Here is a 213,464-nt window from a genome sequence, read left to right on the forward strand (position 1 = left end):
GGCGCGGTCGGGACCGGGGCGGCCTGGGGCGGAGTGAGCGTGGAGGTCATGCTCCGACCATACAGGAACACATGAAGACCCATTCATTTCTTCATGAGTGCATGGTCATGCGTGCCTGGGTAAGGGACTACGGCCGCTCACCCTCCGTAGGATGAGCGGCATGGGCCATGGAGCTGACACCACCACCGCCGCAACGGCACGCGAGCGCCTGGAGAGCGTGGGTGCCGCCGACGTGGCCGCCACGCTCCAGGCCCTGGCGACCCCGTCCCGGCTGCGCATCCTGGCCCGTCTGCAGGAGGGCCCGTGCGCGGCGACCGAACTCGCCGACGCCGTGGGCATGGAACAGTCCGCCTGCTCCCACCAGTTGCGCCTGCTGCGCAACCTCGGCCTGGTCACCGGCGAGCGCCGCGGCCGCTCGGTCATCTACGCGCTCTACGACAACCATGTCGCCGAGCTGCTCGAACAGGCTCTCTACCACGTGGAGCATCTGCGGCTGGGCCTGCGCGACAGTACGCCCTAGGCGTCCTGGCCGTCCGGCTGCCGGACGACCGAACGGCGCTCGGCGGAGGGGCGGCGGCGCAGCAGCAGGCGTCTCGCGGGGCGCTCCACGGCCTCGTACAGGACCCAGGACAGGCCGAGGGAGACGGCGAACGCGACGCCAGTCACCGCGAGGCCCGCCATCGGGCCGAAGAGGGGTTTCGTGCCGAGCACGTTGGTCCCGGCCCTCAGCACGAGCAGGTGGACCATGTAGAACGCGAAGGAGAGCTCCCCCAGCCGTACCAGTCGCCGGTGGCGCCACATCGAGGGCAGAGCGTGCAGGTCGGCGACGGCCGCCGCCGCGATGAGCAGGGCGAAGCCGATGACCGTGCAGACGGTGGCCGGGTAGCCGTCGGTGATGTGCGGCACGTGCGGGACGAGGAAGTAGCCGATGATCGCGAGGGCGAGCGAGGCCTCCAGGCCGGGTCCGCGCCACCGGTCGAGCAGCACCAGCCGGGCGACGGCGACGCCGAGGACGAACTCGGGCAGCCGCGCTGCGGGGAAGGAGTAGATCTGCTGGCCCAGCCAGCGGTGGGCGTCCACCCACGCCAGCCCCAGCACCGCCAGCACCGACGCCCCCGCCAGCGCGGCGGCGCCGCGGGCGCCGAGACGGCGCAGAAGCAGCGCCAGCAGCGGGAAGACGGCGTAGAAGAAGGCCTCGCAGGCCAGTGACCAGCTGACCGGGTCCAGCGTCTGCCACCAGGGCCGCCACCAGGAATGCACCAGCAGGACGTTGGCCAGCCCCTGGCTCAGGCTCGGCTTGGACTGGTGGGCCAGCGTGTACGCCATGAGCAGCGCGATCGCGGCGGTGACCAGGTGGACCGGCAGGATGCGAGCGACACGGCGGCGCCAGAACGCGGGCGCGCGGTCACCGGGCCGGGCCGACCAGGTCAGGACGAACCCGGACAGCACGAAGAAGAAGGACACCCCCGTCGCGCCGGCCCCGAACGCCCAGGTGACGAGGGAGCCGGCGGTGCCGTCGAAGTAGTGGAAGTTGTGCACGTGCAGTCCGAAGACCAGCAGTGCGGCCATCCATCGCAGGCCGGTGAGGGACGGCAGCGAGGGCGCCGGAGCGGACGGGGAACTCCTCGTGGTGCTTGCGGTCTCGGTGGTCGATGGCGTCCGGGGCGCCCTGGTCGCCGTCGTCATCGAATCACCTGCAGGGGACTGCTCGTGCTGTGCATGAAGCGGGGCATGAAGGGGAACGTTGCCCGTTCAGCATCTTTCATTCGTCCCCGTACCCGACGTCACACCAATGGGGCCGAACTTCGGCACCGCAGCCGCTCAATCGCGGTCGTGCCCCCTGCCCAGACGTTCGAGAACGGCACGCGCCATCGCTTCCTCACCCTTGGCGTTGGGGTGCGCGGGCGCGGCGGGCGAGGCCGGCTGGAGCGGTTCGATCCAGCGGACGTCGGGCGCCTGGCACATGTCGTGGCCCACCGTCGGCCCGTAGGTGTCGACGTACTCGGCACGGTCCCACTCGGCGACCAGCCGCAGCATCAGGTTCAGCCGCTTGCCGGTGTCCCGCAGATAGGCGAAGTCCTTGGCCGCGAACGGCACCGACGGATAGCAGCCGCTGCCGTCGTCGGGCAGCAGGTCGGGATAGCCGACGACGAGCACCCGGGCGTGCGGCGCCCTGGTGTGCACGGCCCGCAGCACCGCGTCGATCTTCGGTACGGTCCGTGCGATGGCGACCGTGAGCTGGTCGATGCCGGACGAGCCGTAGTAGCGCCGGCACGGGTCGCCGGTCGGGTCCTGGGAGCTGAGACGGGCGCAGGTGCCGATGATGGAGCTGAAACCGATGTCGTTGCCGCCGATCTGGACCGTCACCAGACCGGTGTCGCGGTTCAGCGCGTCGAGCTGCGGCTCGTTGGTGCCCTGCGCCTTCCACATGTTGTCGGTGGTCGCTCCGCTGCAGCTCACGTCCTTGAACGCGGTCGCCTTGCGCACCGCCGCCACGATCGAGGGGTAATTGTGGTCGGAGCGGGCGCAGTTGGCGTCCACCTGCTGCGGGATGAGAGGGCCCGCCGTGTAGGAGTCCCCGAGCGACACATAGCGGGTGTCCCGGCCGTGTCCCCCTCCGTAGGCCGCGGCAGGCGTCGTGGACGCCGCGACGAGGGCACAGCCGCCTAGCGCCGCCCCCACCGCCATCCCCCGCCGCCGGCGTCTCGCCGCTGAGCCCGAACGCGTGTCGTCCGCCATGCGATTCCTCCCCCTGAGACCCGGACGTCGCGCGGAGCCGCACCGAGGCGCGGCGTCACACGCGACGCAGCCTGTATACCGCCCGGTATGTATCCGGGGCCAGAGGCGGGAAGCAGGCAACTGACCTTTCCCACAAAGGGAATCCACCGGTTCCGGGGTCCGGAGACCCCCTTGGCCGGAGACCGCGACACCGCTGCGGCGCGCACCGAATCGACGAGCCCGTTGGGTCCCCGACCCAGGTAGGTCTATCGTCTGAATCGTGGGCCAGAACATAGGAGAGCGGCCATGATGCCGCAGGACGAAGCCGTGATCGGCTGCACGGGGAAGGTGCTCGTCGGAACGCGCGGATCCGCGGGGCCCGGCGAGATCCTGGTGCGCGTCAGAGGCGGTTCCGAGACCTTCCTCGCCTGGTCCGAAGATCCCCTGCCCACGGGGGCGACGGTGCTGGTGATCGAGTCGCGCGGATGTCGTGAGGTCGGCGTCATCGAGTGGGTGGATCCATTGGATGCGCTCGGCGGCGACGCCGTCGGCGCTGACTGAGGAGTAGAAAGAAAAATGTTCGGATACCGCGTTCCCGCTCCCGACGAGGCGATGTTGATCTCGGGAGGCAGGCGGGGACTGGGGGGCGCGCCGTTCCGAGTGGTGACGGGGCACGGGAAGTTCGTGATCCCGTTCTTCCGCAAGACCCGCTTCCTCACCCTGTCGATGTGCGAGTCCGAGGTCACGGAGACCTGTGTGACCCGCCAGGGCATCGCCCTGCATGTCCGCGCAGTCATCGCCTTCAAGGTCGGCAACGACCACGAGAGCATCATCAACGCCGGCCAGCGCTTCCTCTCCGACCAGGACCAGATGTCGGTCCTGACCGGGCGGATCTTCGCCGGTCACCTGCGGGCGATCATCGGCTCGATGACGGTCGAGGAGATCGTCACCGAGCGGCAGAAGCTCGCCGCGGAGGTCCTGGACACCTCCAAGACCGAGATGGCGAAGATCGGCCTGATCGTTGACTCGCTGCAGATCCAGTCGATCGACGACGGCGACGCCGGATACATCGACGCGATGTCCGCACCGCACAAGGCGGCCATCCAGCGGCAGGCTCAGATCGCCCAGGCCCAGGCCACCCAGGCCTCGGTCGAGGCGGAGCAGGAGGCGGCCCGCAAGCAGGCCGAGTACGCCCGGCAGACCGCCATCGTGAAGGCCCAGTACTCGGCCGAGGTGGACCGCGCCCAGGCGCAGGCGGCCCAGGCCGGACCGCTGGCGCAGGCGCACGCCCAGCAGGAGGTGCTCGCCGCGCAGACCGAACTGGCGCAGCGCCAGGCCAAGCTGCGTCAGCAGCAGCTGGTCGCCGAGATCGTGAAGCCCGCCGAGGCGGAGGCCGAGCGGGTCAGGGTGCTGGCGGCCGCGGAGGCGCAGCGCATGAAGATCCAGGCCGAGGCGGCGGCCTCGTACGACCGGGTCGCGCTCGACCGGATGCTGATCGACCAGCTGCCGCAGATCGTGAAGGAGGCGGCGGGCGGCCTGGCCGGCGCCAACGTCAACGTCCTCAACGGCGCGGACGGTCTGGGCGAGATCGCCGCCGGTCTGGTCTCCCAGGGGTTGACCATCCTCGACTCGGTTCGGCAGAACCTGAACGGCCAGGACGCCACGGACGGGCGCCGGTCCGAGGAGAGCGCCGGCAGCGGGCTGCTCCAGCTGCGCTCGGGCAAGGAGAGGAAGTCGGACGACGGGCCGGTCGACGTCGACTAGGCGCTCCGCGGGTGGTGCCGCGATGGGTCGCCTGTCGTCTGCGGGCCCGTTGTGGCTGGTCGCGCCCCGCGGCGGAGCCGCAAATGGATGCTGCCCCGCGCCCCTTTGGGGCGCGGCCCACCTGACCGGGAGCCCCCCATGACCGGTAGCCGACGGAAGAGATCCGCCGAGGTCTCCGACGCCATCCAGCCGCCGAGCAACGCCGAACTGGTGGTCGGCGTGATCTCGGTGACCGTGCTGGTGGAGGTCCTGGGGGTGCTGTCCGGGTCCGAGGTGTGGCTGCTCGGGCTGCTGGTCTTCCTGCCGGGGACGGCGTCGGCGCTGTGCACCGTGCGGCAGACGGGGTTCGTCGCCGCGTGGACCTCGCTCGTCGTCACCACCACCGCGGTGGTGCGGGCCCCCGTCGGCGGGCACTGGCTCGACCGTCTGCTGCTGGTCCTGTTCACCCTCGCCCTGGGGGTGGCCTCCGTCTACGCCTGTCGTAGGCGCATCCGGCGCGAGCACGAGATGCTGCGGCTGCGCTCGACCGCCGCGGCCATGCAGCGGCACATCCTGCACCCGCTGCCGCTGGTCACCGACGACGTGCTGGTCAACGGTGTCTACGAGCCCGTGCAGGAGGACCGGCTCGTCGGCGGCGACATCTACGACGTCGTCGACTCGCCCTTCGGCACCCGGGTGCTGATCGGCGACGTGCAGGGCAAGGGGCTGGCCGCCGTGGGCGCCGCGTTCGCCGTCATCGGCGCCTTCCGTGAGGCGGCCCACCGGGAGCCCACGCTCACCGCGCTCGTCGACGCCCTGGACGCCGCGGTCGTCCGCCACAACTCCTACGCCGAACAGACCGGCGACGACGAGCGGTTCGTCACCGCGCTCATCCTCGGCGTCGACGCCGACAGCGAGGTGCAGGTCGTCAACTGCGGCCACATTCCTCCCCGGTTGATGCACGAAGGCCTCGTCACCACACCGCCGCTGGACTCCGGTGTCCCGCTCGGTCTCGCCGAACTGGCCGCCGAACCCACGACCGTGGACTGGTTCGACTTCCCGGCCGGTTCGACCCTGCTGCTGACCACCGACGGCCTCACCGAGACCCGCGCCGACGACGGCACGTTCTACCCGCTCGACGAGCGGCTGACCAAGCACCTCGGCCACTCCCCCACCGAACTGCCCCGGGCGCTGCACGAGGACGCCCTCGCCTTCACCGACGCCGACCGCAGGCACGACGACATCGCCGTCCTGACGGTCCGCCGCGCCCCACGCCTCTGAGGACACCGAGCTCGGTCGTGCCGGTTGGCATCAGAGCTCCGCCGCCGGAGGGAGCTCTCCGACGACCTGACCCCCACTCGCACGTTGCCGGCCGGACTCCTGGAGGGCAGCACCGGCCCGCAGCCGCTCGCCACCCGCCCGGCCGCGGTCCTGGGCTTCTCCTACGGCACCGCCGAGGCGGTCACCGCCCCCGAGCTGCCCCACAGCATCGACACGGACACCCTGCGCAGCTGGGCCCAGGAGATCACCGACGCCGCCCACACGCCACCTGGGCCTGCCGCTGCGCGGATCGCACGGCTCGGCCGGGCCCCCGACTCGCGCCGCGAGGTCGGCCGCAACCCAGCTGCAGGTGCACCGCAACACGCTGCGCCACCGCATCCGCCGGGCCGAGCAACTGGCCGGCCGGCCCACGGGGCGGCGAGGCGCCGCGGCCCGGGGGCCGAAGTGCTAGTCGCGCAACGTCCGGGGCAGTCCGAGCATGGGGAAGAGGCCGTTGTCACCGAAGCGCGTGATGGCGGAGATCCGGTCGCCCTCCAGCGTGAGCACCACCAGCCCGTAGGCGTGCGCGATCGGGCTGGTGGGATCGCACAGGTAGGAGCCGAAGGCCGGCTGGCCGTTCGCCCGCGCGGGCACCAACCGGACCACCTTGCTGCCCCACCAGGCGAGATTCTCGTAGAACCGGGCGATGGCCGCGCGTCCCCGGTATTCGAGGGGCTCGGGCGGCATCGTCAGCCAGGCGTCGTCGGTCAGCAGGGCGACCAGCCCATCGATGTCGGAGTTCTCCATCGCGTCCACGAACCGGCCGACGACCTCGCGTTCACGCGGTGAGCGAGGCAGGGGCGCCCGGTCGCGGTCCCGCGCGGGCAGCTGGCCGTCCAGGGCCGCGCGCGCCCGCTGCAGGGCACTGTTCACCGAGACACCGCTGCTGTCGAGCAGGTCGGCCACCTCGGTCGCGCGGAAGCCGAGCACGTCGCGCAGCACCAGCACCGCGCGCTGCCGCGGCGGCAGCCGCTGGAGTCCGGCCACGAAGGACACGGCCAGCGACTCCCTCGACTCGTAGCGGGCGTCCGGCCCCGGCGCCGTGTCCGGCAGGTCCTCCAGCAGGGTGTCCGGATAGGGCTCGAACCACAGCGGTTCGGAGCGGCGCGTCGGCTCGGGCACGTCGGGCGGAGGGCCGGCCGAGGGCTGCCGGGGGCGGGGGCGGCGCGCGGCGTCGCGCAGTGCGTTCAGGCACCGGTTGGTCGCGATGCGGTACAGCCAGGCGCGTACCGAGGCCCGCCCCTGGAATCCCCCGAGCCCGCGCCAGGCGGCCAGCAAGGTCTCCTGAACCGTGTCCTCCGCGTCCTGCACGGACCCGAGCATCCGGTAGCAGTGCACCTGGAGCTCACGCCGGTACGGCTCGGTGAGCTCACGGAACGCCTCCCCGTCGCCCGCCCGCGCCCGCGCCAGAGTCGATTCGATCACCACGGTGTCCTCGCTTCGCCTCGTCACTCGTCCTCCCGGTATGGACACCGCCCGGGCCGAAAAGTCATCGGTGACTTCCTCGATGCGGCCGTGTCTCAACAGACGACTGCAAATCACGCCGGTTTCCACACCGCATTCCACGAGCAACAAGGGAGATCGCCACCATGACGAACATCGCGGGCTGTGCAGTACTGATCACCGGAGGCAACCGCGGCATCGGCCGGGCGCTGGTCGAGGAAGCCCTGAAAAGGGACGCCGCGCGTGTGTACGCCGGTACGCGCGTACCGTTCGACCACCCGAACGAGCGGGTCGTTCCCCTGCGGCTGGATGTGACCGCCGCCGACCAGGTGCGCCGGGCCGCCGAGGAGGTCGAATCCCGCGGCGTCCTCGACGTGCTCGTCAACAACGCCGGTATTGCTCTCTACGACGACCTGAGCGACCGCTCCGTCCTCGAGCGGCACCTCGCCGTCAATCTCCTCGGCACCTATGAGGTGACGAACGCGTTCCTGCCACTGCTGCTCCGCTCCAAGGGAGCGATCGTCAACAACCTGTCGACCAACAGCCTCGCCCCCTTCCCGCTGATCGCGTCCTATTCGGTCTCCAAAGCGGCCGCGTTCTCCCTGACACAGTCGCTGCGCGCCCTGCTGGCCGAACAGGGCGTGCGGGTGCACGCCGTACTGACCGGACCGGTGGACACCGAGATGAGCCGGGGTCTCGATGCTCCGAAGGCGTCCGCGCAGTCCGTCGCGCGGGCCGTCTTCGACGGGGTGGAGAACGACGAGGAGGACATCTTCCCCGACCCCACGTCGCAGTCGCTGGCCGAGGGCTGGCGCGGTGGCGTGGCAAAAGCGCTGGAGCTGCAGTTGGCGGGCCTTTCGGCGGCGCAACATGACAAGTACTGAACCGGTGAGCCGAGTTGGCGCAGAGGCCCCCGGCGCGAGGAGGACGGGTACGCCGACGACGGCGACGCGTCGGCTCACCGCCCTGGTGATGCTCGGGCTCACCGCGGTGTCCTGGGCCGTCGCGGTCCGGCAGATGCACGGAGCGATGGACATGGGCGTGGCGACCCGGCTCGGTTCGTTCGGGTCCTTCGCCGCACTGTGGGTTCCGATGATGGCGGCGATGATGCTGCCGGGCGCCACGCCGGCGGCCCTGCGGCACGCCCGAGCCCACGGTGGTCGCGGATCGGCGGCCGTGCCACTGTTCGTCGTGGCGCATCTCGCCGTCTGGACCCTCTTCGGCGTCGCCGGGTACGCGGTGTACCGGCCACACGGGTCCGTCGCCGCCGGCGTGGTGGTGATCGCGGCAGGAGCCTATGAACTCACGCCGCTCAAGAGGCGCTTCCGTCGACGCTGCCGCGAGGAGGTCCGCTCCGCGTTCGCGTTCGGGCTCTCATGCGTCGGCTCATGCGCCGGGCTGATGCTGATGCTGCTCGCGCTGGGGGTCATGAGCCTCACCTGGATGTCCCTGGTTGCCGCCCTCGTGCTCGTACAGAAGCTGGTGCCCGCGAGAGCCGCGCTCGACGTGCCGACGGGGCTGGCGATCGCCGGACTCGGACTCCTGATCCTCGCCGCGCCCGCGTCCGTTCCCGGTCTCATGCCATCGATGTGACAGGTCCTCGGCGGCACGCGCCGCACACGTCCGATCAACAAGAAGAAACGTCAAGAAGCACAGGAGAGCGAAAGACCATGACCGACCACAAGACAGGAACCCGTGAAGAGTGGCTCGCGGCCAGGCTGGATCTGCTCGCAGCCGAGAAGGAACTGACCCGGCGCAGCGACCGACTGGCCCAGCAGCGGCAGGAGTTGCCGTGGGTCCGCGTGGAGGAGAACTACCGCTTCGAGACCGACGAGGGGCCGGCGTCCCTCGACGACCTCTTCGCCAGCCGCTCCCAACTCCTCGTCTACCACTTCATGTTCGGGCCCGACTACAAGGCGGGGTGCCGGTCCTGCTCGGCGATCGCGGACGGCTTCGACGGTTCCGTCGTCCACCTCGCCCATCACGACGTCACGCTCTGCGCGGTCTCGCGGGCGCCGCTTCCCCAACTGCAGGCGTACAAGCGGCGGATGGGCTGGAGCTTCCCCTGGGCGTCGTCGTACGGCAGCGCCTTCAACTACGACTTCGGGGTGGCCCACACCGAGGAGGAGTGGCGCGCGGGAGCCGTCAGCTACAACTACCGCGAGAACCGTGACCTCCGGCTGCCGTCCGGCGAACTGGGAGAACGGCTCACCGAGTTCGCGTGGAGCGTGGGAACGGACTGGGACACCTATCGGCGCGAGGGGCCCGGCATGAGCGCGTTCGTCCGCGAGGACGGGGTCGTCTATCACACCTACTCGGCGTACGAGCGTGGCCTCGACGGCCTGTGGGCCATGTACCAGTGGCTCGACCGCGCTCCGCTCGGACGCAACGAGACCGGCATGTGGTGGCACCGCCACGACGAGTACGGCAGCCAGTGACACGTACCGGCGACATCACCCCGATTTCCCGGGCCCGGAGGTGCGCGAGCGCCGGCCCGCGACCTCGACCGTATCCGGAGGAACACCATGACCATCCGCAATGCGCTCGTCATCGGCGCCGGCAGCGGCGTGGGCCGCGCCACAGCCGATGCTCTCACCGCCCGGGGAGTCGACGTCCTGGCCACCGGGCACGAGCGGGACGCCACGGATCCCGCGCAGGTCGCAGCGCTCCTCGACGAGGCCGAACCGGATCTCGTCGTGGTCGCCGCGGGTACCCGTCCGCGGATGGCGCCGATCGGGGAGCAGAGCTGGGAGTGGTTCTCGGCGCCGTGGAACGTCGACGTCAGGATCGCCTTCGAGGTGGGCCGGGCCTCACTGGCACGCCCGTTGCGGGCGGGCTCGACGGTGGTGATCGTGTCGAGTGGGGCGGGACTCGGCGGCTCACCGCTGTCGGGCGGGTATGCGGGCGCCAAGCGGACGCAGATGTTCCTGGCCGGCTATCTGCAGTCCGCCGCCGACTCCCGCGGACTCGGCATCCGGTTCGCCGCCCTGGTCCCTGGCCAGTTGCTGGTGGGCACCGCGATCGGTGAGGCCGCGGCCGCCGCGTACGGCGCCGAGCGTGGCCAGTCGGCGGAGGCTTATCTCAAGGAGCGCTTCCCGGCGCCGCTCGACGCCACCGGGGTCGCCCGTGCCGTCCTCGAGATCACCCATGGCGAGGAACACCGGAGCACGACACTGGTGGCCGTCACGGGCAAGGGACTCGAGGCCCTCTGAGGGGGACGACCGAGGCAGGTCCAGGTACCGCCAGGAGTTGATCCCGGGCTGAGTCGGTGCTGTGCCGTTCGGCACTGCGTGCCGGCCACGGGGGCGCTGACGCGGTTCTCGTACGCACGGCGGCCTTGCGTTGCGCCGGGATCGCTGCGGCGCCGTCGAGCGGTGCCTGAAGGCGAGGGCGGTGAGGGTCTGGCCGCCCAGATGCGGGGCGCCCGGCGGCAGCACTCGCGGCTGTGCCGGGCGCGCCGTTGGAGCAGGAGATGGGGTCGTGATCCCGGTGAAGCCGCGATCTTCCGCACTGCCCCGGACATCGCCGAGTCGTCCGCCGGCTGCCGGACCTGGAGCGCGCCCGACATACCCGTGGGCCGACAGCCCCAGGTGCAGACCACGTCCCTGAACGGGAGCGCCAGGAAGGACGCCGAAAAGGCCGCACAGGACCCACTCGTGTCCCGTGGGCCGCAGCGAAACTGCAGCGCCGCCTCAAAACCCGCCACTACGGCTGGGAGCCTCGGCGCGTCAACTGCCCACACCGGACGGGGTCTCACTGGCCTCGGTGTGAGCATCCACACCTCCTTCACCATTGCGCCACCCGCTTCCACACGGCAGAGTGTTCGAACTGCCTGACATGGCAAGCGAGTTGCCCGTACGCGTCACGGCATGGCCTCACGGACGAAGCGGAAGGAAGACTTGTGAGCCCGATTTCGGTCCGGGGACTGGCAGTGGCTTCGGCCTCCGCGGTCACCGCTGTCGGAAGCGTCGTCGGAGCCACCTCGCCCGGCGCCGCGCAGACGGACGACGCCGAAGCGACGGCCGCAGGCTCGACGCTGCTCGCGGACCTGCCCGCAGGGCAGCAGGCCCAGGTGCAGACCGCATCCCTGACGCAGCAGGCCGACGCCCAGGGCGTCCAGGCGGACGCGAGTGCCAGGAAGGACGCCGAGGAGGCGGCCCGCAGGGCTGCCGCCCAGACCGCGGTCGCGAAGAAGGAAGCCGCGCAGAAGGCCGCGGCGGAGAAGGCCGCAAAGCAGCAGACCGAGACCAAGGCGGCCGCCGGCCACGGCAGCACGCTCGTCCCGGCCAAGAGCTCGTACACCGTCGCCGAGATCCAGGCGATAGCCCGCCAGATCGTGCCCGGCGGCCAGTTCCAGTGCTTCAGCAACATCGTGGACCGCGAGTCCGGCTGGAACATGCAGGCCCTCAACGCCTCCTCCGGCGCCTACGGCCTCATGCAGGCGCTGCCCGCCTCCAAGTACGCCTCCGCCGGCTCGGACTGGCAGACCAACCCCGCCACCCAGATCAAGTGGGGCCTGAACTACATGAACAGCACGTACGGCAGCCCCTGCCAGGCCTGGGCCTTCTGGCAGACCCACCACGCGTACTGAGCCGCGGCACTGCGCAGTCGTGAAGCTGCGGTGCACCTGATTCTCACCTGACTGTGAACCGGCACCGGGCATCCCCAGCGGTCTCCTCGCCCTCTTGCACGTCGTACGACTGACGCGCGTTGGGGGAAGGTTCGTCCATGGGGGTCACCACCTCGGAACTCATCAGGCCGGTGCAGCACACAGGTGGCCCGCCGCCTGCCCGCGGGAAAGGGTTCGACGCCGGACCGGCCTGGTGGGCGATCATGCTGGCGGCGACGGTGCTGTTCACCTGGGACATCCAGCACAGCACGTACCACTCGTTCTACTCCGAGACCGCGCGCAGCATGACGGAGAGCTGGAAGGGCTTCCTCTTCGGCTCGTTCGACCCGGCCAACACGATCACCATCGACAAGCTCCCGGGTTTTCTCTGGCCGCAGGCCCTGTCCGCGCGGATCTTCGGCTTCCATCCGTGGGCGCTGACACTGCCGCAGGTCGTCGAGGGCGTCCTCTGCGTCGCCGTGCTGCACCGCGCCGTGCGCCGCTGGGCCGGGGAGAGCGCGGGACTCCTCGCCGCCGGCGCCTTCACGCTGACTCCCGTGGTGGCGGGGATGTTCCGTACGGAGGTCGAGGACCCGGCGTTCACCCTGTGCGTCCTGCTGGCCGCGAACGCCACGCTGCGCGCCGCCCGTGAGGCCCGGCTGCGTCCGCTGCTCATGGCCGGGCTGTGGGTCGGCCTCGGCTTCCAGGCCAAGATGCTGGAGGCCTGGGCGGTGCTTCCCGCGCTCGGCCTGCTCTACCTGGTGTCGGCCCCGGCGACACTGCGCCGCCGGCTGACCCACCTGGCGACGGCCGGAGCGGTGTGCGTCGCGGCCTCGGCGTCCTGGATGGTCCTGGTGACCCTGACCCCGGCCCAGGACCGCCCGTTCATCGACGGCACGACCGACAACTCGGCGTTCAGCCAGGTCGTCGGATACAACTTCCTCAACCGTTTCGCCGGCCTCGGCATCAGCGCCAAGGCCACCGGCAGCGTGGCCGCCACGACCATGGCCGGCACCGCACCGGCACACTCCGGCGGCCAGTCCGCCGGCCTGTGGGCCAAGATGTTCGGCCCTTCGCTCGCCTCCCAGGTCGGCTGGCTCTACCCGGTGGCCGCGCTCTCCGTGGTGTGCGGCCTGGTCTGGCTGCGCGGCAGGCACCGCACGGATCCGCTGCGGGCGGGCTTCCTGCTGTGGGGCGTGTGGCTGGCCACGTACTTCCTGGTCTTCAGTGCCGGCGCGGTCGGCGCCCACACGTACTACATGGGAGTGGTGGCGGTCCCGCTCGCCGCGCTGTTCGGCGGCGGCATCGTGCAGTTCTGGCGGGCCTGGCAGCGCGGCGACCGGACCCGCTCATGGGCACTGCCGACGGCGGCGGTCGGCACCGTGGCATGGTCGGCGTTCATCGCGACGCGGTACTCGTTCCTGCCCTGGCTGGCCCCCGCCGCGATCGTTACGGGGGCCGCAGGGCTGCTGCTGCTCGCCGTGTTGCGCACCACGGGCCGGCGGGCGCCCTCCCGGATCGCGGTACTGGGCGTGGGGGCGGTCATCGTGGGGATGCTGCTGCCGTCCGCCGCCTGGGCGTCGACGGTCCTGGATCCGAAGTACGGCCACTCGGGCATGGGCGCGGCCGGACCGGTCTCCACCTGGCACCGCCACCGGCACGACTGGGCCAAGACCCGCGTCCCGGCGTACGACCCGGCCCCGGGCGACAGCTCCTCCCGTTCGAGGAATCCGCACAAGAGCACAGTCAGGTACGACCACCGGACGGCGCTCACCCCCCAACAGCAGCGCTTCCTGGCCTTCATGAAGACCCATCAGGGCCATGCCACCTTCGTCTTCGCCACGACCAGCTGGCGCTCGGCCTCCCCCTACATCCTTTTCGCGGGCGCCAAGGTCCTGCCCATGGGCGGCTTCACGGGCGCCGCACCCACGCCCACCGGCGCCGGGTTCCGCAATCTGATCGCCACCGGCCGACTGCGCTACGTCGTCCTCGGCGGCGCACCGACCGCCCCGGGCCGCGCCGCCGCGCAGTGGGTACGCGGCCACTGCGCACCCATGCCCCACCAGGCGTTCCGTGTCTACGACTGCGCGCCGGCATCCGCCACGCCGAACAGGCACTGACACCGTGGTGAAATTGCGAAGTCCGGCGCCCGTAAGGGATTCACAAGAAATTCTCAGCCAAGTCGAGCGCCTGCCCTCACCTTCGTGAGACAGAGTGATCACTGATGGAGCGCATCTCACGCATCATGGTCACCTCGCGTCACGCGTTGCTCGGCGTCGTGATGATGTTCACCCTGGCCTCGTCGGTGTCGGCCGCGGAGGTCGGGCACAGCCACTCGGAGCGGGCGTCGGAGGTCCCGTCTTCAGGCGGAAAAGCGGGCCCCGCGGGTCAGGCGCGACCGCCGACACAGGCCTTGGGGGCCACCGTCGACGTCGTCGCCGATGGTGCGTCGGCGCGGATCGGTGCACTGTTCGACGCGGACCGGGCCGACGACCTGCCCGGCGGACACCTGTGCACGGCCTCGGTCGTGCACAGCCCGCGGCGCGACCTCGTGGTCACCGCCGCGCACTGCGTGGGCGACGCCAGTACCGACCTGGTGTTCGTTCCGGGCTATCGGGACGGGCACGCGCCGTACGGGGTGTGGAAGCTGGACCATCGCTATCTGCCCGACGGATGGACCAAGGACCAGGACGAGGACAGCGACCTGGCCTTCGCCACCGTCGACGAGCAGGACGACAGGGCGATCGAGGACGTCGTAGGGGCCAACCGGTTCACGCCCGGCACGACCACGGGCGCCACCCCCGTGACCGTCGTCGGCTACCCCGACTCCCGAGAGACGCCCATCAGCTGCACCAACAAGCCGACCGCATACAGCAGCACCCAGCAGCGCATCGACTGCCCCGCCTTCACCCAGGGCACCAGCGGCAGCCCCTGGATCAACGACGACGGCCAGGTCGTCGGTGTCCTCGGCGGCTATGACCAGGGCGGCGACACCGACGACGTGTCCTACAGCGTGACACTGGGCAGCCAGGCGGCCGACCTGTACAGGACGGCCATCAGCAATCCGTGATCCACGCGACCGCCGAGGCGGCTGCGCTGCCCCGCGCCGCCGAGGCCGTCAGGGCATGCCGAAAGGCGCCATCAGGTGTCACACAAACGCATCCAGCGGGTCTACCGTTGTCGGCAAACCCGCTGGTGAACACCGTCGGGACGACAGGATTTGAACCTGCGACCCCTTGACCCCCAGTCAAGTGCGCTACCAAGCTGCGCCACGTCCCGGTGCCCGTCTGACCTGGGGTTTCCCCCGGCCGAACGTGCATGGAAACCATACCGCACTCGGGTCGATGGTCGCGCATGGCTTTAGTGCGCGGCGGACGAGGAGCAGCCGGCGGCGCTTGACCGGAAGCCGGGGTGGGGGCCTGAGCGGACGGCCGGCCCGGGGCCGCGAGCGAGCCGGGCAGGTGGACGTCCGCCGTCAGCCCGCCGTCTCGGAGCGCGGCCGCCGGTCCGCGACCCGGGCGCCCGCGCCCCCCGTCGGTGCATCGGCGCGTATCAGGTTGCGTATCGCCGGTACCGACAGCAGGGAGACCGGGACGGCGAAACTCATCGCTGCGGCGGCCAGGAGGACGTGGTCGGCGCCGACGGCTGCGGCGGCGGGGCCGGCGAGGGTCTGGCCGACCGGCATCATCGCCAGGGAGCCGGCGACGTCGTACGCGTGGATGCGGTTGAGGACGTCGGGTGGCACCTGGGTCTGGACGCTCGTCGCCCACATCACGCCCCAGAAGGACATTCCGGCCCCGGCGACAGCCGCTCCGGCCGCCATGGCCGGTACGCCGAGCCCGGCCCCGACGGTCGCCGGGAACCCGGCGAAGGCGAACAGGGAGAGGGCACCGGCGCGCAGCATGCGGCGGGGGCGCAGGCGCAGCGCGAGGAGGCCGCCGATGACGGTGCCGGCGCCGAGGGCGGAGTTGACCAGGCCGTAGGCGCGCGGGCCGTGCTGCTGTACGACCTCCGTCGCCACCAGCGGGACGGAGGGGCCCCAGACGGAGATCATGTACACGCACCAGACAGCGATCACGCCCCACAGCCAGGTGCGCGCTCTGAACTCACGCCAGCCCTCGATCAGATCGGCCCGGAAAGCCTTGCCGCCACCGTGTCCCGTCGGGCCGCTGCCCGGAGCGAGCGGGGGCAGGCGGAGCAGCAGGAGGCACAGGGCGCTGACTGCATATGTGGTCGCATGGGCCGCGAAGACGCCGCCGGGTGAGGCGAAGCCCACCAGAACGCCTGCGAGCGCGGGTCCCACGAGCTGGGCGGCGGACTCGGCGATGCGTATGGCGCCGTTCGCGCCCTGGACGTCGGAGGCGAGCCGGGGCACCGTACTGGCGACGCCGGGCTGGAACACGGCACCCGCGACACCGTTGACGAACCCGATGGCGCAGACTTCCCAGAGCACGACGTGACCGGAGTAGAACAGCGCCGCGGCGAGGGACTGTGTGCCGAGGCGTACGAGGTCGGCAGCGATCATCAGCTTCCGCGTACTGAAGCGGTCGGCGATCACCCCGCCGAAGACCACAAGCCCGGCGAAGGCGACGGAGGTCGCGGCCATGGCGAGGCCGACCGCACCCGCTCCGTACCCGTGCTGCAGCAGGCCCGCGGCGAGGGCGACGGGCAGCATCGTGTCGCCGAGCCGGGCGACGGCACGCGCGACGAAGAACAGTGCGAAGTCCCGCGACCACACCGGCCGCCCGTCTCCCCGGTCAGCCCGGCCTTCGGCAACGATGTCATGCGGTCCGCCGACCGCTCCTTCCGAGCCGCCGTACTGTCTCCCCGCCCTCGCCCCGGCCTCTGGCTCCGATGGTTGTGATGACGTCCCGGTCACCCGTCCCACTCCCCTCCCTGGTCCCCCATTCCCCTCCCCATCCCCACGATCCGTCCACCGACGTCCCGGTGGGAGCCGAAGCCCCCTCCGCCCCGGCTCCCACACTCGGCTTCGGATCATGCCACGCGTCACTGACAACACTCGAAGCGTTTTCAGTCCGCGTCCGGAAGCCCCAACTCCGGGTAGGCGTCCAGCAGTCGGGGCGGAGCCGCCTGGCGCCAGGAGTCGGCGAGGATGTCACGCAACTCGCCCTCGTCCTCGATCGACGCGAGGCGGGCTCTCACCCAGGCGAACTGCGCCTCGTGGTCGGCGATCCAGAACTTGTCCGGCTCGGCCAGCACCAGTTCGTCGCGCTCCTCCTTGGGGCAGCGCACGGCGATGGAGGTCTCGTCCTCGGGGAGCGTGGCGAACATCTTCCCCGCCACCCGGAACGTGGGCATGCTCCAGGCGATCTTCTCCGTCGTGTCCGGCAGAGCAAGGCAGATACGGCGTACGTCTTCGGCATCCGGCATGCTCCGCACCGTAGCCGCTGTCACTGACAATCACCTGGTGAGGACGTCGGGCAACTACTTCGCGCGGCTGGTGGGTCCCAGCTTCTTGAAGTAGATCGACGTCGGGCGCAGCACGCCGTCCGGGGCGGCCGCGTAGTCCGGTATCGCGCCGATCCGGGTCCAGCCGGCCGCGCGGTAGAGGTGCTCGGCCAGGCTGTCGGTCTCGGTGTCCAGGTGCAGCAGGGTGATGCCCGCCGCGGCGGCCTCCTCCTCGACGGTGGTCAGGAGTGTGCGGCCGAGGCCCTGTCCCCGGGCGTCCCGGTGCACCATCAGCTTGACCAGTTCGGCGCGGTGGCGGCTGTTGGGCTTGTCCGGGAAGGCCAGGCTGACGGTGCCCACGACCCGTTCGCCGTTGTGCGCCGCCCACACGGCGAGCTGCCCGGCGGCGACTGCAGCGGCGCGCTCCTTCCACCAGGCCAGGGCGTCCGCACGGTCGAGCGGTGCGAGGAAGCCGATGGAGGCGCCGCCGTCCACGGTGTCGACGAGAAGGTCCGCCAACGCGTCCACGCGCGCGTGCAGTTCATCGCGGTCCAGCCGGTGCACGATCATGGCAGCACCACCGCCAGGACGTATCGCACGTCGTCCGGTCCCGTGCACCGGAACCGCGTCGGGCCCCACACCCGCAGCCGCAGACAGTCCCCGGTGCCGAGGTGGTGCTCGACCTCCTGTGCCGTCACCTCGAGCGCTCCTTCCAGAACCCAGATGTGCTGTTCGAGGCCGGGCACGGGCGGCCGGTCGTACGCGATGTCCGCGCCCGCGGCCAGCCGTCCCTCGACGAGTTCGCCGCGCAGCCCGGCGTGCGGCGGCGACACGGAACGTCGTGCGAAACCGGAGGCCCTGTCCTCCCAGACCTGCTGCTCGGCGGCCGGTACCAGCAGCGCGGGCTCTGCCTCCACCTCGCTGAGCAGTTGGGACATGGTCCGCCCGTACACACCGCACAGGCGGTTCAGGAGCGCGGCGGTGGGGCTGATCTCGGCCCGTTCGGCACGGGAGAGAGTCGACCGGCTGATGCCACTGCGCTCCGCCAACTCCCCCAGGGACCAACCCCGTTGGGCCCGCAGCTCGGACAGTCGGGCCCCGAGGCGGGCGTCGACCGGGTCGGGCCCGGTCTCAGCGACATTCTGTTTCATATTCGGGATGCTATCCCAGATCAGAGACACAGCCTGTGGCTCCCGTCACACTGCGGGCCCGTCTACGCTCGCGCCGCCTCGTCCAGCGCCTCCAGCACCGGCCTGATCAGCGGGTGCTCCTCCGCTCCCCGGCGTACCGCCGCGAAGACCCGACGGGTGGGTGCGATCCCGTCCACCGGCCGTACGACCACGCCCGTGAGGTCCATTCCGCGCAGCGCCGAGCGCGGGACGAGGGCCACGCCCGCGTCCGAGGAGGCGAGGGCGACGACGGCCCGGAAGTCGTCGGAGGAGTGTTCCAGGCGTGGCTGGAATCCGGCGCTCTCACAGGCCAGGACGACCACTTCGTGGCAGGGGTTGCCGGGGTACGGGCCGATCCAGGAGTCCTTGGCCAGGTCGGCCAGCGGGATCTCGGCGGCCTCGGCCAGCCGGTGGTTCACCGGGACCACCGCGTCGAAGGGCTCGGCGTACAGCGGTACGTGGGTCAGGCGCGGGTCGTCGGCGGGCGGCGCCCCGCGGTACTCGACCGCCACCGCGACGTCGACCTGTCGGTCCAGGACCATCGGAAGGCTGGCGTCGCCCTCGGCGTCCTGGACGCGGATGCGGATGCCGGGCGCGGAGGAGGCGAGGCGCGCCACGGCCGGTGCCACGACCAGGGCGATGCCGGTGGCGAAGGACGCGACGGTGACCGTTCCGGCGGCGCCCGAGCTGTAGGCGGCGAGCTCGGCCTCCGCCCGCTCCAGCTGGGCGAGGACCGCGTTGGTGTGGCTGAGCAGGATCTCGCCGGCCGGGGTGAGCCGTACGCCCTTGGCGCTGCGCTCGACCAGCCGGTGGCCCGTCTCCTGCTCCAGCGCCGTCAGCTGCTGGGAGACGGCGGAGGGGGTGAGATACAGCGCGGCGGCAGCCGCCGTCACCGTGCGGTGGTCGGCCACCGCACGGAGGATGTGGAGCCGCCGCGCTTCGATCATGGGATCGATTATCTCAATATGTCCGGGACTGCCGGGTCAGGCCTCCAGTTCCGCCCGTGCCGCCACGAAGGCGTCGACGGCCCGGTTGACGTCGTCCGTCGAGTGCGCGGCGGACAGCTGCACGCGGATGCGGGCCTGCCCCTGCGGCACCACGGGGTACGAGAAGCCGATCACGTAGACGCCGCGCTCGAGGAGCAGTTCCGCGAGGCGGCCGGCCTTGGTCGCGTCGCCGATCATCACGGGGGCGATGGGGTGGTCGCCGGGGAGGATCTCGAAGCCCTCCTCGGTCATCCGGCGGCGGAACAGGGCGGTGTTCTCGGCGAGGCGGATGCGCAGGTCGTCCGCCGACTCGAGGAGGTCGAGGACCTTCAGCGAGGCGGCGGCGATCACCGGGGCGAGGGTGTTCGAGAAGAGGTACGGCCGTGAGCGCTGGCGCAGGAGCGCGACGATCTCGGCGCGGGCCGCGACATAGCCGCCGGACGCGCCGCCGAGCGCCTTGCCCAGGGTGCCGGTGATGATGTCGACGCGGTCCATGACACCGTGCAGCTCGGGGGTGCCGCGGCCGCCGGGGCCGACGAAGCCCACGGCGTGCGAGTCGTCGACCATGACCATGGCGTCGTAGCGGTCGGCGAGGTCGCAGATCTCGCGCAGGGGTGCCACATAGCCGTCCATGGAGAAGACGCCGTCGGTGACGATCAGGCGGCGCCGGGCGTCTGAGGCGTCCTTCAACTGCCGTTCCAGATCGGCCAGATCACGGTTGGCGTAGCGGAGGCGGCGCGCCTTGGACAGGCGGATGCCGTCGATGATCGACGCGTGGTTGAGGGCGTCGGAGATGACGGCGTCCTCGGGGCCGAGCAGCGTCTCGAAGACACCGCCGTTGGCGTCGAAGCAGGAGGAGTACAGGATCGTGTCCTCCTGGCCGAGGAACGCGGAAAGGCGCGCTTCCAGCTCCTTGTGCACCTCCTGGGTGCCGCAGATGAAGCGGACCGACGCCATGCCGTAGCCCCAGCGGTCCAGGGCCTGGTGCGCGGCGGCGACGACCTCGGGGTGGTCGGCGAGGCCGAGGTAGTTGTTGGCGCAGAAGTTGAGGACCTCGCCGGGGCGGCCTCCTGCGGTGACGTTCACGGTCGCGGACTGCGGGGTGCCGATCACGCGCTCGGGCTTGTGCAGGCCGGCGGCGCGGATCTCGTCGAGGGTGGCGCGCAGGTCGTCGCGCACGGAGTCGAACATCGGGAAGCTCCTGAAAGTGCTGACGGGTGAAGGGAGTTACACGGTCCAGTCGAGGATGACCTTGCCGCCGCGGCCGCTCGCCGCGTCGGCGAACGCCGCCTCGAAGTCGTCGTAGCCGTACCGGCCGGTGATCACGGGTGACAGGTCGAGGCCGGCTTCCAGCAGCACCGACATCGCGTACCAGGTCTCGAACATCTCCCGGCCGTAGATGCCCTTGATGGTGATCATCGAGGTGACGATGCGGGCCCAGTCGACCGGGAACTCCTGGGCGGGCAGGCCGAGCACGGCGATACGGCCGCCGTGTGTCATGTTGGCGATCATGTCGCGCATGGCCTCGGGGCGGCCGGACATCTCCAGGCCGATGTCGAAGCCCTCGCGTAGCCCCAACTCCCGCTGTCCGTCGGCGATTTCCGACTCCGCCACGTTCAGCGCGAGGCTCACGCCGATCTTCCGCGCCAGCTCCAGCCGCTCCTTGCTGACGTCGGTGATGACGACGTTGCGGGCGCCCGCGTGCCGGGCCACCGCGGCGGCCATCAGACCGATCGGGCCGGCCCCCGTGATGAGCACGTCCTCGCCGACCAGAGGGAAGGACAGGGCCGTGTGCACGGCGTTGCCGAACGGGTCGAAGATCGCGGCGACGTCGAGGTCCACCGGCGCCCGGTGCACCCACACATTGGCGGCGGGCAGGGCGACGTACTCCGCGAAAGCCCCGTCCCGTCCGACGCCGAGCCCGACCGTGGCCCGGCACAGATGCCGCCGCCCGGCCAGACAGTTGCGGCACTTCCCGCAGACGAGGTGCCCCTCGCCGCTCACACGGTCGCCGACGGCGATGTCCGTGACATCACGCCCGGTCTCCACGACCTCACCGACGAACTCGTGCCCGGCCACCAGCGGCGTGCGGATGGCCTGCTGCGCCCAGCCGTCCCAGGCCCGGATGTGCAGATCGGTCCCGCAGATGCCGGTCCGCAACACCTTGATCAGTACGTCACCGGGTCCGACGCCCGGCTCCGGCACGTCCGCGAGCCACAGCCCGGGCTCAGCCTTCTCCTTGACCAGCGCCTTCAACGCTACGGCTCCTGTGGGTGCGACCCCGGGCCCAGGCATGCCGAAGGCGCCCGCATCCGGGGAGAGGGGTGGAATCGCGTAGCAATCTGCCGCACGACGCCACCCCGGGTCCATCGAGCTTTTCTTAACCCGCGCCACAGCTCCGCTTCACACCCCGCCCTGCAGACCTCGGACCCGACCCTGGGTGTGCGCGGCCGGCGCGATCATGGTGGTGCCTCCGCGGCTTTCGCCTGCTCGATCCGGGACTGCGCGTCCGTGAGCGTCATGCTGCCGTCGCACACGGCACGGTGCAGGGAGTTCTCCAACTGGTCGTCCGCACTCGCCTGGGACAGCGGCACGGGGCGCAGGTTCGCCGGGTCGGACGGGGCCCCGCCCAGTTCCAGGGGGATGATGTGGTCCTCCTCGTAGTGCGAGGGGTCCTTGTCCGCCGCGCTGGACGCCGCGAGCTGCTGTCTCTTCAGCTGCTCGGTCACATCGACCGGCGGGCGTATCGTCGCCGTCCAGCCCGGCACACAGATGGTCGAGTGGATCGTGGACTGGGTCACGGCCGGATTGAGGGCCCCGGTCGCGACACTCGGCGCTGTGGGCACCGGAGCGGGAGTCGGGGGACTCGTCGCTACGAGGTGCAGCGAGCCGTAGGTGATCGTCCCGTTCTCGACGATGTACGAACCGGCGTAGTCGGCGGTGCTTCCGTCGGTGTGCGTGGCGTGGAGGTGGACATCGACCGTGTTCCCGTTCACGTCGTCGATGCCGATGACGTCGGCGGCGGTGTCGGCGAAGCCGGAGGCGAAGTCGGCGTAGGGCCGCCCGAGGTTGCTTCCCCCGAGATCCCAGGCCCGGCGGTAGTCGTGAGCGTTGATCGCGGCGTAGAAGCTCTCGATGACGGAGGCGGGGTCTGCCGGACTGCTGCTGGGAGCCGGGGGCGGTACCGACGTCGTGGACGGCGTCGCCGTGACGCTGGACGGCGGCGGGCGCGGTGTACCGGTTGCGGTCGATGCGGCCGGGGACGTACCGGCGTGCTGGGTACAGCCGACGAGACCGAGGCCGACGGTGAGGCCGACTGCGGCAGCTGTTCTCGACGCCTTCATACTTCACGACCGGCGGGGCAGGCGTGCGGATGTCCCGGGCCCCCAGTGCTCCGCGATCGAGGCGTTCTCACGCACACTCCGAGAGTACTTTGCCCGCTTATATGACGATACCGGGGGCCCTGGTGTCGGCGCCGGCATCGCGCTGTCCGGCCTGCTGCTCCTGGCCCTGCGGTCGGTCGCGGACCGGCGGGTCGCCTGGTGGGCCTCGGCGCTTCCCCCGCTCGGTCGCGCTGCTGACCGCCGGCTGCTCCGTCGGCCAGATCCTGGGCCCGCCGGCCGTCGCCCCGCTGTTGCACCACGGCTACCACCGGGCGGTGCTGTCGGCCGCCCTCGTGGTCCTCGCCGCGGCTGCGGCCGCCGCCGTGCTGCGGATCGGCTTCCCGCACCACATGGTCGTAGTACGACACACAGCCCCGCCGCAGCAGCGAGAATCGTCCGAGCACGCCCGGCCGGCAAAGGCCGGCCCCGATACGCTCGCCCCGCACTCGGCCAACTGACCTGGAGCCGCCGATGAACACCGCACGGGACCTCGCGATCGTCGCCCTGGACGCGGCGCCCAGCCACCCCGTCCAGCAGGGCGAACTGTCGCTCGCACTCGCGGGAGCCGAGGTGCTCGACCTCATCGAGGCCCTGGCGCTCGCCCTGGACGGCGACCGCATCCTCCCCAGCGCCGCGTCACCCACGGGCGACCGCCTGCTGGACGAGGCCGCCTCCTCCCTCGTACGACAGGAGCCCTACGAGTCGGTCGAGGAGTGGCTGTGGCGCCGGGGCCGCGGGCTGTCCTCGGCCTACGTCGACGACCTGGAGCGGGTGGGGCTGACCGCCCGGCCGCGCGGGCGCCGGATTCCGCTGCGGAGCGGGCGGGCGGAGCTGGTCGACTCGCCGGCCCGGCGGCAGGCCGAGGAGCGCTGGGCTTCGGGCGAGCCGGTCCTCGCCGCCCTGGCTGCGGCCGCCGGGATCCACGAGGAGCAGGTCGCCGACCAGGACGAACTCTCCGGTGAGGCGGTCACGACCGTGCTGGCTGCCGTCGGCGATGCGGTGATGGAACTGGAGGCCGTGCGGCAGCGGAAGGCCATCGAGGACGCTGCGTTCGACAACGTGTGGCGCGGCTATTGACCCCTCCGCGGGCTGTGCGATCTTCGTCCGCGGCATCGTTGTGGCTGGTCGCGCCCACGCGGCGGAGCCGCACATCGACACAGCCCCGCGCCCCTGAAAGCCGCTACTCGCCACCCGTGGCGCCCAGCAGCGCTCGGCAGTTCGCCCACAGTGGGCTCAGTCGGCCGGGGTTGTCGTAGTGCTTGGCGAACATCACCTGGCCCTCCAGCTGTGCCACCACCGCCCGGGCCGCCTCGCGGGTGTCGCGGGCGGTGACGTCGCCGCGGGCGCGGGCCTCCGCGATCACCGCTTCGACCATGTCGACCTGCGCGTCGAAGATCTCCTGCAGGCGGCCGCGGACAGCCTCGGCCTGGTTGCTCAGTTCCAGGGTGAGGTTGCCGAAGAGGCAGCCCGACACGGTGCCGCAGCCCTGCTGGGCGGCGAGCTGGTCGGCTTCCGTCTCCTCGAAGAGCCCCCGCAGCCGCTGCAGCGGTTCCCCGTCACCGCCCAACGCCCGCGCCCAGTCGCGCCGTTGGGCGGCCCAGTGCTCGTCGACGACGGTGAGTGCGAGGGCCTCCTTCGACTCCAAGAAGCACTGGTGCGTCCCACGCGGCAAGGGTACGTAAGTACTGGACCGGTCGGCTGGTGACTGCCCGGCCCACCGTCACAGCAGCGGGAGCCCGTCCGCCTCCCGTCGCTCCAGCCGGGCGACCAGGTCGGCCGCCGTCGACTTGATCGTCTCCAGGCCCGGCCTGCCCCACGGCCGTGGCTCCACGTCGACCACGCACACGGTGCCCAGCACCATCCCCGTGCTGTCGATCAGCGGCGCGCCCAGATAGGAGCGGATGCCGAACTCGTCGACCACCGGATTGCCCGCGAACCGCGGGTAGTCGCAGACGTCCTCCAGGACCAGCGCCTTGCGCCGGACCACCACATGGGGGCAGAAGCCGTGGTCGCGGGCCAGTTCGCGGCCCAGCACGGGTGTGGTGCCGTCGGCCTTCACCACGGGCCGGGCGACGTCCGAGAGATGCAGGCCCGCGAAGAACTGCCGGTTCTCGTCGATGAAGTTGACCATGGCGTACGGCGTCCCGGTGAGCTCGGCGAGGTGGTCCGCGTAGGCGTCGAGGGCGGGGTCCGGGTGTTCTGCGAGGCCCAGTTGGCCGAGGCGCCGGGCCCGGGCGGGGGCCTCCTTGTCCTCGGGGGTGAGCAGCAGCCGACCGGCCGGGCGCGACGGGTCGTACCTCATGAGCGGGCTCCGTCACTGTGGACGCAGGGCATATACGGGCTCCGTGGCGGTGTGCGGGGATCACATGTGGGCGCCGTGGCTCGGCGCGTGCGCCGGGGCGTGGGCGATGAGGTGGCGTACGAGGGTCAGCAGGGTCTGCACTCCTGAACTGGAGATCCGGGCGTCGCAGCGCACCACGGGGATCGCGGGGTCGAGGTCGATGGCGGCGCGGACCTCCTCGGGGTCGTAGCGGTACGAGCCGTCGAACTCGTTGATCGCGACGATGAAGCCGAGACCGCGCTGCTCGAAGAAGTCGACCGCCGCGAAGCACTCCTCCAGGCGGCGGGTGTCGGCGAGGATGACCGCCCCGAGCGCGCCCTCGGAGAGCTCGTCCCACATGAACCAGAACCGCTCCTGCCCGGGCGTGCCGAACAGGTACAGCACATGTTCCCGGTCGAGGGTGATGCGGCCGAAGTCCATGGCCACCGTCGTCTCGACCTTGTTCTCGATCCCCTCCAGGGAGTCGGTCGCTGCGCTGACCGTGGTGAGCAGCTCCTCCGTACTCAGCGGCGCGATCTCGCTGACCGCGCCCACGAAGGTCGTCTTGCCTACTCCGAACCCGCCCGCCACCAGGATCTTCAGTGCGGTGGGGAAGGGGTCAGAGCTGTCGTCGTAGTCCATCGAGCACTGCCTCCAGAAGGGCCCGGTCAGTCGGGTTGTGGTGGAACTCGGGTGGCTTGGTGGTGAGCGCCCCGCAGTCGACGAGGTCCGACAGCAGCACCTTGGTGACCACGGCCGGCAGCTTCAGTTGGGCGGCGACCTCGGCGACCGAGACGGGCGCGCGGCACAGGTCGAGCGCCTGCGCGTGCTCGGGGCCGAGGTAGCCGAGGGGGGTGGCCCCGGTGGCCATCACGTGCGACAGGAGGTCGAGCGCGATGGTGGGCCGGGTGCGGCCGTTGCTGACCGTGAAGGGGCGCACCAGCCGACCGGCCGCGTCGTCGAGCCAGGGCCCGTCGCCGACCGCCGCCACGCTCAAGGCCTCATCGCCGTGGGTTCGACGGCGTGCTGCCGGGGCGCGGTGACCAGGTAGGGGCGGACGCTCTTGACCAGCATCGCCATCTCGTAGCCGAGCACCGCCGCGTCGGCCTCGCGGCCGGCCAGTACGGCGAGACAGGTGCCGGAGCCGGCGGTGGTCACGAACAGCAGGGTCGAGTCGAGTTCGACGACGACCTGGCGGACGTCGCCGCCGTCGCCGAAGCGGACCCCGGCGCTGCGGCCGAGGGAGTACAGGCCGGAGGCCAGGGCGGCCATGTGGTCGGCGCTGTCCGGGTCGAGGCCGTGGACCGACTTCACAAGCCCGTCGCAGGACAGAAGTACCGCACTGGTCGTGTGGGGTACGCGCTGCACGAGGCCGCTCATCAGCCAGTCGAGATCGGATACATGGCCGGTGGGCGCATCGCTCGCCATGGTGGATCGACTCCTTGGGGTACGAAGGTCTTCGGGAGCGGTGGGGGTGGTGACGGGGGTGGGAACAGGGGTGGTCATCCGGCTGGTGCGCTCCCGTCGTGCCGGCTGGGATGGTCGGTGCCGCGCGCGGACGCGGGGCGCGCCTCGGCTATGTGGGCCGCATCCATGTGCGATACATCAATGGAGGGCGGCGGGGTGGTGGCGGTGACGTCCGTGTGGAGCACGTCCAGGGGCGAGCTCGGGAGGTTGGGCGCGCCGTCTGTGCGGGCCGGGTCGGTGCGGGGACGCGACTCGATGCGCGCCGTCTGCTCCATGGGCTCGGCGGCCATGTAGGCGGACTCCGTGGGCGCCGACTCCGTGGGCCCCGACTCCATGTGTGACGCCCCCATATGAGGCGCCTCCATGTGCGGCGAAGCCATGTGGTCCGGCTCCAGACGAGCCGACGACGCCGTGTGTACGGCCCCTGTGTACTCCGATGTGTACTCCGGGTGCTCCGCGTATTCGGTGGACTCCGACTCGAGGTTCTGCTGGGCCTCCGCCAGGCCGATGCCGCGCTGGAAGGCGGCCATCAGGCCCGGGTCGTGGCCGGCGAGGTACTCGGACTCCTGACGTGGTGCCGGGCCGTCCCGCAGCTGGGGTGCGATGTGCTCCTGGGCGCGGCGGCGCGGCAGTTGGGGCTTGCCCATGGTGCCACGGACCGCGGCGGTGCGGGGCGTGGGCGGTGTGCCCGCGTTCTCCGCGACGAGCCGCCGGTCCTCCGGCCGGATGCCGGGCAGGGCCTCCGCGGGATTGGCCCGCTCCTCGTGGGCGGCGCGCACCGGGAGCGGCGCCGCTCCGCTGCCGGCCGCCGTGCCGCCCAGCGGGCTGCCGTTCGACACGGCGGCCGTGGACTGCGAGGGCGGCGGGGGCGCGACCCGAGGCCCGACGGTCTCGGACGGGGGGCCGGGCGGAGCCTGTGGCTGGGACCGCGGCGGTACGGACGGCTCGGGCATCCCCATCACGCCCGTGACACTGTGCGGCTGCCCTGCGCCCCCGGGAACGCCCGGCGTCGAGCCCAGCAGCCCCTGCGGTACGACGAGCACGGCCTGCACCCCGCCGTAGATGTTGGTCTGCAGCCGGACGTTGATGCCGTGCCGCCGCGCGAGCTGCGAGACCACGAACAGTCCGATGCGGCCGTCCGCGAGCAGGCTCGCCACATTGACCTGGTCGGGGTCGGCGAGCAGGGCGTTCATCTTCTTCTGCTCGCCGACCGGCATACCGAGGCCGCGGTCCTCCACCTCGACGGCGAGTCCCGAGGTGACGAGGTTGGCGCGCAGCAGGACCTGGGTGTGCGGGGCGGAGAACACCGTGGCGTTCTCGACGAGCTCGGCCAGCAGGTGGATGACGTCGGCGACGGCGTGGCCGCGCAGGGTGCCGTCGATCGGCGGCACCAGCTTGACCCTGGAGTACTGCTCGACCTCGGCGATGGCGGAGCGCAGCACCTCGGTCATGGAGACGGGGTTGCTCCACTGCCGGCGGGAGACGGCGCCGCCGAGGACGGCGAGGTTCTCGGCGTGGCGGCGGATCCGGGTGGCGAGGTGGTCGACGTGGAAGAGGCCCTTGAGCAGGTCGGGGTCCTCGATCTCGTTCTCCAGCTCGTCGAGGATGGAGATCTCCCGGTGCACCAGCGACTGGAGGCGCCGGGCGAGGTTGACGAAGACTTCGAGCTTCTGTTCGCTGCCTGCCTGGCTGGAGAGCTGGGCGGCCTGGACGACGGCGGTGACGGCTCCGTCGTGCGCGCGGGTCAGGTCGGCGGCGAGCAGCTCGAAGTCGTCGGCATCGTCCGGTGGAGAGCTGCGCGGCTTGCGCGGGGGCGGGGTGTCGCCACGGCGCAGCGACTCGACGAGGGCGCGCAGGTCGGCCTCACCGCGGCCGCTGATGCGGCGCAGGGCGCCGAGGCGGTCGCTCACCGACTTGGCGGTGCGGTCGGCGGCCACGGAGGCGATCAGGATCCCTGCGAACGCCACCGCGGCGGCGCCGGCGAGCACGCCCCACAGGGTGAGGCTGGGCCGCGCTCCGGTGCTGCGCACGGTGAACAGGACGGCCGCGCTCGCGCTGAGGGCGACCGCGATCGGCGGCAGCACGGCGAGCCGCAGCAGCTGGGGCCGTATGTGCGTCTCGGGCAGCGAGGGCACGGGACGGGCAACCGGCCGTCCGTGCCGCCCGCCCTCGCGGCGGTCTGCGCGTGCGGCCGGTGCGCGAAGGTGAGACATCGGTGTCCTCGTCGTACTGATCCGTCGGTGCCTGGGGCGCGTGCTGCGCGGTTCGGGCATGCGTCGCCCGATGGACACTCACAGTAGTCGCCAACGCATCATGTGCGGTGGGCAGTTGACAAAGTCCCACGCACAGCGTCCCGCTCTGGTATGAGAGCTCGTACGACAGACCGATAAACCCAGCGGGCACACGATCTCGCTGAATGAGGGATCGATCAGAGCTGGTCAGATACGGTCGCCAGCAAAAGGCGAGGGCCGGGGAGCGACTGCTCCCCGGCCCTCGCCGCATGCTCGTTTCTGTCCGCCCGACAACCCGCCGGGACCGTTTCGGGACGCTCACGCGCCTCCGGAAGTCATCCCCCGAACGTCACGCAGCGTATATATCTAGCCCTTCGGCTGGGTGAAGCGGATGCTGTTGCCGAAGGGGTCCCGCAGGCCGCAGTCGATCCCGTACGGCCGCTCGGTGGGCTCCTCGGTGAACTCGACGCCCTTGGCCTTGAGGGTCTCGTACGTCTTGCGGCAGTCCTCGGTCCGGAAGATGAGGAAGCCGCCCGTCGCGCCCTTGGTCAGCAGCTCGCGGACCTGTTCCGCGGTCTCCTCGGACAGCCGCGGCGGGCCCGGGCGCTCCAGCAGGACCTCGCGGTCGGGCTGGCCGGGGACGTTGATGGTGAGCCAGCGCATGAAGCCGAGGTCGGCGTCGGTGTTGACCTCCAGGCCGAGCTTGCCGACGTAGAAGTCGAGGGCCTCGTCCTGGTCGAGGACGTAGATCTGCGAGTGCGTGATTGCTGTGAACATGAGCATCACGCTACGGGCCCGGCCCTGCGAAAACTTATCCAAAACTGCTCTGTCCCCGAAGAACGAGCAGAAGGACGAAACGGTCAGAGCGACGAGGGGACGTCAGGCGCTCGGCCGCATCCACGCCATGGTGAAACAGGTGGGGACGTCCAGGGCGACGGCCTGTTTGCGGTACTCCCTGGGTGAGCGGCCGACGACCTCGCGGAAGGTGCGGCTGAAGGTGCCCGGGCTGCCGAAGCCGACCTCGAAGCAGATGTCCGTGATGCTGCGGTCGGTCTCCCGGAGCAGGAACATGGCGCGCTCGACGCGGCGGCGCTGCAGATAGCGGTGCGGTGTCTCGCCGAACGTGGCGCGGAAGGTGCGGGCGAAGTGTGCCGGGGAGACATGGGCGATCCGGGCCAGGGCGGGCACGTCCAGCGGCTGTGCGTAGGCGCGGTCCATCGCGTCCCGGGCCCGCAGCATGCGGCGGTTGGTTTCTTCTGCGGCGCGGCTCACGGCGCCATCACACCATGCTTCCGGCGACGAGGGTGCTCGCGCGCCCCGGCGACCGGCGGCCCGGGGCCGCCACAGCGGGAATGGACCGTGGCCGAAGTGCCGAAGGCACGGGAGAGACGCCGCCGCTGCATACGGCGGTGTCGTCAGCGCAGGGCGGCCAGTTCCCCGCCCGGCAGGTGGATCCAGCCTTCCTGCCCGGCCGCTGCGCGCTCCTGCGCAGTCTCCGGCCACCGGGTGTCCCCGACCAGAACGGCCCTCGCCACCAGGGCGCAGAGCAGGGCGTCGAGATGGTCGTGGCTGTCGGAGCACGTTGAGCGCACGGGCTCGGGAAGGGCCGTTTCCAGGCCCTCCTCGACCGCGAGAACGATGTGTTCGCGGACCTCGCGTGCTGCGGGCGTGGCGTTCTTGTAGCCACTGACCGGGCGGATGCCCCACCGCCGCAGCGCGGCGGCCGGGTACACCTCGGCGATCCGGCCCGACCCGTCCCGGGGCACGGGGGTGCCCATGGCCGCGAGCGCGTCCAGGAGGCGGGCCGCACGCAGCGCCACGACGCCCAGCAGATCGGTGGACACCGACAGCGGAGGGCGCATGGCGGTCGCCTTCCAGGTGAGGTCGTCGGTCAGCCGGAACCGCAGCGGGTTCAGGCCGGGACGGCCGTCCGTACGCTCCTCGAACCGGGCCGCGGGCGGCAGCCGTAGACCCTGGTGGTGGGCGAGGACGGTGTCCACGAAGCTCGACGGCCAGCCGAGCGGGCAGTCGAGTCCGGTCTTGTCGGCGGCCAGGACCAGCGCCAGCAGTTCGTCGTCCCCTTCCGGCACGACGAACTCGGCCGTCAGGGCGCCGTCGGCCGCCCACACCAGACGGCACACGGCGGTACGCCGTGCGCTCGCCGCCAGGTCGACCCCGACCGTCACCGTCTGCTGCTCGCCCATGCCGGGATCCTCTCCTGGGCATGCCCGGTCGGGGCACGGGCCTCCCCCGCCGAGGTCAGCCCGCCGACACCGTCTCGGGCTCCCCGGTGCCCTCCGCGGACTTGCCGTCGGCCTCGGCCTGCGCCTCGGCGCCGGAGTCGGCGGTCGTCTTGATCGCCGCCTTCGTCAGCACGTCCGCCGTCGGCCAGCCGCCGGCCGGGGCCTGGGCGACGGCGCGCCACCACGGCTCGGAGGGAACGGTCTCGGCGGTGGGCTCGAAGGGCTCTCCGGGGCGGGGCAGGGCGACGCGGGAGCCTGTGGCGCGGGCGGCCGCGACCGTGCCCTCGCCGGGTTCCGCCCAGGGGTGTGTGGCCAGGTTGAAGGTGGCCCAGTGGATCGGCATCATCACGCCGTGCGGCTCGCCACCCTGCAGGTCGAGGTGGGCCCGCATGCCCTCTTCGGGGGTCATGTGGATGTCGGGCCAGAACTCGGAGTACGCGCCGATCTGGATCATCGTGGCGTCGAAGGGCCCGTGCTCGGCGCCGATGTCCTTGAAGCCCTCGAAGTAGCCGGTGTCGCCGCTGTGGAAGATCCGGTGCTCGTCCCCGGCGACGGACCAGGACGCCCAAAGGGTGTGCTGGGTGTTGCGCAGGCCGCGGCCGCAGAAGTGGCGGGCGGGGGTGGCGGTCAGGGTGAGGCCGCCGACCTTGGTCGCCTCGTGCCAGTCCAGCTCGCGCAGCCGGTCGGCGGAGACGCCCCAGTGTTCGAGGTGGGCGCCGACGCCGAGGGGGACGGCGAACAGCGTGTCCGTGTCGGCCAGCGCCTTGATGGTGGGCAGGTCCAGGTGGTCGTAGTGGTCGTGCGAGATGACGACGACGTCGACCGGGCCGAGCGCGGCGATCGGCAGCGGTGCCGGGTGCAGTCGCTTGGGGCCGACGAAGGAGAACGGGGAGCAGCGCTCGCCCCACACGGGGTCGAAGAGCACCCGCCGTCCGTCGATCTCGGCGAGCACACTGGAGTGGCCCATCCAGGTCAGCCGCAGTCCGGTGGCCGGCGGTTTCGCGATGTCGGCGAGCGTCGTGGGGTGCACCGGGATCGCGCCCTTGGGGGCGCGCCGGGGGCGCTCGTCCTTGTCGAAGAAGACCTTCGCGAAGTCCAGCGTGGAACCGGAGGGCCGGGTCCGTGCGGTGCCTCCGGGATTCTGGAAGACCCCGTCCTTGAAGTGCGGTGATCTGCGGATGCGCGCGAGACGCTCACCGCTCGGGTCCGCGCCGAAGCCCGCGGGCTGCAGCGCGCGGAGCCCGGAGCTCAGGGAACGGAAACCGGACACGGGACCTCCAGATGGAGTCGATGAGGCATTCCATTATGGTCGGCTCCTCCGACAACACCTGGGTCGTCCGGGTCGCTGCGGCCCATTCCAAGGAAAGCCCAAAGATTGCCTACCGCTCGGTGAACGGCGGACCGTCGGCGTCCATTCCCGTCGCCCGCCGGCGCCGAGTTGACCGATCCGCCCGTTGACAGGGTGTGCTCCCGGTTTCGATACTGACTGCCCATTCAGTAAACGAGGCCTTCGGCACTCTGTCGCCCCCTTGATCACCAGCCGCGAGGAGATCGCATGACCGCCCCCCTGATGTCGGTCACCTGGACCGACCACCTCACCGGCCGCCAGGGCTTCCTGGTCGTCGACCGGCTGGTGCGCGGTGTGTCCAGCGGCGGACTGCGCATGCGCGCGGGCTGCACCCTGGACGAGGTGGCCGGCCTCGCGCGCGGGATGACCATGAAGGAGGCGCTGCACTACAACCCCGAGGGCCGGTACGTCCCTCTGGGCGGCGCCAAGGGCGGCATCGACTGCGATCCCCAGGACCCGGGCGCGTACGCAGTGCTGGTGCGCTATCTGCGCGCCATGAAGCCGTACGTCGAAAGCTTCTGGACCACAGGGGAGGACCTCGGCCTGAGCCAAGACCTGGTGGACCGGGCGGCGGCCGAGGCGGGGCTGGTGTCGTCGATCCAGGCCGTGTATCCCCTCCTCGACGACGAGGCGGAGGCGCGGCGGCGGCTCGCGGACGCCTTCGCGATCGAGGTGGACGGCATCGGTCTTGACGAGCTGGTCGGCGGGTGCGGGGTCGCCGAGTCGGCGCTCGCAGCTCTGGACCGGGCCGGGGTGGCGTACGCCGGAACCCGCGTGGCCGTGCAGGGGTTGGGCACGATGGGCGGGGCGACGGCGCGTTTCCTCGCCCGCGCCGGGCTCACCGTCGTCGCCGTCGCCGACATCAAGGGCACCATCGCCAACCCGGCGGGCCTCGACGTCGAGGCGCTGCTCGCCGCGCGGGACGCGTACGGCACCGTGGACCGTGCGGCCCTGCGCCCCGGCGACCGTGAACTGCCGGGCGACGCCTGGCTGTCGGCGGAGGCGGAGGTGCTCGTGCCCGCGGCGGTCTCGTACGCGATCGACACCGCCGACCAGGAGCGGATCACCGCCCGCTGGATCGTCGAGGCGGCCAACATGCCGGTACTGCCCGAGGCGGAGGAGCTGCTGGCCGCGCGCGGGGTGACCGTGCTGCCGGACGTGGTCGTCAACTCCGCGACGAACGCCTGGTGGTGGTGGACCCTGTTCGGCGACATCGGCCCGGACGCTCAGGAGGCGTTCGCCCACACCCGCCGTTCGATGCGTGCCCTGACTGAGCAGATGCTCGCCCGCGCGGAGGCCGACGGCACGAGCCCGCGAGCGGCCGCCCACGCCATCGTCGCGGACCGGCTGCCGGTGATCGCGCAACGCTTCGGCTGGTACCGGTGACGACGGTCCGGACACGCGTGCCGGACACCCCGGCCGCCGGGAAGAACACAGGCAGGACTACGGCCGCACCACGCACCCTCTCGAACCCGCCAAACGCCGACCTCGCCCGCGCCCAAGGAGGCGTTCGGCCGCCCACGCCGTCGCGGACCGCCTGCCGGTGATCGCGCAACGCTTCGGCTGGTACCGGTGACAACGGTCCGGACACGCGTGCCGGACACCCCGGCCGCCGGGAAGAACACAAGCAGGACTACGGCCGCACCACGCACCCTCTCGAACCCGCCAAACGCCGACCTCGCCCGGCGTCACCAGCGGCGACGGAATAGGGTGACCGCGTGGCGAGAGTGCGGTTGAGTGTGGCCGAGCGGCGCGAGGAGTTGCTGCGGGCCGCCATCGGGCAGATCGAGGCGCGGGGTGTGGCGGCGGTCAGGATCGCCGACGTGGCCTCGGCGCTCGGTGTGAGCAACGCGCTGGTGCTGTACCACTTCTCCACCAAGGAGAAGCTGGTCGCCGCCGCCTTCACCTTCGCGGCCGAGGACGACCTCGCGCATCTGCGCAAGCTTCTCGGCCGCCGTACGACGGCGCTGCGGCGACTGCGGTCGGCGGTGCGCTGGTACGCGCCGACGGGCCAGGCCAAGGGCTGGCGGCTGTGGATCGAGGGCTGGGCGGCGGCGCTGCGCGAGCCCGCGCTGCAGGAGGTCACACGCCACCTCGACAAGCAGTGGAAGGCGGCGATCGCCGAGGTCGTCGCGGAGGGCGTGGCCGCGGGCGAGTTCCACTGCCCGGACCCGCACGGCGCGGCCCTGCGGCTGACCGCCCTGCTGGACGGGCTCGCCGTGCAGCTGACCTCGTACGCCGGTGCGGTGTCGCGGGCGCGGGCGCAGGAGTGGGTGGACGAGGCGCTGGCCCGGGAACTGGGGCTGGAGCGGGCGGCGTTGACGGCTTCGGAGCACTGAGCCCCCGCACTCGGCGGGGGCTCGCGCCACCGGGCCGCTTCACCGCCCGTCGCAGCGAGGGCCGTACTCAACCGTCCAGAGCGCCCCGCCCAGCACGGTTCCAGGCGACCCCGGCAGCCCTCAGGCCACCGAAGCGATCCGCATCTTGATGTCGTCGGGCGACAGTGCACCCTTCGCGGTGACGTGGTCCCCGGACGACTCGCCGCGCAGTCGGCGGCCGATCCACGGCACCAGGTACTCGCGCGCCCAGTGCACGTCGTCCCGTCGCACCTCGAGGGTGCCGCGCGGCGGGAGCGGCGGCCAGGGCTGGTCCGGGTCGGCCGGCACCTCGAGACCGAGGACCTGCCCGGCGCGCAGCGCCACGCGCGTGTGCCCCTCGGGCGAGAGGTGGAGGCGGTCGCCGTCCCACGCCCTGCGGTCCTGGACGGACTTCAGGGACCACAGGTCGAGAACGGGACAGCCGTACCGGTCGGCGATGGCCCGGACATGACCGTTGTAGGTGGCGATCTTGCCGCGCAGGTGCTTGAGCACGGGGACGCCTCGGGTGTCGAAGCCGGTGGTCACCATGACCGTGCCGGCGACTTCGGTGAGCCGGGCCACCGCCCGCTCGAAGCGCTCGGCGACCTCGTCGGGGTCGGTGCCGGGACGGATGATGTCGTTGCCGCCCGCACAGAAGGAGACCAGGTCCGGCGCCAGTTCGACGGCTTTGGGTACCTGGTCCTCCACGATCTGGTCGAGCAGTTTGCCGCGCACGGCGAGGTTCGTGTACCTGAAGTCGCCCTCGGGTCGCCGGTCGGCGAGGAGCACCGCGAACCGGTCGGCCCAGCCGACGAACGCTCCGTCGGGGCCGGGGTCGCCGACGCCCTCGGTGAAGCTGTCCCCCACCGCAACGTACGACCCGATCACTGATCTGCTGTCACTCTTCGAATCGTCTGCCACATCGACCATGATTCACCTTTGAATGTGACCTACGCGACCGTAGGAAAGGGTTGACGCGCGGTGAGATAAGCCACTTCTAAAGTGTTCGCCAAGCCCGGAATAACCCTCCTACCAGGGACGTTGAGGCGTCAGCGATGTTGCGGGGCGAGCCTTCGACCCTCAAGTCGGCGGTACGCGAATGGTGTTCGGCAGACATGGCGCAGCCGGACACACCGAAGGCCGGACCCGGGGATCGGGGTCCGGCCTTCGGCGGCTGTCAGGCAGGTGGTTGTGAGGAGAGGTCAGCCGACGCCGACGCCCTTCGAGCGGAGGTAGGCGACCGGGTCGACGTCGGAGCCGTAGTCGGGCGTGGTGCGGATCTCGAAGTGCAGGTGCGGGCCGGTCACGTTGCCGGTCGCGCCGGAGAGGCCGAGCTGCTGGCCCGCGGCCACGGTCTGGCCGGCCGAGACGGAGATCTGGGACATGTGGCCGTACTGGGCGTAGTAGCCGTCGGCGAGCCTGACGACGACCTGGTTGCCGTAGGCGCCGCCCCAGCCCGCGGAGACGACGGTTCCCGCGCCCACGGACTTGATGGAGGTGCCGGTCGGGACGACGAAGTCGACGCCGGTGTGGTAGCCGCTGGACCACATGCTGCCGGCCACGTGGTAGCCGGTGCCGATGGTGCCGCCGATCACCGGGAGGGTGAAGCCGGTGGGGGCGGACTCGGAGGCCTTGGTGGCGGTCGCCTTGGCCGCCGACGAGGACGTCTTCGAGGCGGACGAGGGCGACGACTGGGTGGTGTGCGTCGCGGCCTTCCGGCCGATCGTCAGCTTGAGGCCCGGGTGGATCAGCGACGGGTCGTCACCGACGGCCCGGCGGTTGTCCGAGTAGAGCCTGTGCCAGCCGCCGGCGACATGCTGCTCTTCGGCGATCTTCGAGAGGTAGTCGCCGGTCCGCACCGAATAGGTCCGCACGCCCGCATTCCCTGCGGCGCTCTTCCGGTCCGCCTTCTTCTCGGCGACCGGAAGGGACTGGACGGCCTTTTTCGAAACCGTCTGGGAAACGGACTGGGTGGTGGCGGCATGGGCGCCGGTGGCCCCCATGAGCGGGAGAGCGAGTGCGGCGCCACCGGTTCCGGCGACGGCGATGGAGCGGGTGAAGCGCTGGGGCTTCGGACGACGGTGCTTACCCTTCGCGGGCATGACGAATTCCTCTCCGGCGCCTGCGAGGTGAGCTGTCGGGTTCGGACTGGAGATGCCCGGCCGCGCATGCGACGCGGCTTTACCCCTAGCCGTTCCGGAGACCGGAACAGGCTGTTGTACCTGTGGGTCCCCCGCTCCTGCCGTTCACGGGTGAGTTCTGCGGGCACCGGGCGGCGGCAGGATTGGGCGTCCGTCCGGATTGGTGGCGAACGTAAGCGACTGGGACGCAAAGGAACAAGTGCCGGTTCCCCGTGAAAGCGTTTCTATTGATCCCTTGAGGGAAAAGCGGGTGACCCTGCGTGAATTCCCGGGTGATCGTCTCCGTCAAACGCCTTGTAAAGCCCTGGAATTACGTGGACATGACGCGCCACGCACCGTCACGGATATGACGCTCCTCACGTGCCCCTGCCCCAGGGTCCCCTATTCATGAGCGAGTTGGAATGAAGGGGTGGAAGGAGCGCCAATCCGGACAGAAGGCTCAGATGCGCCGCAGACGGAAAACTGCCGCGTCGAAGTCACCGCGCAATCCGGTACGCAGTCCGTGGTGCAGCAATACGGCACCGCTGTGGATTTCGCCCGTTTCAGGGCATTCATACGACGCTGTCGGTTCGAGGCCCCGAAGTCGCAGCGCCGGTACGGGCTCGCCGTGGCTCTGTGCCTGGAGCCAGGCGAGGACGACCGCCTCGTCCCCTCGCACGTACTGCACCGCACTCAGCCCGCCCCGCGGCGGCCGCAGCCGGTAGAGGTCGCCGTGCTGCACCAGTGGCCGGATCTCCTTGTAGAGCGCCACCCACTCGCCGGCCTCGGCCAGCTCCTCCTCGGTCCACCGGGTGAGGTCCCCGCCGACCCCGAGCACGCCGGCCATGGAGCTCACGAACCGGAAGCGCAGCGAGCTGACCCGGCCGTTGAGCTGGGTGTTCGGGCTGTCTGTGACCCAGGCGGCCATCACCCGCGCGGGGTGGATCTGGCTGAAGCCGTGCTGGATGGCGAGCCGGTCGAGCGGGTCGGTGTTGTCGGAGGTCCACACCTGGTCCGTACGGCTCATGATCCCGAGGTCGATCCGTCCGCCGCCGCCCGAGCAGGACTCGAAGGCGACATCGGGGTGGGCAGCCCGCAGTCGGTCCAACAGGGCGTACAGGGCGCGGACATGATCGACCCAGAGGCGCTGCGGGTAGGGTTCCCCGGGCCAGCCCGCGTCGGTGAAGCAGCGGTTGAAGTCCCACTTCACATAGTCGATCGGGGCGCTGGAGAGAAGCGCGTCGAGCTGTTCCCAGAGGTATTCCTGGACGTCTTCCCGGGCCAGGTTCAGAACGAGCTGGTTGCGGAATTCCGTCCGCTTTCGTCCCGGTTGGAACTGCACCCAGTCGGGGTGGGCGCGGTAGAGCTCGCTGTCCGGGTTGACCATCTCGGGCTCGACCCAGATGCCGAACTGCATCCCGAGGGCGTGCACATAGTCCGCGAGGGGCTTGAGGCCGTTCGGGAAGCGGTCCCGGTTGACCGTCCAGTCGCCGAGTCCGGCGCGGTCGCTGGTGCGCTTGCCGAACCAGCCGTCGTCGACCACGAACAGCTCGACGCCGATCGCCGCGGCCCGCCGCGCCAGGGTGCCCTGCTGCTCCTCGGAGATGTCGAACTCCGTGGCCTCCCAGGAGTTGAACAGCACCGGCCGGTCCTGGTCGGCGTCGGGGATGACGTATGCGCGCTGGTAGGCGTGCCAGGCGCGGCTCGCGCCGCCGAAGCCGCCGTCGCTCCACAGACCGGCGAAGACGGGGGTGGGGTACGACTCCCCCGGCTCCAGCCGCAGCAGCCCGGAGTCGTCGTAACCGGCGCCGCCGGTGATCTGCACGCGGGCGTCCGGGAGTTGCGCCACCGCGATCCGCCAGGAACCCGACCAGCCCAGAGCGCAGCCGTAGACCTCGCCGCGTTCCTCGGTGGCATCGGTGTCGAGGGCGACCCAGGGCAGGTACTGGTGGCCGGTGTGGCCGCGGCGGCTGCCGATGATCTTCTCGCCGTAGGTGAGAGGCGAGGCGGTCAGCCGGGACTCGGCGGCCCAGCGGCCGTGCAGCTGGGACAGCCGCCAGTCCTCGCGATCGGGCAGTGTCCAGGTCGCGGAGTCGGCGCGCAGGAGCTCCAGGGCGGGCCCCTCGTTGTCGAGGGTCACCCAGCGTTCCACGACGTCGTGCCGCATCCGGTAGTGCAGTGTGATCGCGAGCCCGCCGTCCCGGAAGACCAGCCGGAGGTGGTCCCCCTCCGCCTCGTACTGCTCGAAGCGCCACTCGGTGCCGCGCCGCTCGTCGCTGCGCACGGACAGGGCGGGCCGCACGAAGCGGGGGCCGCCCTCCACGGGGTACTCCTCGCGCCCGTCGAGCGGGGACTCGAAGGGCCGGTAGTCGGGCAGCGGGCGGACGGCGAGTGCCTCGGCGTCGGCGAGCGCGATCCGGGGGCCCCAGTGCAGGTGCAGCAGCTCGTCGTCCTCGGTGAGGTGGACGGCGTAACTGCTGGCCGGCCCCGAGAGGAGCCACGTACGGCCGTTGTCTGCGATCTCCAGCATCAAGCCCTCACACGTCCGAACAGGTGCGACCAATCCGCAACATCATCAAGGCACGTGGGGCCTGGTCGCAACGCCTGTGGACAACTCATTGCCTCAGGAATCCATGTCGTATCGTCGGGAGAGCGCCCGACGACGAGCCGCGCCGATCGGGCGGACTGGGAGGAGCCCCCGTGACGCAGCAGGTGCCGTCGACCGAACCCGAGCTCTCCGGAGTCCGCAACTTCCGTGATGTGGGAGGACTTCCGACGGTGGACGGACGGCGGGTGCGCTACGGGGTGCTGTACCGCAGCGGCCACCTCGCGCACGCGACCGAGGAGGACGCCGAGTTCCTGTCCTCCCTGGGGCTGCACACCATCTTCGACTTCCGCAACGCCGCGGACCAGAAGCTGGAGGGCCCGGACGTCGAGCTGTCGGGCGTGCGCAATGTGAACCTCCCCCTGACGGACCCGGCGGACGGCGCCGGGTTCTGGAAGATGGTCAGGGAGGGCGAGATCGAGCAGCTGCGCGAGCTCCTCGGCGACGGCAAGGCGTCGAACCGCATGATCGTCTCCTACCGCAGGATCATCAAGGAGCGCACCACCGAGCACGCGCGCGTGCTGCGCTCGCTCGCCGAGGACAGTGTGCCCGCCCTGATGCACTGCGCGGCGGGCAAGGACCGTGCGGGCCTGTCCATAGCGGTGACCCTGCTCGCGCTGGGCGTCGAGCGCGAGGCGATCGTCGCGGACTACCTGGAGTCGAACGCCAAGCACCGCCGCTACAAGGTGCACCGCAGCAGCCGCTCCGCCGCGGCCTACTCCCCCGAGGTGATGGAGCTGCTCAGTCCCCTGTTCGAGGCGCGCGCCGAGTATCTGACGGCGGCCTTCGAGACGATCGAGGGGACGTGGGGCGACGTCGACACCTATCTGGAGCAGGGCCTGGGGCTCACCCCGGAACTCCGCGGGCTGCTGCGCGAGCGGCTGCTCGACTGATCGCACCTGACATTCCGCTATTTCGCCCCCACCGCGAACAGCAGGTAGACGAAGGCCGCGAAGAGGTGCCCCACCGCGATGTAGATGATCAGGCGCACCCACAGGGCGCGGGGGAACTTCTCCTCCATGTTGCTGTTGCTCATGGCATCTCTCCGGTGATCGGGCCCAGACACAGCGTGGCCGTCGGGCTCTGCAGCAGGGTGTGCACGAACAGGAGCTCCACGCCGTCGGGATCCTGGGCGGCGAGCCGGTGCGGGGTCAGCGAGTCGAAGTGGGCGCTGTCGCCGGGGGCGAGCCGGTGCGTGGCGTCCCCGAGGCGCAGCCGCAGCCGTCCCTTGAGGACGTACAGCCACTCCTCGCCGGGGTGCACCCGCACGATGTCGCCCTGCGAGCCGTGCGGCACGTGGACCCGCAGGGCCTGCATCCCTCGGCCGGGCGCGCCGGCCTGGAAGTAGGTCCAGCCGCCGGCGGCGGTCGGTTCCATCTCGGCGGCGCGCACCACGGCGTCCTGGTCGGCGACCGTCTCGCCCAGCAGCTCGGACACCGTCGTACCGTAGATACGCGCGAGCGCGAGCAGCATCGGCAGCGACGGCTGACGCTGCCCGGTCTCCAGCCGGGAGAGATGTGCCGCCGACAGCCCGGCGGCACGCGCCGCGGCCTCCAGCGTGAGGGAGGCACGACGGCGCAGCGCGCGCAGCTGGGGTGCGACAGCGGGAAGCTCCGCTTCGGCTTCCTGAGAGCTCATGCCCTCCATTCAGCCGGAGCTTTGCCCCTCCGGCAAATTTCTTGCCTCAGAGGCAAGAACACCGATCGCAACCGTCTACCGGTTGGCGACCGCCTGCTTCACCAGCGTCTTGCTGAAGTCCCACATCAGGCCGCCGCCGCTGTGCGCGTCATCCATGACGGCGGTGAACGCGTCGACGAACCGGTCCACGTCCTGCTCGCCGATGATCAGCGGCGGGATCAGCTTGATCACCTCCAGGTGGTCGCCGGAGACCTGGGTGAGGATCCGGTGCCGCTGCAGCAGCGGTACCACGACCATCTGCGCGAACAGGCCCTTGCGTGCAGCCTGCAGCATCGTCCAGCGGCTGCGCAGCTTGAGCGACTTGGGCCGGCCGAACTCGATGCCGATCATCAGGCCGCGGCCGCGGACGTCGGCGAGCAGTTCGTACTTGTCGATCAGGGCCGTGAGCCGGGATTTCAGCTGCTCACCGGTTGCGCGCGCGTTCGCGACGATCTGCTCGTTCTCCATGACGGACAACACCGCGAGGCCGGCGGCCATGGCCTGGGCGTTGGAGCCGAAGCTCGCCGAGTGGACCAGCACCCGGTCCATCGACGAGTACACCTTCTTGAAGATCCAGTCCTTGCCGAGGGTGGCACCGACGGGCACATAACCGCCGGAGAGCGCCTTGGCCACGCACACCAGGTCCGGCTCGACGCCCTCCTCCTGCTGGTGGGCGTAGAAGTCTCCGGTCCTGCCCAGGCCCGTCTGCACCTCGTCGGCGATGAGCAGCGCCTTGTGCTTGCGCAGCAGCTCCTGCGCGGCCCGCAGATAGCCGGGCGGGGCCTCGTGCACGCCCTTGCCCTGGATCGGTTCGACGATCAGGGCGGCGACGTCTCCCTTCTTCAACTCCCGTGCCAGGGCGTCGAGATCGCCGAGCGGTACGGCGGTGTCGGGCAGCAGCGGGGCGAAGCCGTCGCGGAAGCCGTCCTCGCCGTTGACCGAAAGGGAGCCGGTGGTCAGGCCGTGGAAGGCGTGGTCGCAGTACAGGATCCTCGGCTTCCCGGTGGCGTACCGGGCGAACTTCAGCGCGGTCTCCACCGCCTCCGTACCGCTGTTGCCGAAGAACACCCGGTCCAGGTGCGGGCTGTACGTGAGCAGCTTCTCCGCCAGCAGCCCGGGCAGCGGCTGGCAGTCGAAGCGGGTGAGGTCGGCGAGGGAGGCGTCGAGGACGTCGTGCAGCGCCTTGCGGACGACGGGGTGGTGGCGGCCCAGGCCCATCACCCCGAACCCGGCGAGCATGTCCAGGTAGTCGTTGCCGTCCGCGTCCCAGAAGTGGGCGCCCTCGGCGCGCTCGTAGACCTTGTCGAAGCCGATGGTGTGCAGCATGCGCGGGAGCTGGTGGTTCAGGTACTTCCCGTGCAGCTCGTAGCGCTCGGCTCCGCGCTCGGCCAGGAGTGCGCCGAGGTCGAACTCCTTGGTCATTCAGCCTTCTCCTTGACTGTGCCGTCCAGCTGTTCCTTGACGGCCAGGGTGTCCTCGGCCTCCTTGACGGCGAGGCTCGCGCTGATCCGTCCGGCCACCTCGACCGGCGTGAGGCCGATGTCGGCCAGCACCTCCCCGCGCTTGGCGTGCGCGAGGAACTGCTCCGGGATGCCGAACCGCCGTACGGGGACGTCGACTTCGGCGTCACCCAGCGCCAGCGCGACCGCCGCGCCGACTCCGGCCGCACGGCTGTTGTCCTCGACCACGGCGACCAGCCGGTGCTCGGCGGCGAGCCCCGGGAGCGCCGGATCGACGGGCTTGACCCAGCGCGGGTCGACGACGGTGCACGAGATGCCGCGCGCCTCCAGCAGCTCGGCGGCCTGCAGGCACACGGGTGCCATCACGCCGACGGCGACCAGCAGCACTTCGGGGGTGTCCGGGCCGCGGTGCAGGACGTCGAGGCCGCCCACCCGGTCGATCGCCGGGATCTCGGGCCCGACCGACTCCTTCGGGAAGCGGACCAGCGTCGGCGCGTCGTCGACGGCGACGGCCTCCCGCAGCTGCGCCCGCAGCTGGTCGGCGTCGCGTGGCGCAGCGATCCTGAGCCCCGGCACGACCTGGAGGATCGACATGTCCCACATGCCGTTGTGGGAGGGCCCGTCGACGCCGGTGACACCGGCCCGGTCCAGCACGAACGTCACCCCGCAGCGGTGCAGCGCCACGTCCATCAGCAGCTGGTCGAAGGCTCGGTTGAGGAAGGTGGCGTAGACGGCGACGACCGGATGCAGACCGCCGGTCGCGAGGCCGGCCGCGGACACGGCCGCATGCTGCTCGGCGATGCCGACGTCCCACACCCGGTCCGGGAAGCGGGCGGCGAACTTGCCGAGCCCCACCGGGTGCAGCATGGCCGCCGTGATCGCGACGACGTCCTCCCGCTCCTCGCCGATCGCGACGATCTCGTCGCCGAACACCGAGGTCCAGGAGGGCCCATTGGAGGGCGCGAGGGGCTCGCAGGTGAGCGGGTCCATCACACCGACGGTGTGGAAGTGGTCCTCCTCGTGGGCGACGGCGGGCTCGTAGCCGCGGCCCTTCTCCGTCAGGCAGTGGATGAGGACCGGTCCGTGGAAGCGCTTGGCGCGGCGCAGCGCCGACTCGACGGCCCCGATGTCGTGCCCGTCGATCGGGCCGACGTACTTGAGGCCCAGGTCCTCGAACATGCCCTGCGGGGCGAAGGCGTCCTTGAAGCCCTTCTTGGCGCCGTGCAGCGATTCGTAGATGGTGTTGCCGACGACCGGTGTGCGCAGCAGGACGTCCTTGCCCCAGGCGAGCACCTTCTCGTAGCCGTCGGTGGTGCGCAGGGTGGCGAGGTGGTTGGCGAGCCCGCCTATGGTCGGCGCGTACGAGCGCTCGTTGTCGTTGACGACGATGATCAGCGGGCGGTCCTTGGCGGCCGCGATGTTGTTCAGCGCCTCCCAGGCCATGCCGCCGGTGAGGGCGCCGTCGCCGATGACCGCGACCACGTGTCCCTTCTCGCCCTGCACCTCGCGGGCCTTGGCGAGGCCGTCGGCCCAGCCGAGCGCCGTGGAGGCGTGGCTGTTCTCGACGATGTCGTGCTCGGACTCCTCGCGCGAGGGATAGCCGGACAGGCCGCCCTTGCCGCGCAGCTTGGAGAAGTCCTTACGGCCCGTCAGGATCTTGTGGACATAGCTCTGGTGGCCGGTGTCCCAGACGATGCGGTCCACGGGCGACTCGAAGACCCGGTGCAGCGCGATGGAGAGTTCCACCACCCCCAGGTTGGGCCCGAGGTGCCCGCCGGTCCTGGCCACCGCGTGCACCAGGAACTCTCTGATCTCTTCGGACAGTTCGCGAAGCTCCGTCTCGGACAGCGCCTTCAGGTCGCGTGGTCCCCGGATGTTCTCCAGAATGGTCACGCTCGGGCCCCCTTCGGTCCGTGCTGTTCAGCTCACGGTGACGGCCGGCTCCCCCGACGCGCCGTCCTGTTCCATCTGTTCGGCGATCTTCATCGCTTCCTCGATGAGGGTCTCCACGATCTTCGACTCGGGTACGGTCTTGATGACCTCGCCCTTGACGAAGATCTGCCCCTTGCCGTTGCCGGAGGCGACCCCGAGGTCCGCCTCCCGCGCCTCACCCGGGCCGTTGACCACACAACCCATCACGGCTACCCGCAACGGGACTTCCATGCCCGTAAGTCCGGCCGTGACCTCGTCGGCCAGTTTGTAGACGTCGACCTGGGCACGGCCGCAGGACGGGCAGGAGACGATCTCCAGCCGACGCTGCTTGAGGTTCAGCGCCTCCAGGATCTGCAGGCCGACCTTGACCTCCTCGGCGGGCGGGGCGCTGAGCGAGACCCTGATGGTGTCGCCGATGCCCTGCGAGAGCAGCGCCCCGAAGGCGACCGCCGACTTGATCGTGCCCTGGAAGGCGGGACCGGCCTCCGTCACGCCGAGGTGCAGCGGGTAGTCGCACTGCGCGGCGAGCTGCTTGTACGCCTCGATCATCACGACCGGGTCGTTGTGCTTGACCGAGATCTTGATGTCCCGGAAGCCGTGCTCCTCGAAGAGGGACGCCTCCCACAGCGCGCTCTCGACGAGCGCCTCCGGAGTCGCCCTGCCGTACTTCTGCAGCAGCCGCCTGTCCAGCGACCCGGCGTTGACCCCGATCCTGATCGGCGTGCCGTGGTCCTTCGCGGCCCGCGCGATCTCCTTCACCTGGTCGTCGAACTTCTTGATGTTGCCGGGGTTCACCCGCACCGCGGCGCACCCGGCCTCGATGGCGGCGAACACGTACTTCGGCTGGAAGTGGATGTCCGCGATCACCGGGATCTGCGACTTGCGGGCGATGGTCGCGAGCGCGTCCGCGTCGTCCTGCGTGGGACAGGCGACGCGGACGATCTGGCAGCCGGACGCGGTGAGCTCGGCGATCTGCTGCAGGGTGGCGCCGATGTCCGAGGTGCGGGTCGTCGTCATCGACTGCACCGACACCGGGGCGCCGCCCCCGACCGCCACCGGCCCGACATGGATCTGCCGCGACACGCGCCGCTCGGCGATCGGCCGGGCCGGTACCTCGGGGACGCCCAAGGAGATGGCGGTCATCGCGTCACTCCCGGTTTCCGGAGACCGTCTCGCGCATCGCGCGCAGGGACTCCTTCAGGGACCCCATGGTGGCGAGGACGGCGGTGGGCTCGTAGCCGCAGTGCGCCATGCAGTTGGCGCAGCGCGGGTCCTTGCCGCGGCCGTACTTGTCCCAGTCGGTCTCCTCGATCAGTTCGCGGTACGTCGGCACATACCCGTCGCTCATCAGGTAGCAGGGGCGCTGCCAGCCGAAGAGCGAGTAGTTGGGAATCGCCCAGGCGGTGCACGGGAAGTCGACCTTGCCCTCGAGGAAGTCGAGGAACAGCGGCGAGTGGTTCAGCCGCCACTTCCTGCGGTTGCCGCCCGCGAAGGCCTTCTTGAACAGCTCACGGGTCTGCTCCACGCCCAGGAAGTGCTCCTGGTCGGGTGCCTTCTCGTAGGCGTAGGCGGGCGAGATCATCATCTCGTCGACCTTGAGGTCGTCGTTGAGGAAGTTGAGCACCTCGATGACGGTCTGCGGGGTGTCCGTGTTGAAGAAGGTCGAGTTCGTGGTGACCCGGAAGCCACGCCGCTTGGCCTCCTTGATCGCCTCCACGGCCTCGTCGAAGACGCCCTCCTTCGCCACCGACTCGTCGTGCCGCTCGCGCAGCCCGTCGATGTGCACGGCGAAGGCGAAATAGGGAGAGGGCTTGAACTTGTCCATCTTCTTGCGCAGCAACATCGCGTTGGTGCAGAGGAAGACGTACTTCTTCCTCGCCACCAGCTGCCGCACGATCTCATCGATCTGAGGGTGCATCAGGGGCTCACCGCCCGCGATGGACACCATGGGGGCACCGGATTCGAGCACCGCCCCGACGGCCTGCGCGACCGGCATGCGCTGCTTGAGCACACCCGCCGGATGCTGGATCTTGCCGCAGCCCTCGCACTTCAGATTGCACGCGAAGAGCGGTTCCAGCTCCACGATCAGCGGAAACTTGTCCCGCTTGCGGAGCTTCTGTTCAGCCAAATACGTAGCGACCTTGATGGACTGACGCAGCGGCATGGCCATCTGGCTCACCTCCTGGGGAGCAGCAAAGAACGGTGCCATTCGAAGAAAGCTGGAAGTACGGCACGAAGGACACGGAAAGCTGATATTCCACCGCGGACCGTGCCGATTCGAACAAGTTCATGTTCAGGAGCGTCCACGACCACCCGCACGGCCGCAACCGGGCGCACGCCGGTGCGCACGGCGCTCAGAAGCGTCGCCGCGGACTCCATGTCGACCGCGATCGCGCCGGTCGCGAGCAGATCGGACCGTTCCTGACCGCGTACGACATGATCGGAGCCGGTGACGGGACCGGTGTGGACGGTGCGCCCGGGCACGGCGCGCCCGAGCTCCTTGACGAGCAGGTCGGTCCCCACGCACGGAACGGTTCCGTCCGGGTCCCGGGTCTCCTCGGCGACGACCAGGTCTCCCGGGTGCATGCCGGGAGCGAGCCCCGCGCAGAAACCGGTGGCCAGCACGGCCGCCCCGCTCCACTCCGGGTCCGCGAGCATACGGGTGACGGAGCGCTCGGCCGCCTTGGGCCCCATGCCCGTACGGAGCAGGGTGAAGGGCCCGCCGGCCCCGCCGCGGTCGCCGGCGCGCAGGGCGAGGTGCTCGATGCCGAGCGCGCAGGCGATCAGCAGCGGGGCCGGGGCGGGCGGGGTGCTCATCAGCCCCCCTCGGCCTCGGCGAGAGGCTTCTTGGAGAAGGGCTCGCCGTTGACGTAGCGGCCGAGTGCGGTCAGCGGGAAGACCTGCCGGTAGAGGTGGTAGTTGATCGAGAAGTCCCAGGGGAAGCCGGTCCCGGTGAAGTACGGCTCGTCCCAGGAACCGTCCTCCCGCTGGGTGGCCGCGAGCCACTCCACACCGCGCTCGACGGCCTTGGAGTCCTGCTCCCCGGCGGCCAGCAGGGCCATCAGCGCCCAGGCCGTCTGCGAGGCGGTGGAGGCACCCCTGCCGCTCCACTCCTCGACGTACTTGTAGGAGCGCAGGTCCTCGCCCCATCCGCCGTCGTCGTTCTGCACCGACTCCAGCCAGGCCACGGCCCGGCGGATCGCGGGGTGCGAACCGGGAAATCCTGCGGCGACGAGAGCGGGTACGACCGATCCGGTGCCGTAGACGTAGTTGACGCCCCAGCGCCCGAACCAGGAGCCGTCCGCTTCCTGCTCGGCGAGCAGCCACTCGATTCCGCGCCGGGTGCGCGGGTCGTGGGCGAGGCCCTCGACGGCCAGCATCTCGACCACGTGCGCGGTCACGTCGGCGGACGGCGGGTCGATGACCTCGCCGAAGTCGCAGAACGGCAGCCGGTTCGGGAACGGGCTGGTGTTGTCGACGTCGAAGGCGCCCCACGCCCCGTTCTTCGACTGCATCCCGAGGTTCCAGCGCACCCCGCGCCCGATCGCCTTCTCCACCCGCTCCGGGTCGTGGTGCTTGACGCGGCGCAGCGCGAGGACGACCTCGGCGGTGTCGTCGATGTCGGGGTAGTTGTCGTTGTGGAACTCGAACGCCCAGCCGCCGGGCGGCAGTTGGGGTCTCCTGACGGCCCAGTCGCCGGGCCGGACGATCTCCTCGCCGAGCATCCAGTCCGCGGCCTTGACCAGCTGCGGATGGTCGGCCGGCACGCCCGCGTCGACGAGCGCGATGGTGGCGAGGCAGGTGTCCCACACGGGTGACTGACAGGCCTCGATCATCCGGGCCCCGTCCTCGCGCCACACGGCGAACCGGTCCAGCGACGCCAGGCCCTCGCGCAGCACGGGATGTTCGAGGTCGTAGCCCAGTAGATACAGGGCGATCACCGAGTACACGGCGGGCGGCTGGATGCCGCCCCAGCAGCCGTCGTTCTCCTGCCGCTCGATGATCCAGCGGGCGGCGGAGTTCATGGCCGCCTTGCGCAGTCTGCGCGGAATGACCTTGCGCGCCTGGTGCAGCACCTTGTCCAGGCGCTGGAAGGCGCCGTCCCAACTTGCCGCAGGGGCAAGGGGCTTGGGCGGGTTCGGGTTGGCCGGGTCGGTGTGCAGCTCGTCGAGCGGGAAGGGCGCGGGCCGCACCGGCCGCTTGGCGGACACGATCGTCAGCGGGACGATGGTCTGCCGGGCCCAGCACCCGAAGTCGTAGATGTTGAGCGGTACCCACTTGGGGAAGTAGATGAGCTCCGGCGGGAGTTCGGGCAGGTCCTCCCACTTCCACCAGCCGAACAGGGCGAGCCAGATCCGGGTGAAGACCCGGGCCGCGGCGATGCCGCCCTGCTCGCGGATCCAGGCGGAGGCCTTCGCCATGTGCGGGGCGTCCGGCGTGTCGCCCGCCAGACGCAGGGCGACGTATGCCTCGATGGTGGTGGAGAGTTCGCCCGGCCCGCCGTAGAAGGTGGCCCAGGTGCCGTCCTCGCGCTGCTCGCCGCGGATGAACAGGGCGGCGGCGCGCGCGGTGTCCTCGTCCAGGATGCCCAGGAACTGCCGAAGGAGCAGGTCCTCGGCGTCCATGGTCACGTTGGTCTCGAGGTCGCCCTTCCACCATCCCTCGGGGTCCTGCCGGGACAGCAGGAACTCGGTGGAGCGCTGGACGGCGCGTACGGCGGCATCGCGCACCCCCGCCGCCTCGGGGCTCGTGCTGTCGGTTTCGCTGGCCGAGGCTGCCCGGGGCGGCAGGGCCCCGGTGCTTCCGTCGGTCGTCGCTGTCATGGCTTCCCCTTCGTGCAGTCGTACACATCGTGCTGCTGTGGGTCCGCCGTCGGCCGGTGCTCGTGTTCCCGCGACACCGGCCGGCGACTACGCGAGGGCTGTTCGACCGATAGTGATCATCTCTTTCGTACGACGACGAAGTCGGCGAGCGCCGTGAACCGGTCCCGGACCGGGTCGGGCATGTCGATGGCGTGCAGGGCCTGGATGGCGGTGTTGTGCTGACGCCGCGCCTCTTCGGCGGTCCACTCGCGGCCGCCCGCCTCCTCGATGAGGGCGGCACGGGAGGCGAACTCCTCCTCGGAGAAGTTCTCGAAGTCGGTGCTCTTGGCGTCGGCGGCGAGGATCTCCCCGAGCCGCTCGGAGGCCGGTCCGCCCGCTGCGAGCGCGGCCACGACCGGCAGGGACTTCTTGCGCTGGCGCAGGTCGCTCCAGGTCTGCTTGCCGGTGGAGACCGGGTCGCCCCAGATGCCGAGCAGGTCGTCGACGGCCTGGAAGGCGAGGCCCAGGTGGTAGCCGTACTTCTCCAGGGTGTCCGCGGTGCGGTCGTCCGCGCCGCCGAGCACCGCGCCGATGGAGGAGGCGCAGGCGAGCAGGGCGCCGGTCTTGTTGCCCTCCATCTCCAGGCACTCCTCGACGCTGACGCGATCGCGGTGCTCGTAGGAGATGTCCTGCGCCTGGCCGTCGATCAGGGCGCGGGTGGCGGTGGTCAGACGGCGGGTGGCGCGGCCGGCCTCGACGGTGCCGAGTTCGAGGAGGATCTCGTTGGCGAGGGCGAACAGGGCGTCGCCGACGAGGATCGCCTGGGCGGGGCCGTGCACCTTCCAGACGGTGTCGCGGTGGCGGCGCTGCTCGTCGCCGTCCATCAGGTCGTCGTGCAGCAGCGAGAAGTTGTGGACGAGTTCGACGGCCACGGCGCCGGGGATGCCGACCTCGGGTGCGGCGCCGGTGACCTCGGCGGACAGGACCGCGAGGGCGGGGCGCACGGCCTTGCCGCCGTCGCCCTCGGCGGGGTTGCCCTCGGCGTCGATCCAGCCGAAGTGGTAGGCGGAAACGGTGTCCATGGGAGGGGCCAGGCGGTCGACGGCCGCCCGCAGTACCGGTGTGGCAAGGGTCCGGCCGCGCTCCAGGAGCGCGGTCACGTCCACTGCGGTCGCTCGATCGGCCTTCTCGGCCGGGGGCACAGTGGGCACAGTCTCTCCTCTTGTTGCGGTACCGGGGGTGCGGGGGCCTGCCGCATGCTGATCGAGCATCAGGCCGCCTCCTCGACGTCGAAGAGGTGACTCGGGCGGGGCCGGCCCAGGGTGGCGAGGGCGGCGTCCGCCGCACTCACTCCACTGCGGACCGCACTCTCCATGGTCGCGGGCCACCCTGTGGCGGTCCACGCTCCGGCCAGGTAGAGGCCGGGGGCTTTGGTACGGGCGCCGGGCCGCAGCCGTCCGACGCCGGGGGTGGGGGCGAACGTCGCCGTGCGCTCCCTGGTCACGAAGAAGTCCTTCACTTCCGCGCCGCGCGTACCCGGAAGCAGCCGTTCCAGCTCGGGCAGATAGCGCTCGCGCAGCACGGCGACCGGCTCGTCGATCTCGTCCTGCGCGGCCGACTGGGACAGCGCGAGGTACTGGCCCTCGCGCAGACCCGAGGTCGCGGTGCGGTCGAAGACCCACTGCACGGGGGTGCCCAGGGCCGCGAAGAAGGGCTTGTGCAGCACCGTGCGGTCGTAGACGACATGGACGTTGAGGATCGGCGCGGTGCCGATCTGCAGAAGATTTTCCGGGGCGTCCAGCGCGCCCTGGGGCAGCAGGTCGTGGGCCTCGCGCTGGGGTACGGCGAGCACGACGGCGTCCGCGGTGAGGCTCTCGCCGGGAACCTGAACGCTCCAGCGCCCGTTTTCGTCAGTGAGGATGGAGGTGACGCGTGTACGGACCTCGGTACGGACGCCCGCGGAGTCGAGCGCCTTGCGGGCCAGCCGGTCGTGCAGTTCGCCCAGCGGGACGTGCGCCCATCCGATGTCGGCCGCACCCGGGTCGGACAGCAGACCGGTCTTGAACACCATCGCGGCGAGCCCGAGCGAGGCGTCGCCCGCGACCGCGTTGAGGGTGGCGACCCCGACCAGGTCCCACAGGGCCTCGACGGCACGCGCCGACTGACCGTGCGCGGTCAGCCAGCTGCCGAAGTCCTGGGTGTCCAGGTCCGGATCGGCGAGGTCGAGCGCCTTGAGCGCGAGCGCGGCACGGCCCACCTTGGCCCGCTCGGCGAGCGAGAGATGCGGATACGTGGCGAGGCTGCGCCCCAGGTGCAGGGGCACCGGCAGCGCATCGCGCCGCAGTCTGCCCAGTCGCCGCCCCTCGGGCTTGTCTACGTCGAGTACGGGCACGTCGAGACGATCCTGCAGGGGTGCCAGCGCCGTTCCCTCGATGCGGTCGAGGAACCAGCGGTAGGCGGTGCAGCAGCGCAGGTAGACGTGCTGTCCGTTGTCGACGGTCAGCTCGCCGCGCTGGAAGGAGAAGGCCAGGCCGCCGAGGCGGGGCCTGCCCTCGATCAGGGTGACGCGGACCCCCGCGTCGGCGAGTGCGAGTGCGGCGGTGATGCCGGCCAGCCCGCCGCCGACCACGACGGCGTCCCTTGCGGAACGCCCCGCCGGATCCGCGAGCGGCTCGTCGGCCCGCGTACCGTCGTCGCTCATCGTGCACCCTCCCCTGCGCGACCGCCGTGGTTGAACGGTGCACGGCCGACCGCTGCAGTCAGGGACGCCGTCCCCGCCCGGAGGGTTGCGTGCCGCATTTCACCGGTGGCATCACCTTGGCCCCGTTTGTCCATCAGGCGCGCCTCCTGACGGTCCTCCGCGTCACATGCCGGGCGTCCAGCCCGGACAGTCCGCGTACGGCGACGTAGGCCTTCTCCCGGCCGGGCAGCGAGACCCGGCCGCGCAGCACGGCCTCCGGGTCGCGCTCGATGCGGTCGAGCAGCCGCCGGTAGATGCCGGCCATCGCGGCGACGCAGGCACCACTGCGCCGGTCCAGCATGGGCAGCAGCCGGTAGCCCTCGGCGAAAAGGGCGCGGGCCCGTCGCACTTCGAAGTGCACGAGGCCCGCGAAGTCGGAGCCCTCGGGTGGGGTCGGCCCGCTGAACCCGGCCGAGCACCCGAATTTCGCGAGGTCGTCGGAGGGCAGATAGGTGCGGCCGCCCTCGGCGTCCTCGCGGACGTCTCTGAGGATGTTGGTGAGCTGCAGCGCGAGGCCCAGGGTGTCGGCGTACTCCGGGGCACGGTCGGCGCCGCGCGCCCCGGGTTCGGTGCCGAACACACCGAGCGAGAGGCGTCCGATGGCGCCCGCGACACAGCGGCAGTAGACCTTCAGGTCGTCCCAGGTCTCGTAGGTCTCGCCGCGCACGTCCATCAGCACGCCGTCGATCAGCTCGTCCAGGCCGTCGAGCGGGATCGGGAAGGTCTCGGCGGCATGGGCGAGGGCGACGGCGACCGGGTCGATGTCGTCCTCGGCGACCGACCCCTCACGCACCCGGGTCAGCAGCGCCCGGGTGTCCTCGAGTCTTGCCACCTTGACCTCGCCGGCCAGTGCGCCGTCGCCGATGTCGTCGACACGCCGGGAGAACGCGTAGAGCGCCGACATCGCGCGGCGCTTGGGCGTCGGCAGCAGCCTGATGCCGTAGGCGAAGTTACGGGCCTGCTGTCCGGTGACGGCCTCGCAGTAGCTGTAGGCGGCGAGTACCGGTGCGGACACGTGTTGTTCCGACTCCACGGTCCGGATCACCCCTCTCCTCGCAGAGTCACGCCCACCTCGCGCAGCAGCTGGACCTTGCCGGGCTTGGGCGGGCCGGGAAGTACGTCGTATTCCGCGGCGGCGATCGCCTTGATCGCCGCCCTTCCCCCCGCCACGAATCCCGCAAGCAGCAGCTTCAACCTGCCGTGGACGCTACCCACGAGGGGGGCGCCTTCATTCAGGAGATCGCGGGCGCGTTGTGCTTCGTACGCAACCAGTGCGCGCAACGATGCGCCCGCGGTGGACGTGGCGAGATCCGCCTCTTGGACATGGAAGTGCTTCATGTCCTCGGCGGGCAGGTAGATGCGGTCGCGGCCGAGGTCCTCGGCGACGTCCTGCAGATGCTCGACGATCTGGAGGGCCGTGCAGATCGCGTCCGAGAGGCGGACCCGTTCGGGCGTCGAGGTGCCGGTGACGGACAGCACCAGGCGGCCGACGGGATTGGCCGAGAGTTCGCAGTACGCGAGCAGGTCGTCGTAGGTCTCGTAGCGGCTGACGAGCTGGTCCTGGCGGTTGGCGGCGATCAGGCCGTGGAAGGGCTCGGGGGTGAGCGAGCAACGGCGGACCGTGTGCTGGAGGCGGCGCAGCAGGGGGTGGTGCGGGGTCGAGTCGAAGACCCGGTTCAGGTCGGCCTCGAAGGCGTCCAGGAGCAGCAGCCGGTCCTCGGCGTCCTCGGGCGACACGCCGAGCAGACGGGCGTCGGCGCCGCCGGGCGCCAGGTCGCCGTCGCCGATGTCGTCGACCAGACGGGCGAAGCCGTACACGGCCATGAGGTCGGCGCGCCAGGCCCTGGGCAGGAAGAAAGGCGCCACGGGGAAGTTCTCGCCCGCGGCCTTGTCGAGCGTGTCGCGCTCCGGATCAACGGCATGCGACATGCCGGTTCCCGTCACCGGTGACTGCCCGGCGCGGGGACGGCACATGCTGCGTTCAGCTGGGGAGTTTCCGTAGCCATTGCCGTCACATCTCCCGTTCTACACTGCCGACCCAATGCATACTATTTCGGACACGCCGCCCGGCCGTCCGCGCGGCTGTCCCGGCCGGGGGTGTCGCGCCTTATCGCCCCACTTGCCGCGTTTCGGGACCGGTACAGCTTACGTTGTACAACGCAGCGAGGTTCCCTGGGGTGTCCTGCACATCACAACAACACACCGATTGGCGTCAAGATTCCTAAGGCGAGACCGAGTTGACGTTTCCTTTGCAGACGCGGGGCCCCGCCGCAGAGGTTGCGGCAGGGCCCCGCGATCCGTCCTGGCCTGTGCGTCCAGGCCGACCTGCACTACTTGCCGGTGAACTTCTCGTACTCCTTGAGGACCTCTTCGGTCGGCCCGTCCATGCGCAGCTCGCCGCGTTCCAGCCACAGGACGCGGTCGCAGGTGTCGCGGATCGACTTGTTGTTGTGGCTGACGAGAAACACCGTGCCGGCCTCCTTGCGCAGCTCACGGATGCGTTCCTCGGAGCGCTTCTGGAATTTTCGGTCGCCGGTGGCCAGCGCCTCGTCGATCATCAGGACGTCGTGGTCCTTGGCGGCAGCGATGGAGAAGCGCAGTCGGGCCGCCATGCCGGAGGAGTAGGTGCGCATCGGCAGGGTGATGAAGTCGCCCTTCTCGTTGATGCCCGAGAAGTCGACGATCCCCTGGTAGCGCTCCTTGATCTGCTCGCGGGACATCCCCATGGCGAGCCCGCCCAATATGACGTTCCGCTCGCCGGTCAGGTCGTTCATCAGCGCCGCGTTCACGCCCAGCAGCGAGGGCTGGCCGTTGGTGTAGACGCGGCCCTTCTCCGCCGGGAGCAGCCCGGCGATGGCGCGCAGCAGGGTCGACTTGCCGGAGCCGTTGGAGCCGATGAGGCCGATGGCCTCGCCGCGGTAGGCGACGAAGGAGACGCCCTTGACGGCGTGCACCTTGCGCACCCCGCGCTCCTCGCCGCGCTTGATGATGCGGCTGAGGGCGGCGGTGGCGCTGCCCTTGCCGGTCTTGGCGCCGTGCACGCGGTAGACGATGTGGAGCTCGTCGGCGATGACGGTGGGGACCCGCTCGCCGCTCTGCCGGTCGGTCTGCTCAGCCACGGCCGTACCTCTCCTCCGCCTTCCAGAAATACACGAAGCCGCCGACGGCGAACAGGGCGGCCCAGCCACCCGCGACCACCCAGACGTGCTCGGGCAGGTTCTCGGAGCCGTAGCCGTCGATGAGCGAGAAGCGCATCAGGTCCATGTAGATGGCGGCCGGGTTCCACTGCAGGACGTTCGCCAGCCACTGCGGCTTGTCGGCCAGCATGATCGGGATGGAGAACATCACGCCGGACGCGTACATCCACGTCCGCATCACGAACGGCATCAGCTGGGCGAGGTCCGGGGTCTTGGCGCCCGCCCGGGCCATGATCAGCGCGAGGCCGGTGTTGAACAGGAACTGCAGGGCCAGTACCACGGGGATCAGCAGCCAGGACAGGTCCGGGATGCTGCCGAAGCCGATCGCCACAGCGAACAGCACGATCATCGAGAAGAGCAGCTGCTGGAGCTGCTGCAGCGCGAAGGAGATCGGAAGCGAGGCCCGCGGGAAGTGCAGTGCGCGCACCAGGCCGAGGTTTCCGGAGATCGCCCGCACGCCCGCCATCACCGAGCTCTGCGTGAAGGTGAACACGAACACGCCGGTGACCAGGAACGGGATGTAGATGTCGCGCGGCAGTCCGCGGTTGGCCTTGAGGAGCATGCCGAAGATGAAGAAGTACACGGCCGCGTTCAGCAGCGGCGTGGCCACCTGCCACAGCTGGCCCAGCTTCGCCTGGCTGTACTGCGCGGTCAGCTTCGCCCGGGAGAAGGCGAGGATGAAGTGACGCCGGTCCCAGAGCTGGCGGACGTACTCGGCGAGGGCAGGCCGGGCGCCGCTCACGGTCAGCCCGTACTTGGCGGCGAGCCGGCTCGCCGGGAGGCCCTCGTCGGGCGACATGGCCGCGCCCAGGGCGACCCTGTCGTCGTGCGTTGTCTCACTCACTGGTGGAAACTTTCGTCTTCGGGATGCGCAGCCTGTGCGGGCATGCGCAGGAGCCTTGGCCGGGTGGGCCGATTGCTCACAGGAACGAGCTTGTCAGATCACCGGAGGTCGGCCCAGCCGGGTCAGCCGCCACACGGTACGCCACTTCATCGGCCTGCGTGGGCCGCACGGAGTCGTCCAGCCTTCCCTGAACCCGCCGAACCATGCCTTCAGGGCGGGCCGTGAGGGGCGGCGGACGAGGGTGAGCAGCAGCCACACCCCGAGGTAGACGGGGACCAGCGGGGCCGGAAGGTTTCGGCGGGCCAGCCAGACCCGGTTGCGGGCGACCATGCGGTGGTAGACCGCGTGCCGCGAGGGCGCGGTCGTCGGGTGGTACAGCACCATGTCGGACCGGTAGTCGATCATCCAGCCCGCGTCGAGGGCCCGCCATGCCAGGTCGGTTTCCTCGTGGGCGTAGAAGAATTCGTCCGGGAGTCCGCCGACTTCGGCGAAGACCTTCGTACGGACGGCGTTGGCGCCGCCGAGGAAGGTGGTGACCCGGGAGGAGCGCATCGGGTCGGCGGCGCGCAGGCGCGGCACGTGGCGGCGCTGGGTGACCCCGGTGTCGGGGTCGGCGATGCGGAAGCTGATGATGCCGAGCTTCGGGTCGGCCTCGAAGGCCCGGCGGCACAGCTCGGCGGTGTCGTGCTGGGCGAGGAGCCCGTCGTCGTCGAGGAACATCAATATGTCGACATCGCGGCCGCTGGGGCCGAAGGCCTCGATGCCGACGTTGCGGCCGCCGGGGATGCCGAGGTTCTCGGGCAGCTCGATCGTACGGACACCCGACGAGAACTCCGTGACGTCGGGGACGGGCGAGCCGTTGCCGACCACGACCACCTCGACACGGTCGCCGTCCTGCTTGGCGACCGAGTCGAGCAGGGCGCGGAGTTCGTCGGGGCGGTTGCCCATGGTGATGATCACCGCGCCGACCTTCATGCCGCTCACTTCAGCCTGCTGGAGGCGAGGATGGACACCAGGTGCAGCAGGGTCTGCAGCAGCGCGATGCCGGCGAGTACGGCGACGCCGAGCCGGGAGAAGAAGAGGTCGCCGCGCACCTGGTCGACGATCGCCAGGACCAGGATCAGCAGGGACGCCTCGATGCCGAGGATCAGGCGGTGGAACTTGAACGCGGCGGCGGCCCGGCGGGCCAGCGCCATGCCGGAGGAGCGCATCTCGGCGGCGGCCTCCTGGACCGGCGGCTTGCCCGTCTGGTGCCGGGCGACACCGACCAGGTCCGTCTCGGCCTTGATCAGGATGGCGCCGAGCGCGGCCAGGGTGCCGAGGAAGGCCCACAGCCAGTCGATACGGCCGCCGCCCCACAGGTCGGCGGCGCGCAGCCCGAAGCCGACGAGGACGGCGGCGTCGGTGAGGTAGGCGCCGACCCGGTCCAGGTAGACGCCGCTGAGCGAGTACTGCTTCTTCCAGCGGGCGATCTCACCGTCGACGCAGTCGAGGAGCAGGTACATCTGCACGCAGACCACGCCGAGCACGGCGCCGGTGATCCCCGGCACCAGCAGGGCCGGGGCGGCGAGCACGCCGAAGACGGTCATCAGATACGTGAGCTGGTTGGGCGTGACCCTGGTGTTCACCAGGTAGCGGTCGACCCGCAGGGACACCTCACGCATGTAGAGGCGTCCCATCCAGTGCTCACCGCTGCGCCGGTCCTTGACCCCTGCGGGGTGGACGACCGGACGGAGTTCAGCTACCGATGGCCTTGACATAGTCGGCGTAGATGTCCTTGATCTGGTCGGTTTTCAGGTCGAGGTGTTCGAGGATCGTGTAACGGCCGGGCCGGGTCTCCGGGGCGAACTCCACGGCGCGGACGAACTCGTCCACCGTGAAGCCGATCTCCTCCGGGAGCACCGGAAGCCCGTGCCGGCGCAGCACCTCGGCCGTGTACGCCGACTCCTCGTGCGCGCCGCGCAGATACATCGCGAAGGCGGCGCCGAGGCCGCACTGCTCGCCGTGGCTGGCGGCCCGCTTGGGGTAGAGCAGGTCGAAGGCGTGGTTGATCTCGTGGCAGGAGCCGGAGGCGGGGCGCGAGTCGCCGGAGATCGACATCGCGATGCCGGTGAGGACCAGCGCCTCGGCGAGCACCTGGAGGAAGTCGTTGTCTCCGATGCCGCCGGGGTGGCGGAGCACCGCCTCACCGGCCTGGCGGGCCATGGCGGCGGCCAGGCCGTCGATCTTCTCTCCGTTGACGCGGTTGGACAGCTCCCAGTCCGCGATCGAGTTGATGTTGGAGATCGCGTCACCGATGCCCGCGCGCACGAACCGCGCCGGGGCCTGGCGGATGACGTCGAGGTCGATGACGGCCGCGATCGGGTTCGGCACGCCGTACGAGCCGCGGCCCGCGTCGTTGTCGAGGGTGGCGACCGGCGAGCACAGCCCGTCGTGCGCAAGGTTCGTCGGCACGGCGACCAGGGGCAGGCCGACCCGGGCCGCGGCGAACTTGGCACAGTCGATGATCTTGCCGCCGCCGAGGCCCACGACGGCGTCGTAGTGGCCGGCCTTTATGTCGCCTGCCAGCCGGACCGCGTCGTCCAGGGTGCCGCCGCCGACCTCGTACCAGGTGGCGCCCGGCAGGGCCGGGGCGATGCGCTCGCGCAGCCGGGCGCCGGAGCCGCCGCTGACGGCGACGGCGAGCCGGCCCGAGGTCGAGATGCGTTCGTCGGCGAGCACGCAGGCCAGGTCGTCGAGGGCACCCGGACGGATGTCCACGACGAGCGGCGAGGGGATGAGCCGGGTCAGTACTGGCACGCGATCTCCCGTCCGCGGGCGAGATCCTCGTGGTTGTCGATCTCGACCCACTTGACGTCGCCGATCGGCGCCACGTCGATCCGGAAACCGCGGTTCACCAGTTCCTGGTACCCGTGCTCGTAGAACTGCTGCGGGTCGGTCTCCCAGACGGCCTTCAGGGCGTCGGCCAGCTCGGGGGCGGCGTCGCCCTCGATGAGGGTCACGCCGATGTACTCGCCGGTCGCCTCCGCCGGGTCCATCAGCTTGGTGATCTTCGTCATGCCCTGCTCGGGGTCGACGACCACCTTCATCTCCTCGTCGGCCAGGTTCTTCACCGTGTCCAGGGCGAGGATGATCTTCTTGCCCTCGCCGCGGGCAGCGAGCAGCGTCTTCTCGACGGAGACGGGGTGGACGGTGTCGCCGTTGGCGAGGATCACACCGTCCTTGAGGGCGTCACGGCCGCACCACAGGGAGTAGGCGTTGTTCCACTCCTCGGCCTTGTCGTTGTCGATGAGGGTGAGCTTGAGGCCGTACTTCGCCTCCAGGGCGGCCTTGCGCTCGTACACGGCTTCCTTGCGGTAGCCGACGATGACCGCGGCCTCGGTCAGGCCGATCTCCGCGAAGTTGGCGAGGGTGAGGTCGAGAACCGTGGGCTCGCCCTCTATGCCCGCGGGCCCCACCGGCACCAGCGCCTTGGGCAGGCTGTCGGTGTAGGGGCGCAGACGGCGTCCGGCGCCGGCCGCCAGCACGAGGCCGATCATGCGGGTTCTCCTTCATCGTGTACGGCGGGCGCCCCAGCGGACACCCAGAAGCGGATGCTCTCGACGAGCACCACCAGGGCGACGGCCACGGCGAGCACCGCGAGCGCGACCTTGAACTGCGAGGCGGTGAGCGCGGCGGCCAGGACGGTGACCAGCAGCGTCCGCCCTTCGTGCCCCCCGATGGCGCGCACCAGCCAGGCCGGGGGCGCTCCGGCGTTGCCGCGGATGCGGTACACCGTGTCGTAGTGATGGTAGGCGACGGCCGCCACCAGCCCGAAAGCCGCGGGAAGCGCCCCGTTCACGTCCGCTTCGGCCGCCAGGAGCAGGACGGTGCCGTATTCGGCGGCGCGGAACAGCGGCGGTACGAGCCAGTCGAGGGCGCCCTTGAGGGGGCGGTGGACGGCCACCGCCGACATGAGGACGTAACCGCAGCCGCACAGCACGGCCGGCCAGTCGCCGCCCCACAACAGCGCGCCGGCGACCACAAGGACGCCGCCCGCAAAAGCGGCATAGGAAGCCGCGCGCGGATAGGCGCCCCGGCTCGCTCGCACCAGCAACTCCGCCAGCGGGCCACTGTCTGCGAGGTCCGCCAGTGCCTTCGCCGCCCGGTCCGTGCGCTGGGCCCTGCGGGTCAGCGAGCGCAGGACCCGGCCCGCCGTGGTGTAGGTCGCGGCGAAGGCGCAGCCGATGAGCAGCACGTAGAAGGTGATGCGGGGTGTCGTGACGGCCGTCAGGACCGCGATCACCGCCCAGCGCTCGCCGATCGGCAGCACGATCATGCGGCGCACCCACACCGTCCAGCCGACGCTGTCCAGCTTGTCGGAGAGGGCCGCCGTGGGGCTGGTGTTGGCGGTGGCGTCGTGGTTGGCCTCGTTGAAGGAGAAGTCGACGACGTGCCGGCAGGTCTGCAGGATCATCGCGCCGAGCGCGAGCGCCCATACGTCGTCGCCGCCGCGGGCCGCTCCCAGCGCCAGCCCCGCGTAGTAGGCGTACTCCTTGGCCCGGTCGAAGGTGGCATCGAGCCAGGCGCCGAGCGTGGAGTACTGCAGGGAGTAGCGGGCCAACTGGCCGTCGGTGCAGTCCAGTACGAAGGAGGCGATCAGCAGGACGCCCGCGGCAACGAAGCCCGTCCGGGTGCCGGTGGCCGCGCAGCCCGCCGCGATCAGCGCGGTGAGCAGCGACGCGGTGGTGACCTGGTTCGGGGTCAGGCCGCGGCGGGCGCACCAGCGGGCGAGGTAGCGGGAGTACGGGCTGATGAAGAACGTGGTGAAGAAGCCGTCGCGGGACTTCACCGCCGACTTCAGGCGTACGGCCTCGTCGTCGACGTTCGCGACGGCCTGCCGTGCCTCGTTGCGGGACTGCGGGTCGGCAGGAACGGCCGCGACCAGGCTGCCGAGTTCCGGGCGGTGCACGTCGGCGCCGTCGCTGTCGAGGGCGGTGACGATGTGGTCGGCGAGGCCGACGAGGCTGTCGACGTCCTCCCTCACGCTCAACTGCGTTCCCCCGGGGGCACCAACATGGGCCGTGCCGCCGCCGGCCGAGTTCTCGCGGGCCATCGCACGGGTCAGGGTCTGGCGGCCGGCCGGCTGGGCCGTGACGGCGCCCGGGATCGCGACGAGCGGGAAGCGGGGGTCGGTGAGGCCGAGGCGCAGGGCGTGCAGGTGGCCCACGAAGCGGGCGTCGACCACCGCGACCCGCTGGTCGCCAGGGACCTGGGCCAGCAGCGTCTCGGCGTCGGCCGCGTCGGAGGCGATCCGTACGTCGAAGCCGAGGGACCGCAGATCGCCCTCGATCGACGATCCGGGGACCGGCTGACCGGTGAGGATGGCGGTCGACAACCGAACTCACTCCCTGGGTGCCGACGCGCCGGCGCCGGTCATGTGCATGGTGGGCGCCCCTTGGCTGCACCAGGCGGGCGGCATGTCGGCAGAGGCTATCGGATGCCCGGAGCGCGGAGTTCACCGCCCGTTCACGGGTCGATCAACGCCGTCTCCACTGGCCTTTGCCGCGGTCATCATCGATGATCCGGGGTCCCGCCGACAAACCGCGGTGCCCAGATCAGGCATCCGGGACATTGGGGAGCGCCGGGTGGTCTCGGCATAGGGTGGGCGACCATGACATGGCTGATCACAGGCGGAGCGGGATACATCGGGGCCCATGTGGCGCGGGCCATGACCGGCGCCGGGGAGCGCGTGGTCGCACTCGACGACCTCTCGGCAGGGATCCCCGAGCGGCTGCCGGCGGGCGTGCCGCTCGTCGAGGGCTCGACGCTCGACGGCGACCTGCTGAAGAGGGTGTTCGCCGAGCACGGGGTGACCGGCGTCGTCCATCTCGCCGCGCGCAAGCAGGTCGCCGAGTCCGTGGCGCAGCCCACCCGCTACTACCGGGAGAACGTCGGCGGTCTCGCGACGCTCCTGGAGGCGGTCGCCGAGGCCGGGATCGGGAAGTTCCTGTTCTCCTCGTCCGCGGCCGTCTACGGCAACCCCGATGTGGACCTCATCACGGAGGACACCCCGTGCGCGCCGGTGAACCCGTACGGCGAGACCAAGCTCGCCGGTGAGTGGCTGGTCCGGGCCGCGGGCCTGGCACACAACATCTCCACGGTCTGCCTGCGGTATTTCAACGTGGCGGGCGCCGCGGCACCCGAGCTGGCCGACACCGGCGTGTTCAACATCGTCCCCATGGTCTTCGACCGGCTCACCCGCGACGAGGCCCCGCGGATCTTCGGCGACGACTATCCGACGCCGGACGGCACCTGCATCCGCGACTACATCCACGTCGCCGACCTGGCCGAGGCACATCTGGCCGCGGCACGGCGGCTCGCCGGCCGCAGCGGTGACCTCACGGTGAACATCGGCCGCGGCGAGGGCGTCTCCGTCCGCGAGCTGATCACGGTCATCGGCGAGGTGACCGGCGACCGCCGCCCGGCCCTGGTCGAGGGCCGCCGCCCCGGGGACGCGCCCCGCGCGGTCGCCTCCGCCGCCCGGGCCGCGACGGAGCTGGGCTGGACCGCACGGCGCGGGGTGCCCGAGATGGTGGAGTCGGCGTGGCAGGGCTGGCTGCTGCACCACGGCAGGTGACAGCGCGGCAAGGGAACTGGGGCTGCCCTGACCTGCATATCGTTTCCGCAGGTCAGGGCACATGACAACGGTGTTCAGTGCCGCGTTGCCCGATACCCCCCGCCCGTAGTTCACTGGCACCCCGGGCGCAACAAGGGAAGGCGGCTGCCATGGGGGCTGGGCACGATCACGGGCACGGGCACTCGCATGCCCCGCCCACCGGTACGGCCGCAGCGGCGTACCGCGGGCGGCTGCGCGTCGCGCTGTCGATCACGCTCACCGTCATGGTGGTCGAGATCGTCGGCGGTCTGCTCGCGGACTCGCTCGCGCTGATCGCGGACGCCGCCCACATGGCGACCGACGGCCTCGGGCTGGGCATGGCGCTGCTGGCGATCCACTTCGCCAACCGCCCGCCGAGCGGCAACCGCACCTTCGGGTACGCCCGCGCCGAGATCCTCGCCGCGCTCGCCAACTGTCTGCTGCTGCTCGGCGTCGGCGGCTACGTCCTGTACGAGGCGGTCCAGCGGTTCTTCACCCCGGCCGACACCGCGGGCGGGCTGATGATCGTGTTCGGTGCGATCGGCCTGGTCGCGAACATGATCTCGCTGACGCTGCTGGTGCGCGGCCGGCAGGAGAGCCTGAACGTGCGCGGCGCGTTCCTGGAGGTCGCGGCGGACGCGCTCGGCTCCCTCGCCGTGATCATCTCCGCGCTGGTGATCCTGGCCACCGGCTGGCAGGCCGCCGACCCGATCGCCTCGCTCGTGATCGGCGTGATGATCGTGCCGCGCACCTGGAAGCTGCTGCGCGAGACCCTGGACGTCCTGCTGGAGGCAGCTCCGCGGGACGTCGACATGGCGGACGTACGGGCCCACATCCTGGACCTGGACGGGGTCGAGGACGTCCACGACCTGCACGCCTGGACGATCACGTCCGGGATGCCGGTGCTGTCCGCGCACGTGGTCGTGCGTTCCGACGTCCTCAGCGCCATCGGCCACGAGAAGATGCTCCACGAGCTCCAGGAGTGCCTCGGCGACCACTTCGACGTGGCCCACTGCACCTTCCAGCTGGAACCGGGCGGGCACGCGGAACACGAGGCGAGGGTGTGCCATTGAGGCAGGTGCGCCGCAGCTTGGCCGGAATGCAGCCGTCCGGCGTGACCCGGCGTCGTTAAGCCTCACAGCGTTGCCCCGGACGGTTCCCCGCCGACCGCCAGGGGCACGATCAACTACCGGGCCCCTCTTCCGGTCTTCAACCGGTGACGGCCGTGCCCCGCGCCGCGCGGGACATGCGGGCGCGCCGCGAAGTGCCGGGAGTGCCGGATTCGTACGGCAGACTTGGGGCGCGAAGACCGATGTGAAGGATGGGTATGCCGATCACACCTGCTACCGCGACGCACACTTCGTCGAACGGCGCCGCAGACGCGATTTTGCTGGAACTGGTCGACGAGAACGGCGTCACGATCGGCACCGCGGAGAAGCTCGCCGCCCATCAGCCGCCGGGGCAGCTGCACCGCGCCTTCTCCGTCTTCCTCTTCGACGAGCGCGGCAGACTGCTGCTGCAGCAGCGGGCCCTGGGCAAGTACCACTCCCCCGGCGTGTGGTCCAACACCTGCTGCGGTCACCCCTACCCCGGCGAGGCCCCCTTCGCGGCGGCGGCCCGCCGCACGTACGAGGAACTGGGGGTGTCCCCCTCGCTGCTCGCCGAGGCGGGCACGGTCCGCTACAACCACCCGGACCCGGACTCGGGCCTGGTCGAGCAGGAGTACAACCACCTGTTCGTCGGCATGGTGCAGTCGCCGCTGCGGCCGGACCCGGAGGAGGTCGGCGCGACGGCCTTCGTGACGCCCGCGGAGCTCGCGGAGCGGCACGCGAAGGACACCTTCTCGTCCTGGTTCATGACCGTTCTGGACGCGGCCCGCCCGGCCGTCAGGGAGCTGACCGGCCCGTCGGCCGGCTGGTGACCTCCCTCAGAGCACCCGCAGGGGTTTGAGCGGCAGGGCGGCCCAGATCACCTTGCCGCCGCTCGACGTGTGCTCGACGTCGCACACCCCGCCCGCCTCCCGGGCGACCTCGCTGACCAGGAGCAGACCCCGGCCGCCCTCGCCGCTGTGGTCGGCCTCCAGAGCGGTCGGGCGGTAGGGGTGGTTGTCCTCCACCGACACCCGCACCCACTCGGCGCCGACGGCGACCTCCACGGCGAGCATCGGCGAGAGCAGTGCCGCGTGCCGGACGGCGTTCGTGACCAGCTCCGAGACGATCAGCAGCAGGCCGTACACCAGATCGTCGGATACGGGCACCCCCTGGCGGTGGAGCAGGTCCCGCACGGCGTGCCGCGCCTGCGGGACCGAGGCCTCGATGGCAGGGGCGGTGAACCGCCAGACACCTTCGTACGGCAGCGGGTCCGCGGCCGGCCCCGGGTCGCGGGGCTCGTCGGCGCCGCCTTCTGGGCGTGGGCCGGACCCGCGCCCATGGTTGTCCATCGTCCGGTCGCCACCCTTGCGCTCGATTGTCACCACACGTCGAGTGTTGGGAACGACCCACGGCACTCCGGATGACTGAACACAAGTCAGCAGGTATCGAGCACTTATGACCGTTGGCGTATGACACGGTCAGTTGTGGGACTGGTCTTTTCACGCTTCAGCCGACTTCGCGAACTCTTCGGGTTGTACGGGTTAGGGCGCCCCCTTCTTGATCACGTGTCCGGCGAGGCGGCTAGCATCCGGCCATGGAGCCCCAGCTGCTGCACAGTGTCACCGACGCGGTCGCCACCGTCGTCATCCACCACCCGGCGAAGCGCAACGCCATGACGGCCGCGATGTGGGCCGCGCTGCCGCCGCTGCTCGACACCCTCGCCGCGGATCCGGACGTACGGGCGCTGGTGCTGACCGGTGAGGGTTCGACGTTCTGCGCGGGTGCCGACATCTCCACGCTGCGGGGGTCGCCGGAGGAGGCGCAGGGGCTCGCGGTGCGGGCCGAGGAGGCGCTGGCCGCCTTCCCGAAGCCGACGCTGGCCGCGATCCGCGGGCACTGCGTGGGGGGCGGGTCGCAGCTGGCGGCGGCCTGTGATCTGCGGTTCGCCATGGAGGGGGCGCTGTTCGGGGTGACGCCGGCGAAGCTCGGGATCGTGTATCCGGCCTCCTCCACGCGCCGTCTGGTGTCGCTGGTGGGTCCGGCCGCCGCCAAGTACCTGCTGTTCTCGGGCGAGTTGATCGACGCGGAGCGGGCGCTGCGCACCGGCCTGGTGGACGAGGTGCTGCCTCAGGGCGAACTCGCCAAGCGGGTCGCGGAGTTCACCCGGATCCTGGTGTCACGTTCGCAGCTCACCCAGGCCGCCGCGAAGGAGTTCGCCAACGGGCGCACCGACCGGGACGCGTACTGGACGCAGCAGGCGCGCGGCAGCGGCGACACCGTGGAGGGGGTCGCCGCGTTCCTGGAGCGCAGGCAGCCGCGCTTCACCTGGACTACGTCAGGATGAAGCGGCTCTTGGAGCGGAACTCCTCGACGAGGTGCGCGGGCGCCTTCTCGGGGGAGCCGGCGTCGTAGGGCGGCTGCGGGTCGTACTCGGTCAACAGCTGGACGGCCTGGGCGTGTTCGTCGCCGGCGATCCGGCCGAGCAGGGTCAGGCCCATGTCGATGCCGGAGGAGACGCCGGCCGCGGTGACGTACTTGCCGTCGAGGACCACCCGCTCCCCCGTGGGCTCGGCGCCGAACTGCTTCAGGAAGTCCAGGGCCAGCCAGTGGGAGGTGGCGCGGCGGCCCTGGAGGAGCCCGGCCGCGGCGAGCAGCAGGGAGCCCGTGCACACGGATGTCGTCCAGGTGCTGGTGGCGTCGGCGGTGCGCAGCCAGTCCAGGAGGGTCTCGTTCTCCATCTGCGGGGTCTGTCCTGGGCCGCCCGGGACGATCACGATGTCGGGGTGCTCCACCTCGGCCAGGGTCTTGTCCGCGACGATCGCGAGGTGGCCGGTGTCGGTGCGGACGGGGCCGGTCCGTTCGGCGACGAAGACGGTCTCCGCGTCGGGAAGGCGCCCCAGGGTCTCGTACGGGCCCACGGCGTCCAGGGCGGTGAAGCGGTCGAAGAGCAGGACGGCGATCTGCATCGGGTTCCTTTCAGCGGGTGGATACGGGGCGGAAGCGGCGGCGGTACTCGGCCGGGGCGGTGCCGAGGGTCCTGACGAAGGCGCGGCGCATGGCCTCGGGGGTGCCGTAGCCGCTGGCACGGGAGATCTCCTTGATACCGTCGGCCGTGTCCTCCAGGAGGCGGCGGGCGTGTTCGAGGCGGACACGGTCGACATAGCGGCCCGGGGTCATGCCGGTCTCCGCCTGGAAGGCGCGGGCGAAGTGGCGGGGCGAGAGGGCGGCACGGGCGGCGAGGGACTCGACGTCCAGGTCCCCGTCGGGGTGCTCGGTGATCCACTGCTGGACCTCGCGCAGCGGTTCGCGCCGGGCGGTCTGGGCGGCGAGCTGCGCGCTGAACTGGGCCTGGTTCCCGGGCCTGCGCAGGAAGACGACCAGGTGGCGGGCGATGGTCAGCGCCGTCTCCCGGCCCAGGTCCTCCTCGACCAGGGCGAGCGCGAGGTCGATGCCGGAGGTGACGCCCGCCGAGGTGAAGACGTGTCCGTCGCGCACATAGATGGGGTCGGGGTCGACCTCGACGGACGGGTGGTCGCGGGCGAGCTTGTCGCAGTACGCCCAGTGGGTCGTGGCGCGGCGCCCGTCCAGCAGGCCCGCCTCCGCGAGGAGGAGGGCGCCGGTGCAGACGGAGACGAGCCGCTCCGCGCCCGGGCCGCACTCGCGCAGCCAGCCGGTCAGCCGAGGGTCGGGCCCCGGACGGCGGGTGCCCTGACCGCCCGGCACCAGAAGGGTGTGCGGGGCGGGCGCGTCCGCGAGGGCCTGGTCCGGTACGAGGGTCAGGCCGCTGGAGGTGCGGACCGGTGCGCCGTCCACGGAGGCCGTACGGAGGCGATAGGTGCCCGGGGTGTGCAGTTCGGCGCCCGCGAAGACCTCGAGGGGGCCGGTGACGTCGAGGCTCTGGACGCCGTCGAAGAGGACGAGCAGGACGGTTCGCTGCGGCATACCCATGATTCTTGGCAGCCGGGCGGATGGCTGCAATGACGGGTTCCCCACCTTTCCTGCCATCCGGGCCCCAGCCCTGGAGTCCGTACCGACCAGTCGGTAGCCTGCCGGGCATGACTACCACCGCCCTCGATCCGCACGCCGGTCGCCGCTGCCACAACGCGCTCAACTCCCTGCACGCGACGTACTACTTCTCGCCCGACCTGGGCAGGGAACTGGGCGCTCTCGGCATCACCCGTCCGAGGGCCGTCAACCTGGCGGCGCGGGCGGCCGCGCTGGGGCCGGTCGGCCCGGGCACGGTGGCGGCGACGTTCTACAACTACAAGTACGAGCTCGTGGCCCGACATGTGCCCGCCGTGTGGGAGACCGCCGCGCCCGGGCAGATCCTGGCCGCACGCGCGCGTGCCGTCGATGCCACCCTGCGGCGCCTGCTGGGCGAGGACATCGTGGGGTCCGAGGAGATGGCGGAGGCGGCGCGACTGGCGCTGCGGGCCGCCGAGGCCTGTTCACGCGCGGCCCGGCCGCTGTACTCGGCGTATGCCGATCTGCCGGTGCCCGAGGAGCCGCATCTGGCGTACTTCCACGCCACCACGCTGCTGCGCGAGCACCGGGGCGACGGGCATCTCGCCGTGCTGATGTCCGCGGAACTGGACGGTCTGGAGGCCGTGGTGACCCACACCGCGACCGGCAAGGGCATGACACCGAAGTGGGTCTTCGGCAGCCGCGGCTGGAAGCAGGAGGACTGGGACGCGGCCTGCGGGCGGCTGCGCGAGCGCGGGCTGCTGGACGAGGCGGGCGAGCTGACGGAGCGGGGCGTCGCGCTGCGGGCGCACATCGAGACGGAGACGGACCGGCTGGACCGGGCACCGTACGAGCACCTGGGGGCGGAGGGTGTCGCCCGTCTGACGGAGCTGGGAGCGGGGTTCGCACGGGCCGCACTCGCGGCCGGGGCGTACCCGGCGGATCTGATCGGCAAGCGCTGACGAGACCCAGGCGGAGGGCATCGCCGGGGCCGACGCAGCGCGGGAAGGCCACGCGCGGGCCGCACTCGCCGACGAGACCCACACCGCGGATCTGATCGGCAAGCGGTGACGAAAGACCCCGGCAGGAACCCTCACCCGGTCGACGCAGCCCAGGACAGGCCTCGCCGAGCCGCACTCGCAGCCAAGGCCCACCCCGCCGCTCTCATCGGCAACCGCTGAGGAGACCCAAGCAGAGACTGTCGCCCAGCCGGCGAACCTCGGGACCGCGCGGACCGCACTCGCCGCCGGCGCCCACCCGACACATCTGATCGGCAAGGGCCTGAGAAACCCGGGTACCCGGATCTCGCCCGGCCGCCTCGGCCGGGCGGAAACCGGGAACGGAGAGGGGAATTTCGTGTTCCGCGCCATTGCAGACGTGCTGCGCCAGATCGGCGGAGCGATCGCCACCGTCGTCACCCTGCCCTTCCGGGCGCTGGCCCGGCTGTTCGGTGGAGCCTCCGGCTCCGCGCGGGGCCACGGGGCCTGATTGCGCCACCCCGCCTCGCCGGTTGCCGCCCTGATCCCCGACTGTCGGTGCCGCCTGCCACAATTGCGGCGCAACCTCAGTGAGAAGGCGGTACGGGATCGTGACGACACCCGGGTCCAGCGGGTCCACCAACGTAGGGTCCATCGAAGGCAGGATCGCCGAGGAGCTCGGCGTCCGGGAGCGGCAGGTCAAGGCTGCCGTGGAACTGCTCGACGGCGGTTCGACGGTGCCCTTCATCGCCCGCTACCGCAAGGAAGCGACCGAGATGCTCGACGATGCGCAGCTGCGCACGATCGAGGAGCGGCTGCGCTATCTGCGGGAGCTGGAGGAGCGGCGGACCGCGATCCTGGAGTCGGTGCGCGAGCAGGGCAAGCTGACCGCGGAGCTGGAGGCGCAGATCCGCGGCGCCGAGACCAAGGCGCGGCTCGAGGACATCTACCTGCCGTACAAGCCCAAGCGCCGCACCAAGGCGCAGATCGCGCGCGAGGCCGGGCTCGAACCGCTCGCCGAGGGCCTGCTCGCCGACCCGACGGTCGAGCCGCTCGCCGCGGCCGCCGCGTTCGTCGACGCGGACAAGGGCGTCGCCGACCCGCAGGCCGCCCTGGACGGCGCCCGCGCGATCCTCACCGAGCGGTTCTCCGAGGACGCCGACCTGATCGGCGAGCTGCGCGAGCGCATGTGGGTGCGCGGGCGGCTGGCCGCCAAGGTGCGGGAGGGCAAGGAGGAGGCGGGCGCCAAGTTCGCCGACTACTTCGACTTCGCCGAGCCGTTCACCGAACTGCCCTCGCACCGCATCCTCGCCATGCTGCGCGGCGAGAAGGAGGAGGTCCTCGACCTCGTCCTGGAGCCGGAGGAGCCCACGGACGGCCCCTCGTCCTACGAGGGCATCGTGGCCGCGAAGTTCCAGATCGCCGACCGCGGCCGTCCCGCCGACAAGTGGCTGACGGACACCGTCCGTTGGGCCTGGCGCACCCGCATCCTGGTGCACCTCGGCATCGACCTGCGCCTCCGGCTGCGCACGGCCGCCGAGGACGAGGCCGTCCAGGTGTTCGCCGCGAACCTGCGCGACCTGCTGCTCGCCGCCCCGGCCGGCACGCGCGCCACCCTGGGCCTGGACCCCGGTTTCCGTACGGGGGTGAAGGTCGCCGTCATCGACGCCACCGGCAAGGTGGTGGCCACGGACGTGATCTACCCGCACGTCCCGGCGAACAAGTGGGACGAGGCGATCGCGAAGCTGGCCCGCCTCGCGAAGGAACACGCGGTCGAACTGATCGCGATCGGCAACGGCACGGCGTCCCGCGAGACCGACAAGCTCGCCGGTGAACTGATCAGCAGGCACCCCGAGCTGAACCTCACCAAGGTGATGGTGTCCGAGGCGGGCGCGTCGGTGTACTCGGCGTCCGCGTTCGCCTCGCAGGAGCTGCCCGACATGGACGTGTCGCTGCGCGGCGCCGTCTCCATCGCGCGCCGCCTCCAGGATCCCCTGGCCGAGCTGGTGAAGATCGACCCCAAGTCGATCGGCGTCGGCCAGTACCAGCACGACCTGTCCGAGGTGAAGCTGTCGCGCTCGCTGGACGCAGTGGTCGAGGACTGTGTGAACGGTGTCGGCGTGGACGTCAACACGGCCTCGGCCCCGCTGCTCGCCCGGGTCTCCGGCATCACCTCCGGGCTGGCCGAGAACATCGTGGCGCACCGCGACGCCAACGGCCCCTTCAAATCCCGCACCCAGCTGAAGAGCGTGGCCCGGCTCGGCCCGAAGGCGTACGAGCAGTGCGCGGGCTTCCTGCGGATCCGCGGCGGCGACGACCCGCTGGACGCCTCCAGCGTGCACCCGGAGGCGTACCCGGTCGTCCGGCGCATGGTGAAGACGACCGGGCAGGAGGTGGCGTCACTCATCGGCAACACGAGCGTGCTGCGTTCGCTGAAGCCGGATGAGTTCGTGGACGAGACCTTCGGTCTGCCGACCGTCACCGACATCCTCAAGGAGCTGGAGAAGCCCGGCCGCGACCCGCGGCCCGCCTTCAAGACGGCCACCTTCAAGGAGGGCGTCGAGAAGATCTCCGACCTGGCCTCCGGGATGGTCCTGGAGGGGGTGGTCACGAATGTGGCGGCCTTCGGTGCGTTCATCGACATCGGTGTCCACCAGGACGGTCTGGCGCATGTCTCCGCGTTGTCCAAGAACTTCGTCAAGGACCCGCGGGACGTGGTGAAGCCCGGGGACATCGTCAAGGTGAAGGTGCTCGACGTCGACATTCCGCGCAAGCGGATCTCGCTGACGCTGCGCCTCGACGACGAGGCCGCGCCGCAGGGGGACGGCGGCGGCGACCGCCGGCAGCGGGGTGCGCGTCCGCCTCAGCAGCGGCAGCAGCAGCGTCAGGGCGGCGGTCGTGGCGGGCAGAGCGGCGGCCGTGGCGGCCAGAGCGGCGGTTCGCGCCAGGCGGCGGCACCCGCCAACAGCGCGATGGCCGATGCTCTGCGCCGGGCGGGGTTGCTTGATCCGAAGGGTAAGCGGTGAGCTGAGGGGGAGGTCCTGGGGGGCGTTTCGCGCCCCTTCAGACCTAAGGTGACGGCATGGTCACATCGCACGCCGTCACCTGGGAAGTGCTGGAGAGCCGGGGGTACGAGACCGCCTGGGTCGAGTTCGGCGACGGCTCGCTGCGGGCGCGCGGGCGGGCCGTCGGGGCCGTTCCGGAGCCGTACTGGATCTCGTACGAGCTCGAGACCGGTGCGGGGTTCGTGACCCGCCGGCTGGCGGTCACTGCGGAGACCGAGAGCAGTACCCGCACTCTCGACCTGCGGCGCGACGACGCCGGGCGGTGGACCGCGGACGGCGAACCGGTGCCCGGTGTCGGGGGTGCGCTCGACTGCGATCTGGGCCTGTGCCCGCTCACCAACACCATGCCGGTGCTGCGGCACGACCTTCATCGGGCGCCGGGCGAGCGGGAGTTCCTGATGGCGTGGGTGTCGGTGCCGGGACTGGTGGTACGGCCGTCGCAGCAGACCTACACCCACCTCGGGCGCACCGACGGCGGCGGCCATGTCCGGTTCACGTCCGGCGAGTTCCGCAGTGACCTGGAGTTCGACGCGAACGGCTGCGTCGTCGACTATCCCGGGCTGGCGACGCGCCTGCGCTGAAGCCGACCCTTCCGGGGCGCTGCCCTGAGCCGTGGCGGACCTCATCCGTCCTGCTCAGCGCTCCGTGACCTTTCCGTCCGCCACCTCCAGCCGCCGGTTCACATGGACCGCGTCCAGCATGCGGCGGTCGTGGGTGACCAGGAGGAGGGTGCCCTCATAGGCGTCGAGGGCCGCCTCCAGCTGCTCGATCGCCGGCAGGTCGAGGTGGTTGGTCGGCTCGTCGAGGACGAGCAGGTTGACGCCCCGTCCCTGCAGCAGCGCCAGGGCGGCGCGGGTGCGTTCGCCCGGGGAGAGGGTCGCCGCCGGGCGCAGGACGTGGTCGGACTTGAGGCCGAACTTGGCCAGCAGGGTGCGTACTTCGACCGGTTCGGTGTCCGGTACGGCGGCGCAGAAGGCGTCCAGCAGGGCCTCCGGGCCGTGGAACAGCTTGCGGGCCTGGTCGACCTCGCCGACCAGCACCCCGGAGCCGAGGCTGGCATGGCCCGCGTCCAGGGGGATACGGCCGAGCAGCACGCCCAGCAGGGTCGACTTGCCGGCGCCGTTCGCCCCGGTCACGGCCACCCGGTCCGCCCAGTCGATCTGCAGGGAGACCGGGCCGAAGGTGAAGTCGCCGCGCCGTACCTCAGCGTCCCGCAGGGTGGCCACGACCGCGCCCGAGCGCGGGGCCGACGCGATCTCCATGCGCAGCTCCCACTCCTTGCGGGGCTCCTCGACCACGTCGAGCCGCTCGATCATGCGCTGCGTCTGCCGGGCCTTCGCGGCCTGCTTCTCGCTGGCCTCGCTGCGGAACTTGCGGCCGATCTTGTCGTTGTCGTTGCTCGCCTTGCGGCGGGCGTTCTTGACGCCCTTGTCCATCCAGGAGCGCTGCATCTGCGCCCGGTCCTGGAGGGCGGCGCGCTTGTCGGCGTACTCCTCGTAGTCCTCGCGGGCGTGCCGGCGGGCGACGTCCCGCTCCTCCAGGTAGGCCTCGTAGCCGCCGCCGTAGAGGTTGATCTGCCGCTGGGCCAGGTCGAGTTCGAGGACCTTGGTGACGGTCCGGGTGAGGAACTCGCGGTCGTGGCTGACGACGACGGTGCCGGCGCGCAGGCTCTTCACGAACCGTTCCAGGCGCTCCAGGCCGTCCAGGTCGAGGTCGTTGGTCGGCTCGTCGAGCAGGAAGACGTCGTAGCGGGACAGAAGCAGGGAGGCGAGTCCGGCGCGCGCCGCCTGGCCGCCGGACAGGGACGTCATCGGCTGGTCCAGGTCCACGGCCAGGCCCAGGGAGTCGGCGACCTCCTCGGCCCGCTCGTCCAGGTCGGCGCCGCCCAGGTCGAGCCAGCGCTCCAGGCTGGTCGCGTACGCGTCGTCGGCGCCGGGTGCGCCGTCGACCAGGGCCTGCGTGGCCTCGTCCATCACGCGCTGCGCCTCGGCGACACCGGTACGGCGGGCGAGGAACTCCCGGACCGTCTCGCCGGGGCGCCGCTCCGGCTCCTGCGGGAGGTGGCCGACGGTCGCGGTCGGCGGGGAGAGCCTGAGCTCCCCCTGCTCCGGGGCGAGCAGTCCCGCGAGCATCCTGAGCAGGGTGGACTTGCCCGCGCCGTTGGCGCCGACCAGCCCGATCACGTCTCCGGGCGCGACGACGAGGTCGAGTCCGGAGAAGAGGGAGCGGTCGCCGTGGCCGGCGGCTAGGTTCTTGGCGACGAGAGTGGCGGTCACAGGGGGCGATCCTAATGGGCGGGTCACGTCGGGCGCGCCCGCGAAGGGTGCGGGCTGTGCCGTCGGTGAAACGCGTGTCGATCTGCGGCTCCGCCTCCATGGGAGCGACCAGCCACAACGGGCCCGCAGACGGCTGATGTCAGCTCGCGGCACCCCCTCTCCGGTCGATGGCCCCGAAGCGGAGCGCTACCGCGCCATCGCCTCCACCAGCACGCTCCCCGCCGTCCGTGCCACCACGAACGACTCCCCCTTCACCGCCTTGGCGTCCAGGGCGATGCGATGGCGGCCCGGTTCGAGGACGCCGTCGAAGACCTCGTGGGTGTGGGTGCGGTAGAGGCGGTCGAGGCGGTACGTGGTGAGGCGGACCCGGCAGGGTGAGGTGACCTCGACGCCCGCTTCGCCGTCGGCCGCCACCAGGCGGGTCAGCCGGCGCTGCTCCGCCGGGCTGCGGTCCAGGGCGTGTTCGATCTGGGCGACGAGGAGCGGGACGATCGGGGCGAGGCCCTCGACGTAGACCACCTCGACGCCCGCCTGCTCGAAGGAGCGGCGTACGGCGGTGCGTTCCTCCTGGGTGACGGCGCGGCCGAAGGCGACGGCGCCGTAGGCGCGCAGTTCGTCGGCGGGGACGCCGTCGGCGTCGTGGGCGATGTCGGCGCCGATGCCGATGGTGCGCAGGGCGGCGGCGAGCTTGGCGAGCAGGGCGACGCGGGCGCCGATGAGCAGGACCCGGCGGCGGGTGCCCGGGGACTCGCCTTCGAGGAGGGCGGCCAGTGCCTCTCGGTACTCGGCGCCCCGGAAGCGGAAGGGTCCGATGCCGTGGTAGCCGTTGAGTTCGAGGTCGGCGTGTTCGTCGGTCTGCCAGGCGAAGTCCCGCCAGATGTAGTCCTCCCCTTCATCGCCTCCCCGCTCGATGATCGCGGTGACCGCGCCGCAGGCCAGGTCGGCGCACTCGGGGCAGCCGTAGATGACGTAACGGCCGCCCGGAAGCGGTGGGTCCGCCTCCAGGAGGAGGCTGCGGACGTGTTCGGTGAAGATCGCGGGTGGGATGTCGGAGGCGAGCGGGGAGACGGCATCGAGGTCGGAGAGCTGGAACAGCAGCGGACGTCCGTCGACGATGAAGTCCACGAAGTCCCGGTGCACTTGGTAGTCACCGTTGGCGAGGACTCCACCGGCACGCATCGCCGGTGCCAGGCCGAAGGTCGCGTATTCGGCAGACATGCTGTGAGTATTCCCGCAGTGGGAGCTGTCTGAGCACGGCATGACACATTCCGCTGACGTCCCCGCGTGGACAACGTGCGGAACAACGATGTCATCGTGGTGGGCGCCGGGGTCACAGGGCTGACGACGGCCGTCGTCCTCGCGGAGCGCGGCGGCCCGGGGCGACCGGCGTACGCATGGTCGAAGGAGTACTGGGCGCGGCGGATCTCGACCGGGCCGAGGCATCGGCGGCCGCCCGAGTGCCCGGGCTGCGGGAGCGGTTGGTGAGGGCGGGTGGGGTGCTGGAGGAGCTTACGGTCGCCGACTTCGCGGAGGCGGACGCGCCGGTGGTCGTCAACTGCACCGTGGTTGTGGAGAACCCGGGCATCCGGACGTGGGCCGCCGCCCGGCCGGCTGTTGCTGGGCGGCACTGCGGATGACGATGCCTGGTCGCGCCGGAGCCGGTTGGTGATGCGGCTGGAGGGTGAAGTCCTGCCCGGTGGGCGGGTGTTGGTGCACAACTATGGGCATGGCGGGGCCGGGGGTTGCGGAGGAGGCGGCCGGGTTTGCTTGCCCGGCCGCCCAGCGCTCCGCGGGGTGCGTTGTTTGTCGTCTGCTGCGCCGTCGTGGCTGGTCGCGCCCACGCGGCGGAGCCTCAAATTGAGATAGCCCCGCGCCCCTGAAAATCCGCTGTTGAGCCGTCGGGGACGTTGCGCAGCCCGCTCAGCCGATGGGCACGCGGTGTGCGGCGCCCGGATTGCGTACGCCCTTGAGCTGCGTGGCCGCAGGTACTGCCGACGGTTTGCCGGAGGTGGCGCGGGCGAAGGCTGCCGCGCCGCCGACCAGCGGGACGTCGGCCGAGGTGTGGGTGAGGTCCAGGGTCAGGGTCGGCTTGTCGGTCGGGGGGTCGATGAGGTCCTTGTCGGTGCCCGCGACGATCAGGGCGAGGCGGTGGCCGGCCGGGACGACGTGGTCCGTGGCCGCGAGATCCAGGGTAATGGTGTACGGCTTGCCCGGGGTGAGCGGGACGCCCTTGCGGTCGGAGGCGTAGTTGCCGAGGTCGGCCCAGCCGCGGCTGAATACCGTGTAGTCGACGGCGGTCTTCTTGGCCTCGGTGGCCTTGAAGCAGGCGCTGTCGCCCGCCGTGCTCGCACCCCAGCAGGTGCGGTCGGTGAGGGTGGTGATGCCCTCGGCGGAGTCGGCGTAGTCACGGATGGTGTCCGGGCCGAGGTCCACGAGGACGGCGGAGAGGTGGGCCGTCTTCGTGGTGGGGGTCGCGGTGACGGTGACCTTGGAGGAGCCGGACAGGCGCAGGTCGTGGGTGAGGGGCTTGGTGACGAAGCCGGCCTTGTCGGGGGTCGACGTGTCGATCTTCGCGGCCCAGTCGGTCTCGCTCAGCTGCGGGTTGTCGGTGAAGGTCTCGGTGCCGTCGCCCTTGGTGAGGCCGAGGGCGCCGATGCCCGCCTGCGTGCCCTGGTCCGGGCGCAGGGTTGTGATGCGGGTGCCGCTCGGGGGCCAGGACCGCGAGGTCACCCACTGGTCGGGGTGGCGTTCGATGTCGGCCATGGGCTCGCGGTCGATGCCGTTGTCGTAGCCGAGGAGTTCGTGGTCGAACCAGCGGTGCAGGGTGTCGACCCAGGCACCGCGGCGGAAGTCGAAGGGGTCGACGTGGCCGGTCTGGGAGAGCCAGATCTTGCGCTCGACGCCGTTCTTGGCGAGAGCGTCCCACCACTGGCCGAAGTGCTTGGTGCGGACGTTGAGGTCCTGCATGCCGTGCACGAGGAAGACGCTGGCCCGCACCTTGCTCGCGTTCCTGACGTAGTCGCGCTCGGTCCAGAACGGCGTCCAGTCGCCGGTGCGCGGCGCCCCGTCGACGATCCTCTGCTGGACGGCGGCGCACTTGGCCCGGGCGTCGGGGCTGTCGACATAGTTCGAGAGCCAGTCGGGGCCGGAGTCGTAGAGCGGGGCGCCCTTGGCGAAGAAGTAGTCGTACCAGGAGGAGATGGCGCTGATCGGGACGACGGTCCTGAGGCCCTTGACGCCGGTGGCGGCGACGCCGTTGGCGATCGTGCCGTCCCAGCTCTTGCCGATCATGCCGGTCTTCCCGTTGGTCCAGGCCGCCTTCGCGGTCGTGGTGCCGGTGCGGGTCGTGTACGCCTTGGCCCGGCCGTTCAGCCAGTCGACGACGGCCTTCGCGGACTGGATGTCGCTGCGGCCGCCGACGTCCACGCAGCCGTCGGAGCGGTTGGTGCCGGCGAGGTCGACGCCGACGAAGGCGTAGCCGCGCGGCACGAAGTAGTTGTCGTAGAACAGCGGCATCTGGACGACGTTGCCGTTCGCGTCGTACGTCTTCTTCTGGCTCTCGTTGCCGCGGCCGCAGCAGGAGTAGTAGGGGCTGGCGTCCATGATGACCGGAACCTTGCGGCCCTGCTGGGCGGGTTCGCGGGGGCGGACGATGTCGACGGCGACCCGGTCGGCCCTGCCGTCGCCGTCCCCGTCGAGTCCGGTGTCCACCCATACGGCCTCGCGGATGGCGTTGTCGTAGGAGTAGACGGGCTGGCTCTCCTGCGGGGCACTGTGAGCCGCCGCGGGAGTGAGGAACGCTGCCATGAGGGCGGCTACGGCCGCCGCTGCGAGCGGTCTCCAGGTCGTGAAGCGCATGCGTATGGGCATGCGCGGACGGTACAACGGTCAACTCCCGTACAGAAGAGTGCAATCGGACGCCTGTGAGGTCCGTGAGGGGGCGGGGGCGGTTGCTCATGTCGGCCGAATGGCGATCGTGTGACACGTGGGGCCATGGACATGCCCGGGGCCACAGGGACTGAATAGGCTCCGAACAGACCTCGTACTCCTACGACTTGGAGCTTTCGTGCACCGCAGAATCATCACGCCGGGCGCACTCGCTGCCGCGTCCCTGATGCTGGCGATCCCGGCGTCGGCCGCGAGCTACTCCCCCGGCGCACCGGGCATCGGCGACCCCTACTACCCGGCCTACGGCAACGGCGGATACGACGTCTCCCACTACGACCTGCGGCTCCAGTACCAGCCCGCCACCGACGAGTTGGCCGGTACGGCCACGATTCTCGCGAAGACGACGCAGGACCTTTCCAGCTTCGACCTGGACTTCCTGCTGGACGTCAGCGAGGTGCGGGTCAACGGGGTCAAGGCGTCCTTCGCGACCTCGGGCCAGCACGAGCTGGTGGTGACGCCGAAGACGCCGCTGGCCAAGGGCACGCCGATCACCGTGGTGGTCCGCTACAGCGGAGTGCCGTCCACCAAGAGCGCGTACGGGTTCAACACCTGGCACCGCACGCCGGACGGAGCCGTCGCGGCGGACGAGCCCGAGGCGGCCTGGTGGTGGTTCCCCAGCAACGACCACCCGCTCGACAAGGCGACCTACGACGTGTCGGTGGCCGTGCCGGACGGCACCCAGGCCATCTCCAACGGCACGCTGCAGTCGACGAGTTCGAAGCTCGGCTGGACCCGCTACAACTGGCGGGAGAACAAGCCGCAGGCGACCTATCTGGCCACGCTGGCGGTCGGCAAGTTCGACATCACGACCAGCACCTCCGAGGGCGGTGTGCCGGTCGTCAACGCCTACAGCAAGGACCTCGGCGACAACGACGGGGCTGCGCGGGCGAGCGTCGAGCGCACCGGGGAGCTCGTCGACTGGCTGAGCGGCTACTTCGGGCCGTATCCCTTCAGCTCGGCCGGCGGGTACGTGCCCAACACGACCACCGGGTACGCGCTGGAGACGCAGACCCGTGTGTACTACAGCCCGAAGCAGTTCGCGAACGGCTCCAACACCTCGGTGGTCGTGCACGAGCTGGCGCACCAGTGGTACGGCGACAGCGTGTCCTTGAAGGGCTGGAAGGACATCTGGATCAACGAGGGCTTCGCGCGGTACGCGCAGTGGCTGTGGTCCGAGCACGAGGGCGAGGGCACGACGCAGCAGCTCGCCGACTACGTGTACGCCTCGCACCCCGCGGACGACGCGTTCTGGACGGTCAAGCCGGGCGACCCCGGGCCTGACAACCAGTTCGACATCGCTGTCTACGACCGCGGGGCGCTGGCGGTACAGGCGCTGCGGAACGCGGTCGGCGACGATGCGTTCTTCGCCATTCTGAAGGGGTGGCCGCAGACGCACGCGTACGGCAACGCTTCTGTCGCCGACTTCCAGGCCTACGCCGAGCAGGTGTCGGGGAAGTCCCTGTCCTCGTTGTTCGACACCTGGCTGTTCCAGCCGAGCAAGCCTGCGGCGTCGGCGGCGAAGGCAGTGGCTGTCGCCAAGTCGACGGCTGCTTCGGTGCGGCCGAGGTCGTGGAAGAAGATCGAAGCGACGAACGACGTCCACTGAGGAACTGCCGGGTTCGGTGGTGCGGGGACTGCGGAACGGATGTGGCTGGTCGCGGCCCGCGGCGGAGCCGCTGATGTCACAGCCCCGCGCCCCTTACTGGCCCGCTGCACTCACCGCTTCCAGGAGTTCCTCTCGGCTCATTGCCTCCGTCTCCGTCGAAGGGATCGTGCAGGCGTGGGCGCCGGCGATGCTGCCGTACAGGGCGCAGCGCTGTGGGGTTTCGCGGTTCAGCCAGCCGTGCAGGAAGGCTGCGGCGAAAGCGTCGCCCGCGCCGTTGGAGTCCACCACCGGGGCGGGCGGTGCGACGGGCGGTACATGGGTCAGCTCTTCGTCGGCCAGGAGGTACGCGCCCTTCGCGCCGGCCGTGGCGACGACCACCTGGGCCCGGCCCCGATCGGCGATCCGGCGCATCGTGCGCTCGGGGTCGGACAGCGCGGCAGCGGACAGGAAGACGACGTCCGCGGCTTGCGCGAACGGCTCGTGGTACGGGTTCTTCCCGTCCCAGTCGTGCAGGTCGGTGGAGATGGTGGCGCCCGACTCGCGCAGGAGTGGCAGCGCATCTGCGCAGGGCTGGGTGATGGCGACGTGCGCGTGGCGGCTCGCCGCCGCCAGCGCGCGCACCGTGTCCTCAGGGAAGCGGTCCACGCCCTGCGTGCGGCTCACGTCGTACAGCGACAGACGTCTGCCGTCGGGGCCGACCAGGTTGACCGCGCGCTTGGTGCCGGCGGGGTGGGGGACGGCGCTGAGCGCGATGCCGTTGTCCCGGTGCAGGGCGCGGACGAGGTCGCCCTCGGGGTCGTCACCGAGCATGTCGAGGTGATGGACGCGCAGGCCGAGGGCGTTGAGCCCAAGGGCGACGAAGTCGCCGGTCTGTCCGGCGCGAGTGCGGATCCCGGACTCGATCATGTAGCTGTCGGCGTACGGCAGCGGCAGCTCCGGCACATACACGATGGTGTCCACGCCGGCACCGCCCAGCACGAGGACGTCGGTTTCACGGCTCAACTCTGGCCCTCCCATGGTCGTAGACGCTGACCTTGATGTCCCGCTTCACGAGCCGCTCGGTGATCAGCGGTTCGATGCGGGACATTCACCTCCGGCAGTGCGCGCAGACGCTCTGCCGGGTTGGCAGGCTATATCGCCGTGGGTCCACCGGACGTCGGGCAGCTGCAGGTTGGTGGGTGGCTGGTCGGGCCCCGCGGCGGAGCCGCTGATGTCACAGCTCCGCCCCCCTCCAGGGCGCATCCCTGACCGTACGCCGGCTCCGGCTCCGGCCAGTGACGCAATCCGGAGGGATCGGTGGCCTCACCCCGGACATGGATGATCTCCGACATGACGCCACCGTAGGCGATGCCACTGACAGTGGCTCTGGCCTGCTACTTCGTCAGTTCGGTCAGTTCCTGGTCGCCGTTGCTCACGACCCTGCGGCGTACCGCGAACCAGCCGGCGACCAGCATGGCGGCGATCACCGGGATGAGCAGGAGGGTCTTGCGGCCGACCTCGGGGTCGTTCCACATGAGGGCGAGTACGGCGAGCAGGAAGGCGATCGTGGTGATCTCCGTGACCGGGCTGCCGGGAAGGCGGAAGGACGGGCGGGTGACGAGGCCCGCCTTGGCGCGGCGGACGAAGACCAGGTGGCAGACCATGATGATCACCCAGGTCGAGACGATGCCGAGGGAGGCCACGTTCAGCACGATCTCGAAGGCCTGGCTCGGCATCAGGTAGTTGAGGCCGACGCCGAGCACGCACACCGCGCAGGTGAGCAGGATGCCGCCGTAGGGGACCTGGCTGCGGTTCATGCGCGCCGTGAACCTGGGGGCAGAGCCCGCCGTCGCCATCGAGCGCAGGATGCGGCCCGTCGAGTACAGGCCCGAGTTCAGCGAGGACATCGCGGCCGTCAGGACCACCAGGTTCATCACGTCGCCCGCCGCCGGGATACCGATCTTCGACAGCACCGTGACGAAGGGGCTTTCGTCCGCCGAGTACACCGAACCGGGGAGCAGCAGGGCCAGCAGGACGACCGAGCCGACGTAGAAGAGACCCACCCGCCACATGATGGAGTTCACCGCGCGCGGGACGACCTTCTCCGGCTCGGCGGTCTCGCCTGCGGCAACGCCGACCAGTTCCAGCGCGGCGTACGCGAAGATCACGCCCTGCATGACGAGGACGACCGGCATCACGCCGTGCGGGAAGACGCCGCCGTGATCGGCGATCACGGACAGGCCCGGGGTCCGGCCGCCGACCTCGTGCCGGGTGGCCAGCAGGAAGATGCCGATCAGCATGAAGCCGACGAGCGTGGCCACCTTGATGATCGCGAACCAGAACTCCATCTCGCCGAAGATCTTCACCGAGATCAGGTTCACGGCGAGCACGACGGCCAGCGCGATCAGTGCGAGCACCCACTGCGGGATGCTCGTGAACATGCTCCAGTAGTGCGTGTACAGCGCGATCGCCGTGATGTCGGCGATTCCGGTCGTCGACCAGTTCAGGAAGTACATCCAGCCGGCGACGTACGCCCCCTTCTCGCCGAGGAACTCGCGCGCGTACGACACGAAGGAACCGGAGGAGGGGCGGTAGAGGACCAGTTCGCCCAGCGCCCGGACGACGAAGAAGGCGAAGATCCCGCACACCAGGTAGGCGAGTGCGAGGGCCGGGCCCGCGTTGTGCAGGCGGCCGCCGGCGCCCAGGAAGAGGCCGGTGCCGATGGCGCCGCCGATGGCGATCATGTTGACGTGGCGGGCCTTGAGGTCCTTGCTGTAGCCGGCGTCTCCCGCGTCCGCGGGCACCTGGGCCGCGTCGGTCCGGGTGGCGGCCTGTGCCGTGTCCACGGCGTCCTTGCTCACAGGTGGTTCCACTCTCTGGTGCGCCCGAGCGGGTCGCGCTCGGCTGTCCGGACGTACTCGGTCGGCGCTCTTCGGTCGAAGACGCGGACCAACGCGGCACCTTCCCCAGGTGTCGGCGCGCATGCGATGGCATGGATCACACAGCGGTACTTCTCACAAGCCTCACGGGCCCCTCGTACCGGGTTTCGCAGTACTGGTGTGACAGCGATACTGCTGCACATGACGACCGACACCGACACCGGCAGCGACCCGGACGGCGACACCGCGGAGCCGACGCTCACGATCGACGAACTGGCGGCGCGGGCCGGCGTCACGGTCCGCACGGTCCGGTTCTACGGAACCAAGGGGCTGCTGCCGCCGCCGGAGATCGGTCCGCGCCGGGTGGGCCGCTACGGGCAGCAGCACGTGGCCCGGCTGGCGCTGATCGAGGAGCTGCAGCACCAGGGCATGACGCTGGCGGCGATCGAGCGGTACATGGCGCAGCTGCCGCCCGGCCTCAGCCACCACGACCTGGCGATCCACCGGGCCGTGGTGGCGTCCTGGGCGCCGGACATCGTGGAGACCGTGAGCGCGGCGGAGCTGCGGCGCCGGGCGGGACGGCCGCTGGCCGAGGACGAGGTCGAGCGGCTGTGCGCCATGAATGTGATCCGGCGCGACGGGGAGTCGTACCGCGTCGACTCCGGCCTGCTCCGGCTCGCCGTGCAGCTCCTCGACGTACCGCTGTCGGAGGAGGCGATCCTCGCGGCGCGCAGGGTGCTGATCGAGCATTCGCGGGCCGCCGCGCACGAGCTGTCCCAGCTGTTCCGGGGCGAGGTGTCCGAGCGGGCGGAGCGGGACGTGAAGTCGCTGTCCGCGCATATGCAGCCCATCGTGGTGCAGGCGCTGCTGACGACCTTCCAGCGGTCGCTGAAGGAGGAGGTGCACCAGTGGCTGGACGCCTCACTCGACCTCCCGGAGGAAGGTGTCCCGGAGGAACCCGTCTCGGAGCGTGGCGTCTCAGAGGCGGGTCGGGCCTCCTGACACGTTGAGCGTCTGCCCGCTCAGGACCGACGGATGTCGCCCCCGCCGCCCCTTCCCGTCCCGACCCGGGGGCCAGCCCCCGGACCCCCGCTCCTCAAACGCCGGAGGGGCTGAATTTGGCTCAGCCCATCTCAGCCCGTCCGGCGTTTGAGGACGAGGCCGTGCAGGCCGAAGCGGGGGTCTGGGGGCGGCAGCCCCCAGGGGACGGGAATGGGAAGGGGCGGCGGGGGCGAAACACCCTCCGCGCACCGCCGCCGCGAGGGTCACGCGTCCGTGAACCGCTCCCCCTTCTCCGCCTTCTCCACCAGCAGCGCCGGCGGCGCGAACCGCTCCCCATAGCGGTCCGCCAGCTCACGCGCGCGTGCCACAAAGCCCGGCAGCCCGCCCTCGTAGCCGTTGATGTACTGCAGGACACCCCCCGTCCAGCCGGGGAACCCGATCCCGAAGATGGACCCGATGTTCGCGTCGGCCACCGACGTCAGCACCCCCTCCTCCAGCAGCTTCACCGTGTCGAGCGCCTCGGAGAAGAGCATCCGCTCCTGCATGTCCCGGAACGGAATCTCATGCCCCGGCTTGGTGAAGTGCTCGCGCAGCCCGGGCCACAGCCCCACCCGCTTGCCCGCCTCGTCGTAGTCGTAGAAGCCCGCTCCCCCGCTGCGCCCCGTGCGCCCGAACTCGTCGACCATGCGGTCGATGACCGCCTCGGCCGGGTGCGTCGGCCAGGTGCCGCCCGCCTCCTCCACGGCCCGCTTCGACTCGTTGCGGATCTTCCGGGGGAGCGTGAGCGTCAGCTCGTCCATCAGGGAGAGGACCTTGGCCGGGTACCCGGCCTGGGCCGCCGCCTGCTCGACGGATGCGGGCTCGATGCCCTCGCCGACCATCGCGACACCCTCGTTGATGAAGTGGCCGATCACGCGGGAGGTGAAGAAGCCGCGCGAGTCGTTGACGACGATCGGCGTCTTCTTGATCTGGCGGACCAGGTCGAAGGCGCGCGCGAGGGCCTCCTCGCCCGTCCGCTCACCCTTGATGATCTCCACGAGCGGCATCTTGTCCACGGGCGAGAAGAAGTGCAGACCGATGAAGTCCGACTGGCGCTCCACTCCCTCGGCCAGCGCGGTGATCGGCAGGGTCGAGGTGTTGGAGCACAGCAGCGCGTCCGGTTCGACGAGGTGCTGGATCTCCTGGAAGACCTTGTGCTTGAGCTCCGGGTTCTCGAACACGGCTTCGATGACCGCGTCGCAGCCCGCCACGTCCTGCGGGTCGGCGGTCGGCGTGATGCGGGCCAGCAGCGCGTCTGCCTTCTCCTGCGTCGTGCGGCCCCGGGAGACCGCCTTCGCGCACAGCTTCTCGGAGTAGCCCTTGCCCTTGACGGCCGCCTCGAGCGACACGTCTTTCAGGACCACCTCGATGCCCGCGCGGGCGCACGAGTACGCGATGCCCGCGCCCATCATCCCGGCGCCGAGGACGGCGACCTTGCGGACCGGACGCGGCTCGATGCCCTTGGGGCGGTTGGCGCCGGAGTTGACGGCCTGGAGGTCGAAGAAGAAGGCCTGGATCATGTTCTTGGACGTCTGGCCGGCGGCCAGCTCCACGAAGTAGCGCGCCTCGATGACCTGCGCCGTCTCGAAGTCGACCTGGGAGCCCTCGACGGCAGCCGCGAGGATGTTGCGCGGCGCCGGGTAGGGCGCGCCGCCCGTCTGCTTGCGCAGGCTGGCCGGGAAGGCGGGCAGGTTGGCCGCGAACTTGGGGTTGGCGGGGGTGCCGCCCGGGATGCGGTAGCCGGGCCTGTCCCAGGGCTGCTGCGACTCGGGGTTGGCGTCGATGAAGGCGCGGGCCTTGGCGAGCAACTCGTCCTGCGTGGCGGCCACTTCGTCGATCAGGCCGTTCTCCAGGGCGCGCTGCGCGTTGTACTGGGTGCCCTGCAGCAGCACCTTCAGCAGCGCGTCGGCGATGCCCAGCAGGCGTACGGTGCGCACGACGCCACCGCCGCCGGGCAGCAGGCCGAGGGTGACCTCCGGGCAGCCGATCTTCGTGCCGGAGGTGTCGAGGGCGACCCGGTGGTGGCAGGCGAGCGCGAGCTCGTAGCCGCCGCCCAGGGCCGCGCCGTTGATCGCGGCCACGACCGGCTTGCCGAGGGTCTCGATGCGGCGCAGGTGGCGCTTGATGGCCATGCCGCCGTCGAAGAGGTCCTGCGCGGTCTCGGGGGTGACCCGGATGAGGTCGCGCAGGTCGCCGCCGGCGAAGAAGGTCTTCTTGGCGGAGGTGAGGATGATGCCGCGGATGGAGTCCTGCTCGGCCTCCAGACGGTCGGTGATCACGGCGAGGGAGTCGCGGAACGCCTGGTTCATGGTGTTCGCGGACTGGTTCGGGTCGTCCAGGACGAGGGTGACGACGCCGGTGCGGTCCTGTTCCCAGCGGATGGTGGTGCTCTGCGTCATGACGGGGGTCTCCGTTGAAGTCTGTGAAGTCTCTTGGTTCCGCCGGGTGTTCAGATGCGCTCGACGATCGTGGCGATGCCCATGCCGCCGCCGACGCAGAGGGTCGCGAGGCCGTAGCGCTTGTCCTGGCGCTCCAGTTCGTCGACGAGGCTGCCGAGGATCATGGCGCCGGTCGCGCCGAGCGGGTGACCGAGGGCGATCGCGCCGCCGTTGACGTTGACCTTGTCCAGGGACAGGCCCATGTCCTTGACGAAGCGCAGGACGACTGCCGCGAAGGCCTCGTTGATCTCTACGAGGTCGATGTCGTCGATGGTCAGCCCGGCCTTGGCGAGGGCCTTGCGGGTGGCGGGCGCCGGGCCGGTGAGCATGATGGTCGGCTCGGAGCCGGAGACGGCGGCGGAGACGATCCGCGCGCGCGGCCGCAGCCCGTACCGCTCCCCCACTTCCTTCGAACCGATCGCGACCAGCGAGGCGCCGTCGACGATGCCGGAGGAGTTGCCCGCGTGGTGGACGTGGTCGATCTTCTCGACCCAGTGGTACTTCTGCAGGGCCACCGCGTCGAAGCCGCCCAGCTCGCCGATGTCCGCGAAGGACGGCTTCAGCTTGGCGAGGGAGTCGGCGGTGGTGCCCGGGCGCAGGTGCTCGTCGTGGTCGAGGACCGTCAGACCGCTGCGGTCCTTCACCGGGACGACGGAGCGGTCGAAGCGGCCCTCCTTCCAGGCCGTGGCCGCCCGCTCCTGCGAGAGCGCCGCGTACTCGTCGACGTCACGCCGCGAGAACCCCTCGATGGTGGCGATCAGGTCGGCGCCGATGCCCTGCGGCACGAAGTTGACGGCGAGGTTGGTCATCGGGTCGTTGAACCAGGCGCCGCCGTCGGAGGCCATCGGCACCCGGGACATGGACTCGACGCCGCCCGCGAGGACCAGGTCCTCCCAGCCCGAACGGACCTTGGCGGCGGCCATGTTGACGGCCTCCAGACCGGACACACAGAAGCGGTTCTCCTGTACGCCGGCGACCGTGTCCGGGAGGCCCGCGGCGACGGCGGCGATGCGGGCGATGTCGGAGCCCTGGTCGCCGACGGGGCCGACGACGCCCAGCACGATGTCGTCGATGGCCGCCGGGTCGAGGCCCGGGAAGCGGCCCTGGATCTCCTGGATGAGCCCGACGACCAGGTCGATGGGCTTGGTGCCGTGCAAGGAGCCGTTCGCCTTGCCGCGGCCGCGCGGGGTGCGGATCGCGTCGTACACGTACGCTTCGGTGCTCACTGGAAGGCCTTTCGGGGTGAGGGTGGGCCGGGCGATGAGCTTCAGCCCAGCAGGGAACGGCCGATGATCTCCTTCATGATCTCGGTGGTTCCGCCGTAGATGGTCTGGATACGGCCGTCGGTGAAGGCCCGGGCGACCGGGTACTCGGTCATGTAGCCGTAGCCGCCGTGCAGTTGGAGGCAGCGGTCGGCGACCCGCTTCTGCAGTTCGGTCGCCCACCACTTGGCCATGGAGGCGTCCACCGCGTCGAGCCGGCCGTCCGAGTGCTCCTCCACGCAGCGGTCGAGGAACGCGCGCGTGACGGCGCACTCGGTGGCCATCTCGGCCATCTCGAAGCGGATGTGCTGCTTGGTGGCGAGCGGCCGGCCGAAGGCCTCGCGCTCCTTGACGTACTCGGTGGTGATCTCCAGCAGGTGCTCGGCGGCCGCGATCGCGGCGACGGCGATGCTGAGGCGCTCCTGCGCGAGGTTGGTCATCAGATGGCCGAAGGCGCCGTTGAGCGTGCCCAGCAGGTTCTCCTTGGGCACGCGCACGTCGGTGAAGAACAACTCGGCCGTGTCCTGCGCCTTCTGGCCGATCTTGTCGAGGTTGCGGCCGCGCTCGAAGCCGTCCGTGCCGCGTTCGACGACGAGGAGGGACAGGCCGTGGGCGCCGCCCTCCGGTGTCGTCCTCGCGACGACGATCACCAGGTCGGCGAGGATCCCGTTGGAGATGAACGTCTTGGCTCCGTTGAGCAGCCAGTGGTCGCCCCGGTCCTCGGCGTGCGTACGGATCCCCTGGAGGTCGGACCCGGCACCGGGCTCGGTCATGGCGATGGCGGTGATGATCGACCCGTCGCAGAAGCCGGGCAGCCAGCGCCGCTTCTGCTCGTCGGTGGCGAGGCCGGTGAGATACGGGCCGATGACGTCGTTGTGCAGTCCGAGGGCGAGCCCGGGAGCGCCCGCTCGGGTGAACTCCTCGGCGAGTACGGTGGCGTAGCGGAAGTCGGAGGTGCCGCCGCCCCCGTACTCCTCGGGCACGGCGAGTCCGAGCAGGCCCTGCTTGCCGGCCGCCCGCCAGGCGTCGCGGGAGACGATGCCGTCCTTCTCCCACTGCTCGTAGTACGGCAGCACCTCCCTGGCCAGGAAGGCACGCACGGTCGCGCGGAACGCGTCGTGCTCGGGGGCGAAGATCTGCCGCTTCATTCGGAGCCCTTCATGAGTTCCTGGTCCTTCAGGAGAGCGGGTACGTCCCAGTCGCGTGCCACGTCGGCGGTGTCGGCGCCGGGCTGCGCGGGGCCGGTGCGTACGGCCGTGGGGGTGGCGGAGAAGCGGGGTGCGGGGGCGGGCTGGGTGATGCCGCCGTGGTCGGTGAAGGTGCCGCGGGCGGCGAGGTGCGGGTGGTGCGGGGCCTCGCGCAGGGACAGCACGGGCGCCACGCACGCGTCGGAGCCCTCGAAGACGGCCGTCCACTCGTCCCGGGTGCGGGACTTGAAGCCGGCCGCGACCGCTTCGCGCAGCTCGCCCCAGCGGGTCCAGTCCTTGCGGGCGTCGGCGTGCTCCGGGATGCCGAGGACGCGCACGAACTCGTCGTAGAACTGCGGTTCCAGGGCTCCGACGGCCATGTACTTGCCGTCGGCCGTCTCGTAGGTGCCGTAGTACGGGCAGCCGCCGTCCAGGAGATTGGCGCCGCGGCGGTCCTGCCAGCCGCCGGCGGCGAGCATGCCGTGGATCATCGCGGCGAGGTGCGAGGTGCCGTCGACGATGGCGGCGTCGACGACCTGGCCGGTGCCGCCCACGCGCGCGTGGTGGAGGGCGGCGAGGACGCCGACGACCAGGTAGAGGGAGCCGCCCGCGTAGTCGCCGAGGAGGTTGGCGGGGACGGCCGGGGGCTCGTCCGGGCTGCCGATCATGCCGAGGGTGCCGGTGAGGGCGATGTACGCGATGTCGTGGCCGGCGCGGTGGGCGAGGGGGCCCTGCTGGCCCCAGCCGGTCATCCGGCCGTAGACGAGTTTCGGGTTGCGGGCGTGGCAGGCCTCGGGGCCCACGCCGAGGCGTTCGGCCACTCCCGGGCGGTAGCCCTCGATCAGGATGTCGGCACGCGCGGCGAGGTCCAGGACGCGCGCGGCGCCGTCCGCGGACTTCAGGTCGACGATCACCGAGCGCTTGTTGCGGTTGGTGATGTCGTACTCCGTGTTGATCGCGAGCCCGACGCCGCCGGGGCGGTCCACGCGGACGACGTCGGCGCCGAGGTCGGCGAGGAGCATGGCGGCGAACGGGCCGGGCCCGATACCGGCCAGCTCGACCACGCGCACGCCGGAGAGCGGGCCGTGTCCAGGCGTCTTTGCCTCTGCCATGCAGTCCCCAGGGGTTGTGACACAACTGCTGTAACACTAATGATGTTAGGAACACGTTCCAGCGGACACAAGACCTGGGAGAGCAAGCGCTTAGCCAAGTTGTGCCGGAGGATGGATGCGGCTCAACGAGCGTCCAGGTCGGCTATCAGCCGCTTCGGTGCGACCACCCGGTAGCTCTCCTCCACCCAGTCGCACAGCAATTCCGCCGCCGGGGCGCCCTGCTCCGCAAGCGGGATGCGGACCCAGCCGGCCTTGCCCAGCCCGTACCCGGCGGGTTCCGCGCCCGGGGCGGTGAGGGCGAATTCGCGCACCTTCTCCCACTTCTTCAGGGCATTCCTCGGCACGGTCACCGCTTACCTCCGGGCTCGTCGTCGGGCTCCGCACTCTTCACGCTAGCCTCGGCCACCGACAACGGCGCGTGCTGCGGACCGAGGGGTGTCATGAGCAGGCTGAACAGGACGGACCGTCCGTACGACATCGTGCTCTTCGGAGCCACGGGCTTCGTCGGGACGCTCACCGCGGAGTACCTCGCCGCGCATGCGCCCGACGATCTGCGCTGGGCGATCGCGGGCCGCAGCGAGCAGAAGCTGGAGCGGCTGCGCGAGCGACTCCCCGGCAACGGGAAGGTCGGGGTGCTGCGGGCGGACGTGGCCGACCCGGCGTCGCTGCGCGAACTCGCGGAGCACGCGCGCGTGGTGGCCACGACGGTGGGGCCGTATGTGACGTACGGCGAAGAGCTGGTCGCCGCCTGCGCGGACAGCGGTGCGGACTATCTCGACCTCACCGGTGAGCCCGAGTTCGTGGACCTGATGTACGTCCGCCACGATGCACGCGCGCGTGAGACCGGGGCGCGGCTGGTGCACGCCTGCGGGTTCGACTCGATCCCCCATGACCTGGGCGCGTACTTCACCGTGCGGCAGCTGCCCGTGGGCGTGCCGCTGGCGGTGGACGGGTTCGTGACGGCGGACGCCACCTTCTCCGGCGGGACGTTCGCCTCGGCGCTGAACCAGTTCTCACGGGTGCGGCCGATGCTGGCCGCCGAGCGGGACCGCAAGCGGCACGAGCCACGCTTGGTGGGGCGGCGGGCCGCAGCGCCCACGGGTGTGCCGCGGTTCGCGAAGGAGGTCGGCGCTTGGGCGCTGCCGCTGCCGACCATCGACGCGCAGATCGTGGGCCGCTCCGCGAAGGCCCTGGAGCGTTACGGCCCCGACTTCCGCTACCGCCACTACGCGGCGGTGCGGCACCTGCCCGTCGCCGTGGGCGGGATCGCGGCCGTCGGCGGCCTCTTCGCGGCCGCGCAGCTGCCGCCCGCACGGCGCTGGTTGTCCGACCGGCTCAAGCCCGGCGAGGGGCCGAGCGCCGAGAAGCGGGCGAAGAGCTGGTTCAAGGTCCGCTTCGTGGGCGAGGGCGGTGGCCGGCGGGTGCTCACGGAGGTCGCGGGCGGCGACCCCGGCTACGACGAGACGGCGAAGATGTTCGCCGAGTCGGCGCTGTCGCTGGCCTTCGACGACCTGCCCCCGACGGCCGGCCAGGTCACCACGGCGGTCGCGATGGGCGACGCGCTCACGGAGCGGCTTCGGCGGGCGGGGATCACCTTCCGGGTGGCGTCCAGCCGGTGAATCGGCACTCCGCGAGGCGCAGGAGCGAGCGGGACCGGCGCGCCTGATCGGAGGCTGCTCCCCCTGACGAGGCCCTCCCCTTGGAAACATCTGACGGGGCTTTCCGGGCCGGGGAGCATCAGGGGGGCGATGTCGGAGTTCCGAGGCGGCACCGCAGGAACGGCTCCTGGGACAGTACGGCGCCCACACTGAGCCCTACGGCGACGGCCACGGACACGACGATCAGCCAGGACAGCATGACGAAGACCGAACCCGCGGAACCGTAGTCGGACAGGGCCCGGTTGAGCGCCCGCGGCATGTAGAAGTGCGCGGCCACGGACAGGCAGCTCACTGCGATCGCCGTGAGGACCGCTCCCGGCAGCAGGGGCGCCCAGCGGACGGCCCCGCCCAGCAGCAGATGCTGTGTCCACCACCACATGGCCGTCTGCACGGCCACGACGATCGGAATTCCCAGCCACGCGCCCAGGCCGAACCCGTCGCGCAGCAGCCCTTGCGCAACCAATGCGCCGAGCCACAGCGCGATCCATGTGAGCCACCTCCACGGAGCGACTTTCGTTGCTCCGTGGGGCAGCAGCCAGGCCCGTCTGCACAGCCGCTGCACCGCGCGGCTCACCGCGGTGGCCGACAGCAGCACCATCAGCCCGCCCACCACGCCGATCGCCTGGCGCACGTCGTCGGTCGGTGGCTGGAACACCTGCTGCACCTCGGCCTTCGACTGCCCGCTCAGGCCGAAGACGGCGCTGACCGACTTGACGACCTGGGTCTGCACCGACTCGGGCGCGTACGCGGACAGCACGAACAGCAACGGGACCGCGGTCAGGAAACACTGCGCCGCGATGCGGGTGGCGGAGTCGAAGATGTTCACCGCCACCATGCGGTCCAGAAGTCCTGTGATGACGGGGAAGCGGATCTCCAGGCGCGCGTGGGCGGCTTTCAGGCGGACCGTCAGTTGCCCGAGACGGCCACGCCACCGTGGTGCGCGCGAGTCCACGCCCGTATCCCCGCGCCGCATCAGCCGCGATTCTCCATCGTCGCCCCTTCCCTCTCCAGGGTGCGCGACGAAGCGGGCCACGGCACCCTGCCGCGGCCACGGGGCAACGGGGCAACGGGACAACGGGACAAGGCTGGCGCGACCGTCACATGAGATGCGGTGGGTCACTGCCGTGCATAGGCTCGACCCGTACGGTGCCTGATGGGATCGCCCATGGTCTTCGACCTCCTGCTCATCGCCCTCGCCATCACGCTCGACCCACTCCCCCTCATGGCGTTCGTCCTGGTGGTCGCATCCGTCAGGGGCGTTCGGACAGGGCTCGCCTTCATCGCGGGATGGATGACGTGTTTCGTCGCGGTGATCGCTCTGGTCCTGACCGTGACCGGCGGGAAGCCCCCGGAGCCGAGGTCGCCTCCGTCCACGGCAAACCTCGCGATCAAGGTCGCCATCGGAGTGTCGCTGGTCGTCTACGGCGTCCACAGGCACCGAAGGGCCGGTCGCCACGGTCCGCCCGGCGCCGTCGCCTCGCCGTCGAAGGGCAGGTCGTCCGCCTTCCTCACCTCCCGGATGGACCGCGGCGCGCTCTGGCCTGCGGCGGGACTCGCCATCCTGCTGCAACCGTGGGGGCTCGTCGCCGCCGGCGCCGTGACCGTGGTGGAGGCCGACGGCTCCGACCCCACGACCTGGCTGGTACTGGTCGCGTACTGCATCATCGCGACCGCCACTCTGCTCGCAGCGGAGCTGTACGTGGTCTTCAAACCGGCGTCTGCCCAACACCGGCTAAGGGAACTGCGTTCCTGGATGCAGGGCCACGCGGAACAGGCGATCGTGTACGGCAGTGTCGTGGTCGGCCTGCTGCTGGTGGGAAAGAGTGCCTACGCACTGGCCCAATGAGAATGGGGTGGGGTCAGGCGCCGTCGAGCGCGCGGTGCAGGTCGCGAGTCGGCGCTGTCGCCACCCGCAGAACGGGAGCTAGGACCACCCCGCCACCGTGTAGAGCATCCCGGCGATCCAGGCGAGCCCCGCCAGCACGGCAAGGACCAGCGCGGCCGTCACGGCACGCTCGACGGGACGGTTGGGATCGGCCAGGGGCTTGGGAGCGCGGTGCGTCGTCATGCGGCACAGCCTGCCGACCGGCGCACCGCACCCACATCCGTACGGGTACTCAGTGCGGGTACTCAGATCACCCGTCGAGCGGCTCCGGCGGCCGCTCGCCCAGCGCGTCCGCGATCCGGTCCCGCACGGCGGGGTCGGCCGCGGCGGCGAGCCGCCAGGCGAGGGGGCCGATCTGCCACCCCGCGTGGTGGTCGAAGAACGGCGGAGGCCCGGCCTCGTTGTGGGCGACCTTGCCGACCAGCTCCGCGAGGCGGAACACGATCCGCTGCTCCTGCGTGAACTGCTCCTCGTCCGCCCATCCGCGGCGGACCAGCTCGAACACCTCGCGTCCATGGCTCCACCGGTCGCGGTCCTTCGCGAACTCCAAGGCAGCCTCGATCTCCGGCGTCCGCCCCTGCCCCAGGGCCGCCGCCCGGAGCACATGGCCCGCCCAGGTCACCGGGTCGGACTGACGCTCGAACAGGGTGCGCCCCCACGACCGGGTGGGGTCCGCCGCCGCGCGGTCGGCCAGGGGTTTCCTCGGGGCCGCGGCCTCCCGCAACGCCTTGCGGCACAACGCGTCCGCCCTGCGGGTCGTCTCCGGCAGGCGGTACTCCGGGGTCAGGGCCAGCGTGTGGGCGCAAGCGTTGTCGAGGTCCACCCGGTGGCCCACGGACACGAAGACCGGCTTGACGGCGTCGCGGGTGCGCAGGGCGCGGCCGACCTCCTCGGTGCCGGCGAGGAGGGGTGAGGTGCTGCCGCGCGGGGCGTCCGGGTCGGCGTGGATGAAGGTGAAGGGGTTCTTCGCGACGCCGATCGTGGGCAGGCCGGTCAGGACGCCGAGGTGGCTGGCGAGGCCGAAGCGGCGCGGGTGGGCCAGACCGTAGCCGTCGCAGACGACCAGGCCGGGCGGGCACGGCAGGGCGTCGAGGGCGGCGAGGACCGTGGGGATCTCGCGGAAGGCGAGCAGACCGGGGACGTACGGGAACGAGATGCGGCCGACCGCCGTGGCCTCTGCGACCACCTCCAGGGTCGCCGCGTCCAGGACGACCGCCGCGGCGGCGACGACGTCCCGCTCGTCGTCGTACGCCACGTCGACACCGGTGACATGACCGCTGCCCGGCGGCGGTCCCGGCTCGTCGAGCACCACCTGTGCCCGCAGCCGGTCCTGTTCGGCGCGGGCCTGTTCCTCGGTCGCGGGCCAGCCCGCGGGGATGGGTACGGTCGTCATGATGGGCACGAGCGTACGGCCCCTGAGGGGGCGTCGGGCGCGTGGCGCCGGACGCACGAACCCCCGCGACGGCGGGAGGGTCCCTGCTGCCGCGGGGGACGGGGAACTCAGCCCTTCTTCGCGTTCAGCGCGCGCTGCAGCTGGTCCTTGTTCATGTTCGAACGGCCCTCGATACCGCGCTGCTTGGCCTCGTTGTACAGCTGGTCGCGGGTGGGGCCCTGGGAGCCCTGGCCGGACCGCTGGCCACCGCGCTTGCCGGATGACATGTCCTTCGTGGAGCTGCGGCTGGCGGACTTGGACTCGCCGGACCGGGCGCGCTCCTTGTTCACCGTCCGCGCCGCGATCTCCTTGGCCCGTCCGGTGCTCTCACCCCGGTCCTGCGCGCTCTTCTTGATGTGCTCGTACTGGCGCTCACGCTTGGAGCTGGAACCTGCGGGCATGCTCGCTCACTCCTTTCGCAGTCCGCGACCGAGTACCCGCATTCATCCCATGCGTCACCGCTCCAGACGAGCCACCCTCCCCTGCTCCCCCGCCGCCCAGCAGCCCAGGTCCGCAGTGCAGTCCACGGTGTCGTACGAGCCCGTGTCGACGGTCCGCCAGGTGCGGCCGCCGTCGGTGGTGAGGTCGGTGCCGGTGGGGCCGACCGCGAGGGCGGCGGTGCGGCTGTGCGGGAGCCAGGCGGCGCCGGAGCGGTAGGCGGGCGGCGGGGCGGCGGCGGACGGCCAGCTGAGGCCGCCGTCCCAGGTGCGGGCCGCGGCCTGCGGGGAGGCCTGGTCGGGGCGGTAGTCGCCGCCGACCGCGAGCCCATGGGTGCGGTCGCGGAAGGCCAGCGCGAAGACGCCCTTCGCCGGATCGCCCGCCGGGATCGGTGTGTCGGTGGCCGTCCAGGTGAGCCCGCGGTCGGCGGAGTGCAGCACGCGCGCGCGTGCACCGCCGCCGGTGGCCAGCCAGACGTCCGAGGGACCGGAGGCGACCAGGCACTGGCCGCTCGCCGCGAAGCCCGCCTCGCCGTCCAGGGCGGCCGGCATGCCGTCGCTCGGGAGGACCTTCCAGGAGCGGCCCCCGTCGCCGGTCGACAGGATGCGGAACTTGCCGTCCACCGGGTCGCTCACGGCGAGGCCGTGGCGACGGTCGAAGAAGGTGAGGCAGTCGTAGAAGGCCTTGGTGTCGGTGTTGCGGAAGGACTCGGTCCAGGTCGTGCCGCCGTCGTCGGTGCGGTACACCCGGGAGGCCTCGCCCTCGCCGATGGCCAGCACGACGGCGCGCCGCGCGTCGAACGCCTCGATGTCCCGGAACTGCAGCTCGCCGGCGCCCGGCGGCGAGACGTTCCGCCAGCTCGCCCCGCCGTCGGTGGTGCGCAGCACGGTGCCGCCGGTCCCGGCCACCCAGGCGGTGTCCCGGCTGACGGCCGACAGCCCCCGGAAGCGCACACCGGTCGTTCCGGTGTCCTTGAGTTCCCAGTGCGGCGCCGGGTGGCCGGGCTGCTGTGCCTGTTGCGGGCACGGCGGTCAGGGCGGCCAGCGCCGCCGAGCACACCGCCCCTGCGGCCACTGTCCGAAAGGTGGGTCTCATTCGTCGCGTGTTCCCCATGCGCCTCATGGCGGGCGAAGCTATCCGACACCCCCGGTCCCGTCCAGATGGCGGCTCTTTCCACAACTGCCCATCCGTGCACGGGAAATGGACTGCGTCACTCCTGTGCATGAATGCGGTGACGCAGGTCACTCGACACAGGTGTGCACGGATTGGCTGATTCCAGCGTCTCTAGCAGTGCCCGGCCCAATCCACTCGGAAGTCCGCCCAGACGTCACAAGGGAGCAAGGCGTTGTCCACCGTCATCGAACAACCCGTGGAGGCCCGCCTCGTCGCCGCCGCGCCGCGCATGCCGAGCATCCCGGCGAAGCTGCACTACGACCGCAGCGACCCGTTCGCGGTCCGTATGACCTTCCCGGCGCCTGCCACCCTGGAGGGCGTGGAGGTCTGCTGGACGTTCGCGCGCGAACTCCTCGCGGCCGGTCTGCACGAGCCCGAGGGCCACGGCGACGTGCGCGTGCGGCCGTACGGCTACGAGCGCACCGTCCTGGAGTTCCACGCCCCCGAGGGCACCGCCGTGGTGCACGTCCGGTCGCACGAGATACGCCGGTTCCTCGACGCCACGAGTGCGCTGGTGCCGGTGGGGCTGGAGCATCTGCAGCTGGATCTGGACCATGACTTGGCGGAGCTGATCCGCGACGCGTGCTGAGCGCTGCGCCGGCAGGTGCCCCGCCGGGTCGGTGGGGGCGGTCAGCGCAACGCCAGCAGCTTGTTCAGCTCGCCGTAGTCGAGGCCTCCCTCCAACGCCCCGTACGTCCCCGCTCCCAGCAGCTCCCGTGTGGCGCGGTGGACCAGGGCGTGGGCTGACTGGGCGACGGCCGAGCCCACGCTTACGCGGGCGACTCCGAGTGCGGCCAGTTCGGGGATGGGTAGGGCGCCGGGGCCTGCCATGACGTTCAGTGGACCGTCGATCCCGTCGACGAGGAGTTCGACCGTCTCCGGGTCGGTCGGCCCCGGGACGAAGATGCCGTCGGCGCCCGCGGCGAGGAAGGCCGCGGCCCGCTCCAGGGTGGCGTCCACTCCGCCCGCTCCCCTGAGGAACGTGTCGATCCGGGCATTGACGAACAGCGGCACCCCCTCCGCGTCAGCGGCCTCGCGGGCGGCCGCGATCCACTCGGCCTGTTCGCCGATGGGACGCAACGGCCCCTCCCCTGCCTCGTACAGCGCGTCCTCGATGTTCACGCCCACCGCGCCCGCGGCGAGCACCGCGCGGATCGTGTCGGCGACGCCCGCGGCGTCCTGTGCGTAGCCGCTCTCGACGTCCGCGCTGACCGGCACGTCGACCGCGGCCGCGATGTCCGCGACGGCGGCGAGGGCCCGGTCGCGGTCCAGCCGGTCGCCGTCCGCCGCGCCGAGGGCCCAGGACAGCCCCGCGCTGGTGGTGGCGACCGCGGCGGCACCCGCGTCCTCGACGATGCGGGCGCTCGCGATGTCCCAGGCGTTGGGCAGCACGAGCGGGCCGGCCTGCACGTGCAGCGAGCGGAAGGCGAGAGCGCGGTCACGGAGAGGGTTCTCGGTCGTCATGCGGCTCACTCAACCAGCCGCTCCCGGGCGGCAGCTGGCAGGAATCCGACATCTGGGTGGGCGCCGGGGCCGGGTGCGGTTCAGCCGCCCGTGGCCGCGGCGACCGCCGTCACGGACGCGGTCACCGCCGTGTGCACCTCGGTGACGACCCTCCGCAGCGCAGGCGCCGCCGCCCCGCTGCGCTCGGTCAGCTCCGCCACGCGCGCGTGGAGGCGTTTGCGGTCCTTGCCCGGCACCAGCGTGGGCAGCTCCGCGGCGGCGGCGAGGGCGACGACGGCCGCGTCCCGGTCGGAGACCTCCGCCACCGGCACCGGGCCCTCCAGAACCTGCCGCGCCCCCGCACGCAGCGCGTCCACGACGTCCGCCCGCGCCAGCACGTGCGCCACGCTCGGGAAGACCCCGAGGACCCGCTTCTTCTCCGCCCGCAGACAGCCCTCCGCCGTCAGTTGCTCCCGTACGGCGTCGAGGGTCACGCGCGCGTGCAGTGTCACCCAGGTCTGCCAGCGGTGCGGCCGGGACTCGCGGACCAGTTCCAGGAGCCCGTCGAGGACGGCGTCCCCGGTGAGGGAGTCCATGTCGGCGGGCGTGGCGATGCCGTCCTCGTCCACGAGAAGACCGCGCTGGGCCAGTTCGGTGAGGGCGCCGGCCCGCACCAGGTGATGCAGGCGGGCGGCGGCGGTGACCTCGCCGGTGTCGGTGTCCCAGGCCAGCAGATAGAGCCGGGCGGGCAGTGAGAGCGGGCCGTTGGGCACGGGGACTCCTTCGTGCGGTGAGGGCGGGATCAATTAATCCGTTGACAGCCCGCCGACCGCCTCCTACGGTGTACAGCGGTTCTGTTGCCGTCGATTGGAGAAGGACGTTGCTCGTCTGAGGTCCTGAGACACCGTGTCACACACATGAGGTGTGTGCGCTGCGTGCGACCTCGACGTTCGAGCCGTCCTGACGGAGCAGGGCTTTTTTCGTGCCCCAGGGCTCTCCTCTCCCGTCGTAGGTCTCCGGTGTCTCGATACGCGTTTGCCCCTGACCACACCAAGCAACCGCGAGGCCCGCATGTCTACTTCCATCACTTGTACGTCCCTGTCCTTCACCTGGCCCGACGGCACCCCCGTCTTCGAGGGCCTCGATGTGTCCTTCGCTCCCGGCAGGACGGGGCTCGTCGGCGTCAACGGGTCCGGGAAATCGACCCTGTTGAAGCTGATCGCCGGTGAGCTCGCCCCGGCCGACGGCGCCGTACGCGTCGCGGGCGAGGTCGGCTACCTCCCGCAGAACGTCACGCTCGACACCCGGCTGCGCGTCGACGAGGCGCTCGGCATCGCCGCACAGCGGGCCGCGCTGCTTGCCATCGAGTCGGGCGACGTGGCCGAGGAGCACTTCGAGACGGTCGGCGACGACTGGGACGTGGAGGAACGCGCGCTCGCCACGCTCGGTGAACTCGGCCTCGGGCACATCGAGTTGGACCGCACCATCGGCGAGGTGTCGGGCGGCGAGTCGGTGCTGCTGCGGCTGGCCGCACTGCTGCTGCGCCGCCCGGACGTCCTGCTCCTGGACGAGCCGACCAACAACCTCGACCTGTACGCGCGCAGGCGGCTGTACGCGGCCGTCGAGTCCTGGCCGGGAGTGATGGTCGTGGTCAGCCACGACCGCGAGCTCCTGGAACTGGTCGACCAGATCGCCGATCTGCGCTCCGGGGAGGTCACCTGGTTCGGCGGCAACTACTCCGCGTACGAGGAGGCTCTCGCCACCGAGCAGGAGGCCGCCGAGCGGATGGTGCGCGTCGCGGAGGCCGACTTCAGGAAGCAGAAGCGCGAACTGGTCGACGCCCAGGTCAAGTTGGCCCGCCGCAAACGGTACGGGCAGAAGATGTGGGAGCAGAAGCGCGAGCCGAAGATCGTCATGGGGGCGCGCAAGCGCGCGGCGCAGGAGTCCGCGGGCAAGCACCGCATCATGCACGAGGAGCGGCTCAGCGAGGCGAAGGACCGGCTCGACGAGGCGGTGGAGGCCGTGCGGGACGACGACGAGATCCGCGTCGACCTGCCGTACACGGCCGTACCGCCGGGCCGTACCGTCCTGACCCTCATGGACCTGCAGCTCGCGTACGGCGCGCGCGTGGCCGGCGGTCTTGATCTGCGCGGCCCGGAGCGGGTGGCGCTGATCGGGCGCAACGGCTCCGGCAAGACGACGCTGCTGCGCACCATCGCCGGGGAGCTGGCGCCGGTGGCGGGCGAGGCGCACGCGCATGTGCCGCTGCGTTTCCTGCCGCAGCGCCTCGACGTGCTCGACGGCGAGCTGTCGGTCGCCGAGAACGTGGCCCGGTTCGCGCCGGCCGCCACCAACAACCGGATCCGGGCGCGCCTTGCCCGCTTCCTGTTCCGTGGCGCCCGCGCCGACCAGAAGGCGGCCACCCTGTCCGGCGGCGAACGCTTCCGGGCGGCCCTGGCCGCGCTGATGCTGGCCGAACCGGCACCGCAGCTGCTGATGCTCGACGAGCCGACGAACAACCTCGACATGGCGAGCGTGCGGCAGCTGACGTCGGCCCTGGAGTCGTACGAAGGGGCGCTGGTCGTGGCCAGCCACGACCTGCCGTTCCTGGAGTCGATCGGGATCACCCGGTGGCTGCTGCTGGACGGTGAGCTGCAGGAGACGACGCCGGAGGCGATCGGATAGCTGCCGATCGCGCGTCTCAGGAGGGGCACAGCCTGGCAACGAGGGTTTTGCCGTCGCGGATCGGCGCTGCATGATGGCGGACCGGGTGTCGCGTCATGGGCGCCCGGTCTGCCGTCCCGCCGATTCGGAGTTCCGTCGTGCCCAGCAAGAAGGCCCTCGTCCGCCGCCCGAGCCCCCGCCTCGCCGAAGGGCTGGTGACGCACATCGAGCGGGAGAAGGTCGACTTCGATCTCGCGGTCGCGCAGTGGGAGGCGTATGTCGAGGCCCTGCGCGAGCACGGCTGGGAGACGGTCGAGGTGGACCCGGAGGACGACTGCCCGGACTCGGTGTTCGTCGAGGACACCGTCGTCATGTACAAGAACGTCGCGCTGATCACCCGTCCCGGGGCCGAGTCCCGGCGGGACGAGACGGCCGGCGTCGAGGAGGCCGTGGCGCGCCTGGGCTGCTCGGTGAACTGGATCTGGGAGCCGGGCACCCTGGACGGCGGTGACGTCCTGAAGATCGGCGACACGATCTACGTCGGCCGCGGCGGCCGCACCAACGCGGCCGGTGTCCAGCAGCTGCGGGCCGCCTTCGAGCCGCTGGGGGCGCGGGTCGTCGCCGTACCCGTGAGCAAGGTGCTGCACCTGAAGTCGGCGGTCACGGCGCTGCCCGACGGGACGGTCATCGGGCACATCCCCAAGGTGGACCGGCCGTCGCTGTTCCCGCGCTTCCTGTCGGTGCCCGAGGAGTCGGGCTCGCACGTGGTGCTGCTCGGCGGCAGCAAGCTGCTGATGGCGGCGAGCGCGCCGAAGTCGGCGGAGCTGCTCGCCGACCTCGGTCACGATCCGGTCGTGGTGGACATCAGCGAGTTCGAGAAGCTCGAGGGCTGTGTGACATGTCTCTCGGTGCGACTGCGGGAGCTGTACGCCTGACGGGTGTGCCGATCACCCTTCCAGCCCTGGGACCTGCGGGTCCTGGGGCTTTTCGGCCTTCCTTGGAAGTCCTACGAAACATGGCCTGATCAGGGATCTTTACACCGCGCTTAACCTACGGCTTCGTAACCTACGGTTTCGTAGCCTACGATCCCGTAGGTTCCGGCACCGCTCGCCGGTCTGTCCCCCTGTGTTGCGCGTCCCCCTGGAGTTCCCGTGACGATCACTTCCCCGCACCTCGGCAGCCCCGCCGTCTGGACCGACGCCAAGCTGCTGTACGCCCTGGAGGAAGTGGTCGAGACGGAACTCAACCGGCATCTGAAGGTCGCCAAGGACTGGATGCCGCACGAGTACGTGCCCTGGTCGGACGCCCGTAACTTCCCAGGCCTGTTCGAGGACGGCGAGGCCTGGGACAAGGAGCAGTCCAAGGTCACCGAGATCGGCCGGATCGCGCTGGTGGTGAACCTGCTCACCGAGGACAACCTGCCCAGCTACCACCACGAGATCGCCTCGCTGTTCGGCCGTGACGGCGCCTGGGGCACCTGGGTGCACCGCTGGACCGCCGAGGAGGGCCGGCACGGCATCGTGATGCGCGACTACCTGCTCGCCTCGCGCGCGGTGGACCCGGACAAGCTGGAAGCCTTCCGCATGGCCCACATGAGCGAGGGCTTCGAGTCGGACAACCGGCACTCGATGCTGCACTCGGTCGCCTACGTGGCCTTCCAGGAGCTCGCGACCCGTATCTCGCACCGCAACACCGGCCACCAGTCCGGCGACCCGGTCTGCGACCGCATGCTGGCGCGGATCGCAACTGACGAGAACCTCCACATGGTCTTCTACCGCAACCTCCTGAAGGCCGCCTTCGAGCTGGCTCCCGACCTGACCATGCAGGCGGTCCGGGACGTCGTGGTGAACTTCCGAATGCCCGGCCACGGCATGCCCGGCTTCGAGCGGTTCGCCGCGCAGATGGCGATCGGCGAGGTCTACAACCTGCGCATCCACCACGACGACGTGCTCCAGCCGGTCCTGCGCTTCCTGAAGATCATGGAGATCGACGGCCTCGGCCCCGAGGGGCAGCAGGCCCAGGACGAACTCGGCCTGTTCCTGGGCGGCCTGGACGCGGAGGCCCTGAAGTTCGACGAGAAGCTGGCGGCACGCAAGGCGCGCATGGCGGCACGCGCCGCAGGCTGACGGCACATCCGACGGCAGGCCCTGCTCCGGGCCGGGAAGCGGCCGGTACGCACGTGCGTACCGGCCGCTTCAGCGTGTCGTCCGCCTGAGCGCGAGGCGTTCCTTCTCCGACAGGCCGCCCCAGACGCCGAAGCGTTCATCGTTCTGCAGGGCGTACTCGAGGCAGGCCGGGCGCATCTCGCACATGCCGCAGATGCGCTTCGCCTCACGCACCGAGCTGCCCGGCTCCGGAAAGAAGAAGTCCGCCCCCGTCTGCGCGCACAGCGCCTGGGCCTGCCAGGCGAAGTCGGCCGGGGTGATGGTGTCGATGTGCATGGACGAGATCGTGCCGGGGGCCGAAAAACGTTCGATCAACGCGCCATCAACGCCGCCCGGCGGGGCCCCCGGCCACCCTGATGGTCGCGCCCTGCCCCACCGCCGCGCACGGCGGCGCGCGGAAGCCGGTGGAAAGAAGGCTCCGGCAGCGATTGTCAGTGGGCGGTGCAAGACTCGGCAGTGCAGAGAACGGGACCCTTCCGAGGAGGGCGAATATGCTCACCACCCGTTTCGTCAACGGCGCTCCCAACTGGCTCGACGTCAGCACCTCCGACATCGACGGCGCCATCTCCTTCTACGGCGGTCTCTTCGGCTGGCGGTTCCAGTCGGCGGGGCCGGACGCCGGCGGATACGGCTTCTTCCAGCTGGACGGGAAGACTGCGGCGGGCGGTGTGCAGACCACGCCCGAGCAGGGGCCGCCGTCCTGGACCGTGTACTTCCAGAGCGGGAACGCCGAGGCCACCGCCAAGGCGGCCGAGCAGGCGCACGGCAGTGTGCTGATGCAGCCCATGGACGTGATGGGCGAGGGACACATGGCGATCCTCGCCGACAAGGCGGGAGTGCCCTTCGGCATCTGGCAGCCCGGCCGTACCAAGGGCGTGGACGTGGCGAACGAGGCGGGGGCGCTGGCCTGGGTCGAGCTGTACACCCCCGACATCGCCGCGGCCGCCTGGTTCTACCTCGAGACGCTGGGCCTGGAGACGGCGGCGGTGGACTTCCCCGGTGGCACGTACACGACCGTCAACCCGGCCGGGGGCGGCGAGGACTCCATGTTCGGCGGCATCGTCCCGCTCGCCGAGGACCCGTCGGAGGACCGCGCCTACTGGCTGCCGTACTTCGAGGTCGCCGACACCGACGCCACGGTCGCCAGGGCACAGGAACTGGGCGGCGAGATCCGCGTCCCGGCCACCGACATCGAGGGCGTGGGCCGCTTCGCCAAGCTCGCCGATCCCTACGGCGCCCGCTTCGCGGTGATCAAGAGCGCACCACCGCAGACATGAGGTGACGAGGACGCCGAAGGGTCATGCCAGCGGGACGGCCGCGCGCGCCTGGGTGACCGCGGCCGCCAGCTGCTGCTGCACCTCCTCGGGCAGTGGCGTGCCCTGAACGGTGCCGACCAGGTCCTGGGCCAGGACGTGCAGCTTGGTGTTGGTGTTCTGGGAGGCCGTGACGAGCACGGTCCACGCCACCTCGGGGCTCAGGCTGAAGGAGGCCATCAGGATGCCGCGGGCCAGGTCTATGGCCGGGCGGGTCTGCATCGCCCGTCGCAGCTCGGCGACCTCCTTGCGCAGCTCCTGATCGACCGCCTCCGGCGCCTTCAGTCCGTCACCGGCGGCATTCGGCTCGGTGCTCCCGTCATGGTCGGCGCCGGGGCGCGCGAACAGCTCCCGGGCGCCGGTCAGCTCCAGCAGCCGGTCGACGGAAGGGCCGCTGGCGCTGATGGTGATCGTCTTGCCGTCGTCGAGAGCCTTCCGCCGCAGACCGAGCAGCAGGTTGAGCCCGGAGCAGTCGCAGAACCCGATGGCGCTCAGGTCCAGGTCGATACCGCTCGCCGAGCTGTCCAGGGCCTCCGTCAGGCCGCGTTCGAGCTGTAGACCGCCGTGGTCGAGCTCGCCGCACACCCGGACGTTCATGCGATCGCCGTCCGGCACCACGTCGATCGTCACCAGGCATGTCTGCGCCTCCTGCGCAGGCTCCGGCATGGCCGTCTCTCCCTCGAGTGCTCGTCCGTCCGCTCCCAAGGTTCCCCCCTTCCCCGGCACACGTCAAGAAATACATGAAATCCAGTACGTGCTTTTGAATGCGCGAATAGTGAGTCGCTACAGTTGGCACATGGATGGAGTGCCCGAGCCACACACCGGATGGACGTTCATCACGAATCACGCGCGCGTACTGGCAGCCATCGCCGACAACCACAGCGCCCGGATCCGCGACATCGCCGCACGCTGCCGCCTCACCGAACGCGCCGTCCAGAAGATCATTTCCGACCTGGAACAGGCCGGCTATCTCTCCCACACCAGGGAGGGACGGACCAACACCTATCGGATCGATCCGAGCAAGGTCCTGCGCCATCCCGCCGAGGCCGGACTGACCGTGGCAGCGCTGCTCTCCCTGCTCGTGCAGGACGAGGCGGACCGCTCCACCGGCTCATCCAGCAGCCGGCGTTCCCACGCCACGGCCTGACGCCACCACGGCCCGGCCGAGCTGCCCGCGCCCGGCGGAGACGCATTCGGCTCAGGCCGAGGCCCGTCGCACAAGCGTCGTCGGCAGGACCACGCCGGCCGGCGCGTCTGCGACGCCCTGGTCGGCGGAGCGGGGACCGAGGCGGCGCAGCAGCAGCCGGGCCATCAGCCGGCCCATCTCCTCGATGTCCTGACGCACCGTCGTCAGCGGCGGATCGGTCTGCTCGGCGACCGGCAGCATGTCGTCGAAGCCGATCACGGCGACGTCCTCGGGCACTCGCCGCCCGCGCTCACGCAGCACGCGCAGGGCACCCGCCGCGGTGAGGTCGTTGGCGGCGAACACGGCGTCCAGGTCGGGGCGGCGCTCGAGGAGTTCACGCATCGCCCGCTCACCGCCGGCCGGGGTGAAGTCGCTCTCGACGACGAGCCGGGGATCGGCGTCGACCATGACGTCCCGGAATCCGTCGAGCCGGTCCGCCGCGGACGTCTGGTCGAGGGGCCCGGTGATGTGTGCGATCCGGGTCCGGCCGAGGCCGGCGAGATGACGTACGGCCTCGCGGGCGCCGCCGCGGTTGTCGCTGTCGACGTAGACCACCCCGCTGCGGCCGTCGCTCCAGCCGGGCCGCCCGCCGAACACGGTCGGCACGCCCGCGTGCTGGATCAGCCCGGGCAGCGGGTCGTCGAGGTGCAGGGAGAAGACGAGGGCACCGTCGACATGACCGCCGGCCAGATAGCGGCCGACGCGGGCGTGGTCGTCGCGGCCCTCGGTGAGCAGCAGCACGAGCTGGTTGTCGTGGGCCGTCAACTCCTTGCTGATGCCCCTGAGTTGCAGCGCGAAGAAGGGGTCGGCGAAGACGCGGGTCTCCGGCTCCGCGATGACCACGGCCACGGCGTCATGCCGTCTGGTCACCAGGGAGCGGGCGGCCTGGTTGGGCACGTATCCGAGTTCCTCCACCGCCCGCCGGACCCGTGCCACCAGGGGTTCCCTGACCCCGTCGCCGCCGTTCACCACGCGTGAGACGGTCGCCCGGGACACGCCCGCCCGGGCGGCCACGGCCTCCAGCGTGGGGCGCGGCGCTGTGTCGGTCACTTCGGGCTCCTGCTCCTGCTCGGCGGTTGCCGATCAGGATAGCTCCGGGCGGGCAGCGCCGTGAGAGCGCTCTCGGATCATCGGGATCCGCCGTGGCGGCCAGGTCCTCTCCCCGCCGCGCCCGTCAAGGGGCTGTAGGCGGCTGCTTCTTCGCCCGGCTCGGCTGTACCCGCTTGGGCTCCCCCGGCATCTTGGGGTACTCGGGCGGGTACGGCAGATCCCCCAGCCCGTGGTCGTGCTCGTCGCGGCGGGCGAGTTCGAGCAGGGCCTCCAGCGAGAAGCGCCGGTCGTCCATGTCCGCGTGCACATCGCCGAGTTCGGCGAAGCGCGCGGGCATGGTCGCGATGTCGAAGTCCCGCGGGTGCGCAACGCCCACTTCGTCCCACCGCAGGGGCGCCGAGACCGGGGCGTGCGGGCGGGGCCGTACGGAGTAGGCGGAGGCGATGGTGCGGTCGCGGGCGGTCTGATTGTAGTCGATGAAGATCTTCTCGCCCCGCTCCTCCTTCCACCACTTGATCGTCACGTGGTCCGGCATCCGGCGTTCCATCTCCCGGCCCACGGCGATGGCGGCACGGCGGACCTGGGTGAAGGTCCAGCGCGGCTCGATCGGCACGAAGACGTGCAGTCCGCGCCCGCCGGAGGTCTTCGGGAAGCCCTTGAGGCCGCCGAACTCGTCGAGGACGGCGCGCAGTTCGTGGGCGGCGCGGACGGCGTCGTCGTAGTCGGTGCCGGGCTGCGGGTCGAGGTCGATGCGGAGTTCGTCGGGGCGGTCGACGTCGTCGCGGCGCACCGGCCAGGGGTGGAAGGTGAGCGTGCCGTACTGGGCCGCCCACAGGACCGCCGCCTCCTCGGTGGGGCACATCTCGTCGGCGCTGCGGCCGCTGGGGAAGGTGATGTGGGCGGTCGGGATCCAGTCGGGCATGTTCTTGGGCGCCCGTTTCTGGAAGAAGTTCTCGCCGGTCACCCCCTCCGGATAGCGCTCCAGGGTGGTGGGCCGGTCGCGCAGGGCGCGCAGGATGCCGGGGCCGACCGCGATGTAGTACCGGGCGAGGTCCAGCTTGGTGAAACCGCGCTCCGGGAAGAAGATCTTGTCCGGGCTGGACAGGCGGACGGTGCGGCCGCCCGCTTCCAGTTCCACCGCTTCACCCATGCGGCCACGGTAGGCGCACCTCACACACCTCGCATACCGGGCGGCAAGCGACGTATGCGAGCAGAATCGGACGCATGGATCTGCCCGTGATGCCGCCCGTGAAGCCGATGCTCGCCAAGTCGGTGGCGAGGATTCCGCCGGACATGCACTACGAGGCGAAGTGGGACGGCTTCCGGGCGATCGTGTTCCGCGACGGGACCGAGGTCGAGCTCGGCAGCCGTACGGGCAAGCCGCTGACCAGGTACTTTCCCGAGTTGGTGGCGGCGGTGAAGGAGCGGGTGCCCGAGCGGTGCGTGCTGGACGGGGAGATCGTCATCGCCCGGGAGGGCCGGCTGGACTTCGACGCGCTCACCGAGCGCATCCACCCGGCGGACTCCCGGGTGCGGATGCTCGCGGAGAGGACCCCGGCGTCGTTCGTGGCCTTCGACCTGCTGGCCCTGGCGGACGAGTCGCTGCTCGATGTGCAGCTGACCGACCGGCGTGCGCTGCTGGAGCGGGCGCTGTCCGAGGTCACCGCGCCGGTCCACCTCGCGCCGGCCACCACCGACATCGATGTGGCGCAGAGCTGGTTCGAGCAGTACGAGGGGGCGGGCCTGGACGGCGTCATCGCCAAGCCGCTCACCGGCCGCTACCTCCAGGACGAGCGCGCCATGTACAAGATCAAGCACGAGCGCACGGCGGACGTCGTCGTCGCGGGCTACCGCTTCCACAAGAGCGGCCCGATCGTGGGCTCACTGCTGCTAGGCCTCTACGACGACCGGGGTGCCCTGCAGCACGTGGGCGTGTCGGCGGCGTTCCCGATGAAGCGGCGCGCGGAGCTGGTCGAGGAACTGGAGCCCCTGCGGATGGAGGACACCGCAGGGCACCCCTGGGCGGCCTGGTCCGACGAGACGGCGCACGAGACGGCCCGGCTGCCCGGCGCCCCGAGCCGCTGGTCGGGCAAGAAGGACCTGTCCTGGGTGCCGCTGCGACCGGAGCGGGTGGCCGAGGTGGCGTACGACCACATGGAGAACGGGGCGCGCTTCCGGCACACGGCCCGCTTCCGCCGCTGGCGGCCGGACCGCACCCCGGAGAGCTGCACCTACGCGCAGCTGGAGGAGCCGGTGCGGTACGACCTGGCGGAGGTCTTCGGGAGCCGGGCTTGACCGGCGCTGCCGTGCCGCCCGGGGGCTCCGCCCCCAGACCCCCGTATCGGCCTGAACGGCCTCGTCCTCAAACGCCGGACGGGCTGGGTTGCACGCACCGACGGCCTGGTGCGCGCACCCTACGGCGTCATCAGCACCTTGACCGCGCCGTCCTGTTTGCGCTGGAACATCTCGTAGGCGTGCGGGGCCTCGGTCAGCGGCAGCCGGTGGGTGGCGAAGTCGTCGACGCCGAGGGGGTCCTCGTCCGTCAGGTACGGGATGATCTCGTCGCTCCAGTGGCGCACGTTGGCCTGGCCCATGCGGATCTGGATCTGCTTGTCGAACATGGTGAGCAGCGGCATCGGATCGGCCGTGCCGCCGTAGACGCCGACGAGGGAGAGCGTGCCGCCGCGGCGGACCAGTTCGATGGCGGTGTGCAGCGCGGCCAGGCGGTCGATGCTGAAGCGTTCGGCGAGCGGGCCCGCGAGCTTGCGGGGCAGCAGGGCCGAGGCCTGCTGGGCCAGCCGGGCGGCCGCGCTGCCGTGGGCCTCGGTGCCGACCGCGTCGATCACGGCGTCGGGGCCGCGCCCGTCGGTCTCGTCACGGATCGCCTGCACGAGCTCCTTCTCGCTGTCGAAGCTCCGCAGGTCGTACGTCTCCACGCCGCGCGCCTTCGCCCGGCGCAGCCGCTCGCCCACCAGGTCCACCCCGAACACCCGCCCGGCGCCGCGCACTTGGGCGACCCGGCAGGCCATGTCACCGATCGGCCCGAGACCGAGCACGGCGACGCTGCCGCCCTCGGGGATCCCGGCGTACTCGACCGCCTGCCACGCGGTGGGCAGGACGTCGGAGAGATAGACGAAACGGTCGTCGGGGGGACCTTCCGGAACCTTGATCGGCCCGTACTGCGCCTGCGGCACCCGCAGGTACTCGGCCTGGGCGCCCGGCACCGCGCCGTACAGGCGGGTGTAGCCGAAGAGAGCGGCGCCCATGCCCTCGCCGGTCACCTGTGTGGTCTCGCACTGCGTCGGCAGCCCCGTCAGACACATCCAGCAGTTGCCGCACGCGATCTGGAACGGCACCACCACCCGGTCGCCCGCCGCGAGGTCCGGCACCGCGGCCCCGACCTCCTCGACGATGCCCATCGGTTCGTGCCCGAGGATGTCGCCCGGTGTCATGAACGGCGTGAGCACCTCGTACAGATGCAGATCGGAGCCGCACAGCCCCGTCGAGGTGATGCGGATGACGGCGTCGGTCGGCTCCTGGATGCCCGGATCGGGCACCTCCTCCACCCGTACGTCCCGCTTCCCCTGCCAGGTCACAGCCTTCATCGCGTGGCGCTCCCTCCATCGATCGGCGTGTCTGCTCCTGCGGTGCGGCCCGGGTACCCGCCCCGCCACTTCCCGAAGCGGGATCGGGAGCACGGCCGGGAACAGGGCCCGGAGCGGGTCAGGGCCAATGGGCGTATCGAACGCGCCCGGTCAGAACCGATCGGGTATGGGCATCAATGAACGTATAAGCGCACAATCATTGACACGGGATGTGGTGGCCACGGTGAGCACGGGACGGTGCGCGCGTCCGCGACGCGCCTCGATGACAGTGGCGCTGCTGGCCGCCACGGCGACGGCCGCGCTGGCGGCGGGCTGCACACATCAGCACGGTCCGGCGCAGGACGGACGCGGCCGGACGCAGACCCCCCGGCAGCCGCAGCAGACCGCCGCCGGCGCCCCCGTACTCGCCGTGAAGATCGACAACGCGCCCGAGGCCCGGCCCCAGACGGGGCTCGGCTCGGCGGACGTCGTGTACGCGGAACAGGTCGAGGGCGGGCTGAGCCGACTGATGGCGGTGTACGCGAGCACGCTGCCGAAGGTCGTCGGCCCGGTGCGCAGCGCCCGCGAGTCGGATCTGGAACTGCTGCGCCAGTTCCACCGTCCGACGCTCGCCTTCTCCGGGGCGCAGCACAAGCTGCTGCCGCTGATCAACAGCGCGCCTCTGCAGGCTGAACCGCCCGAAAAGGCGCCCGGAGCATACTTCCGCGGCACCGGCAGACCCGCACCGCACAACCTCTATCTGCACCCTGCCCGCCTGATGTCGTCGCCCCCGGGCGCGAAGGCGCTGACCACCGGTTTCCGCTACGGCGCCGCACCGGCCGGGGGCAGACCGGAGAACACCCGCACCATCCGCTTCCCGGCCGCCGGCTTCACCTTCACCTGGTCCGCGGACCTGCACCGCTACCTCGTCGCGATGGACGGGCACCCCACCACGACGACCGACGGAAAGCGGGTGGCGCCGGCGACGGTCGTCGTGCAGTACGTGAAGGTGCGCCAGTCCGCCTTCCACGACCGCCTCGGCAACAACACGCCGTACACCGAGACGGTCGGCTCCGGAAAGGCGCAGGTCCTGCGCGACGGACGGGTCTACGACGTCGACTGGCAGCGCAGGAAGGCCACCGACGGCACACGGTTCACGACGAAGGACGGCAGTCCGGTCGACTTCGCGGAGGGCCAGGTATGGGTGGTACTGACGAAGGCACCGGGCTAGGTCCGGCGCGTTCAGCCCGGTGCCACGAGGGGTTCCGTCGGGTTGCGGAGCCCCTCGGCCGCATCGGCGACACGCCGGATGAGATCGAAGAACACCGACTGCTCCTCGGCGGAGAGCGGGGCCAGGAAGACCTGGTTCATCCGGGCCGTGCGCACCGTCAGCTTGCGGTGGGTGCGCACACCGTCCTCGGTCAGGCGCAGCAGGAAACGGCGGCCGTCCTGCGGATCACGCACCTTGTCGAGCAGCCCGCGGCGCCCGAGCCGGCTGATCACCTCGGCGATCGTCGACCGGTCGAGGCCCACCCGCTCCCCCACCGTGCGCTGGTCCAGGCCCGGCTCGGCGACGAGCGCGTTGAGGACCGCGAACTGCGGCGAGGTGATCTCCTCCGAGACCATCGTGTTCCACAGCAGGTAGTGGGCCTGCTGCAGTCGCCGGGCCAGGTGCCCGGGGTGGGTGGTGAGGTCCACCGCGGCCATGTGCGCTCCCGAGGTCGGATTCGTTGGTGCACTGAACGATACTCGTCGTCCAGTCGACTGTCTGTAGAGCTGTACGCGGCTACTGACCTTGCATTTCTCGGAGGTCTTGACGTCCGGCGGCTCCGGTGGCAGCGTGAAGGAAACTTCACCAAAATACTCAGTGCTCTGATTAATTCGTGACCGGGCGCTCGGACGGGATGGGGCTTCACGGATGGACAAGGTGGTCGCCACGGCCGCGGAGGCGGTGGCGGATGTGCCGGAGGGTGCATCGCTCGCGGTGGGCGGGTTCGGGCTGAGCGGAGTGCCGAACGTGCTGATCGGGGCGTTGTACGAGCGGGGCGTGTCCGGGCTGAGCGTGGTCTCCAACAACTGCGGGGCGATGGAGACGGGTCTCGCGGTACTGCTGGCGGCCGGGCGGATCGCGCGGGTGACCGGCTCCTACATCGGGGCGAACAAGGAGTTCGCGCGGCAGTACCTGGCCGGAGAGCTGGAGGTGGAGCTGATCCCGCAGGGCACGCTGGCGGAGCGGCTGCGCGCGGGCGGTGCCGGGATCCCGGCCTTCTACACCCCGGCCGGGGTGGGCACACAGGTCGCCGACGGCGGGCTGCCCTGGCGCTACGACGGCGAGGGCGGGGTCGCGCTGGCCTCACCGCCGAAGGAGGTGCGGGAGTTCGACGGCACCGAGTATGTGCTGGAGCGCGGCATCCGCACCGACTTCGCGCTGGTACGGGCGGCGAAGGGCGACCGGCACGGGAACCTGGTGTTCAACAAGTCCACCCGCAACTTCAACCCCCTCGCCGCGATGGCCGGGCGGGTGACGATCGCCGAGGTGGAGGAGCTGGTGGAGCCCGGCCAGATCGATCCGGACGCGGTGCACCTGCCGGGGATCTTCGTGCAGCGGGTGGTCGCCCTGACGCCGGAGCAGGCGGTCGACAAGAAGATCGAGCAGCGGACGGTGAGCAGCTGATGGCCTGGACACGCGAGCAGATGGCCGCGCGGGCCGCGCGCGAGCTGGAGGACGGGCAGTACGTCAATCTCGGCATCGGGCTGCCCACGCTGATCCCGAACCACCTCCCGGCGGGGGTGGAGGTGGTGCTGGAGTCGGAGAACGGGATCCTCGGCACCGGCCCCTACCCCACCGAGGACGCCGTCGACCCGGATCTGATCAACGCCGGCAAGGAGACCGTGACCGTCCTGCCGGGGGCGTCCTTCTTCGACTCGGCACTGTCGTTCTCGATGATCCGGGGCGGGCACATCGATGTCGCGGTGCTGGGCGCGATGCAGGTCTCCGCGCGTGGTGACCTGGCGAACTGGGCCATCCCCGGGAAGCTGATCACCGGGATCGGCGGGGCGATGGACCTGGTGCACGGCGCGCGCAGGGTGATCGTGGTGATGACCCACACCGCCAAGGACGGCTCGGCGAAGATCCTCGAGGAGTGTGCGCTGCCGTTGACCGGCAAGGCGTGTGTGAACCGAGTCATCACCGATCTCGGCGTGATCGACGTGACACCGGACGGGCTCGTGTTGACCGAGGTCGCCCCCGGTGTGGCCGTTGACGAGATCGTCGCCAAGACCGGCGCCAAGCTGACCGTTGCGGAGGACCTGCTGTGAACACGGCCTACATCGTCGACGCGGTGCGCACCCCGATCGGCCGCTACAACGGCGGCCTCGCCGCCGTCCGCCCGGACGACCTGGCCGCCCACGCGATCCGTGAACTCCTCGCCCGGACACCGCAGTTGGAGCCTTCCCGGATCGAGGACGTGTACTTCGGCAACGCGAACGGGGCGGGCGAGGAGAACCGCAACGTCGCCCGCATGGGCGGCCTGCTGGCCGGGCTGCCGACCTCCGTGCCCGGGGTGACCGTCAACCGGCTGTGCGCCTCCGGCCTGGAAGCGGTCATCCAGGCGGCCCGCGCCATCGCGGTCGGGGACGCCCACATCGCCGTGGCAGGCGGCGTCGAGTCGATGACCCGCGCCCCGTACGTGCTGCCCAAGAACGACAAGCCCTTCCCGGCCGCCCACACCGAGCTGTACTCCACCACGCTGGGCTGGCGCATGGTCAACCCGCGGATGGACCCGCAGTGGACCATCCCGCTAGGCGAGTCCGCCGAACTGATCGCCGACAAGCACAAGATCAGCCGGGAGCAGCAGGACGAGTTCGCGCTCGCCTCTCACCAGAAGGCGACCGACGCCCAGCAACAGGGCCTGTTCGACGCCGAGTTGGCGCCCGTCTCCATCCCGCAGCGCAAGGGCGACCCGGTCGCCTTCGCCGCCGACGAGTGCGTCCGGCCGGACGCCTCCCTCGCCGCGATGGCCAAGCTGAAGCCGTCCTTCCGCAAGGACGGCGGCACGGTCACCGCGGGCAACGCCTCGCCCCTGAACGACGGCGCCGCCGCGCTGCTGCTGGTCGACGAGGAGGGCCTGAAGGCGGTCGGCCGCGAGCCGCTGGCCCGTGTCTCGGCGACCGGCGTCAACGCCGTCGACCCGCACTACTTCGGCCTCGCCCCGGTCGAGGCCGTCAACCGCGCCCTCGCCAAGGCGGGCAGGACCTTCGCCGACCTGTCCGTGCTGGAGCTGAACGAGGCCTTCGCCGCCCAGGTGCTGGGCTGCGTGGCCGAATGGCCCGAGTTCGACCCCGCGATCCTCAACCCGCAGGGCGGCGCCATCGCCCTCGGCCACCCGCTCGGCGCCTCCGGTGCCCGGCTCGCCGGGACCGTCGCGCACCAGCTCGCCCGCCGCGGCTCCGGCACCGGCGTCGCCACCCTCTGCATCGGCGTCGGGCAGGGCCTCGCCCTCGTCCTCGAACGTTAGAACCCCCAGGCGTCAAGAACAGCCAGGAAGCCCCAGGGACCCCCATGACTCTCACCCAGCAGGACATCGACCAGGAAATCGCGGCCGAGCACGCCGCGTACGAGAAGCGGATCGCCGACGGGGCGCCCGTGGAGCACCAGCCGCGACGCGACTACGCGCCGTACCGCTCGTCCGTCCTGCGGCATCCCAAGCAGCCGCCCATCACCATCGACGTGACGAAGGACCCGGAGCTGGTGGAGCTCTCCTCCCCGGCCTTCGGCGAGCGCGACATCACCGAGATCGACAACGACCTCACCCGGCAGCACACCGGCGAGCCGATCGGTGAGCGCATCACCGTCTCCGGGCGACTGCTCGACCGCGACGGCCGGCCGATCCGCGGTCAGCTCATCGAGATCTGGCAGGCCAACTCTGCCGGCCGCTACGCCCACCAGCGCGAGCAGCACGACGCCCCGCTGGACCCGAACTTCACCGGCGTCGGCCGTACGCTGACGGACAACGACGGGCACTACCACTTCACCACCGTGCAGCCGGGCCCGTACCCGTGGCGTCAGCACCTCAACGCCTGGCGGCCGGCGCACATCCACTTCTCGCTCTTCGGCACGGCGTTCACCCAGCGGCTCGTGACGCAGATGTACTTCCCGAGCGACCCGCTGTTCCCCTACGACCCGATCATCCAGTCGGTGACGGACGACGCGGCCCGGCAGCGGCTGGTCGCCACCTACGACCACAACCTGTCGGTGCCGGAGTTCTCGATGGGCTACCACTGGGACATCGTGCTCGACGGGCCGCACGCCACCTGGATCGAAGAAGGGCGCTGAGCTGCGCTATGACGAAGATCGACACGAGCCGTCCGGAGACCGTGCTCCCGACCCCGTCGCACACGGTCGGCCCCTTCTACGGCCACGCCCTGCCCTTCCCCGGCGGCGGCGACATCGCCCCGGTCGGCCACCCGGACACCATCACCGTCCAGGGGTACATCTACGACGGCGAGGGCAACCCCCTGCCGGACGCCTTCGTGGAGCTGTGGGGCGCCGACCCCGACGGCAACATCCCACAGGTCGACGGTTCGATCCGGCGCGACCCGGCGAGCGGCGGCTACCTGGGCCGCAACGGCGTGGAGTTCACCGGCTGGGGACGCATCCAGACGGATGCCAACGGCCACTGGTACGCGCGGACGCTGCGGCCCGGCGCGCGCGGGCGGAGTGCGCCCTATCTCAGCGTGTGCGTGTTCGCGCGCGGCCTGCTGGTGCACCTGTTCACGCGGATCTATCTGCCCGGTGACGAGGCGGCACTCGCCGCCGACCCGGTGCTGTCCCAGGTGCCGGAGGCGCGACGCGGCACGCTGATCGCGACGGACGACGGCAAGGGCACATACCGTTTCGACATCCGCCTTCAGGGCGAAGGCGAGACGGTCTTCCTGGAGTTCCAGTGACTTCTGCCGGCTTCGACGACACGGGCCTGCGCGCCCCCGGGTGGGCAGGCTCCCCCGCCGCCTCCGCGACCGGGGACACGGCCTTTCTGCAGGCCCTGCTCGACGCCGAGGCCGCCCTCACCCGGGCCCAGTCCGCCCTTGACCTCGCGCCGCCCGAGGCGGCGGCCGCGGTGACCGAAGCGGCCGACGCCGCCCGCTTCGACGTGCGCTCCCTCGCCGAGCGCGCCCGCGCGGGCGGCAACCCGGTCATCCCCCTGGTCGCCGACCTGACGAAGGCGGTCGGCGAGGAGTACGGACCCCATGTCCACCGCGGCGCGACCAGCCAGGACATCATGGACACGGCGACAATGCTGGTCGCCGTGCGCACCCTGGACCTGGTCCTCGCCGACCTCGGCCGCACCGAACGGGCCCTGGCCCGGCTGGCCGCCGACCACCGCGACACCGCCATGCCGGGACGGACGCTCACCCAGCACGCCGTACCGACGACATTCGGGCTGAAGGCGGCCGGCTGGCGCTCGCTCATCCTCGACGCACGCGACCGCATCAAGGCCGTACAGAACTCACTGCCCGCCCAACTCGGCGGCGCAGCAGGGACCTTGGCGGCCTTCACCGTGTACGGCGCCCAGGACACACAGGCCCTGACGGCGGCCTACGCCCACGAACTCGGGCTCCGCGAGCCACTGCTGCCCTGGCACACCCTGCGCACACCGATCGCCGACCTCGCCGGCTGCCTGGCCTTCGCGGCCGGGGCGCTGGGGAAGGTCGCCGCGGACGTGCTGACGCTCGGCCGTACCGAGGTCGCCGAGGTCGCGGAGGGCAGCGGTGGCGGCTCCTCGGCCATGCCGCACAAGGCGAACCCCGTACGGTCCACGCTGATCGCGGCCGCGGCCCGGCGGGCTCCGCAGCTCGCGGCCACCCTGTACGGATCGCTGGCCGCCGAGGACGAGCGTCCGGCCGGGGCCTGGCACGCCGAGTGGGAGCCGCTCCGGGACCTGCTGCGGCTGGTCGGCGGTGCCGCCCGGGACGCCGCGGAACTGGCCGAAGGCCTGCGTGTGCACGCGGACGCCATGCGTGAACACCTGGATCTGACCCATGGGTTGATCGTCTCGGAGCGGCTGTCCGCGGAGCTGGCCCCCGCGCTCGGCCGCGCCCGCGCCAAAGCCCTGCTCACGGAGCTGGCCGAGCGCACCTACACCGAGGGCCGGCCGTTGGCCGAACTGCTCGCCGAAGAGCCGCAGTTGAAGGACATCGACGTCGCCGAGCTCACCGATCCCGCCCGCTACACCGGCTCCGCCGGATCCCTCACCGACCGTGCTCTGGAGCGAAGTTGACCGAGAAACTCCTCAACCACCGTGCCGAAGGGTCCACGTCCGCTCCCCCACTGCTGCTCGGGCCCTCGCTCGGAACGTCGTTCGCGCTGTGGGACAAGGTGGCACCCGAGCTGTCCATCACCCACCGCGTCATCCGCTGGGACCTGCCGGGGCACGGCGGGTCGGCGGCCGATCTGATCGGTCCCGGCGCGACCGTCGGTGACCTCGCCGACCTGGTGCTTGCGCTCGCCGACTCGCTGGGCATCGAACGGTTCGCGTATGCGGGGGTGTCGCTCGGCGGTGCCGTCGGACTGCATCTCGGCCTGCACCACCCCGAGCGGGTGTCCTCCCTGGCCGTGATCTGCTCCTCGGCCCACTTCAACGGCGCCAAGCCCTGGCAGGAGCGGGCCGAGCTGGTGCGGCGCGAGGGGCTGGGCTCGCTCGTGGCCAGTGCCGACGCGCGCTGGTTCACGCCCGGCTTCACCGTGCCGGAACTGGTGCGGGACCAGGCGCAGGCCGACCCCGAGGCGTACGCCGCCTGTTGTGACGCGCTGGCCACCTTCGACCTGCGGGAACGGCTCCCGGAGATCTCCGTGCGCACGCTGCTGATCGCCGGGCGCGAGGACAAGGCGACTCCACCACCGCATCTGCGGGAGATCGCGGACGCCGTGCACGGCTCCACGCTGGTCGAGCTTCCGCACGCCGCGCATCTGGCGCCCGCGCAGTGCCCGGAAGCCGTGCTGGCCGCCCTCCGGACCCATCTCGGCGGAGGTGCCAAGCGGGGCATGGAGGTACGGCGGGAGGTGCTCGGCGATGCACACGTGGACCGGGCGCAGGCCCGGCAGACACCCTTCACCGCCCGTTTCCAGGACTTCATCTCGCGCTACGCCTGGGGCGAGATCTGGACCGACCCGACGCTCAGCCGCCGCGAGCGCAGCATGATCACACTGACGGCGCTGGTGGCACACGGGCACTACGACGAGCTGGCCATGCATGTGCGGGCGGCCCGGCGCAACGGGCTCACCCCCGAGGAGATCGGCGCCGTACTGCTGCAGACGGCCGTGTACTGCGGGGTCCCGGCGGCGAACTCGGCGTTCGCGGCGGCCCAGCGGGTGCTGGCCGAGGAGGACGGCCTCTGAGGGTGACCGGTCTCTGAGGGTGACCCTGCTGGTAGTACCTCCAGCAGCCTCTCGCACATGCCTGCTCCACGTGCCTACGGTGGAGGCATGTCCACCATCCTGATCACGGGCGCCACCTCCGGCCTCGGCCGCTATGTCGCCTTCGAGCTGGTCCGCTCGGGGCACGTCGTGCTCGCGCACGGCCGCGATCCGGGCCGTACGGAACGCCTGGTCGAGGAGCTGCGCACCGAGGGCGACGCGGAAGGCTTCGTCGCCGACCTCGCCTCGCTGACGCAGGTGCGCGAGCTGGGCGCCCATGTCGCCGACGCCCACCCCGACCTCGACGTCCTGATCAACAACGCGGGCGTGGGAGCGGGCGCGCCCGGCGCCGGGCGTGAACTGAGCGCCGACGGTCACGAACTGCGCCTCGCCGTGAACTACCTGGCACCGGTCGTACTGACCCGCGCCCTGCTCCCGGTACTGCGCGCGAACACACCCGCCCGGATCGTCAACGTCGGCTCGGTCGGCCAGGACCCCCTCGACTTCGACGACATCGAATTCAGGCGCCAGTACGACGGCTTCGCCGCCTACCGCCGTGCCAAGTTCGCCCTCGCGGCCCATACGTTCGCGCTGGCCGAGGAGCTGGCGGGCACAGGGGTCTCGGTCAACGTCCTGCACCCGGCGACCTTCATGGACACGGCCATGGTCCGTGAGGGCGGAGTGGCCCCCTGGAACACAGTCGCAGACGGCGCACCGGGCGTACTGGCCCTGGCGACCCGGGACCTTGGCACAGGCGGCTACTTCGACGGCACAACCCCGTCGAGGGCGCACGAGTCGACGTACGACCGAGAGGTACAGAAGCGTCTGTCGACGGTCACGGACCAACTGCTGGCGCTGTAAGCCCCCTGGGCGCAGGGCCGCCACTCGGCCTTGCGCCCCGGCCTCCTCAGCGCACCCCGAGCCCACTCTCCAGCGCCGCCTGAGCCTGCGCCACCAGCCCGTCCGCCCCGCACGAACGAGCAAGCGCCAGGCCTCTGTTGAGCTCGGCGACGGACCGCGCAGCGATCCCGTACTCGACACGCGCCGCCGCATGCTCGTACTGGCACGGCGAAGCCTCCAGGTAGGTGACAGCCTGCGCGGCCAACCGGACAGCCCGCTGCCCGGTCTCCAACGCCGCCGCACACCTCAACGCCTCTCCGATGGCAGTATCCGTACCGAACCGCTCGGCCTGCCGCCGGGCGGCGGCGGCGAGTTGACCGGCGCGAGCGGGATCCTCCGACGCGAGGGCCCGCGCAAGGTCCAGCGCCCAGGGCACGACCACCGGATTGTGGTGGTCACGCGCCGCGGCCGCCTTCTCGGCCTCCTCCAGCTCGTTGATGCCTTCCTTGGTACGCCCGACGGCGAGCAGCAGCCGGCCGCGCACCGAGCGCGGGTCCGGCATCACGATGGGGGACGGGTAGGCGGGCGCGAAGCCGTTCTGCTCGGCGATCGCCCAGGCCTCGTCGACGTGGCCGCGGGCGAGCAGGACGTCCACGAGGTTGCAGGTCGTGGTCCAGTACAGGGGCAGGCCTCGGCCGACGCGCTCGGCGATGCGCAGCGACTCGCGCAGAGCCGCCTCCGCCTCCCTGAGCCGTCCGCGCCTGCGGTGTGCGAGGCCGATATGGGCGTGTGCGAGGGAGAGGTGGCCGCCGCTCCAGCCGGCCGACTCGTAGGTGCGCAGGGCCTCGTTGTAGAGGCTCTCGGCGCGGTCGAGGCGATCGGTGTAGGCGTAGGAGTTGGCGAGCATCAGCGGGAGTTCGATGCCCCACTCGGTGTCGGTCCAGCCGAGTCCGGGTGCGAGGCGGCCGTTGACGAGGGCGCGGTCGCACAGTTCGACGACCTCCTCGGCGTTCTCGCCCTGGAGCAGGGCGTCGAAGCCGCGCAGCATGAGCAGGGCGCGCTCGGAGTTGTTGCGGCCGATGCAGGTGCGGACGAGGTCGGCGAGGCGCATGGAACGTCCCGGGGACGTCGACTCGCCGGCGTAGATGCCCTCCCACATGTACTGCACGGCCTGCAGCCGCATCTTGGCGGGCCCGTCCTCGTGCCGGGCGGCCTCCGCCTCGACCGTGCGGACGGCCGCCTCCAGTTGGTCGTTGTGGAGGAGGGCCTGGGAGAGGCGGACGACGGCGTCCACGCGCAGGTCGCCGTCGAGGCCCGGCATGCCGAGCGCGGACTGCAGGTGGTCGATGGTGGTGGCGGGGGCGGTGAGGAGGGTGGCGCAGCCGAGTTCGTAGAGCACGCGCGCGTGGACCTCGGGAAGGGGCGGTTCCAGCAGGGCGCGCTCCAGGCAGCGGCGGGCCGCGTCGGGGGCGCCGACGGCGAGGTGTTCGCGGGCCGCCTCACGCAGCTGCTCGACGAGTTCCTCGTCGTCGTCCGGATGCACCTGGAGGAGGTGCCGGGAGGCCATGGCGGCGCCGCGTCCGGACTCGGTGACGACCTGGGCGGCGATGCCGTGCATGGCGGTGCGCAGGGCGTCCGGGATGGAGTTGTAGACGGCGGTGGCGATCAGCGGGTGCACGAACTCCAGGTCGCCGTCGTCGGCCTGCGCGCTCGCCGGGTCGACTTCGGTGAGGATGCGGGCGTCCTGGAGCAGTTCGGCGCAGCGCAGTGCCTCGTCGGGGTCCATGGTGGCGAGCTCGGCGACCAGGCCGACGGAGATGCCGGTGCCGAGGATGGCGGCAGCCCAGGCGAAGCGGGTGGCGTCGATGCCGAGTTCCTCGAGGCGGGCGACGAGGCCGCCGCCGCGGGCCGAGCGGTTGAGGGCGCGCAGCTCGCCGGCCGCGCTCTCGGTCGGCTCCAGCTCGCTGTCCTGGACCTTGGCGAGGAGTTCCACGGTCTCGTACGGGTTGCCGCCGGTGACGGCCCAGACCTCGCGGCAGAACGGGGCGTCGGCGTGCGCGCCGAGGGTGGCGCGGGTGAGGCCCGCCGTGGCGTCCGGAGTGAGGGCGTTCAGGTCGGCTTCGGGGTGGCCCGAGGCGGCGGCGATCGCATCGAGGTGGCGGGCGCTCTCGCCGCTGACCTCGCCGGGCCTGCGGGCCACGACGACCAGGACGGACAGGTCGTCGAGGCGCCCGGCGAACGCGGCGAGCCAGCGCAGCGTCTCCTGGTCGGCCCAGTGCGCGTCGTCGATCAGCAGGACCAGCGGCCAGTCGCGGCGGGCCAGCCGGCGCACCCCGGCGACCAGGCCGTCGCAGACGCCCTGCGGGTCGGCCTGGCGTTCGCCGGGTTCCGTGATGCCGAGGGCGGGGCCTGCGATGTCGTACCAGTCGCCCAGGTATTCGCGGGCTTCTTCCGGCATGAGGGACACCAGTGCGGGCTGCAGCAACTGGCGTACCACGTTGAAGGGAACGGATCTGAGGGTCTCGCCGCCGCGGGTCGACCACACCGTGCAGTTGCGCTGCTCCGCGATGCGGCGGATCTCGGCCAGCAGGGCGGTCTTGCCGAGGCCCGCCTCGCCCCGGACCATCAGCAGGCTGCCCGAGGACGAGCGGTCCGCGCACAGCGTGTCGATCGCCTGCTTGACGGCGGTGATCTCCTCGTCGCGCTCCCACAGGGAGGCCGAGGCGGCCTCCATGGGCCGGACCTCCGTCATCCCGCTACCTCCCCAAGTCGCCCGAACGACGTACAGACATCGAGCGTAGCCGTCGGATTGCAGAAGTGGAGGGGGGTCCGGGCAGCTGTTGCCGTGATGGGTGACAGCGGGTGCGGGCAGACGACGCGCACCGCCCACGACCTGCGTCTGCGGATGTCGAACCCGTCAACAGGCTGCAGACGTCACCGTGACGGGGTGCTCACCGACACGGAGGGTCCATGGCCGCTGACGGCGCTGAGGGTGTTTCAGGGACTGTTCGCGGGTGGGGAGTTCGGTGGTGCGGTGGCGGTGATGACCGAGTTCGCGCCGGCGGGGCGGCGTGGGCTGTACGGGTCGTGGCAGTCGTTCACGGTGGCGCTGGGGCTGTTGGGCCGCTGAGCAGGGTCGCCGGCAGGGCAGCCACCCCCCGCACCCGCGGGAGACCTCGGCCGTGAGGCTTCCTCCGCGCCGACGCGACCGGGCCGCCGGTGGTGGCCGACTTCCGGCCGCGGGACATCGCCGCGGCCGTCCGGGCACCCCGCCGCGTCGATCAGCGCGTATGCGGGCCGGTGTCGAAGGCCGTGCCGTCGGGGGCACCATGACCTACGACGAGGAGCCGTACCACGCGCTGCCCGCACCCGAGACGACGGGCAAGGAACTGTTCCGCCTCGGCCGTCTGCGGGACGCACCGCCCGGGTCCGGGACGCTCCGGACCGAGGACCCCGTGCTCGCCCTGGGTGCCGGCGAGGTGATCGCCTCGGGCGGCGGGGTCCGCAATCCTGGGGCCGGCCTCGGCCGCGAAGGGGCCGTACGCGTTCTCCGTGCTCGGGTTTCCGACCCGCACGGCCTGGCGGGCACCCGGGACGGGCTGCGGTTGCCGCCGCCGGGCGCGCGGGCGCCGGAACCGCTGGTGGTGGCCCGAAGCCGGAGTCCTCTCATCCCGCTTTCACCGAGGCCTCATACGGTGGGGGCATGACGCAGGTGACTCCTCCCGGGTGGTACCCCGACCCCGGGCAGACAAGTGAGGCTCCCGCCACCGAGCGCTGGTGGGACGGCAAGGCATGGACGGACCGGACCCGCCCCGCGGGGTCGGCCGCCGTATGGGGTCCCCCGGCGCAGACGCCGACGGCCGGGCCGGATCCGGCGAGCCCCGCCCCTCCGGCGGCCCCGGCCTATGCGGCATACCCCGGCTATCCGACATATCCCGCCCAGTCCCCGGCCGACCCGCGGCGCGGCCTGCGCACCGGCATCGCCGTCGGGGCGGCCGTGGTCGTCCTCGCGTGCATCGGCGTGGGTGTGTACGCACTGGCCGGCAACGGCGGTTCGGGCGGCAACGTCAGCTCGCAGCAGGGGCCGGGCGGCGGTCAGGGTGGCCCGGGCGGCGGCAACGGCGGTTCGGGCGGGAACCAGTCGCCCGGCCCCGGCCAGTCCGAGGCTCCGAAGATCAAGAGCGGTTCGGTGTCCGACCCGATCAGCGGGATCAGCCTGCCCATCCCGGACGACTGGTACGGCCAGCAGCTCCCGGCGGGCGCTTCGATCACGTCGAACGACTCCTACAACTGCCCCGGGGACACCTCGCAGACCTGCACCAAGGGCGGCGCGTTCTCGGCGCCGGCCGCGCTCCTCAAGACCGCCGGCAGCACGGCCGAGGAGGTCGCGAAGGCGGACATCGAGGCCAACGCCGAGCAGTCCTACGGCGGCAAGACCTACGGCTCGATCACCTCCCACAAGGTGCTCGACTCCAGGGCCGTCACCGTCGCCGGACAGAAGGGCTACCTGGTCCGCTGGCAGGCGATCACCAGCAAGGGCTCCGACGGCTACGTCGAGTCGCTGGCCTTCCCCTCCCCCGCGAACCCGACGCAGATCGTCGTGGTCCGCTTCGGCGTGGACGTCGCCGAGAAGCAGTCGGTCATCGACGACATCACCAAGGGCATCAAGGTGTCGACCGGCGGCGGCAACGGCCAGACGGTGTGAACCGTCCCGGACAGCGATCGGCCGGGTGGGGCGCCCCTCCGCTCAAGAGGAGCCCCACCCGGCCGGCGGTCCGCGCCGCCCCCGTCCCCACGGTGCGGCGCGAGCAGGTCACCGTCCAGTCATCCCACGGACGGCGACCTGATTCTCAGGTGAGGCCCAGTGCCGGCAGCACCGCGGCCTCCACGAAGCGGACCAGGTAGTCGGGGTCGGCGTACTCGCCGTCCACGACGGGGCGGGCGCGCACGACGCCGAACATCTGCGCCGGGATGTACTCCAGCGCCGGATGGCCGGCGATGATCTCGCCGCGCTCGACCCCGCGATTGAGCATCTCCTTCAGCGCGGCGATCTCCGGGTCGACGAGCGCCTCCCGCAGCGCCTTGGCGAGGTCGGCGTCCTGGGTGACGGCGTGCCCGAGGGCCTGCAGCAGCTTGGTGTCGTTCTGCGACCAGCGGCCCACGGCCCGCGCGGCCTCGCGCAGGTCGTCCGCGAGCGATCCGGTGTCGATGCCCTCGAAGCGGGCCTTGCGGCGGGAGCGCAGGGCGGCCACCACGAACTGGGGCTTGGTCTTCCACTGCCGGTACAGCGTGGACTTGCTGCAGCGCGTACTGGCGGCGACCCCCTCCATGGTGACGGCTTCGTATCCGCATTCGCGGATCTGCTCGAGGACGGCGTCGAAGAACTCCTGCTCACGCTCGCGCGTGAGCTTGGAGCGGCGCGAGGCGGCGACCGTCTGCGGTCCGTCCGCGGCCTGCGACGTCATCTGCTCGTCTCCCTCACTCCGAGTGCCGGCTTTATTCGCGCTTTATTCCCGGCTTCCAGTGTGTCGTACCTCAATCGATACGCCAGTGTACCGGAACGCTCGCGTATCGGTACACTGCCGTATCGGAACGCTTTCGTTTCGGCACGCGAGCGTACCGATGAGTTCGGGTTCCGATCCGGGTCTCACCACGTACCAGCACACGCACCACCGTCAGCGAAGGGGCCGGGGGATGAATGCCCGCACCGAGCCTGCAGAAGGAGAGACCGAAGAGACCGGCGCGATGGCGCGGCCTCCGGTCGTCCGTGAGTTCCTGCTCGTCGCAGGGCTCTTCCTCGTCTACAAGTTCGGCCGTCAGCTGGCCACCGGCCACACCGGCGAGGCGCTGCGCAACGCGCACCGCGTGTGGGACCTGGAACGGACGCTCCATCTGCCCGGTGAGGGCTCGGTGCAGTCCGTACTGCTGCACAGCGACACCCTGGTGCACCTCGCGAACACCTACTACGCGACCGTCCACTTCCCGGCCACCGCGGCCTTCCTGATCTGGCTCTACCTGCGGCGCCCCGCCCATTACGTGTGGGCGCGCCGGGTCCTCGCCACGGTCACCTCGGCGGCCCTGGTGCTGCCCTTCGTCTTCCCCCTCGCGCCGCCGCGGATGCTGGCCGCCACGGGCCTCGTCGACACGGCGCACGTGTACGGGCCTTCGGTCTACGGGCCGCCGTCCTCGGACCACCTCTCCAACCAGTTCGCGGCGATGCCGTCCCTGCACTTCGGCTGGGCCCTGATGGTCGCGATCGGCCTGATCGCGGCGACCCGGTCCCGCTGGCGCCGGCTGTGGCTGCTGCACCCGCTGGTGACGCTGCTCGTCATCGTGGGCACGGCGAACCACTACTGGCTCGACGCGATCGTCGCCACCGTCATGCTCGGCGCCACGCTGGCGCTGATCCACCGGCCACACCGCACGGTCACCACGGCCGGCCGCGGCAGCGAGAAGCTCGCCGCGCCCGTCGCCGACGACCACGTCCTCGTAGGAGCGGGCCGATGACCGCCACACTCGTCGCCGTCGCCCTGTCGCTGGTCTCCGCCGTCGCCTATGCGGCCGCCGCGGTGGCCCAGGAGCGGCTCGCCTCCCGCAGTTCCGGCACCGGCATGCTGCGGCTGCTGGGCACGGGCGCCTGGTGGGCGTCGGTCGGGCTCAACGCCGGCGCGGCGCTGCTGCACGTCGTGGCCCTCAAGTACGGTCCGCTCACCGTCGTCCAGCCGCTCGGCGCGCTCACGCTGGTCGCCGCGGTGCCGATGGGGGCGCGGGCGGCCGGGCGGCGGGTCAGCGCGACCGAGTGGCGGGGCACCGCACTGACGCTGGCCGGGCTGGCCGCGCTGCTGGTCACCGCGTCCGGTTCGGCGCCCCAGCAGGTGCTGAGCCTGACCGAGGCACTGGCGGTCGCGGGGACCACGGCCGCGCTGATCGGTCTGCTGTCGCGGCCGGGAGCCCGGCCGGGCCTGCGGCACGCCACGGCGTCCGGGTTCGCCTCGGGCGTCGCGTCGGCACTCACACAGACCGTGACGGTGGCCGCGACCGACCGGTCCGGTTCCGCGCTGAGCCTCCAGGTCGTCCTGGTGGCGGTACTGGTGGCCGCCTTCGCGGTCGGCGGCCTGCTGCTCTCCCAGACGGCCTACCGGGGCGGACTCGGCGCCCCGCTCGCCATGGTGACGCTGTCCAATCCGGTGGCGGCCTCGCTGATCGGCCTCACCCTGCTGGGCCAGGGCCTCCGCGGCGGCCCGGAGGGCGTCCTCCTCGCCCTCGCGGGCGCGGCCGTGGCGTCCCGGGGCGTGGTACTCCTGACCCGGGCGACACCTGCTCCGGTCGCATCGGTCGACGAAGAACACCCGGTGGCCGCGGTCCTGGCCCTGAAGCCGGAAACTGCGACGCCCGAACCGGCGTTGGTGCCCCGGCAGTCAACTGAGCCGGGCCACCTGACGACGCTCTGAGCGCCCCTAACCCAACCCGCGCGAGTCCTGCTTGAGCGCCGTGTCCACAGTCAACGCCGTCGCCACCACAAGACTCAACAGCGGCTCCGGCAACTGATAGTGAATCTGCAGCACATAGTTGTCGGCAGTGGTGAACATGGTCTTGGCGAGACCTTCCCAAGTCTTCGTGATCCGGGCGACCTCGTTCTCCGCATGGTCGACGATCGCGAAGTTCCACGCCCGCCAGTTCTCCGCCTTGATCGCGCCGACCTTCTGGCCGTCCACGTTCATCGCGAAGTTGATCTTCCCGATCATGTTCTCCTGAACGATCTCGCCCACCGGCGAGCCGTCCGGACGGGAGACCAGCACCTTGGACTTGAAGACCTTGGCGGGCCGCGTCAGCACCAACTGCGGCTGACCGTAGGCGTCCCGGATCTCCAGCCGGTGGGTCATGAACTGGTCGAGACTGGAGACGAAGCGCGCCACCTTCTTCAGCGTGCTCTGCCCGACCTCCGTCACCGAGCCGATCTGGTTGCCGTTCTGATCCATGACCTTGTACTCGTTGGTCACCTCGATCAGCTTGGCCTTCTGGTTGACCACCAGGACCGGCTCGGTGAACAGGCTGCCGCCGCCGGGTCCGCCGGCGGCGACCCCGGCCTGCTGCTGCACCTGACGCTGCACACGCGGGTCAGGGGCGGCGGCCTGCGGCGGTACCTGCTGCTGCGGCACCTGCTGTTGAGGTGCCTGCTGCTGGTCCGGGCTGGTGTGCTGGGTCCACTGGGCGCCGTCCCAGTAGCGGAGCGTCTGGGGCGCTCCGTGCGGATCCGGGTACCAACCTGCAGGAGTGTTCGAATGCGTGGTCACCGGGGCACACTACCCCGGCCCCACCGGCTCCTGGCCAGTACCCGCGAACCGCTGTTCAGCAGCCTTTGCCCGGCAGTTCACCCGGTGATGATCGCCGGATCGCTCACCCCCGGCCGCCCGTTCTCCACATGTCCGGCGAACCGCCGCAGGAACATGGCGTCGGCCTCGGACGTGACGGTGAGGTCGTACCAGCGCCGGCTCTCGGCGAGGTCGACGGTGTGCTTCACCGTGGCTCCGGGCCGCACCGTGAAGGTCCGGGGCTTGTGGCCGTATCCACCCGTCAGCTTCAGACGGACCGTGCCGGAGCCCTTGTTGGTGAAGGTCAGCTCGATGTCGTCGCCGCTGTGGCGGGCCGTGACCTCGGGCCCCGCCACCTTGTTCGGTCCCTTGAAGACGCGCAGGAAACCGTTCGGGCCGTGCACGGACAGGTCGTACGAGCCGTTGGAGTACGCCGAGTTCCAGGCGTCCGAGACGGTCTTGCCGGCCTCGGTGGTGTAGCTCCAGGGTCCGTCGGTGCGGTTGCCGGAGGTCACCAGGAAGGCGGCGCCCGCCTTGGCGCCCGAGGCGAAGGTCAGCGTGAACTTCCCGGAGGCCGTGTCCACCGACCCGTCCACGTGCGGGGCGTACTTGAGGGGACGCGCCGGGCGCAGGCCGCGCTCCTGCTTGGGCAGGACCGGGTTCGCGGGCGGGGTCGGCACATAGTCGGGGTGGCGGTTGTGGTCCGGCGGCCGGTAGCCGTCCGTGCCCGGCAGCGCGACCGGCTTGGTGTCGGTGCGGGAGAAGTCGAACGCGGAGGTCAGGTCGCCGCAGATCGCCCGCCGCCAGGGCGAGACGTTCGGCTCGTGCACTCCGAAGCGACGCTCCATGAACCGGATGATCGAGGTGTGGTCCATCGTCTCGGAGCAGACGTAACCGCCCTTGCTCCAGGGCGAGACGACGATCATCGGCACCCGCTGGCCGAGCCCGTAGGGGCCGGCGGGGTGGCTGCTGCTGCCCTTGAACAGGTCCGGGCCGACGTCGACCGTCGACTTGCCCTGCGCCGCGGAACTCGGGGCGAACGGCGGGACGAAGTGGTCGAAGAAACCGTCGTTCTCGTCGTACGTGATGAACAGGGCCGTCTTCGCCCACACCTTCGGGTCGGAGGTGAGAGCGTCGAGGACCTGGGCGACGTACCAGGCGCCGTAGTTCGCGGGCCAGTTCGGGTGCTCGGTGAAGGCCTCGGGGGCGACGATCCAGGAGATCTGCGGCAGCTTGCCGCCCTTCACGTCGGCCTTCAGCTGGTCGAAGAAGCCCTCGCCCTTGCGGGCGTCGGTGCCGGTGCGGGCCTTGTCGTAGAGCGGGCTGCCGGGCTGGGCGTTCTGGTACTGCTTGAAGTAGAGCAGGGAGTTGTCGCCGTAGTTGCCGCGGTAGGCGTCCTGGATCCAGCCCCAGCCGCCGTTGGCGTCGAGGCCGTCGCCGACGTCCTGGTAGATCTTCCAGGAGACGCCCGCCTTCTCCAGGCGCTCGGGGTAGGTGGTCCAGCTGTAGCCGGCCTCGTCGTTGCCGAGGACCGGGCCGCCGCCCTGGCCGTCGTTGCCCGTGTAACCGGTCCACATGTAGTAGCGGTTCGGGTCGGTCGAGCCGATGAACGAGCAGTGGTACGCGTCGCAGATGGTGAAGGAGTCGGCGAGCGCGTAGTGGAAGGGGATGTCCTTGCGGGTCAGGTACGCCATTGTCGTGGAGCCCTTGGAGGGGACCCACTTGTCGTACTTGCCCCCGTTGAAGGTGGCATGTCCGTCGTTCCAGCCGTGCGGGAGGTCCTGGATGAAGGCCAGGCCCAGGTCGTCGGCGTCCGGGTGGAAGGGCAGGATGTCCTTGCCGCTCGCGTCCGCCTGGTACCAGACCGGCTTCCCGTCCTGCCGGGTCACCACCGGACGCGGGTCGCCGTAGCCGCGGACGCCTCTGAGCGTGCCGAAGTAGTGGTCGAAGGAACGGTTCTCCTGCATCAGGACGACGATGTGCTCGACATCCTCGATGGATCCCGTGCGGTGGTTCGCGGGCAGCGCGGCGGCGCGCTGGATGCTGTTGGACAGGGCTGTGAAGGCGGTGGTCGCGCCCGCGAGTTGCAGGAATCGGCGCCGATTGACTTCGGGCATGGGTTGGGTGCCTCTCATCCTGGTGCGGATGGCCGGAACATGACGGATTGCGCGCGGTGCGAGTGTTCCAAGAGCACCAAACGTCAGGGAAGGGTCCGGTGGCACCCATGTGAAAGTCGTCGGTACGGGAGGTGTGCCGCGGCGGTTGTGCCGTCCGCGAAACGGGGCCAGGCCGCGAACTCGCCGAGCAGCAGGGCCGGGACGCGGCCCGTGTGCTCAGTGCAGCGCATCCGACAGTCGTACGAAGGTATGGCCGGAGGCCTGCAGTCGGGGTACTGCGGCGGTGATGCCCGCGGCCGTACCGCCCTCAGGGTGGTTCATGTGGCAGATGACGACGGAGCCTGCGGGCGCTGACCCCACCGTCGTGCGGACCTGCTCGGGGCTGAAGGTGGCTCCTCCGTCGCCGTTGACCGAGAAGCCGGCGAACCGCTCGCCCATGGCGGTGACGATCCTGGCCGCGACGTCGTCGCAGTACGCCGTTCCGGAGCGGAAGAAACGCGGCGGGCTGCCCAGCAGACGGGTGAGCTTCGCCCGGTTGCCGGCGATCTCCTCGTAGACCTCGGCGGCGTCGCGGGTGCCGGGGATGCCGTAGGCGGAGCGGCCGGTCACGGAGAGGGGGAGGTGGCGGGTGCCGTGGTTGGCGATCTCGAAGAGCGGCTCGGCGGCCAGTCGGCGGAAGACGGCCGGGTTGGCGTCGATCCAGCGGGAGTTGATGAACAGAGTCGCCGGTATCTCTCGCCTGCGCAGGAAGTCGATCAGGACACGGTCGTAGCCGCTGCCGCCCCGGCCGCCGCAAGCGTCGAAGGTCAGCGCTATGCCCCGATGACCGGAGGGGAGCCGGTGCACGACACCGGGCCCGTCGAAGCCCCAGGTGTGCGGCACGGCGTGACCGTAGCGGGCGACGATCTCGGCGCGTGTCGCGGTGGGCAGGCGGGCCGGTCTGGCTCTGACCGAGGGCGAAGGGACAGCGGAGGAGGGCGGGGCGGAGGAAGGGACAGAGGCGGCCGTTTGCGCCTTTGATGCCTCCTTCGGTGCCGAACAGCCGGCCAGAGCTCCCCCGGCCAAGGCCGCCAGCACCATACGTCGACTCGTACTCATCCACTCCCACCCGTCCGGACGCACGGCGGCAATGCTAGGCAGCGCACACTCGCCGCCCCCCGCACACCGGACAAGCCTTGCTCAAGAATCCTTTGCTGATGATTTGCGCCGCCCCACTGAACCGGGGGCGGCTCCGGAGAGCAAGTCCATGGAGGTTCAGGTGCAGTCGGCGGCTCCACGAACAGGGCTTGGGGCCCGCCTCGGCCGCGAGGTGATCCTGCCGTACGCCGTGGACGGCCGGATGCACCCCGGCCATCTGGTGATCGGCCCTGTGGCGCGGGGCAGCTGGGCGGCCGTCCACCGGCGGCGTACTCGGCACCCGGCCTCCCGCGCGCTGCGCACCTACGGGCCGCTGTACCACTGGCCGCCGAGGTGGAGCGGCGCTGTGACACTGGAGCGGATTCGGACGGCGCGCCCGGAGCGGTTCGCAACAGCGCTGCTCCGCCTCGCCGACCGCTGCCCGGTCGGCCGCGCCCACTGCTCGGTCGACTCCCGCCCGTTCAGCCCGCGCCCCACCGACCCGCCCCTGTGCTGGAGCAGCTGCCGGCGGCGCTCTGCGGACGTCCCGGACTACGGTTCGTCGGAGTTTGCGGCAGCGAACCGTTTGTGGAGCGACGGGCGTTGACACTGGCGGCCCGGCACGGGACCGGCCCGCTGACGGGCGGGCGTCGGTGGTGCGTTTCAGGCCGCGTGGCCGGGCACGGACGGCCGGCGGGCCGTCACCACCACCGATTCCTCCTCGGCGAACCAGGAGTGCTCGACTCCGCGCCCCCACACCACATGGTCACCCTGCCGTGCCAGGAGGACGCTGCGGCCGGGGAGTTCAGTTCGACGCGGAAGCGGCCGCTGACGTCGAGTGCCGCGTCCAAGAGAGATTCCGGTGAGGACCGGGATGCGTATGCCCGGCCGCCGCCCTGCGCGATGCTGGACCGCCCGGACGACTCTGACCAGCCCTTTCACGGAACGTCTTCCGTCTGGCGGAAGCCGTCTTGCGCGCCCGTCGCACCCGTCAGGACGCTGAGTCCAACCACGGCACGCGGGGCGACGGTGCCCCGCCGACAGGGACGGGACCCCCATGCCTCACATGACCGCCTTCGCCAGGAACCAGTGGTACGTCGCCGCCTACAGCCATGAGGTCGGGCGCGAGGAACTGCTCGGCCGGACCATCCTCGGTGAACCGCTCGTGTTCTACCGGACGGAGGAGGACGGGACGCCGGTCGCGCTCGCCGACCGCTGTGTGCACCGCCGCTTCCCGCTGCACGAGAAGCCCAGCCGGCTGGACGGCGACAAGCTGGTGTGCGGCTACCACGGGTTCACGTACGACACGACGGGTACCTGCGTGTACGTGCCGGGCCAGAAGCGCGTCCCGCGCACCGCCCGGGTGGCCTCCTACCCGGTGGTCGAGCTGGACTCCCTGGTGTGGGTGTGGATCGGCGACCCGGCCCTCGCCGATGCGCAGACCATCCCCCGGGCCCGGCACCTCGACGCGCCCGGCTGGGTCACCGTCCGCGGCATGGAGCCCATCGACGCCGACTACGGGCTGCTGGTCGACAACCTCCTGGACCTCTCCCACGAGACGTATCTGCACGGCGGTTACATCGGCACCCCCGAGGTCGCCGAGACGCCGATCACCACCGAGGTCGACGAGGGCGCGGGCATCGTACGGGTGAGCCGGCACATGGACGACGCCGAGTGCCCGCCGTTCTACGCCAACTCCACCGGCATCCAGGGCCGGATCACCCGCTGGCAGGACATCGAGTACCACGCTCCGTGTCTGTATCTGCTGCACAGCCGGATCGCGCCGGTGGGCGTGCTGCCGGAGGCCGACGGCAGCGACCCGAACGGCTTCCACACCGAGATCACGTACGCCATCACGCCGTCGACGGACGGCAAGGTCTACGACTTCTGGGCCGTCTCGCGCGACTGGGCGACGGAGGACGCCGAGGTCACCGAGTTCATGCGGAGCAACAACCACACCGTGGTGATGCAGGACGTGGACGCGCTCAACCTGCTGCACAAGACGCTCGGCACGGAGCGGACCGGGTACCAGGAGCTCAGCATCAACATCGACACCGGCGGTCTCGCCGCCCGCCGTATCCTCGCCCGCCTCGTCGAGGAGGGCGACAAGCCTGTGGAGAAGGTCCTGTGAGCAGCTCCACGGGCGAGATCTACCGCATCGACTGGCTGCCGGGCACCGACATCCTGCACGGCACCTGTCACTGCGGCGCCGAGCACAGCGCCCAGGACCCGGTCGAGATGTGGGAGTGGATGCTCGGCCACCCCGAAGGACACGAGCCCGCCGCGCCACGAGGAAACAGCTCATGACCGGGTACGAAGCCGAACTCGTCGTCGAGCGCCGGGAGTTCGCGGCCGACGGGGTGCTCGCCCTGACCTTGCGCCACCCGCTCGGCGAGGACCTGCCGGCCTGGGAGCCGGGCGCGCATGTCGACGTCGTGCTCGGGCCGGAGCTGGAGCGGCAGTACTCGCTGTGCGGGGATCCCGCGGACCGTTCGGTGTGGCGGATCGCCGTGCTGCGGGAGCCGGACGGGCGCGGCGGTTCCGCCCATGTGCACGAGCAGGTGGGGCAGGGCGACAAGGTGCGGGTGCGCGGGCCGCGCAATCACTTCCGGCTGGAGAGCGCGCCGCGTTACCGGTTCGTCGCGGGCGGCATCGGCATCACGCCGATCCTCCCGATGGTGGCCGCCGCGGAGGCCGCGGGCGCCGAGTGGTCGCTGCTGTACGGCGGCCGCACCCGCAACTCCATTGCCTTCCTTGAGGAGTTGGAGCGGTACGGGGACCGGGTGAGCGTCTGCCCGCAGGACGAGACCGGGCTCCTCGACCTGGGTTCCGTACTGGACGACCTGCCTGAGGACGCCCTCGTGTACTGCTGTGGTCCCGGGCCGCTGCTGGACGCGGTCGAGGAGCGCTGCCCGGCCGAGCGGCTGCGGGTCGAGCGGTTCTCGCCGAAGGCCCAGGAGGATGGCGAGAACACCGAGTTCGAGGTCGAGCTGGCGCAGAGCGGTCGTACGGTGACGGTCGCGCCGGACGTCTCCGTGCTGGACGCCGTCCGAGCGGCCGGTGTGGAGGTGCTGTTCTCCTGCACCGAGGGCACCTGCGGAACCTGCGAGACCGACGTCCTCGACGGCACCCCGGACCACCGGGACTCGGTGCTCACCGCCGAGGAACAGCAGAGCGGGGAGACGATGATGATCTGTGTGTCCCGCTGCCGTGGGAAGAAGCTCGTGCTGGACCTGTGACCCCGGGGCCGGCCCTCTCCTGGTCGGCGATGGCGCCCCCTGACGCAGCACCTGTCAGGGGGCGCAGCCGCGGTCACGAAGTCAGATATGCCTCCACCTCGCTGAACTGGCCCGCGGGCCAGCCCGTGTTGGCGCTGACGGTCAGCCGCAGATGGCGAAGGCTGGTGCCGGCCGGCAGGTTGACGGTGGCCGTGTTGCCGGTCGCCGGGTCGAAGCGGTAGCCGGTGGAGCCGACGACGGTCGAGTAGGTCGAGCCGTCGGTGCTGCCCAGCACGGTGATGGTCTGGGTGCGGGCACCCCAGGCGGTCGACGGCGGCAGCTTCAGCACCAGCCGGCGCACGGCCTGCGGGGAGCCGAGGTCGACGGTCCAGGACTGCGGGAAGGCGTTGTTGGTCGACTCCCAGTAGCTGTTCGCGTCGCCGTCGACCGCCTTGCCCGGCGTGTAGACGTCCTGCGAGCCGGTGGCGGTGGCCGGGCGGCCCTTGGCGAGGTTGCGGTTCGGGTCGGGGTCCGGGTTGCCCTGGCCGGGCTGCGGCCAGGTCGAGCAGTCGGCCCAGGTGCTGCTCCAGCCGGAGTTGCCGCCGCCGTCGGTGAGGGTGAAGGTGCCGGAGCCGGACGGGTAGGGGCAGTTGTAGACGCCCGCCGCGCCGACCCCGGTGGCCTGGACGTTGCTGAACTTCGCCGAGCCCTGCGTCTCCGCCTGGACGACGACCGTGCCGGTGTTCTTCACGGTCGCACCGCTGACGGTGACGTTGCCGGCCGGATAGCCGTGCCCGCCGCCGGAGACGAACTCGAAGGCGCTGTACGGGCTGTCGGTGACGGTCGTGTCGGTGATGTTCACGGTGGCGTTGACGGCGCTGTCGTAGGAGTCGACGCGCAGTGCGCCCATCGGATGGTTCCAGTTGGGGTTCATCGCGCCGGTGCGCACGAGCGTGTTGCCGTCGACGGTGATGGTGCCCGCCAGCGGTGAGAACGGGTCGAGGAACTTCTGGTTGGAGATCGCGATACCGCTGCCGAGGGCGTTGGTGTCGGAGACCAGGTTGTTCCTCACCGCGATGTCGGTGCCGCCGTAGATCGCGATGCCGTTGGCGAGGTTCGGCTGCGAGATGGTGTTGTTCTCGAAGCTGGAGTCGGTGTCGGCGGAGTACAGCGACCACATGGCGAGGGAGTCGTCGCCCTGGTTGCGCAGGAAGTTGTTGCGGACGCGGACCCCGCGCGCGTTGCCGTTGAGGTTGAGGCCGTCGGCGGTGGTGTCGAGGATGCGGTTGTTCTCGACGACCAGGTTGTCGTTGTTGCCCATCAGCCAGAGGCCGACCTTCATGTGCTGGATCCACATGCCGGAGACCGAACTGTTCGGTCCCAGCGAGCCGTTGACGAAGTTGTCCGGGTTGGAGTCCACGCGCTCGGTCACCTCGCCGAACACCGCGAAGTCCTTGATGTGCACTCCGCCCGACGAACTCGACTGGTCGATGAAACGGGAGGTGTGCACGACGGAGTACCAGCTGCCTGCGCCCTGCAGGGTCACGTTCTGGACGCCGCTGAGCGAGGACGTCAGCCTGTAGTCGCCCGGCGGGATCCACACCACTCCCCCTTGCGCGGCGGAGATCGCGTCCCGGAAGGCCTGTGTGGAGTCGCCGTTGCCGCTGGGGTCGGCGCCCTTGGAGGTGACCGAGACCGAGCCGGCGGGCTGGCCGGCGGCAGCGGCGACCTGCTCGAAGTCGGCGACGTCGACGGTGACCTGGGTGCCGGTCGACTGGAAGGCGATCTTGTCGCCCGCCTGGACGTTCTGGCCGAGCAGCAGTCGGGCGTTGTCGAAGAAGTGGTGGGTCTTGGCGCCCGGGATCCAGCCGGTGTCGATGTACGAGTACTTGGAGGTGACCGCGAGCGTCCTGGCGATCTTCTGACCGTTGACGTACACGTCGAGCGTGCCGGACTGGCCGTCGGGGACGCTGTAGGAGACGTTCACGGCGTTGGCCGCGCGCGGCACGGTGAACTCGACGCGCTGGCCCGAGGTGAGACGTACGGCCTGGCGCCCGGAGGCCTCGGAGGCGAGGGTGCCCTGGGTGTAGTCGGGTCCGATCCTGGTGCCGGTGGTGGTCGCGGACTCGGCCTCGACGGAGGTGAAGGGCAGGGTGGCGCCGGAGGCCGCGTGTGCGGCGGGGGCCGTGGCGGTGAGCAGACCGGCGGAGAGGGCGACGACCATTGCTACTGGCATGCCCCTGACAGTTCTGTGCATGTGCTGATCCCTTCCGGTGTGGGGGTGCGGGGATGGCGGAGAGGGTGCGGTGCGGCTCAGGCGCGCAGCCAGACCGCGGTGTCCTTCGGCAGTCGTCCCTCGGCGTCCAAGGGACCGCTGGCGAGCAGGAGTTGGGGGCTGACGGGAAGGTCGAGAGGGGTGTCGGCGAGGTTCACCAGGCACCGGGCACCCGACCGGGTGAAGGCGAGGACGCCCTCGGGTGCGGGGTCCCAGGTGAGCGGCCCGTCCCCGAACACCGGACGCAGCCCGATGGCCGCGCGGTAGAGAGCCAGCATCGAGCCGGCGTCCGCGTCCTGGCGGTCGACGGCGTACGACGTCCAGCCGGCCGGCTGCGGCAGCCAGGGCTCCTCGCGGCTGCCGAAGCCCGCGTACGGCGCCCCGGCCGTCCAGGGCAGCGGCACCCGGCAGCCGTCCCGTCCCGGATCGGTGCCGTTCGACCGGAAGTGCATCGGATCCTGGATGCGGTCGAGGGGGATGTCGGCCTCGGGCAGGCCCAGCTCCTCGCCCTGGTAGACGTAGACCGCGCCGGGCAGGGCGAGTGACAGCAGGGCGGCCGCGCGGGCGCGGCGGGTGCCGAGGGCGAGGTCGGCCGGGGTGCCGAAGGCCTTGGTGGCGAAGTCGAAGCCGGTGTCGGTGCGGCCGTAGCGGGTGACCGTGCGGGTGACGTCGTGGTTGCACAGCACCCAGGTGGCGGGGGCGCCCAAGGGTGCGTGCTCGGCGAGGGTCTCGTCGATGGACGTCCGCAGCCTGCGCGCGTCCCAGGGGCAGGTCATGAAGGCGAAGTTGAAGGCCGTGTGGAGTTCGTCGGGGCGCAGATAGCGGGCGAAGCGTTCGGTGTCGGGGAGCCAGACCTCGCCGACGAAGATGCCGTCGTACTCGTCGGCGACGGCGCGCCAGGAGCGGTAGATGTCGTGGAGTTCGTCCCGGTCGACGTACGGGTGCGGGTCGCGGCCCTCGGTGAAGTCGGGCAGGGCGGGGTCCTTGGCGAGGAGTGCGGCGGAGTCGATGCGGACCCCGGCGACGCCCCGTTCGAACCAGAACCGCAGGATGTCCTCGTGCTCCTGGCGGACCGCCGGGTGCGCCCAGTTGAGGTCGGGCTGTTCGGGGGCGAAGAGGTGCAGGTACCAGTCGCCGTCGGGCAGCCTGGTCCAGGCGGGGCCGCCGAACTGGGACGTCCAGTCGTTGGGCGGCAGTTCGCCGTGGGCGCCGCGGCCGGGGCGGAAGTGGAACAGTTCGCGTTCGGGGCCGCCGAGGAGCGCGGCGCGGAACCAGGGGTGCTGGTCGGAGACGTGGTTCGGGACGATGTCGACGATCGTGCGGATGCCGAGTTCGCCGGCCTCGGCGATCAGCTTCTCCGCCTCCGCGAGAGTGCCGAAGGCCGGGTCGATCGCGCGGTAGTCGGCGACGTCGTAACCGCCGTCCTTCATCGGTGACAGATACCAGGGGCTGAACCACAGGGCGTCCACGCCGAGTTCGGCGAGGTAGGGCAGTCGGGCGCGGACGCCGGCGAGATCGCCGGTGCCGTCGCCGTCGCCGTCGGCGAAGCTGCGGACGTAGACCTGGTAGATGACGGCGGAGCGCCACCACTCCGTCGGGGCATGGCGGGGCTGTCCCACTGTGCTTGCCTTTCTGTCGGAGGGAGGGCGTCAGCCCTTGGTGCTGCCCGCACTGATGCCGGCGATGATGTGCCGCTGGAAGAGCAGGAACAGGGCGACCATCGGGATGCTGGCGATCACCATGGCGGCGATCAGCACGGTCAGTTGGATGTTCTGCGACAGCTGGACGAGTGCCACGCTGATCGGCTGTCTGCCGGTGTCGGAGAAGACCATCAGCGGCCAGAGGAAGTCCTGCCACACGGCGACCAGCGCGAAGATCGACACGACTCCCAGGACCGGCCGCGACATCGGCAGCACGATCGACCAGAGGGTGCGCAGCTTCCCGGCGCCGTCGATCTCGGCCGCCTCCAGGACGTCTCGCGGGAGCTGGTCGAAGAACCGTTTGAGCAGGTAGAGGTTGAAGGCGTTGGCGACGGCCGGAAGCCAGATGGCCAGGGGGTCGTTGAGCAGGCTGGTGTGGATCAGGGGAAGGTCGGCGACGGTCAGGTACTTCGGGACGACGAGGGCCTGGGCCGGGACCATCAGGGTGGCGAGGATGCCGCCGAGGATCAGCTTGCCGAAGGCGGGCCTGAGCCTGGACAGGGCGTAGGCGGCGGCCGTGCAGAGGACGAGCTGGAACAGCCAGGCGCCGGCCGCCTGGACCACCGTGTTCCACAGGTGCTGCGGCAGCTGCATGAGGTCCCAGGCGTCGGTGTAGCCGCCGAGGCGCCAGTGCTCGGGGACGAGCGTGGGCGGGGTCCGCGCCACCTCGTCCGGCGACTTCATCGCGCCGGTCACCATCCAGTAGACGGGGAACAGGAAGGCCAGCGCGAACAGGACGAGGACGACGGTGAACACCGTCCAGTACACGGTTCTCCCGCGCGGGCGGGCCAGCGTCGCCGGGGAGACGAGGGTGCGGGTGGCGCTCACGCGTCCTCCTCTCCGGAGCGGGTCAGGCGCAGGTACACGGCGGAGAAGGCGCCGAGCAGCACGAGGAGCATGACGCTGAGCGCGCAGGCGCCGCCGAAGTCGTTGTAGAGGAAGGCGTACTTGTAGATCAGGTAGAGGACGGTGACCGTGGCGTTCTCCGGGCCGCCGCCCGTGATCACGAACGGTTCGGTGAAGACCTGCATCGTCGCGATGATCTGCAGGAGCATCAGCATGAGGAGGACGAAACGCGTCTGGGGGACCGTCACGTGCCGGATGCGCTGGAGCAGGTTGGCCCCGTCCAGTTCGGCGGCCTCGTACAGCTCGCCCGGGATGGACTGGAGCGCGGCCAGGTAGATCAGGACGGTGCCGCCCATGTTGGCCCAGGTGGCCACGACGACAAGGGAGATGAGCGCGGTGTCGGTGCCGTTGGACCAGTTCGAGGTGGGCAGGTACAGAAAGCGCAGGGTCTCGTTGGCGAGGCCGGCTCCTGGGTCGTAGAACCACTTCCACAGCAGCGCGCTGACCACCGGCGGGATCATCACCGGCAGATACACCACGATCCTGAAGAAGGCCTTCCAGTGGCGCAGTTCGTTGAGGACGAGGGCCAGCACGAAGGGGATCGCGAAACCGAGCAGCAGGGCGAGCAGGGTGAAGGTGAGCGTGTTGCGCCAGGCTGCCGTGAACTCGGGGTCGTGCCAGACCCGCGTGAAGTTGGCGGTGCCGACCCACTCGGGCGGTGAGCCAGGCGTGTACTTCTGGAAGGCGATCACGACGGCTCGGATCGCCGGGTACCAGGAGAACAGGGCGAAGCAGACGAGGCCGCCGAGGAGGAAGGCGTAGGCGCGGGCCTGGTCGGCGAGGCGGCGCCGTCCCCGGCCCCCTACCGGGGACGGCGCCGGGACCGGATGGACAGCGGCCGTCCGGACGGGTTGCCGCTCGGCCGTCTTCGTCATCTCGTCAGCCCCGCGCCAGGATGCCGTCGATCTTGCCGGAGGCGTCCTTCAGCAGCTGGTCGATGTCGGCGTCCTTCTTGGTGAGGACGGCGGAGACGGCGGAGTCGAGGACGGAGTAGATCTGCTGGGCGTCCGGCGGCTCGATCTTCAGCTGGAGGCTGTGGTTGCCGTCGAGGAAGGCCTGGTAGTTCTCCACCGGGACATTGGCGTTGGCCTTCTTGGCCTGCTGGTCCTTGGTGTCGGCGGCGCCGGTGAACAGGCGCGGCTCGGGCAGTCCCACCGGGGCGTGCGCCTTCTTGGCGCGGGCGTAGTCGCCGAGGAAACCCTTGCCGGGGGTGAGGAACATGTGGTCGAGCCACTTCAGGCCGGCGCGGATCTGGGCGGGCGTGTCGTGCTTGTTGAACATGTAGCCGTCGCCGCCGATGAGCGTGCCCTTACCGCCGGGCATCGGGCCGAGCGCGAGGTCCTTGTAGTTGCCGCCCTTCTCCTTGACCAGGATCGGGATGTTGTCGGGCGCGGAGAGATACATGCCGAGCTTGCCCGAACCCATCATCTGCTGCACGTCGTTGATGACCAGGAGCTGCTTGCTGCCCATGGAGTTGTCGGCCCAGCGCATGTCGTGCAGGTTCTGCAGGACGGCATGCCCCTCGGGGGTGTCGATGGTGGCCTTCTTGCCGTCGGCGCTGACGACGTCGCCGCCCTGGGAGTACAGCTCGGCGGTGAAGTGCCAACCGCCCTGGTTCTGGGCGCTGTAGTCGGCGTATCCGACGGTCCCGTCGCCGAGGGCCGCGATCTTCTTGGCGTCGGCGCGGACCTCGTCCCAGGTGGCCGGGGGCTTGTCGGGGTCGAGTCCGGCCTTCTGGAAGAGCTTGCGGTTGTAGATCAGGCCCATCGAGTAGCCGGTGCGCGGGACGCCGTAGATCTTCCCGTCGACGGTGTAGATGTCGCGCAGCTGCTTCTGGAGGGTGCCGTAGCTCTTCAACTCCTTGATGTACGGCGTGAGATCGGCCGCCTGGTGGATGTCGACGACGTGCCTGGCGTCGGTGAAGTAGGTGTAGAAGACGTCCTCCATCTGCCCGCCGGCGAGCTTGGCGTCGAAGGTCTTCGGGTCCTGGCAGGGGAACGCGTCGTGCGCGACGACGTCGATGTCCGGGTGCTGCTTCTCGAAGGCGGCGACGTCCTGCTCGAAGAACCCGCGGTCGACCTTGGCGCTCTGGGGCGGTTCGCAGTTGACGGTGATACGGGTCTTCCCGCTCGCCGATCCGTCGTCGCCCGATCCGCAGGCGGAGGCGGCGAGTGCGAGAGAACAGACGCTGAGCGCGACGAACGTACGGCGGAACCCGGTGCTTCTCATCGGTGGACCCCTCGTGGCAGGAGCGGTGGGCGCCGCACACTCAAGCACCGCCGACATCAGTCCGCAAGATGTCGCGCAGAATCTGTAATTATTCGACAGCTGAGGGGTTCTCAGGGACGAGGGGCTTGCGCGGTCGAGCCGCGCACCACCAGCTCCGGCTCGAACAAGAGCTCTTCGGCGGGTACGGACCCGCCGCCGACCTGCGCGTTCAGCAGCTCCACGGCCGCCCGGCCCATCGCCTCGATGGGCTGGCGGACGGTGGTCAGGGGCGGCTCCGTGCAGTTCATCAGCGCCGAATCGTCATAACCGACGACCGAGACCCGGCCCGGCACGTCCAGTCCCTTGCGGCGGGCGGCCCGGATGACACCGAGGGCGAGCGGGTCGCTGGCACAGATGAAGCCGGTGACACCGCGGTCGATCAGACGGGAGGCGGCAGCGTGACCGCCCTCGATGGAGAACATCGCCCGCGCCACATGCTCGTCCGGGAGGTGTCCGAAGGCCTTGGCGGCGGCCAGTTTGCGGGCCGACGGAACGTGATCGTCCGGACCCAGCACCAGTCCGATCCGCTCGTGCCCGAGGGAGGCCAGATGCCGCCAGGCCTGCTCCACCGCCACCGCGTCGTCGCAGGACACACGGGGGAAGCCGAGGTCTTCGATGGACGCGTTGACCAGCACCACCGGGATGTTGCGCTCGGCGAGCCTGCGGTAGTGGTCGTGCGGGGCGTCGGCCTGGGCGTACAGGCCGCCGGCGAAGACGACGCCGGAGACCTGCTGTTGCAGCAGCAGCTCCACGTAGTCGGCCTCGGAGACGCCGCCCTTGGTCTGTGTGCACAGCACCGGGGTCAGGCCGAGCTGGGCGAGGGCGCCGCCGATGACCTCGGCGAACGCCGGGAAGATGGGGTTCTGCAGCTCGGGCAGGACGAGGCCGACGAGCCGGGCGCGCTCGCCGCGCAGCTGCGTGGGCCGCTCGTAGCCGAGGACGTCCAGGGCACTGAGCACTGCTTGCCGGGTGGACTCCGAGACCCCGGGCTTGCCGTTCAGCACCCGGCTGACCGTGGCCTCGCTGACCCCGACCTTCTTCGCCACCTCAGCAAGTCGTCGCGTCATGTACGCAAGAATAGCGCAAGCAATGCAAAAAACTTGCGTAATCGCGAAAGCGGGCTCTCAGTGGGCGGCCCAGAGTCCCCGGACGTGTCCGAGGTGCCGGGTCATCACCTCGCGCACGGCCTCGGTGTCGCGTGCGAGCAGCGCGTCGAGGAGTTCGAGGTGCTCCTCGGCGGAGGCATCGAGCCGTCCGGCCTCGACGAGGGCCGTCAGTCCGTACAGTCGTGAACGCTGCCGCAGGTCCCGTACGACTTCCACGAGATGGTCGTTGCCGGCCAGGGCGAGCAGAGCCAGGTGGAAGCGCAGGTCGGCCTCGACGTAGTCGGTGAGGTTGCCTCGCGCGGCCGAGGTGACGATCTCCGTGGCGAGCGGGCGCAGTGCCTTCAGGTCGTCGAGGCCGGCGGTGGTCGCGAGGCCGACCGTCGTCGGGATCTCGATCAGGGACCGGATGTGGGTGTACTCGTCGAGCTGCTTCTCGGAGACCTCGGTGACCCGGAACCCCTTGTTCGGGACGATCTCGACCATGCCCTCCTTCACCAGCTCGAGCATCGCCTCGCGGACCGGAGTCGCGGAGACGCCGAGGCGGGAGGCGAGGGCCGGCGCCGAGTACACCTGGCCGGGGCGCAGTTCGCCGGAGATCAGCGCGGCCCGCAGCACGTCCACGACCTTCTCCCGGAAGTTGGGCTTCCTGCCACCGAGCGAGGGAAGGGCGGGGCGGTGCTGCTGGGCCATGGTGTTCGTCCTCCTTGGATCACCGGACATTATCGGGCCGCCTACAGGACGAACCCTGCGGGGAACGGGTCCTCCGGGTCGAGCAGGTACTGGGCGGTTCCGGTGATCCAGGCGCGCCCGGTGAAGCTGGGCAGGACGGCGGGGCGGCCCGCGACCTCGGTGGTGCCGAGGAGGCGGCCGGTGAAGCGGGTGCCGATGAAGGACTCGTTGACGAACTCGGTGTGCAGCGGGAGTTCGCCGCGCGCATGGAGCTGCGCCATGCGCGCGCTGGTGCCGGTGCCGCAGGGTGAGCGGTCGAACCAGCCGGGGTGGATCGCCATCGCGTGCCGGGAGTGGCGGGCGCCTGCGCCGGGGGCCAGCAGGTGGACGTGGTGGCAGCCGCGGATGGACGGGTCCTCGGGGTGGACGGGCTCGTCCTCGGCGTTGATGGCGTCCATCAGCGCCAGCCCCGCCGCGAGGATGTCGTCCTTGCGGGCACGGTCGAAGGGGAGGCCGAACTGGTCCAGGGGGAGGATGGCATAGAAGTTTCCGCCGTAGGCCAGGTCGTAGGTCACCGACCGCCCGTCGGCCAGCGTCGCCTTGCGGTCGAGCGCGACCGCGAACGACGGCACGTTCCTCAGCGTCACCGACCTCGCCGCCCCGCCCTCCACCGCCACCTCGGCGACCACGACTCCGGCCGGGGTGTCGAGGCGGATGGTGGTGACCGGTTCGACGACCTCGACCATGCCGGTCTCGACGAGCACGGTCGCGACGCCGATCGTCCCGTGCCCGCACATCGGCAGATAGCCGGACACCTCGATGTAGACGACACCCCAGTCGCAGTCGGGCCGTGTCGGCGGCTGGAGGATCGCGCCGCTCATCGCGGAGTGCCCACGCGGCTCGTTCATCAGCAACTGCTTGATGTCGTCCCGGTGTTCGCGGAAGTACAGCCGCCGCTCGTTCATCGTCGCACCCGGGATGGTCCCGATCCCGCCGGTGATCACACGGGTGGGCATGCCCTCGGTGTGCGAGTCGACGGCGTGCAGGACGAGTCTGCTGCGCATGGCCTGCCTCCTTGTGGGTTACGCGAGTCCGGCGGCGACGGCCTTCTCGGTGGCCGCCCGTACGACGGCCTCCTGTTCGGGCAGCAGCGGCATACGGGGCGGCCGGACCGGCCCGCCGTGCCGCCCGACGATGTCCATGGACAACTTGATCGCCTGCACGAACTCCACCTGGGAGTCCCACCGCAGCAGCGGATGCAGCTGCCGGTAGAGCTGGTTCGCGGTGGCCAGGTCGCCCTCGACGGCCGCGTGGTACAGCTCCACGCTCGCGGCCGGCAGGGCGTTCGGGTAGCCGGCCACCCAGCCCTTCGCGCCCGCGATCGCCAGCTCGAGGAGGACGTCGTCGGCGCCGATCAACAGGTCGAGCTCCGGGGCGAGTTCGGCGATCCGGTAGGCGCGCCGGACGTCCCCGGAGAACTCCTTGACGGCGCGGATGTACCCCTCGCCGTGCAGCTTCGCGAGGAGTTCCGGCACGAGGTCGACCTTGGTGTCGATCGGGTTGTTGTACGCCACGACCGGCAGACCCGCCTTCGCGACCTCGGCGTAGTGGGCGAGCACCGAGCGCTCGTCGGCGCGGTAGGCGTTGGGCGGCAGCAGCATCACCGCGTGGCAGCCGGCGTCGCGGGCCTGCTCGGCCCAGCGGCGGGACTCCGCGGACCCGTACGCGGCCACCCCGGGCATGACCCGCTGCCCGCCGATCGCGGCGACGGCCGTCTCGACGACCTTGGTGCGCTCCTCGGGAGTGAGCACCTGGTACTCCCCCAGCGAACCGTTGGGGACGACGCCGTCGCAGCCGTTCTCGACGAGCCAGGCGCAGTGCTCGGCGTACTTGTCGTGGTTCACCGTGAGGTCGTCGTTCAGCGGCAGTGCGGTGGCGACGAGGACTCCGCGCCAGGGACGGTGGTCGGTCATGAGGATCCTCTCTCGGTGGCATGTGTGTCCTCGTCGGCGAGGACACCGAGCGGGACGGGACGGGCGAAGGGCCGTCTGGACGGGGCGAGTCGGCACCCGGCGAGGCCGGCGACCGCGGGCGCGCACACCCGGCCCTGGCACCAGCCCATCCCGGCCCGGGTCAGCAGCTTCACGGTGCGGACGTCACCGGCGCCGAGCTCCGCGACCGCCTCGCGGACCATGCCGCCGGTGACCTCCTCGCAGCGGCACACCACGGTGTCGTCGCTGATCAGCTCGGTCCAGTGGGCGGGCGGCGCGTACACGGCGTCGAGCGCCGCGGCGAACTCCCGTAGTCGGCTACGGGACTTGGCGGCCCGCGCCCACTCACGCGGGTCCGGTGCACGGCCCGCGAGGCGGGCTGCGGCCGAGTGTCCGGCGATGTGGCCCTCGGCCAGTGCGAGGGCCGAGCCGCCGATGCCGGTGGTCTCACCCGCGGCCCAGACGCCGGGGACGTCGGTGCGCTGCTCGTCGTCCACCTGCACGTTCATGCCGTCGAGGCGGCAGCCGAGGGTTTCGGCGAGGTCGGTGTGCGGGAGCATGCCGTGGCCGACGGCAAGGATGTCGCAGGGGATGCGGCGCCCGGTGCCGGGCCGGACCCGCCCCTCGCCGTCGAGTGCGGCGACGGTGACCGCCTCCAGCCGCTGCGTGCCGTGCGCCTCGACGACGGCGTGCCGGGTGAGGGTGCGCACGCGGTGCCGGACCAACCGGGCCGCGTATCCGGCCCCCTCGGCGAGCTTGCCCGGTTGTGCCGCAAGCGCCCGGGACCGTCGTACGAACGCCTTGGGATCGGCCGACTCGACCAGCGCCGCGATCTGCACTCCGGCCGCGGCGAGCCCGGTCGCGACCGGCAGCAGCAGCGGCCCGGTGCCGGCGATCACGGCGGTACGTCCGGACACCGCGAGGGTTCCCTTGAGCATGGCCTGGGCGCCGCCCGCGGTGAGAACGCCGGGGAGGGTCCAGCCGGGAAAGGGCAGCACCTTCTCGTAGCCACCGGTGGCCAGGAGCACGGCGTCGGCGTGCACGGCCGCCGGGTCCTCCTGCTCCGGACCGAGCAGGGCGTGCACGGTGAACCGGTCCGCGTGACGTTCGACGAACCAGACGTGATGGTCCGTCAAGTGCGTTACCGAGCCCGCCCTTACGTATGTGTCGAGCCCGTCCCGCAGTCGCTCCCAGGTCCGCCAGTCGTGGTGCAGCGCCTGGGGGCGGTGCGCGCGCAGTTCGACGGCGGGCTGCCGGTAGAACTGGCCGCCCGGTTGCGCGGCAGCGTCCAGGAGCGTGACCCGTACGCCGTGCGCTGCGGCGGACACGGTCGCGGCCAGGCCCGCCGGGCCCGCGCCGATGACGGCGAGACGGGGTCGGTCAGTCGTCATGGCCGGTCCCCTGCTGGGTGCGGATCACATCACCCGGCTGCAGTGAGGCCAGGCAAGCCCGTTGATTGGGGCGGCCGTTGACGGTCACCAGGCAGTCGAAGCAGACGCCGATCCCGCAGAAGACTCCGCGCGGGCGGCCTCCGTCCCGGGTGGTGCGCCAGGAGGTGACGCCCGCTGCCCAGAGCGCGGCGGCGACGGTCTGACCGGGCAGCGCCTCGATCTCACGGCCGTCCAGCGTGACCGTGAAGGCCGGGCGCGGGTGGGCCTGTGCCAGGTCCAGTGGGGAGCTCACGGGGTCTCCTCGGGGAAGCGGTCGGGGCGGAACGGGGCGAGGTCCAGGTCGGGTGTCTTCGCGGCCAGGGTCTGGGCGATCAGGTGCCCGGTGCCGGTCGCGAGCCCGATGCCCGCGCCCTCGTGGCCGCAGGCGTGGAAGAGGCCGGGGACGCGGGGATCCGGGCCGATGGCGGGCAGATGGTCGGGCATGTACGGGCGGAAGCCGGCGTACGAGCGGATGGCGCGGACGTCGGACAGGAACGGGAACAGCCGGGTCGCGCCGGCCGCGAGGGCGCGCAGGGCCGGCAGCGAGAACGACCGGTCGAAGCCGACCCGTTCCCGGCTCGCACCGATCAGGATCGGTCCCGCGGCCGTGCCCTCCACGACCGGCGAGGTCTGCAGCGCGGCCGAGTCGCTGGCCACGTCGGCCACGTAGTCGGCGGCGTACACCTTGTGGTGGACCATGCGGGGCAGCGGTTCGGTGACGAGGACGAAGCCGCGCCGTGGGAGGACGGGCAGGGAGGTGCCCGCGAGGGCGGCGAGTTCACCGCCCCAGGTGCCGGCCGCGTTGACCACGGCCGGAGTGTGGATGTCGCCGCTGTCCGTGCGAACTGCCCGTACGTTCCCGTCGGTTGTGCGCAGGACGGCTGTCACCGTACGGCCGGTGAACAGGCGCGCGCCGGAGGCCCGGACGAGGTGGGCGGCGGCGAGGGCGGGCATGACCTGGGCGTCCTGCGGGTAGTGGACGGCGCCGGGCAGACCGGGGGCCAGACGGGGTTCGAGTGCGTACAGTTCGGTGCCCGCGACCGTCGTGGCGGTCACTCCGGCGGCTCGCTGCCCCGCGGCGAAGTCCTCCAGCGCGACGAGACCTCCGGGGGAGGTGGCCACCACCACGCCCCCCTTGGCCTCGTACTCGACGGCCTCCCCGAACTCCTGCGCCAGTTCGGCCCACAGGCGGTGGGAGAGCAGCGCGAGGTCGAGCTCCGGGCCGGGCTCCTTGTCGGAGACGAGGAGGTTGCCCTCCCCCGCACCGGTCGTGCCGCCGGCGACCGGGCCGCGGTCCACGACGATGACGTCCAGGCCTGCGCGGCAGGCGTAGAGGGCGCAGGCGGCGCCTGTCATGCCGGCTCCGACGATCACGACATCGCAGGTCAGTGGCTGACTCACATCAGTACTATGTCACATACCACTGATTCTGAACATGGTGCGTGCACGGCCCGCCGCAATCGTCCCCACGGTGCCGCTGATGTCGACATCACCTGCAGTGCTCAGGCGGCGCGGGAACGCCTCCGCATCGCCAGAGCGATGACCGTCCCGATCCCCGTGGCCAACAGACCGAGCCCGCCGAAGATCAGCGGCAGCAGCCACAGCGAGGCGAACCCGTTGATCCGCGCGTCCTGGGGGGAGTCCGCCCGGTAGAGCACCTCGACCCGCTCACCCGCCTCGTACGACGGTGGGTTGGAGCCCACGGAGCCCCGAAACTGCGGCTGGTCCCCTGCCGGGGCATCCCCCTCGTGCTGGTCATCTCCCCGCACTGATCCCGGTGGCGGTCAGGCCTCGGGGGCCGGCACCACCCTCAGGTGGGCCGCCGCGTGCCGGGGCTTGCGGGCGCTGGGGCGGGCGGGGCGGGTCTCCCGCAGCACCAGGGTCATCCGTGTGTACCCCATGTCCTGCAGCGTCCTCGGGGTCTCGTCCACCACTCGGCAGTCGGTGGCGCCCCAGCGCGGATCGGGGTGCGTCAGGGGGCGTACGGCGCCGTCGTGCGCCACGGCCTGTTCGCCGACCGCGCGGATCCAGTGCGGCAGGCCCTGCCGGTAGGCGGCCTCCATGATGGGGTCCTGGGCGATGTCGCGGCGGATGGACTGCAGTCCGTGGTCGTGGCCGTAGCGCTCGACGGCGGCCGCGAAGTGCGCGAGCATCGGCAGGCACCAGCTGGACTCGTGCTCGCCGAGGACCGTGCCCGCGTCGGGGTGGAACAGCACGAATCTGAGGAAGTTGTCGCCGGGCATCGCCGTGGGATGCGGACTCACCTCACGGAAAAGTGACGCGAAAGCGTTGTTGGACAGAACGACGTCCCAGCGGTGGTCGAGGACGACGGACGGAAAGGTAACGGCCTCCAGGAGGGTGGCGTAGTCCTGCAGATACGCCTGGGCCTCGGGACTCTCGGGGACGGGCCGCGGTGCCGGACGCTGCCCTCCTGCCTGATACGCCATCGGGAGGTCACCCCTCTTGCCTCTGCGGCCTTCACGCGGCGCCTTGATCCTGCGGCCCCGGATCGAGTCGTGTCAACTATCGTGGCATTTCATGCTTGTTGACGGCTGAATTTGGCCACAGTTGTGGCGACACCTGGATGTGAGTTCGAACTACCCGGTAATCTCCGTCGGGTTCACGGCAACCGCTTGTGAGAAGCCTGTGAGAAACGTAGGAGATCTGTCGGTGACGGATGGCTTCGAGAGTCCGGGCACCACGGCTACGACCGCTGCGCTGCCGGCCGTCGTCGCCCGCGTCACCGCGCTCGCCGACCGGCTCGGCGTGCCGCACGCGGAGGTCTTCGACACCGGCCGCCTGTCCGCCGCCTCGGGGGTTCCCGAGCCCGTGGTCAGGGCCCTGCTGAGCGGCCGTCCCGCGGGCGAGCCCGATGTGCAGGAGCGGTTTCTGCAGCGGCTCGACCTGCTGCGGCGCACCCGGCTCAAGCCCAACGGCCGCAGGTACACCCAGCAGGAGATAGCCGACGGTGCGGGCATGTCGCGCCAGCAGGCCGGCGCGCTGATCAACGGCGACCGGCGGCCCACCATGGAGCACTGCGACGCCATCCAGCGCTTCTTCCGGGTGCACGCCGGATTCCTCACGGCCGAGGACCCCGAGGCCCTCACGGGTGCGCTGCAGAGCACGGAGCAGGAACTCCTGCACAAGCTCGCCGAGCGGGAGGCGGCCGCGGCCGCCGACGACCCGCTGGAGCGGCTGCTGCAGGACCACGGTGTCCGCGGAATCGCCTGGCGGGCCGCACAACTGCCCACCGACCAGCACCGCGACAAGGTCGCGGAGTGGCTGGACATGCTCCTGGAGAGCGTCAAGCGGCCCGAGTCGTGAGCCTGGGGAGAGCTGTGGGCATCGGAAGGGACATGCGCCGCCTGTGCGGCGAGCTGGTCGCGGAGCTCACCCTTGCCGCACCGGCGCCGCCCGAGGACCTGTACGGCGCGCTGTGCGCGGCGATGAGCAGACGGCGCGGCCGGCCGGTGCACTTCCGCACGGCCGCCTTCCCGACGGACACGGCGAGCGGGCTGTGGCTCGACATGACCGACCAGGACCTCGTCGTGATCGAGGAACGGACCGCGCCGGACCACCAGTTGGTGATCCTCGGGCACGAGCTGTGGCACATGAAGGCCGGCCACTGCGGCCATCACGTCGAGGGCGCCCGGGTCGCGGCCCGCCTGCTCAGCGACGACGCGGACCTGCGGGACACCGTCCGCAAGGTGGCCGCCCGCAGCCGTTTCGACCTCGCCGAGGAGCAGGAGGCCGAGTCCTTCGGTCTGCTGCTGGCCAGCAGGTGCCGTACGTGGCTGGCGGGCTCCGGGGTGCGGGGGCCGGTGCAACGCGATCATCTGGCAGGGCGGATCGAGGCGTCGTTGGGATATCTGGGGCCGCAGGGCTAGCGGCCGACGCGCGGCACGGATGCGCACATCAGCGGCTCTGCGTGCTGTTCTTCACCGGCCGGCGCAGCACGTCCCTGATGCGCCACCGCAGCTTGCGGGCGCGCGGGGTCCCGGTGGAGTAGCCGGTGGTGAACCCGATGTCGTCCGCGGTGCGCCCCAGGGGCGTTCCCTCGGGCGAGTACCTCGATGGCATGTCACGTTGCACTGCGTTCGCTCGCCTCCCTCAGATCCCGTTCCACCTTACGGTTGCGGGCCGTGTCCGGCCGGCCCGCGGTGGTGCCCGGCCGCCCCTCGACGAGCAGTTCGCGCCAGTGCTCCCGGCTCCAGTCGGCCGGACGTGTGGTCGCCGTGAACTCCTCGACCAGCGACACGAACCGCGCGGGGTCGCTGTGGAACGGGAAATGGCCCGCCTGTTCGAAGATTTCCAGGCGGCTGCCCGGCATCGCCTCGTGCGCCCCGTACGCGTGCCGCACCGGCACCACGCTGTCCCGGTCGCCCCACAGCAGCATGGTCGGCATGCCCTCGGTGAGATAACACCGGTCGAGCATGGTGACGACCTGGCCGCGCCAGTCCACGACCGCGCGCAGGGTGCGGATGAACGCGTTGCGGGAGGTCTCGTCCGGCAGGGCGTCGACGAGGGTGAGCAGCTCGGGTGCGTCCTGGCCGAGATCGGTGTCCAGGAGCTTCATCAGCCGCACCGCCAGCCCCACTTGCAGCCGCATCCCCGGCAACCGCAGCGTCGACAGCATCAGATGGGCGCCGGGCAGGGAGACCAGCCGCAGCACGGGATTGACCTCGCGTCCCACCCCGCCCGCGCTCACCAGGATGAGCCGCTCGGTGCGCTCGGGGAACTGGTAGGCGAACTGCATGGCCACGCCCCCGCCGAGCGAGTGCCCCACCAGCGTCGCCGACTCGATGCCCAGCGTGGTGAGCAGGTCCCGCACGCCGTTCGCGTACGCGGCCACCGAGTAGTCGGCGCGCGGTTTGTCCGAAGCTCCGTGACCGAGCAGGTCGGGCGCGATCACGGTGTGCGTGCGGGCGAGGTCGGGGATCAACTCGGCCCAGGTCGCGGAGGAGTCGCCGATGCCGTGGATGAGCACCAGCGCCGGGCCCTCCCCTGCCATGCGGAAGGCCCGCCGGTATCCGTGCACCACGCGGTACTGCAACTCGAGTTCTCCATCGCCCACCGAGCGCAGCCGTACGGCGCGCACCGGGTGCCGTCGTGGGACGTCGACCACGCACTCGCCTCCCGTTCCAGGGCCGCGCACAAGCGGCCGAAAGCCCTTGCCCTCCAGCGTAGAACTGCTTTCCCACAAGGGATTTCAAGGACGTTTCGCCTCCGCTAAGCGGGCGAACCGACAGGCGCCCGGACCCCATTGTCAGTGGCGGGCGGCAAGCTGGAGTTGCACCCCCTTGTGCGGGGTGCGACCGACGACGCCGACGCGGGGAGAGCCGACCGATGCCCACTACCGTACTGACCGACCGCGAGCGCACCGCCGTACAGGCCTACCTGCGGCTCCTGCACACCGTACGAGCCGCGTTCGACGGTCCCCCCGGCTCCCCGCGACCACCCGTGGTACCGCCCGCCGTGCTCGCCGAGGCGGAGCAGGCACTGGCGGCTGCGGGACTGGCGGGCAACGAGGAGGAGTTCTTCCGGCTGCTGCAGAGCTGGTGCCCGGAGCCGTGACGGCCGACGGACGTGCGGCGGGGTTTCAGCGGGTGTGCGGCACCGCGATCGCGGTCGCCACCAGCCCCCGCTGCACGGTCCACCGGCCCTCGAAGTGCCCGAGCCGACGGCCGCCGACCAGCGGGCCGGGGACGAGGAGTTCGGCGCGGAAGCCGCCGTGCAGCCGCTCGTCGGGGTCGACGAAGACCTCGATGTCGGCCTCGGTGAACTCCAGCCACAGTCCGGTGAGGGGGAACCACGCCTTGTAGACCGATTCCTTGGCGCTGAACAGCAGCCGGTCCCAGTGGACCTCGGGGTGCCGCACGGCCAGGCGCCGCAGCCTGGCCGCCTCGGCGGGCAGGGACACGGCCTCCAGGACACCCTCCGGGAGCGGCCGGTGGGGTTCGGCGTCGATGCCCACGGAGGCCAGGTCGGTGGCGCGGACCAGGGCGGCGGCGCAGTAGCCGTCGCAGTGGGTCATGCTGCCGACCAGGCCGGGCGGCCAGCCCGGTGCGCCACGTTCGCCGGGCAGCAGGGGCTGCGCGGGCACGCCGAGCTTCTCCATGGCGCGGCGCGCGCAGGCCCGTACCAGGGCGAACTCACGGCGGCGCTTGTGCACCGCCTGCGCCACGGCCTCGGCCTCCTCGGGGTACAGCGGCGCGGGCTCGCTCCCGTCGTCGCCGTGTACCTCCACGGCCACCACCTCGTCCGGCAGCAGCTCCTCGATCACCGGACCCGGACCTCCTTCGGCAGCACGCGTCGCAGTCTCCCCGGCGGCTGCGGCCGCTTGCGCCACTCTCGGGGATAGCCGACGGACACCTCCTCGAAGCGGACACCCTCGTGCCAGGTGGTCCGCGGGATGTGGAGGTGCCCGTACACCATGGTCTCGACGCGGAAGCGGCGGTGCCAGTCGGCGGTCAGTTCGGTGCCGCACCACATGGCGAACTCCGGGTGCCACAGGACGTCGCAGGGGTGCCGGTCCAGCGGGTAGTGGTTGACCAGGACGGTCGGCAGGTCGGCGGGGAGCGCGGCGAGCCTGCCCTCCGTCTCGGCGACCCGGGCCCGGCACCAGGCCTCGCGGCTCGGGTAGGGGTCGGGGTGCAGCAGGTACTCGTCGTTGCACACGATGCCGGTGCCGTGCGCGTACTCGAGGCCCTGCTCCTTGGTGGTGCAGCCGGCCGGCAGGAACGAGTAGTCGTAGAGGAGGAAGAGCGGCGCGACGGCCACCGGGCCGCCCTGGCCCTCCCACACCGGGTAGGGGTCCTCGGGTGTCGTCACGCCGAGTTCGCGGCACATGGCCACGAGGTGCTCGTAGCGGGCGACGCCGCGCAGGGTGACGGGGTCCTTCGGATGGGTCCACAGCTCGTGGTTGCCCGGCGCCCAGATCACCTTGCGGAAACGGCCGGCGAGCGTCTTCAGGGCCCAGCGGATGTCGGCCGCCTTCTCCGAGACGTCGCCGGCCACCAGCAGCCAGTCCTCGTCCGACTCGGGGCGCATCGCCTCGACCAGGGCGCGGTTCTCGGCGTACCCGATGTGCAGGTCGCTGATGGCCAGCAGCTGTCCGGCACCACCGGCCGTCGACGTCACCTGTCGCCCCCTCCGTACACGCAGCGCACCCGCGGACTCACGGATGGGAACACGAGAACACATTTCCCGGCTCACCGACAAGGCGGCAAGATCGTGGAATCCGTAACACGTACGTTGCACGCGCGGCCTCCGGGAAGCCGTATGATCGCCCCAACACCACCGCCAGAAGCTTCCCTTCATTCAAGGGCGGTTTGGTGACCCTCCATCTCCCCTGCCCGGGCACGGGCTGCTCAGCCGTGCCCGCGAACCGTGAAAGGACGGCCCTGCATGGTCTCTCGCGTACGCGTCTGGCTCAACCGCACGTACGCGGAGAACGTGTTCTTCATGGATCAGCTGCGCCGAAATCCCAGCGATCGCGCCGTGGAGATCCATGCGACGCACGGGGACGCGGACTCCCCCGTGCTGGCCGCCGCCGACACCGCCGATCTGGAGCCGGAGGGCCTGTCCCCGGCCGCGTACGTCGAGTACGCCCTCGACCAGTGCCAGCGGCGCGGCATCGACGTCTTCGTGCCCCGGCTGCAGCAGGCGGCGATCGTGGCGCACCGCGCCGACTTCGAAGCGGTCGGTACGGCGCTGCTGGCGCCGCCTCCGGAGGCGGTGGCCGTCTTCCACGACAAGGTGATCGCGTACGAGGCGGTCCAGGCGATCGGAGTGCCCGTGCCGCCGTGGTGGCGGGTGCGGACCGCGGCCGAACTCGTCGCCGCCGTGGAGGAGTTGGAGGCGGGCGGACACAAGGCGTGCTTCAAGCCGGCTTCCGGCGCGGGCGGCGTGGGCTTCCGCGTGATCACACGCACTCCCTTCTCGCTCGTTCACCTCAACGGCTTCCCCGGCCCGCATGTGCCGTTGGACCTGGTCGTGCAGGCGCTGGAGCGGGCCGACGAGCCCGTCGACTGGCTGGTGATGCCGCGTCTGGAGCAGCCGGAGGTGTCGGTGGACTGCCTCACCGGTCCTGACAACCGGGTGCGGCTGGCGATCGGGCGCACCAAGAACGGGCGGCGGCGCGGGTTCACGCTGCACGAGCAGTGGCTGGAGCCGGCGCGGCGGATCGCGGAGGGGTTCGGGCTGCACTATCTGTCCAACATCCAGTTCCGGATGTTCGGTGACGAACCGGTGCTGATGGACGTCAACACGCGGCCCGCGGGCGGTTTGCACCAGCTGTCGCTGTGCGGGGTCAACGCCCCTTGGGCGGCTGTGCAGTTGGCCCTCGGCGAGGACCCGGGCGAGATGGCCCCGCCGTTCCTGGGGCAGGACTACACGGTGGTGTCGGGGCCGCGGCCGCTGCGGGCGGTTTCGCTGCCGCAGCAGAGGGTTGAGGCGGAGCCGCTGTTGCCGGCCGTGCCTGCCCCCGTCGACTCCGTCGAGGTCTCGGCTCAGGTCCTGCCGCTCTAGGTTGCCGGCGCCCCTGAACAAGCTCACCGGTATGGACCAATTCCGCGTCAGACCTTGACAGCGGGATTGGTCCATACCAACTTGTGTTGCGCAGTCTCTGCATCTCCGTGCACTCCCGAACACCCCCATTCCCCAGGGAGATCGCGTGCGCAACACACTCGGACGTCACAGACGTCGGCTTCTTGCTCTGCTCGGCTCCGCTGCTCTCGCACTCGCCGGAGCCATCGCTCTTCCCGGTACGGCCCAAGCGGCCAACATCCTGGCCAATCCCGGCTTCGAGTCGGGCAGTCTCTCCCCCTGGACCTGCACCGGCAACCTCGGTTCGGTCGTCTCCTCCCCCGTGCACGGCGGCTCCAAGGCCCTTGCGGGAGCGGTGAGTTCGAGCGACAACGCCCAGTGCAGCCAGACCGTCTCCGTCCAGCCGAACACCACGTACTCGCTTCAGGGCTGGGTGCGCGGCTCCTACGTCTACCTCGGCGTGAACGGCGGTGCCTCGACGTGGACGACGTCCCCTTCGGCGTACAGCCAGCTGTCGGTCTCCTTCACCACCGGTGCCTCGCAGACCAGCGCCACGATCTACGTCCACGGCTGGTACGCCCAGGGCACCTACTACGCCGATGACATCAGCCTCGACGGCCCCGGCGGCGGGGGCGGCGGTTCGGACACCCAGGCGCCGACCGCGCCGACCGGGCTCACCTCCACCGGCAAGACCTCGTCGAGCGTGTCGCTGAAGTGGAACGCCTCCACGGACAACGTCGGCGTCACGGCGTACGACATCTACAGCGGCTCGAACAACGTGCTCAGCGTCTCCGGTACGACCGCCACGGTCAGCGGGCTCTCGCCGAGCACGTCGTACACCTTCACCGTCAAGGCGCGGGACGCGGCCGGGAACACCTCCGGGGCCTCCAACTCCGTCTCCGTCACCACGGATGCGGGCGGCGGTGGCGGCACCGGGTTCAAGCAGGCCGCGCCCTATCTGTACGAGGGCTGGGGCGACCCGCCGAGCCCGTCGACGGTGATGAGCGCGACCGGCATCAAGTGGTTCACCATGGCCTTCGTGCTCGACTCCGGCGGTTGTACTCCCGCCTGGGACGGCAGCCGGCCGCTGACCGGCGGCGCCGACCAGTCCGCGATCAACGCCATCCGCTCGGCCGGCGGTGACATCGTGCCGTCGTTCGGCGGCTGGCAGGGCAGCAAGCTCGGCGCCAACTGCTCCTCCGCGAGCGCGCTCGCCGGGGCCCTGCAGAAGGTGATCGACGCCTACTCGCTGAAGGCGATCGACATGGACATCGAGAACTCCGACGAGTTCGAGAACGAGGCCGTCCAGGCGAAGATCCTCACCGCCCTGAAGACGGTCAAGGCCAACAACCCCGGCCTGAAGACCATCGTCACCTTCGGCACCTCGACGACCGGCCCGACGTACTACGGCAACCGGCTCATCGAGCAGGCGCAGTCGCTCGGCGCGAACATCGACGTCTTCACGATCATGCCCTTCGACTTCGGCGGCGGCTCCGACATGTACGGCAACACCGTGAACGCTGCGGAGGGCCTGAAGGCCAAGCTGAAGTCGACGTTCGGCTGGGACGACGCCACCGCGTACTCCCACATCGGGATCTCCGGCATGAACGGCCTGTCCGACCAGCAGGAGACCACCACTCCGGCGATCTGGACCCAGATCAAGGACTGGGCGAACAGCCACCACATCGCCCGGCTCGCCTTCTGGTCGGTCAACCGCGACCGTCCGTGCCCCGGCGGCGGAGTGGTGAGCAACTGCTCCGGCATCAGCCAGAACAACTGGCAGTTCACCTCCATCACGGCCGGTTTCACCGGCTGACACGGCCGGAAGAAGGGCTGGCGCCCTGGCCCCCGCGGCGGGAAGAATCTTGTTCCGCCGCGGGGGCGCTCTCGTGGTTCGACGTGACGGGATTCGGGGGCGGCGCAGGCGTGAGGACGAGGATCGCGGCCGCCTGGTGTCTGTCACTGCTCCTCACACTCGGCCTCGCCGCGTGCGGGGTGCCCACCGACTCGGGCTCGGGGGCGGGACTGGGCCAGGCCGCCCTGGAGGCCTCGATCCGCAGCGACCGCAAACACCTCTTCGACGGATCCCTCACCTACACCCCGGACATCTCGATGTCCGTCGGTGGCCGTCTGACCTACGCCGTCGTCCTCACCGCGCGCGGCGAGAAGTCGCCGCGCCGCGCAGCGCAGGCCGCCCTGGAGACCCGGGTCTTCCGGGTGGGCGGATGGCAGGGCGCCGGGCTGTCGGCGGACGGCCCGGAGGTGAAGACGGTGTTGCACGGCCCGCAGCGGCAGGCCATCGGCGCGCCGGGCGAGAACGCCCAGTGGCAGTGGAGCGTGTCGGCCGACGAGCCCGGCGACTACGACCTCGCCCTCACCGTCATCACCTACCAGGGAAATACGAACCGTGCCCTGGAGACCCTCAAGCCACCGATCAAGGTCCGTCTGAAGGTGTACGACACCTGGTCGCACCGCTTCACCGCGATGCGGAACTGGCTGTACACGGCGGCGGGCATCGCGGGGGCCCTCGTCGGTATCCACGCCCTCCGGGCTCCCCTGACCGACCTCGTACAAGGACGGCGGGAAGCCCGGAAGCGGCGCGACGAGAACCGGGACGGCTATATGTGAGCGGGCCTCAGAAGCGGCCCGAGCCCCGGTACAGCTCCAGCTCCCCCTCCAACTCGACGGCGAGCACGGTCGCGTACGGATCGAGGTCGGCCTCGGCCGGCGGGTCGATCCACAGCACGCCCACCGCGTCGTGCAGCCCGCCGACCACCCGGTGGCCGAGTTCCGTGCCGGTGCCGAGGACGGTGACCTTGCGGACCGCCGTCGCCAGGCCCCGAACGCCGATCTCGGCTCGCGGGATGTCGAACAGGGTGAGGTAGAGGGTGCGGCGGTCGGCGGAGAGGGTGCTGGGGCCGTAGTGGTGTCCGGCCGGCAGGCCGCGCACCGTTCCGTACACCGCCTCCGCGTGCCTGCGGATCCACTCCCCCAGCCCTTCCAGCCGTTCGACCTGGGGCTGCGGGACGGTGCCGTCCTCCATGGGGCCGACGTCGAGGAGCAGGTTGCCACCCCCACCGATGGTCTCGGTGAAGTAGCGGATCAGCTGGGCGAGCGACTTGTGGTTGTGGTCGTGGTGCTGGTAGCCCCAGGAGTCGTTGATGGTCAGGCACAGCTCCCACGGGGCGTCCGGCGGCACGATGGGGGCGCCCTGCTCCGGCGTCGCGTAGTCGCCCTCGCTGAGCATGCGGGCGTTGAAGACGACATCGGGGACGTACGAGCGGATGAGCGCGGCGAGTTCGGGGATGCGCCACTGCTCCTCGCTGCGGTCCCACTCGCCGTCGAACCACATCAGGTCGGGCCGGTAGCGGGAGGCCAGCTCGCGGATCTGGCCGTCGCGGTAGGCGATGAACCGCTCCCAGGCGTCCAGGTCCTCGTCCTCGGCGGCGACCTCCGAGTAGCGGTTGTCCTCCTGTTCCGGCGGGCGGCCCGGCTTGCGGGTGGACGCGTAGTCGGGGTGGTTCCAGTCGGAGTGGGAGTAGTAGAAGCCGACCTTGAGGCCCTTCTCGCGCAGGGCCTCGGCGTAGGGGCCGAGGTAGTCCTTGCCGAGGTTGAGGTCACCGTACTCGGTGTCCCACAGGGCGACCCCGTCGTGGTGACGGGACGTCAGGACCGCGTACTTGGCGCCCGCCCGGGCGAACAGGTCCGCCCAGGCCTTCGGGTCGTACTTGGCGCCGGTGAAGCGCTCCAGCTGGGACATGTACCGGTCGTGCGGCACGATGTCGTCGTAGAACGACCAGGACTCCTGGACGCCGTCCACGGCGTAGATGCCCCAGTGGATGAAGATCCCCAACTTGGCGTCGGTGAACCAGGGTTGCATGGCCATGCGTCAGCCCCTCCGCAGCCGGAGGGTGAGGATCTGGAAGGGGCGCAGCGTGACCGGGACGGCGCCGTCGACGAGCTCCGCGTCCTCCAGTGGGCGCTCCAGCAGGTCGGTGACCTGGGCGCCGGCGAGCGGGAAGCCGGTGCGCAGGGCGCCCTGGGCGCGGCCGCCGCGGGACTCGTAGAGCCGGACGACCACGTCGCCGGACTCGTCGTCGGCCAGCTTCACGGCCTCGACCGTCACACCCTCGCCGTCCACCGAGACGACCGGCTCCGGCGCACCCGCCGAATCCGCCACCCGGAGGGGGAGGTTGAGGGCGTAGCCCTCCGCGACCGCGTCCTCGATGCTCGCTCCGGGCAGGAGGGAGTAGACGAAGCGGTGGCGGCCCTGGTCGGCCTCCGGGTCCGGGATGCGCGGGGCGCGGACCAGGCTGAGGCTGACGCGGGTCGTCGTACCGCCGTCCTCGCGGACCGTGCGGGTGACGTCGTGGCCGTAGGTCGAGTCGTTGATGACCGCGACGCCGTAGCCGGGCTCGGCGATGTGCACCCAGCGGTGGCCGGAGACCTCGAAGCGGGCCGCCTCCCAGCTGGTGTTGGTGTGCGTGGGCCGCTGGATGTGGCCGAACTGGATCTCCGCGGAGGAGTGCGGGGCGCGGATGTCGACCGGGAAGCCCGCCTTGAGGATCTTCTCGGCCTCGTGCCAGTTGATGTCGGTCTCGAAGTCGACACGGGGGCTGCCGGCGCGCAGGGTGATCGTCTGGGTGAGCCTGGAGCCCTTGCCGAAGCTGCGCTCCACGCGGATGGCGCCGAGCAGCGGGTCCTGTTCGACGACCGTGACCGAGTCGGCGTCCAGCAGGTCCGTGTAGCGGTTCCTGTAGTGCTTGTCGATGTCCCAGGCGTCCCAGTAGTTCGGGAGGTCGGTGTGCAGACGGAGCAGGTTGCCCTTGTCGGCGAGGACCTCGCGGCCGGCCCGCAGGTCCCGTACGGACGCCAGCGTGCCGTCCTCGGCCACCTCGACGCGGACCAGGCCGTTGTCGAGGACCCGGCCGGCCACCGTCACGGGCTGCGGAGGCTCGGCGGCCGTGAGCGGAGCGCTGCCGCTCGCGGGCACCTCGACGTACGTCGGGACGCCCTCGGCCGTACGCACGACCTCGGACCGGTCGAAGGGGCTGGTGTTGAAGACGCGGGTGGCGCCACCGCCGAGCGCGCTGACCGCCTCGGCCGTCAGCTCCTCCAACTCGACCGCCACACGGGCGTATTCGGCCTCCGCCTCCCGGTGCACCCAGGCGATCGACGAACCCGGCAGGATGTCGTGGAACTGGTGGAGCAGGACCGTCTTCCACAGGCGGTCCAGCTTCTCGTACGGGTAGGAGTAGCCCGGCGCGTGCAGCGCGGCCGTGGTCGCCCACAGCTCGGCCTCGCGCAGGCGGTGTTCGGAGCGGCGGTTGCCCTGCTTGGTGCGGGCCTGGGAGGTGTAGGTGGCGCGGTGCAGCTCCAGGTAGAGCTCGCCGTTCCAGACCGGGGCGTCCGGGTACTCCTCGCGGGCCTTGGCGAAGAAGTCGTCCGGGTGCTCGACGACGACCTTGGGCGAGCCCTCCAGGTCGGCGAGCCGGCGGGCGCGTTCCATGATCTCGCGGGTGGGGCCGCCGCCGCCGTCGCCCCAGCCGAAGGGGGCCAGCGAGCGCGTACCGGCGCCCTTCTCGGCGTAGTTGCGGACCGCGCGGTCCATCTCCTCGCCGCTGAAGCGGGCGTTGTAGGTGTCGACGGGCGGGAAGTGGGTGAAGATGCGGGTGCCGTCGATGCCCTCCCACCAGAAGGTGTGGTGGGGGAAGGTGTTGGTCTGGTTCCAGGAGATCTTCTGGGTGAGGAACCACTCGTTGCCGGCGAGCTTGGCGAGCTGCGGGTAGGCCGCGTTGTAGCCGAAGGAGTCCGGCAGCCAGACGCCCTTGGTCTCGATGCCGAAGTGCTCGATGAAGAACCGCTTGCCGTGGACGAGCTGGCGGGCGATCGCCTCGCCGCCGGGCAGGTTGCCGTCGGACTCGACCCACATGCCGCCGACCGGCGCCCACTGGCCCTTCTTCACGGACTCCTGGATGCGCGCCCAGACCTTGGGGTAGTTGTCGCGCACCCACTCGTACTGCTGGGCCTGGGAGCAGGCGAAGATGAAGTCGTCGTACTCGTCGGCGAGCGCGGTGACGTTGGAGAAGGTGCGGGACGTCTTGCGCTTGGTCTCGCGGATGGGCCACAGCCAGGCCGAGTCGATGTGCGCGTGGCCGACGCCGGAGACGGTGTGGGCGCTGGCGTGGGCGGGCTTGGCGAGGGCGGGCGCGAGGACCGCGCGGACGGCTGCGGCGCTGCCGGAGACGTCGTCCAGGTCGAGGGCGTCCATGGCGCGGTCGAGGGTGTGCAGGATCTCGTGGCGGCGCGGCTCGTGCTCGCCGAGGTGGACCATGAGCTCGCGCAGCACCTGGAAGTCGAGGTCGAGGTGGAAGACCTCCTCGTCGAGGACGGCGAGGTCGGCGCGCTGGAAGGTGTACAGCGGCTTGTTCCCGGCCGTCAGGACGTCACCCAACGGCGTGGGCTCGGAGAAGTTGTTCGCCAGGATGTCCGGGTTCGAGGCCGCCTCGACCAGGTAGTCGATCTCTTCGCCGCCCGTGGCCGGGTTGGCGATCGGCACGTACTGGTTGAGCGGGTTGACCGCCTTGAGGGGGGTCCCGTCGGTGAGGTGGACCAGCGCCTCGGCCTGGTTGCCCGGCCAGTCGCCGACGAAGCCGAGGTCGATGACCGCCTCGACGCGCTTCCCGGCCCACTCGGCGGGCACCTGGCCGCGCATCCGGAACCAGGTCGTGCCCCAGGGCGGGCCCCAGGGGGTGTCCATCGCGAAGGGCTCGTACGCGGCGGCCGCGGCCTCCTCGAACGGGACCGGCTCGCCCGGCGCCTGCCAGGCCTCGACCGTCAGGGGGACGGTGGCGGCGTAGATCGCGGTCTTGATGCGCTGGTTGTGGAGGCGCTCGGCGCGCTCCTCGATCCGGCGGCGTTCGTCGTGCATGAGAGGTCTCCAGAGAGAGGGCGGCGAGAGCGCAGGGGGCGGGAAAGCGCTTTCCGCCGGGAGCTTACTTCAGGTAGGAAAGGCCCGGGTGAACGTCCGTGTAGCCCTCGACCAGCCGTCGGGCCACGTTCACGGAGTCGACCAGCGGGTGCAGTGCGAAGGCCTTCACGGCCGTCGTGCGGGAGCCGGACTCGGCGGCGGCGAGGACCTCGCGCTCGACGGCCTTCACGGCGCAGACCAGACCGGTGGCGTGCTCGGGCAGCGGGGCGACGGCGACCGGGTGCGCGCCGTTGGCGTCGACCAGGCACGGGACCTCGATGACGGCCTCGGAGTCGAGCACCGAGAGGGTGGAGCGGTTGCGGACGTTGAGGATCAGGGTGGTGCGTTCGTCGCGGGCGATGGCCCGCATCAGGGCGAGGGCGACCTTCTCGTAGCCGCCGGAGAGGTCGTCGGCGTCCCGTTCGCCCGCGCCCGCGGTCTCCCGGTTCTCCGCCATGTACGTCGCCTCGCGCTCGGCGCGGGTGCGGTCCCAGGCGGCGAGTGCCTGGGCGCCGGGGTCGCGCATCTCCTCGTAGAAGTGGGCCTGCTGATCGCGCAGGAAGGCGCCGCGGGTCTTCTCTGCCTGCTGGTAGGCGCGGACGGCCTCGCGGTTGAAGTAGTAGTAGTGCAGGTATTCGTTGGGGATCGCGCCGAGGGACTGGAGCCAGTCGACGCCGAAGAGCTTGCCCTCCTCGAAGGAGCCGAGCAGGTCGGGGTCGGCGAGCAGCCGCGGCAGCTCGTCGCGGCCCGCGATGTGCAGGCCGCGGACCCAGCCGAGGTGGTTGAGGCCGACGTAGTCGATCCAGGCTTCTCTGGGGTTCGCGCCGAGCACGCGGGCGATCCGGCGGCCGAGGCCCACCGGGGAGTCGCAGATGCCGATGACGCGGTCGCCGAGGTGCCGGGACATGGCCTCGGTGACCAGGCCGGCCGGGTTGGTGAAGTTGATGACCCAGGCGTCGGGGGCGAGGCGGGCCACCCGCTGGGCGATGTCCACGGCGACCGGGACGGTCCTCAGGCCGTAGGCGATGCCGCCCGCCCCGACGGTCTCCTGGCCGAGGACGCCCTCCGCGAGGGCCACGCGCTCGTCGTTCGCCCTGCCCTCCAGGCCTCCGACGCGGATCGCGGAGAAGACGAAGTCGGCGCCGCGCAGGGCTTCGTCCAGGTCGGTCGTGGCCGTCACCGTGGGCGCGTCCTCGGCGCGGGCGGCCTGCTCCGCGAGGACCCGGGTCACCGCGGACAGCCGGCCCGCGTCCAGGTCGTGCAGGACGACCTCGGTGACCCTGCCCTCGCCGCGGTCGCCCAGCAGGGCCCCGTACACGAGCGGCACACGGAACCCGCCGCCGCCCAGAATCGTCAGCTTCACCCTTGCACCTTTCCTGCCACGACCACCTGGACGCCCGCCTCCTCCAGGGAGGAGCGGGTCGCCGGGTCGACCGGGGCGTTCGTCACCACCACGTCCAGGTCCTGGGGACCGCAGACCTTCGCCATGCCCGTGCCCGGGAACTTCGCCTGGTCGGCGAGGAGGACGACCTTGTCGCTCGCCTTGATCATGGCGCGCTTGACCGGCACCTCGACGACCGTCGTGTCCATCACCTGCCCGCCCGGGCGCACTCCACTGGTGCCGAGGAAGAGCCAGTCGGCGTGCAGCTGGCGCAGGTTGTCCTCGGTGAGGAAACCGACCAGGGAGCGGTACTCACGGCGGACCATGCCGCCGAGCAGCACCAGCTCGATGCCCTCGTCGTCGGCGAGCTCCTCGTAGACCACCAGATTGCTGGTGATCACGGTGAGCCGGCGGCCGTGCAACTGGCGGGCGAGCCGGAAGGCGGTGGTGCCGATGTCGAGCAGCACCGACTGGCCGTCCTTGACCATCGCGGCGGCCCGCTCGGCTATGGCGTCCTTCTCGGACACCCGCACCTCGGCGACCTCGGCGAAGGGCTGGTCGCCCTCCTCCACGACGGCGCCGCCGTGCACACGGGTGAGCAGGCCGTCCTCCTCCAGCTTGACCAGGTCGCGCCTGATCGTGGCGGGGCTCACACCCAGCTGCTCGGAGAGGTCGGTCACAGCCGCGGGCCCGCCGGAGCGCAGGGCCCGCAGGATGAGTTGGTGTCGTCGTTCTGCCAGCACGGCGTGAACACTACTCGTCATCTTCAATCAAATCCATGCTCAGTTCTGCTCGGGTATTGACCAATCTCCTGGATCAGCGCACGATTCCGGTCATCGAAAATGACGAGTTTTGACGAGAGGCTGTTTCGCGTGGACGACGACAGGCCCGACGTGCTCCTGACCGGGCTGCTCTTCTACGATCTCGTCCTCACCGGGCTCGGGAAGCCGCCGACGCCGGGCGAGGAGATCTGGACGGGCGGGATGGGCTGCGGCCCCGGCGGCATCGCGAACCTCGCGGTGGCCGCGTCCCGGTTCGGTCTCAGCACCTCGCTGGCCACGGTCTTCGGCGACGACTTCTACGGCGAGTACTGCCGTGACGTCCTGTGCGACCAGGAGGACATCGACCTCTCGCTCTCCCGCACCGCGGACGGCTGGCCCACCCCCGTCACCGTCTCGCTCGCCACCGGCCACGACCGGGCCCTCGTCACCCACGGCCAGGAACCCCCGTACTCGCAGGACACGCTGATGGGCGACCCGCCCGAGGCGCGCACCGCCCTCGTGCACATCGAGGCCGAGCCCCGCGCATGGCTCGCCAAGGCCGCCGCGAACGGCACCCAGATCTACGCGGACGTCGGCTGGGACCCCACCCAGGAGTGGTCCACCGACCTCCTCGACCAGCTGAAGCTGTGCCACGCCTTCCTCCCCAACGAGACCGAGGCGATGGCCTACACCCGCACCGACAGCGCGGTCGCCGCCCTCGGCACGCTCTCCGAGCTGGTGCCGGTGGCCGTGGTCACCCGAGGCGGGGACGGCGCCTTGGCCGTCGACCAGACCACCGGTGAGTACGCCGAGGTCCCGGCCCTGGACGTGGACGTCCTGGACGCCACCGGCGCCGGCGACGTCTTCGGCGCGAGCTTCGTCGCGGCCTCGCTCGGCGGCTGGCCCCTGGAGGAACGGCTGCGGTTCGCCGTCCTCGCCGCCGGGCTGTCGGTCCGGCACCACGGCGGGGCGCTCGCCGCGCCCGGCTGGTACGGCGTCGACCGCTGGTGGCGGTCGCTGAAGGACCCCGAACTGCGGCGCGTGTACGGCTTCCTGGCCGACCGGCTCCCGGCCGACCCCGGACCGCCCGTGCAGCACGCCCCCGTCACCCCGCCCGCCCACACGCCCGTCGGCCCCCACGACTGAGAACGGCGGCAGCACCCCCTCGAACCCCCTCTCCACGTCGAACAGGAACAACAGGAGTGACCCGTGGACCTTTCTCGTAGAGGCTTCCTCCAGGCCGCCGCGCTCACCGCGGCCGCCTCCGGCCTGACCGTCGCCTGCGGCGGCAGCTCGGGCTCGGGCGGCACCAAGAACGGCAAGGACCTCACCTTGTGGTACTGGGGCGGCGCGCTCAGCGACAAGGTGGTCGCGGAGGCGAAGACCCACTTCAGCAGCTCGGTCAAGCTGACCTCCGCCTCCATCGGCGGCGACTTCAAGCAGAAGCTCACCACCACCATCGCGGCGGGCACCTCCGTGCCGGACATCACCGGCATCAAGGGCGAGGACATGGCGTCCTTCCTGCCCAACGCCTCCCGCTTCCTCGACCTGAACGACCTGGGCTTCAAGAAGGTCTCGTCCCAGTACCTGGACTGGAAGACCAAGCTCGCCCAGACCAAGGACGGCAAGCAGATCGGCTTCCCGATCGACATCGGCCCCACCGCGCTGTTCTACCGCGAGGACTTCTTCGCCAAGGCCGGGGTGGACACCGCCCCCGACAAGGTCGCCGCCCTGGTCAAGACCTGGGAGGACTACTTCACGCTCGGCACCGAGCTGCAGAAGAAGAACCCGGGCACCTACCTGGTCAACAACATCGGCTCCGTCTTCAACATGGCCGTCGGCCAGGGCACCCAGCGGTTCATCGACAAGAACAACCACTTCATCGGCGACCAGGACCACATCCACGCCGCGTGGACCACGGCGGTGCGCCCCTACACCCTCGGCCTCGACGCCAAGATCAACGACAACACCTGGAACGCCGCCGTCGGCAAGAACCTCCTCACCGAGCTCGGCGCGGCCTGGCACGCACTGGACATCGAGCAGGCCGCCCCGCACACCAAGGGCAAGTGGCGGGTGTGCGCGATGCCCGTCGGGCCGGCCAACCAGGGCGGCTCCTACCTGGCCCTGCCCAGGCAGTGCCGCAACCCCGAAGAGGCCTTCAAGATCATCAGCTGGATCCTGAGCCCCGCCAACGACGCCCGCGGCTTCACCGACGCCGCCATCTTCCCGGCCGCCCCGGCCGCGTACTCCATGCCGGCCATGACCGGTCCCGACGCCTTCTTCGGCGGACAGAAGATCATCGAGGTCTTCGGCCCCGCCGCCAAGGCCATACCTGCCAGCTACGAGGCGCCCGCCGACGCCGCCGTGATGGCGCCCTACATGACGGAACTCACCAACATCGAGGCCAAGGGCAAGAAGCCCGACGACGCCTGGAAGGACGCGGTCAGCCAGGCCAAGCAGATCGCCCGCCGGCAGGGGGTGAGCTGAGGTGACGTCCCCACCGGTCACCGGTTCCGCCGAGGTGCCGCAGCACCTCGGCGGGCCCGGCCCGGCCCGGTTCCGCCCGCGGCGCACCCCGCCCGCGGGCTCCGCTCGGCCCCGGCGGCGCGGGCCGCTGTCGTACTGGCGGCAGTACCTGGCGATCTCGCCGTTCTACCTGATCTTCGCCGCGTTCTCCTTCTTCCCCGTCTTCTACTCGCTGTACCTGGCCTTCCAGCGCTGGGACGGCATGGGCACCATGCAGTTCGTGGGCCTGCAGCAGTTCAGGTTCCTGTGGGACGATCCGGTCTTCTGGCTGTCGATCCGCAACACCCTGGTGATCTGGGTGCTGTCCACCGTGCCCACGCTCTTCGGCGCGCTGATGCTGGCGACGCTGCTGCACTCGGTGCGCCGCTTCAAGGGCTTCTACCGCATCGCGCTGTACGTCCCGAACGTCACCTCGATCGTCGCCGTGGCGATCTTCTTCGGCGCGGTGTTCAGCAACAACTTCGGTCTGGTCAACGCGATCCTGGGCATGGTCGGCATCTCGCCGGTTCCGTGGCTGAGCAACCCGTGGCTGATCAAGCTGGTCATCTCGCTGCTGATGACGTGGCAGTGGACCGGCTACAACATGATCATCTATCTGGCTGGTCTGCAGGCGATACCGAACTCGATCTACGAGGCGGCGAAGATGGACGGTGCGGGCCCCATACGCACGTTCTTCCAGATCACGATCCCGATCATGCGGCCGATCATCCTGTTCACCGTCATCATCTCGACCATCAACGGTCTGCAGAGCTTCAGCGAACCCCAGGTCCTGTTCGGCAGCAACGCCGCCAACGCGAACCTCGGCGGTCCCGGCCAGGCGGGTCTGACCACGTTGCTGTACTTCTACCAGTCGGCCTTCCTCAACAACGACTACGGCTACGGCGCGGCCATCGTGTGGGCCTTCTTCGTACTGATCATCGTCCTCGTCGCCGTCAACTGGCGCATCACCGCACGGGGGAGGAAGGCATGACGGCAGTGGACACCGCGCGGCCGGCCACGGGCGGCAGGCGGCTGCGCCGCCCCAAGGGTCTGACGGCGCACATCATCCTCGTCGTGGCCGTCCTGGTCTCGGTCTTCCCCTTCGCGTGGACGATCGTCATGGCGACCAACACCACCCAGGACATCTACAAGAGCCCGCCGAAGTTCACCTTCGGCTCCCATCTGCTGGAGAACATCCGGCATGTGCTGAACACCATCGATTTCTTCGGGTCGATGCTCAACACGGTGATGGTCGCGACCGTCACCACCGTCCTGGTGCTGTTCATCGACTCCCTGGCGGCCTTCACCTTCGCCAAGTTCGACTTCCCCGGACGCAAGCTGCTCTTCGGCACGCTGCTGCTGTTCATGATGCTGCCGTTGCAGCTGGCGATCCTGCCGCAGTTCATCCTCATGTCGAAGATCGGCTGGGTCGGCATGCTCAAGGCGCTGGCCCTGCCGTCCCTCGCCAACGCCTTCGGCATCTTCTGGCTGCACCAGTACATCCAGAACGGCGTGCCCGACGAACTCCTCGACGCCGCGCGCATCGACGGCGCCGGGTTCTTCCGCCAGTACTGGAACATCGCGCTGCCGATGATCAGGCCCGCGCTGTCGTTCCTCGCCATCTACGCCTTCGTGAACTGCTGGAACGACTACGTCTGGCCGCTGGTCGTGCTCACCAACCCCGACCATGTGACCCTCCAGGTGGAACTCGCCCAACTCAACGTCGGCCACACCACCGACTACAGCATGGTCATGGCCGGTGTACTGATGGCAGCGCTCCCGCTGGTCATCGTGTTCAGCATCTTCGCCCGCGGGTTCATCGCGGGGGCCACCGAAGGAGCGGTGCAGGGCAGTTGAGGCGAAGTCGCGAGAGAGGGGTGGGCGGTGACCTACGACGTCGGCGGTGCGCGGCCGGGACGCGGCAAGGTGCTCGTGGTGGGCATGGACGGGTTGCGGTTCGACCGGCTGAACCGGTCGCCCTCCACCGCCCCCGTGCTGCACGGCCTGATGGCGGCCGGCGCCGTCGGCACCAGCCTGCTGCCCTACGGCGCGGCCGACGACCGGGCGGAGAACGGGCCCAGCATGGCCTACACCGACTCCGGGCCCGGCTGGTCGAGCATCCTCACCGGGGTGTGGCCCGACCGGCACGGCGTGCGGGGCAACGACTTCGTCGGCGCCGACTACGCCCGTTACCCCGACTTCCTGACCCGCGCCACCACAGCCGGTCTGCGCACCGCGGCCGCGGTGTCCTGGCCGCAACTGGTCCGCCGCGGCACCCTCGGCCCCGCCATCGACCGACGCCGGCGCTACAACGGCGAGTTCCGCGGCTACCGGACCGCGGACCGCCGCGTCGCCCGCACCGCCCTGCGCTGGCTCACCAGGCACGACCCGGACGTCGTGTTCGTGTACTTCGGCGCCACCGACGAGGCCGGCCACGACACCGGCCCCCTCTCCCCCGCCTACGACCGTGCCCTCCTCGCCCAGGACGCCCACCTGGGGCGGCTGCTGCAGGCGATCGACGCCCGGCGCAGCGACCCGCGCCGCGCCGACGAACGCTGGACCGTACTGGTCACCACGGACCACGGCCACCTCGACAGCGGCGGCCACGGCGGCGACACGCACGCGGAACGGGAGGTCTTCGTCATCCTCGCGGAGCCGGGCGGGCCGGACGGGACACGGCCCGCCGACGGCCGCCCCTGCGACACCCAGCCCTCCGGCACCGAACCCGCCCACCCCGACAGCGCGCGGCCCGACGACAGCCGACCCGACGGCGCCCGGCTCGACAGCACCCAGCCCTCCGGCACCGAACCCGCCCACCCCGACAGCGCGCGGTCCGACGACAGCCGACCCGACGGCGCCCGGCTCGACAGCACCCAGCCCCTCGGCACCGAACCCGTCGACAGCCGACCCAACAGCCCCCGGCCCGACCGCTCCCGGCCGGCCGACCGCCGCCCCGACGGCACGCGGCCCGACGACACCCAGCCCTCCGGCACCGAACCCGCCCACCGCCGACCCGACGGCACGCGGCCCGACGACACCCGGCCCGCCGACAGCCCACCCCATGGCTCGCGGCCCCACGGCACCCAGCCGGACGACCGCCGACCCGACGGCACGCGACCGGGCCACACCCAGCCCGCACACGGCCGATCCCACAGCCCCCGGCCCCCCGGCGCCCGCCTCGACTCACCCCGTCTCATCGACATCGCCCCCACCGTCCTGGACCGGCTCGGCATCCCCGTCGACCCCGCCTGGGGCCTGCAGGGCCGCGTCCTCCCCCGGCCCCACGCACCGACTTCGGACAGGTCATGACCGACGCACTCCCCGCGGATCCGCTGATCACCCTCCGCCCCTGGCAGGCACCCGAGGTGACCTCCTGGGGCCGCCTCCCCATGAACGCCGTCGACCGGCGCTCCGGAGCCCTCTCCCTGGATGGCGACTGGCGTTTCCAGTTGCTTCCCGCTCCGGACGCGCCGGTCGGCGGTGACTGGTCCTCGTCGTACGTCCCCGGCGTGTGGACCATGCAGTCCGCCGGTGCCGACGACCTGCCGCAGTACACCAACGTCCGCATGCCGTTCCCCGAGTTCCCGCCCGGCTCACCGGAGGCCAATCCGACGGGCGTGTACGAGCGCGAGGTGGACGTCCCCGCCGACTGGGCCGGACGCCGGATCGTGCTCCAGGTCGGGGCCGCCGAGAGCGTGCTGCTGGTGCATGTCGACGGGCGCCCCGTGGGGATCTCCAAGGACTCCCATCTGGCCGCCGAGTTCGACCTCACGGACGTGGCGCGTCCCGGTGACCGGTCGGTCGTACGGCTCACCGTGGTGAAGTGGTCGGACGCCTCGCACATCGAGGACCAGGACCAGTGGTGGCACGGCGGCATCACACGCTCGGTGCTGCTGTACGCGACCGATCCCCTGCATCTGGCCGACGTGACCGTGCGGGCGTCGTACGACGGCGAGCTGCGCGTCGACTGCCGGGTGCGGGACGCGCGCGGTGCGCTGCCCGACGGGTGGTACGTCAGCGGCGAACTGGACGGTCAACTCCTCGCGCAGGACCGGGAGTTCGACCGCGTCAACACCGAGGACGACCGCGTCTCCGACTTCCTCGGCGAGGCCCGCATCCACACCTCCGTCCCCGAGGTGCGCACCTGGAACGCCGAGACCCCCGAGCTGTACGACCTCACCGTGCGCCTGCACCGCGCCGACGGCACGGTCGCCGACACCTCGCAGCACCGGATCGGCTTCCGTGACGTCGAGATCGCCGGACGGGACCTGCTCGTCAACGGCGAGCGCGTCTTCATCCGGGGCGTCAACCGGCACGACTTCCATCCACTGACCGGCCGCACGGTGTCGTACGACGACATGCGCGCCGACCTCGTCCTGCTCAAGCGCTTCGGTTTCAACGCGATCCGCACCTCCCACTACCCGAACGACCCGACGCTCTACGACCTCGCCGACGAGCTCGGCTTCTACGTCGTCGACGAGGCGGACATCGAGTCCCACGACCACGCCCACGAGATCGCCGACGACCCGCGCTACCTGAGCGCCTTCGTGGACCGGGTCTCGCGGATGGTGCTGCGGGACAAGAACCACCCGTCGATCATCATCTGGTCACTGGGCAACGAGTCCGACTACGGCGCCAACCACGACGCGGCGGCGGGCTGGGTGCGGCGGCACGATCCGACGCGGCCCGTCCAGTACGAAGGTGCCGCGAAGCTCGACTGGGCGGCGACGGACGACGCCTCCGACATCGCCTGCCCGATGTACGCGCCGCTGGAGGACTGCGTCGCCCACGCCCTGTCGGGCCGGCAGACCCGGCCCCTCATCCAGTGCGAGTACTCGCATGCGATGGGCAACAGCAACGGCACCCTGGCGGACCATTGGGCGGCCATCGAGTCCACGCCAGGTCTTCAGGGCGGGTTCATCTGGGAGTTCTGGGACCACGGCATTCTCCAGCGTGTGAACGACGGAAGACCGGTCGGGCGTGGGGGCGCCGGGCTCTATGACAACGGTGTCGCCGCGCCCGGCCACCGCTGGGCCTACGGCGGCGACTTCGGCGAGACGATCCATGACGGAGCCTTCATCGCCGACGGAGTCGTCTTCCCGGACCGCACCCCGAAGCCGGTCCTGTACGAGCACCGGGAGATCGCGGCGCCGGTGCGCATCGACTGCTTCAAGCACGAGGGCATCGTGCTCGGCAACCACCAGCACTTCCGGGGCCTGGACTGGCTGTCCGGCCGGTGGGAACTGTCCCTCGCCGACGGGCGCACGCTGACCGCACCCGCCGAACTGCCCGCCCTGCGGCCCGGCGAGACGGCCGCCGTGCCGCTCCCCTTCGACCTCCCGCGCGACGGCGGCGAGGCCTGGCTGACGCTGCGGGTGACGACCGCGGAGGACCAGCCGTGGGCGCCGCGCGGCACGGACGTGTGCGCGCCGCAGGTGCGCTTGCGCGGGCCGTCCGTGTCCTGGGAGGTCCCCGTGGACGGCACCGTCGAGGTCGACGACGAGGGCCTCCTGGTCCATCCGCTGCTGACGGCCGCCCCCACGCTCTCCCTGTGGCGGGCACCCACCGACAACGACGAGCTCGGCGGCATGGCGTTGCGCTGGCGGACCTGGGGGCTCGACGCGCTCGTCCGCAAGGTCGTGTCGGTACGGCAGGACGGCGGCCGGGTCACCGTGGACGCCGAGTACGCGGGCACGGTCGGCGTCGTGCGGCACCGGCAGGTGTTCACACCGGTCGAGGGCGGCATCCACATCGACGAGGAGGCCGAACTGCCCGACGAGTTCCACGATGTGGCGCGGGTCGGCTCGGTCTTCGAGACGGTGCCGGGTCTTGACCTGCTGGAGTGGTTCGGGCAGGGGCCGTGGGAGTCGTATCCCGACCGGAGCGTCGGCGCGCCCGTCGGCCACCACTCCGTGCCCGTCGACGCGCTGTTCACGCCCTATCTGCGCCCGCAGGAGAGCGGCGGACGGCACGGTGTACGGCACTTCAGGCTGTCCGCGGCGGACGCGACCGGCCTCGCTGTCGTGCTGGACGAACCCCGCCAGGTCTCCGTCACCCGCCATCGCGCCGAGGACCTGACCGCCGCCTCGCACCACGACGAGCTGGTGCCGCGCTCCGGGTGCGTGGTGCACCTGGACGCGGCACACCGGGGGCTCGGCACGGCGTCGTGCGGCCCCGACACCTCCGCCTCTTATCTGATCCCGCCGGGGGTCCACTGCTGGAGCTGGGCCCTGCGCGTTCTGTAACCCCCCGCCCTTCCCCTTTCCTCACGTCACCTTTCACGGAGCACACGTGTGCACTTCGCATGACCACAACCAGGGCGAGGCCGCACAGGCCGGTGCCGCCCGGCGCAGTTTCCTCAGAGCCACCGCGCTGCTCGGCGCCGCCGCCGGCGCCGGGGTCGCGCTGCCGGCCGTCGCCGAGGCGGCTCCGGCGAGCGCGAGCAGCTGGCGGCCCGACACCCACAGCCGTCGCTTCACGCTCGCCGTCATGCCCGACACGCAGTACCTCTTCGACGGGCCCAGCATCGACAAGGCACCGGTCGAGGCCTCCCTGCGCTATCTGCTGGAGCACGGCAAGGACGAGAACATCGTCTTCCTGTCCCACCTCGGCGACCTCACCCAGAACGGTGCCGAGGACGAATTCGCCGCGATCAGCGAGGCGTTCCGGCTGCTGGACCGCAGGGGCGTCGGCTACAGCGTCCTGGCCGGCAACCACGACGTGAGGTCCTCGACGGACGACCAGCGCGGCTCGACGGCGTACCTGGACGCGTTCGGCCCGCCGCGGTTCAAGGGAAGGAAGACGTTCGGCGGCGCGTCCGACGACGGCTACAACACCTACCACCTGTTCAGGGCGGCCGGACGCGAGTGGCTGGTGCTGGCACTGGACTGGCGGCTGTCGGCGAAGGGGTACGCCTGGGCGAAGGACGTGCTCGCCAAGCACCCGAAGGCGCCGGTCATCCTCACCACGCACGAACTCGTCGTCGAGGACGACCAGTTGTCGACGTACGGGCAGCAGCTGTGGGACCAGCTGGTCGAGGAGCACGACCAGATCTTCCTCACCCTGAACGGCCACTACTGGCCCGCGGGCCGCGCGACCCGCAAGAACGCGGCCGGCAACGACGTACACCTGCACCTCACGAACTACCAGAACCGCTACTTCGGCGGCGCGGCGATGATCCGCCTCTACCGCTTCGACCTGGACCGGAACGTCATCGACGTGGAGACCGTCTCCCCGTGGATCCTCGGCCGGGCGGGCAAGGGCCTCAACGAGCTGGAACGGCAGGAGATCGAGCTGAGCGGTGACGCGGACCGCTTCTCGGTGGAGATCGACTTCCAGAAACGTTTCGCCGGATTCGCTCCGGTTCCGGCCCGTCCGGCTCGCCCCGCGTCCAAGGTCGTCATCCCCGGCACGGTCGCCTACTGGCGATTCGACGACCACGACAACAAGGGCGACGGTACGGCGGTCGGCGGCACCGTCCGCGACCTGTCCGGGCGCGGCAACGACCTCACCCTCGTCACGGTGGGCGGCGGCACCCTCACCTGGTCCTCCGACCACCACCCCGACCAGCCCGGCCACGGCAGCCTGGAGTTCCAGGGCTACAAGTCGCCGCTGAAGGGCGCGTATCTGAGGACGGTCGACGGCGCCCCGCTCAACTCGGCAACGTTCAAGGACGGTTACACCATCGAGGCGTTCTACCGTCTGCCCGCCGACTGGGACCCGGACCACAACGCCTGGTCCGGCATCGTCAGCCGCACCGGCACGGGCGGCGCGGCGGGCAAGACCGCCGACGACCCCGACGAGCCGCTCGCCACCCTGTCGCTGTCCAACGACCGCGAGCCGCAGTGGGCGATGCGCCCGCTCAACCAGCAGGGCATCGCCACCAACTGGGGCCAGGAGACCCCGCTGGAGACCTGGTGGCACCTCGCGGTCGTCAACGACGGCAAGCACACCACGCTCTACGTCGAGGGCTGCCCGGTCGTCCGCAACCCGAAGGCTGCCGCGGTCGGCATCACCTCCGTCGGCCTGCCGTGGCTGCTCGGCGGCTACGAGTACGCGGGCAAGATCGACCAGATCCTGCACGGCCGCCTCGGCGACGTGCGGATCGTCTCGCGGGCGCTGCCCGTCACCTCCTTCATGAACCACTGACCCGCGACAGGGACTCACGATGACCGAGCAGCAGCTGCCCGCCTGGGCCGACCCGTCCGTCTCCCCCACCGACCTCGACGCCCAGGGCCTCTCCCGTCGCCAACTCATGCGCCGCGCGGGCCTGTTCGGCGCCGCGTTCGCGCTCGGGTCGGCGGCCACCCCCGCCTTCGCCACCTCCTCGCAGCCCCGCTTCGGCGGCGAAGACCCGCGCCTCGCCTACCTCGTCGGGGACCACCACGTCCACTCCGTCTACAGCCACGACGCCAAGTACACGTTCTCGCAGCAGGCGCAGGCGGCCGCCAAGTACGGCCTGGACTGGATGGTGTTCAACGAGCACTCCAACTTCGGGCACGCCCACTACGGCGCCGCGCTGGAGCACCAGGAGATCCTCAAGGCCCGCGCCGAGAACCCGCGCCAGCTGATCTTCCAGGGCCTTGAGTGGTACATCCCGGCCGCCGAGCACTGCACCGTGTTCGCCGCCCCCGGCCCCAACGAGGTCGATCTGCTGACTCAGTTCGAGCTCGCCTACGACGGCAAGCTCCTCGGCTACACCGACGGCTCCGCGACCGGCACCGACACCGCCCGCAACGAGGCCCACGCCGTCAAGGCAGTCAAGTGGCTGGCCGAGCAGCGCGATTCGGGATACGTCGACGACGTCCTCGTCCTCGCCAACCACCCCCTGCGCCTCGGCATCGACTCCCCGCACGAGATGCGCAACTGGCGTGACGCGGCCCCCGAGATCATGATCGGCATGGAGGGCGCACCCGGCGCCCAGGGCGCGGCCATCCCCGGTTGGCGGAGTTCCACGTCCATCCGCGGCGAGTACGAGAACAAGCCGTCGGCGCAGTCCTGGGCGGGCTACCCCACGGACGCGTATCTGACGTACGGCGGCTTCGACTGGGCGACGGCGACCGTCGGCGGCCTGTGGGACTCGATGCTGGCGGAGGGCCGGCTCTTCACGATCACCACCAACTCCGACAACCACCGCACGGTCTTCGACACCTGGAAGAACGGCGACTGGCCGGCCGGGCAGAACTTCGACAACACCGGCAAGCTGCCCGACCCGGTCAACACCGACACCCCGCAGCCCGGCAGCGACTTCTGGCCCGGCGAGTTCAGCCGCACCCACGTCGGCGTGACCCGCTACGGCTACCGCGCGGTGATGGCGGGCCTGCGCGCGGGCCGTGTCTGGCTCGACCACGGGCATCTGCTCGACGGCCTCGACGTCCGCCTGAAGCGGGACTGCGACGCGGGCCGGGGCGTCACGCTCGGCGGGCGGCTGCGCGTCCGCAAGGGCGAGAAGATCACCCTGTACGTCACCGTCACGACCGCCTCCCGGGCCAACCCGCAGGGGATCCTGCCCCAGTTGGCGCACGTGGACGTGATCCGGGGCGCGGTGCGCGGCCCGGTGGCCGACCGGGACAGCTGGCAGGCGCCGGACACCAGGGTCGTCCGGACGAAGGACGTGTCCGGCCGGACGGGGACGTACACCCTGCGCATCCCGCTGACCGCCGGGGACGAGTCCTTCTACGTCCGGCTGCGCGGCAGCGACGGCAACCGCCACGGGGTGGGGTACCTGGGTGCCTCGGTCGACCCTGCCGGGCCGATTCCGCACGAGCCCGGGAACGGTGACCCGTGGGCGGACACGTGGTTCTACTCGAACCCCGTGTTCGTCGACGTGGTAGGTGGCTGACGCGTCGAAGTGATCCTTCGCGTCGTACCGTGGCCGCATGACCGGTGAAGAGTCGTTGCGGCCGCAGTCCCTCCTGCTGACGTTCCTGGGGGACCAGGTGCTGGGGCGGGACGTCTGTGTGTACTCGGGCAGCGTGATCGACGTCTTCGCGCGTGCCGGGGTCGGTGAGCAGGCGACCCGCTCGACGCTGACCCGGATGGTCAAGCGGGGGCTGCTGCGCCGCCAGCGCGAGGGCCGCAAGATGTACTTCGGGCTGACCGAGCACTCGGCGGCGGTGCTGCGGGACGGTGAGCAACGGATCTGGCAGACCGGTGCGGTCAACCGGCACTGGGACGGCACCTGGACCCTGCTCGGCTTCTCGCTGCCGGAGTCCTGGCAGCGTCAGCGGCACGATCTCCGTTCCAAGCTCACCTGGAGCGGTTTCGGGCCGCTGTTCAGCGGTCTGTGGATCGCACCGGGCGAGGTCGACGTGGCGGAGCTGGTGTCCGAGCTCGGGCTGGCCGCCCATGTGAAGGTGTTCCGTGCGCACGCCGACACCGGCATGGACATCGGCGCGATGATCGAGGAGACCTGGGAGCTGCCCGAACTGGCCACGCGCTACGAGGAGTTCGTGCGCCGCTGGGAGGCCTGGGAGCGCCGGCTGCCGGACGCCGACGACGCCCTGGCGCTGCGGCTGCGGCTGCAGGCCGAGTGGCTGCAGGTGATCCGCCGCGACCCGCGCCTCCCGGTCAAGCACCTGCCGGACGACTGGCCGGCCGAACGGGCCGAGAAGACGTTCCGGGCGGTGTACGACCGGCTGACACCGCTCGCACGGGAGGCCTCGGAGCGCCTTCTCGACCTGATGCCGGCACGCGCCGATCAGGCGTAGAACCGCGACAGGCTCTGCAGTACGGCCGCGGGCTTCGTGCCGCCCTCGATCTCGATGGTGCCGTCCACGGTGATCTGCACACCGCCCGGCACCTCCTCGACCTCCGCCAGCTTTCCGACCAGGCGGATGCGGGAGCCGACCTTCACCGGGGAGGGGAAGCGGACCTTGTTCAGGCCGTAGTTGACCTTCGTGGTGACGCCCTGGACGTCCAGGAGTTCGGTGAACAGGGGGATGAAGAGGGAGAGGGTGAGGTAGCCGTGGGCGATCGGGGCGCCGAAGGGGCCCTCGGCGGCGCGCTCGGGGTCCACGTGGATCCACTGGTGGTCGCCGGTGGCGTCGGCGAAGGTGTTGATGCGCTCCTGGGTGACCTCGATCCATTCGCTGGTGCCCAGGTCGCTGCCCGCGAGCTTCTTCAGTTCGTCGATGCCGTTGACGGTGACGCTCATGAGTGGTGTTCCTTAAGGGGAGTCGGTCAGTTCCCGAAGCGCTTGCGCACCCGGGACTTGAGGAGCTTTCCGGAGGCGGTGCGCGGGAGTTCGTCCGCGAGGACCACCGACTTCGGGATCTTGTACTTGGCGAGGCGACCGGCGAGCGAGGCCAGTACCTCGTCGGGGTCGACGGACCTGCCCTCTCGGGGGACAACGACCGCGCGCGGCACCTCGCCCCACTTGTCGTCCGGCACACCGATGACCGCGCACTCGACGATGTCGGGGTGGGCGAGGAGCTGGTCCTCGATCTCGGCGGGGTAGATGTTCTCGCCGCCAGAGATGATCATGTCCTTGATGCGGTCGACGATGTGGACGTACCCGTCCTCGTCGACCCGGGCCGCGTCCCCGCTGCGGAACCAGCCGTCGGCGAAGGAGGCGGCCGTCTCCTCGGGCAGCCCCCAGTAGCCGGGCATGACATGCGGCCCGCGGACCACGACCTCGCCCGTCTCGTCGACGTCGACCGGCGTGAAGTCCGGCCGGACGACACGGACATCGCTGAAGAAGTGCGGCACACCGGCCGAGCCTGCCTTGCTGACCGCGTGTTCCGCGTCCAGGAAGAGCGTGCCGGGGGACGCCTCCGTCATGCCGTAGCCCTGGAGGAAGGTCAGGCCCCGCTCCTGGTAGGCGGCGATGAGCGGGGTCGAGACCGGGGAGCCGCCGCAGGTGAGGATGCGCAGGGAGGACAGGTCCGCCTCCGGCCAGCGCGGGTGGCGGGCCACCTGCTCGAACATCGTCGGCACCCCGAACATGAAGGTGATCCGGTGCTGTTCGATCAGGTCGAAGGTGGCGTTCGGGTCGAAGGCCTCGACCAGGACACAGGTGCCGCCCTTCAGCAGCACCGGCAGCGTCAGCATGTTCAGGCCCGCCGTGTGGAACAACGGGGCCGACACCAGGGCGCGTTCGTCGGCGAGCAGATCGTGGTCGATGAGGACGTTGATCGCGTTCCAGGTCAGGTTGCCGTGCGTGAGCATGGCGCCCTTGGGACGGCCTGTGGTGCCCGAGGTGTACATGATGATGCAGGTGTCGTCGGGGACGACCGGCTCGTCGATCCGCTCGGACGAGGCGTCGGTGACCGCCCGCTCGTACTCGGCGCCCACCTCGACGTACGCCCGGACGTCCGTGTCCCCCGGCAGCCCGGCGACGAGCCCCGCGTGCGAGGGGCCGTACACGAGGGCCTTGGCTCCGGAGTCGGTGAGCTGGAAGGCGATCTCCGGGCCCGCGAGGCGGGTGTTGAGCGGGACGAAGACCGCGCCCAGCGTGCCGGCCGCGAACAGGGTCTCCAGGTAGGAGGGGTGGTTCGGGCCGAGGTAGGCGATGCGGTCGCCGCGCCGGATGCCGCGGGCGCGCAGGGCGTGGGCGAGGCGGGTGGTGCGGTCGTACAGCTGCGCGTACGTGAGCGTGGTGCCGCCGTGGACCAGGGCGGTGCGGTGCGGGGTCTTGCGGGCCCGGCGTGCGGGCCATGACCCGAGTCCCTCGTTGCGCATCTACGGCCCCTTACGGCTTCGTCAGCCCGAGCAGGCGGGCGGCGTTCTCCTTGAGGATCTTCGGCTTCACCTCGTCCTTGATCGACAGCTTCTCGAAGTCGGCGAGCCAGCGGTCAGGGGTGAGGACGGGGAAGTCGGAGCCGAAGAGGACCTTGTCCTTGAGCAGGGTGTTGGCGTACTGCACGAGCTGCGGCGGGAAGTACTTCGGCGACCAGCCGGACAGGTCGATGTGCACGCCCGGCTTGTGCGTGGCGACGGCGAGGGCCTCGTCCTGCCAGGGGAAGGACGGGTGCGCCAGGATGATCTTGAGGTGGGGGAAGTCGGCGGCCACGTCGTCCACGTGGAGGGGGTTGGAGTACTTGAGCCTGATCCCGCCGCCACCGGGGACTCCGGCGCCGATCCCCGTCTGGCCGGTGTGGAAGAGGGCGATGGTGCCCGTCTCCTCGATCACCTCGTAGAGGTCGTACGCCACCGAGCGGTCGTTGGGGAAGAAGCCCTGGATGCTGGGGTGGAACTTGAAGCCCTTGACCCCGTACTCCTCGACGAGGCGGCGGGCCTGCTTCACGCCCGCCTTGCCGCGGAAGGGGTCGATGGAGGCGAAGGGGATCAGGACGTCGGCGTTGGCGGCCGCGGCCTCGGCGACCTCCTCGTTGGGGACGGGCGCGGTGCCGGTCGCGGACTCGGCGTCGACCGTGAAGATCACGGCTGCCATCTTCCGCTCACGGTAGTAGGCGGCCGTCTCCTCCAGAGTCGGCTTCCGCTTGCCCTCGACCTTGAAGTAGGCGGAGGACGCGTCGTGCAGGTCGTCGTCCAGGGAGGAGTGGCCCTTGGAGGAGACCTCCGCGTGGGTGTGGACGTCGATCGCGACGAGTTCCTCGACGTTGAGGGTCGCCATTTCTCAAGCCTCCGGGAACTTCGGGGCGGGGACGCCGACGCTCTGCAGTTCCGCGCCGACCGAGGTGGGGAAGGCGTCGGCCAGGGTGTCCGGGGTCCAGCCGCCGTCGGCGTAGGCCGCCTTGATCTCCTGCGGATGCGACCAGAGTGCCACCTTGTCGCCGCCGATGCCGATGGCCTGGCCGGTGATACCGCGCGCGGCCTCGGAGGCGAGGAACGGGACGAGCGCCGCACAGTCCTCGGGGGTGCCGAAGCCCTCGCCCTTGCGCAGGAAGTCCGGGAGGGGCTCGCCGTTCTTCATGGCCTCGATGTACGGGGCGAAGGCGGGGATGGTCTCGGTCATCGCGGTCGCGGCGACCGGCACGATCGCGTTGACGGTGATGTTCGCGCGGCCCAGCTCCATCGACCAGGTGCGGGCGAAGGCGGCGATGCCGGCCTTGGCGGCGGAGTAGTTGGTCTGCCCGAAGTTGCCGCGCTGCCCGGCCGGGGAGCCGACCAGGATCAGGGTGCCGCCCTCGCCCTGCTCGCGCATCCGGATCGCTGCGGCGCGGGCGCAGGTGAAGGTGCCCTTGAGGTGGGTGGTGATCACCGCGTCGAAGTCGTCGTCGGACATCTTCCACAGCACCTTGTCGCGCAGGATGCCGGCGTTGGTGACCAGGATGTCCAGCCGCCCGAACTCCTCGACCGCGCGATTCACCAGCCGGTCGGCGGCCTCACTCGTGCCGACCGGGACCACCTCGGCGACGGCGGTGCCGCCCGCCTCGGTGATGGACTTCACGGCCGCCTCGGCCACGGCCTCGTCGACGTCGTTGACGACCACGGACGCACCGTGGGCGGCCAGGGCGTGCGCGTAGGCGAGGCCGAGGCCCCGGCCGCTGCCGGTGACGACGGCGACCTTGCCGGTGAGATCGATGCTGGGCACGAGTGGATCCCTTTCGCATGGGTTGCGGCTTCGAGATCGAAGCTAAGAGCAATAATTGTTGACGTCAATAGTTGTTGCCGACCTATGGGTACGTCATGCTGGAATCACCAGGACGCATCGAGCACAGGGAGCCCGCCATCACACGCCAGCACGCCACCCCGAAGCCCATCGACGTGGACGAGCCGTGGATGCGTGGGCTGCACGCGGACACCGGCTACCTGCTCTACCGCCTGGGCCTGCGCTCCGGACAGCTGTTCAACGGCTTCCTGCAGGAGTCCGGACTGCGCCTGCGCCACTACGCGGTCCTGCGTTTCCTCGCCACCACCGACGGCGCCCTGCAACGCGAACTCAGCACCCGGCTCGGCTACGACCCGAGCGCGATCGTCGGCCTCGTCGACGATCTGGAGAAGCTGGGCTTCGCCGAGCGCCGCCCCTCCCCCGACGACCGCCGCAGCCGCATCGTCGTCCTCACCGAGGACGGCCGCGCCTTCCTGCGCGACACCGACGAGGCCGGCCTGCGCGCGACGAACGAGCTCTTCGAGCCGCTCGAACCGGCCGAACGCGAGACGCTGCACGCCCTGCTGCTGCGGATCGCGGGGGACGGGCTCGGCTGACGCGATGCACGCCCGCTCCGCCCCCGACCGGCTGCTCGCCGTGCTCGCCGCGTTCGACCACGAGCACCCGGCGCTGTCCCTCACGGACATCAGCCGGCGGGCCGGGCTGACCCTCACCACCGCGCACCGCCTGGTGGGCGCGCTCACCGACTGGGGCGCCCTGGAGCGGGACGCGTCCGGCGTCTACCACGTGGGGCTCAGGCTGTGGGAGGTGGCGGCGCTCGCCCCGCGCGGGCTCGCGCTGCGGCAGATCGCGCTGCCGTACCTGGAGGACCTGTACGAGGCGACGCACGAGAACGTGCAGTTGGCGGTGCGGGACGGCAGGGAGGTCGTCTACATCGAGTGGATCTCCGGTCGCAGCGCCGTCGGCGTGCACATACGGGTCGGGGCGCGCTGGCCGCTGCACGCCACCGGGGTCGGCCTCGCGCTGCTGGCGCACTGCGGTCCGGAGGAGCAGGAGGAGTACTGCGCGGGGCCGCTCGCCTCGTTCACGCCGTACACCATCACCGAGCCGGTGCAGCTGCGCCGGGTGCTGGCCGAGGTGCGGCGCACCGGGGTCGCGGTGAGCAGCCGTCAGGTCACCGACGACGCCCTGTCGGTGGCCGCCCCGGTGCGCGGGCCGGGCGGGGCGGTGGTCGCCGCCGTGTCGGTGGTGGTGCCGCAAGCCGATGCGCAGGTACCGGTGCTGGCGCCTGCGGTGCGGCTTGCGGCACGTGGCATTTCGCGGGCCCTGGGGTGGCGGCCGGCGAAGGAGCCCTAGAGATCGCTCAGCAGTTGCCGGACATCGGTTTGCCGGCGAACCGGTCGGTGAGCCAGTTGACCGAGTCACCGATGGCCTGCGGGTCGCCGAGGAGATGGTCGCCGGCGTACGAGGTCCACTGCGTGGCGATCCCCGCGTCGCAGTAGGCGCGGCGCGTGGCCTGGCCGGTGTCGGCGGGGATCACCTCGTCGAGGAGGCCGCGGTACTGCAGGACCGGGAAGCCGATCTCGTAGCGGGCACCGGATCCGGACGGGCCCACGCCGACGCCGAGTTTGTTGGTGTCGGCGATCTCGCCCCAGGTCGTGCCGTCGGGGCCGTGCAGGGCGTAGAGCTGGGCGAGGGTGAGCTTGTCCTTGGTGTAGTTCTCGATGTGGACGCCGGTGAAGCGTGCGACGGTGCCGATCGCGCAGAGCGCTTCGGCGTCCTTGACCGCCTTGCGGCCCGTGTCGTTGAGCAGTCCGTCGAACGGCATGTCCGGGTGGGTGACCGACAGGCCGATCACCGCGTCCACCAGGAACCCGGCGAACGCCCCGCCGTCCAGCGAGTTCCCGACCTGCTTCAGGTCGCCCGGGATCCCGCCGGACGCCACACCGGCCACCTTCACCTCGGGGGCGTACGACTTGGCGAGCTGCGCGGCCCACAGACTGCCCGAGCCGCCCTCCGAGTAGCCCCAGATCCCGACCCGGGCGTCGGGGCTCATCCCGCTGCCGGGCAGCCGGGAGGCGGCTCGTACGACGTCGAGGACCGCGTGTCCGGCTTCGGCGCCGGAGACGTACGGGTGGACCTGGCCGTCCAGGTATCCGGCGCCGTCGGTCGCCGCGACGGCGAACCCGGCCTTGAGCAGCGCCGCGATGTTCGGCCCCTCGTAGGCGTCCTGGTACTCGCCGGCGAGCTGCTTGGAGAAGGCGCACTGCGGTCCGATGCCGAGCGTGCCGGGCACGAAGGCGACCAGAGGCCGCTCGCCCGGGCCGTTCCACGCCTCGCGCGGCACGATCACCGTGCCGGCGACGGCGTCCTTCCTGCCGTGGCCGTCGGTGGAGCCGTACTGCACCTTCCAGGCATGGAAGGGGGTGCCGCTTCCCACCATGGGCAGGGAGTCGACCGTACGGCAGGTGATGACCTCTCCGGGCGCGGCACTCGCGCTCACCGGTGGCCGGTAGATGGCGGCGTCGGGATCGGAACACGCCCCGCTGGTTGCGGCCGTCGCGGTCACGGCCGGAACGGCCAGCAGCCCGCCGAGCAGGGCCCCGGCCCCGATGAGTGCGGCTCTCCGGTTGCGCGGCTTCTTCGAATGGTTCTTCGTCACCTCAGAACGTCCCTTCTGCGTGGTGACCAGGAGCCGCGAGGTTACGGACCAGTAGGTAAGCGCTGATAGTTAAAGGTCGACAAAACGGAGGCGGTCCGCTGCGCTCCGCTGACAAACCAGGTCGGAGACGACCAACGCCCCCGGGATATCCCTCTCACCGGCGAGGCCCCGCCCAGGGACCCTCGCGATACTGGAACGGCCCTTGCCCCGAGGAGCCGCCCATGTCACCGCAGTCCTGGTTCACGCAGGCCGCCGCGCGTCTGCGGACGGCGAATCCGTACGCCGTCGACGCCGCCCTCGCCGCGCTCGTCCTGTTCGCCGTCTCGCTGCAGTGGCTCTTCCCCGACGAGGGGGACGACCGGCTCACCTGGCAGGGCTGGCTGCTGGGGGCCGCGACGGCGGTGCCGCTGGTGTGGCGGCGGCGGGCGCCGTTCGCGACCGCGTGGGTGGTGTCGGCGGCCACGCCCGCGATGGCCGTCTACCACGCGCCCCCGCCGGATGTGATGTACGGCGGACTGGTCGTCCTGTACACCATGGCCGCCCGGGCCCTGCCCTGGCAGCGGCGCTTGATGCTGGTGGGCTGGGCGATCGGGGTCACCGTGACGATGCAGCACAAGGAGCATGCCCGGCCCTTCGAGTACGCCTTCCATCTGCTCGGCATTGCCTGCGCCTACGCGCTCGGACGGCTGGCCCGTGTCCAGCGCGCCTACACCGCGGAGCTGGAGGACCGGGCCCGGCGGCTGGAACGGGAGCGCGCCGCCGACACGGCACGGGCCATCGCTCAGGAACGCGCCCGGATCGCCCGGGACATGCACGACATCCTCGCCCACGCGGTGAGTCTCATGGTCGTCCAGGCGGAGGCGGGGCCGGTCGTGGTGCGCAGTGATCCGGAGCGTGCGGAGGCCTCCTTCGACGCGATCGCGGCGGCCGGACGGGACGCGATGGCGCAGCTGCGCCGGATCCTCGGCGTCCTCAAGGAGGAGCAGGGCAACGGCACTTCACCACAGCCGGGCGTGGCGGCGCTCCCCCAGCTGCTGCGCCAGGTCGGCGAATCGGCGGGCCTGCGCGTGGAGTTGCACACCACGGGCAACCCGCACCCGCTGCCCGCGGACGCCGAGATCGCCGCCTACCGCGTGGTGCAGGAGGCCCTGACCAACACGGTGAAGCATGCGTACGCTGCCTGCGCGACCGTCGAACTCGACTGGACGGAGGACCTGTTGACCCTCACGGTGACCGACGACGGACGGGGCCCGGTGGCGCCCGGCGGCGGGCACGGGCTGATCGGCATCCGGGAGCGGGCCGCCGCCTGCGGGGGCAGCGCCGATGCCGGGCGCGGACCGGACGGCGGCTTCCAGGTCGTCGTACGCCTGCCTGCCGCCGCTGACCGTCAGGCGGCAGGCCCTCTCGCCGCCGGGCGGGCGGGACTCCGACGAGAGGGCCTGGGGTGAGCATCCGGGTGGTCGTCGCCGACGACCAGGAACTGGTCCGCAGCGGTTTCAGCATGATCCTGGAGGCGCAGCAGGACATCGAGGTGGTCGCCGAGGCGGGCGACGGCGCGCAGGCGGTCGCGGCGGTCCAGCGGCACACACCGGACGTGCTGCTCCTGGACATCCGGATGCCGGTCATGGACGGCCTGGAGGCGGCCCGCCGAGTGTGTGCGCAGTCCTGCTGCAAGGTCGTCATGCTGACCACGTTCGACCTGGACGAGTACGTGTACGAGGCGCTGTACGCGGGCGCCAGCGGCTTCCTCCTCAAGGACGTGCGCCGCGACGACCTGGTGCACGCCGTACGGGTGGTCGCGGCCGGCGACTCGCTTCTCGCGCCGACGGTGACCCGACGGCTGGTCGCGGACATCGTGCAGCGGCGCCGCGAGCAGACCGCCGCCGAGGTCACCCCGCAGCGTCTGGACGCCCTGACCGCCCGCGAGGTGGAGACGCTGCGGCTGCTGGCCCGCGGCCTGTCCAACGCCGAGATCGCCACGGCCTTCTTCGTGAGCGAGCACACCGTCAAGACCCATGTCAGCAACGTGCTGAGCAAGCTGGGGCTCAGGGACCGGGTGCAGGCGGTGATCTGCGCGTACGAGACGGGGCTGGTGACACCGGGGGCCTCCTAGTCCGCCCGGTCCGGCTCGTCGCCGAGTTCCTCGAAGAGGGTCAGCTGGAGGGCGCCCGGAGCTTCGAGCCGGGAGTTCAGTGAGTTCCACGGGGTGCGTGTCGGCTCGGCGAGAACCTCGGCCCCTGCTGCGGACAGTCGGGCCGTGGCGACGCCGGCGTCGTCGACCTGGAAGGCGACCCGGATGTGCCCGGCCACGCGGTGGCCCACCTCGACGTCGTCGATGAAGGCGGCGTGGTTCGGGTCGGTCAACTCCAGTGTGGCGCGGCCCGCTTCGAGGATGGTGACTCTGCCGTCGGGAGACGAGAAGGCGGCGCGCTCGGGCAGGCCGAGAACGTCCCGGTAGAAGCGCAGGGCCTCGTCGTAGTCGGGCGCAGTGACGACGAGACGGAGTTCGCGGACGGCGGGTTCACCGGACATACGGGCTCCTTCGAGATCGCGGTTGTTCTGCTCCCCCAACTCCGGTGCCCGGGCGCGGGATTCCCGCCGTCTCCCTCTCAGGAGTGAGCCGACCGTCTGCCTCCCTCGTACGACCGAGGCCCCGAAACCGCTCCCCCCGGCGATCCGCCACACCCTCCGTCACCACGAGCCTGAGGGCGATGAGAACCGACGACCCGCCTGGAGGAACCGTGCTTTCCACACTCGCCCGGGCAGCGACCCGCCGCCCGCTGACCGTCATCCTGTTGTGGGTGCTCTTCCTGCTGCTCGGCTTCGGGCTGGGGACGGGCGTCTTCGGGCGGCTCTCCGACAACGTGCCCGAGGTGCCGGGCACCGAGTCGGAGCAGGCCGCCCAGTACCTGGACCACGCCGACCCGACGGGCGAGTCGATCACCGCCGTCGTCGAGGGGACCGCCGTCTCCGACCCCGGGCTGCGCGAGCAGGTCGAGCGGGCCGTGGCCGACGTACGAGACATCGCCGGTGTCGCCGCGGTGCCGGACCCGTACCGGACCCGCGGCCTCACCGCCGCCGACGGACAGGCCCTGATCGTCCCCGTCACCTTCAAGGGCGGTCTCGACGACGACGCCGAGGAGAAAGCGGTGGACGCGGCGACCGACCGCATCAAGCAGATCGACGCACCCGAAGTCCACGTCAGCGGCGGCCCGTTGCTGGGCAAACAGCTGGGTGAACGGGCCCAGCAGGACGTGAAGAACGCCGAGTTGATCTCACTGCCCGTCGTGCTCGCCCTGCTGCTCGTGGTGTTCGGCGGACTGCGCGCGGCCGGACTGCCACTGGTGATCGCGGTGAGCGGGATCGCGGGCGCCTTCCTGGCCCTGTTCGGGTTCAGCCAGGTCACCGACGTCTCGGTGTACGCGATCCAGGTGACGACCATGCTGGGCCTCGGACTCGCCGTGGACTACGCCCTGTTGATGCTGGTCCGCTTCCGCGAGGAGCGCCGGCACACCGAGGACGTCGTGGAGGCGGTGCACCGGACGGTCGCCGCGGCCGGGCGGACGGTGTTGTTCTCCGGGCTCACGGTGGCCGTCAGCCTGACCGGTCTGCTGGTCTTCCCCAGCGTCTTCCTGCGCAGCATGGGCCTGGCGGTGGCCGCCGTGGTCGTCATCGACATGCTGGCCGCGCTGACACTGCTGCCGGCGCTGCTGGCCAGGTTCGGCGCGAAGATCGCCCCGGCGAAGGCCGTGCCGGAGGGCGAGGAGGGCCGCTTCTTCGCCCGTGTGGCCCGCTTCTCGGCCCGCCGCCGCGTCGCCGTCCTGGCCACGGTGGTCCCGGCCCTGCTCGTCCTGGCCTTGCCCGTCACCGGCATGAGGATCGAGATCGGCGACGCGACACAGCTGCCCTCGAGCACCGAGGCACGGCAGTTGTACGACACCGTCGACGCGCACTTCCCGGCGGGTACGGGGGTCTCGCCGGTCACCGTCGTCCTCAAGCCGGGGACCGACTCCGCGACCGCTGACCGGATCCGCGCCCTGTCTCCGACGGCACAGTCCCGCGAACTGCCCGACGGCGGGGCGGTCGTACAACTCCAGCCGTCGGGCCGGGTGGACGGCAAGGAGGCCACCGACCTGGTCAGGCGAGTACGGGAGCTGCGCGGCACCGAACCGGTCCAGGTCACCGGCTCCGCCGCCCGTCTGGTCGACTTCCGCGCGATGCTCTCCGACCGGGCGCCCTGGGCCGCCCTGACGGTGCTGGCCGGCATCTTCGTCCTGCTGTTCGCGTTCACGGGCTCGGTGCTGATCCCGCTGCGCACGATCCTGACCACGCTGCTCAGCCTGGGCGCGGCGCTCGGCGCGGTGGTGTGGGTCTTCCAGGACGGCCACCTGGCCGGCGCGCTGGGCGCCGAGGGCCTGGGCGCGCTGAGCCTGACCGCGCCGCCCCTGATCGTCGCGATCGCCTTCGGACTGGCCATGGACTACGAGCTGTTCATCCTGGCCCGGATGCGGGAGGCTCGGCACCTGACCGGCGACGACCAGGAGGCCGTGGTGACCGGCCTGCGCCGCTCCGGCCGCGTGGTGACGTGCGCCGCCCTGCTCCTGGCCGTCGTCTTCGGCGCCTTCATGACGGGCGGCTTCTCCCCCATCCTCCAGATCGGCCTCGGCCTCACCCTCGCGGTCCTGGTCGACGCGACGGTCGTACGCATGCTGCTGGTACCGGCCACGATGACGCTGCTGGGGCGGTGGGCGTGGTGGGCGCCGGGGCCGCTGCGGCGGGTGCACGACCGGTTCGGCTTGCGCGAAGAGCCAACGGAGCAGCCGGAGTTGGTGAGCCACTGACCCGGGTCGGCTGTCCCGCGCCCCTTTTTGGGGGCGCGGGGCTGTATCAATATGCGGCTGCGCCGCGTGGGCGCGACCAGCCACGGCTCCGCCGCAGACGCTCAACGACCCCTCGTGGCACACCCCTCGGCGTCTCACGCAGGCAAACCCGCCCGCATCCGCCGATCCCGCGGCGCCTCCTTCCGCTCCAACCGCGCATCCAACAGCCGACGCGCAGCGTCACACCGCCCCGCCGACACCAGCGCGTACAGCAACGTCTCCTCGACGACCTCCCGTTGAGCGGCACTGCCGCCAACGCGCCGCAGCACCGGCAACACCGCGTCAAGCCCCCGGACGGCGTCCTGGAACCGCTCCTCCACCACCGCGGCGAACGCCTCGCACAGGGGCACGATCACCTCCCGCTGCACCTCGTCGGCGCCGGCGGCATGGTCGCGCAACCGCTGCAGCGCCGCCAGATCCCCCGCAGCGGCGAGAGCCACGGCCGCATGCAGGGCTGTGAAGGCGGTGGCCGGACGTTCCAGGACGTCCAGGGCGACCGTGCCCAGGACGTCCCCCGCGGGCAGCTCACCCCGCCAGCTGTCGCTCAGCCGGGCCCGCCACAGCAGCGACCCCGAGTCGACGAGTGCCCGCACCCCGGTCACCACCCGCCCCGGTGCGAGCTGCGCGAACCAGCGCCTGCGCACCGCCGCCGGGTCGTCGAGGGCGAGTTCGTGCAGGGCGATGTGCCAGGAGAAGTGGGCCCGGTGGACGGCGCCCCGGCCCTGCCCGGACACCCAGCCGTCCAGCCAGTCGCGGCCCGCCTCGTGCACGCCGGACTCGTAGTGGACATGCGCCAGGGCGTGCACGGCGTGTCCGGAGGCCGGCTCCACGGCCAGAGCGCGGTGGGCGAGCTCACCGGCCTCGTGCAGCCGCCCCTGCTCCTGCCGGAGGAAGGCGAGCAGGGAGGTGTGGAACCAGTGGCCGTCGTAGGCGGGAGACGTCCGCTCGACCAGCCGCAGCGCCTGGTCGTCGTCGAGGTCGGTGACACCGGAGAAGGCGATGGTGGGCACGGCAGTGGCCAGCGCGAGCGCGTCGGCGGGGTACGCGTCGAGGTGGCGTACGAGGGCGGTGTCGCCGTCGTCGCCGTGCACCCGGCGCGTGACCACCTCCACGAAGGACCGCTCCCGCTCGTCGGCGTGTTCGCGCGCGGAGCGCTGCGCGTCGGCGAGTGCCCGCGGTACGTCGACGGCTGCGCCGCACTCGTGGCCGAGCAGGGCGAGGGCCGCGTGGCCGAGGGCGAACCCGGGGTCGAGGGCGACGGCCCGGGCGAAGGCGTCCTCGGCGCCGGCGCGGACCTTGAGGACCCGGTTGAGGCCGCTGCGGTAGGCGGCGGCCGCCTCGGCGTGGGTGGACAGGGCGAGTCCGTGTCCGTCGACGGGACGGCGGGAGGCGCGGGGCCTGCCCGTCCTGCCCGTCAGCGGGGCGAGCAGCTGCGCTGCCAGGGCTGCCGCCTGGACGCGGATCTCGGGGATCGCGGTCGTCTCCCACAGTTCGCCGCGGCGCGGGGCGCCCAGCGTGAACAGCGGGCGGTCCGCGCGGCCTTCGGAGTCCAGCAGCCGCCCGTCGCGGGTGGCCACGCCCATGCCGAGCGGGCCGGGGACGGCGGCCCCGGATGCGAACAGGGAGCGCCACAGGGGGTCGTCGAACCGCCGTCCCGGCCCGGTGCAGTCGATCACCCAACCGACGTGCAGCGTACGGCCGTTGGAGAGGGTGACCAGCAGTGAGCCGTCGTGCTCGGCCGCGTCCGTCACCGCGCCGGTGTGGACGGTGAGGCGTCGGGCCGTACGGGCCCGGGCGACGGACTCGGCGGTGGCGGGGGCCATGCGGTGGCGGTGGGTGTTCCACAGGGCGCCCTCGCGGGCGAGGAACTCGGCCCGGTCCTCGGGGGTGAGGCTCTGCCAGAGGCGGGCGGTGTGCGGGCGCAGGCTGTCGAGGGCCGGGCGCCAGTCCCCGTGGGTGCGCACGGAGCGGCTGATGTGACGGTAGACGGCCCTGCGCAGGCGGCCCAGCGAGGTGTCGTCGAGACCCTCGGGGGCGCCCATCGGGCCGGCCGGGGTGAGGGCGTGCGGCTGCGGCAGCAGGCCGCTGCGGGAGAGGGCGTGGACCGTGCGGCCCGGGCGGTCGAGGGTGAGGGAGAGGTCGACGGCCGTCAGGCCGGTGCCGACGAGGAGGACGTCGGCGGTGTCGGAGAGCGGTCCGTCCAGGGCGCCCGTCGCCCAGGGCACGGCGACGAAACGGGCCGAGGCGCGCAGGGCGGGCGGGGCCCAGGTCGCGGAGGGGGCGGCGGGGCCGGTGGCTAGGACCGCGCTGTCCACGGCGAGATGTCCCCCGTCGGCGAGGCGGAGCGCCGGCCCGCCCCCGGGGGTGTCGGTACAGCGCTCGGCGCGGGTGCGCAGCCGTCGCACCGTCACCGTGCCCTGCGCCCGGACGATGGCCTGCGCGAGGGTGTCGGCGAGATAGGCGCCGTAGCGGTAGCGGGTGGCGAAGTCGGCCGCGGTGACGGACGGTTCGCCGTGCCGGCACAGCCAGCGGGTGAAGTGGCCGGGGTCGTCGGGATAGCAACTCATGCCGCCCGCGGGCACGTTGAGGCGGTGGCGCGGGTCGCGGGTGGCGTACGCGGTGCCGCGGCCCGCCTCCGGGGCCGGGTCGAGAAGGACGAGGCCGAGCGGTGTCCGGCGGCGCGTCGCCGTCTCGCAGAGCTGGACGGCGGTCAGCGTGCCCGCCGCGCCCGCTCCGACGACGGCCACGGTGTGCGGCTCGCGGACTTCGGTCACGTATACCTCCGGCGGTGGTCGGTCGCTCAGAGCCCCGGTCGGGCCGCTCATACTCTGTTCACAATCCCAAGGGCTGAGACAACCGTGGTTTCAGGCCTTCTCAGGGCGACTCCTCACCCGAATCTCAGGAATCGGCCCGGAAATTCAAAGGATCAACAAATCTGCGCGGCCCAGGATGCACCCGGTAAAGGTGGACATCCCAGAAAGGCCTGCCGTGGGCGCCTCGCACATATCGACCCCGTCGGAGCAGCCGTCGCAGAGGTGGTCCCGGCGCGGACTGCTCACCGTGCTCGGCATGGCACCGGCCGGCGCGCTGACCGGATGCAGCGGCTCCTCGGCGGGCGCCTCGGGCGGGACGCCGAAGGCCGCCGCGTCCGCGCAGGCCGCCGCGAAGAAACCCACCGTCTCGGTCACACCCGCCGACGGCACCGAGAAGGCCGGATTCACCCACCCCGTCGAGGTGACCGTGACCGACGGCACCCTCGCCTCGGTGAAGGTCGCCGGCAACGACGGCTCCACCCTGGCCGGTTCGCTCAACGAGGCGAAGACCCGGTGGACTTCGGCGAGGAACCCGTACTCCGGGACGAAGTACACGGTGACGGCCACCCCCGAGGGCGCCGCGGCACAGACCACGACCTTCACCACCCGCTCACCCGGCGAGACCTTCGTCGGCTACTTCACGCCCGAGGCGGGCTCCACCTCCGGCGTCGGCATGCCCGTGTCGATCAACTTCACCCACGCGGTGAAGAACCGGGCCGCAGTCCAGACGGCCATCACCATCACCGCGGAGCCGGCCGTCGAGGTGGTCGGCCACTGGTTCGGCGACACCCGGCTCGACTTCCGCCCGGAGACCTACTGGGCGCCCGGCACGAAGATCACCCTGAGTCTGCGGCTGAAGGACGTCGAGGGCTCGGCCGGCGTCTACGGCGTGCAGAACAAGGACGTCACCTTCCACATCGGCCGGGCCCAGATCAGCACCGTCGACCTCGCTACCGAGGAGATGGTGGTCAACAGGGACGGCGAGACCGTCGCCACCTATCCGGTCAGCGGCGGCAACGCCCAGCACACCACCTGGTCCGGGATCATGGTGATCAGCGAGCGGTTCAAGCAGACCCGCATGGAGTCCTCCACGGTCGGGCTCGGCGACGAGTACGACATCCCCGACGTGCCGCACGCCCAGCGCCTGACCACGTCCGGCACGTTCGTGCACGGCAACTACTGGGCGTCCGCCTCGGTGTTCGGCCACCAGAACACCAGCCATGGCTGCGTGGGCCTGCACGATGCGAAGGGTGCGAACGACAGCTCCCTGGCGGGCTACAGGTTCTACGAGTCCTCGATGCTCGGCGACGTGGTGATCGTCAAGAACTCCGGCGAGAAGACCGTCGACCCGGCCAACGGGCTCAACGGCTGGAACCTCTCGTGGTCGCAGCGGGAGGCGGGGAGCGCGCTTTAACACCTTTGCACCGTTCAGGGGGTGAACTTCCCCGGCCGGAAAGGACTTCCCTTGCTTTAAGTCTTGACGGCCCTGGTGGCGGAGAGCACATTGGGCCCACTCTGAGAGCGCTCTCACAGCACCCGCAGCCCACCACTCCGCAACCGGGAGGCACCCCCGTGAGTGCAACCTCCGGCATACCCAGACGGCGACGCGCGCTCCTCGCCGTACTCAGCACGCTCGGCCTGGCGGCCGCGCTCGCCACGGCCGCCACCCAGTCCGCCGACGCCTCGGCACCCGCGCCCCCGTCGGGCTGGACACAGCTCTTCCTCGACGACTTCAACGGCTCGGCCGGAACCGGCGTCAACACCTCCGACTGGCAGTACGACACCGGGACTTCGTACCCCGGCGGCGCCGCCAACTGGGGCACCGGCGAGGTCGAGACGATGACGAACAGCACCAGCAACGTCTCACTCGACGGCAGCGGCAACCTGAGGATCACCCCGGTCCGCGACTCGTCCGGCAACTGGACCTCGGGCCGTATCGAGACCAACCGCACCGACTTCCAGCCCCCGGCCGGCGGCAAACTGCGCGTCGAGGCCCGCCTCCAGATGCCCAACGTCACCGGCGACGCGGGTGCGGGCTACTGGCCGGCGTTCTGGATGCTGGGCGCCCCCTATCGCGGCAACTACCAGAACTGGCCGAGCGTCGGCGAGCTGGACATCATGGAGAACGTCCAGGGCATCAACAAGGTCTGGGCGACGATGCACTGCGGCACCAACCCGGGCGGCCCCTGCAACGAGACGACGGGCCTCGGCAATTCGATCGCGTGCCCGAACACCACCTGCCAGTCGGGCTTCCACACCTACACCATGGAGTGGGACCGCTCGGTCAGCCCCGAGGCGATCCGCTTCTACGTCGACGGCGTCAACTACCAGACCGTCACGGCCAGTCAGATGGACGCCACGACCTGGGCCAACGCCACCAACCACGGTTTCTTCGTCATCCTGAACGTAGCGATGGGCGGCGCCTTCCCGGCCGCTTTCGGCGGCGGCCCGACCAGCGCCACCCAGTCCGGCCACCCGATGCTCGTGGACTACGTCCAGGTCCTGTCGAGCGGCACAGGCACCACCACACCCCCGCCCTCCGGCAACCGTGACGCCTACAGCCCCATCCAGGCGGAGTCGTACGACAGCCAGTCCGGCACCGTCACGGAGAGCACCTCCGACACCGGCGGCGGCCAGGACATCGGCTCCCTGGCCAACGGCGACTGGGCCCTCTACAAGGGCGTCAACTTCGGTTCCACGGCGGCCACGCAGTTCTACGCACGCGTGGCGAGCGGCGCCGGGTCCGGGGTGAGCGGCCTGGTCGAGGTGCGCCTGGACAGTCGTACCGCCACACCGATCGGCAGCTTCGCCCTCGCCAACACGGGCGGCTGGCAGTCCTGGAAGACGGTCCCGGCCAACATCAGCGCGGTGACCGGCACCCACGACGTCTATCTGACCTTCACCAGCGGTCAGCCGGCGGACTTCGTGAACGTGAACTGGTTCGACTTCGGTCACTGAGCGGGCGGGCGGCGGCGCGGGGCGGCTTGACCTTCACGTACGGGTCAACCCCTAGCGTCGCCGCCATGACCACTTCCGCTGTCAACTCCCGTACCGGCCTGGAGGTTCGACTCGCCTCCCGGCCCGACGGTCTGCCCACCCCCGACGACTTCGAGATCGCCGAGGTCCCGGTGCCCGATCCGGCCCCCGGCCAGGTGCTGGTCCGCAATCTCTACCTGTCCCTCGACCCCGGCATGCTGACACTGATGTCGGCCGAACCCGCCGTGCCTCGGCCCCGCTACGAGATCGGCGAGGTGCTCTACGGGGACGCCGTCGGCGAGGTGATCGCCTCGGCCGAGCCCTCCCTGACGGAGGGCGACCTGGTGGTGCACCGGCTGGGCTGGCGGGAGTACGCCGTGGCCGGCGCAGAGGTCTTCCGTCGCGTCGACCGGACCGCCTACCCGACCCCTTCCCTCCATCTCGGCTTCGGCCTGGTCGCCTACGTCGGACTCGTCCACGTCGCCCTGCTGCGGCCCGGCGACACGGTGTTCGTCTCCAGCGCGGCGGGCGCGATCGGCTCTCTCGCCGGTCAGATCGCCCGGCTCAAGGGGGCGGCGCGGGTGATCGGCAGCGCGGGGTCACCGGAGAAGGTCCGGCACCTCACCGACAGGCTCGGCTTCGACGCGGCCTTCGACCGCCGCGACGGCCCCGCCCTGGACCGGCTGCGCGAGGCCGCCCCCGACGGCATCGACGTCTACTTCGACAACGTGGGCGGCGAGCAACTGCGGGCCGCCCTCGAGGTGATGAACCCCCATGGCCGCATCGCCGTCTGCGGGGCGCTCGCCCGCCAGAGCTCAGGCCGCCCCGACCGGGGCCCCGGCGACCTGCTGACCGTGGCCGCCAAACGGCTGACCATCCGCGGCTTCACCGTCGTCGACCACCTGGACAAGGCGGCCGAGTTCGGGCGGCAGTTCCGCGACTGGCTGCGGAAGGGGGAGATCGTCTACGACGAGACGGTGATCGACGGGCTGCCGAACGCGCCCCGTGCCCTGACCGACCTCGTCCGCGGCGCATACACGGGGAAGACCGTGGTACGGCTGGGGAGTTGACCCCGTAGACCACCAGGAGAGGTGAACCCGGACGTGAGCGAGATGCTGATCGGTGACCTGGCCGCGCGGACCGGCACGACGACCCGCGCCCTGCGCTACTACGAGGAGCAGGGCCTGCTGGAGTCCGGTCGGAGCGCGGGCGGTTACCGCGTCTACGGGCCCGGAGCGGAGACGCGGGTCCGCAACATCCGTGACCTGCTCGCCTCCGGGTTCACGGTGGACAACGTCAAGTCCTTCGTGCGCTTCCTGGACAGCGATCTGCCGGAGGTGTTCGCCTACTCCGACTCCCGCGCCGGGAACTACGAGGTCGGGGCCCGGCGGGTGGCCGAGCTGACGGAGCGGATCGAGGCGCTGACCAGGATGCGGGACACCCTGGTGCGGCGCATGCCGTGGCTGGGCGCCCCGGCCGCGTCCTGAGTCACCGCAGCTCCGCACGGAACGCCGCCGGTGTCAGCTCCGTGTGCTGCTGGAAGAACTTGGAGAAGTTCGCCGCGTCGGGGAAGCCGACCGCCGCGCCCACCCGGCCGATCGGCAGGTCTGTGTGGGCCAGCAGGCGTTTCGCCTCCAGGACGACCCGCTTGTCGATGAAGCCCTTCGGTGTCTGACCGGTCGCCGCGCGGACCGCGCGGACGAGGGTGCGCCGGGAGTAACCGAGGGCGTCGGCGTAGGCGCTGACGCTGTGGTTGGTGGCGAAGTCCCTCTCGACGGCGTCACGGAACAGGGTGAAGGTCGTGTCCGACTGGCGGCGGACCGCCTCGGCGGAGCTGGCCGCCAGATGCGCGAGTCGGAGCAGGAACGCCGTCAGCGAGTGACGCAGCACCGCGGTGTGCAGGCTCAGTGGCAGGGTCGTGTTGTCCTCGTACTCGCGTTGCAGTTGGGCGAGGGCGGCCCTGAGGGCGGTGAGCTGGGCTTCGTCGGGGTGGAGCAGGGGCGGCAGGTCGTAGCGGTAGAGGCCGGTGGCCTCGACCGTGGCGCGCGGCAGAAACCCGGGTTGCATGGTGAGCACGGTTCCGCGGTACCCGCTCGTGCGCGAGAAGCGGTGGACCTGGCCGGGACGGATCCACAGCAGTTCGCCAGGCGCCGCCTCGTACTCGGCGAAGTCGATCATGTGGCGGACCGGAGCGCCGTCGAAGAGCATCACGACATGGAAGTCGATGCGGTGGACACGCTCCAGCGGGGCCTCGGCGTGCCAGGTGTGGCCGGTCCCCATCGGGCCGACCTGCATACCGACTCCGCCCACACTCAGCTCGACCGGGAAAGGGAACGTTCTGATGCCGTCCACCCCAGCGTCACCGTCTCCACCTTGGATGGTTCTGCCCGCCATGTCCTACTCGCGCCGCCTCGGTCGTGCCGTCGGTGTCCCACTTTCACCACAGGCTGACACACAGCGACCTTCCCCCGTAAAAGTCAGACTTTTAAGTTTGAAGGCATCCGAGCAGTTCAGTCGCTTCGATCGAGGACTTCTTGAAGATGAGTACGCAGACTCCGGACAGCTTCGAATGGACCGAACTCGACCGGCGTGCCGTCGACACCGCGCGTCTGCTCGCGGCCGACGCCGTGCAGAAGGTCGGCAACGGCCACCCGGGCACGGCGATGAGCCTGGCCCCGGCCGCGTACACGATCTTTCAGAAGGTGATGCGTCACGATCCCGCGGACCCCGAGTGGACCGGCCGGGATCGCTTCGTTCTCTCTCCCGGCCACACCTCGCTGACCCTCTACACCCAGCTGTTCCTTGCCGGGTACGAGGTCGAGCTCGATGACCTGAAGGCGTTCCGGACGCACGGTTCCAAGACGCCCGGTCACCCCGAGTACGGGCACACCGCCGGCGTCGAGACCACCACCGGGCCGCTCGGCCAGGGCGTCGCCAACGCCGTCGGCATGGCGATGGCCGCCCGCTACGAGCGCGGCCTGTTCGACCCGGAGGCCCCCGAGGGCACCTCCCCCTTCGACCACACCATCTGGGCGATCGTCTCCGACGGCGACCTGGAGGAGGGTGTCTCCGCCGAGGCCTCCTCGCTGGCCGGCCACCAGAAGCTCGGCAACCTGGTCTTCCTCTACGACGACAACCACATCTCCATCGAGGGCGACACCGCGACGGCGTTCTCCGAGGACGTCCTGAAGCGCTACGAGGCCTACGGCTGGCATGTGCAGCGCGTCGAGCCCTCGCTCGGTGGCGACATCGACGTACCGGCCCTCTACGCGGCCCTGAAGGCCGCGCAGGCCGAGACCGAGCGGCCGTCCATCATCGCGATGCGCACGATCATCGCCTGGCCCGCCCCGAACGCACAGAACACCGAGGCCTCCCACGGCTCCGCGCTCGGCGCCGAGGAGATCGCCGCCACCAAGCGCATCCTCGGCTTCGACCCGGAGCAGTCCTTCCAGGTCGACGCCGATGTGCTGGCCCACGCCCGTGAGGCCCTGGACCGCGGCGCCGAGGCGCACGCGGCCTGGGACAAGCAGATCGACAAGTGGCGCGGCGCCAACCCCGAGCGCGCCGAGTTGTTCGACCGGATCGTCGCCGGCCAGCTGCCCGAGGGCTGGGAGGACGCGCTGCCGGTCTTCGAGGAGGGCAAGGCGGTCGCCACCCGCGCCGCCTCCGGCAAGGTGCTGCAGGCGCTCGGCGCGATCCTCCCCGAGCTGTGGGGCGGCTCCGCCGACCTCGCCGGCTCGAACAACACCACCATCGACAAGACGTCGTCCTTCCTGCCGAAGGGCAACCCGCTCCCGGAGGCCGACCCGTACGGCCGTACCGTCCACTTCGGCATCCGCGAGTTCTCGATGGCCGCCGAGATGAACGGCATCGCGCTGCACGGCAACACCCGCATCTACGGCGGCACCTTCCTGGTGTTCTCCGACTACATGCGCAACGCGGTGCGGATGTCGGCGCTCATGCAGCTCCCGGTGACGTACGTCTGGACGCACGACTCCATCGGCCTCGGCGAGGACGGGCCGACCCACCAGCCGGTCGAGCACCTCGCCTCCCTGCGCGCCATCCCGGGCCTCAACGTCGTCCGCCCGGCCGACGCCAACGAGACGGCGATCGCCTGGGGCGAGATCCTCAAGCGGCACGCCACCGACCCGGCCCCGCACGGCCTCGCGCTGACCCGCCAGGGTGTGCCGACCTACGCGCCCAACCCCGATGCGGCGAAGGGCGGTTACGTCCTGAAGGAGTCCTCGACCGGGACCCCGGACGTCGTCCTGATCGCCACCGGCTCCGAGGTGCAGCTCGCCGTCGCCGCGCGCGAGCAGCTGGAGGCCGAAGGGATCGGCACCCGGGTGGTGTCGATGCCGTCCGTGGAGTGGTTCGAGGAGCAGCCACGGGAGTACCGCGAGCGCGTCCTTCCGCCGGCCGTGCGGGCCCGTGTCGCCGTGGAGGCCGGGATCGGTCTGACGTGGTACCGCTACACAGGTGACGCAGGACGCATCGTCTCCCTGGAGCACTTCGGCGCCTCCGCCGACGCCAAGACCCTGTTCGCCGAGTTCGGCTTCACCCCCGAGAACGTCGCCGCCGCTGCCAGGGAATCCCTGGCCGCCGCCCGCGGTTGATCCGATCGCCAGAAAGAAGATGATCAAAGTGACCGAAGCAACCGCGACCGCGGGAGCACTCAAGCGCCTGTCCGACGAGGGCGTCTCCATCTGGCTGGACGACCTCTCCCGCAAGCGGATCGAGTCCGGCAACCTCGCCGACCTCGTCGAGAACAGCAATGTGGTGGGTGTGACCACCAACCCCTCCATCTTCCAGGCCGCCATCGGCTCCGGAGAGGGCTACGAGGAGCAGCTCGCCGACCTCGCCGTCCGCGGTGTCACGGTCGAAGAGGCCGTACGGATGATGACCACCGCCGACGTCCGCGCCGCCGCCGACATCCTGCGGCCCGTGTACGACGCCACCGGCGGCCGCGACGGCCGGGTCTCCATCGAGGTCGACCCGCGCCTGGCCCACAACACGGGGGCGACGATCGCCGAGGCCAAGCAGCTCGCCTGGCTGGTCGACCGTCCCAACGTCATGATCAAGATTCCGGCGACCAAGGCGGGCCTGCCGGCCATCACCGAGGTCATCGGCCTGGGCATCAGCGTCAACGTCACGCTGATCTTCTCCCTGGAGCGCTACCGCGAGGTCATGGACGCCTACCTCGCCGGCCTGGAGAAGGCACAGACGAAGGGCCTCGACCTCGCCGCCATCCACTCCGTCGCCTCCTTCTTCGTCTCCCGCGTCGACTCCGAGATCGACAAGCGACTGGACGGCCTCAGCTCCCCCGAGGCCTCCGTCCTCAAGGGCAAGGCGGCGCTTGCGAACGCCCGTCTGGCCTACGAGGCCTACGAGGAGGTCTTCGGCGGTGAGCGCTGGACCGCCCTCGCCGGCGCCAGGGCCAACAAGCAGCGCCCCCTGTGGGCCTCGACCGGTGTGAAGGATCCCGCGTACAAGGACACCCTGTACGTGGACGAACTGGTCGCGCCCGGCACCGTCAACACCATGCCGGAGGCCACCCTCAACGCCACCGCCGACCACGGCGAGATCACCGGCGACACGGTGACCGGCGGCTATGCGCAGGCCCGCGCCGACCTGGCCGCCGTGGAGGCCCTCGGGATCTCCTACGACGAGGTCGTGCAGAAGCTGGAGGACGAGGGCGTCGCCAAGTTCGAGACGGCCTGGCAGGACCTGCTGGACGCCGTCACGAAGTCCCTCGACAGCAAGGGAGTTGAGACGGAATGACCGAGCACGCCACGGTCGGGTCGGCGCTCGACTGGACCAACCCCCTGCGCGACGAGCGCGACCGCCGGCTCCCGCGGATCGCGGGCCCGTCCGGGCTCGTCATCTTCGGCGTCACCGGCGACCTGTCCCGCAAGAAGCTGATGCCGGCCGTCTACGACCTCGCCAACCGCGGCCTGCTGCCGCCGGGCTTCTCCCTCGTCGGGTTCGCCCGCCGGGACTGGGAGGACCAGGACTTCGCGCAGGTCGTGCATGACGCGGTCCGCGAGCACGCGCGCACCGAGTTCCGTGAGGAGGTCTGGCAGCAGCTCGCCGAGGGCATGCGGTTCATCCCCGGCGACTTCGACGACGACACGGCGTTCAAGCAGCTGAAGTCGGCCGTCGACGAGCTGGACGCCTCCCGCGGCACCGGAGGCAACTTCGCCTTCTACCTCTCCGTACCGCCGAAGTTCTTCCCCAAGGTCGTCCAGCAGCTCAAGAAGCACGGCCTGGCGAACGGGCGCAAGGGCTCCTGGCGGCGCGCGGTGATCGAGAAGCCGTTCGGGCGCGACCTGGCGAGCGCCCGCGAGCTGAACGCGATCGTGCACGACGTGTTCGAGCCGGACCAGGTGTTCCGGATCGACCACTACCTGGGCAAGGAGACCGTCCAGAACATCCTGGCGCTGCGCTTCGCCAACCAGATGTACGAGCCGATCTGGAACCGGTCGTACGTCGACCACATCCAGATCACCATGGCCGAGGACATCGGCATCGGCGGCCGCGCCGGCTACTACGACGGCATCGGCGCCGCCCGTGACGTCATCCAGAACCACCTGCTGCAGCTGATGGCGCTCACCGCCATGGAGGAGCCGATCGCGTTCGACGCGGAGTCGCTGCTCACCGAGAAGCTGAAGGTCCTCAAGTCCGTGCGGCTGCCGGAGAACCTGGGCGAGCACACGGTCCTCGCCCAGTACGCCGAGGGCTGGCAGGGCGGCGAGAAGGTCCTCGGCTATCTGCAGGAGGACGGCATCGACCCGAACTCCAAGACCGACACCTACGCCGCCATCAAGCTGGAGGTGGACAACCGCCGCTGGGCGGGCATCCCCTTCTACCTGCGCACCGGCAAGCGCCTGGGCCGCCGCGTCACCGAGATCGCGGTGGTCTTCAAGCGGGCGCCGCACTCCCCCTTCGACTCCACCGCCACCGAGGAGCTCGGACAGAACGCCGTCGTCATCCGGGTCCAGCCCGACGAGGGGATGACGGTCCGGTTCGGCTCCAAGGTGCCGGGCACCTCCATGGAGATCCGGGACGTGTCGATGGACTTCGCCTACGGCGAGTCCTTCACGGAGTCCAGCCCGGAGGCGTACGAGCGGCTCATCCTGGACGTACTGCTCGGCGACGCCAACCTGTTCCCCCGTCACCAGGAAGTGGAAGAGTCCTGGAAGATCCTCGACCCGATCGAGGAGTACTGGGCGCGGCACGGCAAGCCCGCGCAGTACGCCTCGGGCAGCTGGGGACCCGAGGAAGCCGACGAGATGCTCGCACGAGACGGACGGAGCTGGCGCAGGCCATGAAGATCGACCTGACCGACACCACGGCAAGCAAGATCAACAAGGCGCTGGTGCAGGGCCGCCGCGCCATCGGCACCCCCGCCGTGGGCATGGTCCTGACGATGGTCATCGTCACGGACGAGGAGAACGCCTACGACGCGATCAAGGCGGCCGAGGAGGCCTCGCACGAGCACCCCTCGCGCACCCTGGTCGTCATCAAGCGGCACGCCCGCACCCCGCGCGACCGCATGGCCTCCAAGCTGGACGCCGAGGTCCGGGTGGGCGCCGACGCCGGCACCGGCGAGACGGTCGTACTGCGCACCTACGGCGAGGTGTCCGACCACGCCGACTCGGTCGTCCTGCCGCTGCTGCTGCCGGACGCGCCGGTCGTCGTGTGGTGGCCGGTGGACGCGCCCGCGGTGCCCGCCAAGGACCCGCTCGGCGCCCTCGCGCAGCGCAGGATCACCGACCTGTACGCCGTCGAGAACCCGTCCGAGACCCTGGAGCAGCGGGCACGCTCCTACGCGCCCGGCGACACCGACCTCGCCTGGACCCGGCTGACGCCGTGGCGCTCGATGCTGGCGGCGGCCCTCGACCAGGCCCGCACCCGGATCGTGTCGGGGGCGGTGGAGGCCGAGGCCGACAACCCGGCGGCCGAGCTGCTGGCGCGCTGGCTGGAGGCACGGCTGAACGTGAAGATCGACCGTGTGGTCACCGCGGGCCCGGTCGTCACGGCCGTGCGCCTGGGGACCGCGGACGGCGAGATCGTCATCGACCGCCCCGAGGGCCCGCTGGCCACGCTCACCCTGCCCGGCCAGCCCTCGCGCACCCTGGCGCTGAAGGTCCGCACCACCTCCGAACTCATCGCCGAGGAACTCCGCCGCCTCGACGCCGACGAGATGTACGCCGTCGCCCTGCGGGGCGAGGCCGGCAAGGAGAAGCTCTCCCATGTCTGACTCCCCCAAGCTCACCCGGCGTCCCGAGTGGACCGCCCTGGAGGACCACCGCGCCCAGGGCCAGCCGGTGCTGCGTGAGCTGTTCGCAAGCGACCCCGGCCGCGCCGAGCGGTACGTCGTGCGCGTCGGCGACCTGCGCATCGACTACTCCAAGCACCTCGTCAACGACGAGACCCTCGCGCTGCTGCAGGAACTGGCCGTCGCCACCGACGTGTTCGGGCTGCGGGACGCCATGTTCCGCGGCGAGAAGATCAACGTCACCGAGGACCGGGCCGTGCTGCACACCGCGCTGCGCGCCCCGCGGGACGCGGTGATCGAGGTCGACGGCGAGAACGTGGTCCCGCAGGTGCACGCCGTCCTGGACAGGATGAGCGACTTCGCCGAGCGGGTCCGCTCCGGCGCCTGGAGCGGCCACACCGGCAGGCGGATCAGGAACGTCGTCAACATCGGCATCGGCGGCTCCGACCTGGGCCCCGCGATGGCGTACGAGGCGCTGCGCACCTTCACGGCCCGCGAGCTGACCTTCCGCTTCGTCTCCAACGTGGACGGCGCCGACCTGCACGAGGCGGTTCGGGACCTGGACCCGGCGGAGACCCTGTTCATCGTCGCCTCCAAGACCTTCACCACGATCGAGACCATCACCAACGCCACCTCGGCCCGCTCCTGGCTGCTGAACGGCCCCGGCGGGCTCGGCGAGGAGAAGGCGGTCGCCCGGCACTTCGTGGCCCTGTCCACGAACGCCGGCAAGGTCACCGAGTTCGGTATCGACCCGGACAACATGTTCGAGTTCTGGGACTGGGTCGGCGGCCGCTACTCCTTCGACTCGGCCATCGGCCTGTCGCTGATGATCGCGATCGGCCCGGACCGCTTCCGGGAGCTGCTCGACGGCTTCCACACCGTCGACGAGCACTTCCGGACGGCTCCCGCGGAGGCCAACGCCCCGCTGATCCTCGGCCTGTTGGGCATCTGGTACGGCAATTTCTTCGGCGCCGAGTCCCATGCGGTGCTGCCGTACAGCCACTACCTGTCGAAGTTCACGGCGTATCTGCAGCAGCTGGACATGGAGTCCAACGGCAAGTCGGTCGACCGGGACGGCCATCCGGTGGGCTGGGAGACCGGCCCGGTGGTGTGGGGCACGCCCGGCACCAACGGGCAGCACGCCTACTACCAGCTGATCCACCAGGGCACCCGGCTCATCCCCGCGGACCTGATCGGCTTCGCACGTCCGGCGGCCGAGCTCGGCGACGAACTGGCCGCCCAGCACGACCTGTTGATGGCCAACCTGTTCGCGCAGGGCCAGGCGCTGGCCTTCGGCAAGACCGCCGACGAGGTGCGCGCGGAGGGGATCCCCGAGGGGCAGGTGCCGCACCGCACCTTCCACGGCAACCACCCCACCACGACGATCCTGGCGAAGGAACTGACCCCGTCGGTCCTCGGCCAGCTGATCGCCCTCTACGAGCACAAGGTGTTCGTCCAGGGCGCCGTCTGGAACATCGACTCCTTCGACCAGTGGGGCGTCGAGCTCGGCAAGGTCCTCGCCAAGCGCGTCGAACCCGCCCTGACCCAGGGCGCGGACGTCCCCGGCCTCGACCCCTCCACCACCGCTCTCGTGGCCGCGTACCGCGAGCTCAGGAACGCTCAGGAAGAAGTGAACTGACCATGCAGATCGGACTCATCGGGCTCGGCAAGATGGGCGGCAACATGCGCGAGCGGATCCGCCGCGCCGGCCACACCGTCATCGGCTACGACCGCAACCCCGACCTCTCCGACGCGGCCAGCCTCGCCGAACTGGTCGACAAGCTCGAAGCGCCGCGCGTGGTGTGGGTGATGGTCCCGGCGGGCGCGCCCACCCAGTCCGTCGTCGACGAGCTCGGCGGCCTCCTCTCCCCCGGTGACACGGTCGTCGACGGCGGCAACTCCCGCTGGACGGACGACGAGAAGCACGCCGAGGAGCTGGGCGCCAAGGGCATCGGCTTCGTCGACGCGGGCGTCTCCGGAGGTGTGTGGGGCCTGCAGAACGGCTACGCGCTGATGGTCGGCGGCGACAAGGAGCACGTCGAGCGGCTCCAGCCGATCTTCGAGGCGCTCAAGCCGGAGGGCCCGTACGGCTATGTCCACGCGGGCAAGGTCGGCGCCGGGCACTTCTCCAAGATGGTCCACAACGGCATCGAGTACGCCATGATGCAGGCCTACGCCGAGGGCTGGGAGCTGCTGGAGAAGATCGAGTCGGTGGACAGCGTCCGGGAGGTGTTCCGCTCCTGGCAGGAGGGCACGGTCATCCGTTCCTGGCTGCTCGACCTCGCGGTCAACGCCCTCGACGAGGACGAGCACCTGGACAAGCTTAAGGGCTTCGCGCAGGACTCGGGTGAGGGCCGCTGGACGGTCGAGGCGGCCATCGACAACGCGGTGCCGCTGCCCGCCATCACGGCCTCCCTCTTCGCGCGGTTCGCCTCCCGCCAGGACGACTCCCCGCAGATGAAGATGATCGCGGCCCTGCGCAACCAGTTCGGCGGGCACGCCGTCGAGTCGAAGGAGTAGCGCGGTCGTGGGGGACCTTCTCCTGGTCCGCCACGGCGAGACGGAGTGGAGCGTGTCGGGACAGCACACCAGCTGGACCGACCTGCCCCTCACCCAGCACGGTGAGGAGCAGGCCAAGTCGCTCGCTCCCCTCCTCTCGCAGCGGACCTACGCACTCGCACTGACCAGCCCGCTCGGCCGCGCGATACGCACCGCCGAACTCGCGGGCGTCACCGGCACGGTGGTCGAACCGGACCTGCACGAGTGGGACTACGGCGCCTACGAGGGCATCACCACCGTCGAGATCCACCGCACCCGCCCCGACTGGGACCTGTGGACCGACGGCGTGCCGCCCGGCCCGGACGGGCACCCCGGCGAATCACCCGAGCAGATCGGCCGGCGCGCCGACGGCGTCCTGTCCCGCGTGGACGCGGCCCTCCCCGACGGCGACGTGATCCTCGTGGCCCACGCCCATTTCCTACGGGTCCTGACGGCCCGCCGCCTGGGCCTGTCCCCCGCGGACGGCCGCCTCTTCCAACTGGCGACGGGCACGGTGAGCCGCCTGTCGACCGAACACGACCGCCCGGTGATCGCCGAGTGGAACACCCGGCCCTGACACTCCGGGCCCGGCCGAGCAGGCAGGGCGAAGTCCTGTGCGGTGCTCCGCGCCCGCGAAGCGGCGCGGAGCACCGCACGACCAGCCACGACGGCGCCTCACTCGATCCCCGGCACATCTCGGCCCCGCGGCGGGTGAGCAAACGCGTTGCACCCCCACCGACGACTGTCCCACTCGGCGATTAGAGTCCCGCTCTGTGGAGATCAACGATCTGACGCCGGCCGAGCAGCAGGTGTGGCGGGCGTTCTCGACGGGGGCGACGGTCGACTTCCGGGAAGGGGGCGACGGCGAGGACACGTCGGGGGGTGCGCAGTGGGGGCCTGAACGGACCATAAGGGCAACGGTGTTGCGGGCGCTGCTCCTCAACGGCCCCCGGGTGCCCGGGGAAGTGGCCGCGCTGAAGGTCCAAGGCGCGCGGATCATCGGCACCCTGGACCTGAGGCACGCGACGGTCGACAGCATCGTCCATCTGACGTACTGTCACTTCGCCGACGCCCCGGACCTCTCCGGCGCCCGCCTCCCGTACCTCAACCTGCGTGACTCCGTGCTGCCCGGCCTGATGATCGCGCGGGCCCGCGTGGACGGCAGCGTCCGGCTGACCCGGTGCCGGTTCACCGGAGTCGTGCACCTGGGCGGGTCGCACGTCTCCGGGGTGCTGTTCCTCGAACGGGCCGAGTTCGCCGCCGTGCCGGAGCCCGGGCCGGTCCTGAAGCTCAGCCACGTCACCATCGAGGACGACCTGTGCGCCTCCGGGCTGCGCACCCACGGCGAGATACGACTCGACGGCGCCGCCGTCGCCGGATCGGTCGACCTCAACGACGCCGGGCTCCACCATCCCGGCAACGCCGTCCTCGACGCCCAGACCCTCGTCGTGGAAGGCGACCTCCTGATGCGGCGCGCGGAGGCGAAAGGCTGGATCGGGCTGCGCGGCGCGCGCATCGCGGGGCGCTTCGACCTGTCGTACTCCCACCTGGAGAACCCGGACGACTCGGCCCTGCGGGCGAGCAGCTGCACCATCGGCGAACTCTGGCTGCGCAAGGGTCCGCCCTTGAAAGGACGGCTCAACCTGCGCCGCGCCCAGGTGGACGTCCTGTTCCTGGAACCGGAGGTGGTGCCCGACGAGGTCTATCTGAGCAGCCTCGTGTACACCACTCTCACCCCCCACGAACCCGCCGAACGCCGCCTCCCCATGCTGGAACGCGATGCCGAGGGCTATGTCCCGCACGCCTACGAGCAGTTGGCCACCGCCTACCGCCGCGTCGGCGACGACCACGCCGCCCGTCTGGTCCAGCTCGCCAAGCAGCGCCGCCTCCGCTCCACCCACGCCTGGTACGGCCGCCTCTGGGGCTACGTCCAGGACGCCACCGTCGGCTACGGCTTCCGCCCGCTGCGCGCAGCCGTATGGCTCCTGTCGCTCCTCGCCATCGGCTCGACCGCCTACGCCCTGCACCACCCCCACGCGCTCAAGGCGTCGGAGGCCCCGCACTTCAACCCGGTCTTCTACACCCTGGACCTGCTGCTTCCGGTGATCTCCTTCGGCCAGGAGGAGGCGTTCGCGCCGGACGGCTGGTACCAGTACCTCGCCTACGCCCTGATCATCACCGGCTGGATCCTGGCGACGACGGTCGTCACCGGCGTGACCAGAACCGTCAGCCGCCAGTGAGCCGCCGCGCGGCATGCTGGGCGGCCAGGCGCACGGGCGCGTTCTGGGCGCCGTACCCCTGGTATCCGCCGTCACGCTGGACGAGCTCGAAGAAGACCCGGCCCACGGTCCGCGTGTAGCAGTGCCGGAACTCCCCGTGCGGATCCCGGTCGTAGAGGATCCCGAGCTCGCGATACGTGTCCAACTCCCCCTCGGCGAACTCGAACCGGGCCGCCAGGTCGTCGTAGTAGTTCGCGGGCACAGCCAGCAGCATTCCGCCGGCCTCGCGGAAGCGGCGTGCCGCGGCCACCACGTCGTCCGTCGCCAGCGCGATGTGCTGGGCGTGGACCGTGTCGTCGGCGGGCGCCGCCCCGACGGACAGGGCGATACGGACGCTGCCGTCGGCGGCGGTGACGGCACGACTGCGCAACAGACCGTACGGGTCGGCCACGTCCACGCTCTCCTGGGCGGACAGGCCGAGCACGCTGCGGTGGAAGAGGGTGGCCTCGTCGAAGTGGTGCCAGGGCTGGACGAGAGCGAGATGGTCGATGCGCCGCACGCCCAAGTCCTGCGGGGTGTGGTCGACATCCTCGAAGTCACCGCGCCAGTCGGGCAGTTCGGGCCGACCGGTCGCGCAGAAGAACAACTCCGTGCCGTCCGGGGCCGCCACCGCATCCAGCGGCGCGTCCTCGCTCGCCCGACGGCGCGGCAGCACGGGCGCCAGCAGCGCCTCGGCGCGCCGGGCCGCGCCCGCGGGGTCCGGGGACTCCAGACCGATCGCGGCGAGCCCGGTGCCGTCCCGCCGGGCGGCCGGCCCGGTGTTGACGAGCACCCGGGCCTCCCCGGCCTGCCACAGATCGACCGGCTTGCTGCGGTGCCGCGCCGTCCGCGCGAAACCCAGGGCCCCCAGCACCTCGCTGACCGGTTCGGCATCGGGAGTGACCAGCTCGGCAAAGGCAACCCCCGTGGGAACGACGGGGGCGGGCAGCTCGGCCGGCCCCACCGCCTCCTGGAGGACCAGAAGCGACCGGTGCGCGTCCACCGCCGTCGGCCCGGCCTCGGCCTGCCGGAACACGTCGTTGAAGACCTCCAGAGAGAGCGGCCCGGCATACCCCGTGCGCAGCACATGCCGCACGAGCCCGGCGACGTCGAAGCCGCCCTGCCCCGGGAAGCAGCGGTAGTGACGACTCCACTGCAGGACGTCCATCGCAAGCAGCGGAGCATCCGCGAGCTGCAGAAAGAAGATCTTCTCGCCGGGGATGTCCTCGATCCCCTTGGGATCGGACCCACGGGAAAGAATGTGAAAGCTGTCGAGACAGGTACCGAGCGCGGGATGGTCCGCCATCTCGACGACGTGCCAGGCGTGGTCATACGTACTGACGTGCCGCCCCCAGGCAAGCGCCTCGTAGGCGACACGGATCCCGAAGTCCTGTGCCAGACCGGCGAGTCGGCTCAGCTGCTCGGCGGCGAGGGCGTCGTCGTCGACGGCCAGGGGACTCACGCTGGAGCAGACGAGGACCGTATCGGCCCCCAGCCGCCGCATGACCTCGAACTTGTGCCGGGCGCGACGCAGATTAAGGGTGAACTCCTCCTCGGGCACGGCTTCGATGTCCCGCATGGGTTGATAGAGGTCGATGCCGAGCCCGAGGTCGGCACAACGGGCCCGGATCTCCTCGGGCCTGAGGGAACTCGCCGTCAGGTCGTTCTCGAAGATCTCAACCCCGTCGAACCCGGCCCGGGAGGCGGCGGTGAGCTTCTCGGTCAGAGAGCCGCTGAGAGAAACAGTGGCAATGGACGTACGCATGGACGGCTCCTTCGAACTGCCGGCTACTGCAGCGCCCCTTCAAGGGGCGCGGGGCTGTGTTTGATTTGCGGCTACCGCCGCGTGGGCGCGAGCAACCACAACGAACCCGCACCCGTCACACGGCCTCCCCGACCGAGCTCTCCACCGCAAAGTCCGCGAGCATCCGCCCACTGTCGGGCTCCCGCCCCGTGAACAACCGAAACGCATCGGCAGCCTGGAACACAGCCATGCCGCCCCCGTCCAACGTGGCGCAGCCAACCGCCCGAGCGGCCCGCAGCAACTCCGTCTCCAGGGGGCGATAAACCACCTCGGCAACCCACAACCCGGGATGAAGCAGTTCAGCAGCGAAGGGCAACCCCGGATGGGCCGCCATCCCGGTGGGCGTGGCATGCACAACGCCGTCGGCCGAGCCGAGCAGCCGATCGAGCTGCTCGGGAGTACCGGCGGCCGCCCGGCCGACCCCGAAGTGCCGGTTCAGACCGTCGGCAAGATCCGCGGCCCGATCGGCCAAGGCATCAACGACGGTGACCCGCTCGGCGCCCAGCGTGAGCGTGGCGTGTGCGACGGCCGCCCCGGCCCCGCCGGCCCCCAGCTGCACCACCCGCTCCAGCGAAGCGTCCGGCAGCCCCCGCGCGAACGAAGCCGCGAACCCGGTGACGTCCGTGTTGTGGCCGATGGCGCGTCCGCCCTGGAAAACGACGGTGTTGACCGCCCCCAACGCCTCGGCCTGTGGAGCAAGCTCATCCAGGTGCTCGATCACCAGCTGCTTGCACGGGTGCGTGATGTTGAGCCCGTCGAAGCCGAGGTCCCGGGCGGCCCGCACCAGGTCACCGACCGCCTCCGGCGGCACGCCGAGGGTGTCGATGTCGATGAGCCGGTAGAGACAGCGCAGGCCCTGCCGGTCCGCCTCCCGCTCGTGCAGCGCCGGGCTGAGCGACGGGCCGATGCCGGAACCGATCAGTCCGACGAGATACGAGTCCTTGGCCACGGGGCCTCCTGAGCCAACGCTAATGTACGAACTAGTACGTTAGCTATATCAGCCCGGCGGTTGCCTGGGAAGACCTCGCCCGGCGCCGGCCGGCCCGCCTTCTAGAATCTGCGGCACTGGCCGTACTCCCGAAGGAACCCGATGACCAGCGTCGACGAACCGGCACGACCCAACGGGCGGATCCGCGACGCCGCCCGCACCCAGGCCGAGATCCTCGACGTGGCGACCCAGGAGTTCGCGCGGGCGGGTTACGACGGCGCCCGGGTCGACGAGATCGCCGCCCGCACCCGCACCACGAAGCGGATGATCTACTACTACTTCGGCGGCAAGGAACAGCTGTTCACGGCCGTCCTGGAGCGGGCGTACGGCGTGATCCGGGAGGCCGAGCAGAAGCTGGACGTCGAGCACCTGGACCCGGTCGCGGCCATCCGCCGCCTGGCCGAGCTGACCTTCGACCACCATGAGCAGCACCCGGACTTCATCCGCCTGGTCAGCATCGAGAACATCCACGGCGCCGAGCACATCGCCGCCTCCGGGAAGCTGGGCAGGATCGGCTCCCCCGCGCTCGACGTGATCCGCCGCATCCTGGCCGCCGGGCAGGAGTCGGGCCTGTTCACGGCCGACGTCGACGCGGTCGACCTGCACGCGATGATCAGTTCGTTCTGCTTCTTCCGGGTCTCCAACCGGCACACGTTCGGCGCCCTGTTCGGCCGCGACCTGGTCGACCCGGCCCAGCGCGAGCACTACCGCACGATGCTGGGCGACATGGTGATCGCCTATCTGACGGCGGACCGCGCGACCGACTGATCGCGCCGATCACACGCACGGCAGCGGCAAGATCCTTCGGCTGCAACCCTTGACACCCGGGAAACGTGGGCGCAACATCCGTAGCCAACCGCTACTAACTATCCAGTGGGTTAATTAGCCGGGTAGCACCCGGCGCGGCCGTCCCGCCACCCCAGGGATCCGGCACTTCTCCCCGCCGCTCACTCCGCTTACGTTGGAGCCCCCTCGAAGGAGCAAGCCGTGTCCGTCCCCGCCGAAGCCGTCGGGCAGCCGAAAAAGGCGGCGACCGCCGCCTGGATCGGCAGCGCCCTGGAGTACTACGACTTCTTCATCTACGGCAGCGCGGCCGCGCTGATCTTCCCGAAGGTCTTCTTCGACGAGTCCGACCCGGCCACCGCGACCCTGCTGTCGCTGGCCACGTTCGGTGTCGCGTACGCGGCCCGGCCGATCGGCGCGCTCTTCCTCGGCCACTTCGGTGACCGTGTCGGCCGTAAGAAGATCATGGTCTTCACACTGATCCTGATGGGCCTGTCGACCTTCCTCATCGGCTGTCTGCCCACCCGCGCCCAGGTCGGCACGCTCGCCCCGGTCCTGCTGGTCGCCTGCCGTGTCCTGCAGGGCATCTCGGCGGCGGGCGAGCAGGCCGGCGCGAACTCGATGACCCTGGAACACGCGCCACCGCACCGGCGCGGCTTCTTCACCAGCTTCACCCTCAGCGGCACACAGGGCGGCCAGCTCATCGCCACCCTGGTCTTCATCCCGGTGGCCGCGCTCCCCGAGGACCAGCTGCTGTCGTGGGGCTGGCGGGTTCCGTTCTGGGCGAGCATCGCGGTCGCCGTCGCCGGCTACGTCATCCGCCGCAAGCTCCAGGAGACGCCGGCCTTCGCCAAGCAGGCGGCCGGCGAGGGTGTCGTGAAACTGCCGCTGGTGGTACTGCTGCGCGAGCACTGGGTGGACGTGCTGCGGGTGATCGGGGGCGCGATCATCGCCTCGGTCTCCACGATCTTCACGGTCTGGGCCCTCGCCTACGCCACCAGCGATTCCGTCGGCATGTCCCGCTCCTCCATGCTGTGGGTGAGTGCGCTCGCCAACCTCGTGGCCCTCGCCGCGATCCCCCTGTGGGCCACCCTGTCGGACCGCATCGGCCGCCGTCCCGTGTTCCTGATCGGCGCGGTCGGCAGCGCGCTCGCCATGTTCGGCTACCTGTGGGCGATCTCGACGGGCAACTACCCGCTGATCCTGGTCCTGGGCATCGTGGCCTTCGGCATCGTCTACAGCGCGGCCAACGGCGTCTGGCCCTCCTTCTACGGCGAGATGTTCTCCACCCGCGTGCGCCTGTCCGGCATGGCGATCGGCACCCAGATCGGCTTCGCCGTGGCCGGCTTCGCGGTCACGTTCGCCGCGCAGATCGCGGGCCCCGACGGCACCGACTGGTCCTCGGTCGCCCTGTTCACCGCGGCCCTCTGCGTCCCGCCGGTCGTCGCCGGCCTCTCGGCCCGCGAGACCCACAGGATCCCGACGGAGATCCTGGGCGAGCGTGCCGCCCAGGGCGCGTCACACCCGGAGACGGTCACAGCCTGACCGCCCCCCATACGCCCCCGGACCCTGGAGACCGCACCGGCTCCGGCGCCCGGGGGCCGACCATGCCCGCCCCCCAGCACTGTCCACACCTCACGCCTCGACCACGCGCGCCAGCCACCGACCTCGCGCCACCGGTCGGCGCCGGGCCTCCCACCACCGCTTCGGGGCGAGGTATCCCGCCGCCACCCCCTCGGGGCCGGACCTCCCGCCACCAGTCGGGGCCGGGTCTCTGGTCCCGCGCTTGCGGGGTGCCGCCTGCGCCCACCCGTGCCGCCCCAAGCGGCACGACTGCCCGCAGGCCACGGCAGGTATCGGCTGGCGGCACAGCGTGGCGGACCTGCCGGAGGTCTCGGTCGGACAGGCTGTCCGGGTCCTATGCCCGCGGGTGCCGCGGTTCGTAGAGGCCGACCTCGCCGCCGCCCGGCAGCCGGAAGCCGGTCAGCCGGCCCCAGCGTGCCTCCGTCAAGGGCCGCGTGAACTCCACGCCCTTCGCGGTGAGTTCGGCGGTGGTCGCGTCGATGTCGTCGCACATCAGCATCAGTTCGTGCGAGGGCTCGTCCTCGGCCGGGTGGAAGGCGACCTCGGCGGGCGGCGCCTTGAAGATGAGCCAGCCGTGCCCGGCGTCGACGTGCGCCCAGCCGAGGACGTCCCGGAAGAAGGCGCGGTCCGCCTCGGCGTCGCGGGTGTAGATCACCACATGTGCACCATTGATCACGCGCGGAGGCTAGGTCCCCGGCCCGGGGCACGGCAAGGGCGGCGCGCTGGTGCCTCATGCGGAGGCAGCGGCCACGCAGAACTCGTTGCCCTCCGGATCGGCCATGACGATGTGGTGTCCGCCGAACTCCTCCAGGACACTCCCGCCCTCCTTCACCAGGCGCTCGGACTCGGCCCGGACGCGGGCCCACCGCTCGCCGGGGCTGCCGCCTCCCGGTACCCGGACGTCGATGTGGAGGCGGTTCTTCGCCGTCTTGGGCTCGGGGACCTTCAGGATGGACAGCCGGGGGCCCACGCCGTCGGGATCGCAGAGCCACGCGCCGTCGTCCGCCGAGTCGTCGTCCGGCAGGTCGAACTGCGCGAGCCACTCCTCGCGGGTGGTGAAGGGTGCGGGCGGCGGCTCGTCGACATAGCCGAGCGCCGTCTTCCAGAACTCGGCGAGGACCTTCGCGTCCGCGCAGTCAAGCGTGAGATCGAAGTCGGCTGCCATGCAAGGACCGTACTGCGCACCACTGACATTGATCCTGATACTCAGGTTCCGGTGGTCGTGACTCTGCCACTGACTGACGTCCTGCTGGACTGTCTTCTGGCTGTTCTGTCCGGC

195 protein-coding genes, 1 tRNA gene, 5 pseudogenes and 1 riboswitch (1 of these 202 cut by a window edge) are annotated in these 213,464 nt (G+C 70.9%); of the genes and pseudogenes, 89 read left to right on the forward strand and 112 right to left on the reverse strand.

The genetic code is table 11. The annotated features are described in order from the left end of the window. Window positions 1-50: the 5' end (the start) of a heavy metal translocating P-type ATPase gene (locus ACFY1E_RS21450; RefSeq protein WP_389078218.1), read on the reverse strand. 1,930 nt of this gene lie to the left of the window's left edge; the window shows 50 of its 1,980 coding nt (coding positions 1-50); its start codon is at window positions 48-50; its stop codon lies off the left edge, out of view. A gap of 110 nt (window positions 51-160) precedes the next feature. On the opposite strand from ACFY1E_RS21450, the gene ACFY1E_RS21455 reads away from it, so the two are divergent. Then, on the forward strand, window positions 161-520 hold the full coding sequence (locus ACFY1E_RS21455; RefSeq protein WP_389078220.1) for an ArsR/SmtB family transcription factor: 360 nt from the start codon (window positions 161-163) through the stop codon (window positions 518-520). Here ACFY1E_RS21455 and ACFY1E_RS21460 read toward each other — a convergent pair. Together ACFY1E_RS21460 and ACFY1E_RS21465 are read right to left on the reverse strand one after the other, a co-directional pair. Continuing rightward, window positions 517-1,686: an acyltransferase family protein gene (locus ACFY1E_RS21460; RefSeq protein ID WP_389078223.1), complete on the reverse strand. Its 1,170-nt coding sequence runs from the start codon at window positions 1,684-1,686 to the stop codon at window positions 517-519. The genes ACFY1E_RS21455 and ACFY1E_RS21460 overlap by 4 nt on opposite strands. Window positions 1,687-1,821: 135 nt before the next feature. Further along, window positions 1,822-2,739, reverse strand: coding sequence for an SGNH/GDSL hydrolase family protein (locus tag ACFY1E_RS21465; RefSeq protein ID WP_389078224.1), 918 nt, complete (start codon window positions 2,737-2,739; stop codon window positions 1,822-1,824). 288 nt (window positions 2,740-3,027) lie between these two features. On the opposite strand from ACFY1E_RS21465, the gene ACFY1E_RS21470 reads away from it, so the two are divergent. From ACFY1E_RS21470 to ACFY1E_RS21485, 4 genes are all read left to right on the forward strand, one after another. Further along, entirely contained in the window at window positions 3,028-3,279 is a 252-nt protein-coding gene (locus ACFY1E_RS21470; protein WP_030936072.1) for a hypothetical protein, read from the forward strand. A gap of 15 nt (window positions 3,280-3,294) precedes the next feature. Further along, window positions 3,295-4,482 (forward strand): SPFH domain-containing protein, encoded by a 1,188-nt coding sequence (locus tag ACFY1E_RS21475; RefSeq protein ID WP_389078227.1) that lies wholly within the window; start codon window positions 3,295-3,297, stop codon window positions 4,480-4,482. A 138-nt stretch (window positions 4,483-4,620) separates the two neighbouring features. After that, entirely contained in the window at window positions 4,621-5,742 is a 1,122-nt protein-coding gene (locus ACFY1E_RS21480) for a PP2C family protein-serine/threonine phosphatase (protein ID WP_389078229.1), read from the forward strand. A gap of 349 nt (window positions 5,743-6,091) precedes the next feature. After that, complete coding sequence (locus ACFY1E_RS21485; protein ID WP_389078232.1) at window positions 6,092-6,193, forward strand: helix-turn-helix domain-containing protein; 102 nt, start codon at window positions 6,092-6,094, stop codon at window positions 6,191-6,193. On the opposite strand, the gene ACFY1E_RS21490 is transcribed toward ACFY1E_RS21485, so the two are convergent. Further along, on the reverse strand, window positions 6,190-7,233 hold the full coding sequence (locus ACFY1E_RS21490; RefSeq protein WP_389078234.1) for a sigma-70 family RNA polymerase sigma factor: 1,044 nt from the start codon (window positions 7,231-7,233) through the stop codon (window positions 6,190-6,192). The genes ACFY1E_RS21485 and ACFY1E_RS21490 overlap by 4 nt on opposite strands. 137 nt (window positions 7,234-7,370) lie before the next feature. On the opposite strand from ACFY1E_RS21490, the gene ACFY1E_RS21495 reads away from it, so the two are divergent. From ACFY1E_RS21495 to ACFY1E_RS21525, 7 genes are all read left to right on the forward strand, one after another. Continuing rightward, window positions 7,371-8,108, forward strand: coding sequence for an SDR family NAD(P)-dependent oxidoreductase (locus ACFY1E_RS21495; RefSeq protein WP_389078236.1), 738 nt, complete (start codon window positions 7,371-7,373; stop codon window positions 8,106-8,108). A gap of 4 nt (window positions 8,109-8,112) precedes the next feature. After that, window positions 8,113-8,817, forward strand: coding sequence for a DUF2182 domain-containing protein (locus ACFY1E_RS21500; RefSeq protein WP_389078238.1), 705 nt, complete (start codon window positions 8,113-8,115; stop codon window positions 8,815-8,817). Window positions 8,818-8,894: 77 nt separating this feature from the next. Then, window positions 8,895-9,662, forward strand: a complete 768-nt coding sequence (locus tag ACFY1E_RS21505; RefSeq protein WP_389078240.1) for a DUF899 domain-containing protein — start codon at window positions 8,895-8,897, stop codon at window positions 9,660-9,662. 87 nt (window positions 9,663-9,749) lie between these two features. Then, window positions 9,750-10,436: an SDR family oxidoreductase gene (locus ACFY1E_RS21510; protein WP_389078242.1), complete on the forward strand. Its 687-nt coding sequence runs from the start codon at window positions 9,750-9,752 to the stop codon at window positions 10,434-10,436. A gap of 689 nt (window positions 10,437-11,125) precedes the next feature. Beyond that, window positions 11,126-11,815: a transglycosylase SLT domain-containing protein gene (locus ACFY1E_RS21515; RefSeq protein ID WP_389078244.1), complete on the forward strand. Its 690-nt coding sequence runs from the start codon at window positions 11,126-11,128 to the stop codon at window positions 11,813-11,815. Between the two features lie 137 nt (window positions 11,816-11,952). Next, window positions 11,953-13,953: an ArnT family glycosyltransferase gene (locus ACFY1E_RS21520; protein WP_389078247.1), complete on the forward strand. Its 2,001-nt coding sequence runs from the start codon at window positions 11,953-11,955 to the stop codon at window positions 13,951-13,953. 104 nt (window positions 13,954-14,057) lie between these two features. Beyond that, a complete protein-coding gene (locus ACFY1E_RS21525; protein ID WP_389078249.1) occupies window positions 14,058-14,903 on the forward strand; it encodes a trypsin-like serine peptidase in 846 nt (281 codons plus the stop codon). A gap of 135 nt (window positions 14,904-15,038) precedes the next feature. Here the strand turns inward: ACFY1E_RS21525 and ACFY1E_RS21530 are convergent. The 9 genes from ACFY1E_RS21530 to ACFY1E_RS21570 all read right to left on the reverse strand — a co-directional run bounded on the left by ACFY1E_RS21530 (window position 15,039) and on the right by ACFY1E_RS21570 (window position 22,741). Continuing rightward, window positions 15,039-15,112, reverse strand: a tRNA-Pro gene (locus ACFY1E_RS21530). 196 nt (window positions 15,113-15,308) lie between these two features. Next, entirely contained in the window at window positions 15,309-16,613 is a 1,305-nt protein-coding gene (locus ACFY1E_RS21535) for an MFS transporter (protein WP_389078626.1), read from the reverse strand. A 251-nt stretch (window positions 16,614-16,864) separates the two neighbouring features. Continuing rightward, window positions 16,865-17,224, reverse strand: coding sequence for an MmcQ/YjbR family DNA-binding protein (locus ACFY1E_RS21540; protein ID WP_389078251.1), 360 nt, complete (start codon window positions 17,222-17,224; stop codon window positions 16,865-16,867). A gap of 54 nt (window positions 17,225-17,278) precedes the next feature. Then, entirely contained in the window at window positions 17,279-17,812 is a 534-nt protein-coding gene (locus ACFY1E_RS21545; RefSeq protein WP_389078254.1) for a GNAT family N-acetyltransferase, read from the reverse strand. After that, entirely contained in the window at window positions 17,809-18,393 is a 585-nt protein-coding gene (locus ACFY1E_RS21550) for a helix-turn-helix domain-containing protein (RefSeq protein ID WP_389078255.1), read from the reverse strand. The genes ACFY1E_RS21545 and ACFY1E_RS21550 overlap by 4 nt, the downstream gene beginning before the upstream one ends. Window positions 18,394-18,455: 62 nt before the next feature. Beyond that, entirely contained in the window at window positions 18,456-19,358 is a 903-nt protein-coding gene (locus ACFY1E_RS21555; RefSeq protein WP_389078258.1) for a LysR family transcriptional regulator, read from the reverse strand. Between the two features lie 36 nt (window positions 19,359-19,394). Beyond that, window positions 19,395-20,588, reverse strand: coding sequence for a glycine C-acetyltransferase (locus ACFY1E_RS21560; protein ID WP_389078260.1), 1,194 nt, complete (start codon window positions 20,586-20,588; stop codon window positions 19,395-19,397). A gap of 36 nt (window positions 20,589-20,624) precedes the next feature. Continuing rightward, window positions 20,625-21,653: an L-threonine 3-dehydrogenase gene (gene tdh, locus ACFY1E_RS21565; protein WP_389078262.1), complete on the reverse strand. Its 1,029-nt coding sequence runs from the start codon at window positions 21,651-21,653 to the stop codon at window positions 20,625-20,627. A 203-nt stretch (window positions 21,654-21,856) separates the two neighbouring features. Beyond that, window positions 21,857-22,741: a hypothetical protein gene (locus tag ACFY1E_RS21570; protein WP_389078265.1), complete on the reverse strand. Its 885-nt coding sequence runs from the start codon at window positions 22,739-22,741 to the stop codon at window positions 21,857-21,859. Between the two features lie 101 nt (window positions 22,742-22,842). Between ACFY1E_RS21570 and ACFY1E_RS21575 the strand changes: the two genes are divergently transcribed. Together ACFY1E_RS21575 and ACFY1E_RS21580 are read left to right on the forward strand one after the other, a co-directional pair. Beyond that, on the forward strand, window positions 22,843-23,238 hold the full coding sequence (locus ACFY1E_RS21575) for a hypothetical protein (protein WP_389078266.1): 396 nt from the start codon (window positions 22,843-22,845) through the stop codon (window positions 23,236-23,238). Window positions 23,239-23,251: 13 nt separating this feature from the next. After that, complete coding sequence (locus ACFY1E_RS21580; RefSeq protein WP_389078268.1) at window positions 23,252-23,857, forward strand: GPP34 family phosphoprotein; 606 nt, start codon at window positions 23,252-23,254, stop codon at window positions 23,855-23,857. A gap of 103 nt (window positions 23,858-23,960) precedes the next feature. Here ACFY1E_RS21580 and ACFY1E_RS21585 read toward each other — a convergent pair whose 3' ends face one another. The 10 genes from ACFY1E_RS21585 to ACFY1E_RS21630 all read right to left on the reverse strand — a co-directional run bounded on the left by ACFY1E_RS21585 (window position 23,961) and on the right by ACFY1E_RS21630 (window position 32,311). Then, a complete protein-coding gene (locus tag ACFY1E_RS21585; RefSeq protein ID WP_389078271.1) occupies window positions 23,961-24,452 on the reverse strand; it encodes a TetR family transcriptional regulator C-terminal domain-containing protein in 492 nt (163 codons plus the stop codon). A gap of 48 nt (window positions 24,453-24,500) precedes the next feature. Continuing rightward, a complete protein-coding gene (locus tag ACFY1E_RS21590; RefSeq protein ID WP_266963216.1) occupies window positions 24,501-25,082 on the reverse strand; it encodes a GAF domain-containing protein in 582 nt (193 codons plus the stop codon). Window positions 25,083-25,142: 60 nt separating this feature from the next. Further along, complete coding sequence (locus ACFY1E_RS21595; protein WP_344400351.1) at window positions 25,143-25,742, reverse strand: ATP/GTP-binding protein; 600 nt, start codon at window positions 25,740-25,742, stop codon at window positions 25,143-25,145. After that, window positions 25,720-26,091, reverse strand: coding sequence for a DUF742 domain-containing protein (locus ACFY1E_RS21600; RefSeq protein ID WP_030936141.1), 372 nt, complete (start codon window positions 26,089-26,091; stop codon window positions 25,720-25,722). The genes ACFY1E_RS21595 and ACFY1E_RS21600 overlap by 23 nt, the downstream gene beginning before the upstream one ends. Window positions 26,092-26,093: 2 nt before the next feature. After that, window positions 26,094-26,528 (reverse strand): roadblock/LC7 domain-containing protein, encoded by a 435-nt coding sequence (locus ACFY1E_RS21605; RefSeq protein WP_030936144.1) that lies wholly within the window; start codon window positions 26,526-26,528, stop codon window positions 26,094-26,096. Window positions 26,529-26,602: 74 nt separating this feature from the next. Further along, entirely contained in the window at window positions 26,603-28,780 is a 2,178-nt protein-coding gene (locus ACFY1E_RS21610; RefSeq protein WP_389078276.1) for an ATP-binding protein, read from the reverse strand. 384 nt (window positions 28,781-29,164) lie between these two features. After that, a complete protein-coding gene (locus ACFY1E_RS21615; protein WP_115913750.1) occupies window positions 29,165-29,575 on the reverse strand; it encodes a VOC family protein in 411 nt (136 codons plus the stop codon). 102 nt (window positions 29,576-29,677) lie between these two features. Continuing rightward, window positions 29,678-30,070, reverse strand: coding sequence for a helix-turn-helix domain-containing protein (locus ACFY1E_RS21620; RefSeq protein ID WP_389078278.1), 393 nt, complete (start codon window positions 30,068-30,070; stop codon window positions 29,678-29,680). 143 nt (window positions 30,071-30,213) lie between these two features. Next, the gene (locus ACFY1E_RS21625) at window positions 30,214-31,002 is read right to left on the reverse strand and encodes a DUF429 domain-containing protein (protein WP_389078280.1); all 789 of its coding nucleotides are present in this window, start codon (window positions 31,000-31,002) and stop codon (window positions 30,214-30,216) included. Window positions 31,003-31,057: 55 nt separating this feature from the next. After that, complete coding sequence (locus ACFY1E_RS21630; RefSeq protein WP_389078282.1) at window positions 31,058-32,311, reverse strand: MBL fold metallo-hydrolase; 1,254 nt, start codon at window positions 32,309-32,311, stop codon at window positions 31,058-31,060. Window positions 32,312-32,596: 285 nt separating this feature from the next. On the opposite strand from ACFY1E_RS21630, the gene ACFY1E_RS21635 reads away from it, so the two are divergent. Further along, window positions 32,597-33,775, forward strand: coding sequence for a Glu/Leu/Phe/Val dehydrogenase dimerization domain-containing protein (locus tag ACFY1E_RS21635; protein WP_389078284.1), 1,179 nt, complete (start codon window positions 32,597-32,599; stop codon window positions 33,773-33,775). Window positions 33,776-34,107: 332 nt separating this feature from the next. Then, the gene (locus ACFY1E_RS21640) at window positions 34,108-34,728 is read left to right on the forward strand and encodes a TetR/AcrR family transcriptional regulator (RefSeq protein ID WP_389078286.1); all 621 of its coding nucleotides are present in this window, start codon (window positions 34,108-34,110) and stop codon (window positions 34,726-34,728) included. A 120-nt stretch (window positions 34,729-34,848) separates the two neighbouring features. Here ACFY1E_RS21640 and ACFY1E_RS21645 read toward each other — a convergent pair whose 3' ends face one another. From ACFY1E_RS21645 to ACFY1E_RS21655, 3 genes are all read right to left on the reverse strand, one after another. Beyond that, window positions 34,849-35,634 carry an SGNH/GDSL hydrolase family protein gene (locus ACFY1E_RS21645; protein WP_389078628.1) on the reverse strand — a complete coding sequence of 262 codons (786 nt, stop codon included), beginning with the start codon at window positions 35,632-35,634 and terminating at the stop codon, window positions 34,849-34,851. Window positions 35,635-35,948: 314 nt separating this feature from the next. Next, window positions 35,949-36,848 (reverse strand): peptidoglycan DD-metalloendopeptidase family protein, encoded by a 900-nt coding sequence (locus ACFY1E_RS21650; protein WP_389078289.1) that lies wholly within the window; start codon window positions 36,846-36,848, stop codon window positions 35,949-35,951. A 4-nt stretch (window positions 36,849-36,852) separates the two neighbouring features. Then, a riboswitch (cyclic di-AMP (ydaO/yuaA leader) is annotated at window positions 36,853-37,011 on the reverse strand. Window positions 37,012-37,326: 315 nt separating this feature from the next. Continuing rightward, window positions 37,327-39,396, reverse strand: coding sequence for an alpha-galactosidase (locus ACFY1E_RS21655; protein WP_389078290.1), 2,070 nt, complete (start codon window positions 39,394-39,396; stop codon window positions 37,327-37,329). Window positions 39,397-39,566: 170 nt separating this feature from the next. Between ACFY1E_RS21655 and ACFY1E_RS21660 the strand changes: the two genes are divergently transcribed. After that, on the forward strand, window positions 39,567-40,364 hold the full coding sequence (locus ACFY1E_RS21660) for a tyrosine-protein phosphatase (RefSeq protein ID WP_389078291.1): 798 nt from the start codon (window positions 39,567-39,569) through the stop codon (window positions 40,362-40,364). Window positions 40,365-40,381: 17 nt separating this feature from the next. Here ACFY1E_RS21660 and ACFY1E_RS21665 read toward each other — a convergent pair whose 3' ends face one another. From ACFY1E_RS21665 to ACFY1E_RS21760, 20 genes are all read right to left on the reverse strand, one after another. Then, window positions 40,382-40,507 carry a DUF6126 family protein gene (locus ACFY1E_RS21665; protein ID WP_208778433.1) on the reverse strand — a complete coding sequence of 42 codons (126 nt, stop codon included), beginning with the start codon at window positions 40,505-40,507 and terminating at the stop codon, window positions 40,382-40,384. Beyond that, on the reverse strand, window positions 40,504-41,109 hold the full coding sequence (locus tag ACFY1E_RS21670) for a helix-turn-helix domain-containing protein (protein ID WP_389078293.1): 606 nt from the start codon (window positions 41,107-41,109) through the stop codon (window positions 40,504-40,506). Before ACFY1E_RS21670 ends, ACFY1E_RS21665 begins: the two co-directional genes overlap by 4 nt. A gap of 75 nt (window positions 41,110-41,184) precedes the next feature. Then, the gene (locus tag ACFY1E_RS21675; protein ID WP_389078296.1) at window positions 41,185-42,570 is read right to left on the reverse strand and encodes an aspartate aminotransferase family protein; all 1,386 of its coding nucleotides are present in this window, start codon (window positions 42,568-42,570) and stop codon (window positions 41,185-41,187) included. After that, window positions 42,567-44,501: a 1-deoxy-D-xylulose-5-phosphate synthase gene (gene dxs, locus ACFY1E_RS21680; RefSeq protein WP_389078297.1), complete on the reverse strand. Its 1,935-nt coding sequence runs from the start codon at window positions 44,499-44,501 to the stop codon at window positions 42,567-42,569. The genes ACFY1E_RS21675 and dxs overlap by 4 nt, the downstream gene beginning before the upstream one ends. 27 nt (window positions 44,502-44,528) lie before the next feature. Next, window positions 44,529-45,683 (reverse strand): flavodoxin-dependent (E)-4-hydroxy-3-methylbut-2-enyl-diphosphate synthase, encoded by a 1,155-nt coding sequence (gene ispG / locus ACFY1E_RS21685; RefSeq protein ID WP_389078299.1) that lies wholly within the window; start codon window positions 45,681-45,683, stop codon window positions 44,529-44,531. Window positions 45,684-45,687: 4 nt separating this feature from the next. Further along, window positions 45,688-46,710 carry an adenosyl-hopene transferase HpnH gene (gene hpnH / locus ACFY1E_RS21690; protein WP_351468710.1) on the reverse strand — a complete coding sequence of 341 codons (1,023 nt, stop codon included), beginning with the start codon at window positions 46,708-46,710 and terminating at the stop codon, window positions 45,688-45,690. A gap of 5 nt (window positions 46,711-46,715) precedes the next feature. After that, window positions 46,716-47,357, reverse strand: a complete 642-nt coding sequence (locus ACFY1E_RS21695) for a 1-hydroxy-2-methyl-2-butenyl 4-diphosphate reductase (protein ID WP_389078301.1) — start codon at window positions 47,355-47,357, stop codon at window positions 46,716-46,718. Further along, complete coding sequence (shc, locus tag ACFY1E_RS21700) at window positions 47,357-49,363, reverse strand: squalene--hopene cyclase (RefSeq protein ID WP_389078302.1); 2,007 nt, start codon at window positions 49,361-49,363, stop codon at window positions 47,357-47,359. Before shc ends, ACFY1E_RS21695 begins: the two co-directional genes overlap by 1 nt. A 116-nt stretch (window positions 49,364-49,479) precedes the next feature. After that, window positions 49,480-50,544: a polyprenyl synthetase family protein gene (locus tag ACFY1E_RS21705; RefSeq protein WP_389078630.1), complete on the reverse strand. Its 1,065-nt coding sequence runs from the start codon at window positions 50,542-50,544 to the stop codon at window positions 49,480-49,482. A 68-nt stretch (window positions 50,545-50,612) separates the two neighbouring features. Then, window positions 50,613-52,043 carry a hydroxysqualene dehydroxylase HpnE gene (gene hpnE / locus ACFY1E_RS21710; protein ID WP_389078304.1) on the reverse strand — a complete coding sequence of 477 codons (1,431 nt, stop codon included), beginning with the start codon at window positions 52,041-52,043 and terminating at the stop codon, window positions 50,613-50,615. Then, window positions 52,040-52,177: a DUF6380 family protein gene (locus ACFY1E_RS21715; protein ID WP_389078305.1), complete on the reverse strand. Its 138-nt coding sequence runs from the start codon at window positions 52,175-52,177 to the stop codon at window positions 52,040-52,042. The genes hpnE and ACFY1E_RS21715 overlap by 4 nt, the downstream gene beginning before the upstream one ends. Next, a complete protein-coding gene (gene hpnD / locus ACFY1E_RS21720) occupies window positions 52,177-53,127 on the reverse strand; it encodes a presqualene diphosphate synthase HpnD (RefSeq protein WP_389078307.1) in 951 nt (316 codons plus the stop codon). The genes ACFY1E_RS21715 and hpnD overlap by 1 nt, the downstream gene beginning before the upstream one ends. Continuing rightward, complete coding sequence (gene hpnC / locus ACFY1E_RS21725) at window positions 53,124-54,011, reverse strand: squalene synthase HpnC (protein WP_389078309.1); 888 nt, start codon at window positions 54,009-54,011, stop codon at window positions 53,124-53,126. The genes hpnD and hpnC overlap by 4 nt, the downstream gene beginning before the upstream one ends. 401 nt (window positions 54,012-54,412) lie before the next feature. Next, window positions 54,413-55,201 carry an ABC transporter ATP-binding protein gene (locus ACFY1E_RS21730; RefSeq protein ID WP_389078311.1) on the reverse strand — a complete coding sequence of 263 codons (789 nt, stop codon included), beginning with the start codon at window positions 55,199-55,201 and terminating at the stop codon, window positions 54,413-54,415. Beyond that, window positions 55,194-56,123 (reverse strand): ABC transporter permease, encoded by a 930-nt coding sequence (locus ACFY1E_RS21735; RefSeq protein WP_389078313.1) that lies wholly within the window; start codon window positions 56,121-56,123, stop codon window positions 55,194-55,196. The genes ACFY1E_RS21730 and ACFY1E_RS21735 overlap by 8 nt, the downstream gene beginning before the upstream one ends. Before the next feature lie 93 nt (window positions 56,124-56,216). Next, window positions 56,217-57,098 carry a glycosyltransferase family 2 protein gene (locus ACFY1E_RS21740; RefSeq protein ID WP_115910430.1) on the reverse strand — a complete coding sequence of 294 codons (882 nt, stop codon included), beginning with the start codon at window positions 57,096-57,098 and terminating at the stop codon, window positions 56,217-56,219. A 5-nt stretch (window positions 57,099-57,103) separates the two neighbouring features. Beyond that, window positions 57,104-57,883, reverse strand: a complete 780-nt coding sequence (locus ACFY1E_RS21745; RefSeq protein ID WP_389078316.1) for a CDP-alcohol phosphatidyltransferase family protein — start codon at window positions 57,881-57,883, stop codon at window positions 57,104-57,106. After that, window positions 57,861-58,922, reverse strand: coding sequence for an iron-containing alcohol dehydrogenase family protein (locus ACFY1E_RS21750; RefSeq protein WP_389078318.1), 1,062 nt, complete (start codon window positions 58,920-58,922; stop codon window positions 57,861-57,863). The genes ACFY1E_RS21745 and ACFY1E_RS21750 overlap by 23 nt, the downstream gene beginning before the upstream one ends. Beyond that, window positions 58,910-59,662, reverse strand: coding sequence for a sugar phosphate nucleotidyltransferase (locus tag ACFY1E_RS21755; RefSeq protein ID WP_389078321.1), 753 nt, complete (start codon window positions 59,660-59,662; stop codon window positions 58,910-58,912). The genes ACFY1E_RS21750 and ACFY1E_RS21755 overlap by 13 nt, the downstream gene beginning before the upstream one ends. Further along, window positions 59,659-61,500 (reverse strand): DUF5941 domain-containing protein, encoded by a 1,842-nt coding sequence (locus ACFY1E_RS21760; RefSeq protein WP_389078322.1) that lies wholly within the window; start codon window positions 61,498-61,500, stop codon window positions 59,659-59,661. The genes ACFY1E_RS21755 and ACFY1E_RS21760 overlap by 4 nt, the downstream gene beginning before the upstream one ends. A 276-nt stretch (window positions 61,501-61,776) precedes the next feature. On the opposite strand from ACFY1E_RS21760, the gene galE reads away from it, so the two are divergent. From galE to idi, 3 genes are all read left to right on the forward strand, one after another. Continuing rightward, a complete protein-coding gene (gene galE, locus ACFY1E_RS21765; protein WP_389078325.1) occupies window positions 61,777-62,742 on the forward strand; it encodes a UDP-glucose 4-epimerase GalE in 966 nt (321 codons plus the stop codon). A gap of 149 nt (window positions 62,743-62,891) precedes the next feature. Then, on the forward strand, window positions 62,892-63,833 hold the full coding sequence (locus ACFY1E_RS21770; RefSeq protein ID WP_389078327.1) for a cation diffusion facilitator family transporter: 942 nt from the start codon (window positions 62,892-62,894) through the stop codon (window positions 63,831-63,833). A 254-nt stretch (window positions 63,834-64,087) separates the two neighbouring features. Further along, the gene (idi, locus tag ACFY1E_RS21775; protein WP_030936227.1) at window positions 64,088-64,681 is read left to right on the forward strand and encodes an isopentenyl-diphosphate Delta-isomerase; all 594 of its coding nucleotides are present in this window, start codon (window positions 64,088-64,090) and stop codon (window positions 64,679-64,681) included. Window positions 64,682-64,687: 6 nt separating this feature from the next. Here idi and ACFY1E_RS21780 read toward each other — a convergent pair whose 3' ends face one another. After that, window positions 64,688-65,200 (reverse strand): ATP-binding protein, encoded by a 513-nt coding sequence (locus ACFY1E_RS21780; RefSeq protein ID WP_389078633.1) that lies wholly within the window; start codon window positions 65,198-65,200, stop codon window positions 64,688-64,690. A 245-nt stretch (window positions 65,201-65,445) separates the two neighbouring features. Here ACFY1E_RS21780 and ACFY1E_RS21785 point away from each other — a divergent pair, with 245 nt between their 5' ends. Then, entirely contained in the window at window positions 65,446-66,195 is a 750-nt protein-coding gene (locus ACFY1E_RS21785) for an enoyl-CoA hydratase/isomerase family protein (RefSeq protein WP_389078331.1), read from the forward strand. On the opposite strand, the gene ACFY1E_RS21790 is transcribed toward ACFY1E_RS21785, so the two are convergent. Together ACFY1E_RS21790 and ACFY1E_RS21795 are read right to left on the reverse strand one after the other, a co-directional pair. Then, window positions 66,182-66,817, reverse strand: coding sequence for a DJ-1/PfpI family protein (locus tag ACFY1E_RS21790; protein ID WP_389078334.1), 636 nt, complete (start codon window positions 66,815-66,817; stop codon window positions 66,182-66,184). The genes ACFY1E_RS21785 and ACFY1E_RS21790 overlap by 14 nt on opposite strands. Before the next feature lie 10 nt (window positions 66,818-66,827). Further along, window positions 66,828-67,793, reverse strand: a complete 966-nt coding sequence (locus ACFY1E_RS21795) for a GlxA family transcriptional regulator (RefSeq protein WP_389078336.1) — start codon at window positions 67,791-67,793, stop codon at window positions 66,828-66,830. Window positions 67,794-67,906: 113 nt separating this feature from the next. Here ACFY1E_RS21795 and ACFY1E_RS21800 point away from each other — a divergent pair, with 113 nt between their 5' ends. From ACFY1E_RS21800 to ACFY1E_RS21815, 4 genes are all read left to right on the forward strand, one after another. Next, a complete protein-coding gene (locus ACFY1E_RS21800) occupies window positions 67,907-68,776 on the forward strand; it encodes a hypothetical protein (protein WP_389078338.1) in 870 nt (289 codons plus the stop codon). 394 nt (window positions 68,777-69,170) lie between these two features. Beyond that, window positions 69,171-69,302: an LPFR motif small protein gene (locus ACFY1E_RS21805; RefSeq protein ID WP_308117073.1), complete on the forward strand. Its 132-nt coding sequence runs from the start codon at window positions 69,171-69,173 to the stop codon at window positions 69,300-69,302. 100 nt (window positions 69,303-69,402) lie between these two features. After that, entirely contained in the window at window positions 69,403-71,817 is a 2,415-nt protein-coding gene (locus ACFY1E_RS21810; protein ID WP_389078341.1) for a Tex family protein, read from the forward strand. A gap of 56 nt (window positions 71,818-71,873) precedes the next feature. Then, window positions 71,874-72,437, forward strand: a complete 564-nt coding sequence (locus ACFY1E_RS21815) for a putative glycolipid-binding domain-containing protein (RefSeq protein ID WP_389078343.1) — start codon at window positions 71,874-71,876, stop codon at window positions 72,435-72,437. 54 nt (window positions 72,438-72,491) lie between these two features. On the opposite strand, the gene ACFY1E_RS21820 is transcribed toward ACFY1E_RS21815, so the two are convergent. Both ACFY1E_RS21820 and ACFY1E_RS21825 read right to left on the reverse strand, forming a co-directional pair. Then, on the reverse strand, window positions 72,492-74,132 hold the full coding sequence (locus tag ACFY1E_RS21820) for an ABC-F family ATP-binding cassette domain-containing protein (RefSeq protein WP_389078345.1): 1,641 nt from the start codon (window positions 74,130-74,132) through the stop codon (window positions 72,492-72,494). 186 nt (window positions 74,133-74,318) lie between these two features. After that, on the reverse strand, window positions 74,319-75,350 hold the full coding sequence (locus ACFY1E_RS21825; protein WP_389078348.1) for an oxidoreductase: 1,032 nt from the start codon (window positions 75,348-75,350) through the stop codon (window positions 74,319-74,321). 66 nt (window positions 75,351-75,416) lie between these two features. Here ACFY1E_RS21825 and ACFY1E_RS21830 point away from each other — a divergent pair. After that, window positions 75,417-75,872 (forward strand): annotated as a pseudogene (locus ACFY1E_RS21830) (hypothetical protein); the annotation flags it as partial. Between the two features lie 180 nt (window positions 75,873-76,052). Here ACFY1E_RS21830 and ACFY1E_RS21835 read toward each other — a convergent pair. Then, window positions 76,053-78,002: a Xaa-Pro dipeptidyl-peptidase gene (locus ACFY1E_RS21835; RefSeq protein ID WP_389078350.1), complete on the reverse strand. Its 1,950-nt coding sequence runs from the start codon at window positions 78,000-78,002 to the stop codon at window positions 76,053-76,055. Window positions 78,003-78,198: 196 nt separating this feature from the next. Between ACFY1E_RS21835 and ACFY1E_RS21840 the strand changes: the two genes are divergently transcribed. After that, window positions 78,199-79,686 carry a M1 family metallopeptidase gene (locus ACFY1E_RS21840; protein WP_389078352.1) on the forward strand — a complete coding sequence of 496 codons (1,488 nt, stop codon included), beginning with the start codon at window positions 78,199-78,201 and terminating at the stop codon, window positions 79,684-79,686. A gap of 93 nt (window positions 79,687-79,779) precedes the next feature. Here ACFY1E_RS21840 and ACFY1E_RS21845 read toward each other — a convergent pair whose 3' ends face one another. Both ACFY1E_RS21845 and ACFY1E_RS21850 read right to left on the reverse strand, forming a co-directional pair. Then, window positions 79,780-80,688, reverse strand: a complete 909-nt coding sequence (locus ACFY1E_RS21845; protein WP_389078355.1) for a PfkB family carbohydrate kinase — start codon at window positions 80,686-80,688, stop codon at window positions 79,780-79,782. Between the two features lie 371 nt (window positions 80,689-81,059). Beyond that, a complete protein-coding gene (locus tag ACFY1E_RS21850; protein ID WP_389078357.1) occupies window positions 81,060-82,526 on the reverse strand; it encodes an amino acid permease in 1,467 nt (488 codons plus the stop codon). Between the two features lie 219 nt (window positions 82,527-82,745). Here ACFY1E_RS21850 and ACFY1E_RS21855 point away from each other — a divergent pair, with 219 nt between their 5' ends. Further along, on the forward strand, window positions 82,746-83,546 hold the full coding sequence (locus tag ACFY1E_RS21855) for a MerR family transcriptional regulator (RefSeq protein WP_389078359.1): 801 nt from the start codon (window positions 82,746-82,748) through the stop codon (window positions 83,544-83,546). A 263-nt stretch (window positions 83,547-83,809) separates the two neighbouring features. On the opposite strand, the gene ACFY1E_RS21860 is transcribed toward ACFY1E_RS21855, so the two are convergent. The 5 genes from ACFY1E_RS21860 to ACFY1E_RS21880 form a co-directional block, all read right to left on the reverse strand. Continuing rightward, window positions 83,810-85,984 carry a 3-hydroxyacyl-CoA dehydrogenase NAD-binding domain-containing protein gene (locus tag ACFY1E_RS21860; RefSeq protein ID WP_389078361.1) on the reverse strand — a complete coding sequence of 725 codons (2,175 nt, stop codon included), beginning with the start codon at window positions 85,982-85,984 and terminating at the stop codon, window positions 83,810-83,812. A gap of 50 nt (window positions 85,985-86,034) precedes the next feature. Beyond that, a complete protein-coding gene (locus ACFY1E_RS21865; RefSeq protein ID WP_389078362.1) occupies window positions 86,035-87,249 on the reverse strand; it encodes an acetyl-CoA C-acetyltransferase in 1,215 nt (404 codons plus the stop codon). A gap of 41 nt (window positions 87,250-87,290) precedes the next feature. Continuing rightward, a complete protein-coding gene (locus tag ACFY1E_RS21870; protein ID WP_389078365.1) occupies window positions 87,291-88,433 on the reverse strand; it encodes an acyl-CoA dehydrogenase family protein in 1,143 nt (380 codons plus the stop codon). Further along, complete coding sequence (locus tag ACFY1E_RS21875; protein WP_389078367.1) at window positions 88,430-89,584, reverse strand: CaiB/BaiF CoA transferase family protein; 1,155 nt, start codon at window positions 89,582-89,584, stop codon at window positions 88,430-88,432. The genes ACFY1E_RS21870 and ACFY1E_RS21875 overlap by 4 nt, the downstream gene beginning before the upstream one ends. Window positions 89,585-89,706: 122 nt before the next feature. Then, on the reverse strand, window positions 89,707-89,928 hold the full coding sequence (locus tag ACFY1E_RS21880; protein ID WP_389078370.1) for a hypothetical protein: 222 nt from the start codon (window positions 89,926-89,928) through the stop codon (window positions 89,707-89,709). A 96-nt stretch (window positions 89,929-90,024) separates the two neighbouring features. On the opposite strand from ACFY1E_RS21880, the gene ACFY1E_RS21885 reads away from it, so the two are divergent. Then, entirely contained in the window at window positions 90,025-91,203 is a 1,179-nt protein-coding gene (locus ACFY1E_RS21885) for a saccharopine dehydrogenase family protein (protein WP_389078372.1), read from the forward strand. A gap of 118 nt (window positions 91,204-91,321) precedes the next feature. Here the strand turns inward: ACFY1E_RS21885 and ACFY1E_RS21890 are convergent, their stop codons facing one another. Further along, the gene (locus ACFY1E_RS21890; protein ID WP_389078375.1) at window positions 91,322-92,194 is read right to left on the reverse strand and encodes a YhjD/YihY/BrkB family envelope integrity protein; all 873 of its coding nucleotides are present in this window, start codon (window positions 92,192-92,194) and stop codon (window positions 91,322-91,324) included. Between the two features lie 201 nt (window positions 92,195-92,395). Between ACFY1E_RS21890 and ACFY1E_RS21895 the strand changes: the two genes are divergently transcribed. After that, window positions 92,396-93,088: a GAP family protein gene (locus ACFY1E_RS21895; protein WP_389078377.1), complete on the forward strand. Its 693-nt coding sequence runs from the start codon at window positions 92,396-92,398 to the stop codon at window positions 93,086-93,088. A gap of 78 nt (window positions 93,089-93,166) precedes the next feature. On the opposite strand, the gene mmpA is transcribed toward ACFY1E_RS21895, so the two are convergent. The 4 genes and pseudogenes from mmpA to ACFY1E_RS21915 all read right to left on the reverse strand — a co-directional run bounded on the left by mmpA (window position 93,167) and on the right by ACFY1E_RS21915 (window position 96,092). Then, complete coding sequence (mmpA, locus tag ACFY1E_RS21900; protein WP_389078379.1) at window positions 93,167-93,310, reverse strand: morphogenic membrane protein MmpA; 144 nt, start codon at window positions 93,308-93,310, stop codon at window positions 93,167-93,169. Between the two features lie 526 nt (window positions 93,311-93,836). Continuing rightward, window positions 93,837-94,520 (reverse strand): annotated as a pseudogene (locus ACFY1E_RS21905) (endonuclease V); the annotation flags it as partial. A 107-nt stretch (window positions 94,521-94,627) separates the two neighbouring features. Continuing rightward, a complete protein-coding gene (locus tag ACFY1E_RS21910; RefSeq protein ID WP_344400296.1) occupies window positions 94,628-94,960 on the reverse strand; it encodes a plasmid stabilization protein in 333 nt (110 codons plus the stop codon). A gap of 54 nt (window positions 94,961-95,014) precedes the next feature. Beyond that, window positions 95,015-96,092 (reverse strand): annotated as a pseudogene (locus ACFY1E_RS21915) (WD40/YVTN/BNR-like repeat-containing protein). Between the two features lie 250 nt (window positions 96,093-96,342). Between ACFY1E_RS21915 and ACFY1E_RS21920 the strand changes: the two are divergent. After that, window positions 96,343-96,759, forward strand: coding sequence for an SsgA family sporulation/cell division regulator (locus tag ACFY1E_RS21920; protein ID WP_030936289.1), 417 nt, complete (start codon window positions 96,343-96,345; stop codon window positions 96,757-96,759). Between the two features lie 41 nt (window positions 96,760-96,800). On the opposite strand, the gene ACFY1E_RS21925 is transcribed toward ACFY1E_RS21920, so the two are convergent. Continuing rightward, window positions 96,801-97,634, reverse strand: a complete 834-nt coding sequence (locus ACFY1E_RS21925) for an isocitrate lyase/phosphoenolpyruvate mutase family protein (RefSeq protein WP_389078382.1) — start codon at window positions 97,632-97,634, stop codon at window positions 96,801-96,803. Between the two features lie 80 nt (window positions 97,635-97,714). Further along, window positions 97,715-98,386, reverse strand: coding sequence for a GPP34 family phosphoprotein (locus tag ACFY1E_RS21930; protein ID WP_389078383.1), 672 nt, complete (start codon window positions 98,384-98,386; stop codon window positions 97,715-97,717). A gap of 298 nt (window positions 98,387-98,684) precedes the next feature. Here ACFY1E_RS21930 and ACFY1E_RS21935 point away from each other — a divergent pair, with 298 nt between their 5' ends. The 3 genes from ACFY1E_RS21935 (at window position 98,685) to ACFY1E_RS21945 (ending at window position 102,403) form a co-directional block, all read left to right on the forward strand. Next, window positions 98,685-100,298 carry an ABC-F family ATP-binding cassette domain-containing protein gene (locus tag ACFY1E_RS21935; RefSeq protein ID WP_389078385.1) on the forward strand — a complete coding sequence of 538 codons (1,614 nt, stop codon included), beginning with the start codon at window positions 98,685-98,687 and terminating at the stop codon, window positions 100,296-100,298. 137 nt (window positions 100,299-100,435) lie between these two features. Next, a complete protein-coding gene (gene ddaH, locus ACFY1E_RS21940) occupies window positions 100,436-101,212 on the forward strand; it encodes a dimethylargininase (protein ID WP_389078386.1) in 777 nt (258 codons plus the stop codon). Between the two features lie 216 nt (window positions 101,213-101,428). Then, window positions 101,429-102,403 carry an acyl-ACP desaturase gene (locus ACFY1E_RS21945; RefSeq protein WP_344400290.1) on the forward strand — a complete coding sequence of 325 codons (975 nt, stop codon included), beginning with the start codon at window positions 101,429-101,431 and terminating at the stop codon, window positions 102,401-102,403. 69 nt (window positions 102,404-102,472) lie between these two features. Here ACFY1E_RS21945 and ACFY1E_RS21950 read toward each other — a convergent pair whose 3' ends face one another. Further along, window positions 102,473-102,718, reverse strand: coding sequence for a WhiB family transcriptional regulator (locus ACFY1E_RS21950; protein WP_389078389.1), 246 nt, complete (start codon window positions 102,716-102,718; stop codon window positions 102,473-102,475). Window positions 102,719-102,933: 215 nt separating this feature from the next. Between ACFY1E_RS21950 and ACFY1E_RS21955 the strand changes: the two genes are divergently transcribed. After that, window positions 102,934-103,719 (forward strand): VOC family protein, encoded by a 786-nt coding sequence (locus tag ACFY1E_RS21955; protein ID WP_389078392.1) that lies wholly within the window; start codon window positions 102,934-102,936, stop codon window positions 103,717-103,719. 21 nt (window positions 103,720-103,740) lie between these two features. On the opposite strand, the gene ACFY1E_RS21960 is transcribed toward ACFY1E_RS21955, so the two are convergent. After that, window positions 103,741-104,421, reverse strand: a complete 681-nt coding sequence (locus ACFY1E_RS21960) for an ANTAR domain-containing protein (RefSeq protein WP_389078394.1) — start codon at window positions 104,419-104,421, stop codon at window positions 103,741-103,743. A gap of 130 nt (window positions 104,422-104,551) precedes the next feature. Between ACFY1E_RS21960 and ACFY1E_RS21965 the strand changes: the two genes are divergently transcribed. Then, window positions 104,552-104,902: a helix-turn-helix transcriptional regulator gene (locus ACFY1E_RS21965; protein ID WP_389078397.1), complete on the forward strand. Its 351-nt coding sequence runs from the start codon at window positions 104,552-104,554 to the stop codon at window positions 104,900-104,902. Window positions 104,903-104,953: 51 nt separating this feature from the next. On the opposite strand, the gene ACFY1E_RS21970 is transcribed toward ACFY1E_RS21965, so the two are convergent. Both ACFY1E_RS21970 and ligD read right to left on the reverse strand, forming a co-directional pair. Continuing rightward, window positions 104,954-105,991, reverse strand: coding sequence for a LacI family DNA-binding transcriptional regulator (locus tag ACFY1E_RS21970; RefSeq protein WP_389078399.1), 1,038 nt, complete (start codon window positions 105,989-105,991; stop codon window positions 104,954-104,956). A gap of 124 nt (window positions 105,992-106,115) precedes the next feature. Next, complete coding sequence (gene ligD / locus ACFY1E_RS21975; protein WP_389078401.1) at window positions 106,116-107,141, reverse strand: non-homologous end-joining DNA ligase; 1,026 nt, start codon at window positions 107,139-107,141, stop codon at window positions 106,116-106,118. Window positions 107,142-107,215: 74 nt separating this feature from the next. On the opposite strand from ligD, the gene ACFY1E_RS21980 reads away from it, so the two are divergent. Further along, the gene (locus ACFY1E_RS21980) at window positions 107,216-108,286 is read left to right on the forward strand and encodes an ATP-dependent DNA ligase (RefSeq protein ID WP_389078403.1); all 1,071 of its coding nucleotides are present in this window, start codon (window positions 107,216-107,218) and stop codon (window positions 108,284-108,286) included. A 119-nt stretch (window positions 108,287-108,405) separates the two neighbouring features. On the opposite strand, the gene ACFY1E_RS21985 is transcribed toward ACFY1E_RS21980, so the two are convergent. Further along, on the reverse strand, window positions 108,406-109,596 hold the full coding sequence (locus ACFY1E_RS21985) for a zinc-dependent alcohol dehydrogenase (RefSeq protein ID WP_389078405.1): 1,191 nt from the start codon (window positions 109,594-109,596) through the stop codon (window positions 108,406-108,408). Between the two features lie 262 nt (window positions 109,597-109,858). Between ACFY1E_RS21985 and ACFY1E_RS21990 the strand changes: the two genes are divergently transcribed. Continuing rightward, complete coding sequence (locus ACFY1E_RS21990; RefSeq protein WP_389078635.1) at window positions 109,859-110,806, forward strand: DUF3048 domain-containing protein; 948 nt, start codon at window positions 109,859-109,861, stop codon at window positions 110,804-110,806. Window positions 110,807-110,817: 11 nt separating this feature from the next. Here ACFY1E_RS21990 and ACFY1E_RS21995 read toward each other — a convergent pair whose 3' ends face one another. After that, on the reverse strand, window positions 110,818-111,282 hold the full coding sequence (locus tag ACFY1E_RS21995) for a MarR family winged helix-turn-helix transcriptional regulator (protein ID WP_389078407.1): 465 nt from the start codon (window positions 111,280-111,282) through the stop codon (window positions 110,818-110,820). Window positions 111,283-111,493: 211 nt separating this feature from the next. Here ACFY1E_RS21995 and ACFY1E_RS22000 point away from each other — a divergent pair, with 211 nt between their 5' ends. The 8 genes from ACFY1E_RS22000 to ACFY1E_RS22035 all read left to right on the forward strand — a co-directional run bounded on the left by ACFY1E_RS22000 (window position 111,494) and on the right by ACFY1E_RS22035 (window position 118,852). After that, window positions 111,494-112,249, forward strand: a complete 756-nt coding sequence (locus ACFY1E_RS22000; protein WP_389078410.1) for a CoA transferase subunit A — start codon at window positions 111,494-111,496, stop codon at window positions 112,247-112,249. Beyond that, on the forward strand, window positions 112,249-112,893 hold the full coding sequence (locus ACFY1E_RS22005; RefSeq protein ID WP_389078413.1) for a CoA transferase subunit B: 645 nt from the start codon (window positions 112,249-112,251) through the stop codon (window positions 112,891-112,893). Before ACFY1E_RS22000 ends, ACFY1E_RS22005 begins: the two co-directional genes overlap by 1 nt. Next, window positions 112,890-114,092 carry a thiolase family protein gene (locus tag ACFY1E_RS22010; RefSeq protein ID WP_389078415.1) on the forward strand — a complete coding sequence of 401 codons (1,203 nt, stop codon included), beginning with the start codon at window positions 112,890-112,892 and terminating at the stop codon, window positions 114,090-114,092. The genes ACFY1E_RS22005 and ACFY1E_RS22010 overlap by 4 nt, the downstream gene beginning before the upstream one ends. 44 nt (window positions 114,093-114,136) lie before the next feature. After that, window positions 114,137-114,910, forward strand: a complete 774-nt coding sequence (gene pcaH, locus ACFY1E_RS22015) for a protocatechuate 3,4-dioxygenase subunit beta (protein ID WP_389078417.1) — start codon at window positions 114,137-114,139, stop codon at window positions 114,908-114,910. Between the two features lie 8 nt (window positions 114,911-114,918). After that, the gene (gene pcaG, locus ACFY1E_RS22020; RefSeq protein ID WP_389078419.1) at window positions 114,919-115,524 is read left to right on the forward strand and encodes a protocatechuate 3,4-dioxygenase subunit alpha; all 606 of its coding nucleotides are present in this window, start codon (window positions 114,919-114,921) and stop codon (window positions 115,522-115,524) included. Further along, window positions 115,521-116,855: a 3-carboxy-cis,cis-muconate cycloisomerase gene (gene pcaB / locus ACFY1E_RS22025; protein ID WP_389078421.1), complete on the forward strand. Its 1,335-nt coding sequence runs from the start codon at window positions 115,521-115,523 to the stop codon at window positions 116,853-116,855. Before pcaG ends, pcaB begins: the two co-directional genes overlap by 4 nt. Continuing rightward, window positions 116,852-117,973 carry a 3-oxoadipate enol-lactonase gene (gene pcaD, locus ACFY1E_RS22030; RefSeq protein ID WP_389078422.1) on the forward strand — a complete coding sequence of 374 codons (1,122 nt, stop codon included), beginning with the start codon at window positions 116,852-116,854 and terminating at the stop codon, window positions 117,971-117,973. The genes pcaB and pcaD overlap by 4 nt, the downstream gene beginning before the upstream one ends. Before the next feature lie 87 nt (window positions 117,974-118,060). Next, window positions 118,061-118,852, forward strand: coding sequence for an SDR family NAD(P)-dependent oxidoreductase (locus ACFY1E_RS22035; protein WP_389078424.1), 792 nt, complete (start codon window positions 118,061-118,063; stop codon window positions 118,850-118,852). A 46-nt stretch (window positions 118,853-118,898) separates the two neighbouring features. Here ACFY1E_RS22035 and ACFY1E_RS22040 read toward each other — a convergent pair whose 3' ends face one another. Continuing rightward, window positions 118,899-121,583 (reverse strand): ATP-binding protein, encoded by a 2,685-nt coding sequence (locus ACFY1E_RS22040; RefSeq protein WP_389078427.1) that lies wholly within the window; start codon window positions 121,581-121,583, stop codon window positions 118,899-118,901. A 216-nt stretch (window positions 121,584-121,799) separates the two neighbouring features. On the opposite strand from ACFY1E_RS22040, the pseudogene ACFY1E_RS22045 reads away from it, so the two are divergent. The 3 genes and pseudogenes from ACFY1E_RS22045 to ACFY1E_RS22055 all read left to right on the forward strand — a co-directional run. Further along, window positions 121,800-121,955: pseudogene (locus ACFY1E_RS22045) on the forward strand (MFS transporter); the annotation flags it as partial. 205 nt (window positions 121,956-122,160) lie between these two features. Continuing rightward, window positions 122,161-122,538 (forward strand): hypothetical protein, encoded by a 378-nt coding sequence (locus ACFY1E_RS22050; RefSeq protein WP_389078429.1) that lies wholly within the window; start codon window positions 122,161-122,163, stop codon window positions 122,536-122,538. Next, window positions 122,535-123,536 carry a DUF2510 domain-containing protein gene (locus tag ACFY1E_RS22055; RefSeq protein ID WP_389078431.1) on the forward strand — a complete coding sequence of 334 codons (1,002 nt, stop codon included), beginning with the start codon at window positions 122,535-122,537 and terminating at the stop codon, window positions 123,534-123,536. The genes ACFY1E_RS22050 and ACFY1E_RS22055 overlap by 4 nt, the downstream gene beginning before the upstream one ends. A 145-nt stretch (window positions 123,537-123,681) precedes the next feature. On the opposite strand, the gene ACFY1E_RS22060 is transcribed toward ACFY1E_RS22055, so the two are convergent. Further along, a complete protein-coding gene (locus ACFY1E_RS22060; protein ID WP_389078433.1) occupies window positions 123,682-124,296 on the reverse strand; it encodes a TetR/AcrR family transcriptional regulator C-terminal ligand-binding domain-containing protein in 615 nt (204 codons plus the stop codon). Between the two features lie 229 nt (window positions 124,297-124,525). Between ACFY1E_RS22060 and ACFY1E_RS22065 the strand changes: the two genes are divergently transcribed. Both ACFY1E_RS22065 and ACFY1E_RS22070 read left to right on the forward strand, forming a co-directional pair. Next, a complete protein-coding gene (locus ACFY1E_RS22065; protein WP_389078435.1) occupies window positions 124,526-125,338 on the forward strand; it encodes a phosphatase PAP2 family protein in 813 nt (270 codons plus the stop codon). After that, entirely contained in the window at window positions 125,335-126,282 is a 948-nt protein-coding gene (locus tag ACFY1E_RS22070; RefSeq protein WP_389078438.1) for a hypothetical protein, read from the forward strand. The genes ACFY1E_RS22065 and ACFY1E_RS22070 overlap by 4 nt, the downstream gene beginning before the upstream one ends. 6 nt (window positions 126,283-126,288) lie before the next feature. Here the strand turns inward: ACFY1E_RS22070 and ACFY1E_RS22075 are convergent, their stop codons facing one another. The 3 genes from ACFY1E_RS22075 to ACFY1E_RS22085 all read right to left on the reverse strand — a co-directional run bounded on the left by ACFY1E_RS22075 (window position 126,289) and on the right by ACFY1E_RS22085 (window position 130,142). Continuing rightward, window positions 126,289-127,125 (reverse strand): phospholipid scramblase-related protein, encoded by an 837-nt coding sequence (locus tag ACFY1E_RS22075; RefSeq protein ID WP_389078440.1) that lies wholly within the window; start codon window positions 127,123-127,125, stop codon window positions 126,289-126,291. 77 nt (window positions 127,126-127,202) lie between these two features. Next, a complete protein-coding gene (locus ACFY1E_RS22080; protein ID WP_389078442.1) occupies window positions 127,203-129,260 on the reverse strand; it encodes a phosphocholine-specific phospholipase C in 2,058 nt (685 codons plus the stop codon). Window positions 129,261-129,476: 216 nt separating this feature from the next. After that, window positions 129,477-130,142: a polysaccharide deacetylase family protein gene (locus ACFY1E_RS22085; RefSeq protein WP_389078444.1), complete on the reverse strand. Its 666-nt coding sequence runs from the start codon at window positions 130,140-130,142 to the stop codon at window positions 129,477-129,479. Between the two features lie 364 nt (window positions 130,143-130,506). Between ACFY1E_RS22085 and ACFY1E_RS22090 the strand changes: the two genes are divergently transcribed. Further along, window positions 130,507-130,983, forward strand: coding sequence for a hypothetical protein (locus ACFY1E_RS22090; protein WP_389078446.1), 477 nt, complete (start codon window positions 130,507-130,509; stop codon window positions 130,981-130,983). Window positions 130,984-131,039: 56 nt separating this feature from the next. Here the strand turns inward: ACFY1E_RS22090 and ACFY1E_RS22095 are convergent. After that, a pseudogene (locus ACFY1E_RS22095) lies at window positions 131,040-131,209 on the reverse strand (signal peptidase I); the annotation flags it as partial. A 224-nt stretch (window positions 131,210-131,433) separates the two neighbouring features. Here ACFY1E_RS22095 and ACFY1E_RS22100 point away from each other — a divergent pair. From ACFY1E_RS22100 to ACFY1E_RS22110, 3 genes are read left to right on the forward strand one after another with little or no spacing between them, the layout of a single operon-like run. Then, entirely contained in the window at window positions 131,434-132,507 is a 1,074-nt protein-coding gene (locus ACFY1E_RS22100) for a Rieske 2Fe-2S domain-containing protein (protein ID WP_389078449.1), read from the forward strand. After that, window positions 132,504-132,683, forward strand: coding sequence for a hypothetical protein (locus ACFY1E_RS22105; RefSeq protein ID WP_351468503.1), 180 nt, complete (start codon window positions 132,504-132,506; stop codon window positions 132,681-132,683). The genes ACFY1E_RS22100 and ACFY1E_RS22105 overlap by 4 nt, the downstream gene beginning before the upstream one ends. After that, window positions 132,680-133,615, forward strand: a complete 936-nt coding sequence (locus ACFY1E_RS22110) for a PDR/VanB family oxidoreductase (RefSeq protein ID WP_389078452.1) — start codon at window positions 132,680-132,682, stop codon at window positions 133,613-133,615. Before ACFY1E_RS22105 ends, ACFY1E_RS22110 begins: the two co-directional genes overlap by 4 nt. 73 nt (window positions 133,616-133,688) lie before the next feature. Here the strand turns inward: ACFY1E_RS22110 and ACFY1E_RS22115 are convergent, their stop codons facing one another. The 14 genes from ACFY1E_RS22115 to ACFY1E_RS22180 all read right to left on the reverse strand — a co-directional run bounded on the left by ACFY1E_RS22115 (window position 133,689) and on the right by ACFY1E_RS22180 (window position 148,386). Beyond that, window positions 133,689-135,830, reverse strand: coding sequence for a discoidin domain-containing protein (locus ACFY1E_RS22115; RefSeq protein WP_389078454.1), 2,142 nt, complete (start codon window positions 135,828-135,830; stop codon window positions 133,689-133,691). A gap of 77 nt (window positions 135,831-135,907) precedes the next feature. Next, a complete protein-coding gene (locus ACFY1E_RS22120) occupies window positions 135,908-137,488 on the reverse strand; it encodes an alpha-amylase family glycosyl hydrolase (protein WP_389078456.1) in 1,581 nt (526 codons plus the stop codon). A 30-nt stretch (window positions 137,489-137,518) separates the two neighbouring features. Further along, the gene (locus tag ACFY1E_RS22125; protein ID WP_389078458.1) at window positions 137,519-138,397 is read right to left on the reverse strand and encodes a carbohydrate ABC transporter permease; all 879 of its coding nucleotides are present in this window, start codon (window positions 138,395-138,397) and stop codon (window positions 137,519-137,521) included. Further along, on the reverse strand, window positions 138,394-139,350 hold the full coding sequence (locus ACFY1E_RS22130) for a carbohydrate ABC transporter permease (protein ID WP_389078460.1): 957 nt from the start codon (window positions 139,348-139,350) through the stop codon (window positions 138,394-138,396). The genes ACFY1E_RS22125 and ACFY1E_RS22130 overlap by 4 nt, the downstream gene beginning before the upstream one ends. Before the next feature lie 4 nt (window positions 139,351-139,354). After that, the gene (locus tag ACFY1E_RS22135) at window positions 139,355-140,704 is read right to left on the reverse strand and encodes an ABC transporter substrate-binding protein (RefSeq protein ID WP_389078462.1); all 1,350 of its coding nucleotides are present in this window, start codon (window positions 140,702-140,704) and stop codon (window positions 139,355-139,357) included. A gap of 110 nt (window positions 140,705-140,814) precedes the next feature. Continuing rightward, complete coding sequence (locus ACFY1E_RS22140) at window positions 140,815-141,810, reverse strand: LacI family DNA-binding transcriptional regulator (protein ID WP_389078465.1); 996 nt, start codon at window positions 141,808-141,810, stop codon at window positions 140,815-140,817. 57 nt (window positions 141,811-141,867) lie between these two features. Further along, window positions 141,868-142,539: a GntR family transcriptional regulator gene (locus ACFY1E_RS22145; RefSeq protein ID WP_389078467.1), complete on the reverse strand. Its 672-nt coding sequence runs from the start codon at window positions 142,537-142,539 to the stop codon at window positions 141,868-141,870. 41 nt (window positions 142,540-142,580) lie between these two features. Then, a complete protein-coding gene (locus ACFY1E_RS22150) occupies window positions 142,581-143,582 on the reverse strand; it encodes a proline racemase family protein (RefSeq protein ID WP_389078470.1) in 1,002 nt (333 codons plus the stop codon). 18 nt (window positions 143,583-143,600) lie between these two features. Then, window positions 143,601-144,491, reverse strand: coding sequence for a dihydrodipicolinate synthase family protein (locus tag ACFY1E_RS22155; protein ID WP_389078472.1), 891 nt, complete (start codon window positions 144,489-144,491; stop codon window positions 143,601-143,603). Continuing rightward, the gene (locus tag ACFY1E_RS22160; RefSeq protein ID WP_389078474.1) at window positions 144,488-145,900 is read right to left on the reverse strand and encodes an FAD-dependent oxidoreductase; all 1,413 of its coding nucleotides are present in this window, start codon (window positions 145,898-145,900) and stop codon (window positions 144,488-144,490) included. The genes ACFY1E_RS22155 and ACFY1E_RS22160 overlap by 4 nt, the downstream gene beginning before the upstream one ends. Beyond that, the gene (locus ACFY1E_RS22165) at window positions 145,890-146,192 is read right to left on the reverse strand and encodes a (2Fe-2S)-binding protein (RefSeq protein WP_389078477.1); all 303 of its coding nucleotides are present in this window, start codon (window positions 146,190-146,192) and stop codon (window positions 145,890-145,892) included. The genes ACFY1E_RS22160 and ACFY1E_RS22165 overlap by 11 nt, the downstream gene beginning before the upstream one ends. Then, window positions 146,189-147,340, reverse strand: a complete 1,152-nt coding sequence (locus ACFY1E_RS22170) for an NAD(P)/FAD-dependent oxidoreductase (RefSeq protein ID WP_389078479.1) — start codon at window positions 147,338-147,340, stop codon at window positions 146,189-146,191. Before ACFY1E_RS22170 ends, ACFY1E_RS22165 begins: the two co-directional genes overlap by 4 nt. 101 nt (window positions 147,341-147,441) lie before the next feature. Further along, window positions 147,442-147,708, reverse strand: a complete 267-nt coding sequence (locus ACFY1E_RS22175) for a DUF3592 domain-containing protein (protein ID WP_389078482.1) — start codon at window positions 147,706-147,708, stop codon at window positions 147,442-147,444. Window positions 147,709-147,723: 15 nt separating this feature from the next. After that, entirely contained in the window at window positions 147,724-148,386 is a 663-nt protein-coding gene (locus ACFY1E_RS22180) for a hypothetical protein (protein WP_389078484.1), read from the reverse strand. A gap of 223 nt (window positions 148,387-148,609) precedes the next feature. Here ACFY1E_RS22180 and ACFY1E_RS22185 point away from each other — a divergent pair, with 223 nt between their 5' ends. Then, window positions 148,610-149,263, forward strand: a complete 654-nt coding sequence (locus ACFY1E_RS22185; protein ID WP_389078486.1) for a helix-turn-helix domain-containing protein — start codon at window positions 148,610-148,612, stop codon at window positions 149,261-149,263. 32 nt (window positions 149,264-149,295) lie between these two features. Then, a complete protein-coding gene (locus ACFY1E_RS22190; protein ID WP_389078637.1) occupies window positions 149,296-149,826 on the forward strand; it encodes a toxin-antitoxin system, toxin component in 531 nt (176 codons plus the stop codon). Between the two features lie 28 nt (window positions 149,827-149,854). Here the strand turns inward: ACFY1E_RS22190 and ACFY1E_RS22195 are convergent, their stop codons facing one another. Then, window positions 149,855-150,019 carry a hypothetical protein gene (locus ACFY1E_RS22195; protein ID WP_389078488.1) on the reverse strand — a complete coding sequence of 55 codons (165 nt, stop codon included), beginning with the start codon at window positions 150,017-150,019 and terminating at the stop codon, window positions 149,855-149,857. Between the two features lies 1 nt (window position 150,020). Continuing rightward, window positions 150,021-151,064: an alpha/beta fold hydrolase gene (locus ACFY1E_RS22200; RefSeq protein ID WP_389078491.1), complete on the reverse strand. Its 1,044-nt coding sequence runs from the start codon at window positions 151,062-151,064 to the stop codon at window positions 150,021-150,023. A gap of 221 nt (window positions 151,065-151,285) precedes the next feature. Between ACFY1E_RS22200 and ACFY1E_RS22205 the strand changes: the two genes are divergently transcribed. Continuing rightward, entirely contained in the window at window positions 151,286-151,513 is a 228-nt protein-coding gene (locus tag ACFY1E_RS22205; protein ID WP_389078493.1) for a hypothetical protein, read from the forward strand. Window positions 151,514-151,538: 25 nt separating this feature from the next. Here the strand turns inward: ACFY1E_RS22205 and ACFY1E_RS22210 are convergent, their stop codons facing one another. Then, window positions 151,539-152,222, reverse strand: coding sequence for a 4'-phosphopantetheinyl transferase (locus ACFY1E_RS22210; RefSeq protein ID WP_389078496.1), 684 nt, complete (start codon window positions 152,220-152,222; stop codon window positions 151,539-151,541). Beyond that, window positions 152,219-153,079, reverse strand: coding sequence for a metallophosphoesterase family protein (locus ACFY1E_RS22215; RefSeq protein WP_389078498.1), 861 nt, complete (start codon window positions 153,077-153,079; stop codon window positions 152,219-152,221). Before ACFY1E_RS22215 ends, ACFY1E_RS22210 begins: the two co-directional genes overlap by 4 nt. 267 nt (window positions 153,080-153,346) lie before the next feature. On the opposite strand from ACFY1E_RS22215, the gene ACFY1E_RS22220 reads away from it, so the two are divergent. The 3 genes from ACFY1E_RS22220 to ACFY1E_RS22230 all read left to right on the forward strand — a co-directional run bounded on the left by ACFY1E_RS22220 (window position 153,347) and on the right by ACFY1E_RS22230 (window position 157,114). Next, window positions 153,347-154,468, forward strand: a complete 1,122-nt coding sequence (locus tag ACFY1E_RS22220) for an ATP-grasp domain-containing protein (protein WP_389078501.1) — start codon at window positions 153,347-153,349, stop codon at window positions 154,466-154,468. Window positions 154,469-154,613: 145 nt separating this feature from the next. Next, window positions 154,614-156,302 (forward strand): carbohydrate binding domain-containing protein, encoded by a 1,689-nt coding sequence (locus ACFY1E_RS22225; RefSeq protein WP_389078503.1) that lies wholly within the window; start codon window positions 154,614-154,616, stop codon window positions 156,300-156,302. Between the two features lie 110 nt (window positions 156,303-156,412). Continuing rightward, entirely contained in the window at window positions 156,413-157,114 is a 702-nt protein-coding gene (locus tag ACFY1E_RS22230) for a hypothetical protein (RefSeq protein ID WP_389078506.1), read from the forward strand. A 7-nt stretch (window positions 157,115-157,121) separates the two neighbouring features. Here ACFY1E_RS22230 and ACFY1E_RS22235 read toward each other — a convergent pair whose 3' ends face one another. From ACFY1E_RS22235 to ACFY1E_RS22250, 4 genes are all read right to left on the reverse strand, one after another. Beyond that, a complete protein-coding gene (locus ACFY1E_RS22235) occupies window positions 157,122-158,372 on the reverse strand; it encodes an alpha-L-fucosidase (protein ID WP_389078508.1) in 1,251 nt (416 codons plus the stop codon). A gap of 3 nt (window positions 158,373-158,375) precedes the next feature. Next, window positions 158,376-161,417: an alpha-mannosidase gene (locus ACFY1E_RS22240; RefSeq protein WP_389078511.1), complete on the reverse strand. Its 3,042-nt coding sequence runs from the start codon at window positions 161,415-161,417 to the stop codon at window positions 158,376-158,378. A 64-nt stretch (window positions 161,418-161,481) separates the two neighbouring features. Next, a complete protein-coding gene (locus ACFY1E_RS22245) occupies window positions 161,482-162,819 on the reverse strand; it encodes a 6-phospho-beta-glucosidase (RefSeq protein WP_389078513.1) in 1,338 nt (445 codons plus the stop codon). Continuing rightward, window positions 162,816-163,580 (reverse strand): DeoR/GlpR family DNA-binding transcription regulator, encoded by a 765-nt coding sequence (locus ACFY1E_RS22250; RefSeq protein ID WP_389078639.1) that lies wholly within the window; start codon window positions 163,578-163,580, stop codon window positions 162,816-162,818. Before ACFY1E_RS22250 ends, ACFY1E_RS22245 begins: the two co-directional genes overlap by 4 nt. A 129-nt stretch (window positions 163,581-163,709) precedes the next feature. On the opposite strand from ACFY1E_RS22250, the gene ACFY1E_RS22255 reads away from it, so the two are divergent. The 9 genes from ACFY1E_RS22255 to ACFY1E_RS22295 all read left to right on the forward strand — a co-directional run bounded on the left by ACFY1E_RS22255 (window position 163,710) and on the right by ACFY1E_RS22295 (window position 176,812). Then, window positions 163,710-164,744: a carbohydrate kinase family protein gene (locus tag ACFY1E_RS22255; protein WP_389078515.1), complete on the forward strand. Its 1,035-nt coding sequence runs from the start codon at window positions 163,710-163,712 to the stop codon at window positions 164,742-164,744. 63 nt (window positions 164,745-164,807) lie between these two features. Then, complete coding sequence (locus ACFY1E_RS22260) at window positions 164,808-166,085, forward strand: ABC transporter substrate-binding protein (protein ID WP_389078518.1); 1,278 nt, start codon at window positions 164,808-164,810, stop codon at window positions 166,083-166,085. A 34-nt stretch (window positions 166,086-166,119) separates the two neighbouring features. After that, window positions 166,120-167,094: a carbohydrate ABC transporter permease gene (locus tag ACFY1E_RS22265; RefSeq protein ID WP_389078642.1), complete on the forward strand. Its 975-nt coding sequence runs from the start codon at window positions 166,120-166,122 to the stop codon at window positions 167,092-167,094. Further along, on the forward strand, window positions 167,091-167,960 hold the full coding sequence (locus ACFY1E_RS22270; RefSeq protein WP_389078520.1) for a carbohydrate ABC transporter permease: 870 nt from the start codon (window positions 167,091-167,093) through the stop codon (window positions 167,958-167,960). The genes ACFY1E_RS22265 and ACFY1E_RS22270 overlap by 4 nt, the downstream gene beginning before the upstream one ends. Before the next feature lie 27 nt (window positions 167,961-167,987). Beyond that, on the forward strand, window positions 167,988-169,412 hold the full coding sequence (locus ACFY1E_RS22275) for an alkaline phosphatase family protein (RefSeq protein WP_389078523.1): 1,425 nt from the start codon (window positions 167,988-167,990) through the stop codon (window positions 169,410-169,412). Beyond that, entirely contained in the window at window positions 169,409-172,348 is a 2,940-nt protein-coding gene (locus ACFY1E_RS22280; RefSeq protein WP_389078525.1) for a glycoside hydrolase family 2 TIM barrel-domain containing protein, read from the forward strand. Before ACFY1E_RS22275 ends, ACFY1E_RS22280 begins: the two co-directional genes overlap by 4 nt. Before the next feature lie 46 nt (window positions 172,349-172,394). Further along, on the forward strand, window positions 172,395-174,251 hold the full coding sequence (locus ACFY1E_RS22285; RefSeq protein ID WP_389078528.1) for a LamG-like jellyroll fold domain-containing protein: 1,857 nt from the start codon (window positions 172,395-172,397) through the stop codon (window positions 174,249-174,251). Window positions 174,252-174,270: 19 nt separating this feature from the next. After that, on the forward strand, window positions 174,271-175,944 hold the full coding sequence (locus tag ACFY1E_RS22290; RefSeq protein WP_389078531.1) for a PHP domain-containing protein: 1,674 nt from the start codon (window positions 174,271-174,273) through the stop codon (window positions 175,942-175,944). A gap of 37 nt (window positions 175,945-175,981) precedes the next feature. Beyond that, on the forward strand, window positions 175,982-176,812 hold the full coding sequence (locus tag ACFY1E_RS22295; RefSeq protein WP_389078533.1) for a PaaX family transcriptional regulator C-terminal domain-containing protein: 831 nt from the start codon (window positions 175,982-175,984) through the stop codon (window positions 176,810-176,812). On the opposite strand, the gene ACFY1E_RS22300 is transcribed toward ACFY1E_RS22295, so the two are convergent. From ACFY1E_RS22300 to ACFY1E_RS22315, 4 genes are read right to left on the reverse strand one after another with little or no spacing between them, the layout of a single operon-like run. Next, window positions 176,803-177,258, reverse strand: coding sequence for a MaoC family dehydratase (locus ACFY1E_RS22300; RefSeq protein WP_030936488.1), 456 nt, complete (start codon window positions 177,256-177,258; stop codon window positions 176,803-176,805). The genes ACFY1E_RS22295 and ACFY1E_RS22300 overlap by 10 nt on opposite strands. Before the next feature lie 26 nt (window positions 177,259-177,284). Further along, the gene (locus ACFY1E_RS22305; RefSeq protein ID WP_389078536.1) at window positions 177,285-178,784 is read right to left on the reverse strand and encodes a long-chain fatty acid--CoA ligase; all 1,500 of its coding nucleotides are present in this window, start codon (window positions 178,782-178,784) and stop codon (window positions 177,285-177,287) included. A 10-nt stretch (window positions 178,785-178,794) separates the two neighbouring features. Next, the gene (locus ACFY1E_RS22310) at window positions 178,795-179,679 is read right to left on the reverse strand and encodes an amidohydrolase family protein (protein WP_389078538.1); all 885 of its coding nucleotides are present in this window, start codon (window positions 179,677-179,679) and stop codon (window positions 178,795-178,797) included. A gap of 3 nt (window positions 179,680-179,682) precedes the next feature. Then, entirely contained in the window at window positions 179,683-180,600 is a 918-nt protein-coding gene (locus ACFY1E_RS22315; protein ID WP_389078541.1) for an SDR family NAD(P)-dependent oxidoreductase, read from the reverse strand. Window positions 180,601-180,788: 188 nt separating this feature from the next. Here ACFY1E_RS22315 and ACFY1E_RS22320 point away from each other — a divergent pair, with 188 nt between their 5' ends. Then, the gene (locus ACFY1E_RS22320; protein WP_389078645.1) at window positions 180,789-181,214 is read left to right on the forward strand and encodes a MarR family winged helix-turn-helix transcriptional regulator; all 426 of its coding nucleotides are present in this window, start codon (window positions 180,789-180,791) and stop codon (window positions 181,212-181,214) included. Window positions 181,215-181,218: 4 nt separating this feature from the next. Then, on the forward strand, window positions 181,219-181,974 hold the full coding sequence (locus ACFY1E_RS22325; protein ID WP_389078543.1) for an IclR family transcriptional regulator: 756 nt from the start codon (window positions 181,219-181,221) through the stop codon (window positions 181,972-181,974). A gap of 7 nt (window positions 181,975-181,981) precedes the next feature. On the opposite strand, the gene ACFY1E_RS22330 is transcribed toward ACFY1E_RS22325, so the two are convergent. Next, on the reverse strand, window positions 181,982-183,280 hold the full coding sequence (locus ACFY1E_RS22330; RefSeq protein WP_389078546.1) for a lipase family protein: 1,299 nt from the start codon (window positions 183,278-183,280) through the stop codon (window positions 181,982-181,984). A gap of 221 nt (window positions 183,281-183,501) precedes the next feature. On the opposite strand from ACFY1E_RS22330, the gene ACFY1E_RS22335 reads away from it, so the two are divergent. Both ACFY1E_RS22335 and ACFY1E_RS22340 read left to right on the forward strand, forming a co-directional pair. Then, on the forward strand, window positions 183,502-184,728 hold the full coding sequence (locus tag ACFY1E_RS22335; RefSeq protein WP_389078548.1) for a sensor histidine kinase: 1,227 nt from the start codon (window positions 183,502-183,504) through the stop codon (window positions 184,726-184,728). Beyond that, window positions 184,725-185,393 carry a response regulator gene (locus ACFY1E_RS22340; protein WP_389078551.1) on the forward strand — a complete coding sequence of 223 codons (669 nt, stop codon included), beginning with the start codon at window positions 184,725-184,727 and terminating at the stop codon, window positions 185,391-185,393. The genes ACFY1E_RS22335 and ACFY1E_RS22340 overlap by 4 nt, the downstream gene beginning before the upstream one ends. Here ACFY1E_RS22340 and ACFY1E_RS22345 read toward each other — a convergent pair. Continuing rightward, complete coding sequence (locus tag ACFY1E_RS22345; protein ID WP_389078553.1) at window positions 185,390-185,812, reverse strand: VOC family protein; 423 nt, start codon at window positions 185,810-185,812, stop codon at window positions 185,390-185,392. The genes ACFY1E_RS22340 and ACFY1E_RS22345 overlap by 4 nt on opposite strands. Before the next feature lie 209 nt (window positions 185,813-186,021). On the opposite strand from ACFY1E_RS22345, the gene ACFY1E_RS22350 reads away from it, so the two are divergent. Next, on the forward strand, window positions 186,022-188,121 hold the full coding sequence (locus ACFY1E_RS22350; protein WP_389078556.1) for an MMPL family transporter: 2,100 nt from the start codon (window positions 186,022-186,024) through the stop codon (window positions 188,119-188,121). A 134-nt stretch (window positions 188,122-188,255) separates the two neighbouring features. Here the strand turns inward: ACFY1E_RS22350 and ACFY1E_RS22355 are convergent, their stop codons facing one another. Continuing rightward, the gene (locus tag ACFY1E_RS22355) at window positions 188,256-190,934 is read right to left on the reverse strand and encodes an FAD/NAD(P)-binding protein (RefSeq protein ID WP_389078558.1); all 2,679 of its coding nucleotides are present in this window, start codon (window positions 190,932-190,934) and stop codon (window positions 188,256-188,258) included. Window positions 190,935-191,148: 214 nt separating this feature from the next. Here ACFY1E_RS22355 and ACFY1E_RS22360 point away from each other — a divergent pair, with 214 nt between their 5' ends. The 4 genes from ACFY1E_RS22360 (at window position 191,149) to ACFY1E_RS22375 (ending at window position 195,436) form a co-directional block, all read left to right on the forward strand. After that, window positions 191,149-192,387: an Ig-like domain-containing protein gene (locus ACFY1E_RS22360; protein WP_389078647.1), complete on the forward strand. Its 1,239-nt coding sequence runs from the start codon at window positions 191,149-191,151 to the stop codon at window positions 192,385-192,387. Between the two features lie 158 nt (window positions 192,388-192,545). After that, complete coding sequence (locus ACFY1E_RS22365; RefSeq protein ID WP_389078561.1) at window positions 192,546-193,931, forward strand: glycoside hydrolase family 16 protein; 1,386 nt, start codon at window positions 192,546-192,548, stop codon at window positions 193,929-193,931. A 65-nt stretch (window positions 193,932-193,996) separates the two neighbouring features. Next, entirely contained in the window at window positions 193,997-195,019 is a 1,023-nt protein-coding gene (locus ACFY1E_RS22370) for an NADP-dependent oxidoreductase (protein ID WP_389078563.1), read from the forward strand. 42 nt (window positions 195,020-195,061) lie between these two features. Further along, entirely contained in the window at window positions 195,062-195,436 is a 375-nt protein-coding gene (locus ACFY1E_RS22375) for a MerR family transcriptional regulator (RefSeq protein WP_389078650.1), read from the forward strand. Between the two features lies 1 nt (window position 195,437). Here ACFY1E_RS22375 and ACFY1E_RS22380 read toward each other — a convergent pair whose 3' ends face one another. After that, entirely contained in the window at window positions 195,438-196,343 is a 906-nt protein-coding gene (locus ACFY1E_RS22380; RefSeq protein ID WP_389078566.1) for a helix-turn-helix domain-containing protein, read from the reverse strand. A 146-nt stretch (window positions 196,344-196,489) separates the two neighbouring features. Here ACFY1E_RS22380 and tkt point away from each other — a divergent pair, with 146 nt between their 5' ends. From tkt to ACFY1E_RS22420, 8 genes are all read left to right on the forward strand, one after another. Further along, complete coding sequence (gene tkt / locus ACFY1E_RS22385; protein WP_389078568.1) at window positions 196,490-198,565, forward strand: transketolase; 2,076 nt, start codon at window positions 196,490-196,492, stop codon at window positions 198,563-198,565. 19 nt (window positions 198,566-198,584) lie between these two features. Continuing rightward, entirely contained in the window at window positions 198,585-199,730 is a 1,146-nt protein-coding gene (gene tal, locus ACFY1E_RS22390) for a transaldolase (RefSeq protein WP_389078571.1), read from the forward strand. Then, on the forward strand, window positions 199,727-201,280 hold the full coding sequence (gene zwf / locus ACFY1E_RS22395) for a glucose-6-phosphate dehydrogenase (RefSeq protein ID WP_389078574.1): 1,554 nt from the start codon (window positions 199,727-199,729) through the stop codon (window positions 201,278-201,280). The genes tal and zwf overlap by 4 nt, the downstream gene beginning before the upstream one ends. After that, a complete protein-coding gene (opcA, locus tag ACFY1E_RS22400; protein WP_389078576.1) occupies window positions 201,277-202,212 on the forward strand; it encodes a glucose-6-phosphate dehydrogenase assembly protein OpcA in 936 nt (311 codons plus the stop codon). The genes zwf and opcA overlap by 4 nt, the downstream gene beginning before the upstream one ends. After that, a complete protein-coding gene (gene pgi, locus ACFY1E_RS22405; protein ID WP_389078579.1) occupies window positions 202,205-203,869 on the forward strand; it encodes a glucose-6-phosphate isomerase in 1,665 nt (554 codons plus the stop codon). Before opcA ends, pgi begins: the two co-directional genes overlap by 8 nt. 2 nt (window positions 203,870-203,871) lie before the next feature. Next, window positions 203,872-204,750: a phosphogluconate dehydrogenase (NAD(+)-dependent, decarboxylating) gene (gene gnd, locus ACFY1E_RS22410; protein WP_389078581.1), complete on the forward strand. Its 879-nt coding sequence runs from the start codon at window positions 203,872-203,874 to the stop codon at window positions 204,748-204,750. Window positions 204,751-204,757: 7 nt separating this feature from the next. Next, a complete protein-coding gene (locus ACFY1E_RS22415; RefSeq protein WP_389078584.1) occupies window positions 204,758-205,345 on the forward strand; it encodes a histidine phosphatase family protein in 588 nt (195 codons plus the stop codon). Window positions 205,346-205,541: 196 nt separating this feature from the next. Continuing rightward, window positions 205,542-207,008 carry a membrane-associated oxidoreductase gene (locus ACFY1E_RS22420; RefSeq protein WP_389078586.1) on the forward strand — a complete coding sequence of 489 codons (1,467 nt, stop codon included), beginning with the start codon at window positions 205,542-205,544 and terminating at the stop codon, window positions 207,006-207,008. On the opposite strand, the gene ACFY1E_RS22425 is transcribed toward ACFY1E_RS22420, so the two are convergent. Continuing rightward, window positions 206,995-208,791: a bifunctional sugar phosphate isomerase/epimerase/4-hydroxyphenylpyruvate dioxygenase family protein gene (locus ACFY1E_RS22425; protein ID WP_389078588.1), complete on the reverse strand. Its 1,797-nt coding sequence runs from the start codon at window positions 208,789-208,791 to the stop codon at window positions 206,995-206,997. The two genes, ACFY1E_RS22420 and ACFY1E_RS22425, sit on opposite strands and share 14 nt — an antisense overlap. Window positions 208,792-208,906: 115 nt before the next feature. Then, a complete protein-coding gene (locus tag ACFY1E_RS22430) occupies window positions 208,907-209,779 on the reverse strand; it encodes a shikimate dehydrogenase (protein WP_389078591.1) in 873 nt (290 codons plus the stop codon). 141 nt (window positions 209,780-209,920) lie between these two features. Here ACFY1E_RS22430 and ACFY1E_RS22435 point away from each other — a divergent pair, with 141 nt between their 5' ends. Both ACFY1E_RS22435 and ACFY1E_RS22440 read left to right on the forward strand, forming a co-directional pair. Beyond that, on the forward strand, window positions 209,921-210,586 hold the full coding sequence (locus ACFY1E_RS22435) for a TetR/AcrR family transcriptional regulator (RefSeq protein ID WP_389078594.1): 666 nt from the start codon (window positions 209,921-209,923) through the stop codon (window positions 210,584-210,586). A 219-nt stretch (window positions 210,587-210,805) separates the two neighbouring features. Then, entirely contained in the window at window positions 210,806-212,146 is a 1,341-nt protein-coding gene (locus ACFY1E_RS22440; protein ID WP_389078596.1) for an MFS transporter, read from the forward strand. 373 nt (window positions 212,147-212,519) lie between these two features. Here ACFY1E_RS22440 and ACFY1E_RS22445 read toward each other — a convergent pair whose 3' ends face one another. Continuing rightward, window positions 212,520-212,861, reverse strand: coding sequence for a VOC family protein (locus tag ACFY1E_RS22445; protein WP_389078598.1), 342 nt, complete (start codon window positions 212,859-212,861; stop codon window positions 212,520-212,522). A 54-nt stretch (window positions 212,862-212,915) separates the two neighbouring features. Further along, window positions 212,916-213,350, reverse strand: a complete 435-nt coding sequence (locus tag ACFY1E_RS22450; RefSeq protein WP_389078600.1) for a VOC family protein — start codon at window positions 213,348-213,350, stop codon at window positions 212,916-212,918. Window positions 213,351-213,464: the final 114 nt, after the last annotated feature.

Origin of the sequence: Streptomyces sp. NPDC001604 (genome assembly GCF_042893475.1) — a bacterium.
Classification (GTDB): domain Bacteria; phylum Actinomycetota; class Actinomycetes; order Streptomycetales; family Streptomycetaceae; genus Streptomyces.

Excerpts from the sequence above, each read along its gene's own strand:
- ACFY1E_RS21455 (WP_389078220.1), top strand. The coding sequence starts at position 161 with ATGGGCCATGGAGCTGACACCACCACCGCCGCAACGGCACGCGAGCGC.
- ACFY1E_RS21460 (WP_389078223.1), bottom strand. The coding sequence starts at position 1,686 with ATGACGACGGCGACCAGGGCGCCCCGGACGCCATCGACCACCGAGACC.
- ACFY1E_RS21465 (WP_389078224.1), bottom strand. The coding sequence starts at position 2,739 with ATGGCGGACGACACGCGTTCGGGCTCAGCGGCGAGACGCCGGCGGCGG.
- ACFY1E_RS21470 (WP_030936072.1), top strand. The coding sequence starts at position 3,028 with ATGCCGCAGGACGAAGCCGTGATCGGCTGCACGGGGAAGGTGCTCGTC.
- ACFY1E_RS21475 (WP_389078227.1), top strand. The coding sequence starts at position 3,295 with ATGTTCGGATACCGCGTTCCCGCTCCCGACGAGGCGATGTTGATCTCG.
- ACFY1E_RS21480 (WP_389078229.1), top strand. The coding sequence starts at position 4,621 with ATGACCGGTAGCCGACGGAAGAGATCCGCCGAGGTCTCCGACGCCATC.
- ACFY1E_RS21495 (WP_389078236.1), top strand. The coding sequence starts at position 7,371 with ATGACGAACATCGCGGGCTGTGCAGTACTGATCACCGGAGGCAACCGC.
- ACFY1E_RS21505 (WP_389078240.1), top strand. The coding sequence starts at position 8,895 with ATGACCGACCACAAGACAGGAACCCGTGAAGAGTGGCTCGCGGCCAGG.
- ACFY1E_RS21510 (WP_389078242.1), top strand. The coding sequence starts at position 9,750 with ATGACCATCCGCAATGCGCTCGTCATCGGCGCCGGCAGCGGCGTGGGC.
- ACFY1E_RS21520 (WP_389078247.1), top strand. The coding sequence starts at position 11,953 with ATGGGGGTCACCACCTCGGAACTCATCAGGCCGGTGCAGCACACAGGT.
- ACFY1E_RS21525 (WP_389078249.1), top strand. The coding sequence starts at position 14,058 with ATGGAGCGCATCTCACGCATCATGGTCACCTCGCGTCACGCGTTGCTC.
- ACFY1E_RS21540 (WP_389078251.1), bottom strand. The coding sequence starts at position 17,224 with ATGCCGGATGCCGAAGACGTACGCCGTATCTGCCTTGCTCTGCCGGAC.
- ACFY1E_RS21545 (WP_389078254.1), bottom strand. The coding sequence starts at position 17,812 with ATGATCGTGCACCGGCTGGACCGCGATGAACTGCACGCGCGCGTGGAC.
- ACFY1E_RS21550 (WP_389078255.1), bottom strand. The coding sequence starts at position 18,393 with ATGAAACAGAATGTCGCTGAGACCGGGCCCGACCCGGTCGACGCCCGC.
- ACFY1E_RS21555 (WP_389078258.1), bottom strand. The coding sequence starts at position 19,358 with ATGATCGAAGCGCGGCGGCTCCACATCCTCCGTGCGGTGGCCGACCAC.
- ACFY1E_RS21560 (WP_389078260.1), bottom strand. The coding sequence starts at position 20,588 with ATGTTCGACTCCGTGCGCGACGACCTGCGCGCCACCCTCGACGAGATC.
- ACFY1E_RS21570 (WP_389078265.1), bottom strand. The coding sequence starts at position 22,741 with ATGAAGGCGTCGAGAACAGCTGCCGCAGTCGGCCTCACCGTCGGCCTC.
- ACFY1E_RS21575 (WP_389078266.1), top strand. The coding sequence starts at position 22,843 with ATGACGATACCGGGGGCCCTGGTGTCGGCGCCGGCATCGCGCTGTCCG.
- ACFY1E_RS21580 (WP_389078268.1), top strand. The coding sequence starts at position 23,252 with ATGAACACCGCACGGGACCTCGCGATCGTCGCCCTGGACGCGGCGCCC.
- ACFY1E_RS21590 (WP_266963216.1), bottom strand. The coding sequence starts at position 25,082 with ATGAGGTACGACCCGTCGCGCCCGGCCGGTCGGCTGCTGCTCACCCCC.
- ACFY1E_RS21595 (WP_344400351.1), bottom strand. The coding sequence starts at position 25,742 with ATGGACTACGACGACAGCTCTGACCCCTTCCCCACCGCACTGAAGATC.
- ACFY1E_RS21605 (WP_030936144.1), bottom strand. The coding sequence starts at position 26,528 with ATGGCGAGCGATGCGCCCACCGGCCATGTATCCGATCTCGACTGGCTG.
- ACFY1E_RS21610 (WP_389078276.1), bottom strand. The coding sequence starts at position 28,780 with ATGTCTCACCTTCGCGCACCGGCCGCACGCGCAGACCGCCGCGAGGGC.
- ACFY1E_RS21615 (WP_115913750.1), bottom strand. The coding sequence starts at position 29,575 with ATGTTCACAGCAATCACGCACTCGCAGATCTACGTCCTCGACCAGGAC.
- ACFY1E_RS21625 (WP_389078280.1), bottom strand. The coding sequence starts at position 31,002 with ATGGGCGAGCAGCAGACGGTGACGGTCGGGGTCGACCTGGCGGCGAGC.
- ACFY1E_RS21635 (WP_389078284.1), top strand. The coding sequence starts at position 32,597 with ATGACCGCCCCCCTGATGTCGGTCACCTGGACCGACCACCTCACCGGC.
- ACFY1E_RS21650 (WP_389078289.1), bottom strand. The coding sequence starts at position 36,848 with ATGCCCGCGAAGGGTAAGCACCGTCGTCCGAAGCCCCAGCGCTTCACC.
- ACFY1E_RS21655 (WP_389078290.1), bottom strand. The coding sequence starts at position 39,396 with ATGCTGGAGATCGCAGACAACGGCCGTACGTGGCTCCTCTCGGGGCCG.
- ACFY1E_RS21665 (WP_208778433.1), bottom strand. The coding sequence starts at position 40,507 with ATGAGCAACAGCAACATGGAGGAGAAGTTCCCCCGCGCCCTGTGGGTG.
- ACFY1E_RS21670 (WP_389078293.1), bottom strand. The coding sequence starts at position 41,109 with ATGAGCTCTCAGGAAGCCGAAGCGGAGCTTCCCGCTGTCGCACCCCAG.
- ACFY1E_RS21675 (WP_389078296.1), bottom strand. The coding sequence starts at position 42,570 with ATGACCAAGGAGTTCGACCTCGGCGCACTCCTGGCCGAGCGCGGAGCC.
- ispG (WP_389078299.1), bottom strand. The coding sequence starts at position 45,683 with ATGACCGCCATCTCCTTGGGCGTCCCCGAGGTACCGGCCCGGCCGATC.
- hpnH (WP_351468710.1), bottom strand. The coding sequence starts at position 46,710 with ATGGCCATGCCGCTGCGTCAGTCCATCAAGGTCGCTACGTATTTGGCT.
- ACFY1E_RS21695 (WP_389078301.1), bottom strand. The coding sequence starts at position 47,357 with ATGAGCACCCCGCCCGCCCCGGCCCCGCTGCTGATCGCCTGCGCGCTC.
- shc (WP_389078302.1), bottom strand. The coding sequence starts at position 49,363 with ATGACAGCGACGACCGACGGAAGCACCGGGGCCCTGCCGCCCCGGGCA.
- hpnE (WP_389078304.1), bottom strand. The coding sequence starts at position 52,043 with ATGAGCGACGACGGTACGCGGGCCGACGAGCCGCTCGCGGATCCGGCG.
- ACFY1E_RS21715 (WP_389078305.1), bottom strand. The coding sequence starts at position 52,177 with ATGGACAAACGGGGCCAAGGTGATGCCACCGGTGAAATGCGGCACGCA.
- hpnC (WP_389078309.1), bottom strand. The coding sequence starts at position 54,011 with ATGTCGCATGCCGTTGATCCGGAGCGCGACACGCTCGACAAGGCCGCG.
- ACFY1E_RS21740 (WP_115910430.1), bottom strand. The coding sequence starts at position 57,098 with ATGAAGGTCGGCGCGGTGATCATCACCATGGGCAACCGCCCCGACGAA.
- ACFY1E_RS21745 (WP_389078316.1), bottom strand. The coding sequence starts at position 57,883 with ATGTCAAGGCCATCGGTAGCTGAACTCCGTCCGGTCGTCCACCCCGCA.
- ACFY1E_RS21755 (WP_389078321.1), bottom strand. The coding sequence starts at position 59,662 with ATGATCGGCCTCGTGCTGGCGGCCGGCGCCGGACGCCGTCTGCGCCCC.
- galE (WP_389078325.1), top strand. The coding sequence starts at position 61,777 with ATGACATGGCTGATCACAGGCGGAGCGGGATACATCGGGGCCCATGTG.
- ACFY1E_RS21770 (WP_389078327.1), top strand. The coding sequence starts at position 62,892 with ATGGGGGCTGGGCACGATCACGGGCACGGGCACTCGCATGCCCCGCCC.
- idi (WP_030936227.1), top strand. The coding sequence starts at position 64,088 with ATGCCGATCACACCTGCTACCGCGACGCACACTTCGTCGAACGGCGCC.
- ACFY1E_RS21780 (WP_389078633.1), bottom strand. The coding sequence starts at position 65,200 with ATGGACAACCATGGGCGCGGGTCCGGCCCACGCCCAGAAGGCGGCGCC.
- ACFY1E_RS21785 (WP_389078331.1), top strand. The coding sequence starts at position 65,446 with ATGGAGCCCCAGCTGCTGCACAGTGTCACCGACGCGGTCGCCACCGTC.
- ACFY1E_RS21790 (WP_389078334.1), bottom strand. The coding sequence starts at position 66,817 with ATGCAGATCGCCGTCCTGCTCTTCGACCGCTTCACCGCCCTGGACGCC.
- ACFY1E_RS21795 (WP_389078336.1), bottom strand. The coding sequence starts at position 67,793 with ATGCCGCAGCGAACCGTCCTGCTCGTCCTCTTCGACGGCGTCCAGAGC.
- ACFY1E_RS21800 (WP_389078338.1), top strand. The coding sequence starts at position 67,907 with ATGACTACCACCGCCCTCGATCCGCACGCCGGTCGCCGCTGCCACAAC.
- ACFY1E_RS21815 (WP_389078343.1), top strand. The coding sequence starts at position 71,874 with ATGGTCACATCGCACGCCGTCACCTGGGAAGTGCTGGAGAGCCGGGGG.
- ACFY1E_RS21825 (WP_389078348.1), bottom strand. The coding sequence starts at position 75,350 with ATGTCTGCCGAATACGCGACCTTCGGCCTGGCACCGGCGATGCGTGCC.
- ACFY1E_RS21835 (WP_389078350.1), bottom strand. The coding sequence starts at position 78,002 with ATGCCCATACGCATGCGCTTCACGACCTGGAGACCGCTCGCAGCGGCG.
- ACFY1E_RS21855 (WP_389078359.1), top strand. The coding sequence starts at position 82,746 with ATGACGACCGACACCGACACCGGCAGCGACCCGGACGGCGACACCGCG.
- ACFY1E_RS21860 (WP_389078361.1), bottom strand. The coding sequence starts at position 85,984 with ATGACGCAGAGCACCACCATCCGCTGGGAACAGGACCGCACCGGCGTC.
- ACFY1E_RS21870 (WP_389078365.1), bottom strand. The coding sequence starts at position 88,433 with ATGAAGCGGCAGATCTTCGCCCCCGAGCACGACGCGTTCCGCGCGACC.
- ACFY1E_RS21875 (WP_389078367.1), bottom strand. The coding sequence starts at position 89,584 with ATGGCAGAGGCAAAGACGCCTGGACACGGCCCGCTCTCCGGCGTGCGC.
- ACFY1E_RS21885 (WP_389078372.1), top strand. The coding sequence starts at position 90,025 with ATGAGCAGGCTGAACAGGACGGACCGTCCGTACGACATCGTGCTCTTC.
- ACFY1E_RS21895 (WP_389078377.1), top strand. The coding sequence starts at position 92,396 with ATGGGATCGCCCATGGTCTTCGACCTCCTGCTCATCGCCCTCGCCATC.
- mmpA (WP_389078379.1), bottom strand. The coding sequence starts at position 93,310 with ATGACGACGCACCGCGCTCCCAAGCCCCTGGCCGATCCCAACCGTCCC.
- ACFY1E_RS21910 (WP_344400296.1), bottom strand. The coding sequence starts at position 94,960 with ATGCCCGCAGGTTCCAGCTCCAAGCGTGAGCGCCAGTACGAGCACATC.
- ACFY1E_RS21925 (WP_389078382.1), bottom strand. The coding sequence starts at position 97,634 with ATGACGACCGAGAACCCTCTCCGTGACCGCGCTCTCGCCTTCCGCTCG.
- ACFY1E_RS21935 (WP_389078385.1), top strand. The coding sequence starts at position 98,685 with ATGTCTACTTCCATCACTTGTACGTCCCTGTCCTTCACCTGGCCCGAC.
- ACFY1E_RS21950 (WP_389078389.1), bottom strand. The coding sequence starts at position 102,718 with ATGCACATCGACACCATCACCCCGGCCGACTTCGCCTGGCAGGCCCAG.
- ACFY1E_RS21955 (WP_389078392.1), top strand. The coding sequence starts at position 102,934 with ATGCTCACCACCCGTTTCGTCAACGGCGCTCCCAACTGGCTCGACGTC.
- ACFY1E_RS21960 (WP_389078394.1), bottom strand. The coding sequence starts at position 104,421 with ATGCCGGAGCCTGCGCAGGAGGCGCAGACATGCCTGGTGACGATCGAC.
- ACFY1E_RS21965 (WP_389078397.1), top strand. The coding sequence starts at position 104,552 with ATGGATGGAGTGCCCGAGCCACACACCGGATGGACGTTCATCACGAAT.
- ligD (WP_389078401.1), bottom strand. The coding sequence starts at position 107,141 with ATGGGTGAAGCGGTGGAACTGGAAGCGGGCGGCCGCACCGTCCGCCTG.
- ACFY1E_RS21980 (WP_389078403.1), top strand. The coding sequence starts at position 107,216 with ATGGATCTGCCCGTGATGCCGCCCGTGAAGCCGATGCTCGCCAAGTCG.
- ACFY1E_RS21985 (WP_389078405.1), bottom strand. The coding sequence starts at position 109,596 with ATGAAGGCTGTGACCTGGCAGGGGAAGCGGGACGTACGGGTGGAGGAG.
- ACFY1E_RS21990 (WP_389078635.1), top strand. The coding sequence starts at position 109,859 with ATGACAGTGGCGCTGCTGGCCGCCACGGCGACGGCCGCGCTGGCGGCG.
- ACFY1E_RS21995 (WP_389078407.1), bottom strand. The coding sequence starts at position 111,282 with ATGGCCGCGGTGGACCTCACCACCCACCCCGGGCACCTGGCCCGGCGA.
- ACFY1E_RS22000 (WP_389078410.1), top strand. The coding sequence starts at position 111,494 with ATGGACAAGGTGGTCGCCACGGCCGCGGAGGCGGTGGCGGATGTGCCG.
- ACFY1E_RS22005 (WP_389078413.1), top strand. The coding sequence starts at position 112,249 with ATGGCCTGGACACGCGAGCAGATGGCCGCGCGGGCCGCGCGCGAGCTG.
- pcaH (WP_389078417.1), top strand. The coding sequence starts at position 114,137 with ATGACTCTCACCCAGCAGGACATCGACCAGGAAATCGCGGCCGAGCAC.
- pcaG (WP_389078419.1), top strand. The coding sequence starts at position 114,919 with ATGACGAAGATCGACACGAGCCGTCCGGAGACCGTGCTCCCGACCCCG.
- ACFY1E_RS22035 (WP_389078424.1), top strand. The coding sequence starts at position 118,061 with ATGTCCACCATCCTGATCACGGGCGCCACCTCCGGCCTCGGCCGCTAT.
- ACFY1E_RS22040 (WP_389078427.1), bottom strand. The coding sequence starts at position 121,583 with ATGACGGAGGTCCGGCCCATGGAGGCCGCCTCGGCCTCCCTGTGGGAG.
- ACFY1E_RS22050 (WP_389078429.1), top strand. The coding sequence starts at position 122,161 with ATGACCTACGACGAGGAGCCGTACCACGCGCTGCCCGCACCCGAGACG.
- ACFY1E_RS22055 (WP_389078431.1), top strand. The coding sequence starts at position 122,535 with ATGACGCAGGTGACTCCTCCCGGGTGGTACCCCGACCCCGGGCAGACA.
- ACFY1E_RS22060 (WP_389078433.1), bottom strand. The coding sequence starts at position 124,296 with ATGACGTCGCAGGCCGCGGACGGACCGCAGACGGTCGCCGCCTCGCGC.
- ACFY1E_RS22065 (WP_389078435.1), top strand. The coding sequence starts at position 124,526 with ATGAATGCCCGCACCGAGCCTGCAGAAGGAGAGACCGAAGAGACCGGC.
- ACFY1E_RS22070 (WP_389078438.1), top strand. The coding sequence starts at position 125,335 with ATGACCGCCACACTCGTCGCCGTCGCCCTGTCGCTGGTCTCCGCCGTC.
- ACFY1E_RS22080 (WP_389078442.1), bottom strand. The coding sequence starts at position 129,260 with ATGCCCGAAGTCAATCGGCGCCGATTCCTGCAACTCGCGGGCGCGACC.
- ACFY1E_RS22090 (WP_389078446.1), top strand. The coding sequence starts at position 130,507 with ATGGAGGTTCAGGTGCAGTCGGCGGCTCCACGAACAGGGCTTGGGGCC.
- ACFY1E_RS22100 (WP_389078449.1), top strand. The coding sequence starts at position 131,434 with ATGCCTCACATGACCGCCTTCGCCAGGAACCAGTGGTACGTCGCCGCC.
- ACFY1E_RS22110 (WP_389078452.1), top strand. The coding sequence starts at position 132,680 with ATGACCGGGTACGAAGCCGAACTCGTCGTCGAGCGCCGGGAGTTCGCG.
- ACFY1E_RS22115 (WP_389078454.1), bottom strand. The coding sequence starts at position 135,830 with ATGCCAGTAGCAATGGTCGTCGCCCTCTCCGCCGGTCTGCTCACCGCC.
- ACFY1E_RS22130 (WP_389078460.1), bottom strand. The coding sequence starts at position 139,350 with ATGACGAAGACGGCCGAGCGGCAACCCGTCCGGACGGCCGCTGTCCAT.
- ACFY1E_RS22135 (WP_389078462.1), bottom strand. The coding sequence starts at position 140,704 with ATGAGAAGCACCGGGTTCCGCCGTACGTTCGTCGCGCTCAGCGTCTGT.
- ACFY1E_RS22140 (WP_389078465.1), bottom strand. The coding sequence starts at position 141,810 with ATGACGCGACGACTTGCTGAGGTGGCGAAGAAGGTCGGGGTCAGCGAG.
- ACFY1E_RS22145 (WP_389078467.1), bottom strand. The coding sequence starts at position 142,539 with ATGGCCCAGCAGCACCGCCCCGCCCTTCCCTCGCTCGGTGGCAGGAAG.
- ACFY1E_RS22150 (WP_389078470.1), bottom strand. The coding sequence starts at position 143,582 with ATGCGCAGCAGACTCGTCCTGCACGCCGTCGACTCGCACACCGAGGGC.
- ACFY1E_RS22155 (WP_389078472.1), bottom strand. The coding sequence starts at position 144,491 with ATGACCGACCACCGTCCCTGGCGCGGAGTCCTCGTCGCCACCGCACTG.
- ACFY1E_RS22160 (WP_389078474.1), bottom strand. The coding sequence starts at position 145,900 with ATGACGACTGACCGACCCCGTCTCGCCGTCATCGGCGCGGGCCCGGCG.
- ACFY1E_RS22180 (WP_389078484.1), bottom strand. The coding sequence starts at position 148,386 with ATGGCGTATCAGGCAGGAGGGCAGCGTCCGGCACCGCGGCCCGTCCCC.
- ACFY1E_RS22190 (WP_389078637.1), top strand. The coding sequence starts at position 149,296 with ATGCGCCGCCTGTGCGGCGAGCTGGTCGCGGAGCTCACCCTTGCCGCA.
- ACFY1E_RS22195 (WP_389078488.1), bottom strand. The coding sequence starts at position 150,019 with ATGCCATCGAGGTACTCGCCCGAGGGAACGCCCCTGGGGCGCACCGCG.
- ACFY1E_RS22205 (WP_389078493.1), top strand. The coding sequence starts at position 151,286 with ATGCCCACTACCGTACTGACCGACCGCGAGCGCACCGCCGTACAGGCC.
- ACFY1E_RS22220 (WP_389078501.1), top strand. The coding sequence starts at position 153,347 with ATGGTCTCTCGCGTACGCGTCTGGCTCAACCGCACGTACGCGGAGAAC.
- ACFY1E_RS22235 (WP_389078508.1), bottom strand. The coding sequence starts at position 158,372 with ATGGCCATGCAACCCTGGTTCACCGACGCCAAGTTGGGGATCTTCATC.
- ACFY1E_RS22240 (WP_389078511.1), bottom strand. The coding sequence starts at position 161,417 with ATGCACGACGAACGCCGCCGGATCGAGGAGCGCGCCGAGCGCCTCCAC.
- ACFY1E_RS22270 (WP_389078520.1), top strand. The coding sequence starts at position 167,091 with ATGACGGCAGTGGACACCGCGCGGCCGGCCACGGGCGGCAGGCGGCTG.
- ACFY1E_RS22280 (WP_389078525.1), top strand. The coding sequence starts at position 169,409 with ATGACCGACGCACTCCCCGCGGATCCGCTGATCACCCTCCGCCCCTGG.
- ACFY1E_RS22290 (WP_389078531.1), top strand. The coding sequence starts at position 174,271 with ATGACCGAGCAGCAGCTGCCCGCCTGGGCCGACCCGTCCGTCTCCCCC.
- ACFY1E_RS22295 (WP_389078533.1), top strand. The coding sequence starts at position 175,982 with ATGACCGGTGAAGAGTCGTTGCGGCCGCAGTCCCTCCTGCTGACGTTC.
- ACFY1E_RS22300 (WP_030936488.1), bottom strand. The coding sequence starts at position 177,258 with ATGAGCGTCACCGTCAACGGCATCGACGAACTGAAGAAGCTCGCGGGC.
- ACFY1E_RS22305 (WP_389078536.1), bottom strand. The coding sequence starts at position 178,784 with ATGCGCAACGAGGGACTCGGGTCATGGCCCGCACGCCGGGCCCGCAAG.
- ACFY1E_RS22310 (WP_389078538.1), bottom strand. The coding sequence starts at position 179,679 with ATGGCGACCCTCAACGTCGAGGAACTCGTCGCGATCGACGTCCACACC.
- ACFY1E_RS22320 (WP_389078645.1), top strand. The coding sequence starts at position 180,789 with ATGCGTGGGCTGCACGCGGACACCGGCTACCTGCTCTACCGCCTGGGC.
- ACFY1E_RS22325 (WP_389078543.1), top strand. The coding sequence starts at position 181,219 with ATGCACGCCCGCTCCGCCCCCGACCGGCTGCTCGCCGTGCTCGCCGCG.
- ACFY1E_RS22335 (WP_389078548.1), top strand. The coding sequence starts at position 183,502 with ATGTCACCGCAGTCCTGGTTCACGCAGGCCGCCGCGCGTCTGCGGACG.
- ACFY1E_RS22345 (WP_389078553.1), bottom strand. The coding sequence starts at position 185,812 with ATGTCCGGTGAACCCGCCGTCCGCGAACTCCGTCTCGTCGTCACTGCG.
- ACFY1E_RS22370 (WP_389078563.1), top strand. The coding sequence starts at position 193,997 with ATGACCACTTCCGCTGTCAACTCCCGTACCGGCCTGGAGGTTCGACTC.
- ACFY1E_RS22375 (WP_389078650.1), top strand. The coding sequence starts at position 195,062 with ATGCTGATCGGTGACCTGGCCGCGCGGACCGGCACGACGACCCGCGCC.
- ACFY1E_RS22380 (WP_389078566.1), bottom strand. The coding sequence starts at position 196,343 with ATGGCGGGCAGAACCATCCAAGGTGGAGACGGTGACGCTGGGGTGGAC.
- tkt (WP_389078568.1), top strand. The coding sequence starts at position 196,490 with ATGAGTACGCAGACTCCGGACAGCTTCGAATGGACCGAACTCGACCGG.
- tal (WP_389078571.1), top strand. The coding sequence starts at position 198,585 with ATGATCAAAGTGACCGAAGCAACCGCGACCGCGGGAGCACTCAAGCGC.
- zwf (WP_389078574.1), top strand. The coding sequence starts at position 199,727 with ATGACCGAGCACGCCACGGTCGGGTCGGCGCTCGACTGGACCAACCCC.
- opcA (WP_389078576.1), top strand. The coding sequence starts at position 201,277 with ATGAAGATCGACCTGACCGACACCACGGCAAGCAAGATCAACAAGGCG.
- pgi (WP_389078579.1), top strand. The coding sequence starts at position 202,205 with ATGTCTGACTCCCCCAAGCTCACCCGGCGTCCCGAGTGGACCGCCCTG.
- gnd (WP_389078581.1), top strand. The coding sequence starts at position 203,872 with ATGCAGATCGGACTCATCGGGCTCGGCAAGATGGGCGGCAACATGCGC.
- ACFY1E_RS22425 (WP_389078588.1), bottom strand. The coding sequence starts at position 208,791 with ATGCGTACGTCCATTGCCACTGTTTCTCTCAGCGGCTCTCTGACCGAG.
- ACFY1E_RS22435 (WP_389078594.1), top strand. The coding sequence starts at position 209,921 with ATGACCAGCGTCGACGAACCGGCACGACCCAACGGGCGGATCCGCGAC.
- ACFY1E_RS22450 (WP_389078600.1), bottom strand. The coding sequence starts at position 213,350 with ATGGCAGCCGACTTCGATCTCACGCTTGACTGCGCGGACGCGAAGGTC.